This is a genomic window from Paenibacillus brevis (assembly GCF_018919145.1).
Classification (GTDB): domain Bacteria; phylum Bacillota; class Bacilli; order Paenibacillales; family Paenibacillaceae; genus Fontibacillus; species Fontibacillus brevis.
Genome location: NZ_JAHLQJ010000010.1, coordinates 1 through 195,470, shown reverse-complemented (window position 1 = coordinate 195,470; position 195,470 = coordinate 1). Strand labels below are relative to the sequence as shown.

The window sequence follows — 195,470 nt, the reverse complement described above, 5'->3', positions numbered from 1 at the left end:
GGTCGTATAATGATAATTATCCGACAAATGTCATGGGTAAAAATGTATAAAAAGGCCGTTTTTTGATGAGTGTTTAATCAAATTATAGGACAAACAACCTACTTTGCATAGAGTATTAGTAAATAATTTCCCGTAAAGTATCATGTACATAATCCGGAGCTGCCTTCTTCATTTGCTCCACAGTATGCAAATAACGCTGTGTCGTATTGATATGGGAGTGACCTAGCGTTTCTTGCACTTGCTGAAGCGATGCTCCCCCAAGTAATGCCAAGGTAGCGTTTGTATGCCTAAGCCAGTGCGGTGTCAGTTTTTTCGTTATCCCGCTTTTTTCTCCTGCCTTACGAATAATTCGTTCAATTTGTCTTGTGGAGATTGGAAACAACCTGAAGGTTGCAGGAGGTGTAGTGTCTCCGAACATACTCTTTGCGTAATCCATAAATATGCTCCATAAACTGTCGGGCACTTTAACTTCTCTTGTCTTTCCTCCCTTTGTATATTGAAGCGCAAGCCACACGCTCGATTCCATGGGATCACTATGGAAATTTCCCCAACAGATCGAACTAAGTTCTGACACACGCAGACCAAGCAATACGAGCGATAACCCCATCAAGTAATTTCTTTGACTCTCCTTTTGCAAATACTTCAGCAGCAATCCTACCTCTTTCTTAGTTAAAAAATTTCGATGGCTTGTCACCTGAACTACAGGAAGGCGCACATTAGATGTAGGATTACTTTTAAAGAGTCCAACGTTTTCATCACTGCCCCATTTATAAAGTGATTTCAATGGTGCGATGAAAGCAGCGATGCTAGCTGGCGCCAGTGAGCTTTTTGCGCTTAACTTCTCACGCTGTTGCAAATAAAGCTTAAATGACTCGATTTCCCTCCATGTTACAGTATTAAGCTTCTTGAACCCAATGAACTCCCGAAAACAATAAATTGCCCTCAAGTAGCTCCTCTTCGTGTTTTCTGCTGTACAACAGGCGCTTAAAAACATGCTGACGATCTTATCGTCATTAAGGCCCTTTGTACCTGAGTGAAGCATAGCGAACGAATCTGCGAGAATCATGTTGTTACTAGTAGTCATTCATATGTCCCCCTGAATTTTTGTCGGATAATTATCATTATACGACCTGCTAGGGTCAAAGCTATTCGATTTTGAAACTTGACACGTCAAAAATTACAGGAACAAGGGAATTCAAAGGCCACCGGTGATTGAATTTACTAGGAAAGGGAGGTTTTTTTGACTGTCTCGCTGCTTAACATCGTCGGATTCTGTTTTCATGTATCTCACAGGAAAGGAGAACCATATTGAGCCCTTTGCAAGAATTAATCGACCGGCAGTCCGCAATATACCAAGATTCTACGCCACTGATTCACCTCATGAATTTTATGCAGAAACATCGCCCTGAAATCTATCAACATAGTATTCGGGTAGCTATTTTCGCAGAACGGATAGCCACGAAGATGAATCTGGGAGCTTGTGAGAAAGAGAACTTATTACGCGGCTGTTTTCTTCATGATCTTGGTAAAATTATGCTGCCCTTGAGTGTGCTGGAGCAAACCGCCCCCCTTTCCTCGCAGCAATGGAAAATCATTAAACTTCATCCTCAGGTAGGCACGGATCTTTTACATAACATTTCTGATTTTGAGGAATCCGTCTTCGAGATTATTCTTCATCATCATGAACGTTGGGATGGTTATGGTTACCCCTCTGGTCTAAAAGAGCAGGAAATTCCATTATTAGCTCGCATCTGCTCCATAGCTGACGCCTATGACGCAATGATGAGCGAACGACCATACCGGTCAAGTTTGCCGCTCGAACAGGTTAAGCAAGAATTGAAGCGCAACAGCGCCATCCAGTTCGATCCGGTAATTACCGGGATAGCACTCGAACTGTTCGATTCGGACAACTCTTGTTTCGGGTAAATCAGGCAAGGCAGGAAAGCTGCCTTCAAGCTCTAGCCGAAAATGGTGACCCATAAGAAGAACACTTATATATAAGTGCTCCTTCTTGCGGGTCATTTTGCTTGATCATATTTTTCAATCATACTACATAAAAATGTCCGAAATTCTTCGGCAAAGGCCGCAGGTTCGATGATTCTGAGGTTCGTTCCGAAGCCGGCGATCAGTTGAAGTCCGATTTGACTATGGGGCACCTGGAATGTTGCCAATAAGGATTCGTCTTCCAGGCTCACAACACTATTCCGACCATATCGCTCAATAAACTGATCCCGGATAGCGGGCTTAATCAATGCTTTGACCTCGATTAATTGCGGTTGATACCGCGCTTCAGCCAAATAATGTGCCACATCTTCCCTAGGGGAAAAGGTCTTCGACTCCAGGTGAAGATGCTCAGTTCTGGACAGTTTAAAGGTCCGATATCCCCTGCGCTCGAGACAGAACCCCCTCAAATACCAGCTCATTTCGCTAAAATGAAGCAGGTAAGGCTCCACCATTCGTTTCGTACTCTTCCCATCCTTATCTATGTAATCAAAAGAGACCAATCTGCCTTGATCGATGGCGTTCTGACATGTTCTTAATACCTGTAAGATTTCAGAGCGGCCCTTCCAATCATAAAATGACAAGTGGATGGAGCTTTGCTGCGCATTCGCATGAACCATGGACGCAATTTTCCGGATGGTTAATTCGACCTCTTGGCTGAACAAAATTTGTTCCAGCCCGCTTAACGCTGTAAGGATGTTCTCTAGATCCTGGTTGCTTAAAAGCCGTTTATCCAATTTATACTCCTCCATGATGCCATAACCGCCATTTACACCATTGATGGCATAGATCGGAATATTGGACATGCTTAAGGCTTCCATATCACGAAGAATAGTTCTTTTGGATACATGGAATAGCTTGGCAAATTCTGACGCAGATACGATATCCTTTTGCAGCAGGATCATTACAATGGAAATCAGTCGCTCGCTTTTCCCCATCTTCTCCATCCGTTCGTATGTAAAATATATTTATTAACTTACAGTCTGAAAAGGTGACACATTAGCTGTCATCTATTATAGCTTATACTTCATTCATAACAAGAAGGAGGTTGTCATATGTCAGTTATTGCATACTTAAACTTTGATGGGAACACAGAAGAAGTGATTGATTTCTACTCGGAGGCGTTGCAGACAAGTGAAGTCAAAAAGGTGAAATTCAAGGATATTCCTCAGAACCCGAACTTCCCGATGCCGGAAAATGAGTTGAATATGATCATGGAGTCTTCGATCGAATTTGCCGGCGGAAAGCTCATGATGTCCGATCTCTTGCCCTCGATGAAAAGTACTACAGGTGAATTGGTGAAGGGAAATAACGTGCTCATCAGCATTATTATTGATGATAAGCAGGCCTTGGAACAATATTTTGAAAACTTAGCTACGGGAGGTTTTGTTATCATGCCTCTATCCAATGTCCCATGGTCTTCGTGCTTCGGTATGCTAGTGGATAAATTCGGGATCACATGGAAGTTCAATCGCGATGCAGAGAGGTTTCTCGATCAGGTCATTTCTTCCCGATAATAAATATTTGAACTCCGGTTTAAGTATGAATGGGAATATGATAGAGCAGCAGTATGGCAAGGATCATTTCCTTGTCGTACTGCTTTTGTCTTTCTAAGCAATTAAAAGGAGTACTGGCATTGTTGCTAGCTTTGCCTCATCTGACCGTAACCAACAATTTCCCATTTTCCTTGCTGATAGGCTAATATTATTTCTATTGCGATCGCCCCTTCATTTGCGCGATACTTACTGACCTCGATTGTCATCTTGTTCTGGTCATCTGACTGGTTCTGCTTTTCAATGGTTAGAAGAATGCCTTTAAGCATCGTAGTGTCCTGCTCGTATAATTTCTGCTCTTTTAACTGCTCATAAGTGTAGTTATAAATAATCAAGTTATATTTGTCTTGCAGGTATTTTTCGATGGCTTGCTTATCCGGCTTCGTTAAAGGAACTCCTCCATTCAGAACCAGAGAAATGTATTCCATATTGGCGTTAAGAGCTGTGTCTGTTGAAATTAATTCGTCTAACGCTAACAGATAAGGAGCCACGAGCTCTTTTGATGAACTTGAGCCAGTATTAACACTAGTACAAGATGATGCCAGCAACATGACAATTACAATGGGTAATAAAAATAATGACTTAGCTTTTATAGCCATCTTCCTCCTATATATTGTTATTTAAATAAACGTGACTGAGTCGTGAAAAGGTGCATAAGGCGATAATAAAACTATTTTGACAACTTACCTCCTATGAACTACAATATGAATGAAAAAATATTCGTTCATTCACATTGTAGTTGATTATTTGGAGGTCTACCTGTGGAAGATAAGAAAGCATTAATTTACGCTTGTGCAAAGGAGCTATTCAGCGCAAAAGGATTTAAGGAAACCAATATCTCAGAAATCACAAAAAAATCCGGAATGGCAGTAGGAACCTTTTATAACTATTATTCTTCTAAGGAAAAGCTCTTTATGGATATTTTTCTGGAAGAAAACGCAAAGCTGAAACAGCTCTGCTTTCAGTCACTTGATCTAACGCAACCTCCTATAAAGGTTATCGGTCAAATGCTCATGCTAAACGTTGAGGGAATGAAGTCAAATCCCATTTTAAGAGAATGGTACAACAAGAGTGTGTTTGAAAAGCTAGAGCAGGTCTATCGTGAGGAAAACGGTGTTGATGCCGTAGCTTTTCTGTACGACAATTTTTTGGAGCTCATCGCATATTGGCAAGAGCAAGGAAAAATACGCAAAGACATAGACGGTAAGATGATTATGATGGTTTTCGCGGCAGTCATAAATGTGGATACGCACAAGGAAGAAATCGGCATTGAGTATTTTCCAGAGCTGCTAAATCTTATGACAGAGTTAATTATGAAAGGCTTGGACTGCTCCGAATAATCTACTGGAGCAGTATTTTTGAGGCATTAGATGAACGAATTATAAATTATTCATTCATTTTATTAATTTGAGGAGGATTATTTATGGAAAAAAAACAAAACATGGGGTCTGTCAAGCCAAAAGGAATTCGCATTGAAGTTACTGAGAATGGTGCATTGACCTCTAATGTACGCATCCCCTTCTTTGTCGTGAAGATGGGACTGAAACTGGGGCAGATGACAGACAACGCTCAGAAGAAAGGACGTGTCAATGGTGAGTTAGAACGTCTCAAGGATATTGATATGGAGGCTATTCTTGAAGCACTTGGCAGCGGCAAACTGACTTTACCCTGCCTATTGGCAGAGGTTGATGAGCAAGACAAAAACCAGCATGTGAAAATCACATTGGAATGAGGGGGGAGTTGCAAATGTCTGCTTCAAAAATGTCCAGGAAGAAAATCAGAATCCGTTTTATTCTTTTGATTGTCGTAGGTGTAGCAATATTGGGAACCCTGATTGCGCTTCTTGTAGATGCTCCTGAACGTCAGGAACTTCAAGCTCTCACAATCGGGGATGTTGACTTTACAAGGTTAAGAGATGGAATATATGCCGGAGAATATGCCGGTACCAAAGGAAGTTCCCGAAATGCAACCGTTCAAGTCACCGTATCCGATGCTAAGATTACAAAAATCATTGTTTTAAAAGGTGCGCTGGATAGCAACGGAAAACCTGTGAAATTAACAGGCGAAATGACAATAAATGATCTGTTTCAAAGAGTACTAAAAACCGAGTCTTTACAAGTGGATACAATCAGCGGAGCAACGCTGACCTCCAAAGCCCATTTGAAAGCATTGGAATTAGCGTTAAAACAAGCTCAACAATAATAATTTAGGGGAGATCTTAATGAACATTGCGGTTATTTCTTTTTCATTCACGGGCAATAACGATAGACTTGCTGCATGTGTGGCTCAAGATTTGTCAGCAACGCATATTAAAATCACGCCACAAAAGCCTATGACCATGGGAAAGATCATATTGGATATGGTTTTTACGCGTACCCCCAAAGTTGATCCTGACCCGGATAGTCTTCAGCAATATGACCTGCTCCTCTTCTTTGCCCCTGTTTGGATGGGCCATATAGCTTCTCCGCTTCGGGCCTATTGGAACTATCTAAAATCAAATCCGCAAGCGTATGGCTTCTTTTCGATCAGCGGCGGTGCAGACAATGGAAACCCGAAGTTGCGTTCTGAGCTTTTAAAACGCACCGGAGCCGAGCCTTCAATCATGCTTGACCAGCACTTAAAGGCTTTCCTTCCTCAAAATTCAAAAACAACCCGTAATGATACCTCGGCCTATAAAATCAGCGAAACGGAGGCAAGTTTCCTTTCATCCATAGCCATTAAAGAAATAAACAAGCTAATCACCGATAAGCAATAGCTGTCATGCCGCTTATAGTAATAAATGCGTGCTTAAATGGCCTTCTAATTGCAGTTATGCGATTGGAAGGCTTTGTCCCTTCCCGACAAGTCTTTAGGCAGCTTCGGCCAACTTGGCTAAAATTCCTGTCTGTATTCTAAAGCGTAATATCGAATTGCTTTCTAAATTCAATGGCAGATTCACTATCAGGCAAAATACCACTTTCACGAGATTGTACAAAGGAGATCCACTGCCAGTCCTCGGCACCCACAAAGCAGACTCTAGACCAATGATCCAATAGCTCCATAAAGTCATTTGCTATGATGTATCCGTGCCCTTCCCCATCGTCATGGCTTAAATATACAATCGAATGTTTCCCGTTTTCACTCAGATTAAATGCAAAGTAATCCCCATTTCCAACTTCCAAAAATGCTAACTTGTTGTGCCACACTTTATCGTACTTATCCTCGGGATTCGGAAAGACGTTCTCGATCCACCCTTTCCGATCCTCCTCAAATCGGATAAGATTATTCAGGCTCCAATTTGGTGTCCCGCAGAATATTCCTCTATATTGATCAGGCAGTTGAAAGTCATCCGGAAAGAACCAGCGGAAACTAAACTAAGCGGAAAAATGTAACAGCGCATATTTAAAGCTCTCGGGCAGTCGGACACCCAATTCTTGCTCTACTAAATCGATCTGTTCATGCTTGGCAGGATCTTTGATAGTAATTTCTCTAACCATCCCCCCTATCATTTCAATTCGCTCAGCTATCCGCTCAATACGCTCTCTGAGAACTTCAAATGAGAAAGGCACATCTTCACCATCCTTTGCTTTATAATGCTTGTTCACTCTACATGATTCACTTTAACTTTCTTAGATCTTGATCCCTCGGTTCTTAATCATACGTCTTTATTAATAATAAATTCTTAGTGAACCCACCGTTAGTCTCAACTTTTTTTCTTCTCAATTCTTCTAACTGCTCAACACTCACATCTTTTAATCTAGCAATGGCATAAATTACCTCTATCATATCGGCAAGTTCTTCAATTTCTTCCGCCATTTGAAACTCATCCAGTTCTTCTGCAAGCTTTTCTTTTAGTCCTTCCAAGTACTGCTCATCATCAAGCTCTTTAATTTCGTACTTTTTTCCACTCTTTTCAATTATTCCTGGAATCTCATCTCGAATAACCTTGTTATAAATTTTCATTCTACATCTTCCTCACATTCAGCTAATATTAGAACCTCTCTCTGCCTAGCTCTTTTTCATTTCCTTCAATATTAATTCTAATTGCTCTTTTAGCTTTTCCTGGTAATTCTTCTCCCTATTTTTATTTCACAAGACGGTCAAGGCCGTTTTCTCGCAATGATATGTTTAAATATAGCAATATCTTTAAATGGACTCTGTCCGCCCAGTTCTAATTCAGGTCTCATGTCGTTATGCCATTGATCAAAAGCACTCACCCTTCTAAAATTTTCCCTCTTCTCCTTATACTAACATGAATATAAGAGAGCTTTGACTTACAATGTTTACGGTTTTTTGATTTATCTCCATCTCGGTACTGAGTAGACATTTGACTATAGTCTAACTAGACTATATACTGTCTTTAGTCTAATTAGACTATAGTTGAGTTGTAAAGGAGTAACGAATAAATGATCAAGTCATTTTTAATGTTAGGTCAGTCGAATATGGCTGGGCGTGGACTTTTGCATGAAGTTGATCCTATTTATAATGAAAAAATAAAAATGCTGCGCAATGGACAATGGCAGATGATGACAGAGCCAATTAATTACGACCGTCCGGTTTCAGGTGTAAGCTTGGCAGCCTCTTTTGCCGATGCGTGGTCGAAAGCTAATCCTGATGAGGAAATTGGTCTGATTCCTTGTGCGGAAGGCGGCAGTTCTTTAAATGACTGGTATCCGGAAGGAATACTTTTTCAGCATGCTTTGTCCGAGGCCCGCTTCGCCCAGCGCTCCAGCCAAATTTGCGGAATACTTTGGCACCAGGGCGAAAGCGACAGTTATGGTTCGCTACACGAAACTTATTACGAGAAACTAAAGAACATCATCGAGACTCTAAGAAACGAGTTGAATCTTAAAGAGGTACCATTGATCATAGGCGGACTTGGTGATTTCCTTGGAAAGACCGGTTTCGGACAGCACGCAACGGAGTATCTGCAGGTAAATGAACAATTGCAACACTTTGCCGGCGAACAGCAAAATTGTTATTTTGTAACGGCTGCAGATTTGACCGCGAACCCGGATGGCATTCATTTAGATGCGGTCTCGCAGCGCAAATTCGGCTATCGCTATTTCGAGGCGTTTTCAAAAAAGTGTCATGTCCTGGAACCTATTCCCGGGGAGGAACAATCGCTTAGCGTGGCGTGTGACTATTCGAAAACAGAACAGATTTACCTTCATAGCATGGATTTGGCCTCGGGTAAAATTACGTATGCGGAATTTGAGGCACAGATGGCGAAGGTGATGCCGTCTTGATCCCTTTACTCATTCTTGGCTTGCTCATTCAAAACCCCGGCGCTCATGGCTACGAACTACTGGCATTCATGGAAAAACGCCATTACAAGTACATTGTAAACTTCACGAAGGGCTCGTTCTATTACAATCTTCAGCAACTTGAAGAAAAGGGTTGGATTGAACAGATCCAGCAGAAACCTTCAACCAGCGGGCGCGAAATTCGGAGCTATAATATCACTAAAGCAGGAATGGCTGAATTTGAAAAATTAATGGTCAAATACGGGACCAAATCGGAATATGTAAACCTGCAATTTTATGGAGCACTGCTCTTTGCAAATGAATACGACAAAAACAAATTGCTGGAACTGATTCAATCTCAAATTGACCAGACTAAGACGCGAATTGCGCTCCTTGATGAGTACCTGTCCAATACGCAGAAAGTTCCCGGCACAACCGATTACTACCGCCTTATGAACGAAAATTCCCGTTCTCATCACTTGGTTAACTTAAAATGGTTTCAACAATTGAAAGCAGAAATTGAAGGCTTTGGTTTGGCCCAAACAAGATGAACCATATTAAACCAGTAACTTTCTGCTTTTTCGATTTGAATACCCGATTCTTGGATCAGTCCAAGAATATCCCTCGTATGGTGACATCCATAGCTGCGGTATAAAAGTGGATTAAGGAGCTTTTGGAGCATAGAGACCATGTAGTTAGAACTAATGCCATGTTCGATTAACAGGATTTTCCCGTCAGGTTTGCACCAACGGTTGATTTTATCCAGCACCATTAGCGGATTGTTGTAGCTGCAAAATGATAAAGTTGAAACAATGGTATCGAAGGATTGCTCGGAAAAGTCCATTTCTTCAATGTCAGCACAAATAAAATCCGCATCCATACGATAATGTTTTGCTGCCAGTTGGGCTTTTTCGATCATCATTTTACTAAAGTCAGTCGCGGTAAGCTTTATCTCCGGAGGATAAAACGGGAAATTAGCGCCTGCCCCCACCGCAAGTTCAAGCACCTCCCCCCTAGCATGGCTTAAAAGATTTTGACGCCAACGTGTTTGTTTTGGGTTTTCTCTATTTTTGTCATATTGGGTTGCTTGGCTATCAAATATACTGATTAACCGTTCTTTTTCCATAAAAGTCCACCGCCTGTTATATTAGACCTTACTTCCAGGGCTTCAGCTTCCCATAGTTATCCATCTGGCAACTAAGACATAGCATCGATCCACATTATCTATTTAATATCATTCTTAACTTCGTCAGCACTTCAGTTTGATTTGAACCACTCATTTCTCCGATTCGATATGCTAAGGTTGGTGCTGTCCAATTCGTTATCTCTTCATATTCCTTCCCGGTTAGCATTAAATATTCTTTTACATATTCTTCATGGAACAACTCTCGAAGCTCTCTTCTTATTAAAATCTTTGGGGCATTTGGTGGTAAGGTATTGGATTGAAGCATCATTGAAGTTCTTGCAACATCAGCCGTCTCATGACCAACCAATGCGTTCAACCAGTCAATGATAATTGGACCTTCAGAAGATAGAATGATATTTCCAGGATGAAAATCATAATGGCAAAGAGTATTGCCCTCAGGGAGATGCTCTAAAATTTTATTGATTACTTGTTTTTCATCTTCACTTACTAATTCCTGAGAATATATTTTACTAGACAATTCGTTTTTTAAGGTTGGGTGCATTCCGACTTTTACTTGATGTATTTCATCTTGAAGTTGTGCTAATTGTTTGGCGTAGCAAGAAATACTGGAGATGGTAGGTGCTATTTGCATAAGCATTGTAGGACCATTAATTCTTTCATAAAGAAGACACTGCTTTCCCTCATATTCCAATATTCCACAAAATCTTGGGGCGCGTAATTTTAAATTATCAATCATTTCTGCATTCTTAGCTTCTTTGGTTGCTTCATATCTTGAACTCCCCTGATCATGAAAAATCTTTATGACCTCTGTATTTCCCCATTGATAAACATTTGCTGTATTACCCATTCCAAGCAAATCACCGTGTCTCATGAATTCCTTCCCTTCGAGCAACAAGATGTCGCGAATAAATTAACTTCAACTTTGATTAGGCTTCCGAATTTCTCTTAGATTCTTATATGTCTAATTTGAGTTATGAGTCTATCGATTTTCTTTTTTATAAATCCTCTGTTGTCCGGAAGCAACTCAATATTGCTCTCTTTCGAAATTAGATCAATTATTTCTTCTGGTGTTAATGTATCTGTCTTAATATGTACTTTAAACAAGTCTTGAGACAAATTAGATATGCATCTGTCAATTTGCTTGGCAGGCCACGAGTTTTCATTATCTCCTCTGCTTTTCAATCTCTTTAACAAAGTTTCACGGCTTGCTAGCAAGGTAAAGTGATAAATTTCAACTCCACTTGATCTTAATCTATCTATTATTTCACTGAAGTATTGGGGAGTTGCAATCGTCATTGGAACAATAACTACGCCAGGAAAATCATTACTAATGGTTTGAAGAATTGAAAAGTTAATCTCTCTCCATATAGCATAATCTTGAAAATCTTCTTTCAACATTTGTTTTGGAACATTCTTTCTAAGAAAGTATCCTACATTCTCAGGATCATAAACAAACGAGTTGGAAATTCTTCTATTCAATTCGTAAGATATTGTCGTTTTACCCGATCCAAATGCTCCATTAATCCAAAGGATCAATTAATTCGCCTCTTTCCAATTATCATTGCAAGAATTTCAGCTAACGTTCTTGTATTCACGACGGACGCCCACCTTAGATAGTCTCTTATCTAGGTAGGCATCTGTGTGGTGAGTTACTTCTCTGCTATTTCTTCTTCCAACCGAGGAGCGTATTCGACGTTGCGTTAATGTTGTGTTAGCTGAAGTGTAGAGCTTCCTAGATTTATTCACATAAATGTTTTTTGAGAAATCCTACTGTTTTCTCAAACGCTTTTTTAACCTGTACATCATTCATATTTTGATCAAATACATGATCAGCACCATTAACTGTAATTAGCTCAGTTTCAATACCAACTTTTCGTAATTCTTCATACATTATCAAAGACTGTTCATAAGGTACATCAGTATCTTTGTCCCCATGCAAAAAGAGTGTTGGCGGAAAGTACTTAGAAATATTATCGACAGGGTTATACTTTCTTAATAACTCACTATCTATATCTCGATTAAAACCTGTTACCTTCTCAACCCAAGTTCCATGCTGACGGCACCAAAGATAGTAATTAAACCTTTCCCACGAGCCTTCTGATACTTCAGAGTCACTAAGATATTTTTCAGCTTCTACAAGATTAACAATGGGTCTTCTGCAGTAAAATTCATTTGGCTCAGAATACCACTTTCCTAAGATATCACCGTAACCGTAAAAGGAAACTATTGCATTAGGTCTACATTCCATTGTTCCACTAACCAAACTAAGGTAAGCCCCCGCTGAACTTCCAATAAGAGCAATCTTATCCGTATTGAAATCGTACATTTTCGATACAGTAGATCTAACCCAATTTAAGGCATCCTCTACGTCCTCAATAATTAATTGAAAATTCGTCTCTGGAGCAAGCCTATAATCAATACTTATGACACTAAATCCAGCATTCTTATATATTTCAACCTGCTCAATTGGCAACCACTTTCTTGTGCCAAATATTAGCGCTCCACTATGAATGTAGATAATAACAGGAGTTTGACTTCCATGATAATAGATATCAGCATAAATTGAAGATTGCTCAGTTTTTTTGTAGACTATAGATTCACTTATGGTTTTCATGATCTTACTCCTCCGTATTTCAGCTAACGTTGTTGTATTCAACGACGTCCAACCCCCTTAAGCTCGGAGGGCGGCCGCGATGCGGTTAGGGAGTTGGATGTGTCCGGCTGACTCTACTTCCCGCTGCTGCCAAATGCATCTCCGAATCTTCCTAACTTCTACCGGAACGAGGGTCGAATGGCCTGAAGCGTGAACATGGTAGTAGGTGAAGCACCCGATTTCTTCGACTATTCTTCAGCCTTAATAGCTTCGTATGTAATCATCTGTCCAGCACTTATAGGTTTATTCTTAAACTTATAATCAGCCGATATAGTAATCTCTTGATAACCCGATTGTTCAAGTAATAAGTTAAACTCATAATTGCCATACCAACTTAGAGGAAATCTTTGAAGTTCAGCTTGTATTAGATTTCCTTCTTTCCATTTCTCATACTTCAACAAAGATACTATCTTCTGTTCAAGAATATTAACTTCAACGCGTTTATCTTCTAAAACAATGACTTCATTATTAGGGGTACTCCACGTCCTTGTAGAGGTGGAATTTGTATTTAAATCAGTCGGAATAGACAAATCCATTATCAGCCTACCACCGGGCAACAAATAGGAATAAAGATGATTTAGTGTTGTGATCGCTTGTTCTCTACCTTCTATTAATTGAAATGATCCCCCAGGAATAATAATCGCATCGTATTGATTTGATAAAGTAAACTCGTGCATCTCATCTTTAATAAGTTTAGGTGAAAGATTTAATTCATTGCATCTTCTTCTGCAAGAATCCAGCATTGCATCTGAGTTATCTAATCCATCAATTGCTATTCCAGATTGTAGTAATGGAATCAAGACTCTACCAGACCCACATCCAACTTCAAGCACATTTCCTTTAACGTTTGAAAGACGCTCTAAATAATACTCTACATCCCCGAATGAATGGCCTAGTGGCTTGCTAAGATCATAAACTTCTGTACAAAGTTCACCGTATGAACTATACATTGACGATCACTCCGTTTTTGAATTTTTCCCTTGGGTATTTCACCTAACGTTGTCGTATCTACGAACCCGAGAGGCTTAAGGCGCCTTCTTTGAAACTCCTACACTATTAATCGCTTTGATTATTCTCTGCCTCTATGATAATTTCACCTTCTCCAGAAGGTACTTCAAAACCCTTTAGGAATGAAGATAATATCTCTTCTGTTATTGTAAATGCAGCATTAGCATCGAATCGCTGGCTCCGTATTCGAAGTCGTTTAAGCAATTCATTAGGATGAACTTTCAAATAAACAAGCTTCCACTCACCTCCTCCTTCTTCAATTAACTTCTTATATTCATCTCGCCTCTTCCGTTGCCAAAAACTAAAATCAATAACCACATTGCGCTTTTCTTTCAAGAGATTTACTAGTTCATTACGCAGCTTTAATTCGGCTTCAACCTTAAGTTGCTCATACATTTCAATTGGATAATCAATTCCATAACGGCCATTTGTCGCCCATATTTCTTCATCAATGGAGAGACGTACAAAGCCCCTCTGCTCTAATCGTTGAGAAAATGTTGTTTTTCCTGATCCAGCCACACCACACATCATTACTACTAATGGTAAAGATATATCTGCCTGATAGATAAAATCATCTACTTCAAGGTTTTCAATCACCAATATTCTCCCTTCATTCAAATTACTTCATACGGTTATAAGATTTTTATGCAAGTTTTTTATACATTTCATTTACATGGTTTTCAGTCAATTCAGTATATGTTATGATCGTTATAAGAAAACCGAGTGCGGCTAACACTCGGCTATACAAATGGCTTGGATGGTTTATTCCCTTCTAAGTCTAGGCAATAAAAACCCACCTCTGGCGCTAACCTTTGGGTGGGTTTTTACTTTCTCTTGTTGTTGTTCCCGATGTACGTTAAAAGTGCAAGAATAAACATTCCGAATAGGAACATGATCTGAATTGCATCTTTAACTTCCATGGCTTCACCTCCTTACGAAGGAAAACCATGCCCACCCAAGATTCAATTGTACTTCCTTATTCTACCACATATACCCATTCATTAATAGAATGTTTGTTCGTGTTTAATGATTGTATACAGTTTGCTGGAATTTCATATAATTCCGCTATCCCCGCACTACAGAAATTCCACATAACAAATGGAATTTGCGCCCCTGTTCCTTACTTAATTTCTACATTCTACCCTACCATATTTTTGGAATAATATGACGAAAAATAATAATATTTACTCAGTGCCGCCAACCACACTTTGTTCCTGATAACTAACCCATCGCCATCCCCCGTTCAATTTAAAGAGCCTGTACCGGGAATCGGCAACTGGCTTGCTACAAAGTTTAGCTTATTATACCTTCTGAAACCTTGCGTCTTTTACAGCGTCAGGTTAATCCTAGAATTCGGCTCCAGCCGACTTGAAAGCAAGGGGCTAAGATACCTGGAATAAGGCTGTGCATAAGCGGTGCCCCCAATCCCGGTACTGAACAGCAACGGCATTAAGGAGAGGGTGCTGTTGTTCATTCCATTGAAGCTGCCGAAGGGCGATAGATTGGAGGATAACATGAACAACGGCAGAAGACTTGCTAAATTACTGGAAGACACCCCGTCAGTTTGCTCTAAAGAGGGGTACAACATCCCTGTGAGAAGCGGTGTCAAATATTGATTGAAGGATCTCACTGTCCCCGTCTCCGTCATCGCGGTTTGCTTTCTCATACCTCCAATGGTCGGAGCATGATAGACACACATACAATGTTCCAAAGATCCAAATTGCATGATAATCATCCTTTCTAATATAGATTCAATGAAATCACAATAGACTATGATTATAGTCTATTGAAGTATATCAATACATTCACTCGCCATAACGAGCAAAAGTATCAATACACTTTCATGCTGTCCAACAGTTCCAGGCTGGATAGATCGCTCATCATTTTTTTGCCGCTGCTGAAGCCCCAATATTTTATCGGACGATATGGATAGTGGAGCATCAATAACACATTACCGGATGAAAGGCCTTGTTCGTGCATGGTTGCCCGGATAGGACGAACATCAACTTGTATGGGCCACGGTTGTTCCTCGGACTCAATCAGCAAATGCAGCCGATTCCAGGTATGCTGGAAAGCATCCGCTTCAAATGGCGATTGATAAACGAGCCGAACAGGCGAGTCGCCGACAGCACTTCCTGTTATCCCGATCATCTGAGCGGTCATACTGTTGATCACATCTGTATCCCGCGGATTGGCCCCTTCTTCAAGCCAGTAGGCATAAAGCATCGGTGTTTGCTCTTGGCGAAGCAGACCATAGAGATTATTGGAAGGCAGCAGGATAAACGCCAGCATAAAAGTCACGCTGATTCCCAACAAAATACGCCATGGGCGTTGGACATTAACATTTCCATACGACTGTTTAAGGAAGACTGCCACATGGCCGAGACGATGTCTGACTCTGGATGCCCCGGTCAACAACGGGAGTCCCGGTCCGCAACTCGGTAACGTACCTCCGTTGAGCTCTCCCTGACGAATAAGCAGCAAGCCGTAGCTCAATCCCTCTTCACGCTCCAGTTGACGCAGCACCCGCCAATCACAGCGAATTTCCAAATCCTCTTCAAATCGATTAAGCGCCAGTCGGATCAATGGGTTAAACCAATGAATGAGCCGAAGAAAGCGAGCCAGCAAGAACATCAGTATATCCTTCTGCTTATAGTGCCATAGCTCATGGAGCAAAATAAGTCTCAGTTCCTCCTTAGCGTAGAGCGTCATACTCTCATAAGGCAATAGAATCACAGGACGGAACCATCCATGCAAGGCCGGATAGGGAAGCGCCGAGCGCATCAGCCGAACCCGGCTGCGAATGTTGATCTCCCTACAGCAATCCTCCAGCAATCGATCCAACTCAGCACAATTAAAAGGCACAGACATTGCAATCCATCTTCGTACGCCGCGGCTTTTCCAGCGTTTCCAGCACCACACGCCCGCTCCCCCTGTGACCCAGAGAATCGCCATGACCGTTTGAGACTGCATCATGCTGGTTTGAGCCTGGAGAGAACTTACAAGCTCCTGCTTCACGGCAGGCATCGGCACTTGCAGTTCCTGCCCGTTTTGATACATTCTCATTGGGCTGTAAGCCATCCATTCCTTTTCTTGAGGAAGCAAACGGTCTCGAAGCCCATTCCATACCTTTCCCGCTTCAGTCACCATTTTGCCTGCGCCGTACCGAACATCATACAGATACGGATCAGTCCAATTCTCCAGACTAACCATCCCTGACCAGGATACGGGCAGCAGAAGCTTCAAAAGGAGAATAGTCCATAGCCAGCACATGACCCGGGGACCCAGCTTCTTGGATCCGAAGCGGCGGATCAAAAGCAGCAGAACTGCGATTACCGAACCGGCTAGCGTTAGCTCCAATCCTTTCAGAAAAAGCATGGGCAACAGCATCGTCACGCCATTCACTCCTCCTCGGCACTGGATTTAAGCATCTGCCGGAGCTTCTCCGCCTCTGCAGCGGATAATTTGCCATCCTGCAGAAATCCTGCCAGCAGGGAACTGCGGTCTCCTCCATAGTATAGATGAAGAAATTGCTGCCGCTCCTGCTGCAAATACTGCTCTTCATCCACCAGGGGCGTATAGTAGTATATTCGGCTGTCCTGCGCATCGACTTCATAACCTACAAAACCCTTCGCTACCAGGTTTCGCAAGAGGGTCTTCACCGTGCGGAAATGCCAATCAGAATGCTTCGCGACCTGGTCAACAATCCTGCTGGCCGGACAGCGCCCTTCTCGCCATAGCACATTCATCACCACAAGCTCGGAACGGCTAATGCTTTTCTCTTTTCCTTTCAGAAAATCCCCTCCTCGTATTCACGTCTCTGTTTATTTTATCGGCATCTCATTAGACTATGTTTATAGTCTTTTGTGATTCACCCTTCCCTAGAAAAATAAAACGGCCTTCATCCCATAAAATCAGGACGAAAGCCGCCTTACTCGTTTATGTGTATATACCTTGCCCTCAAAATCGAAACCGATCCGCTCTCTCCGAAGGTCCGTGCACCGACTCGACATTCTGGTAGGCTTGGTATTTACGCAATCCGGTGTAGAGAAGCGCCAGCAGAATCCACCCGCCGATCAGCAGTGTCCAAGACCAGGGATTTCTGTATCCGGTAATCGGCAGGAAGACGGGGTCTGCACCTTTGCGCCCGAACAGCTCCTTCAAAGCGGCCTCGCCTTGCTCAATCGAACGGCTGAGCGAAGCGTCATCCACCGAGGTGTCCTTGCTGATTTGACCCATGTAAGAGAGCCATGAATCAAATTTATTCACTTCCGACGGCTGACGGCTGATAATCAGCGCAGGACGAACGATATCATAATGCGATTGCAGGGACAGAAAATATTCCCGCAGCACGGTTCGCTTTCCTTCCGCCCTGCTCTTGGTCATTCCGTCCAAATCATCGGCCAGCACCTTATAATATTGCATCCATAGCGCTTTATTCTGATGGGTGAGACTATTCACGGCAAGTCGCAGCTTGGCGGATGATCTTGCCCATGCTTCCGGATCTACATTCACTTCCGCAAGTGTACCGCGCGTATCCATAATCACTTCCGCCAGCGCATGAATTCCCTCAACTGAAGTTAAGCCTTGAAAAGACAGCCCCTCCAGCGAATCAATAAGCAATTCCATCTGCTTGGGTGCATCGGTCAGGTTAATATCCTGCATGTCCCGGTACAAGGTCTCGGTTATTTGCTCAAATTGCGCCAGCTTCTGTTCCCGCTCATTCCCTTTTGGCAGAGCTGTATTGTTCATCTCTGCATGTGCAATAGCCGGACTCAGCCAGACGGCAAGCAGCAGTAAGCAGCATATCAGTAACAGGAGCCATCGGTTTAATGCCAGTATTTTCACGGACAATCCCTCCTTTACCACATGGTATGGCGGGTTGTCCCTACATAGAACCAATTTTGTCCGTGATGAAAGACATAATGTGTGCGAAGACAGAATTGATGCGGATTCCGCTCAGGGCTCCAATGCTCCGTTTCGTTTTCCATATTTCAAGGCCACCCAACCGGCCCCTATGCTTGCCAGCGTCAGCAGCACTGTGAATACGGCGACAGCTGGAACGTAGTCCCACAATGGTCTGGGCAGCCAAGGATAGACCCCAAAACCGTAATCGACAGTATCATTAAGCAAGGTCCAGGCTCCGGCAATGACGAGCATAACAGACCGCAAGCTGAAAAACCGGACGAACAACAGGGCTTCAACAGCCATCGCCAAATGGGATGCTACAAGCATCCCATCCTGCCACACCAGCGAATCCCCCATGGCCGCACCTGCAAAGATCATGCTTACCGCCCAGATCCCGTACTTCACGCTAGTTACGACCGCCAATCCTTCAATCAATCCGCGCAGAAAGCGGAATCGTCCTAGTAGATTCGGCAGCAGCAGGAACAGAAGTGATAGAGTAAAAAACAGACTTGCCGTCGGACTATCCGGGACGAAGATAAGTTGCCACATCGCATGGTTATCCCAGGTGTAACGAAGCTGGGCCTCATACCAGACGTAACCGTAGATCGTGCCAAGCAGATTGCACACGAACAACGTCCACAGAATCGGACGAGAAGCCAGAAAAGAACGGCTCCAGAAAAATGACAGCTTCAAGATGTATTCCTCTTTCCTTATGTAAATGAAAAACCTGACCGTTACCCGATCAGGTTTTCTGTTCCTTCTATTCTACTGCTTCCGCCTTTTGCTTCGCAAGCCATTCGGCCAAATGATCGACATCCTCGTCAGTTAAGCCTGCATTAATCGCTGCAGTATACATCGGAGGCATCTTCCCATTATATCCTTCTTTGATAATGGCAAGGATAGCTTCTTGATCATGCTTGTCACCGACACCCCTCAGCGAAGGGGCGCCCGAGCCCTTCAGGTCTGTGCCATGACAGCTTATGCAATTGGCTTTGGTATAGAACTCCATTGCCGGATCATCCTTATCAACGATGGCGATCTCGGTCTGCGGTTCACTGCCTGCCGGAGGAAGCCCGGCGAGGCGATTCTCAAGCGCTTGCTCCTCACGCTGAATATGCTCGGGCTCGACGCCCGCTTTTTCCAGCTCATGCTTATAGTGCGTCCACGCAAAATTAGTTAAATAAATGAGGGATGCCAGAGACAGGAACATCAGCGCTGAAGCAATCGGCCGTTTGTAGAACCGGCGTTCCTTGCCTGTGTCCAGGAATGGAGCCAGCAGCAATGCACCGAATGCAACCGTCGGAATACCCATCGTTCCTAAAATAACATAGTTGCCTGAGGCATACGGATATTTCAAATATTGATACAGAAACAAGAAGTACCAGTCGGGCATCGGAATGACCGAAGCGCTCGGGTCCGCGGGGAACCCTAACGGAGCTGGCTCCGAAATGGTCAGTACGAGGAATCCGACAAGCACCACGACGCCGACCATCCACTCCTTGAGCAGAAAATTCGGAATAAATGCCTCGGATTTGCCGGGATATGCCGTATAGTCAGGAGGCGTAATGAATCCGTTGCCCCTTCTGACCCGGGAATCGCCGACGAATACAACCTTTTCCTGCTTCGATTTGTCATGATGAGCCATATTTATTGCCTCCCTTCTCTTCTAGAGGTTGAACCCGCACTTCTATCGTCCTAAGTCCATGCTGCCCGAATACAAGGATTGACCTAGAGTGGGCCGGATATTCCTTGTCTGCGGATCATAATAAAGTGTCCTACCAGAAGGATCAGCAGTACGGCAGGAAGGAAGAACACATGAATGGCGAAAAAGCGGGTTAAGGTCTCGGCGCCGACAATCGTGCCGCCTTGCAGCAGTTCCTTCATCACCGGTCCTAACACCGGAATGGAGTTGGCGATTTCGAGCGTGACCTTGGTAGCAAAGTACGCTTTGTTATCCCAAGGAAGCAGATATCCGGTCAGCCCAAGCCCGATCATGACGAAGAAGATCAACATCCCAACCACCCAGTTCATCTCACGAGGCGCCTTATAGGAGCCTGTAAAGAAGACACGAAGCGTATGCAGGAACATCATGACAATGACCAGACTGGCCCCCCAGTGGTGCATGCCGCGTACGATTTGTCCGAAGGCAACCTGGGTCTGCAAGTATTCAACACTCTTGTAAGCGTTAATAATATCCGGCACATAATACATCGTCAGGAACATCCCCGACAAGATTTGAATCACGGTGATAAAAAACGTCAGGCCGCCGAAACAGTATACGAATGCGGAGAAATGGTGCGCCGGGTTGACATGCTCCGGCACCTCATGATCCGCAACGTCTCTCCAGATCGGCGTAATATCGAGACGTTCATCAATCCAGTCGTACACATTTTTAAACATCAGGATTTGCGCCTCCTTAAGATACAATCGTGTTCGGAACGATCTCGCCGAGATATACCCAGTCATCCTTAATCATGACCTTATACTCGTCGAGCGGCTTGGAAGCAACGGCCAGTTGCTTGCCCTCCTTCGTATAATGCGCTCCGTGGCAAGGGCAATGGTATTGGTCCGGAAAATTGCTGTTGCTGTTCCAGCCGACCGTGCATCCAAGATGCTTACAAATCGGTGAAAGCGCATAAATATTTCCGTTCTCGTCTTTGCGAATCCAGGCAACCAGGTTCGCTGTGCTTAAGTACCATCCGTCTTGCTGCTTCAATTCAAAGTGGAATTCCTGCGGTTCATTCGTAATTTTGCTGACCTCGGCCACTTTTACGAAAGCACCCTCTCCTTTATCCCTCAGGATCGGGTCTACGGCAAACCGGACCATTGGAAGCGTAACGCCTGCTGCCATAAAGGCGGTGGCACCTCCCAAGGTGTATGTAAGAAACTGCCGTCTGGACATTTCCTTACGGACAGGCGGTTTGTGCGATGGTTCGTGCTCCTCGTGCTGATGGCTCATACTCTCTTCAACCCCCTTTACACGCTAAAATGCCGCTGTCTTCAATGACAATTATCACATTATTATAGAAGTCATATTTATAATATATTAGCGCATTTGGACCGTCAAGAATTTGACACAACTTTTCCATCATTCGGGAGTTTCCATCTATGTAAAAGTCGAAATTTTGTCACATTTATTCTACTTTCCCTCTTGCCATAAACTGAGAATTTGTTCTTTAACTGCAGGATTCTGTGATTGATGTTGACCAGCAGATTCGGCATAACGCTGCGGCGTCACGATCAAATTCACTTCTGGCAGCAGCTCTTTATTCAACTCCTCCAATGTCGAAGCCACGATAACATAGGTAAATCCCGCTTGCCTCACGCCTTGGATGATCTTGTTGATCTGGTCTGCCACCTCGGCACCACCATATTGGATAGCCGGGTAAGTTACCACTCTTCCTTGAAAAGGAGACTCGATCCAGTCCATGACATCACGAAGCAGCTCAAGCCGCTCGGCAGCCTCATGGGGCGCTTCGCTTCCGGTTAATCCAGTCACCGGGAGAAGACAGGTATCGAAGAATTCCTTCATTTCATCCCAGGTCTTCGCTTCAAACTCGCTGAATTTCATTACATCTGCCCCCTTCTTTTTCGTACCTATTATATACATGTTTCTGTCGTTGACAAGTTCGACAGACAAAAAAAGAAATGCCGAGAAGGCATTTCTTTATTTTTTCAACATTCTCAATTCTTCCGTCAAGAGACGAAACGCCGTCTCATCGCCTTGGGCAAGCGCATTGTCGATCTCGCAATAAATTTGCTCCGAACGGTGTTTGCGCAAAGCCTCGTCCCAGACCATTTCCGCGGCCAAACTGAGCATTGCTTCGTAAGTCACCTTCATCTGATCCATAGGATGCACCTCCAGCGCATAAATAAGGAGTGATTATTTTGCCGAGATCTGATTGTCTGCTACTCTTTGGTCAGCTTATGTACGGCCGTTCTGCCAAAGGGAGTCGTCTGGATATACTTCTCTCCTTGACCGTTATCGCCGATTCTTACCATGCCGAGATGCAGCAGCATCCGGATGATTCGTTCTTCAAAGATAGATTCTGATGAATCGTAGAAAAAAGGCTTGATCAAGGGCGACAAATTGCGGAACAGCGAAGCAAGCGACACCCATTCCCGGCAGCAGTGCAGCGTCCAGTAGACTAAAGAGAGCAGGTTTGGAATCGGCCCTTTATAGAGTCTTAACCAAAACAGGACAAACTGCATCATGGGTTCTCTGCGTTCCTCCAGCAGAAAGGACTCTCCCGCAGAGGTAAGGATTAATGAATCCAGGTTCTCCTGAATCAAACGGGATTGGGTGGCATAATCATACAGCAGCGACATCCGGTTGGGGTAATCCTTGAAGCGCCGGCCATAGCCGAACCTCCAGCCTTTCCCCACAAGCGGCTCGGCAACATGAAGCGCCTCCAGCAACTGCTGCTGGTTCCTCCGGTACATGACGCCCTCGTTATTGAGCGGGACCTCATGATCCCGAATATACCGCAGAAACAGCAAGAGATCCTCGCTAAGCAGGTCCGGCTCCTCCCGGTAGATAGACGGCTCCTCCCCCAGAGCAATCATGCCGGCCATGAATCTTCGCTCCAATACCTCTCTGAAGCGCCGCTTCAAGTCCTCCGGAACCTCATACAAGTAACGGGTGTTTTGGGTCATCCCCTGGAATAGCCAGCCTCGCTGCCGGAACCGGGAGATGACATCCCTCGGGTTCTCCTTTTCCCTCGCATCATCCGTAAACCGTGAATGCTGTGCACAAGCGACCAGCTCCTCCAGGCTGAAATGCCGGCGGCCGTCAAAGAGCAGCGCATTCAAGAAGCGTAAATCTTCCATGCTCATGTCCTCAACGTTTTGCTCCAGAAATTCTCTTCTTCCGATCCTTTGCAGGATGGATTGAATGAGCTCATGCTTTGAATTCCCGTTGCAGTCGCACTGGTAATGGTTCGCTATTCTGCTAAGCTGACCGATATCGGCATAGGTAAGCATATCTGCCAGATTCATAACATCCCGCCTCGCCGTTTTACTACCATTATGGGGAAATTTCTGAACTTTATTCGGGAAAAGACAAAAAAATACCCGGACATGCCCGGGTATTTTTACTACTATAAGTTGCTTCATTCTATGATCCTTCCATATCACGCAGCCGCTCTACAATCGTCTGGCGTGCCAGCTTCCGATAGACTAGAAGAGGCAGAATGACACCCAATAATGCGAATAACGGGGCTACATACAATACAGGAAGCAGCGTAAAATGATAGGTAAAGAACCAGAACATGCTGGACAAAGCCGGTCCAACCAATGGTGCAGACAATGCGCAAATCACCAGCGACAATCCAATTGCGCCTAACGTGTAATATAATCCTTCCCACACCAGCATCCCCTTGAGCTGCTGCCCGGTCATTCCAATGGATTGAAGTACGGCAAACTCCCTTTTACGGGCCAGAATGCCCGTCAGAACAGCATTCAGGAAGTTGAGTACACCTACCAAACCGATAACCGCACACAATACGCCGCCCAGCAGCAAAAACATAGAACGAAAGCTCTCAAACTCTTCTGCATACGTCTGTTTGCTCTCATAATCATAGTCTGCTTGCGCGGTTGTTGTATAATCCGACAAGAAGGCTTCTATTGCTCCTTCTGCTGCATCCGTTGTATCAAAGCTGTATTGCATAATGGCATTCGTACCCGTATCCTGAATAAACGTCTCCGCATTCAACACAAACTCGTCCGGTCCGTAGTATCTGTAGCTTAGCGAATGCGGCACGCCCACCAGAGCGGCTACTTCATATTGCTTATCTTGATAAATCAGCGGCCTGGCATAGACAGACTCGGTCGCCGGAATAAGATCCGGATCATAAACCTCCCCTGTGTCGGGATTATAGTATTCCAACTCCTCCACATAACGCAGGGTAATGACATCACCGAGCCGTGCCCAGTGGGAGGATATGACCGCATTTCCATAATCGTCTACGCTATATACCGCAGCAATATACCGGCTGCCTGCCTCATAGAGCTTGGAAATATCCCCCTCTACCACCGTCAGCTTATCCAGCGGGCTTCGCTCCATGCCATAGAGCTGTGCCTGATCACCCAGCCTGCCGTCTGGAAGACGCTCCAGATGATTAACCATGGCATCCAATGTCGCTTCATCATTCCAGTAGCCCCATTTGGACCGGTAGAAATCCTCGCTTACAAACTCCAGCACAGTGCTGGTCTGCCCGTATATCCTTCCATCCTGCTCAATGCCGCCCCGCTTGCGGATGCCGGCAATAACCTCTTCCGTAACCTCCATATCCTTATTCCACAAGGATCCGCCCACTTGAAAATAATCATCATCACCCACAACAAAATCAGCAACCATATCCGATAGATACTTGTTCATATCAAATCCATTCGTGAAGGTTACAGCCAAATTAAGTAATACTACAGCAAGGGAGAGAGAAATCACGGTAATGATGGTTTTGCTTCGGCTGCGGCCCAGATTTGCCCGGGCCATGCTTGCCAGAGATAGCTTCCCCTTCCTTTTGCGGATGGATACGGAACCTCGTCCCGAAGAGCTTTCGGTATAACGCACCGCCTCCACCGGAGAGACGCGGGCAGCCATTCTTCCGGGTCTCGCACAAGATAGCAGTACAGTTCCCAGCGAAAATACCGATGCACAGATAAAGATAAGCGGATTTATCGTTAGGGCCTGATTAGACACTCCATTCAGATGCTTCAGCATCACCGGCGTTAATAGCACCCCCACAACATATCCGATAAGGAATCCTAAGGGAATACCCACGGCCGATAACAGCAGCGCCTGCCTACGAACCATTCTCTTAAGCTGTCTTCCAGAGGCTCCGACCGTTTTAAGCAGACCATAGAAACGGACATCCGTCGTCACAGAAATCCGGAACACATTATATATGATCAGGTAGCCGGTGAACATGATAATAATCAGCAGCAGAACAATCATTAAGCCGGTCATCGGATCAATATTTTCAGCCAGCTTGGCGCCGGTATAACCCCAATTCACTCCAATAGCAATATAGTTGCCCTCGGCTCCGCGGTCGCTTTGGTAGCCGTGCCGCTCCAGAATCGCATTCAAATCCCGCTCGATATGAAGCGAGCTCCCGAGCATGACATCCATATGATAGGTGCCTGTCATGCCATCCTCGCCCCGGGTGTCCAGGCGTTCGAAAATCTCTTCGGCACGACTCTCGGGAATGAGCACATGACTGGCAACAACAGCCTCGTCATATTCCCACCATCCGCTAAGAATAAAAGCTTCCGTCGTCTCCTTGCCATCCACCTCAAAGGTGAGCTCGAACCTCGCGCCCTGTTTAGGCTCGATCCCCAGCAAGGATAATACCCGGGTATCTGTAGCCGCCTCCTGCGTTCCTTCATTAGGCAGTTGTCCCTCGGAAGGATCGGCAAACATCCATTTCGCTTCACGCTTATCACTATAACTGACTTCTACATGGGCTTTATTAAACGGGGCATCCGACGGCATGCCGACAAACCTGCGCTGGCCATAGGCCCGGATCAACGGGTCATCCTTCAATTCATGGAATTGGGATTCCGTTAAATACTTGAAGCCGCCATGGGCATATCCGCCCACCTGCCGAAAATTAGCCTGCTGATAAGCATGATTAATGGAAAGCGCAATCGTAAACAGCGCGGTGAACAAGAGCGTAGTCAACATGATGGCGAGAATCGCAATTACATTCCGGTTCCGATTTGCCGTTAACGATCTCCAGGCCAGCCGGGAGATCGATTTCTTGTTGCTCACCTTGATCATGCCCGTTCACCGCCTACGACTCTCCCGTCCTCGATTCGAATGATCCGGTCGCACAGCTGGGCAATCTCTTCATTATGCGTAATCATCACAATCGTCTGGGCAAATTTCTGACTGGTGACCTTGAGCAGCCCCATCACGTCCTGACTGGTCCGGCTATCCAAGTTTCCCGTTGGTTCATCCGCCAGGATAATGGCCGGCTTGGCAGCCAGCGCCCGGGCAATTGCCACCCGCTGCTGCTGTCCTCCGGACAATTGATTGGATAGATTGTGCAGCTTTGAATGCAGACCCAGCGTCTCAATGATATTGTCTATATTCTGCTTGTCCGGCTCGTTGCCATCCAATTGAATCGGCAGCACGATATTCTCATATACGTTCAGAACGGGCACGAGATTGTAATTCTGAAAGACGAATCCAATTTTTCTGCGGCGAAAGATCGTGCGCTCTTCATCCCCAAGGGCAAAAATATCCTTACCGTCTACCCATACCGTGCCTGACGTCGGACGGTCTAGCCCGCCCAGCATATGCAGCAAGGTTGATTTACCCGATCCGGAAGTGCCGACGATACCGACAAATTCTCCTTTGTTCACCTGAAAGTCAATCCCGTCGAGAGCCCTGACCGCGGTTTCTCCTTTTCCGTATACCTTCTTTAAACCCGAGGTCTTTAAAATCTCCATTCCCCGTTTGCCTCCCCAAAAAGAAAAGTCTGTATTCGACTTGCTCATACAGACTTTACCAGCATCATCTTTCCACATTCTTTCGAGCGCAGCATGAATTCTAACAGTTCTGAAAGATATTCGCTCTATTTCTCCAGCGGCAAATAAACTGAGAAGATGCTGCCCGCATCCGGCGTGGATTGAACCTTGATATAGCCGCCCTGACCCGTGATGATTTGCCGTGAGAGATAAAGACCGATACCGACCCCTTCCGTCTCGCTAACTGCGGGAGAACGGTAGAAACGGCTGAAAATCCGCGGCAACTCCTCCTCGGAAATTCCGATGCCGTTATCGGATACATCCATGCGGAGAAACAGTTCATACGTCTTCACAGCGAGCTGAATCTCCCCTCCCGGAGCCGTATATTTAATCGCATTGTCCAGCAGATTATAAAGGGCTTCTGCCGTCCACTTCAGATCATAGCAGGCTGTTCCCTCAGCATGATCAAAGTTCACCTTAATTCGAATTCGCTTCGCTGCCGCTTTCGGAATAGCCTGCTCCAAGACCTGTTCAAGTAATGGCTGAACCGACTGCTGCTTTGAGCTAAGCACAAGCACTCCGGATTCCAGCCTCGATATTTTTACGAGAGCATCTACGAGGAATGCCAGCTTCTCGGCCTGCCCCTTCAGTACCTCCAGACTGGACTTGCTCTCCTCAGGAAGCCGTTGCTCGTTCAGCAGCTCGGCATAGAGCAAGATGTTGGCAATCGGCGTCTTGGTCTGGTGAGAAATATCCGCTAGCAGCGTCTTGATCTTGTCCCTTTCACCAGACAGATTCCGAGCGGAGAGAACCGAAGCCGACAAATAGTTTGCCATTCTCGTCTCTACCGCAGAGAGCATGCTCTCGTCAAACATCGTCTCTGAGAAGCTGCTTGTGATCGCAGAATCCAGCATGTCATTCAATCTCTTCATCAATTTCTTCTGCCGGTAGACGGTGTACCACGCAAGCACAATAGCTAAGAACAGTACCAGGAGGGCTGCCGGCAGCACGACCCATTGCAGCCTATTCACGAATCCCCCGCTTTCCAGGTGTAGCCGATGCCATATACCGTCCGGATGTATTCAGGCTTAGAAGGGATCGATTCCAGCTTGTCCCGCAGCCGCTTGATCGTGACGGACAAGGCATTTTCATCGACAAATTCGGCTCCATCCGTCCAGATCCGGTCAATCAAATCGGCGCGCGGCAAAATGATCCCCCGGTTGATCACCAACAAGCGCAGTAGCTTTTGCTCAGTTTTGCTAAGCTCGATTAACTGATCTTTCTTACGGAATTCCATATGTTCGAAGTCGAACCTGAAATCATCCATGACGAACAGCCCGCTAACAAGCTGCTCCCTGCGTCTAAGCTGATTATTCACGCGCGCACGAAGCACGGCCAAGGAGAACGGCTTTGTTACATAATCGTCCGCGCCCATTTCCAGTCCAGCTACAATATCAGTCTCCATATCATTGGCCGTCAGCAGAATCACCGGGGTATGGAGAGAGCCTCTCAATTCCTGTAAATAATCCAGACCGCTTCCATCCGGCAGGTTAATATCCAGAATAAACAAATCAAAGACCCCTTTACCAGCAAGCTTCCTTGCCGAGTGGAGGTCATAGGCCTGTTCCACGGCTATGCTGTGATTTCTTAACGTTAGCAGAATACCATGGCTTAGGGTTCTGTCATCTTCTATCAGTAAAATACGCTTCATATTTCACTTATCCTCTACTAGGTATAGTTTCAGCCTAAGTATAATACAAGCACGCAAAAAAACCGCAGAATAATATCATATCCTGCGGCTTGACACTCCATTTAATTTTCCTTGGACGCATACTCCAGATGGCGGGTGCAGTTGTATAGATTCAGCTTCCATTCCGCGGCATGGTTCTCCAGGATGGTTAGCGACAAATTGCCGATGCGTTCCGTGCATTGCTGAGGAAAAAGGGCTTCATACATCTGAGCCAGCAAAGCGCCATGCGACACAACAAGCACATTGCTACCGCCGTATTTTTCCTCCATCTCTTGCAGAAAAGACAACGCCCGGGCACGCAACTGATCTTCGGTCTCTTGACCCAGGTCTTGAAGAATCCAATCCTTGCCCCATCTTGCTTCCCGTTCTGCCGAGGTCAATCCTTCAACTTGTCCGAAAGAACGTTCAACAATGCGTGAGTCCGGATCCAATAACGGGATACCCAGCGTTTGGGCCAGGATGGAGCCCGTCTCTTGAGCCCGGGAAAGTCCACTCGTAATTACAAAGTCCCAGCGAGGCTCTTGCTCGTTCTTCAGGCGGTCAGCAAGAAGTCCAGCCTGTCTCCGTCCTTCTTCATTCAGCGGGATATCACTTTGACCCTGAATTCTTCCAACCGCATTCCAGTCGGTTAAACCGTGTCTGATCAAACCTATCAGCATAGCTGCACCCTCCTTTTTCTATGTCAGACCATTATAGCACGTTATGATTAAAAAAATGATCAAAAAAACGCCCCTTCGCAACAGCGTGCGGGGAGCGTTATGTCTGAATCTATTAAACGGCCTATCTCCGGTAGCGGCGCAGGCCCTTCCAGGATACAAATGCAAGAACCATCCCTGCCGACGAGAGCAGCATCCAGTACTGCGGATAAGCAGGGCCCAATTGTACAACGAACGGATCCACGATCCCGCGGGAAACTCCCGGCAAAGTGAAGGAGAAATCGGAAGACATCTCTTCGTCAGCCGCCAGAACAACTGCCGGCAGAATGCCTGTCAGCTGTTGAGATTGCTGCTCCTCCTTAAAGGAACCGCCCAAGGCAAACAAAATGCTGCTGATGAGAAACACCGCCATAAAGCATGCAGCCCAGATAGTGCTTCTGCGGCGAAGCCGTCTGGAGTGAGCTTTGTCCCGGATATCCGGTGCAAGCCATGGAGATTCCGCATAAATTCTGTCCATCACCCGCCGGTTCACTTGCTCGGCTTGAAACTCCGTTACCTCTGTGGGCATGGCTAGGACAGCATCCAAGCTGTAATTCCATATCTTATATTCAGCTGCACAATACTCGCAGCCTAGCAGGTGCGATTCCAGCATTTTGCGTTTAGGATCACTCTCCGGCAATTCGGGCATGACTCCAAACAGCTCTTGGGCCTCTTTACAATTCATCTGCTTTTCATCCCTTCATATTGCTCGAAAACAGGTTCATACAGATAGGGTTCAAGCTGATTCTTCACACTGCTCCTCGCCCGAAAAAGCAAGGATTTCACTGCGCTCACACTCTGGCCGAGTATATTGGCGATTTCCTGATAATCCAGCTGCTCGTATTCCCGCAAAATCAGGGCCGAACGCTGCTTCTCCGGTAAATTATTGATCGCTTCCCGCACCATGCCGACCTTCTCATTACGGAGAATGGCCTGTTCGGGAACCACATCGTTAGATGCAACAGGTACAAATCCGCTCTCTTCCAGCGGAATATTGCTGCTCCGCTGCTTGCGAAGCTCGCTGAGCACCGTGTTTCTCGCGATCGTATACAGCCAGGTTGAGAACGAAGCATCCACCTCTCGGAAGGAATGCAGGCTCCGGAATGCCTTGTAGAACGTCTCCGAACAAATATCCTCTGCTAGCAGCTCCAGATGAGCGCTCTTTAACATGTGATAAATGAAGGCCAGAATTTTGCGCTGGTAACGGCGCATTAGCTCGGAATAGAGCTCTGTATTGCCTTCCTTAATCTCTCGAATCATTTGGGAATCCGTCATCACAGCGCGATCCTCCTCGCCCGTCCATATACATCTTCCCGTCCGACCCATCTAATAGAGGTTGTTCAAAAAGTTATCTTTTGATCACGAAGTGATTCAATCGGCACTGAAAAGCCGACTCTTTGAACTCTCACTAATAAATAATACCGAACAGGAAAGTAAAAGTTGCGGAACATATGTAATAAAATTAATCCATTGCCAACGGGTTTTTAATCAAGCCATATTATAGCACGAAAACCAAATTAACAAAATAAAAGAAAGCGCATCCTATGATTTTGCCATAGAAAAGCCACCCGCTAGGGTGGCTCACCGATAAAGCTTAGCTCATGAATAACCCGCCTGGGCAAGTCCCTTATCCTTCAGCACCTTGATGAACATGCCGCCTACCACGCTGCGGTGCTGGAACCCGATTTGCCGGCCGGTAATTGTATCATACCAATCCGAGAACGGAACGCGGTCGCCGGTCTCGTTCATGAAATCCCACAGCGGGGCGATCATCGCCTCGAAATCCTGTTGCTCCTCCGCCAACGAAGCCGCCCACACCAGCCAGTCTCCCTTCGTGTAGGACTTCCGGTTATCAAGCGGAACGCCGTAACGATTTTGTTGTTCCAGATACCATTTGATCTCGCGTTGAATGATGGTCTTGTCAAAGATTTGCGTATCGAAAATAAGATCCCAGATCAGATTGTATTTCAGGCTCCAGGTGTCCTCACTGCCAAATGAAAGCTTGGTGTGCGGGCTCCCCTCGCCTTTGTTCGCTGCAAGCTGAGCCCATTGGGCAGCCATGTTCTTGGCCGCCTGCAGATAGCGGTCAGCTTCCGCAGAGTCACCCAGTAATCCGCACAGGATGGAATAGCTCGCCACCCCCATGATCGCTTTAGCCGATAAGTTGGCATTCCGGGCTAAATGTCCCGCAAAATCATCTGTACACAGCTGATTCTCCGGATCCAGTCCGAATTCCAGCAGGTAATCTGCCCACTGAGACAATAATTGGCGGTGCTCCGCCACAAACTCCAGATGCCCGTCAGCCAGGCTGACCGCCGCTGCCATCACCAGCATATTGCCGCATTCTTCCACCGGCATCTGCGCCTCACGCGCATTCTCTCCGTACACCTGCCCATTGGCAAGCGGATACTGGCCCACATCATGCGGGGCAAATTCAAACGGCCATGCATCGCTCGCCGCATATTTCATTATCGGCCGCATCATGCCCCGCACCAGCTCAGGCTGGTACAACAAAAACATCGGAATGGAAGGATAGCTGACGTCGACGGTTGCGATGCAGCCGTTACTGAAGCACTCCTTGGACATGAACAGCGGCTGCCCTTCTGAATCAAGCACCAGCTTATGAGAAGCGATGGCCTGACGGTAGGACATGGACAGAATATCACCATATTTCTCTCCGCCCGCAGCGATAGCATCCGCTAGGAGGCGCTGATCAAATGCCTCGCATCGAATCATGATCTCAGCGTATTCCCGATATGCCGCCGCAACCATTTCCAGGGCGGACTGGCCCGTTTTTTTCCAATAGGCCTCGAGCTTCTCCCCAAAATATTCAATCGCATATATATCATCATAGGCAAGCACGATCAGATGCGACTTTTCTTCCTCTCCATGGATTTCGCCGCAATCCCACAGGGTGCCCAGCACCGGCTGTGCCGCGCGGACTTCATGCGCTTCGGACGTTTCCAGTTGGGGCTCCCATTCTGCCGGCTTAAGCTCGCCTGATCGTAAGAACGCCTTCCGGATCTGTGCCGATCCGATCCAGGTCTGCGTGTCAGACATCTGTTGCACAGCAAGCATCAGGGTTCCCCAATCAATCCGGTGATCATCGCCGGAAGCATTTAGAACCTGCTGCTCCGCATGGCTTGCCTTCAAGACCGTCAGGCCATCGGACTGCTCCTTTTCCAGAATAACCTTTTGATCACTCGTATTTACGCACCATTCCCCTGTAACATCGAAATAAATCTGCACGGTATGAGGCTTGCCGTCGATGGAATGAACCCGGAAGGACACATAGGATGCCGGCCGGGACAACAGCTCCAGACTGTCGGGTAAAAGCGGACTTGTGAATACAGCTTCCAGCGCAACGCCTCCCGCTTCAAAACGGTAGGTCGTGGATAATGGCGTGACTTGAACTCCGGTCTGCCGCATGGCCTCCGGCTCGGTGTAATATTGTTCCGGGTTGGGTTCTGTCCGTCCTGCGAAGCGCCATGGAATACCATCAATACGGATTAATCCTGTCATAGCATTGCGCTTGCCTGTCCAATGGCGCGTGAAATCGTCAGTCAGCCTGTCTGCCATCGACCAGACACTGAAATAGGGATCAATAGCTACCAGCGGAACTGCCGGCGGGCGTAATGTCGTCGTCATTCGTTATCGGCCTCCAAGGTTATAGATCCGGCAAAAGGCCGGACCCTAAACTTATTTTACAATCTTAATGTTCGTACCCTCTTCTCCATGCTCATAAAAAACAACCAATGTTTGTGATGCGGCATCATACTCATAGTGGAGCGGATCAGTCCCGTTAGTGACAGCTTCAGGCCTTGACTCACAGCGTATCCGCACAATAGCCTGAAGCGGGCGGGGACCTTTGGCGGTAAATGTGATCGTCCGGTCGTTCTCACTGTAATCCTCGACACGGGACGAGGCTGCCACAATCTTTCCGCCTTGCGGCTCGTTGTAATCCAGATCATAAAGGAAGACCTGTTGTCCGGGCGGAACAGTAATTTGCTCGCGTACAGGCAGCCCCTTTTCCAGCAGATCAACATACCGCCCCTGCAGGATAAGCGGTGTATCGTTGACGGATTCCGTCATCACGGATGCCACCACATAAGGTCCTCGGCGAATCCGGTAATAATTAAGCGGCTCCCAATGCAGCGGTTCCCTCTTCCCCGTTTCGGCCGCTTCTCCGGTCTCAGAGGAGTCATTCAACGCCGCCATGGCTTCGCGAACCTTGGCCCGGTAAATGTCCGCCGCATAACGGCTTTGTGCCAGTTGCTTGGGATGTGTGCGCAAGAAGGTAACTGTCCCCTTCCCCACACGGGATATCCCTTCACAGACAGCAGCACTGTCCAAGCCAAGGCTTTCAAACAAGTGGGCTCGCGGCGTAGCATACTTTCGCTTCCCTTGATTCCACCACTCCCGGATTTGGTGATAGGGATCGCTGTCGTCACCGACATAGATCAGTGCCCCGCCTTCCCGTACCCATTGAGCCAGCGCATTATGCAAATCCGGATATTCCGGCTTCATAAACTCATAGCTGAGCACAAGCACCCGGTAGCCGTCCAGATAACCGGGAAACCGCCGTACATTATCCAACTGGACAGGCCTTACCGGAAGGCCATGCTTCACCAATGGAAGCGTTAAGCCGTAGAAATCCGACAGGTTCAGCAATTCCACCGCAGCCTCATCGGTCAGCTCCACCTCATTGGTGCCGTCATACTTCATCATGAATCCGGCCGTTTCCGTTCCGATCACCTTGCGCTGGAACATCGCTGAATCGGCAAGCAGAACCCCGGTTACCGACGGATTCCCATAGACCTGGACATCCTCCTGCTCCATATTGCCTAATGAATGCATAACGGCCAGAAGGGTGCTCGCATAATCGGAGGGGATCCCCTCTTTCCTATTTCCATGCTCCGCGGGATATTGCCCCTCAAAGACTCTTCTTGGCCAAGGAGATACCTCAAAGCGGGCAACATCCGGGTGAAGCAGTGAAGCGGTCAGCGTCTTGATGTAATTAGTCCGGTAATCCGCCCATGTCCGCTTGGGATCGTCCTCGATCGGGTCATGCAGGAACCACATCTTTCGGTCTGTGCCGCGCACCAGCTCCTGCATAATGCCGTATTCTAGAAATGCCGTCTCGAAGGTTCTTTCTGCACGTGTCCCTTCATACACATTTGCCGTACGTGAGGTTCCCGTCCAGATCTGTGCAATATAGCCGTTAATCGAAGGTAAATCCAGCAGCCGTGATTCCGGGCTGACAATCCTCCACTGCGTATAATTGATCAGGCTGTGCGTCGGTACGAAGAATCGAAGCGGCCGCTGATAGCGAACCAGCGAATATTCCTTCAGTGCCGAGCAGATGCGATCCAGGCATCGGGTATACAGATAGGCCTTCAGCTTGGAGGCGCGATATTGTGCATCCTCCGAGGCATGCGGCGGAATCCATGGCTCATTATAATAATTTTGCCATTCCCGCTTGAAGGCTTCGGAGTAACCGCCCTCCACCCAAAACTCCGGCTCCTCCAGGTGGATCGCTTCAACGCCCGCATCCACGGCAGGACGAATCCGCTCCACGAGGAAATCACTGTAGCTCACCGTCGGCACCATATAGGGGATATCCGCTGAAGTTCCGTGGATAATCGTCTCGCCGTCATGATATTTCTGTGCTTCATCCCAGTGGGATTGTCCGTCTACCTTACCGTTCAAGTAATCCTGATAACCGCCCCAGGATACGCCGGTCATTAGGTGTACTCGGTATCCTTTTGCGGCCCATTCGGCAATTCTGCGCGGCATCGAATCATTGATGCCGTACACCATCACGAAATCGGCCTGCAGATCATATGCCGAACCGAAGCTGCTTCCCTCTTGAAAGCCTGTTCGCTCCTCTGCTCGTGATCTTCCGCTCACGATGCGTCTCCCCCTCGCTTAGGCAAGCTTTATGCGGATGGTCTTGATCTCAAACGGTGTAAAACACAAGCTTGCCTCATTCTTTCGTTCAACCAGTAATTCAGTCGCATTCTCCAGCAAATCGGTCTCCTCGATGGTCTGGCAGTCCAGAGAAAGGGATAACCGGACCTCGGCTCCCGCACCTGCCGTTTCATACAGTCGCAGAATTAAATGACCGCTGTCTTCAGCTTTTTTTATAGCCTCGATCATGACATTCGGATGGTCGATTTGCACCAGACTTTCCGGAAGCTTCATAGTATCTGCTCCCCGGCTCGCCGCCGATGTCTCCACAGCATGAAGCGGGATGTTCAGCTCATAACCCTTGCGGTATACAGCTGCTTCGATGTAATCCCCCGTATGCGGATACAGCGCGTATGTGAACTTATGCTCAGCCACATCGGCCTTCGGATCAGGGTAAGAAGGACTGCGCAGCAGATTCAGATCTAGTACCCCGTTCTCCGCGCTGTGTCCATATTTACTGTCATTCAGCAAGGCCACGCCGTAGTCCGGCTGAGACAAGTCGATGTAATGATGGGCGCAAATTTCATCGCGGGCAAACTCAATTTGATTGTTGCGCGTTGTAGGCCGCTTCATCACACCAAACTGAATTTCGCAGTTTGCCAGATCTGCCGCCACATTCACCGGGAAGGCAACGCGCAGCATTTTACCGGCTTCGTGCCAATCCGCCTCTGTATCGAACCGAAGCAGTTCTCCGCCTTGCTCCAGGGAGATTCTCTGTCTCAGCGTGGATTTGCCGAAGCGGTATTCTTGCTCAATGACAGCATAAGGTCCCGAAAGACTTGCTTTTACAGCTTCAAGCTTCATTGTTCCGGCGATCATCTCCCGGTAGTCGCGCGGGAAGTCCCAGGCATCGCCATCGTCGTGATAAACCGTGAACAAATTGGCCTTCGCCCCCTGCTTCAACACCTCGCGATTAGCCAGCTTGTCGAACAACGAAAGGATACTGCCATCCTCATCGAAGAGAACTCTGAGCCGTTCGTTCTCCAGCTTGGAGTTTTCCGCGGCCAGCAGCTCATCCGGATGCTTCACTTCAGCGTCTGCAAGCGATTTCCAGCCCATTGCCGGAACCTGCACATAATGCCATTTGCCTCCGCGCTCCAGCCACTGCAATCGGTCCCAAGGCAGTGAATTGAACAGAACGGACTCTCCCTTAGGTGTTCCGGATAAGCCTGCAAGCTGCTTGTAAGCTTCGTTAATCATGGTCTGTACTTCACTCAATAGCTTGCCGTACCGCTCCAGGGATTCATCATATACTCTTGTTATTGAAGAGCCCGGGAGAATGTCATGGAACTGGTACAGAAGAACCTCTTTCCAGATCACCTCAAGCCGTTCAGCCGGATAAGCATGATCGTCGCCCGTTAGCAGCCATAGCAAGGATACCGCAAATTCCAACTCCCGCAGGCCCTTCTCCAGCTTACGGTTATACCACTTGTTCCTTGCCTGCGTAGTCAAGGTTCCCTGATGCTTCTCCAGATACAATTCACCGCGGTAAGTCTGGAAGCGTGAAGCCTCCTCCTCCAGCCGATGGAAGAACGTAATGGCAGGCTCCTGAACAACCGGCAGCAAGCCCAGCAGGTTCTTCTCCCGGGACAGGCGCTCCAGATGCTCCTCTCCTGGGCCGCCCCCGCCATCACCGATACCAAACAGCATTAACGCATGCTCCGACACGCTCCGATCCAGATAGCTCTCTTCGATCTTGGCAAGCGAGCGCGGAGCCGCCGGGCTGTTGTACGTATCCTCCGGCGGCAAGTGCGTCAGCACCTTCGTACCGTCAATACCTTCCCATATGAAGCTGTGATGCGGATGTTTATTATAGACGCTCCACGACAGCTTCTGCGTCATCATATAGTCGACACCGGACTTCTTAAGCAGCTGCGGCAGACTCCCCGTATAGCCGAATACGTCAGGCAGCCACAGCACCTTCATGTCCTGGCCGAATTCCTCCCGAAAGAATCTCTTTCCATATAAAATTTGCCGAATCAGCGCCTCGCCTCCGGAGATATTCGTATCCGGCTCTACCCACATCGCGCCTTGGACTTCCCAGCGCCCTTCACGGATACGTTCCTTCACCTCTGCATATAACTCAGGATGGTATTCCTTCATCCAAGCATATAGCTGAGGCTGGCTCGCCCCGAACACGTAATCCGGATATTTCTCCAGATTCCGAAGCGCAGTAGAGAAGGTCCGGGCGCCCTTGCGGATCGTCTCCCGGATCGGCCAGAGCCAGGCCAGGTCAATATGCGCGTGCCCGACGGCACTGACGGTGACCACCGGATCCCCGCCTTCTTTAGCTAACTCCGGCGCAACTCTGGCTCTGGCTAACCGGACGGTTTCTTCATTGATTTCGGCGAGCAAATTGGACGCTTCATAGACACTCTGCAGCACGCGCGCCTTTCTGGCACTGGAATCAGGCAGTTGCTCTGACAGCTCGATCAATACCTCCAGGTCGTAATAAAGCTGTCGCGCCTCTTCATGGCAGATGGCAATGCAAGCTTCCTTCAACGTGCCGCTGCGATAATGACCAAACAGATCGTTACAGCCTGCATCTCCCCACAAATCGATCACTTCGCCGCCTCGGGCTTCGTTGGTGATATCCACTACGCGCTTGCCGGGCATGCCCAAGCTGTAATCAAATTCAGAGCTTACATTCGTCAACCCCTGTCGCGGCGTTCCGGCTTCGTCCACAAGGCACAGCTCCCCGTTGATATCAATCAACAAGACAACCTTTGCTCCCCCAGCCGAGGCTGGGACTTCTCCCTGGAAATGAAACCAGGCGCAATCCCATAAATTCCCCCATTTATCACCGGGTTTCAGCTTGATGGATGTTCCGGTGATCCGGTCCTCATACTTCACGGGCTCCTTGGTTACCCAAGCGGTAACTCCAAGAGAGGAGACTGGCTCATAAATGTAGCTTTGCAGCTTGGACAAACGTCCCTTTGCTTTTTGGGTCATGATTGGATTTGTTTCAAAAGGCATGCTGGATCACTCTTTCAATGTAGTTTACTTCGTTATCGCTTCCGCCTTCTTCTGTGCATCGTCCAGAATAGACTTGATATCCCCATTCGTCATCAATGATTTTGTGACCGCATCGCCAAACATTTGCCATATCTTTGAATCTTCCTTCGCAAAGGTAGGAAGGCCTTGCACATTTCCGGCCATGGCTAGGTAATGCTGGTACATTTCCGGATGAGCTGCCTGATATTCGTCTGTCTCCGCGATGGACTTCAGCACCGTGGAACGCACGCCAGTGTCGGCAATCAATTGCTGAATCTCGTCACTATACATCGCCCGGATATAAGCAAACGCCGCTTCCTTGTTCTTCGCGTCCTTAGGCACCGAGTGGAATGCCGCGCCGATCGTAATATTCCCTGCCTTGCCGTCAGAGCTTAACGGAATTTGCGACATGCCGTAGTCAATGCCGATCTGCGAGCTCTCAATAGCGCGCCATGGACCGTCAATCAGATAAGCGATTTGCTCTTTTTTGAAGGCATCGAAATAAGTTCCTTCATTTGTATTCGCCATCAATCCTGCCGGATGGGCCGCATTCAGCTCTTTCAAAAACTGTACCGTTTCCACATTCGCCTCACTGTTAAAGACCGGCTGACCTTGATCATCAGCAAACCCGCCGCCGTTAATGACCAGAAGCGTACCATAGCGCAAATAACCGCCCGCATTTGGACCGGCATATACGCCGCCGCCATAGTACTTGCCTTTGCCTGCTTCCGTTACCTTCTGTACATTTTCCAGTAATTCATCCCAGGTTGCGGGAGCCTTTTCAGGATCGAGGCCCGCTTCTTTTACCAGCTTTTTATTCCAGAACAAGCTGCTTACCCCAGGCTGCGAAGCGAAGCCGTAAATCTTTCCGTCATACTCCATCGGCTTCCAGGCTGCAGGCGCTACATTGTCGCGAATTTCCTGTGCCATATCATCTGGGAATGGTTCCAGCAAGCCTTGTTGGGCGAAGCCGGGCATTTGTGTCTCCCCTACGATAATGTCAGGGATATTCTTTGCCAGGAATCCAGCTGTCTGCTTCTGGATCAGCTGCTCGCCCCAGCCCCAATCCTCCATTTTTACCGTAATATTCTGAGCTTCCATTTTCTCCAGCATGATGGATTGGTAGAAGTAAGGGAAGACGCCAGCCATCAGCGGCTCTCCAGGTGTATAGCTGAAGTCCTCTTCCACGACTCTAGGATTCATGGCCTCATCGGCGATTAGCGCCTGCTTCTTTTTCTCCAGCAAATCATTCAGCACGCCGACTCCTACCCCAACAGCACCTTCATTGAGGACGGTAATCGTTGCTCCTCCCGGAGTTTCGTTAGTTCCTTGCGAATTATCGGTTCCGGATTGGCCGCCGGCCTGGTTGTTTCCATTTCCACTGCTATTTCCGCCTCCGCCGCAAGCGGCCAGACCAATCGTAAGCATAAGCGTGAGCGCGATGAGCGTCATTTTTCTCAATACCATACTTGAACCCCTCCATGATATTTATAGATAATGCATATTCGAACCAGTCGCTCAGCCCTTAATGCCGGTATTTGCCAATCCCTGTACAATATACTTCTGGAAGAAGGCAAAAATCAGCAAGGCTGGAATCGTGATGCCAAGGCTTAAGGTAATGATCATTGGATAGTTGATTACAGCACCCGGACTGGCGCCGACCGACGATAATCGGGTGATCGCTGCCGGAAGCGTTTGCAAATTATCATTTGTTGTGTAGAAGAACGGTGTAATGAAATCATTCCATGTCCCGAGCGCTGTCGTAATCGCAATAAAGGCCATGATCGGCAACTGCAGCGGGAACAGGATCTGGAAGATGAGCCGGAACGTTCCGGTTCCATCCATGATTGCAGCTTCATCGATTTCAATCGGTACCTTTTCAAGCGACTGCTTGACCAGAAACGTCCCCATAATATTGATGCTCGGCCCGCCAATCAAATACACCCACCAGGAATTGAGGATCCCTGTACCGCCGGTGAAAATATCATTCCCGCCCGCAAACGGAAATCTGGCGAACTCCAGATAAGTCGGGATAATAGCCAGCGTGCCCGGGATCATTTGCGTGGCAAGCATAATCAGAAACAGCACCTCGCGCCCCTTGAACTTCAGACGGGCGAATACATACCCTGCCAGAAATGAAGTCAGGATCGCCCAGAAGGTGTTGTATGCCGTCCGGATCACGGAGTTGCGGAAGTACATCGCTACCGAGGAGTCCGTCGATCCAATAATCAGGGCTTTAAAATTTTCTAATGTCGGCTGCTTGGGAATAGGGAAGATCCCCAACACGGTTGCCGTAAATTCTGTCTTGGTAAAAAATCCGGCCAGCACCATAAAGATCAGGGGATAGAGCAAAATCAGGCCGATGCCGAGCAACACAATATGGCCGAAAAAATAGGCCGGCTTGAACTGCTTCTTGAAATTTTTGTTACGTGTTCCGGACATGGCTGCTTCCCCCCTTCGAGCTCCGGTTCACAGGCTTAATCGGAATCGTTGTCTGCTTGTCGGATTTGGTTGACCAATTATAGTACAGCACCGTAGCTGTGATGACGATGATCGCCATGATGAGCGATGAGGCTCCGGCCATCCCGAGATTGAAATCCCAGAAGCCGTCCCGGTAAATCCGGAAAACAAGCACCTCAGTCTGCCCGTAGGGTCCGCCGTTTGTAATGAACAGTACCTGCTCGTAAATCTGAATAGCTCCGATCAGGTTCGTGATTACAATGTAGGTCGCAATCGGCTTTAGACCAGGCATGGTTACATAACGGAGCTTGCTGAATCGACCTGCTCCATCCATTTCCGCCGCCTCGTATAATGACGCATCCACGGACTGCAGTCCGGCCAGCCAGATTAGCGCCGCACCCCCGACACCCTTCCAGACCGAATAGACTACGATCCAGAAAATACCCCAGCCTACGGAATACTGCCATACAATCGGATCTTTGCCCAAGGCCTTGAGAATGTTATTGATCACTCCGTTATTCGAATCGAGAAAAATGTTAAACACCTGTGTTGTGGCTACTGTTGCTGTGACAGCCGGGATATACCAGATCGAGCGGTAGAATCCTTTGCCGAAGAGAGGCATGTTCATCAGTAACGCGGCCCCGAATCCCGCGCCAAGCGTAATCGCCGTTACGAGCCCGCCCAGCCATATCGATCTCCACAAAGCGTCTGTGTATACCGGATTGTTAAAAAAGCTGACGAAGTTGTCGAACCAGATAAAATTCGGCGTATCCGCCAATCCGACCCACTCAAAAAATCCGAGTGCGAAACCGAACAATGTTGGGAATCCTGATACGACGAGCCAAAATGAAAACATCGGTATCAGAATGACGGCGGCGATAATGGCATCCTTATGTCTGCCCATACGCCGGTTGAAAGAAACTCTTCCCTCCTGTTCTGCCGTTTTTTCCATAGCCAAGCGACCTCCTAGTGATTTCTGCCCTGCAAAAACATGTTGAGGATTACAATTCGAATTGTATTATTAAATATATTGCACTATGTCATTTATGTCAAGATATTAGATATATCATTTATCGCTAATTTGCTTCAAAAAAAGACACCTGACGCAAAGGTCAAGTGTCTTAGATCCTTATTCATGATTGTTTCATTACCATTTGCCCCGTTCTATCCTGCTCTCTATCTGCGCAAAGGGCCTGTGGATTGGCTCTCAATGAGCTTTGGCTCCAGGATCACCTTGGTGTAGCCTTGCTCCCTGGAATCCCCGCCCTCCAGAATATCGATTAAAATTTGCGTCGCCGCTTCTCCCATCTCCATTTCCGACTGAGAAATATGGGAGAAGTAGCCCCATTCATGCAGTCCCGGGGAGGGATCGTCAAACGTCAGGATCGAGACGTCCTCAGGCACCCGGAGGCCCAGCTCCTTGCAGATGGAGTATATATGCAGGCCCAGCCGGCCATTCAGCGTAATATAGGCGGTGGCAATTTGATTTTTAATGAACCGGTAAAGCGGGTGTTTCTTATCAATTTCACTGTAATCCACATTAAAGTCTGTCAGGATCAGCGCCGGATTAATCATCGCCTCTTTTTGCTTCATAGCCTCCATGTATCCGTTAATCCGGTCCTCCACGGTAATCGTCGGCAAGGGAGAATCCGAGCAAATCGCAATATCACGATGTCCTAATCCCCATAAATAATCGACGGCAAGCTGTCCGCCGACCATCCCGTCACTGCGCGCCACATTAGTGGCCACGCCGGGCAAATACCGGTCGATCAGAACAAACGGGAAGCCCTGCATTTTAAGCGACAAGATATCCTCGTTGTACATTTCGGCATCGGAAGGGAAAATGATCAGTCCAGCAGCCCCCTTGCGAATTAGATCCTGAATCGCCGCCTTCTCACGGTCAATTGAATTATAGGTCAGGACAATTTGCAGGTTATAGGGACTATTCTCGATCACACTGTTGATTCCTTGCAGCAGCCGGATGGCAAAGTAATCGACCAGAAGCGGCATAACCAATCCTATCGTCATGGAGCCTGGGGATATTTCATTTTGCCCGGGCACAACCAGCGATCTATCCCCGTTAGCTACATGGCCTGCCCCCGCCTGCGCAAAGCTGATGCCGCTCCCTTCCGGTAGCAGACGTGCAGTCCCCTCCTGCTGATGTTGATGTGACAATAATTCGCCGATTTCTTCGCTGACAAAGCTTCCTCTGCCGGGAATACGGTAAATCCACCCTTCCTTCGCAAGCTGGATGAGCGCATTTGCCACCGTAATCCGGCTAACGTCGAACTGCTCCATCAATTCTTTTTCCGAAGGGATCTTGTCTGCCTCCCGCAGCTTGCCGGACAGGATCAAATCCTTAAAGTACTGTTGAATCTGCATATATAACGGTTTACGTTCATTTTGCATAGGGTTCTCCTTACCATTTCTCTATTACATATTTACGTTATATCATTTATGTCATTTAGTCAATCTCCTGAAATATTGTTTAAATTATTGACAAACTACATTGGATATATTTAACATATTGTTTAGGTGTTGTCGTTAAACCTAAAATATAGGGTCTGAAAGGAGGGAAATTCATGCCGGCCTGCGACTCCGGACGATAACTCCCAATTCGAGGATATGAGGTGAACGAACTTGATTCGAACATTCGCGATCAGATGTTTCGTTGTATGTTGTACACTGTCCTTAGTCTTTGGCACCGCCTCAGCATCTGCACATTCCTCTACAGGTTCTACACAAAAAAATCAAATCAGCTGGCCCGCATCGCAAGCACTTCCCAGCTTTGCAAGCGTTAAGCATCTGGATGTTGCCAACGTGCTGGATGCCTCAGGAGATACCCGGCTACTCCTGGCTACTCTCCAAGGCATTGTAAACCGAGCTGAACCGAGAATCTATCTGCTGGAAAATGAAGAAGAGGGAAAATTGACCTGGCTGAAGGATCTTCGTGTTCCTTATGTTCTGCACGACGATGTTTGGACCATTGTGAAGAAATACAAGAATGAAATGAAAGGCCTGATTATCTATGATCCGGAAATCCCCGATTCCATCAACGTAGCTACAACTTTGGCCGGACTTAAGGATGCCGTAGTGGTCAGCCCCGAGCTGGCCGTTAAGCTGCAAGCCGCCCCCTACAAGCTGAAGGTTGTTCAGGATTTGCGCGGCAAATTCAAGAATCGGCTGGACGCGTATACGTGGCAATACGAGCAGCTCTGGGACAAAACCACGCACCGGATGCTCGTTGGCCTCAGCCCGAACGTGTCGATCAAGATTCCGGCGGGACTGCCTGAATCCTTTGTAACTATCGCGCAAGAAACCGATCCGATTCGCGATGCCAGCAATAAGGCTGCTTATGATCTGGACTTGACCTCATTCCTGGGTAAAGAGGCCGTGTACTTGCGCTTTGATGATGCATTCACCCAGGACGGATGGGGCTCGGCGGTTCATGAAGTGATCATTAAAGCGGACGGCAACACGATTGCTCAATTCATTCCTGGTACGCCGGAAGAAGAAGCCTTCTTATACGACCGTCAGGACTCTCAAGTCTCCGCTGGCGACGGCGGGCATCGATTTGCCGACAACGGGCGCTATTTCGTCTACAAATTCACGCCTCCTGCCGGCACCCGTGAGTTGACCGCTACGGTGCATATGTGGAACCAGTTTAAGGTTTCTGCAGGGAACATTCAGCCTCTCTCCTCCGAGCAGAAGGAGCCTTACGGCTATCTCAGAGATTATGCAGTAGCGAATAAAGCAATGGTGTTCTGGCTCGAAGTGAATGATCCAAAGCAAAGAGCCTTGTTTGAAAAAATAATGGCGGATGTTAAACCTGGAACCCCTTATCTGGGCTGGTTCAGCAATGATGTGGAGGGCGAATTCAGCTCTGTAGAGGTGGCCTCCAATCACAGCGTATATGTACTGGCAGCCGACTGGTTCAGCAATTTGACCGTGTTCTCCGGCACCAAAATACAGCCTTCACGGGCCAAACCATCTCCTCAGCCTAAGTTGAACAATAAGATTTATGTGACTTATACCTTCAGCGAAGGCGATAACTTCCAATACAACCAGCACCGCATGCGTATTCTGTGGGATGATCCAGCACGGGGAGAGGTTCCGATCAACTGGACCTCAAGCCCGCTGTTATACGATGCCGCTCCGGCCATCCTGAACTATTACCGTCAGACAGCAAGCGCGAACGACCTGATTATTGCCGGTCCATCCGGAGCCGGGTATTTCTATCCCGCAGCTTGGCCGGAATCGACGTTTGCCAATTATTTAAAACAATCCTATAAGTATATGCAAAAATCCGGCATGGATCTGACTTACGCGTTGAACCGGATCGACGGTCAGAACGTTCCTCTAGGCTCCACTTATGCCAAAGCCTATGAGCGCTATTACAAAGCACCGGGCTTATTCCTGAGCTGGGAGGACCGCTTTGGCGTGGAAATTCTTGATAACTCGCTGCCGGTATCGACAATCCAGGGCATCAGCACCGTTCAAGAGGGTCTGCAGATTCTGGAGCGGGCAAAAGCGGATTGGGACGGAAAATCGCCGTTATTTGTCTCCATCGGCCTGCTGGCCTGGAGCTTGACTCCTTCAGATGTTGCAGAGATTACAGAGGCACTTGGCCCTGAGTTCGAAGCGGTGCGCGGCGACCATTACTTCTCACTCATTCGTGAAGCATACGGTCTCTCTAAACAACCCTAAGCATTAAATTGAACTCATAATAGGTGCATGTTTCTCTTAAAAATTAAAAAAATGAAAACGCTTAAAAAAGTGGTTGACAGAATGAAAACGTATACAATATAATAAAGGTACAGTATGGTTTCTCTCCACTCCTATCCAATATCTGTTGCTCTAAAATGGGCAAGAACCGCTTCGGTTGAGAAGCGGTTTTTTTTTGCCTATAAAGAAAACTCCCTCATCCTGAGATGGGGAGCAAATCCGAAAGCGAGCAATATTCTACCAGCTTAAATGAAGAACAATCCGTACATATAAGGCAGCGGAACAAGGGGCAAACTGGCGTGATCCCCCTTGCGATAAGGACTCTGCGGATCAAACAGGCAGGAGCATAGCTCTCCCTCCGTCAAATCCGCTTGTCCATCATACCCTAACTGCCGCAGCAGCTCGGGGCCGTCTACAATCTTGACCGTTCCTGCATTGCGTTCAGCAACAGGCTGTAAGAAACTGACCTGCAGCAAGGAAGACAATGCCTGATCCTGCCAAGGAAGTGCAATCGTCAACCCATCTAGCTGATGGGAGGACAGGACGTCATGAAGGATTGCAATTATACTCTCCGGAGCACCGGCCCATTCCAGCAGCCTGCCCTTGCCCTTCTGTTCCGTATTTATGCTAGGTGCGTCTGCGGAAGGAATGCTGAACATGGCCATCCCGACGATCTCCCCCGAGGATGAAGCAGCCGTCCGGAAGCAGGGAACTTGATCGCTGACAGCGGCATAAGGAGCGGCATCCACATATTGTTCCAGCTCAGCAATGCTCCAGCCTAATGCTGCGGGCTTCTGTTCAAGTAAGCGATGCAGCGTAAAAATATCAGAAGCTGAAAAATCAGAGATGGTATAAGGCGATTCCTTCTGCGAATAGAACGACATAAAGTCCCCGGCGTTTAGCTCAAACCGCAGGGACTGTCCGAAATGAGCCGCCCCGTTGCGAGTATAGAGCGAGCGGTCACCGGATATGAACAATAGAGGAGCGCTGGAGGCCTTGGCATAGGCCAGGCACTGCTCCAGCAGCTTACCGGCCAGACCGGCTCCGCGATATTCGGGATCCGTACATACCGAGCCGATTGCAAAGGCGTTCACGACGCCGGCTTCAGTACGAATTTGCAACGGGGCCATCCCCATAAATGCCCTTAGCTTGCCTTGGTCATCAAAAGCACCGAAGGAATGGACAATGCCGGGCTGGAATAATGCCGGGAAGGCAGAGCCCATGATCGGGGAACGATTGCTGCGAAAGACATTGTTAGCCAGATCGGCAGCTTGAGCCAGTTCGTGCTTGAGTACTTTTCTTATCTGCATGGCTTCTCATCCTTTATAAATATACGGCATAGCCTTGCGCATGAAGATGCTGCTTGGCCCGCTCCATCTCGTTCTCCTGACGGAAGGACAGGCGCAGCACGCCAGGTACATCTTCCCGGCTCTCAATAATCTGCATATTACTGAGATTGATATGCTGGACGCCGAGCTCTGTAGCAATTTGACCGATGATTCCCGGGTGGTCCGGCACATCGATGTAAATATCATACAACGAGGTGATTGCACCCTTCCGGCGCTCAGGAAGCTCTCCCCGGAACTGATTCGCCTTTTGGAAGGCTTGTTCGATCTTCTCGCCATCACGCGCCTCCAGCATATGGATAAAACCGTCAATTTCCCGGTTCCAATCCTGCAAGAGGGAGAGCAGCACATCGCGGTTGCTCAGCAGAATATCACGCCAGATAATCGGGTCGCTGGACGCGATTCGCGTAATATCACGGAAGCCTCCGGCAGCCAGCATCCGGTGCAGTCCGTTATCCTTGTCGTAATCACATACCTGATTCACAAGGGCGACAGCAATAATATGCGGCAAATGACTGATCGCTCCGACAATCTCGTCATGCAACTCTGGGTCTACCCGCACAATCTGTGCTCGGGTATAACCCAGCAACTGCTCCAGCCGCTGATAGACTTCCTCCGGCACCGCCGCAGAAGGCGTCAGAACGTAAAAAGCATTCTCAAACAGCAGGGTCGAGGCTGCATCCACTCCGGAACGCTCAGAGCCCGCCATAGGATGTCCGCCGATAAAGTGCACCCCCGGTCTGGAGCAGGTTTCCGCACATGCCGAAATGGATGCTTTCGTGCTTCCCACGTCCGTGATGATGCAGCCGGGCTTTAACGGCAGCTCATTCAGCTTGCGCAAATACTCCTCCAGGTTGCCTACAGGAACGCATAGGAAAATAAAATCCGCATCTGCAGCCGCTTCCTCCATCGAAGCTGTCGCAGAGTCCACAACGCCCCGCTCAATCATCCGGTTGAGGGAGCCGGGACGATGGCTATGTCCCACAACCGTGATGCCAGGCTTCCCTTTCAGGCACAGGCCCAGTGAGCCTCCAATCAGTCCTACGCCAAAAATAGCAACTTTTATCGTCATCTTGTTCACTCGTTTTCTACAATTAGGTTATGAATCCATCAGAAGGACATGCTCGGGACTTTTATTTCAAGAGCACCTGCTCCAGGGCTGAGATGAACTTGGCATTCTGCTCTGCCGATCCTACAGTCACACGGATATGGTTCGGATACACCGGGAACCCGGCCCGAACGATGATGCCAAGGCGGAGCAAAGACTGGAACATTTCGGTGGCTTTGGTCTTTACATTAACCATTATAAAGTTGCCGTGCGCCGGAAAATACTCCAGCCCCAGACGGTCAAACTGCTCATTCAGATACTGGATTCCTTCCCGGTTTCTGGCCTTGCAGGTTGCAACAAATTCAAGGTCCGCAAGGGATGCCTTCGCTGCTGCCTGGGCAAAGCGGGATGTATTGAACGGTTCACGAACCTGATTGATCAGCTTGATCACACCCGGTTGTCCCACACCATACCCGATCCTCAGCGATGCCAGCCCGTAAATCTTCGAGAAGGTGCGCAGAACAATCAAGTTCGGATATTTTTCCAGCAAGGATATCCCGTCAGAGTATGTAGAATCCGCCACATATTCGGCATAGGCTTCATCCAGCACGACCAGCACCTGCTCCGGAACCCGGTCAAGGAACGAGGTCAACTCGCTGTCCGGTACAATGGTTCCCGTCGGATTGTTGGGATTACAAATCCAGACGATTTTAGTCTTCGGTCCAATCGCCTGAAGCATGTCCTCAAGATCATGAACTCCGTCCTTCAACGGGACTTCAATGCTCTTCGCCCCTTCGATGTCCGCATTGCTTTTATACACCGAGAAGGTTTGATCCGCCATGACGCTCTCATCACCTGGAAGGAAGAATGCACGGGCAATCAATGCGATAATCTCATCCGAACCGCAGCCGAAAATAATCTGGTCGGAATTCACGCGATGGTACTCCGCCAGCGTACCTGTCAAATCAACCGCACTGCCGTCAGGATACAGGCTGATGCTTGCAATTTCCTTTTCCAATACGGCTTGAACTCGCGGAGAACAACCAAACGGATTCTCATTTGAGGCCAGCTTGATCACTTCGGATAATCCCAGTTCACGCTTAACATCTTCAATGGGCTTGCCCGGCTGATAGACGGGCAGATTAACAATATGGGGTTTTGGCAACAAGATGGGTCCCTCCTCTATCTCTTTTAAAATAAGTTGAATTAATGATTATACACAGGAGGCGACGTGTAAAATGTTCTTACGATTGCTGACGAGCTTATTCTCTCGAAGCAGCTTTCTTTCAGAAAGCTTTTACTTCAGAACACTTCACACTTATGCCTCTTCTGTGCATTTCTTTAATTCAACTTATTCAGAATTGCACTTTCAACTTATCGTATCTTTAATTGTGCCACAAAGTCTCGAATTTGCAACAGCCCTTGCTCCCGTTGATCCTTACTTTGCAAGAGCGGCAGACTATCCTCAATCTTTCTGACGATGGCGCTGCCTACTACAGTGCCGTCACAAATTCGCGAAAACCGCTGAACCTGCTCTCCGTTAGAAATACCGAAGCCTACGGCAACCGGCAGATCGGTTCCTGCTTTAACCGAGGCAATGAAATCATCGACACCCTTGTGAAAATCGCTCCGTTCTCCTGTGACGCCAAGAGAAGACACGCAGTACACAAATCCTCGGGCCCGGGACAAAATCAGCGAAATTCGCTCGCTTGAAGTTGGGGCCACCAGCGGAACAAGCAGGATACCGTGCTCATCCCCAAGGCGAAGCACCTCTTCCGATTCCTCGAACGGCAAATCCGGAACGATCAGTCCGCTGATATCCGCTTGACGTAATAAAGTGAAGAATTGCTCTAATCCCATCTGCAGCATGGGATTATAGTACGTAAACAGGACAAATGGCATGGTCACGCCACGATTTCGCGCCTTTTTTGCCGTCTCCAGACATGTCTCGATCGTAATGCCATGCACCAGCGCACGCTCGGATGCCCGCTGAATAACCGGTCCGTCAGCCAGCGGGTCGGAATAAGGTACGCCAAGCTCTACGATATCTGCACCGGCCTGCTCCAATTGAAGCAGAATGTCGACTGTCGTATCCGGGTCCGGATCACCGACCGTAATAAACGGCATCAGCGCTGTCTCTCCGGCTTCACGCAGACGGCGGAATGTCTGCTCCATCAAATTATTGCTGACTGCTTCCTTCATAGCTCTGCACCTCCTTCGGTATAGGCCATAATGGATTCAACATCCTTATCCCCGCGTCCGGACAAGCAGATGACGAGGACCTCATCCTGCTTCATCTTCGGAGCCAGCTTGGCAACCTGTGCCACCGCATGCGCCGACTCTAATGCCGGAATGATGCCTTCCAGTCGGCTGAGCAACTGCAGCGCTTCAAGGGCCTCCTGGTCGGTTATCGGGTAATACTCGGCCCGCTGGATATCCTTCAGATAGGAATGCTCGGGACCAATCCCGGGATAGTCCAGTCCCGCCGAGATCGAATGCGCCGGCAATACCTGCCCGTAAGCATCCTGAAGCAGATAGCTCATGGAGCCTTGGAACACTCCCTTTGTTCCCTTCGTCATCGTCGCCGCATGATAATCCGTATCGACGCCTCTGCCGGCAGCTTCGACACCGACAAGGCGAACGTCGCTATCCTCCACAAACGGATAGAACATCCCGATGGCATTGCTTCCGCCGCCTACCGCAGCAACCAGCATGTCAGGGAGCCGACCTTCCGCCTCCAGAATCTGTCTCCGCGTCTCATCGCCGATAATCCGCTGGAAATTGCGGACCATCATCGGGTAAGGATGCGGCCCCGTTGCGGAACCCAGAATATAGAACGTATCCTGAACATGGCTGACCCAATAACGCAGAGCCTCGTTACAGGCATCCTTAAGCGTTCTTGTGCCGGACATAACCGGAACGACCTCCGCGCCCAACAGCTTCATGCGGAAGACATTCAGCTGCTGTCGCTTGGTATCCTCCTCGCCCATGAATACCTTGCATTCCATCCCGAGAAGAGCGGCTACTGTAGCTGTAGCTACCCCATGCTGTCCGGCGCCTGTCTCGGCGATCACCTTCTGCTTGCCCATCCGCTTGGCCAGAATACCCTGTCCAATTGCATTGTTGATTTTATGAGCACCGGTATGGTTCAAATCCTCGCGCTTCAAGTAGATCTTCGCTCCGCCCAGATGCTTGGTTAAGCGCTCTGCATAATACAACGGGGTTTCACGACCGGAGTACTGCTTCAGCAAATAGCCGATTTCCTCCAGGAACTCGGGATCATCCTGGTATTTTCGATACGATTGCTCCAGCTCAATCAGTGCATTCATCAACGTCTCAGGAACATAACGACCGCCGAACGGGCCGAATCTTCCATGCTCATCAGGTACCTGCTTCACTTCGCTCACCGCCGCTTCACCCTTTCCACAAATGCTGCTATTTTAACGGGGTCCTTAACCCCGTTGCTCTCCACGCCGCTCGATACATCCACACCATCCGGCTCCAGTTCATCCAGCACCTGAAGCACGTTCTCCGGATGAAGCCCACCGGCAACCAGAAACGGGATGTTCGTATTTTTCGCCCAAGTCCGTAACGGCTTTGCCGCTTCCCAGGCAAAGGTTACTCCTGCACCGCCGCCATAGAGCGGATCATAGGCATCTACCAGTAGCCCGTCAACGACCTCTCTGTAGAGGTCCAGAGCTCTATCCTCCACTCCGTGCAGACTGCCATCCGGCTTGACGGATAATGCTTTGATCACCCTGACTCCGAACCGTTCCTTCAGCTCTCTGCACAGTGTCGGAGACTCCTGTCCATGGAGCTGCACAATGTCCAGCCCGGCTTGCTCCATTACTTCAGCCATGTGCCTCATATCGGGATTTACAAATACCCCGACACTTTCCGGCCTGTATGTACCGGTCCATCCTCCGAGCACCTTCATCAGCCCTGCTGCTTGAACAGGACTAACTTGCCGCTTGCTGCGTGCAAACACGAAGCCGATATAATCAATCGGCAAGTTTATCATAGATTTTAGCACTTCAACGTCCTGAAGTCCACAGATTTTTACCTTCGTCTCCTTACCCACTTGCAATGCCCCCCATACTACGCCCAGGTTCACTTCCGTGTAACGCCGCCCCTGCTCTCGCTTTTCTTAGCCCAGACTCTATTCATTCCGTCCGACTACCTTCAACCGGTCCCAATAAATCATTAATCGCTTCTCCGACCTCTTCTCTTCGCATAAAGGTTTCCCCGATCAGCAAGCCCTTTGCCCCCGCTTGTGTCAAGTAGGCTATGTCCTCCTTGCTGGAAATCCCGCTCTCGCTAATCAGCGTAACATCTGGCGGAACCAGTGCAGCCAACGCGGCTGTTGTCTCCAGCCGGGTCTCAAAGGTCTTCAGGTTCCGGTTGTTAATGCCGATCAGCTTGGCATCACCCAGCGCAAGCGCCCGTTCCAGCTCCTCTGCATCATGAACCTCCAACAGCACATCCAGTCCAAGCCCTGCTGCAGTATTCATATAGGCGCGAAGCTGTGCGTCGTCCAAAATTGCCGCTATCAGCAGGACCGCATCAGCTCCGATGAGTCTTGCTTCATAAATTTGCCGTTCATCAATAATAAAATCCTTGCGGAGCAGCGGCAAGCTGACCTCACTCCGGATTGCTGTCAGGTAAGCATTACTTCCCTGAAAATACATTTCATCCGTCAGCACCGATATACAGTCAGCTCCGGCTGCTTCATAGCTTAGCGCAAGCTCTACCGGCTGAAAGGAGGGCCGGATCAGCCCTTTGGAGGGCGACGCCTTCTTTACCTCGGCAATCAGTCCCAGTTTCCGGCGGCGCCCTGTCGTCAATGCCTTATGAAATCCCTTTGTCGGCGGAAAGGCAGAAATGGCTTGCTCCGCTTCCCGAAGCGAAAAGGATTCCGCCAGCCGTTCTACCTCAACCCGTTTGGTTGCAACAATTTTATCAAGATACATAACTGAATTCCTCCGTTGTCTGAATCAGTTGTTCCAATTTGCCGAGCGCGCTCCCGTTATCAATCGCTTCTGCAGCAAGGAGAATACCTTCCTTGATACTCTCGGCCTGGCCTGACACATAAATGCAAGCCCCGCTGTTCGCAAGCACGACATCCCGGTACGCTCCCCGCTCTCCATCCAGCACTCTGCGAATGATTGCCGCATTCTCCTGCGGGCTGCCGCCCAGCATATCAGACAATCCGTATCTGCGAAGTCCAAGCGCCTCCGGCGTCAATTCGTAGGTCTTAACCACGCCGTCTTTAAGCTCGGAAACCTTAGTTGCCGAAGAGATGCTGATCTCGTCCAGCCCTTCCGCACTGTTGACCACAAGCGCTCTCCGCGAGCCCAGTTCCCGCAATACGCAGGCGATCGTCTCCGTGCGCGAGCCATCATAGATCCCGAGCAGTTGGCGGTCCGCACCGGCCGGGTTTGTCAATGGGCCCAGCATATTGAATACGGTCCGCACCCCGAGCTCCCGGCGCGGAGCTGCGGCATGACGCATGGATGGATGATAGACCTGCGCGAACAAGAAGCAAATACCGATCTGATCCAGACAGCGTCTCGCCTGCTCCGGACTCAATTGGATGTTTACACCAAGCGCCTCCAGCACATCTGCACTGCCCGATCGTCCTGATGCAGAACGATTTCCATGCTTCGCGACACGTACAGAAGCTGCTGAAGCCACAATTGCTGACACGGTTGAGATGTTAAACTTATGGATGCCCGAGCCTCCTGTGCCGCAGGTATCGAGCAACGGGCCGATGGGTGCATCTACCCGGCTTGCATACTGCCGCATTACTTCGGCAAATCCGGTGATTTCTTCTACGGTCTCTCCCTTAATTCTCAGCGCCGTCAAAAGCGAGCCGATCTGCGCAGGTGTCGATTGTCCGTCCATAATGGATTCCATGACTCCCCTTGCCTCTTCCCGGCTCAGATTTTGGCCGTCAATAAGTTTCGAGATTCCGCTTTGAATCGCTTCTTGTGCATTCATCTTCCTTCCTCCTCCTGTCTCCTGGTCATAATTGGATATAGTTCAGCTCCGCGGCTGGTATTCATACAGATAATCCTGATTCACTGTCGAGTCATGCTTCTGTTGCGGGGGAAACATCTCTTCTGCGGTTCGTATCGCAGTCAGCAGCGCCTTGGCTTTGTTCACGGACTCCTGGTATTCGTTCTCCGGAATCGAATCCCAGACAATACCTCCGCCGGCCTGGACATAGGCCTTGCCTTCCTTGAACACAATGGTTCGAATCGTAATGCAGGAGTCCATATTGCCGGAAAATCCAAGATAACCAATGGCCCCGGCATACGTGCCGCGCGATTCATTTTCCAGCTCCGCGATAATCTCCATCGCTCTCAGCTTCGGTGCGCCGGATACCGTACCGGCTGGCATACAGGAGAGAAAGGCATCGAAGAAGTCTTTATCCTCACGAATCTTGCCTGATACCTTGGACACCATGTGCATCACATGAGAATATCGTTCGATCTCCATGTAGGAATCACATCTGACCGTTCCGAATTCGGCTACCCGCCCCAAGTCATTACGGCCCAGATCAACCAGCATCAAGTGCTCGGCGCGTTCCTTCTCGTCCTGCAGCAGCTCTTGCTCCAAGCGTTGATCCTCGGCATCGGTCGCTCCCCGCGGTCTTGTGCCGGCTATCGGTCTGGTCTCGACACGCTCGCCCTCTACCTTGACAAGCACCTCAGGGGAGGTGCCTACAATGATCTCTTCCCCGAGCTTAAGGTAATACATATATGGCGAAGGATTCATGGTGCGCAACACCCGGTAGACATGAAGCGGATCAACCTCGGTCTCGATATGAAATCTCTGGGACAATACAACCTGGAAAATATCTCCTGCCCGGATATACTCTTTGCCCCTTTCCACATTAGCAATGAACTGCTCCTTGGTCAGATTCGATTGAATATTCCCCAAATCCACCTGCCGCGGCACCGGTCTGCGGTTAAAGCTCTCTCCAGGTCCTTCTTCCTGCAGCAGGGCAGCCATATCGTCGAGCTTGCGTTCGGTCTCCGCATAAGCCCGGCGGATATCCTTATCCCTGTCACCTTCCTGGATATGCACATTCGCCACCAGCAAAATATGCTGTCTCACATGGTCGAATACAATCACTTGATCACAGAACATAAATTGCATATCTTGCATGTTCAGATCGTCACGGCGATGCGCCGGGAGCTTCTCATAATACTGGAGCAGATCATATCCGAAAAATCCGATGGCTCCGCCTGTGAAGGGAGGAAGATCCGGAAGCTCGGGACTGCGGTATCCTCGTAAGATTGCCTTAAGCTCATCTACGGGTTTCTCAGATTGGAGGGTCGTCTGGACACCCCTCTTCTCTAAAATCACCTCACCCTTCTTCACCTTCATAAGCAGGAAAGGATCGGTACCGATAAAGGAGTAGCGAGCCCATTTCACCCCGCCCTCTACACTTTCAAGCATAAAAGCATAATTCCGTTCGGCAATCCGCCGAAAAATGCGGATAGGGGTTTCCATGTCAGCAAGCAAGGTGCGGACGACTGGAATCAAATTATATTCTTTGGCCATCCCGATCACTTGCTCTACTTGCGGCGTTGTCATTTCGCTCACTTCCTTCGCGGATATTGAAAATCTTCGGTATATAACAAAAAAACCTCTACCGAAGTAGAGGTTTGCTTTAATCGCAGATTATTCACGTATGACGAACATATAAGGAAAACAGAACCATGGACAATTTCTCCAGGATGGATAGGCAAAATACACCTGTCCCCAGGAATCATCCGCTGTCAACCCGGCCCATAGCCGCTGCTCATCATGATCTCAACTCTGCTCAACTCAGCTAAACTCAACTCTACTCGGCTCTAATACTCACTCATCAAAGACTAGCATGCCCTATGGCCTCAAAAATCTTAAAACTAATATACCTTATGCCGGATGCTTTTGGCAACAGGGAATTACTTGACGCTCAGATCGGGACGAAGGCTCTGCGCTTCGTTCAGGTACACATGATGCATGTCCCTCTGGCCTTTGTTCGTGTTGACCTGCACCAGCAGCCGAATACATTTCGGCAGACTTCCCTTCACCGGAATTTCGGTGGAGCACATCAACGGAACCATATCCCAGCCGCTTAAGCCGCGGATGGCGCGAGCCGGGAAGGTCGCATCCAAATCCGGCGTGACCGTGATCCATACATTGCTGATATCTTCGGGAACAATTTCATTCCGCTTTACGATCTCTTTCAGCAACTCCAATGTAGCTGATAGCATTTCCTCTTCTTCATTACGGGCAATCGTCGTCGCCCCGCGAATCCCCCGGTTATACACGGCGGTCGACCTCCTTCAATTCACGGATGACCTGACGTACTTCATCCAATGTCACATCCGGAACAATTTCTACAGTTCCAACCTCTCTAGGCAGTACAAAGACAAGCTGCTGGGACACAAACTTTTTATCATGCATCATAGCGGCAATCAGCCGCTCCTCATCCATGTGCTCAGGAAGGGCTACAGGAAGTCCGAACCGCTGCAGCAAATCCTTTGTCTCCTCATAAAGCTTGGCAGGAGCGAGCCCCCGATTGACAGCGATTTTTGCGGAAGCTGCCATGCCAATGGATATCGCCTCACCGTGCAGCAGCTCTCCATAGCCGCCAACCGCTTCAATCGCATGTCCCAGCGTATGCCCCAGGTTGAGGATGGCCCGCAGACCAAGCTCACGCTCGTCCTTGGATACAACCTGAGCTTTGATCGCACAGCCCATCTCCAGACCATAACCAAGCGATTCAGAATCGAGACTCAGCAGTTCTTCCGCATGCTCCCTGCACCATGACGTAAATGCTGCGTCCCAGATCAGTCCATGCTTCACCATTTCAGCAAGCCCTGCGCGAATTTCACGAATCGGCAAGGTTTGCAACGTATCCAGATCGTATAATACCATTTCAGGCTGGTAAAATGCGCCGATCATATTTTTCGCAAGTCTGTGGTTGACTGCCACCTTGCCGCCCACACTGCTATCGTGCGCCAGAATGGTTGTCGGCACCTGAATAAAGGGCACTCCCCGCATATAGGAAGCAGCGACAAATCCGGCCAAATCCCCTACGACTCCTCCGCCAAGCGCCAGAACAGCCGAGCGGCGGTCCAGTCCGCCTTCAATCGCAGAGGTCATGACCTCCTCGAATACCGTCAACGACTTCGACTTTTCGCCGGCTGCAACAACTGCATGAACCGTACGGTATCCACTGGAAGCCAGTGCAGTGGCCAGACGCTCCAGATACAACGGTCCTACTTGATCGTCGGTTACGATCAAATGCGGACTCTTCTTGCTTATCCCAAGCTGCTCCAGATATTCCCCGGCTGATTCAAGCAGTCCGGAGCCAATATGAATCGGATACGAGCGTTCTCCCAGATCAACCGTTAATGTACGCATTAGTAACTCTCCAACTGAGCCAGGTAGCTTTTCACATTCCGTTCGATTTCCTCCAGGGAGTCACCGCCGAATTTCTCCAGAAATGCCTTAGCAACCTCCCAGGCTACCACATGCTCTAGCACGACGCTTGCTGCTGGTACAGCACATGCATCCGAACGCTCCACCTGGGCCGCGAACGGCTCCTTCGTATCGATGTCTACGCTTTGCAGCGGTTTATATAACGTCGGGATGGGCTTCATCACACCGCGAACGACGATCGGCATTCCATTCGTCATACCGCCTTCAAAGCCGCCAAGCCGGTTGCTGGCCCGATGGTATCCGCGCTCTTCACTGTACAGAATTTCATCATGCACCTTGGAGCCGGGCAATCTGCCAGCTTCAAAGCCAATCCCGATTTCAACGCCTTTAAAGGCATTAATCGACATTACGGCTTGCGCAATCCGGCCATCCAGCTTCCGGTCATACTGTACATGGCTTCCCAAGCCAACCGGCACGCCTTCGACAATACATTCGACGATTCCGCCAATAGAGTCGCCCTCTTCCTTGATCTTGTCGATGTAAGCTTCCATCAGCTTCTCCGTCTTCGGGTCTACAACCCGCACAGAGGAATTCTCGGTCTTCGAGATCAGTTCATCAATCGGAAGCTGATGCGGAGGGGCCTCGATCTCGCCAATCCGAATAACCTGACCGGCGATCTTGATGCCGAAATGACCCAGCAGTTGCTTGGCAATAGCGCCAACGGCTACCCGTATTGCTGTCTCGCGGGCACTGGAGCGTTCAAGTACATTCCGCAGATCCTTCAGATTATATTTAAGTCCTCCGTTCAAATCCGCATGACCAGGACGCGGACGATGAACCCGCCGCTTCTCCTCATCCGTGCCGGAGATCGGTTCGATATTCATAATGTTGCGCCAGTGAGTCCAATCATTATTGGCAACCACCAATGCGACAGGCGCACCGGTCGTTAAGCCGTGGCGGACTCCGCCGACAATCTCAGCCGTGTCCTTCTCGATTTGCATGCGCCGTCCTCTGCCATAGCCTTTCTGACGACGGGCAAGCTCAAAGTTCAAAGCCTCAAAATCCAGCTTCAAATTGCTGGGCAATCCTTCAATAATCGCGGTCAGCTGGGGTCCGTGCGTCTCCCCGGCCGTTAAGTAACGTAGTGTCATGGATGCGTTCCCCCTTTAAACTGTTAAACTGTAAAGAGCTAAAATCCGATAATTCTTCTGACCATTATAATATTAGTTACAATGTCTTGTCACGCATGTTTCCGTAAAAAGCAAGAAAGCTATGATTTTAGATATAAAACAACCCGTTTCTGCAGAAGGCTAGCCGCAAAAACGGGTGGTTAAAAACAATAATGAAGCAAGGACATCGGCCGGGGGTCCCGGATTAAGGATGCCCTGACGCATGCTGCTGTTCATCCAGCAACTCGCTCCGCTTGTCACTGTAGGACTGTTCCAATATTCCAGTCAGCTGTGCTTTTTCGATCCCCAGCACCTGAGAGCATTCCTGCAGCGTCAATAAACCTCTCCGGTAAGCATCGATGACCTTTCTCTTATCCATATATGCCCTGCCTCCTATGACCCTATTAGAGGTTGTTCAAAAAGTCAGCTTTTGATCACGAAGTATTGCAAGAGGTTGATTCGGCGTCGAATCTTGCGTTCACCCTAGAAATCCGGTACTCATGTAGGGTTTGCCTACACTCCGTTCCTCCTTCTTCGGGTTCTCGCAACCTTCTCGGTACTGAAAAGCTGTCTTTTTGAACTCGCACTGTTGTTCGTCATTATTGGATAACTGGGGGAGGAATATACAGCAGCTAGGCTTTTTTACGATAAAAGAACGTATCGGCCGACTCAAATCCATATTGCGAGGGCGAAAAGATCTGCTCTGTGCTTCCGACGAACAAAATGCCCCCCGGACGCAGCGCTCCTGCAAACTTGTGATAGAGCTGATGCTTTGCTTCCTCTGTAAAATAAATCATTACATTGCGGCATACGATCAGATCAAAGCCCTCTTCGAATTTGTCCAGCAGCAGATTCTGCTTCTTGAAGTTCACGGCTTTCTTCACCTTCTCGTCAAAACGGAACATCGCTCCGTCCTGCGTGAAGTATTTCTTCGCAATCTCCTCCGGAACATCCTTCAATGAACGCTCCAGATATTTGCCCTCTGCGGCTTTTGCCAGCGCACCTTCATCAATGTCAGACGCCAGCAAATATGTACTATGGAGTAATCCCTTCTCAGCCAGAATCATCGACAGGGTATACGGCTCTTCTCCCGTTGAACAGGCCGCACTCCAGATGCGCAGCTTGGGGCTGCCGGATTCAGGAAGCAATGACGGGAGCACCTTGTCCCGAAGCACCTCCCAACGATTCGGGTTCCGCCAGAACTCCGATACATTGATCGTCATCTTGTCCAGAAACTCATAGAACAAAGGCTTACTCTGCATCATGGCTGTGTAAAAGGCATCGAATGAAGAAAAACCGTTCTTGTTGCGCAGCGTGGTCAGTCTGCGTTTCATCTGGGCTTCCTTGTATTGGGCCAAATCTATGCCTGTGCTCTTCTTGATACCTTGAATAAATCCGATATAGTCCGGATCAATCTGAATCTGTTCTTCCGGCAGCATCACATTATCCTCCAATCATTAGACCCAAGTTGCAATACTTTTAGCGTAGAGTACGAGCTCCGATTCATCAAAAAAATTGGCGATCTCCCGCTCCGCACTTTCCGGACTGTCCGACCCATGAATCAGATTGAATGGCGTGTGGGCAGCGTAATCACCGCGAATCGTGCCTGGCAGCGCTTCCGTTACTTTCGTCTTGCCGATCACCATTCTCGACAGTTCGATAATATCGTCGCCTTCCCAGACCATGGCAAATACAGGGCCGGAGGTAATGAACGTAATTAAACTGTCAAAAAAGGGCTTGCCCTCATGCTCGGCATAGTGAGCTTTTGCCTGCTCCTTGCTAACGGTCACCAGCTTCCCCGCGACCAGCTTGAAACCCTTCTTCTCAAACCGGCCAACAATCTCGCCGATCAACCCGCGTTGAACGCCATCCGGCTTTACCATCAAAAAAGTCCGCTCCATAACTAACCTCCGTCTCACTTGTCGTTATACTGCAGCATCCGCCTAACCGGGCGCAATGATAAAGATCAACCGTATTTTACCAGAAAAAAAGAGCGATGATAAGGAGTTTAGCACTTTTCTTTGCTCTAGTAAGAGCGTTTGTTAACAAACAATGCAATCTCTTTCAAATGTGATTTCGCCTTGCACTCCGGCAGCCCGTCCAGAGCATCAAAAGCCTTGGCAATGAACTGGTCGGCCAGCTCCTCGGACCGGCGTATTCCTTCGCTTCTGCGAATCATATCGATGGCAGAGGAAGCATTTGCCGTCAGTCCGGCCGCACGGATCTGTCCAATCTCTTTAAGCAGCGGCACTCTCAATTTTTCTTCCTGCAGCGCATAAATGACCGGCAGCGTAATGTTGCCTTGACGCATATCGCTTCCCGGCGGCTTGCCGATGGTCTTCTCGGTGCCGCATAAATCAAGCAGGTCATCCCGAATTTGAAAGGCCATGCCCACATTGTAGCCATAGCGGTACAATCGGTGATGCACGGATGAGGGCGCATCTGCAGCCAATGCGCCCAACTGGCAGCTGATCGCAATCAATAGCGCCGTTTTGCGGCGGATGCGAAGCAGATAATTGCGCACGCTTTGATCCGTATTGAAGAAATCACGAATCTGCTCCGTTTCCCCGATGGACATCTGAACCATCGCCTTGGCCAAAATCCGGTGCAGCTCCGGGTTCTCCAGCGCAGTCGCCATCATTAATGCCTTGGCATAGATGAAATCCCCCGTGTACATCGCAATTTTATTATCCCACTTGGCCTTTACCGTGGGCTTGCCCCGTCTTGTCCCCGCATCATCAATGACATCATCGTGAACGAGAGATGCCGAGTGAATAAGCTCTAGCGGAACCGCTACATGCTGCAGCTTGTTCAAATCGTAGTCTCCGAACTTTCCGCCCAGCAGGACAAACACAGGGCGAAGCCGCTTCCCTCCCGCTTTCAGCAAGTGGAGAGAAGTTTCGCTCAGCAGGTCCTCATCGCCTTCGATGCTCCGGTACAATTGCTGCTCAATAACATCCATATCTTTTTTTAGTGCGCCGAAAATGTCCAATAATTTCATTCTTTCACCCGCATCAGCTTATTGTCATTCCATATGTTCATCCGGACCTCGTGATCCAGCAGACCCAATTCCCTGGCATAAGCGAAATACAGGGCCAGCCCAGCCTGACGGCGATCCGGGAAGTCGTAGCGCAAATTATTAAAATAATGATTCCAGTAAGATGCTGTACCGCCGATTTGAGTCATCGCCTCATCTACAAGCGGCTTTAGATTAGAAAGGCTTTTCGCCTTGCTGGTCTGGAACGCCTCACACGCGGAGGAGACAAACTCCGGATACTGCTCGGCAAGGGAGCGTTGCACCGCCCATACGGCAAAGGTCATGCCATACCCTGTCCACTCCCTCCAGACTTCCCCCAAATCAGTAACGATATAACCGTGATCCTTCCAGGAGGCCTGGATCGCATGATCCCCGATCAGCAGAGCCGCATCGCTGTCCTCCATCATTTTCTCCAGCACGGGCTCGCTGTCCCAATACGTCGGCTTGCCTTCATAGGCCCGCTCCATAATGATCTTGAGCAGGTTCACCGAGGTATCGGAAGTATTCGTCAACGCAAATTTTCCGTTCCGTACTTCCTTAAGCGGCTTGCGCGAGAAGACCAGAATTGAATGGACAGGGCCATCTGTGCTGACGGACAAATCCGGCAGCAGCAGAAGCTCTTCCGAGCCGGACCCGTAAGAGAAAGAGGAGACCGGCGACAAGTCGAGCGTATGCTCAAGCATACGCCGGTTAAGCCTGGATGGAACCTCGGTCACCAGACTGGCCCGCTGCGGGAGCTGGCTTGCCTCAAAGTAATGAAACACAGGCCATACATTGGTATATTTGATCTTGCCGATGAGGATGTCTTTATTCTCCCGGATGCTCATTGTGATCCCCCCATCTAGTAAAAAGTGAATGTTCGATTCGAAGTGTATCTAGCACCTTACCGACCAGAAAACGAACCAGATCCTCAATGGATTGGGGTCCGAAATAAAAGGCCGGCATAGCCGGTACAATAGTAACTCCCAGCCTGGCCAGCTTCAGCATATTCTCTAAATGAATGGCGTGCAGCGGTGTCTCGCGGGGAACCAGCACCAGAGGCCGTCCTTCCTTCAGCATGACATCCGCAGCGCGGGCCATGAGATTATCGGAGATTCCGTTAGCAATCGAGGCCAGAGTGCCCATGGAGCAAGGCATGATAATCATCGCTTCCACAAGGAAGGAGCCGCTTGCAATCGAGGCCCCGATATCGCCGACCGGATGATAAAGGAGCGAGCCGCTGTCCGCTCCAAAATGCTCACGCAGCATACGCTCCCGCTCCGTACTGCTCCAGCCCAGCTCCTCATTCAGCACCCGCCATCCCGCATTCGAGATGACCAGATGAACCTGATAACCCGTATTCAGCAAGGCTTGTACTAGTCTGACTCCATAGATCGAACCGCTCGCGCCCGTTATTCCGACAACAATCTTTCTTTGACCATGGTTATGACTCAAATTTACTGCACCACCAGATCAATCAGAGTAAAGGAAAAGACGACGATGCTAAGCACCCCGTTCATGGTAAAGAAGGATGTCTGCAGGCGGCTAAGATCCGCAGGAGAGACAATATAGTGCTCATAGAACAAAATCAGGTAAGCGATAACCATTCCCGCGATGTACCACCAGCCAAGCTGGCTTAATAACAACAGTCCAATAAAGCCGATAGCGGTCGCGATATGGAACGCCTGGGCGATCTTCAAAGAATTCGCTACACCGAACCGGACCGGGATTGAATTCAAGCCTTCCTTGGTGTCGAACTCCACATCCTGACAGGCATAGACGATGTCAAATCCGGCGATCCAGAATACAACCGTCCCGTACAACACCCAAGCCGCAGCATCCACCTTCCCTGTAACCGCTACCCATCCGCCAAGCGGCGCTAGGGCTATGGTTAAGCCAAGGACAAGATGGCACAACCAGGTGAAGCGTTTCGTATAAGAGTAAAGCACCAGCATGACTACCGCGATCGGCAGCAGCTTCATCGACAAAGAATTAAGCTGGGAGGAAGCCCAGAATAAAAGTGCAAAGGATGCGACTATGAAAATAATAACTTCACCGATCTTCAAAAGTCCGGCCGGGATAGCTCGGTTCGCCGTCCGCGGATTCTTGGCATCGCTGGCCCGGTCGATCAGGCGGTTCAAGCCCATCGCCGCGCTGCGGGCACCGAACATCGCCATGAGAACCCAGCCGATCTGTGCCCAAGTCGGCATTGAATGGTTGACCGTAACAGCACCGAGGAGCGTGCCCATAAATGCAAAGGGAAGTGCAAAAACCGTATGCTCGAATTTTATCATTTGCAGAAAAATGCCTATTTTCCTAACCATACTCTACTCCTTCTTGCCAATATGCAGTGCGGCAATACCGCCGGTTAACGCATATGCTTCTACTTCGGCAAGTCCGGTCTCCCGGAATATATCTGCCAGTTCTTTGCGGCCCGGGAACTGAACAAGCGAATCGGGCAGCCACTTGTATTGCTCGTATCGCTTGGCAATTAATCGGCCAAGCATCGGCAGCAAATGCTTGAAATAAAAATAATAAATTCCTTTGAAAGGCTGCCAGGTCGGTTTGGACAGCTCCAGACATACAACCATACCGCCCGGCTTGACGACCCGCTTCATTTCCTGAAGCACCTGTCTCAGGTCCGGTACATTGCGGAGCCCGAATCCAATCGTCGCATAATCGAAGCTGTTATCTTCGAACGGCAGCGACATGGCGTTCCCCTGAATCAAAGTGATCTTCGATTCTATTCCCTGCTCCTTAATCTTCGCGCGGCCAATCTCCAGCATATTATCGCTAAAGTCAAGACCGGTAATCGGTCCCTGGCTTGCCTGCGCCATGCTGATGGTCCAGTCGCATGTGCCGCAGCACAGGTCGATCGCTGAATCCCCATGCTGCATATTCATTTTGTTCATTGTGAATTTGCGCCAGGCCTTGTGCCGCCTGAAGCTTAAAATATCATTCATGATATCGTATTTGGGAGCGATGCTCTCGAACACCGAATGAACAAACCGCTCTTTTGTCTCAGCCTGGTTGCTGTTCATGTCCAAGACCTCACCCTTCCTGCATCATCTGATGTTCCGGCGCAAGCGCCAATCTCACAGGTTCAAGCACAGCAGCAAGCTCAGCCCGCAGCTTGTCTCCCTGACATTCTCCAATCAACTGCTCCACCTTGTCCGCCGAATGTCTCAGCATCGTCAGAAGCTGTTCCTTGATCGTATACTTGTCAAGCAATTGATGCCATTCCCCTGTTTCAAGGCCGTCTCGCGAAATTCGCTCCTTGTCCTCTGCTGTAGCCGATTCCAAAATTCTCAGATACGCAAAGCCCTTACGTTCTGAAGGAGACGTCATGCTCTGCTTAATCTCTTCCATCACAACTTCGCAATGGCTGAGCTCCTCCAGCAGCAAATCCCACACATTCCGGACCGATTTATCCATCTGTTGAGAAAAAGAAAGGAACAACGTCATTTTTAGCTTAACACGTTCCTTCACATAGGCTTCGGCTGGAAGCAACATGCGCTTCAAGCTATTATATAGGCGCACCTTAAGCCGGTTCACTTCGCAAATGGCTGCGCTCATGGAGTTCACCAGACGGATCTGACCGCTATGCGCCAGAAGCTGATAGAACACGCTGCTGAAGTAATCTCCAGCAAGCACCTTCAACTGGCGGGAGCGCATTTCCTTCTCTTCCTTTTGCCTGTCTTCAACATCAATCGTGTCATGCGTATCCAGACCTAACTGCACGAGGAAGGCCGCCAGCGGGCCGGCTTCTGTCAGCTGTCTGGAATACTGCTCCCGATGGTTCAGGAACGTATAAAGCAAACGAACACGGGGTACCGGGAAATCCGGAAGCTCCGTGTGAGTGGAAATCATGTCATAGTCGACATATTTTCGAGCCAATTCGGTTATGTGATCAGGTCTCATCATCTGCCTCCGAGCTGCTATATAAGGACATTCCTAACCGGTTAAGTGCGCGTTCAAAAAGTCAGGTTTTTAGCACCGAGAAGGTTGCGAGAACCCGAAGAAGGAGGAACGGAGTGTAGGCAGAACCTACATGAACGAAATGCTTCCAAAGGAAGCATGCCTCGTAAGCATCCGCTTGGACTTCGTGGGTGAACGCAAGATTCGACGCCGAATCAACGCCTTGGAACGCTTCGTGATCAAAAGCTGATTTTTTTTGAACTACCTCTTTAAGCTTCAAGAATGTCACAATCTTGTCTATTATAGCACATGTTCATATGGAGCGCACGGTACGATCAATCAGGAATATGCTCCTTCCAGAGATGTGTCACCGTAATTCTGAACCATCTGATTAGTGACGGGGAAAGCTCCTCTTGAACGGGATTCCGAAGCTCTTCTAAAGCCTGTACCGGCCAGGCTCCCCGACGGACATCCGCTGCAAGCAGTAAGTACCTGGTGCCAAGCCATTGATCCTCGGCAATTAACCTTAGCAGCAGCTGGTCGATGTTGGAGGTATCCTCCATAGCGAATGAAATGACCTCCGCCATGCTCCGATACAATTGCTGTTTAACGAATTGTTCCTCGGCTACCCGCAGATCGATCGAAAGAATTTGACCATTCAAATCCACCTTGGCGATGCGCACCGGCAATTCAAGAGAAGCCAAGCCGTCCACCAGATTATCATCGGTCAGTACGAAGGAAGGGACAGGGGCAGCGACTGAAGCAGCAGAAAGCGCTCCGCCCTGCGGCAAGATTCTCCCCGGCCCGATTAACCAAGCGCATAGTATGACAGTGCTGACGGCAACTAATAACGAACGGATCAACCATTTCTTATCCATGGGCAGCGCTCCCTCCGTCCATTTAACCTCTAGATTGTTGTCCCTCATTTTATTCTACAAAAGAAAAAAGCAGGCTATGCCTGCTTGTGCAATTATTCCTCGGTATTCACGACGCCATACTTGGTGTACACAACAGCCTTGCCCCTGATCTTGACCGCAGAAGTGTGGTCGGTGAACTGGGCGATCAGCACCTCGCCTTTGTCGAGTTTTTCCGTATGATGAAAACGGGTGTCCTTCCCGCGGGTCAGACCGATCACGGTAACCCCCTGGTCTTTGGCTTTCACGACAAAATAGTCGCCGCCCATTCCTTGCTCGCTTCCTTGTCCGGACTGCTCCATGACTGTAGCTCCTTCCCGTTCTGGAATTCAGAAGAAAGGCCCGTGAACACTAGTGCCCACGGACCTTGATCACGGAAGATATGTAGAAATCTTATTTGATTCCGTCTTTGAGCGCCTTGCCAGGCTTGAATGCCGGGATTTTGCTCGCAGGAATTTCGATTTCTTCTCCGGTTTGCGGGTTGCGGCCTTTACGAGCGGAACGCTCGCGAACTTCAAAGTTACCGAAACCAACCAACTGTACTTTATCTCCGCTTTGAAGCGCGTTAGAAATCGCTTCAAAAACAGCATCTACTGCTTTAGTAGCGTCTTTCTTGGACAATTCAGTGCTTTCAGCAACTTGCGAAATCAAGTCGGTCTTGTTCATTAGGATTCACCTCCCTAGTAAATTTGAAATCCATTCTGATATACTGTGTTTCCGTTTTGCCGTAGATTATACGTTGAAGCGGACAGAATAGGCATATTTCTCCTGGAAATCCGCCATTTGCCATCGTTTCAAGGCGCGGAACAAACTTATAGTAATACAGCGGATTAATATTTTCAAGTGAATTAAGTCCCGATTTATTGAATTCCATGCGAAATACACATCAAAAAGCCGGCTGTAAGCCAGCCGGCCTGTTGATTAATCCGTCTATAACCGTTACAAAATAATCGCGATCAAACCGCCCGAGCCTTCATTGATAATCCGCCCGAGTGTCTCCTGGAGCTTATAGCGCGCATTATCCGGCATCATGGCAATCTTGCCTTGGATTCCTTCTCTGACAATCGAGTGAAGCGATCTGCCGAAAATATCGGACTCCCAAATCTTGATCGGATCATTCTCAAAATCCTGCATCAGATAGCGAACCAGCTCTTCGCTCTGCTTCTCGGTGCCGATGATCGGAGCAAACTCGGATTCCACATCCACACGAATCATGTGAATCGAAGGAGCTGTTGCTTTTAGTCGGACACCGAAGCGAGAACCTTGGCGGATCAGCTCCGGCTCGTCGAGAGCCATTTCTGCGAGAGAAGGAGCAGCAATTCCATAGCCGGTTGTCTTGACCATCTCCAGTGCCTCGGAGAAACGGTCATATTCCCGTTTGGCATGACTGAAATCCTGCATCAACTGGAGCAAATGATCCTTGCCGCGGATCTCTACCCCCACAACTTCCATCAAGATTTGGTCGTACAGATCATCCGGGGCATACAGGTCGATCTCCGCTACGCCCTGACCCATATTCATACCGCTAAGTCCTGCACGGTCAATGAATTCGTATTCCATGAAATTATTGACGACACGATCCACGTCGCGAAGTCTGCGGATATCCTTGACCGTATCGCGAACCGAGTTCTCATAGTTGCTGCGCAGCCAGTGATTCTCGTTCAGCACCATAACCCAGCTTGGAAGGTTCACATTCACTTCATGTACAGGGAATTCGTACAATACTTCTCTGAGCACGCCGGTAACATCTTCTTCAGTCATTGTAGCTGCGCTAAGCGTGATGACCGGAATGTCATATTTGGCAGCCAGCTCTCCACGAAGCTGTTGCGCTTCTTCGCTGTTTGGCCGGGTCGAATTGATGACGAGTACGAACGGCTTGCCGACTTCCTTGAGCTCGGCAACCACCCGCTCCTCCGAATCCACATAGGAGTATCTCGGGATATCGGCAATAGTTCCGTCGGTCGTTACGACCACACCCAGTGTGGAATGTTCCTGAATCACCTTGCGGGTTCCGATCTCGGCCGCTTCCTGGAATGGAATCGGCTCCTCGAACCATGGCGTGGAAATCATCCGGGGGCCGTTCTCATCCTCGTACCCCTTCGCTCCCTCTACGGCATAACCAACGCAATCCACAAGCCTGACGTTTACCTCAAGTCCTTCCGCCACCTTGATCTGTACCGCATTATTGGGCACAAACTTTGGCTCAGTCGTCATTATCGTCTTTCCTGCAGCGCTTTGCGGGAGCTCATCCACTGCCCGGACCCGGTCTGCCTCACTTGCGATATTCGGGAGTACGACCGTTTCCATAAACCGCTTGATAAATGTAGATTTGCCGGTGCGGACAGCTCCGACGACACCCAGATAAATATCCCCTCCGGTACGTTCGGCAATGTCCTTAAAAATGTCTACTTTCTCCAATACCACTGATATCCCCTCCTCAAATTTCGCCGAAGGAAAAATGCTTTGAGAGCATCCGCTTCGTTATTCACCAACAATTTGCATACCGCAGCTGGGCAGGAGCGGTAGCTCCCGTAACCCGCGTCCGCCGCCGCTTTACCTGGTGTTGAAAGATCACAAACGAAGCGGCGCCACTCGTACATGCTTTTGGACTAGTACCATCTTATGTACAAGATGAAGTTTTATGACAGAATCCCCGTCATCTCCGGTCCTTTTTTTGATCCTGCGCCTGCCGCGGGCAGGACAATGATTTTTCCGCCATATTGAATGCGTATGAATGGGGAATACGCAATATGCAATGTTTTTTTGCAAAAGAAAGCCGCTCCCGGCCAACTGGCCCAGGAACGGCTTGTTTCACAGCTAATAAATTACTCCGGTTGGGGGATCGGTCGATTATCCTCCCAAAAATAAGGCAAGGATTTCACGGGAACGAAGTAGGATTGCTCAGTCAGCATTTCCCGAATATCATAGTCATCGGAAGGCGTAATTCCCGTGCGTTCAACAATCTGCATCAAGTCCGGAGCATAGTCCACATAGACTTTGCCCTTATCGTTGATCAGATAGTTCAGTTCCTGGCCGGAGTACACGCTTTTCAGCACATAGTCCTTCCCACCAATGGCCTTCAAATCGACCATACGTATTCCTTCCGGTAATTCCCCGTTTTCCTTCTCTACAGGCAGGGCGCCTCCCTGCTGCTCCCGGTATTTGGCGGCCAGCCGCTCAACATCATTGACATACTGGACCGTCGTCAAATCCATGATCTTGATAACAGGGTCGAGCTCTTCATTTTGAATGAGAAAATAGACGCTTCCCCCGTTCTCAAAGGCAGCTTGAGGAATTGACTCCAGATATCCTTGCTTCAGCAGCAAAGCCAGATCTATCCGAAACTTCTCATACTTCGGCGTCTCCTCGGAAGGGGTTATTAGAGGAAGGAGTTCGTGCTCGCTCTGGTACTGGTCTACAGCAAGCTGGATTCGGTTCACACTCTCACGATAGGCATCTGAAGGATTCTGCTGCACTGCCTCCCGATACAGACAACCTGACAGCAGTATAGCAAGGGCAACCGGGGCCAGCATGATTTTGACTAATGAAGCACAATGATTTCGATGCATACCTGTTCTCCTTGGGCATAGTTATAAGGCTTACCATAGCTCATCCGGGCCTTGTGCATTCAGTTCCATCTGTCTGCGGATCGCAGCCTTGAGCGGGTTCTCCGGCAGTCTGATCGCTGCGTCTCCAAGAACCTTGCACTGACAGGCAAGCCTTGTCCCCTTTTCCAGCTCCGCCATTCCCAGCTTGCGCCGCTCCGCAGCAGAAGGAGGAGATAAAGCGGCAGCGCTATCCTCTTCGACCTGGATCTTGCACATCATACAAGATGCCTTTCCTCCGCATCTCGTGGGCATTGCGATCCTTGCTTTATGAACAGCCTGCAGCAAGCTTGTGCCGATTCGCACTTTAATCGGCTTCTCAGCCGGATAAAAGGTTACTTGCGCTTCCATCTATACGGCCTCCTATCCTTCTACGGCCCAGGGGAAAAGCTCTCTGATTAGATGCAGATGGGCTTCGCTCCAAGAATTATTCCGAATTAATGTCCCTAATGATGCGGCATGCTGCTTCGGCTCCCTTGCCATGGCATCGGCAACGGCCCTGTAACGATCTGGACGTGAGCGGAGGATATTGAACACCAGCTCATGAGAAAGAGGCATCAGGGGCAATTCTCCTTTAGCAGAGTCCAGCTTGGTCTGGCAAGCAGCAGGAGCAAGAACCTCTTCGACCTCGGTCAAATAAGAAGATGAGTCCGTGACAATCCGGAAGCCTCCAACCAATTCCACGGTATATTCGCCCAACCGGTAGTGACTTAATCTGGAACTGTAGATTCCGCTCTCATCCAGAGTCGGCTCATCCATTGCCAGGTCGAGCAGGAGCTCATGGAGAATCGGGACATGCCGATCATCTGTGTACACATCGATATCGCGAGGCAGCGAAGAAAGGGCAACCTCTTGCAGCCATAAGGCGCAGCTGCCGCCCAATACCCAGGGAACTTCAGCAAATTCAAGTCGCTTTTGAAGGAGACAAAGCGCTTTCAGCAACTCTGAAGCCAATGTGTCATCTTGCTGGATTCTCATGATTTAAACCTCTTCCCGTTCTTCCCTGATCTGGTCAGGTGATTGACACCAGCCCCGCCAGAAACCCGGCAACCATAATCACAAAGGCAAACAGCGACAGCAAGCCGCGGATAATCCCCTTCGTCTTGGTCCTGGCAAATGTGATCAGAAATACGGACAAGCCCATTACAAGCAGGGCGGCCAAGGACAGCCACATTTTTGTCATCGGATCCATACACTTAACACTCCCAATTCTATTGGCGTGAACTGATTATGATAAATATTATAGCACAAAAAAAAGCCCCGTTTGAAGCTAGAGCTTCCAACCGGGACTGCCAATTACAAGTTTCAACTAAACTTCGTTTTACTTCTTCAACATCAGTTTCATCAAGGCTTCCATGTTGGATGGATTCATTCCGCTTTTCTTGACCGCTGCAACAATTTCATTGACCGTGCTCTCAGTCACAGGAACCTTCGCCATGGATGAAACCTGCTTGATCAGCTTGCGAAGCTCAGCCTCATTCTGCATTGTGGAAGGCTTTACCGTACCGGCCAATTTTTTGACCGCACCTTCGGTTATATTTTTACCTGTCTTTTTATTGATTGCACTCAGCGCATCCTTGGAAACTTTGCCCATGCTCTCGCCTCCTCCGTGTCCTCCCCAACAGTGTATGAGGCGTTCACGAAAAAGGTCCTGGGCGGCCGCGGATTGTCTACATCGGTTGAACTAAAGATTATGCATGCTGAGGCAACGAGTGAAATGTTCTTCCGATCGCTGTTGTTCGCGGATTTCTCTAACTGAACCAGGGACGTTTAAGGTAGAAATCCACTCACAAAGGCGAACGCTCCCGCCTTATGCTTCCGAAGCAGCTTTCTTACAGAAAGCTTTTAACATTTTACACTTATGCCCTTTCCATGCAGCTTATTTAGTTCAACTTACACGGCTCAGCTGTGCCACTGCTCCCAGGTTTCGATCGACATCATTTCCATCTCCGTCTTGCGGTCACGCCCCATCAGCGCTTCGACTGCCGTCTTCGGATTCATCCCTTCAAACAGCACATGATATATTTGGCTCGCAATCGGCATTTGCACCTGGTATTTCTCAGAGATCGTATATGCAGCTTTGGTTGTACGAATCCCCTCCACGACCATGCCCATGGACGAGAGCACCTGATCCAGCGGTGTCCCCTCGCCAAGCATGAATCCGGCCCGCCAGTTCCGGCTGTGCTTACTTGTAGCTGTTACGACAAGGTCACCGACTCCGGCAAGCCCGGCAAACGTAAGTGGATTCGCCCCCATCTCAACACCGATACGAGTAATTTCGGCCAATCCGCGGGTCAGCAGCGCGGCCTTGGCATTATCCCCGTAGCCAAGCCCGTCAGACATCCCTGCACCCAGTGCAATAATGTTCTTGAATGCTCCGGCAAGCTCTGCCCCCAGCATATCCCGATTTGTGTATACACGGAAATAGGAATGCATGAACAAGTCCTGGGCCTTGGCAGCCTCTTTGTCATCCAATGAAGCGACTACAACAGTAGTCGGACAGCGCTTGACGACCTCTTCCGCATGGCTCGGACCGGACAGGACAACAATCCTTCCTTCTTCACATTCAAGCTCCTCGGAGATAACCGTTGAGATACGCTTCAAGCTTTCTGTCTCGAAGCCTTTAGTAGCATGGACCACCAGCATGTTTTCGCTCCAATAAGGCTTCAGCGAACGAGCAACCTCTCTCGCTGCAGACGAAGGAGCAACTATGACAACAGAGCTGGCTCCCCGCACCGCCGCCTCCATATCGGTCACAGCAACCAGATTGGACGGTAGTACAACTCCCGGCAAGAAGCGCTCATTCGTATGGCGCTCATTGATCTCCCGGCACTGTGCTTCATTACGTGTCCAAATATTCACATCTATGCCCTTGTCGGCCAGAACGCTGGCCAGAGCCGTTCCCCAACTGCCTGCTACCAGTACAGCAGCCTTCTCAGACAATGCGAGTTCCTCCTTTGGATCCAAGTTTGTTCTCTTTGCCATGAATGATCTTCACAATATTTGTGCGATGCCGCCAGAAGGCAAACAGACAGATGACGAGACTAGCCCAGAAGTAGGCTCCGACCTCGCCGCTAATCAGCAGGAATATCGGTGTTAAGAATACAAAGATCAGGGAACCAAGCGAAACAAATCTCGTAAACACGATGGATAGGATCGCGATGATCCCGGCGTAAAACGCTGGGAAAAATGCCAGCGTTGCCATAACACCAATGGTCGTAGCAATTCCTTTGCCGCCGCGGAAGCGGAAATAGAGCGGCCAGTTATGGCCGATAATCGCAGCGATACCACAGATTGCGGCTACCCATTCCGAGCTGCCGCCAAGCCAGCGTCCTATCCAGACAGCTGCAATTCCCTTCAATACATCCAGTGCCAGCACTAAAATAGCCGGGCCCTTGCCTAGAACACGCAGAGTATTCGTTGCACCGGCATTCCCGCTCCCATGTTGCCTTATATCAATTCCCTTAAGCCCTTTGGCCAGCACAACGCTGAAGCTGACCGAACCGAGCAAATAACAGGCGATAACAGCTATGATCGGTAATATCACTTGTGTCCTACTCCCCTAACCTTCGTCAGACTTCCGGCGAGTAAACAACCGGATTGGCGTTCCTTCAAAATCAAAGGCAGCCCGGATTTTGTTCTCCAGGTATCGCTCATATGAGAAATGCATCAGCTCCGGATCATTCACAAATACCACCATCGTCGGCGGTTTTACCGCCACTTGGGTTATATAATTGATCCGCAGTCTGCGGCCCTTGTCTGTCGGAGGCGGATTAATGGCAATCGCATCGGACACCACATCATTAAGCAGATGCGTCTGAACCCGCTTCGTATGTTGATCAGCAACATGCTGAACGACCGGCAAAAGCTTGTGAAGACGCTGCTTAGTCTTGGCAGAGAGGAAAACAACCGGTGCATACGTCATAAACAGGAAGTGATCTCTGATCTTCTGTTCGAATTGATGCATTGTCTTATCGTCCTTTTCGACAACATCCCACTTGTTAACGACAAAAAGCGCAGCCTTGCCAGCCTCGTAAGCATAGCCGGCAATATGCTTGTCCTGCTCAATGATTCCTTCCTCGCCATTTATAAGCACAAGCACAACATCTGAACGTTCAATTGCCTTCATGGCTCTCATGACACTGTATTTCTCCGTGCTCTCATACACCTTGCCGCGTTTTCTCATTCCCGCCGTATCAATCAGGACATATTTTTGCCCGTCCTTCTCAAACGGAGTATCGATCGCATCTCTCGTCGTGCCCGCAATATCGCTTACTATAACGCGCTCTTCGCCGAGAATGGCGTTTACGAGTGAGGATTTACCTACATTCGGACGGCCAATCAGAGCAACCCGAATTACATCGTCTTCATATTCTACGTCCTCTAGCTCCGGCAGGTTATCGACGATGGCATCAAGAAGATCCCCTACGCCCGTTCCGTGGCTTCCCGACACCCCGATGGGTTCGCCGAATCCAAGGTTATAGAATTCATAGATGTTATCCATTCGACCGATATTGTCGACTTTATTGACAGCCACAATAACCGGCTTGCCTGAACGGAACAGCAGCCCAGCGACTTCCTCGTCTGAACCTGTTACCCCCGTCTTGGCATCACACATAAATACAATGACATCCGCTTCTTCAATCGCCAGCTCCGCCTGCATGCGGATCGACTTAAGAATCGGTTCCTCATCATCCAATTCAATACCGCCCGTATCGATGATGCTGAAAGGCTTGCCGTTCCACTCCGCAGTCCCATAGATCCGGTCACGCGTGATTCCCGGCTTGTCCTCCACGATGGCCAGACGGTCGCCAATAATCCGGTTAAATACGGTGGATTTACCTACATTCGGCCGGCCGACAATCGCCACAACTGGTCTTGCCATGCGCATTCCTCCTTGTTTCTTTTCTCTATCTCATCAACGCATCAGCTGTAAGCCTGCATTGCTTTTCATCGACATCATCATAGCAAAAAAAGCATGCATATGCTAACCGTTTGTATCCAATTCTTCCTAAACAAGCAAAATCGGCGAACCCGCTTCAAGGGGCCGCCGATTCATGCTTGCCTTTATCCCGATTACTTGAATTTGCTCAGCTTGTCGCCAAAGCGTTCTCCCAGGGTAATGCTCAACCCTTGGTTGCTAAGAGATACATTCGGGTTATCGCCGAGGTCTTCTTTGCGAACACTGCTTCCCTTGCCAGGCTTCTCACTCTTAGGAGCCTGTTCCGGAGCATCTTCTGTTTCCTTGATGCTGAGACTCACGCGCTTCTCACCAGGGTTTACTTCAAGAATCTTCACTTGAACCGTTTGGCCCTCTTTCAGCACTTCATGCGGAGTACCGATATGTTTATGAGAAATTTGCGAGATATGAACAAGTCCTTCAACGCCAGGTGCGATTTCGACAAATGCGCCGAATGCCACAAGCCGCTTCACTTCACCGGATACGATATCCCCGCTCTTGAAGTTCTCAGCTGCCGTTTCCCAAGGACCTGGAGTAGCCGCTTTAATACTCAGGCTGATTTTGCCCTTCTCAGGATCAACCTTAAGCACCTTCACTTTTACCTTGTCGCCTTCGGACAGTACGTCAGCTGGCTTATCGACATGGCTCCAAGCGATTTCGGATACGTGCACCAGGCCGTCGACTCCGCCTACATCGACAAATGCGCCGAATTGAGTCAGACGCTGAACAGTGCCTTCGATGACTTCGCCTTCCTTCAAGCCGCCCATAACCTTCAGCTTGTTGGCTTCGAACTCTTCATCGAGAACATCCTTCTGGGACAGGATCACTTTATTGTTCTCCTGATCAATTTCTTTCACCTTCACCCGAAGTGTGCGTCCTTTATAATCACTGAAATCTTCAACAAAATGACGCTCTACCATCGAAGCCGGAATGAATCCGCGAACGCCCACATCGGCAACGATGCCGCCTTTTACAACATCAGCAACCGTAACCTCGAAGGTTTCTTGAGATTCGAACTTCTTCTGCAATTCTTCCCAAGCATTTTCACTGTCAATCGCACGCTTGGACAGCACAAGACGCTCTTTATCATCGTCAATGCTGACAACCTTTGTTTCTACTTCTTGGCCAACTTGTACGGCATCAGCCGCGTTGTCCAAATGTACCGAGGACAGTTCACGAATAGGAATAACGCCGTCGTATTTATATCCAATGCTCACATAAGCTTGGTTATCCTCAATTTTGACGATCGTTCCTTTTACTGTGTCCCCTTTTTTCAAGGATACGATTTGTTCCAATTCTTCCTGGCTTGCCACCTCTGCAGCTTCCAATCCGTTCTTCGTTTCTTCCGACATGTGATTACCTCCTCAATTCAAAAAAGCCATTTATTTAAACCCGCAGAAGCGAAGTTCAAAACAATTTAATCCTATTTTCCCAAGTTTTCATGCCTTCATGCATCAGGCCTTGAATTATCCTAGTTTTCTGAGCTCCGAGATTTGCGACATAATCTTCTCGGTAGCCTGCTCGGCTGCTTCAGCACCTTTAAGCTCTTTGAAAGCTTCCAAATCTACCGGTGTCCCGTAGACAACTCTGGTTTTGCGGAACAATTTATAATTGCCGATAATGGCTACCGGAATGACCGTTGCATCACTGCGAAGCGCGAAGGTAGCGGCACCTTTCTTGCCCTCTCCTCCATCATCGCCCTTATGTCTAGTCCCTTCGGGGAAAATGCCCATCACATGACCTTCCCTCAAAAGCAGCAAAGAGGTCTTGATGGATTCCTTGCTGACTCCACCACGCTTCACTGGAAAAGCTCCCAGCTGACGGATGAGCCAACCGAAACCAACGATGTCGAACAGTTCCTTCTTAGCCATAAAGTGTACCTTCCGATCCAGCAAGATGCCGATCGTCGGAGGGTCCAGCAAGCTAATATGGTTGGAGCATAACAATACTCCCCCTGAAGAAGGAATATTCTCCAGACCCTTGGCTTCCAGTCGGAACAAAATCTTGTAAATTCCTCGAAGCAGAGCCCGGCAAATGTTGTAGATCATCCTATTCTCTCACTCTCACAAAAGATCTGCACATCGATATGATGACATCGACAACTTCTTCAAGGTTCAGATCGGTAGTATCCAATAGCACCGCGTCTTCAGCCTGACGTAACGGAGATATCTCCCGTTCCTGATCGAGACGATCACGTCTGGCCATATCTTGAATCAGTTGCTCCATAGTGATCTGGTCCTGCTCTCTCATCTCATTGAAGCGCCGTCTTGCGCGCTCCTCTACAGATGCGGTCATAAATACTTTGACCTCCGCATCCGGCAGCACCGTTGTTCCGATATCGCGTCCGTCCATGACAACACCTTTACGCAGAGCCATTTGCCTCTGGAGCGCTACCAATCTGCTCCTAAGCCCTTCGATCTGCGCATACTGCGACACTTTGGCGTTGACTGCGATGGATCTGATCTCGTCTGTAGCATCTTGTCCGTTAATCACAACTCGTTGTCCATCTGGCTCGGGTATTAATTCAATAACCAGATCCGGCAGCATTTGAAGCAGCTTCTCTTCATCTTCCGGTTCGATTCCTTGTTGCCCGAAATACCAGGTAGCTGCGCGGTACATGGCTCCAGTATCTACATATACATAAGACAGTCTTCCGGCTACCCTTCGGGCGATCGTACTCTTGCCTGCCCCCGCAGGCCCGTCAATCGCAATGTTGATTCTATCTGTAGGTGTCGACGTTGTACTAGCCAAAAGGGAAATCCTCCTTCAAGACGGTCTCAATAAAAAAGCAGGCTTTGCCTGCGACGTGAAAATTATACCACATTAAGACCCGGTATGCAAAAGCACTTGTCATAAATTCGTGCATTTTCAGTGCGCTCCGATGCGTTGGATCGGGACCCCTTCATGACGGTCTGCGGAAGCCAGCACATGTCTCAGCGCAGGTACCGCAAGCGCGGCCTGACTCAGCAGCAGCAAAGCGACAAGTACGATAATTCCTCTTTTGATCCACAGCTCTACCCGATCCGAAAATGTCAGGAACAATTCCGTATAAGCGTCTGCTTTTTTCTTGCTATGCATCAGGTACACCCCTTCTCCAGGATGAAGTCAATAATCCTAGCATATCCAGGGCCGTCCAGATCAAATCATAGTTGAAGCCTTACCGATTGCGAAAATCAAATTGCCGTTCGAAACAATAACGGATAATTTTCTGGCGCTCCATATCCGAGATCGTGATGAGCTTCAGCATCACTCGGGTACGGCCATTTTCCAGCTTCTTGGTTCTCACAATCTCCGCCTCGAACGGAGCATGCTCAATCGAGCCATTTTTGTAAGGAAGCAGGAGCCAGCAGTATAATTGATCTCCTTCATTCAACTTATAAGTCGAGTCGCATAGAAAGGATAATCCTCCCCCGCCGACATCGTCCGTGTAAGCTACAAATCTCGTATTATCCTTCAGCTTGACAGCCAGTTCAAGCTCGGCCACAACCCGCAAAAAGTTACGTCGTTGCACCTTGGTGATAGACTCCTCGCTAGGTTTGCGAATCCGGATCAGATGAACGACATCTTCGGCAAAACCGATCACATATGTATTAAAGTAATTCTTCACGCCTTCATCCGTCAAAAAGTAGATGGACAGCTCATCGCCGACAAATAAGCGCTTAATTCGACCTGTACCGACCTCAATCGGCATTTCGATCAAATAATATTCGTCCTCGATATCGGCAATCCGGGATTTGCACTCCATCTCTTCTTCCTTCTTGTTCGGCGAGGCAACCTGGATATAGACCAAATCATTTATTTTTGGCAACAACGTTATCCCCACTCCTTGACCAAATCTGACAGTATCTGATCTGATTATAGCATGGAGTATAGTATCATGGCGCCAGAATTTTCGCTGGGGAGGGGATCGGGTTTCACCCGTTGCTAGAGTCAGGTTCTGATTGAACATGATTTAGGGCTAGAACCTAACTCTAAAGGCGTCCTTATATTTCGCATCCAATCCCCTTCCTTAGCAAGCTACAGGCAAGATTCATCACTCATATCCGCTTCGCAACCTGAGCCTTCATCTCTTTTTTCAACACAAAGCATCCTTCCTCCGGGTTCTTCGGATTTTAATTTCAATGCAATGAAACCCGCACCTAAATGAATCCGGGTATCTTCATCAAAGGCCCTTTTCATAATTGGAGTCAATTCTTCAACATTCTGTTCTTCCATCGATACAAACTTAATTGAATTTGCCATTTCTTATTTATCCCTTCCCTGTTTATTAAGAGAAATAATAAAGCTATACGTCACGTCAATGTCAATCATGCGTAATTCAAAGCAGGCAAGCATGAAAAAGAGGCGCAGCCCGTGAGCCGTGCCTCTAATATTTGTCTTCGGATATCTCCATTCGCAGCGATACCCGCGCTGTTAATTACGAGCGAGCCCCCTGCTTCTGTCTCTGGATCTCCTCAATCGTCTCTTCCACTCCCGACTCCGCATTTATAAAGATTTTAAAGTCTGAGCCGTTAATGGCACCTCCGAACTCGTAAGTCAGCACCTTCTCGAACATTTCATTTTCAATCAGCGCGAGTCGATGATAATTCACTTTATAATCCGAGTTCAGATATTTGCGAGCTTCCTCCAGGGTCAATTTTGGCTCGCCTACAGGCTGTCTGTTCTCCCGCTCATAGACGTAGTCGCTGGCTTGAATCCCTGTCACATCGCCCGTATCTAATCCAACACGGACCGTGATCTTCTCGGGGTAGATCAATACATCGTTCAATTTGGTCACAAAAGTAAAGGTTGAGGTATTGTCGAACTCGTCATAAGCCACCGGCGTCATATCGCTATATCCTTTATCCTTCAGAAAAGCACTTGCCTTCTCTCTTGCCTGCTCATAACCCACCGCCTTTTGGCCGATCGTCCGGTTATTGGAATAGGCAATGAGCTGCCCTCCATTTTTCGTGAAATCCAGCGTCGTCACCTCGTTATTGGCACCCTGAACCTGAGCCGTGAACGAAGCCCACTCTGTCCCTTTTCCGTTCTCCGTCACTTTGATATCGCCTGTCACACTATTTCCTAGAAATTTAGCCGCTTTATCCTTGATCGTGTCCAAGGTTACCGGCGTACCTCCCAGCTTCTTCACGGATCTGCGATTATACATGCTGGATACGGAAGGTCCCCAATCCAATTCAGGATATTCCCCTACCTTTTTATCCACCGTCTTGAAGCCGTCAATAATGGTGTTGTCCTTCGGCTCATCCTGGCTTGCCAATGCCGTCTCCACATCCATCCAGCGAAGACGGTTGCTGATCACCTTATCCTGCACGGTTTGAAGATCCTTTGATATTTCTGCGGAGCTCTTATAAAGCTCCTTCAGATTTTTGACCTCCGAATCGGACAAAGGCTGCTTCGTTAAGTCACGTACTGCAGTCTGATAAGAAAACTTCGCAATCCGGGACAAGAATTCTTCCGTCTTGTTAAAGGGCAGCATGGTCAGTGGAAGCTGATTGATCTCGTTCTGCGCTTCGCTTGTAATTCTCCATACATTTACCAGTCCCTTACGGTGCGAGCCGGTAGATGCCGAATGCACAGCCAGCGTATTCCCCAGCTCACTGTGCAGCCGGTCCACATGATAAGATAAATCGTGAAATGCCCGCTGGTATTGGTTCTCCGCTTTGATTAGAATCGCATTCTTCTCTTGGTTCTCCTGATACCCCCACACGACGGCACCGATTAATAGAACGGTTGCTATCGGGAACAATATCGCGCTCAGTCGTTTGTACATCCGAACAGACACTCCTTTCTTCTACTGTCTGTGGATAGTTTGACATGAAGCTGGGAGCTTTATTCATTTTTAAAGGTAGTTCAAAAAATCAGCTTTTGATCACGAAGTAAATCTCTATGCTTATTCGACATCGAATCTTGCGTTCACCCTAGAAGTCCGGTACTCATGTAGGGCTTGCCTACACTCCGTTCCTCCTTCTTCAGGTTCTCACAACCTTCTCGGTACTGAAAAGCCGACTTTTTGAACATGCATTTTAGAGGTAGTTCAAAAAATCAGCTTTTGATCACGAAGTAAGTCACTAAGCTTATTCGACATCGAATCTTGCGTTCACCCTAGAAGTCCGGTACTCATGTAGGGCTTGCCTACACTCCGTTCCTCCTTCTTCAGGTTCTCACAACCTTCTCGGTACTGAAAAGCCGACTTTTTGAACATGCATTTTAGAGGTAGTTCAAAAAATCAGCTTTTGATCACGAAGTAAGTCACTAAGCTTATTCGACATCGAATCTTGCGTTCACCCTAGAAGTCCGGTACTCACTCAGCTTCTTCAATAATTTCAAAGCCGTCCCGGTTGTCGCAAATGCACTGCTTGAACCCGGTCTCAATATTGCCGTTCTCCTTCTTCCCCCGTAATATAAAACGCTCGCCGCAATTTTTGCATACAATTTTCACTTTTACCCGCATCAAAAAAAAGGCACCCCTTCCAGTTTCACGCCCGCAGGCCTGCTTCTGAATTCAGGATGCCCTTTATTATACTTGATTAATCCTGCCCTTGTGCCTCAGTAACCCGAAATGGCGAGCTGTTATTCGCCCGGTACATCTTGCTTAGCCCCCCGTACCACAGAAAGGCCATCAACGGAACGATAAACCAAATCCAATAATGGGTTACATAGATTAGGACATAATTGTATATGCCGTGCCACAAAATCGGGAATAGCAGCGAATACACCAAATATTTACGACTGCCGGTTCCGCTTGAAAACTTGGCTCTGCCAAGATGATAGCCCATCATAACACCGAACATTGCATGACCGGAGACCGGAAGCATGGCCCGAATCATCAGCGCCCCAAATGAGGCATGGCTGGCAATGCCGTAGATGATGTTCTCCATCGTTGCGAATCCAAGGGATATCGCAGTAGCATATACAATGCCATCATAAGGCTCGTCGAATTCCTTATGCTTGTAAATCATATGGAAAAGAACAAACCATTTAATAAATTCTTCGACACCCGCAGATATGCCAAAGGAGCCGAGAAGCGGCCCTTCCCCCAGCCAGAGCGTAATGCCCCGCTGGACAATCATGATTGGGAATACGGTAAGGATGCCGACAAAAAACACTTTTATGACCATATGAAGCGGTTCGGCATCATACTTGTCCTTTAGGTAAAAATAGGTCAGTAGAGCAATACCGGGAGCAACCGCCGCCGTAGCAATCGAAAAAATAAGCAACGGCCCTTCCCCTTTCACTTACTAGCTTTGGCGCTTGAAATGACTGCAGATTTGTTCAACCGCACGATCTTCCATAATCAGGCTGCCGTACTCTTCAAGCATGGCCGGCGTGACGGAGGTCGCTTCGCCGTACTCCGCAAGCACAGCAATCAATCCTGGAACCTTTCCTTCTTCAAGCTGCTCAGGTTCCATTCTCAGAATCCATTTCCCGTTGTATTTATACAGACTGCCGATATCGAACAGCATATGATGCAGAACGTGTGCCGCTTCAATGAGAACTTCGAAATCATCGAAGGAATACAATATTGTATCACTTGTCTCAAGCGTAACTTCCATTTCATATACTTCGTCAGGCAGTTCATCCTCGTATGACGCTCCCCCGCCCATATGCGGATGGTCGTATTTTCCCTTCGTAACGATCACGACCATGCCTTGGGCCGGAAGTGCAAACACTTCTACCGCCAAGGGGCCTGTTGCATCGAAGCCCACTTCCGTGTAAGCCTGATCCATCATTTCGGTAAACAGATCGTGGACCTTCGGAATTTCCTGCCACATATCCTCTCTTTGAATACCGCGTTCGCTTAAATCGTCAAACGTGAGGAAAATCCGTATTTTATCCTGGCCAAGTCTCTCAATCCTCATACAGGATCCTCCTCTCCATTCCTTGTTATAACAGATTATGAAACCTGCTCTAATGTGTGATGGAAATGGTTCTTTGTATGTATGTTATCACTTCTTTTCACTAAATGCACGCATTAATCCCGTTCAAAAAAGAAGAACCATATTCCGCCCTTCGGAAGAAAAGTGGAAGATGATTCTTCGGAGTTCATTTACCGTTACAAGCCGGGTACAGCCGTATGCGATTCCTTCAGAATAGCCTCGACCTCGCGGCGTACCTCTGCGCTGCCCTTGATCAGTTCCTTGAGCTGCTTCAGATTGTATTCCTTCGAATGATTCTCGTGGCTCTGTGCGGATGGACTGGGAGGCACCTGGGCCGTGGCAGCGGCTCCCGTGGAATTCGCCTTTGATTCTGCCTTTGCTCCATCATGCTTGTGGGCATGGGAATGACAATCCTTTCCGGACGACGGCATCTTGATATAGGAACCCGCCTCAGTCAGCATGCCTGCCCAGCTTTTTCGTTTTGATGCCCAGACGACAGCAGCCATTCCGAACAATGCTCCGCATAAAAATGAGGAAGATTTCATCCAAACAACCTCCTTGTATGTGTTAAAATCAAATGTAGTGTTCGCGCTTTAGCTCAAACTCATGCGACATAAATACAGGAAAGCGAGAGGATACACTTGATGAGCAAGAAATTGCTGCTGTTTGCCGCGGCCTGCCTGATCTTAAGCTCTTGCGGACAGAAGCAGGACCAGACGGTTGTTCCGACTGAAAATAATACCTCTTTGGAAGCTACAGCTCCCGAAACCGTAACCGTAACCGAACCTCCGGTCGAAGCAGGGACTGAGGAGCAGGAGCCTCCTTCCCAAGCTGCTGAGGAGGAGACGATTACACCGCTGTATCACATTAACAAAGCTTACAGAGTAGTTCCCAATGAAGAAGGGACCGAGACCAAGGTGGTATTGCTCACCTTCGATGACGGCCCCAAAGAACAGGAAATGATTGATGGTCTCATTGATACATTGGACAAACACAAAGCAAAAGCGATTTTCTTCGTCAACGGCTATCGCGTCGAGACTCACCCCGAGCTGCTGAAGCTGATCCATGACCGCGGCCAAATTATCGGTAACCATAGCTGGGATCATATCGACCTGAAAAAAGAATCCGAAAGCGAAGCTCGCAAGCAGGTGGAGGAGGTGCAGGCCATCGTCGAGGAAACCATCGGGGAGCGCCCCCGTTTTTTCCGTCCTCCGTTCGGCTCCGGCAATGATCAGCTTCATCAAATTGTCGAAGACAATGACATGATTTATATGACCTGGTCCAACGGATCGTTGGACTGGGATTCCAAGAACAAGAATAAACCGGAAGCGGTGATTCAAAATGTTCTGGAACAGCTCCATGCCGGCAGCAATATTCTGATGCATGAGCTTCCTTGGACGGTCGAAGCCCTTGATAGCCTGCTTACCCAGCTCGAGGAAAAGGGCTATTCCTTTGTTGATCCGCGGACCATCTCCGAGGTACCCGAGCAATCGGAGTGACTGGTGTTAAGTACTATAGTCCGTGCTCCTGTCCCCAAGGGGAAGCGCTAATCCCCCACCAGAGCAAGTAAATCGTAATCCCTATAAAGACGTATAGTAATACATTGTAAAATATTCTAGTTATCCGCAGACGCTGGGAAGGGAACAACTCCCTTCTTGGCGGCAATCCGGATAGATCCAGTCCTTCCTCCTCTACCTCTGCTTGCAGCGCATGCTGCACTTTTTCCGGAAGCGATGACTTTGGCTTAATCTGTTGTTGGCGCCGACGCGCCGCCCGATGGCGTTCACTCCGGCTCAAATGCTCGTTCATGCTTCCCTCCGAAACCGGATTACTAATCCTGAGATAAAATCAATTAAAAAGTGACATACAATAGGAGCCCATAAGGTTCCGCTTTGCAAATAAATGTAGCCTAGCCCATAGCTGCTGACAAACACCCAGCCCGTCGGAATCCAGTGTCTTAAATAACGGATATGAATGACGGCAAATAAAATACTGGTCCAGTATGGGCCAAATCCATGCTGAATAGCCCCCCGAAACAACAGCTCCTCGCAGATGGCAACGACGATGGAGATAACGGCGATATGCCATATCGGGCGCGCCTTGAACAGCAGTTCATTAATTCCTCCGTCATCCATCGCATCCTCGGGGACAAGCCTGGAAATCAACAGGTCCACCAAAAACATGACCCCTGCCAAACCGAGTGCCCACCCCAAAAAATGAATTTGTTCAGGAAATTGTAATAATGTAAACGGATTTCGTTTCTGAAATAATAGGATGATTAAACCGATAATTAGAGTAAGTCCCTGAGTCAAATACAAATTGACCAGCAACATTTTTTCACTGAGCTGCCCTGGGTCCACCTGCCGGATCTTGATCTTGCTGAATTTAGACTTTTTCATAAGTATTCATTTCCTGTCTTAAGTTATTGAGTAAATAAGGATACATAGCTTTTAACGGCAAGCTCAGGCATCTGTTTTATGCTTGCTCACGGACTAAATATGATGAGGCAAGGAGCGTTAAATCAACATGAAACGAAAACAATCACGCATCGAGGTATGGTTTTCCATCGGATTTCTGTTCACGCTGATCGCCGCATTCGGTACATTCTTTCTTGGCTTAAGCCTGGGCATCGAACGCACGGAAGCCAAATACATTAATCTGAAAGAGAGCATCCTTGAGAGGGAGACTGATGCCTCTTACACACAGCAGGAGCTGCTTACCTTCTACTACGTTGCTTATCAGCCCTATTTGCAATTCAAGGGCGAGTACCTGAAATTGGAAAGCAAGCTGAGCCGTACAGAGTCGGGAATCACCGCCTCCAAGTTAATCAAAGAGGTGCAGAAGTCCTCTCAAACCATGTATAATCAGATTTCCGAGCATCCGGTATCCAATTCTTCTCCGCTTCTGGTGGATGCGCAGCGTGACATTCTCAAAAGTCTGAAGCTGTTTGATGAGGGGCTCGACAAATATGTATCCTTGCTCGGTGGAGAGAAGGGTCCTGTATTGCTGGTGGAGCTGTCAGGAGACGAGTTCGCAACAAGCGCCCAGGAATACGGTCTTCAAGCCCAGAATAAATTTTACACCTCAATCATGAAATGGTGCGCGAAGACCGACAGCAATACGCCGAAGGAATTTGCATTAAAACAGGATACCACTACCAAAGAATGGAGCGGCTACTCGTTGTCTTTGAAAAATAAAGCCGTGTCCGATGTGATGCTAAACTCCAAGCTGTACGTCTCTTATCAGCCGCAGGACATGACTGCCAAGATCGACCAGATGATCAACAGCGGCAAGGCGGCCTCTCTCGGTCTCTCGAATGTGAGTGCGATCGTCAAGGTTCTTACAGAGACCGAAGCTGTTCAGGATCAGGAATACGACAAGTGGAAAACAGTCTATTATGCCTCCGAGCATCTTCCAGCGCTGCCGTTCTTCTCGGTTCAATAAAATCATAACGAAAAAAATCGTTGCGTTCAAGGCGGTACGAGCTATTGACACCTCTGACAGAGCATGATACATTATGAAAAATTAGTTTTGTAATAAGACAATGAAGGAAACAAGGTTGTCCGGAAGCTCCCAGAGAGCCGGTGGTGCTGCAAACCGGTAGCGGAACGACAGCTTTAGCGATCCTGAGTCATTGCGTTGAACCCCTATAGTAGACGCAATCGGATGAATTCCGTTATCATTCTGTCAATGTTGACACTGAGACCTTGATCTGAAAGTCAGGGTGAATTAGGGTGGTACCACGAACAACTCTCGTCCCTTACTACGGCAGTAGTATGCGGATCGGGAGTTTTTTTATTACCCGCTTTCCCCTGCTTCGCGGTCATGCCGCACCTCAATCCTTTGACACAGTATAACGGTAATGAGAAAAAGAAATTAAAGAAAACAAAAAAATGGGAGGCAAGAAATCATGTTTAAAGTGTTAGTATCGGATCCTATTAGTGACATGGGTATTCAACAACTCATGGATGCAAGCGACGTTATTGTAGACAAGAAACCAGGGCTAAGTGAAGATGAGCTCGTCGGCATTATCGGAGAGTATGACGCATTGCTTGTGCGCAGCCAGACTAAAGTCACGGAAAAGATTATGGCTGCAGGCACACAGCTGAAGGTGATCGGGCGCGCAGGCGTCGGCGTAGACAATATTAATCTGGAAGCAGCAACCAATCGCGGGATCGTCGTCATTAACGCTCCTGACGGGAATACGATTACTACCTGTGAACATGCTTTTGCCATGATGATGGCTCTCGCGCGCCACATTCCGCAAGCCTATGCCAAGACGATTCAAGGAACATGGGATCGGAAATTCTTGGGTGTAGAGCTACGCAACAAGACGCTGGGCGTCCTGGGTATGGGACGAATCGGCAGCGAGGTAGCAAAGCGTGCCAAAGCGTTCGGTATGGACATTCTCGGCTATGACCCATTCCTAACCGAAGACCGGGCTGAGAAGATCGGCGTGAAAGTCGCAACCGTGGATGAGATTGTTCGTCAGGCAGACTTTATTACCGTGCATACACCGCTGACACCAGAGACTAAGCACATGATCTCCAGACCTCAATTCGAAGTGATGAAGAAAGGTATGCGGATCATCAACTGTGCCCGCGGCGGTGTAGTAGACGAGCTGGCGCTTGTTGAGGCGATCGATCAAGGCATCGTTGCCGGAGCTGCATTTGACGTCTTCGAAAAAGAGCCGCCTGAAGCGGATCATCCTTTCCTCAATCACCCGAAGGTCATTGTCACTCCTCACCTGGGCGCTTCCACAGTTGAAGCCCAAGAGAATGTTGCAATTGACGTTTCGGAGCAAGTACTGCATATCCTGCGCAATGAACCGTTCAAGAATGCGGTCAACATGCCTCCGGTAGCTCCAAGCGTTATGAGCAAGCTTCAGCCCTTCTTCGGACTGGGTGAAAAAATTGGCACTTTCGCAACTCAGCTTAACAATGAAGCGGTTAAGGAGATTCACGTCGATTATGCCGGCGACCTCTCAGAGGTGGATACCCAGCCGCTAACCCGTTATGTCATTAAGGGAGTTCTGTCCCGCCACTTCGGTTCGGATGTGAACATCGTCAACTCGATGCATCTTGCCAAAATTCGCGATGTGAATGTGGTTGTATCCAAAGCTTCTGCTACCAAGGGCTTCACCAACCTTCTCAGCGTCACCTTGAAGTTCAGTGACGGAACTGAACGCCGTGTGGCCGGCACCTTGCTTAACGGCTTCGGCGCCCGTATTGTTCAAATCGATAAATTCCCTGTCGATTTCGCACCGGAAGGGAACCTCGTCTTTATCGCTCATAACGATAAACCAGGCATCATCGGTAATGTCGGCACACTGCTCGGCAAAAACAATGTGAACATCGCAACCATGCAGGTAGGACGTAAAATTGTCGGCGGCGATGCCATTATGGTGTTGGGTGTCGATAAAGAGGCTCCAAAAGAAGTGCTCAATGAGCTTACCAAGCTGGCCGAAATCAATAAAGCATTGCAAATTAATTTCAACTAATTTCGAATCCGTTAGGAGATTGTTTCACGTTGAACAAGATTTATCTTGCGGATTCAACAAAAAAGCGCCCTTTTTCAAAAAAAGGGCGCTTTTCTTCGTTTTCATACTCTTGTTATTCGACAGGCAGCAGCATATGGAATGTCGTTCCTTTTCCAAGCTCGCTTTCCGCATAAATGGTCCCTTGGTGGGCATCCACAATATTTTTAACGATAGAAAGTCCTAGTCCGGTCCCTCCGGATTCGCCCCGAACACGGGCCTTATCCGCTTTGTAGAACCGATCAAATACGAACGGCACATCATCAGCCGGTATACCTACCCCGCTATCCCGCACCGACACGTGGATCATTGTTCCGCGGGCACTCTCCTCAAGCTGCGCTTCTATAGCGATACGTCCCTGCTCAGGCGTGTGCCGGAACGCATTATCCAGCAAATTGGTCATCACCTGCTCCAGACGATCCTCGCTTGCAGCCTTCAGCGTGAGCGGCCCTTCACCTAAGTTCAGCTCAAGATGAATCAAGCTATCCTTCGCACGAACCAAAAACTTACGGTGGATTCGTTCCGCAAGCTCCCGAAAATCCATGCTCTCCTTGGACATATCAATATAGCCGGCTTCCATCCGAGCCAAATCGAGCAGATCCCGAACCAAGCGCCCCATCCTCAAGGATTCATCATGAATGACCTGTACGAGCTCCGCACTTTCCTCCGGCGAGCTTGCCATGCCGTCTAGGAGCGCTTCACTGTAGCCCTGCATCATCGATAAAGGCGTTCTGATCTCATGGGATACATTAGCGACAAAGTCGCGGCGCATCTTCTCCAGCTGAACTTCCTCGGTCACATCACGGAGCACCGCAACTGCGCCACGGATCTCGCCATCCGAAGTCAGTGGAGCCATGTGAACAGACCAGACCCCCTTCTTCACATGCACATTCATGCTCTGATCGCCTTCCCGGTTAAGCACTTGATGAAACATCTGCTCAAGCGGCTTCGGCACATAGGGAAGCGGGTTATCTGACGGCTCCTCCACGTCAGGCTCTTCCCCAAGGAGATTAGCCCACATGTTCATAATAATATCCCCGGGAGGATTCGTCAGAATGACGTAGCCCTCGCGATTTAGCGTAATAACCGCATCATTCATACTCCGCAGAACACTGGAGAGATGCTCCTTCTCATGGTTAAGGCTGCGAATCGTAATCTCCAGCTCCTGGGCCATGTAATTGAACGTATTCGCTAACACCCCGATCTCATCGCTCGTTCGCAGTGACAGACGGGTGTCATACTTGCCCTTGCCGACCGACTCAGCCGCTTGAATAAGCTGCTGCATGGGCTGCGTAATTTTCGTGATCAGGAACAAAGCAAAAAAGGTGGTCAAAGAGAAGCCGATAATCGAAACGATCAAGAACAGCTTCTTGATCGCTCCGGGATTCGTAAAATTGGTATCAATGTACGGCAGAAAGAACAGACCTACCGTAAGGAGAACGAGGGCAACCAGACAGATGATCGTGATCCACAACTTGCCGACAAGCGTTCTCAGGAAGCTCACTTATTTTGCAACCTCCAGCTTATAGCCTACGCCCCAGACCGTCGTAATCATCGCGGCCGACTCTGGAGATACCTTGTTCAATTTCTCGCGGAGACGCTTAACGTGGGTGTCCACCGTCCGCAGATCTCCAAAGAATTCATAATTCCATACATCCTTCAGCAATTCCTCACGGGAAAACACCTTATCCGGAGACACAGCCAAATAATGCAAGAGCTCATACTCCTTAGGTGTCAGACTGACTTCCTGTCCGCCTGCCGTTACTCGATGTGCATCATGCTCGATGATCAGATGCGGAAATACAATATTGTTGCTTGGACCGCTGTCCTTGGACAGGTACGCGGTAGCGGAAGCCCGGCGCATAATCGCCTTGACACGGTAAATGACCTCACGCGGACTGAACGGCTTCACCACATAGTCGTCGGCTCCAACCTCGAAGCCTTGGACGCGGTTAATCTCTTCTCCCTTGGCAGTGAGCATCAATACAGGCGTCGATTTAACCTGTCTCAGCCGGTTGCATACCTCTACCCCATCGATTCCGGGCAGCATGACGTCGAGCAGAATCAGATCGTAATCGTTCTCGGTCGCTTTTTTCAAAGCAATCTCTCCGTCCTCCGCTTCATCAATCACATAACCTTCCTTTTCCAGATACATTTTGAGCAGACGGCGAATGCGCTCTTCATCGTCGACTACAAGAATTCGATTTTCTTGATCTGACATAGACAACAACCCCTTTACAATCTTACGCATATCCTGTTAAGTCCATCATGTTCGTCATAAGTTAATACTTATATCATTAGTCTACACCTGCATAGGAATGCAGCCCGGCGATAATTAAATTTACCCCAATGAGTGTAAACATAACTACAATAAACCCAATCACTGCGAGCCAGGAGCTTTGACGGCCCTGGAACCCGCGCGACAAGCGGAGATGGAGATAAGCGCTATAGAAGAGCCACGTAATCAGCGCCCACACTTCCTTCGGATCCCAGCCCCAGAAACGCCCCCAGGCCTGCTGAGCCCAAATCATGGCGAATACAAGAGCTCCAAGCGTAAAGATCGGGAATCCAATCGCGATCGACCTGTAGCTGATCTCATCCAGATCGTCGGGATCCAGACTTTTCAGCGTTGGCGCAATCAGCCTGCTAAGCGGTTTTCTAAGCAGCAGACGCAGCAAGAAATAGAGAAGAGTACCTGTTACAACCGCCCATATTACGGTGTTTAATTGTCTGCCCGCTTGCTCTCCCTTCATCCATGAAGGCGCCTCGAACCAAGGAAACTTCAGGCCTAGAAAGGAATCTATGTACTCAGGCTTGCTGTCATCAGGAGCTACAATCGGCGGTAAATTATACACTATTCTTTCTATTGTACTATCTTCCTGTACTTCGCTGTCAATCACTGTCGTATTTTGCACGAACACAGCTTCATAATTTGCGGCTCTGAATCCGTACACAGATATAACAAAGCCCAATACTATAATAATAGAATAAAGCGTAAATTCAAGCCATCTTTTTTGCCTTAGCGAACTTTTATCCTGTTTGTCGAATTCAACGGTCCGCAGCAAATACATTAATCCGGCGGCGAATCCTATCGCGAAAAAAGCCTCCCCGGTCGCTGCAAGCGTAACATGGATGTAGAGCCAGATCGATTGCAATGAAGGGATTAGCGGCTGTACGTCCTTTGGAAAAACAGCGGCATACGCCATGATAATGATGGCCACAGGAAGCGCGAACATGCCGATGAGTATCTTTCGATAAATTAAGAAGATTACAGTAAAAGCAAGCATAACCATCATCGACAGAAAAGTCATGAATTCATACATATTGCTGACCGGAATATGTCCGCTGTAAGCCCAACGGGTTCCGCAATAGATAAAATGGGACAACAGGCCCAGAGAGGAAGTAACAAATGATACAGTTCCCCATTTACGCTCATGCCGAACCGGATCACGATTTCTCCAGGTTTTCCCCGTTACGGCCACCACATAAAAAATAAAGGACAAGCAGTATAAATAAAAGGCAACTACAAAGGCTAATCTGCTGATCTCCAATACATTCATACTTGGTTCCCCCTGTTTTCCAAATGCTTCTCATCCACATCTACACCCATGTCTTGCAAGAAGCGGGCTACCTCCCGACGCAGGCCGAACCAGTCCTTTGATGTATGTGCGCCAAGAATCAGCGTCTGCCCGTCAAGCCGAAGCCAGATTCTCCGATGATGCCAGTAAAATCCGAGCACAAGTCCCAGCATGACGATTCCAAGCCCGATCCATACAAAAGGCATCGCCCGATCCACTCTGATGTTCAAATAACTAGATGAAGCGATGAAATCTACATCCTCCATCCCTAACACATCCAGCGCCAGTCCACTATCCAATCCGCCCAGACGTTTGTTAATCGCATCCTGCTGGAACCGCTCTTTATCAATCTGCTTCGGAAAATAAATATACTGCACGCCTGCTTCCGGCAAATCCGGCCCTTTAATCACAAACAGAAAAGCAGGAGCATTAGGATCCTTTGACTTGGATACCGGCTTGCCCTCTTCATTAAGATCGAAGTCCATGTACTTATTGCTTAATTCCAGCGTATATGGACCGACCTGGTACGTTTCCTCGGAGTTCGTCATACTTAGCTTGAACTTCCCATAGGATTCTCCGGTATCTGCCCGAACCAGACTCGGTGTAACGGACCGCAGCTTCGGCGTTAAATCAAAATCGAACTGATAAACCTTGAATCCGTTATAATTGAGCGGATCATTTACGCGGATATCATGGCGCTTCACCTCTTCAAGCACCGGCTCCTTAGAGGGATCGTCACAATCTGCCGTACATTGGTACAATACAGCCTTTGTCTCAAATAGCTTGGGAACGACCCGTCCCGATTCCCGGAATTTCTCGGGCAGCTCTTCCTCCGGATAATACTCCACTGTAAATCCTTCATTCTTGAGATACAGATTGCTTTCTGGAATCTTCGTGACCTCTCCTTCGGGGAACCAGTAATGCTTATCGATCTGCAGGCCTGGAAGCCCCCGGAATAAGACCGCCAGCAAAAAAATGATAAGTCCGATATGGATAATGTAAGGCCCCCAGCGGCTGAATCGTTGTTTCTCGGCAAGTAGGGCATCTTCATCATGCTTCACTCTATAGCCCTTTTTCTTTAGTGAAATAACAGCCCTGGGGATCCAGCCTTCCGTCAGATTCTCAACAGGAGCTTCATAGACAACCCGCTGCCGGATCAGAAATTGCCGGTGCTTACGTATTTTCTGTCTGGAAAGCGCCTTGTACAACGGCAGTACTCTGTCCAGACTGCAGATCACGAGCGAAGCTCCGATCATCACCAGCAGTGTTACAAACCACCAGGATTCATAAGTGTGAGATAAGCCCAGCTTGTAATAGATATCACCGATCGTTCCGTACTTCTGCTTATAGAAGGTGGATGGGTCGAAATAGACAAAATTGCTTTCCTGCTCAAAAACCGTCCCGAATATGGCCCCGACCAATGTAATGATAATCAGATACACGGCAACCTTGACCGAAGAAAAGAAGTTCCAGATCCGGTCAATAAAATTGGGATTACTCTTTTGAGAACGCCGGGCCACACCGTCATAACGCATCTCAAGCGGCTCGGTCGATTGATCCGAATCATATAACGGTTTGCCGCAAGCCTCACACAGTACGGTTCCCACCCGATTCTGATGACCGCATTCGCATTTTGTGTTCTGGATCAATACTCTAGCTCCTCCTGTCGTATCAAGGCTCTACTAATTTTCCGATTTGCTCGTCCAGCATCGTCAAGTCCAGCTCGCCTTCATGAATAGAGACAATGCTGCCCTTCTTATCGACGAAAAAAGTTGTCGGCATTGGAACAATTCCATATTTCTGGACGGCTTCATTCTGCGAATCCAGCAGAATCGGGAAATCCACGCCGACCTGCTTAACGAAACGATCCACCGTCAAGCGGTCTTCTCCTGTATTGATGCCTAGCATAACGACATCCTGATCCCGCCATTTCTCCCATTGCGCTTGCAGTGCAGGCATCTCGCTGACGCAGTACGTACACCAGGTAGCCCAGAAGTTAATGACTACAGCCTTTCCCCTGTACTCCTTCAAGCTGTGAACGCTTCCATCCATTCCAAGCAGTTTAAAGTCAGGAGATGTGCTCCCTTGGGTTGGCCTTCCCTTGTGATCCCCGAATACCGTTGAGCCGATTGCGTATCCGCCCAGAACAATAATGAATAATAAAATCACAATTTGAACAGGGCGTCGGGCTTTCCCCATGCGCTTCCTCTCCTATCTATGATGTTTTTCATAAAATCAATGGACAAATCGTGAATATCCTATGAACATTATAACGAAAAACGACATACTTTCAGATGGGGAAATTTTGAATATTGTGTGTCATGAATAAAAAACACCTTATTATCTCCTGTAATTGGACAGAAAACAATAAGATGTTTGAATTATTTTTTATATTTTTACTATTTTCCGCGCCGCCGTGAGTCCCCCGCTTTACGACTTCTCGAGCCATTTGCCCCGGCTCTACCCGCCGGCTTTGCTTTGGAAGCTGGTCTTGATGATGATCTTGCCGCTTGCTTCGGCGCTGGTTTTGCGGTCGACTTGGTTGAAGCAGGCTTTCCTGATGCCGGTCTTGCCGGCGTGATTCGATCATTTGCCGACTTCGTTGCTGGTCTTGCCTTCGGCCTAGGCTTAGGCTTAAATTCTTCTGCGGCTTTAGCATGCGAATCAGCCGGCGACTTCAATGCAGGCTTCCCCGCAGATGATTTGCCCGCTTGCTTTGCAAGCTTCACCAAGCTCTCTACTTCATCCTTGGTTAAGTGGCGGAACAATCCCCTCTTCATGTTCCCCAGGAACAAGTCTCCAAATGAAATCCGCTTCAGCTTCGTTACCGGATGATTAATAGCCTCAAACATTCTTCGGACCTGACGGTTACGCCCCTCATAAATCGTGATGGAGATCGTGGAGTGCCTCTGCTCCGAATCAATGTCATGATACTCCACCTCTGCGGGTGCAGTCATTCCATCCTCAAGCATGATGCCATTCTTTAGCTTGTCCAGCTCGCTTCCATGCGGCACTCCCTTAACCGTGGCCAAATAAGTCTTGGCCACATGATGCTTGGGGTGAGTCAGCAGATGAGCGAACTCCCCGTCATTGGTCAGCAGAAGCAGACCTTCCGTATCATAATCCAGGCGGCCTACCGGATACAGCCGCTCGGTAATCCCCTTCAAATAATCGGTGACAATTTTGCGGCCCTGCGGGTCCGAAGCGCTGGTAATAACACCTTTAGGCTTATTAAATACCAGATACATCTTTTTCTCCGTACCGATGGCCTTGCCATTTACTGTAATTTCATCTACGTCCGGGTCAGCTTTCGTCCCCAGGGCCGTGACGGTTTCGCCGTTCACCTGAACCTTCCCGCCCAGGATCAGTTCCTCGCATTTGCGCCGTGAAGCCACGCCCGCACCCGCAAGTATTTTCTGAAGTCTTTCTTCCATAATTAATAAGTCACCTCATACCCATGATACCTATTGGAAGTCAAAATCACAATAGCGGGGGACTCGTTATGTATTTTAGCCAAACAACAGCAAGCACACGGCAATCGCGGCAATGAAGCCGACGATATCGGAGAATAGTCCGACCTTCAGCGCATATCTGCCGTTTCGAATACCCACTGCGCCAAAATAAACCGTCAACACATATAACGTGGTGTCTGTGCTTCCTTGAATCGTTGAAGCAATTCTTCCGATCATGGAATCAGGTCCGTAGGTCTTGATCAAGTCCGTGGTAAATGCCAATGATCCCGTACCCGTCAGCGGACGCAAAATGCCCAGCGGCAGCACCTCGGACGGAACCGACAGGCGGGCCAGCAGCGGCGACAGCCAGCCTGTGAAGAACTCCAGGGCACCGGAGGCGCGGAATACGCTGATCGCAACCATCATTCCGACAAGATGGGGAATGATACCGATCGCCGTGGAGAAGCCATCCTTAGCGCCATCTACAAACGACTCATATACCGGGACTTTTTTAAAAGAAGCATAGAGCGGAATAAAAGCTATCATTACAGGAATCGCCCAGTTAGAGAGTATGTTGATCCAATCCAGCAAGATCTATCACCCTTTCAGTGTATAGGATGCCTCATTAGGAGGAGACACGGGCGGCTTTGTCCAGGCAGAGCGCTTTCTGTACCATCGGTCCGCGACAATCGCGGCAAAGGTCGCAATAGCAGTCGCCAGCAGCGTTGAACCTACAATTTCAGCGGGATTGGCTGAATGGAAGTTTAACCGGATGGCTATCAATGTCGTTGGAATCAAAGTGATACTTGCCGTGTTAAGCGCCAGCAAGGTGCACATTGCCGGGGAAGCGGACTGTTTGTCCGGATTTAACTCCTGCAACTGCTGCATCGCTTTTATTCCCATGGGGGTGGCTGCATTCCCTAGCCCCAATAGATTAGCGCTCATGTTGGACAGAATATAACCCATGGCAGGATGGTTCTTCGGAACATCCGGGAATAAATAAGATACGACCGGCCCGAGCACTCGGGAAATAGCCCGAACCAGTCCTGAATCCTCGGCAAGCTTCATGATGCCCATCCAGAATACAAGCACGCTGATCAAACCGAAGCATACCGTCACACCGGTGGCTGCTCCTTCAAAAGCAGCCTGCGTTACAATCTGAATATCCCCTTTAATCGCCGCGAAAATAAACCCGATTAAAATCAAGCCAAGCCAGATTTTATTAACCATCTCCCAGAATCCCCCTTGCATCGTAGACGGGCACAATCCCGATCTCCCGGTCACCCAGCCTGATCAGAATCTCCCCCCGATAGCCGAATAACCTGCTGCTGGACATCTGTTCCTTCAACCGGAATTCAACCATCCTTGCCTCTTCCGCGCTCAAAGGATAACTAAAGGTGATTCCGGCCTTCAATCCGTTCTGAACCGCTTGCCCTGCTTTAATTAATGTCTGCTGCGGGTAATGCTCAAATCCGTAATCAAGCAGCTTGCGATGGTCATTCCAGTCGTCGCCGTCATTGATCGTTACAGCAACAAGCTGTTGATTATTACGGGTGGCCGAGCTGACCAGACAGCGTCTTGCAATTTTCGTATATCCTGTTTTCACCCCATCGGCACCTTCGTACAGACGGAGCATTTTATTTTTGTTGTCCCACTTGTAATCCCAGGGATCATTCGGATTCGGCGCTTTACGTGAAGGGGTGCGAACAATCTCCTTGAATACAGGGTTATGCATGGCATAGGCCGTCAGCTTGGCCAAATCGTTAGCAGAGGAGTAATGCCCGATGGCATCAAGTCCATGGGGATTCTGAAATTGCGTATGCTGCAGCCCCAGCATCTCAACCTTCTTATTCATCAGCAGAACGAAACCCTCTTCAGAGCCGCCTACATGCTCTGCTATTGCAGTAGCCGCATCATTCCCCGACCTCAGCATTAATCCGTAGAGCAGATTTTCCAGACTCATCTCTTCTCCAAGATGAAGGTAAATGGAAGAGCCTTCCTTGCCATAGGCGCGTTTGCTGACCTTTACCCTATCGCTCATCGTCCCGTGCTCAATCGCTACAATAGCTGTCATGATCTTCGTCAGACTTGCGATTGGAAGCTCCTCATCTCCGCGGGTGCTGAACAATATTCTGCCCGATTCCACATCGATAAGGGCCGCTGCCTGAGCATTCGTTGAAGGAGCAGCACGGATATGTCCCTCCGCTATCCCCCACAGGGGAATGACAAGCGCCAGAATGATGATATATTGGATGATTCTTCTTAGCTGCATAGTGATCTTCATCTTCTATTCCTCCGAGTGGTTCTAGTGAATTATATGTCCTTCTTAAGGAGAGTATGTCCAAGCTCTCTTGAGCTTAGAGCAGACTATCCGGTAGATTTAAAAAAATCCCCTCCCGAATCACCGGAAAGGGACCAGCTTGTTCGATTACAGTAAAGGCGCTTCAGATTCTGCTGCCCTTTGATTAGTAACCACCACATGATTCCCGCCAGGGATCATGGATTCGATCTTGTCCATTACATAGGGTACGGAGTCGATCAATTTTTCGAACAAGTGTGTTTGATTATCTAAAGGAACGATGTGCACGCCTTCTTTGCCCACGACCAGAAAGGCAATAGGATTGATGGATACGCCGCCGCCGCTACCTCCGCCGAAAGGTCTGGGCTTCGCCTCTCCGTTGTTGCTTGTCTGGTTCTCATCCAGATGAAAGTCGCTGCCTCCGGCAGCAAATCCGAAGCCGACGCGGCTGATTGGAAGAATTACACTGCTTCCGTCCGGCGTCTGCACTGCTTCACCCACGATAGTATTCACATCGACCATTTCCTTGATGTTCTCCATCGCTGTTTTCATGAGCCCTTGAATAGGATGTTCAGCCATTTCCTCATTCCTCCTTTCACTTTTAGCACGCGAACTATGAGTACCAGTCCAGCATATATAGCATGTCCGCAGCGAATTTTGGCTATGCAGCTCAATTCGGTGGTAAATATCGGCGGGCTATTGAACAAGGGGACAACGAATAACCTCGGCTGCTGCCTTAGGGAAATATATTGACTAAGCCAGCCTACTAACGTGGATTTGATGGCCCATAGCGTACCGGTTAATGTCGCTGTTACGGCTGCATCCGACAACGCCACATTGGTTGACCAGTCAAACTGCTGGAAAGATATTTTCTTTAACGTCGTTTTCAACCATGGAAACAGCCCTTCTGTGGATTGAAGAATCTGCCTGACCCGTTCACTCCACTGGTCAATTTTCTCCTTGTTAATATGCTGCTTTTCACTGTTCGTATGACCTGAAAACAAATTATCGGCATGGTCATTTTCTACCTTCAATCCCGTTCGCAGGTTGCTGAAGCTCATCCGAGGAATGATATAGTGAAAATGAATGATGCCGAACAGCATGGTAACTTCGATCTTTATCGTTTCATCCTGATTGCTCTTGCGGGCTTTCATTTGAATGGTGATCGTGGACCTCAGGACTAGGATCATCGCCAAAAACAGCACCATCAGTAATGCGATCAGGATGACTCCGAGCCAGTCCCATAGCGACACGGAAAGCCCTCCAAGCCTGTATCAGATTGTGATCTAGGCTTAGTATGACTCCTGTAGTGAGATTTAATTCCAATCCAAGCGAACCTGTCTTCTTTAACCCGAGACAAATACTTCTAATAGCCTTTCTCCAAAGCAGCTTCATGCTCTTTGACGAATTGCTCCGGTGTAATGGCTTTGCCGAACAAAGCCTGAATCATGTTCAGATGCGTCTGGGCGGCGTTCGGTTTCATCTGCACATCGGCGAACAGCGTCAGGTTGCTGGCATTGCCCAATTCGTCCAACAGATCGATATATATTTGCGGCAGATCGGACGAAGAGGTATCTACCTTGGTCGCCGGAATAACGCCTGCCGTGCTTACCGAGCTGGCCCCCCACTTATCGATAAAATATTCAACGAATTCCTTTGCCTCTTCCTTTACCTTGGAATTCTCGGCGATGAATAAACCGACGCCCGGCCCGCCTACCCAGCTGTTGATATCTCCCTTGCCCCTGTCCAAGGTCGGAAACTTAAAGAAGCCTACCTTATCCTTGAATTGCTGAGGCACCTCAGGATTAGATGTAAAATTCGGAATTTCCCAGGTTCCTGTCAAGTACATGGCCGTTTTTTCATTCATGAATTCGGATTTGCCCTCATCGTTGGACAGCCCGTTGAATCCTTTGTTGAAAGCATTCATATCTACGAGCCTTTGAATTTCCGCAGCGGCTTGGATCAACGCAGGATCTTCGAACGTGCCTGAGCGGTCTATGGCCTTCTTCATAGTCTCAGGTCCGCCCAAACGGTCGGCCAGATACATATACCACAACGAGCCCGTCCAGCGGTCTTTATTGCCTAAAGCAATCGGGGTCACCCCATTGCTGGATAATTTTTCAACGATGCTCAAAAATTGATCGTAAGTTTGCGGTACCTCTAGATTGTACTTCTCGAAAATAGCCTTGTTATAATAAACCGGCGAAATATTCAGTTCAATCGGCAAGCCGTAAGTCTTCCCGTCCACGGCGTAGGCGTCGGTCGTCCCCGGAAAGAATTTGTCCTTCAGACCTCCGCTCAGCAAATCATCCAGCGGCGCAAACAGCTCGCCTTTGACATAAGGATCCATGAATCCGGCCGCCCAGGTGACGCCTACGTCAGGAAGCTCGTTGGATGCGGACAGGATCTTCAGCTTGTTCTTGTATTGCTCATTCTCCAGCACTTCCTGCTGAATCGTTACATGTGCATGCTCGCTTTGATATTGGTCAATGATCTCGTTAACAAGCTTATATTGCTGTGCGGATACGTCCTGAGGCCACAAATGCATCATCTTGATCGTTACTTTTTTTGTATCCCCGTGCTTGTCTTCAAGGGCTCCAGCGCGTTCTGCCGGATTGCCGCAGCCTCCAAGCGCAAGCATTATCGAAAGCGCAATCAAAAGGATCGATGTCGTTTTCTTTGCCGTCACTTATTACATCTCCCATCAATTCGCGTTTATATGGAAACGCTTTAAATCAACTGTATCATCCTGATTACGCTTTCAAAAGTTCACTTTTATTAGTTATTATTCTACTTTTTTTGGCTTCTGTATTTGCTTGGACTTAATCCCTCATAGGTTTTGAATACTTTAATAAAATATTTGTCGCTTTGATAGCCTACACGTTCGGCAATCTGAGCGATGGATAATCCGCTGTGAAGCAGCAACTCCTTGGCCCGCTGCATGCGGAGCCGGCTGACATACTCGCTGAAGGTCAATTCGGTCTGTTCCTTGAACAATACGCTGAAGTAGCTGGGATTCAGATGAAGCATATCCGCCACTTGCCGCATCGTAATCGGTTCATGAAAATGCTCGTCCAGAAATACGAGCGCATCACGGATAAGCGGATTGTAGTTGACGCGGGTTGTCTTCGTGTCCAGCAGATGCGGATCAATGAGCTTCTCCATCGTCTCGATGCGATAGCGGCTGTCTTCGATCAGCAAGGCTTGCTCAACAGCCTGTACCAGTTGATGCTTGTCCACAGGCTTGAGCAAATAATTAACCACGCCAAGCTGCATCGCCCTTTGAGCATATTCGAATTCGGCATAACCCGAAATAACGATCGCAACCGGATTGCAGTGCTTGTGTCGCTGCTGCATTTCGATCAGTTCGAGCCCGGTCATGCCCGGCATTCGGATATCCGTAACCAGCAAGTGGGCAGGATGATGCTCCAGCCATAGCAATGCCGCCTGGCCGCTCTCCGCGCACTCAATCCGGTACCGCCCGGCGGACCAAGCCTCCAGTGTCTTTGAAAACCCTTGTCTTGTACGAATTTCGTCTTCTACGATCAGTATCGTCCGGTTCTCAATCATAATGGTCCTCCATATTCGCTTGGAATCTCAAAGCTTACGCTAGTGCCTTCTCCCGGCCTGCTGATCACTTCCAGTTCGTGTCTCCCCCCGGAGACGCCGTCATAATACAGACGAAGACGCTGTCTTACATTGACAACCCCGACTCCCGTTCCTTTGGAAGACACTACTTTGCCCCCTTCCATCGCCTGCCACAGACCTCTCAGCGTATCCTCCTCCATGCCCGGTCCGTTGTCGCGGACGGTGATTCTGACGTAACCATCACGATTCGCAGGTTCGACGCTGATTATAACCTCTCCCGGCCCCTCCATATTTTCCACCCCATGCCTGATTGCATTTTCCACAAGCGGCTGAATCAGCAGCTTTGGAATTTTGAGGTGTTTAAATTCAGAAGCATCGATCGACCAGGTTAACCGGTCGGCCAGCCGGATATCCATCAGTTGCAAATACCGTCGAATATGTGCCAGCTCATCTTCGATCGTCACCCATTCATCCTGATTGGGGGTGCTGATCGTATATCTGAACAGACTGGACATGGAGACCACAAGATTCGCAAGCTCCTCTTCCCCCTTTTCCTCAAGCGACCAATAAAAAGCTTCTAGTGTATTAAACAAAAAGTGCGGATTGATCTGGGCCTGAAGCGCCTTCAACTCGGTTCGGCTCTGCAAAATCTCTTTTTCGTAGACTACCCGTATCAATTCATTCATATTTTCAACCATTTGATTATACGAATTGTTCAATTCATTGATCTCCATCGTATTCGAGAACATCGGGTTAGGCTGCAGAACTCCGAATCTCGCCCCCCTCATCGCCTTGATCAATTTAAAAATCGGGCGTGTGATCATTGTGGACAGAATCAGCGACATAATCAGGAAGAGCAGAACACCGATTGCTCCAGAAACCAATATCGCTGTACGCAAGGTGGAAATGCCATTCGTAACATAGCTTACGGGCGTAAAAAATACAAGCGTCCAGCCCGTGGTCTCCGAGTATTGCTTCACCTCAATGTAATCGCTTCCGTTAATTGAAATATTCTTCTCTTTGTTACCCAGCAGCTGAGCCAGATCCAGTCCGGAATCCAGATTGAAATTGGTCGTAATCGGTTGCTGGTTCGTATCGACCAGCAGGATGGATTCGCCTGCTTCCCCGCCGATTTGCTCATCAAACTGAAAATAAGCTTTATCCAAGCGCAGCATGAGAAATCCCCCCGACGAGAACCACCGGTCTACCAGACTCACCCTTTTTAACGCAAGCACTGAAGACGAGTCGCCTGGATCTATGCCCAGCCAGACAAGCTCTCCTTTTCCCCGGTCTGCCGCCAGGATCCATTCCTGGTCAATAGTGTCGGTAAGCGGGATATCGTTCAAGGGGAACAGCCGCTGATAATCGTTACTGTATAACTCAAGCGCTTTGATTCCGGTGACGTAGGATTGATAGCTTCCCAGGATCGACAGCAAGGATTGCCGCGCACTGAAAGGCGTTTCTGCCCCTTCGACTTCGGAGAGCAGTAATTCTTGAATATATTCGTTCGTTGCAATTTGAGTCGTGATCGTATCGATTTGGGCAATCAAGGCGTCAAGTCGCCCATTCGCCTGTATTGCCGTCTGTCCGATATGCTTCTCGGCATTGGACTTCAGCATCGTTGATACGTTTGAGTAGGTGAGCACGCTGGCAATCCCCAACACGAACAGCATAACAAGCATAAAACCCACAAAAATTTGGTTTCTGAGCGTGAACCACCGTCTCGGTCTCTTCACTAGAATCCGTCACCTCTCCGTTAAAGATGAAATCTGCCCCTGAATTTCCCTGGCGATTCGCCGGTCCAGCGCTTGAATTGTCGGCTGAAATGGGCGATATCCTTGTATCCGAGCCGCATCGAGACGGCCTCCACCGTCATATCCGGTTCCATTAGCAGCAGCTTGGCCTTCTTCAGCTTCAAAGCCGATAAATACTGGCGCGGTGACATGCCGTAAACGCTGCGGAATATGCGATTGCACGAAGATGGGCTATAACCGAAGCCCGCCGTTATCGCAGCCACCGTCTCTCTCGACCTCTCCGCGATCCTATCCTCTTCCCGGACTGCTTCCCTGCCGGGATCTGGCCACAGGTCCGGAACTGCGACGCTGCGCTCCAGCTCCGCGGCAATCTCCGAGGCAATTTTCGTTATTCTGCTTCCGGCAGAGCCCGGATGCTCCAGCATCGTTAATCCGTCGATTAAGCCTGCAAACAGTTCGAATACGGCAGACATCGTCCTCATTTTATCTGCTGGTCTGTTGTCGATGTCTGGCGTGGTCAGCGTAATCAGCTTGTCCAGACATGGCCGGATAAGGTTGACAAGCTTGCTGTCTGACAGGTGCAGGAAATCCTCTCTCCTGCACAGCATTTCCCAGAGGCTTCGATCGTCGACATTAAAGTGAAGGCAATAATAAGTCATTTGCTCCGACCGCACGCTCAAAGTCTCATGAACGATTTCGGGGGGCAGCAGAAGGAAATCTCCAGGCTTTTGAACATAGCGCTTTCCTGCGACTATCATCTCCTGCTCGCCTTCCAGCACCAGGTTCACTTCAAAGAGGGGATGACTGTGGCGTGGATAGGACCAGCCCATCGTTACAGTCCTCAAGTGAGCAGCGAACAGCCTGAATGTGGAATCCATGTCCGGAAGCATATACTCGGCAACTTGATGCTCGGCAACTTGATGCTCTGCAATGAGATTCAATTATTTCGCCTCCCTAACCATTGCTTGCTATCCCTGCAAGGTGATGCTCAATTTGGGTAAATAGTTTGACGGTTTGGATATGGGATAGGTTCATAGACCTTGCTACAATCAAACTAACACAGGATCGACTTTATGAACAGGAGGGAATCATCTTGGATAAGTATAAATTTTTCAACTCCCATCATTCCCCTATGGGGGCGTTTGCCAGTTTCACATTAGGTTATCCGGGCAAAAGCGGAGGCTTCGATCTGGAGCTCGGCAGCCCGCCCAACCAGAATATATATATCGGACTGCAGGAGGATGGCCAGGACCGATATCGTGCCCTGCCGTTCTTCGGAACAGGACTCGACGAGCGGGACCGGTATACGACAGAAGACCGCTCCGCTGATGAAGACGCCGAGCACAAGGAAAAGTCCAAGACGGACAAGCTAATCGTCCCGTTTGACCGTCAGGAAATCTCGCGCCAGTTCGGGCCTGCCTTTGATGAGTGGAAGGCTGGGGATCTTACCTTCCGCCTGATCTCGCCGTTTGAAGGGATTCCGGACCCGAAGGCAGCAGGAGATGAGGAGCTTCGCTACGCGCTTCTCCCGGCTGTCTTTGCGGAAATCACGGTGGATAATACGAGCGGAACCTCATCCCGTAAAGCCTTCTTCGGCTTCCATAGCATCGATGCATATAGCGCGGTGCGCCGGCTGGAGGACACGACCGACGGAGAAATCTGCGGCATCGGCCAGGGACGCCATACAGCGATTGCAAGCAAGGATCCAAGAGTGACAAGCGCGGGCTTCTTTACGATCGAGCAGATTTTACAGCCCAAGGTGCCGGAGAATCTCCACTTCGGACTCGGGCCGGTCGGGGCCTTGCTTATGGATACGCCGGCAGGCGAAAAAGCGACTTACCGTTTTGCCCTCTGTTTCTACCGGGGCGGCTATGTGACGACAGGAATAGATGCGTCTTATTACTACACCAGATACTTCTCCAATATTGAAGATGTAGCCCGTTACGCGCTTGCCCATTTTGACCAGAAGCTGGAGACGGCCCGCAAATCGGAGGAATTTCTTGACGCGCCCCATCTAAATGAGGATCAGAAGTTTATGCTGGCTCATGCTGTCCGCAGCTATTACGGTTCGACTGAATTTCTAGAGCATCATGGGGAACCGCTTTGGATCGTCAATGAAGGTGAATACCGGATGATGAACACGTTCGATCTGACGATCGACCAATTGTTTTTCGAGCTGAAAATGAACCCGTGGACGGTCAAAAATGAACTGGATTTATTCACGAGCCGTTACAGCTATCAGGATACTGTGTATTTCCCTGGCGGGGATCGCGCCTATCCCGGCGGCATCAGCTTTACGCACGACATGGGGGTTGCCAATGCCTTTTCCCGTCCGGGTCATTCCGCCTACGAGCTGCACGGACTCGACGATTGCTTCTCGCATATGACGCATGAGCAGTTGGTGAACTGGGTGCTCTGCGCTTCAGTCTACGTCGCCCAGACCCGTGATACGGATTGGCTCGCACGAAATCTCCCTATCTTCGAGCAATGCTTGGAAAGTATGGTCAACCGGGATCATCCGGAGCCGGAGCAGCGCAACGGCATGATGGGACTGGATAGCTCCCGCACCATGGGAGGCGCGGAGATAACGACCTACGACAGCCTCGATATCTCGCTTGGGCAAGCACGGAACAATATTTATCTGGGCGGAAAAATCTGGGCCGCATATATCGCAATGGAACGCCTGCTGCGGGACAATGGGCGCGGAGAACTGGCAGAGATCGCCGGCTGGCAGGCCGAGCTTTGCGCTCGGACGATCACGGCACAGATGAAGCCGGAAGGATATATCCCTGCCGTTATTAAAGAAAATAACGACTCCAAAATTATTCCTGCGATCGAAGGGCTTGTCTATGCGCTGTATACGGATTGCGAGGAAGCCTTGAGCGAGGAAGGGCGGTTCGGCGAATATCTCAGAACGCTGTCTACCCACCTGGAGACCGTGCTTAAGCCAGGTATTTGCCTGTTCGAAGACGGCGGCTGGAAGCTGTCATCCACCAGCAACAATTCCTGGCTCAGCAAAATCTATCTGTGCCAATTCATCGCTCGGAAGATCTTCGGTCTTCGTTGGGATGAGCAAGGTATCGCCTCCGATGCCGCGCATGCCGGTTGGCTGCTCTCCGAGAAGAACGCTTATTGGAGCTGGAGCGACCAGATGATGGCCGGGGTCATTTGCGGAAGCAGATATTACCCGCGCGGCGTCACGGCGATTCTGTGGCTGGATGAAGCTACGATCAAGTGCGCAGCAGTATAAGCAGGATTGCTACTAATTTCTGCGTGCAGGGAACAAAAAAAGCCGATCCTCTCTTGAGGAATCGGCTTTTTCCTGATTTTTCTATACAAAGCAGCAAAACTTCAAGCTTCCCCGCCAGGCTTGTCCACGTCGTCAATGGTCAGTTGCTGCTCCTCAAGTCTCTGGAACAATAACTGAGTCTCCTCTTCCAGCTGGTCGGTAGTCTCAAAATCGGACAAGTCCGGCAAATCCTTCAGACTCGCCAGTCCGAAGTAATCAAGGAAGGCTTTTGTCGTACCGTACAAGATTGGTCTGCCGATGGCTTCCGCCCGCCCCACCTCTTCAATAAGATCTTTGTTGACCAAGGTATGAATGGCCCGTTCCGATTTCACGCCGCGGATCTCTTCAACCTCAATTCGTGTGATCGGCTGACGGTAGGCAATGATGGATAGTGTCTCCAGAGCAGCTTGGGACAATGTTGAGCGGGAAGGCGAATAAGCTAGTCTCTCAAAATAATGCGCATGCTGCGGCAAGGTTGCAAGCTGGTAATTGCCCGCGATTTGCAGGATCTGAATACCTCTTCCTTCACGCTCGAACGATGACTTCATATCTGTAAGCGCGTCGGTGATTAATTCCTGACGCTGCTCCGTAACCTCCGCAAGCTGCTTGATACTGAGGCCTTCCTCTCCCGCAAGAAACAGCAAGCCTTCAATAATCGATTTCAAGTCCTGAAAATTCATCTGCCTTGACTTCCCCTCTCCACTCCATGACAATATCATCGAACAACTTGTTCTGATAACATACAATTCGCTTCATCTTCATAAGCTCCAGCACCGCGAGAAAGGTAACGACAATCTCATGCCGATACATTTCCTCATGCAGCAGCTTGGAGAACAGCAGCCTTCCGCCGACCCCCACATCCTCCAGGGCATTCAATATTTCCTTTATCCGGTCCTTGACCGAGATTTCATCCCGATGAATCCTTGCCACGACATTGCGCTTCATCGACTTCCGGATGGCCTTCTGGAACATAGCAATCAAGTCGGATGCATGCAGCCCCTTCACCGGGTTCTCTTCGATCTCCGGCAGGAATGGGGAAAGGTCCTCAGGCTCCTTGGAAAAAATCAGGCTGCGCTCCCATTCACGTTCGTGTAAATGCTCCGCTATCCCCTTATATTTACGGTATTCTATCAGTTGGCGGATCAGTTCATCCCTTGGATCCTCATCCTCCAGATACTCGTAATCATCGTCAAATTCGATAACAGGAGGCTTGGGAAGCAACTGCTTGCTCTTGATCGACAACAGCGAAGCTGCCATCACCAAAAATTCGCTCGTCACTTCCAGTTCGAGCTCCTGCAAATTATGTAGATATTCAAGGTATTGATCTGTAATCTCGCTAATCGAGATTTGATGGATGTCGATTTCCGCTTTATCAATCAGATGCAGCAGCAAATCAAGTGGTCCTTCGAAAGTTTCCAGTTTATATAATACCGTCGTCAATGAACTTCCTCCAACTTTGTGAGCTTGTCTGCATCCATAAATTATAACATTAAACAAATAAAAAGTAGTACCCAAAATTACATGGGTACTACTTTAATAAGCATTATTTTAGCTGATTCGTCAAGTTTGCCATTTCAATCGCCGCCGTGGCTGCGTCCCAGCCCTTGTTCCCGGCCTTCGTCCCGGCACGTTCAATGGCCTGCTCAATGTTCTCGGTCGTCACGACGCCAAAGATCGTCGGAACGCCTGTCTTCAGACCGATTGCCGCGACACCCTTGGCAACCTCATTGCAGACATAATCATAATGCGAGGTTGAACCTCGGATTACAGTCCCCAGCGTAATAACCGCATCATATTTTCCGCTCTCGGCCAGCTTCTGGGCGGCAAACGGGATTTCAAAGGCTCCAGGAACCCATACCACACTCACTTCCTCATCCTTTACCCCGTGGCGCTTCAATGCATCCAGCGCTCCGCTAAGCAGCTTGCTTGTAATAAACTCATTAAACCTACCAACTACGATGGCATATTTTAGTCCGCTCGATACCAGATTTCCTTCGAATACTTGCATTTGTGTCATTAAGAACTCATCCCTTCTTCAATTCTTATTAGTTATTTGCTGATTCATCTTGCTCCAGGTCATCAAATTCCAGCAGGTGGCCCAGCTTGAGCTGCTTGGTGTGCAGGTAGCCTGTATTGTCTTTGTTCTCCTGAATTTGCAGGGAGACCCGCTCAACCACTTGAAGACCGTATCCTTCTAGTCCGGTAATCTTCCGGGGATTATTGGTCAACAGGCGTATATTCGTAACTCCAAGATCTTTAAGAATCTGCGCACCGATCCCGTAGTCCCGAAGATCTGCCGGGAATCCAAGCTTCAGGTTGGCATCGACCGTATCCAGTCCCTGCTCCTGCAGCTTATAGGCCTTTAATTTGTTAACCAGGCCGATTCCCCGTCCTTCCTGGCGCATATAGAGCAGCACGCCTCTTCCTTCCTGCTCAATCTGACGAAGGGCCGCTTCAAACTGCGGGCCGCAATCACAGCGGTGCGAATGGAATACGTCACCGGTCAAGCATTCCGAATGAACGCGCACCAGCACCGGTTCTTCCCCGCTAACATCGCCTTTTACTAAGGCAACATGCTCTTTGCTATCTACTTCATTCGTATAAGCTACTGCTCTGAATTCACCGTAATCCGTAGGCATCCGAACCTCGACCTCCCGGGTAACGAGCTTTTCCTTCTCGTTCCGGTAATGTATCAGGTCTTTGACACTGATCAGCTTCAGGTCGAACTTGTTCGCAATCTCTACCAGGTCCGGCAAGCGGGCCATACTCCCATCCGGCTTGATAACCTCACAGATAACACCTGCCGGGTAGGAGCCGCACATTCTGGCCAGATCGACAGCCGCTTCGGTATGACCAGCCCGGCGCAACACGCCGCCCTTCTTGGCGATCAGCGGGAACATATGCCCCGGTCTCCGGAAGTCTGCCGCTTTAGTCTCGGGGTTCATAAGCTGCTTGACCGTCATAGCACGTTCATGCGCCGAGATTCCTGTAGTCGTGTCCTTATGGTCTATCGACACCGTAAATGCGGTCCCATGATAATCCGTGTTCTGTGCTACCATCGGCTGAAGTTCCAGTTCCTCTGCCCGCTCCGCCGTAATCGGCAAGCAGACTAGTCCCCGACCTTCAGTGATCATGAAATTTATGACCTCGGGGGTTGCTTTTTCGGCAAGTGCGACAAAATCCCCCTCGTTCTCCCGGTCCTCGTCATCCACCACAATGATGACCTTTCCGCGCATCAGCTCATAGATTGCTTCTTCAACACGGTCCAGCTGTATATCACTCATCTCTGCATCTCCTTCCAACCCATTCTTGATCCCGACTTATACAAATCCATGAGAATTCAAAAAGGACATATCAATGGCGGATTCGGCTCGACGATCAGGAGCACCGCCACTACCGTTCATCCTGCCGTACTTAAGTAAATGTTCTACATATTTCCCGATACAGTCGCATTCCAGATTTACCGTATCGCCCTCCCGTTTATGAACAAGCGCCGTCTCAGCCAGTGTATGCGGAATGATCGACACTCCAAACCGGCCATGCTCAACCATAGTCACCGTTAGGCTAATACCGTCGATTGCAATAGAACCCTGAGGGATAATATATCTGAATATACTTTCATCAAGAGGCTCAATCTCGTAGATCACCGCATTCTGGTCCCGCTGAATTCGGGTAATCTTTCCAGTTCCATCAACATGGCCCTGGACAATATGTCCGCCGAAGCGTCCGTTTGCCGCCATGGCACGCTCCAGGTTCACCGGACTTCCCGGTCTTAGCTCCTTCAAATTGGAATGACGATAAGTCTGCGGCATCACATCCACGGTGAAGCTTCCCTTATCAAAAGAGACAGCCGTGAGGCATACTCCGTTTACCGCAATACTATCGCCGAGCTTCAATCCTTCAGTCACAACCGTTCCTGAAATGCCCAGAAGCATCGCTTCACCCTTACGCCCAATACTCTTCATCGTTCCTACTTCTTCAACCAGTCCCGTAAACACGGTTCTCCTCCTTTCGCTCAGGGATCCCTCTTACGCAAATGTTGTCGCCGCCGATTATTTCCACCTCAAGATCCTTGAGCCGGATACCCTCCTCCATGCGGTCCCAGCCCGCAAAGGTGAACGCCCCCGGCGCTTGAAATCCCCCAATCAGCTTCGGTGCGAGGAATAGAATCATCTCATCCACCAGGCCCAGCTCCAATAGCGAGCCGTTAAGACGACCGCCTCCCTCGACCAGGATCGAAGAGATTCCCCGTGCTCCCAATTGCTTCAAGGCTTGGTTCAGGTCAACCTGAGCACCTGCTCCGCAGATCAGAACCTCAATCCCCCGGCCCTGCAGCCCTTTCATCCGAGAATGATCGGCTTCTTCAGTCGTCAGCACTATGGTGTGGGCTAGACCGTCATTTAATACACGGCTCTCCGAAGGCATAGACAACTTGGAGTCAGCGATAATCCGGACCGGCTGAATACCCGGAACCTCCAGTCGGGTCGTTAATTGCGGATCATCCGCTGCTACCGTACCTGCGCCTATCATAATTGCTTGATGACGGTGCCGCATCGTGTGGACCATCGCTCGCGATGCTTCATTACTGATCCATTTGCTGTCTCCGCTTCGAGAAGCGATCTTGCCGTCCAAGGTACAGGCCGTCTTAACCGTCACATAGGGCATCCCAGTAGTAATGAATTTATTAAAGAAACGGTTCAGCTTGATCGCACGTTCCTTAAGAACACCTACCTTAACTATAATGCCTGCCTCTTCAAGGAGCTTAATTCCCCGGCCGGCAACCTGCGGGTTGGGATCCTCACAGGCAACAACCACACGAGCTACCTGTTCATGGACAAGCCGCTCAGCACAGGGAGGAGTCAATCCATGATGGCTGCAGGGCTCCAGCGTGACATATACTGTGCTGCCAGCAGTTGCACTGCCAGCCATATTCAACGCGTGTACCTCGGCATGCGGCGTTCCTCGCTGCATATGCGCTCCCATACCTATCACTGCCCCATCCTTGACGACCACAGCGCCGACGACAGGATTGACTCCTGTTTGCCCTTGCGTCCGCTCGGCCATTTGAATCGCCAGCTCCATATAGTATTCGTCATTCAGTCCGATCACATTTCCACCTCCTTTGCTCATGTGTAATAGCACAAAAAAACCTGCCGGCATCCGGCAGGGTTGAGAGTGAGTGTACGCAAATAAACTATTGTCAGGAATGTCCCTTTTCCACTATGTGAAAAACAGAACTTTCCAGCAATAATTTACACTTCAACTTAATTACACATATACGAAAAAAAACGATGTGCTTCGTTGATGCGTCTCCTTCTCCCATCCAGACTATACTGTCGGTCCCGGAATCTCACCGGCTCAGCCGTATACAACCAACTGCTGTATACAGGTCACGGACTTGTGCGCCGTCCACTTTCGTGCTTCTGACGACGCCATCACCGTCGGTAGGGAATTTCACCCTGCCCCGAAGGATAAACCATTAAATTGTTTATTTCCTGTAGTTATGATCTAGTATCCTTTCATGCCCTAAACCCCTGAGTTTATTGGGATTTCAGTTGATTCTCGATCTGTTCGGTGTCTTCTTGTTTCCAATGAATCCACCAAGTTTCCTACCAAAAACCTACCAGAGCCCTACCAAAAAGGACATGAATCCAACCACAGCTTTTGCGGTTATGTTAACACCAAGAAAAAGAAAAAGCAAGGGCATTTGCCCCTGCTCTATTCTTGCTCCCCACCTTCAAACCATCTAAAGAATGGATCGCGAGGGATTTTAAACTCACCCCTACCACCAATTCGATGCACTGGGAATGGCGGGTTGTCATTCAGAAACTCATAAGTTTGTCTCCTACCCATTTCTAATATTTCCTTTATGTGTTGAGGGTTTAGACTCAATGGTAGTTCTTCTTTACTTATCGCCATCATTTTCACCTTCCTCATTTTTCTTTGCTACAACATGAATGCGCAAGTATAATGCCAATTTGTAAAATGCTTCCCATCGATATTTTTTGTACAGGGTCCAGCTGATCTCAGGTTGAAATTCGTGATTGTACACCCTCTGGTCAGTTATATAGTCGCTATCTGCAGCCATATACCTGCGCTCAATTAGGAACCTTTCCATTCTTGGGAGCCTAGCCACTGCCCTCTCGATCCTTTCGCAATAAGCCCTTCTAGCGGCATTCTTGTCCGTGTTGTAAACCGCAATGCTAGATGTTTGATCGCTTATTCCTCCACCTCGCGGCAGGTCGCTATAATTCGCTGTCATGCTTGCTTCTCGCTCTTCAAATGTGAGGTATTTGCACTTCCTGTATTTATCAAATGCTTCAATGACGGCTTTCTTCGTCTCTCTTGCGTCTAATTCGGGCAAAAAGTCATCCCCAAGGCTCATCTGCTCCAAACGCTCTCACCTCCATCGTGAGGGGATTCCCCGACCGAAGCCGGGGAGCCAAACTAAAACGGCAGGTCATCGGGATCTACGTCATCCACGTGACTCATCGGATCGCCGTCCGCGTCTTCCAGCGCTTCGTCGAGGGTCATCTGGTTTTCGTCCTCCAGATCTACAGTTCCGTCCGAATGGATCTTGCCCCGCACTCCTTCGCGCGGCTCTGCATGATCTTGTCCAGACGCTGCTGCTGTTGCCTCTTCAATCGTCATTTGATCAGGGTTGACCTCTTTAATTGCCAAGGCTAGGCGCTTCACATCCTCGGTCGTGGTACCATGCCGCTTGATAACCTCTACAAACGCCTCGATGTCTGGCGGTACTGTCTTGAGCAACGGGCGACCATCTGCGTCCTCAAGCACATTTCCGTTTTTATCGCACTTTACATCAAGGCCGAACAACGCATGATCCAGTACATACAGGTGCTGCGGGTTGCTCATTTTGTTCCACATGTCGGCATTGAGATACAAGATGGCGTCCTTATCCCACGTGCTTCTGAGGTCGTCACCCAGGACCTTGAACTTACCGAACACCGTCTTACCTTTGGACTTCCAGCCCCCGTGCTTCATGAGGATCAGAAACTCCGAATCTTTGAATCTAACATGATTCGCGTTGATCATATCTCTAAGAAGGTCATATGTTTCGTCTAATGCCTCAGTGTGGAACTTCTCTGCTTTTGCCATGTTCGTTTCCCCTCTCGGAATAATTATTGGAATAATTTCAGGTGGATTTGACACTTACTCGCTTGCCGCTGGCTTGATCAATTGCTGCAGGCGCTCTGCCTCACTCACTATCTTAGTCAGCGTCGTGATCACCTGCGGATTTACTCCTGTCGAGAGCCGCTGCTTCAGGTCGTCCTGCCAGTTATTCCAGGCTCCCAAGCGGATGCCATATTCGGATAACAGTTCCCTTACTTCCTGCACCAGCTCGGAATCTCTTTGAAGCCGTTTCTTCTCCCAGTCTTCATCCTCGACTTTCTTCCGTAGCTCAAGGATCTCGGTGACCAACTTCGACCCGGCAACTTTCCCAAGCCTCGCCCGGTCCGTTTTGTCCGCTATATAAGCCTGCATCATCTCTCGCTGGCTGCTAAAAAACGGGTGCCTGTCCGGCTCAATCCGGGACATGAGCATGTACATGTACATCTCTGTCGGTATCTCAATCATCCGATGCTTGGCTGGGCGCTCTGATCGCAGGGCTCCGGTGTCTGGATAGTAATAGATTAATCCAACATTATCCGGAAGCTCATCCTTTGTGATCAACCCTTTCGGGCAGACAAAGCTGAATTTATTGCAATAAGCCATGTAGCCCGGCCATTTGGTATCGCGTGTAAAGTCACTACGACTCACCTTGACCTCGTAACCAGTTATGCAGGGGTTTGCCCAGCTACGTTTCATGGCCAGAGCGTCGAACTTTAGAAGCTCTTTGTTATTCCACGTCTGGCCGGTCTTTACCTCAGTGAGAAACAGGTCGTCTGTGTGGCGGTTGGCGAGTGCGTGCTTGACCTGATCTGCTCGCACCTTACTCATCTCCCCGTCCCCCACTTCTTGATATATTTGCCGTTGTGCCCCTTTTGAGAGGCCGTGATCGTATTGTCCGTCTGCTTTCGGGGCGGTGGTGGTCCGTCTGCCCCTATGCGCTTGCAATGCTCAGCGACTTGCTCCGGCGTCCAGTGTTCGGTTTTAAGGCCGTTGTCCAGCATTGTCGTGCCTCCTATTGCTGTTGGATTTCAAACGCTTCTCTGTACTGCTTTCTTGTGATCCCTAAGAAAGCTGGTTCATAGTTTTCACATACATCTTCGAAATCCAGTCCAATGATGGCATCTTGTCCATACTCGGCTATCATTATTTGCTTGTGCGCGGCATGCCAACGCTTCTGCTCCTCGAAGTCTTCTAAGGTCGGTTGAGTCAGGTCTTTTCTTGCTATGAGGTATGCACATTCGATATCGTCAATCGTCACATCAAGCCGTTCGTGGCTCCAATCGCCCACATCTGGTGATGCCGCTAAATATCTATCTGGCTCCTTCTTATTTCTCAAGGCCATTACAGGTACTTGATTCATGTAATTTCCCTTCCTTCGCTAAAGTTCGAACTACGCATTAAAACATCTGCAGTTGAGTGCCATAAGCTGCATCTGGCGGCGGCATATGCTCGGGCCTCAATCGCAAGGCCATGAGTCCACCCTTTGTCTCACCTGCATATTCAAATCCTGCTTTAATCCAGGTATATCCCCAAGTCTCTTTGCCTCGCACCATCGTAGGCTTAACTTTTCGGCGGTCGATAAATGTAACCATGCCCAACGGTGGAGGATCTCCGAAATATGAACGAGTGGCAGCCACGGCTTGTGTAATCATTTTTGATGCTTCGCCAGCTCCCTCATTTCTAAAAGCTGAACACATCCACGCGCCAGCCCATTCGTGCTTTACGTACTCCGCAAATGGATAAGATGTCACCCATAATGCTCGTCCTGATTGGTTTTCGGCGTAAAGGACGAGGCAGCGCCCAGGTGGTACAAACTGCGGCGAACCGATCTTCTGACGGTTGTAATGCCGATCCGCTATCTCTCGGGCTTTAGGGTCTGCTCTATGAGACACCCCCCACATGACATTCACCGCCCTTCCTTCACTCTTTGGGTCATTAAGGCTCATAAATGCCATTTTTGAAGAATAGATCTTTTAACTCTTCCATGCCCTGCTGGACTGTAATCCGCTTGTTTTGCATCCGATTGAAAACGCCCAAAGCACGGAATCTATCTTGATCTGGCATAGTGCGGATCAGGGCAAACACATCATCAATGTTTTCAAATTTCGGAGCCGGCTCTTTACTCAAAGCAGCACCTTCCTTCGCAATATGGGTCTCATGTGGCACTATGGCCCGGACTATTTCTGCACAGCAGCTTTTTCAAGGATGTACTCCGTTCCCTTTTCGCCATTCCCACAATCAAAAGGATTAGACATCACTACTACCCAGCCGCCCTTTAGGGCCTCTCTTAAATCTAAGGTTGGATTTATAAATTTCCGCGGATACGTCCTCACTACTTTTTGCTGTTTCAAGTTGCTTCACTCCCTGCGCATTTCCAATTCCAAATCCCTAGTTGCCCCTTTGCAGGTATGGGTTCATCCAACTTCTGAATATCGTCCATTTGAAATGCATACCGCCCCGAATCGTACCATCCGAAGGAAAACTCTTTATCCAAGGTAGTAAAATGGGTCGCCCGAGTGTCGGCCTGTAAAATGACCACACCACCCAGCACATCACGCATTACCTTGAAGCACTCATTAAGTTCTGCAATTGCGACTACCGCCCCGGTCGGAAGGTTATCCGCCGTATATCCATGCCGGGCGAGAGCCGCCTTGATTTCGGGCACCTCGCACGCTTCCTTATCGATCTTCTTTCCCGCATGGATGGCGATCTGTCCTCTATGCTTAGTGGACCAGCTGCGTGTCTCGTAATGTTTTTCACCGAGGGCGATTAGTGTCGCCCAGGGCTGTAATATCGTTATGGCTTTCATGCCCCATCCTCCTTGCTTATGGCTAACAGAGAAATACATTTTGTATCTACTTGATCAGTAACACCTTCATACAGAGTGCTTTCTGCCGAAACCGTCCCATCAGGCCAGAGCTTGCCTTGAACGATTTCTCCTTTTCGGAACACCTTCACAAGGCGACCCCAATTGTCCCAGTAGATATCTTTGATGACTTCAAATTCGCAGGGTTTCCAGTCCATATTTATCAACCTTTCGGATTAAAATAACGTCATCTGCTCAATCTCCTGCGGCGCTCGCTGCACCGCGAACCGATCCCAGTTTGCTGCTGGCCATGACCGCGCGCCGTCTGGATGCCTGAAATATACAACCTCATGCCCGTGGGGCAGGGTCAGGCGCTCTACAAGCCGCGCTGGCCCCTCCCTGATGGTGTTAAGGTCATGCGTCCAGTCGCCAGGTGGTGATGATTTAATGTTGGATAACAGCGACATGCATTGGTCGTGCGTGAGCTGGCGCATAGTCCGCCTTCCTCCTCTTGCCGCCAGAACTAGATGTTCAATGTCGGCTGTATGATTGCGGTCCGGCGCTCTGCGATCTCCACGTATTGCGAGCCGATTTCTATAATCGTGCATTCCCGGTTGTTTTCCTGGGCGACCTTCAGTGTCGTTCCGGATCCGCCGAACGGGTCCAGGACTGCCCCCCCCAACTGGTGCTCCGGCCATGATGCACGGCTTAATCAGCCATTCCGGGAATACAGCAAAGTGCGCCTCGGAGAATTGGGCGGTCGGGCCATTCCAAACGGAACGCTTATTGCGGGAGCCGTAATACTCCCTGTCCTCCCTGTCCTCCCTGTGCTGCTTGGGCTGCCCAGGTACTTCCCCCTCATTTACCTGCCGTTTGAAGCTGTACGCTTTGCCAACCGCCTTCATGGTTCCGTTCGTTTTCCCGCCGCCGTTGCCCCGGTTGCTCCCGCGCTGCCCTTCGACATCCTGCGATAATCTGGCGAAGCTCGAAGGGGCCATATGTTCCTTGATCGCTTCATGGTCAAAATAGTACCGTTCGGACTTGGCCAACAGGAAAAAGTATTCATGGGCCTTCGTTGGTCGGTCCGTAACGCTTTCCGGCATTGGATTTGATTTGCTCCAGATGTTGTCCATTCGGAGATACCAACCATCAGCTTGCAGTGCAAACGCGATGCGCCACGGGATACCTATCATGTCTTTCGACTTCAGTCCGTTGGGCATCGATCGCCCCGGGCGAACACGGTCAATCTCTCCCTGTTTATCTGACAGATAGTGCTTACCGTGATACCGGGCGTTGAATCCTTCATCCCGTCTCGGTCCTCCGCCAGCATAACTATCTCCGTAATTAATCCAGAGTGTCCCGTCAGGCCGGAGTAGACGCCATACTTCCCGAAAGACAGCCACACTATGAGCGACAAACATTTCTGGTGTTGGCTCCAATCCGAGACACCCGGTCCATGCCGGAACGGTAATTGATGGCAACCCCGGCATCGGCGTATATGTTGTCTCCGGCCATTCCGTCGGCGGAATGCCGTAATCTCGCAGTCCCCAATATGGCGGGGAAGTTACACTGGTGTTGAAGCTCTCGGCCTCAAGTTGGGGCATAATCTTCATGTTGTCGCCCTGTATAATCATAGGCTGAATGCCACCTGCCCAACTGCTGGCTTGTAACGTTCCAATGCCAAAGTCTGGCCTGACCCCACGCACATCTCCGGAAGGTTTGAACGGACCAGCGCCTCAGCGAATGGCGGCGGTACTGCATTGCCACAGCGGGCAACCTGAGCGCTCTTGGGATACTTCTTCCCGTCAGCATCCACGTCGATAATGTATTTTGCTGGAAATCCCTGCGCTGCAAACAGTTCATGTGGCTCAAGCATCCTCATGCCGATATCAACGATCTGATAATCAACGCCCTCCACCGTGACCAGCCCAAACCGGTCTTTTGTTGTGACGGTGTGCAGTGGCTCATCCAACTGCTGTCCGTTGTCGGCACTGCCGTAATACTTGAGCAAGAAGGCTCGGACCTCTCCGACGTGCAGACCGCCAGCTGTGATGGTTGGCATCGGCTCGGTAACAGGCTGGCCGTCCTGGCAGGTCCCGCGCAGCTTGACCAGATGTGATGTGACCAGTGCGTTATGATCGACGGTTGTTACTGTCGGCGCTGGCTCCTGCAAATCAGCGCCTGGTCCCGTGTAGTTTCCGCCGTAGTGTTTGGCCAAGAACGCGGTAACCATCCCCATTGCATGAGCGGCACCTGCGGGCCGAGCAGATCCGGCGCCGCTGGTCACTGTATGCAGCGGTTCATCTACCGAATGCCCCACCGCACCTCCCCGAAACTTGGTAATATGCGGGACGGCAAGCACCGCCTCAACAAGTGCATGCTTTCTTCCTCCTGACACCACTGTCCCGAGAGGCTTTTGTAACCCAGGAGCCCTAGGAGCTTGTCCCGGTCCCTCACCGTAACCGATCTCTATCAGCGTAGGACTGACGACCATATGATGATTACCTGTTGTGATAGTTCGCAGCGGTTCATCTGGCGAGCTACCGGGATGACCAGATGTGTTTACCCCAAGAATGGGAGTAACAAGTAGGTGCTCCGCCTTTGTAGTGACTGTGGTCAGTGGATCCTCCAACTGATATTGCAACCTGTCGCCACCAAAACCAGTTTGGCCGATTCTAACTATGAAAGGACGTGGATTATCGATCACGAACCGCTGGATTCCCCGTGCAATCCGGCGCATAGTATTTTCGGCCAGAGGCTTCTTGCGCTCAAAAATGCTCGGGCACGGAATCGACCAGTCAATGATCTCCGCAGCTGTCCGCCACGGCTTAAGCTTTCCGCTCTTTACCTCTTCGCTCTCTGGGTCACCGTGTGTCGGTTCTGGCCAGACTATCGGGCGACCGTCTCGGCGGGCGACCAAGAAAAACCGTTTACGGATAGTCGGGGCGCCATAATCGCATGCCCGCAGTTCCCGGCTCTCCACCTTGTATCCAAGGTTTTCGAGTTGAGATTTCCAGTGCTCATAGGTCTGACCCTTTTTGCTTTTTACTGGGCGACCTTTGCGAACCGGTCCCCAAGTTTTGAATTCCTCGACATTTTCAAGGATAATGACTCGAGGTCGTACCTTTCCTGCCCACTTCAACACGATCCACGCCAGGCCACGGATTTTCTTTTCCACGGGCTTTCCGCCCTTGGCCTTGGAGAAGTGTTTGCAGTCCGGCGAGAACCACGCCAGGCCTATTGGCCTTCCAGCAGCCGCTGACCTCGGATCAACATCCCATACGGACTCGCAATAGTGTTCCGTCTCTGGATGGTTTGCACGGTGCATGGCTATAGCTGCCGGGTCGTGATTAATGGCAATGTCTACACTGCGCCCTGTGGCTAATTCGATTCCGGTGGAAGCTCCGCCCCCGCCGGCGAAATTGTCTACTATGATTTCTCGCATGCTCTCTTCCCCCTCAATTCTTCCGGTCCAGCTTCAATGCCAGCGCCATCCGGTTAATGTCATACTTGCTGCGCTTCAACGCCTTCGCCGCCTGCGTCCGATTGGTGCTGTCGTAGTTCTCAATCATCCACTTGCGTTCGGCGTCCGACATGACCAACGGGACCTCTTCCGGAGGAGGTAGCACGTAAGATGCATTTCGCTTGATCGACGATGGGTCACTGTTTAAGACCAGTTCATTTTTTCTGATGCGGATCAGCACATGGTCCGTAACCAACTTGTAAATTAGGTGGTTAAACGAGCCGCGCTCAATCCCGAGTCTTCTGGCTGCCTCTTTGCGGGATGGAGTTGTAAAGAGCTTGGTAATGACTTCGCGCTCTCTCCGGGTGATAAACCCATCTTCCTGCAGTTGGTGCAGCAAGTCCTTGGTTTCAAAGTCGAGTTCGGGCATGGTCACCCTCTCCTTCCTGAAGGTACCTCTTGGCCTGCTCTGTAGTCTGATGCAACTCCTTAAATGCAGTTCCGTCATCTTTGAGTAAGTCTGGGTGCCAGCGCTTTGCCAAATGCCGGTATCGTCTATCCACTTCTTCCAAGGTTGGGATACGCTCAAAACCCATTTTTTTAAAGCAATCCGGGACTGTTGGCGGCGGTGGAAGGAACTTCATTCCCTCGATCCAGTTTTGAAGGTCGTATAATCCTCGCTCAACTAGCCGGGATAAGTCTTCCAGTGCCAAAACAATCTGCGCGAAGGCGTCGCTGCCGTACCGAATGTTTTGTCCTTTGGCCCGTGCCTTTTCAACCGAATGATCGAAGCGATATAGTTGCTCGCGATAGCGGAACTCCACCCAGCCACCGTGCCGGCCCCAATCGAAGTTGTGCTCTTCGGCTCCTAATCTTTCCATGACTCTCGCCAACTTCTTCTCATAGTGATCAGCATCCAAATATTGCTTTCCTGCCAATTTAGACCCTCCTTTCGCCTAAAATAAGCACGTCTGTTCTGTATTTTGGGTATGACTATCCGTCGCCGCAGGCTTCCCCCGGCGTTTGCTCGTTTTTGGTTTTGGCGTATTCACGTACTCTTTGTAGCCGTCCGGATCGATGATGGACCATATGACTTCTCGCTGATAGATCAGGTCAAAGTCCTCCAGAATCTTCACCTTGTTTCGGACTTGGTACACTGCCTCGGCAATCTTGGCAATGATGTAGGCGTCCACCACGTCATTGCTGATGTGCTGGTATCCAAAATGCTCGAGTGCCGCAGCAGCTACCGCCTGCTTCTTGTCCTTGCCTTTGAGGAGTGCCTTCTTGCCTGGCTCACCTACCCAACTAGCGACATTCACAAACTTTTTAACTGCGAGGGGAGCAATCTCATCAAACTCGAGTCCCTTTCGAGTAATCATGCTCTCTATCCCGCCGTGAATTTTTGCTGTCGTGATGAGCATCTGGCTGCCGTTAGCTATACCCTCCTTCATAACTTGGTCGCCCGGCTGCAGGATCTTGTACAGCTGGTTTTCAAGTGACACCCTTTGCTCCTGAGTAATGCCGCCGGGAGCGCTCTTGCCCTTACCTTTGATCACCGTCTCCAAGATCGGATTTCCGTCTGCGTCTAGGATAACCACCCCGGTTGTAGTCGCCGGGTCGACGCCCACGAAACGCATGTCAGTTCGACGTCCTATACGGCAGGATCAGGTACAGGCTGTCTTTGCCATCAACAGGTTTGATGATGATCGGCTGCATTGGTCCAGTAAATCCGATGTTGATCTGGTCGCTGTCGATGACCTTCAGGACATCCAGCATGTACTTGGAGTTGAAGGAGATGCGGACAGGATCGCCGGTGATGCTCTCGGCCTCCAGTTGCTCACTCACTGATCCAAGTCCGGATGAGTTTGAACTGACCGTTACCGCGTTGTCCTCAACTGTCTCAAGTCGAACAATGTTGGTCTTCTCTTCCCGGGCCAAGAGAAACGCCCGGTCAATTGCTGCATTAATCGCCTTCGTGCTCACCACCAGCTCACTCTTAAAGGCAGTCGGTATGATTTTAGATGTATCAGGATAAGTGCCGTCCAGTATCCGACAGTACAGGCGAGTACGCCCGAATTCGAAGAGGACTTGGGATTGAGTGGCTGTGATCTCGACGTCACCTTTATCCGGGATCACCTTAATGAGCTCGTTGAGCATCTTACCGGAGACAACGAACTTGATAGGTGCATTGTCCCCGTCGCCGACCTCTGCGGCCGTCTGAGCCAGCCGGTGACGGTCTGTAGCCAGCAGAGTGAGCTTGGATGGCTCAAGCTGCCATAGCACGCCCGTGAGGATGGGAGACTGCTCACTTGTCGATACCGCGAAGACCGTCTCCTTGATCATGTCCCGGATATCTGCGCCGGCGATGGTAAAGGACCGCTCTTCCGTGAGCGCCGGTACCGCCGGGAACTCCTCCGGATCCATCCCGACCATGTTGATTTTGGTCTTGCCTGACTTGAGTAGGGCAGCGAATCCGACCTCAGTCTCGATGTGGACCTCCTCTTTAGGGAGCTTTTTAATCATCTCGACCAAGAGCTTCGCCGGAAGCACCACGCTGCCAGGCTCATCCACGGTTACAATCTGAGCGCCGTCCTCTGTCGCTGCCGGGATGGTCGCCTGAATGGTCGTTTCAACGTCACTCGCCGTGAGCGTGACGCCTTGTGCCGTGACATCCATTTTGATGCCAGATAGGATTGGTAGGGTGTTCTTGCCATTGATCGCCTTGGATACGTGCTGCATGGCTTCGTTGAGCCAATGCTTCAGGATGGTGATTTTCATGACTTCTCAGCCTCCTTTGCAGTGAGCCAGTCGCAGTATTTTTGACATTCTACTTGACTATTAAATACGACATTCCAACGCGATACTTTTTCAAATGGTTCGCCGCCAAATGGTTCTCTGCGCGCTTCAAACGAATCATATTCCTGTTCAACTTTGCGCTGGTAGTAGAGCGATACGGTCGGATAGTCTCCTCCCCAACTGTTTTTCGATTGATAGAATTTATAGCATTCTATTTCCTCTGGTTTATAAGATCGTACTGACTTTGAACATTCGCACATTTCGTGTTCCGATCTTCCGCTAGGAGTTTTATAATGAATCCGGCGATGCTCATCACATTTATCGCATTTAGGCTTCTTGTTGTCCTGACTGCTCGGAAACCAACCGATGAGTAAATTTTCACCCAGTAATTCCGTCAACCTCATTCTCTTTAATCTGTTTTCAAGGTCACGTTTTTCTGATTGAACTATACTAAGGGCTCGAACATGCTCCGCTTCCATCTCCGTCTTGCGTTTTTTGAATTCTTGGAGTTCTTCATTTTCCTTCCGCAGCAGTTCCATTTCAGCCTTGTATTCATCCCGCACCGATTTCATGAGGGATTGCTTAAACTCATCTATCTGCCGCTCGAACTCGCTGGGTTCGCAATAGAAATCTTCATCGTAAAATGGCATGTTTTACACCTTCCTCTCTTAATCATCCAGCCACGCCGATGCGCTCGGCTTGGGTTTTGGTAGGTCTTGCTTTGGTTCTGGTGGTGGCGGCAGTTTGGGAGTCGCTGGAGGCGATTTGGGCGGTGCTTGCTCTGCAATCTGCTTGTCAAACTCCTGATATTCCCATCCCAGCCGGTCATATTGCTCCCGAAGACCCGGGAAACTCTGAACCCGGCGACCGCGGTCATATTTGAGCATTAGTGCAACCGTCCGATCATAAATGGCCATCTTCCGCTTTCGTTCTTCGGGCGATAGGCTGAGTGGATCATCCAATTCTGCCGCCAGTTTGAATTTCGCATCTTCTGCCCGCTGGTATTCTTCATCGTCCCTTATTACTCTTCCGTTGCTGCTCATAGTCTCTCACCTTCTCACGTAGTTGCTCCTTGTTCTCTTCGGTCAGATCAGCGAAGCGTCCGTTTTTCCGGTTGAAGAACATCTGAATAGTGCCGGTCCCAATCTTTCGACCTTTAGCTACAATCAGCTCGATAATTCCTTTCCACGGCGTATCCGGGTAGTAGTAATCATCCCGATAAAGGAAGATGACCACGTCGGCATCGAATTCGATATTGCCAGATTCCCTTAGGTCTGACATCATCGGACGCTTATCATTACGTTCCTCACACTTACGGCCTACGGAACTAATTGCAACCACAGGCACATCAAAGGTTTTTGCTAGTCGCTTGAGCTGCTTGGATACATGGTTGACCCGGTCGGTCGTCTGAGTAAATTTCTTCTCCGTCTCGATCAACTGAAGGTAATCCACATAGATGATCAAGTTAGGGTGTTTCTTTTTCATAGCCTTAGTTTGTCGCCAGATGTACTCCATGGTCATACCAGGCGTGTCGTCAATGTAGATAGGCAGCTGGTCGAGTAGGTCAAGCGCCTTGCTGTAGCTGTCCCAATCGTTTTCCGTAAGTCTACCCTTTTGTACCTTACGGGCATCAATACCGCTCAGGTCGCAAATGTAGCGCTCGGCAACATCGATAGATTTCATCTCTGCCGAGAACATTCCGACGGTCCATCCGGACATAGCAGCAGATTTGGAATCATTCACGATGTAGGCAGTTTTTCCGACACTTGGACGGGCAGCAACAATGGTGAGGTCTCCTCTTTGATGACCACTGCCCATTTCATCGAGTTCTTTGCTCGCTGTCGTAGCCCCAGTTATACCGCTTCGGGATCCCCTATCCATGATCTCCCTGTGATGACCATCCAGCACGTCAGCAACAAACTCCCATCCGTCTGCTGTACCTCGACTTTGCAATTCCTGCAGCCGCTCCATCTGTTCTTTGACAAAGGTTAGGTTAACCTCTCCAGCTGCCAGGGCATCCTTTAGGGCAGTTGATGCACGGCGCTGTATGTTAGCCGCCTGAATGATCCGCTGGTACTCATCGAAGTTAGAGAGAGTTGGCACCGAGTTCCGCAACTGCATCAAATAGGTTATACCGCCGATCTTCGCGAGGTTGTTCCCCCAATGCTCTGCTAGTACAAGTGGGTCAAAAGGGTTCTTGACTCCAGGCTTATCTGCCAAGTTTTCATGGGCCCACCTGAGGGCCTTCATAACCATCCCGTTAGGTCCATCTGGATCAAACTCATCCGGACTCAGAAGACAGTCATCCATGAGATCGTGTTTTTGTAGCAGCGCCCCTAGTAACGCCTGTTCTGCCTCAAGACTCATTGTTGTTCACCGTCCGTTTCACACGCCGCTCCAGCCGTTCGCGGATATGGTCTGGCATGGGTACTGCTTGCTCATTGTATTGCTGGAGTTCCAGTAATTCCTGCTGCTCTTCGATGCGCTGGAGTTCATAAAAGGAATGGCTTTCGAGGCAAGCTTGGTAGATTTCAGCTGGAGTTGGTGCAAATTCAATCTTTGTTCGGCAAAGGTCTCGCGTCCGCTCCAATGCGATTTGGAATGGGATGTCCTGGAGGATATCCATCCAGACTCCAATCGTCCCCTCCATTTCGCTGTCTTCAATCACAAAATTCCGGTAAGCCCCCGAGATGTACCTCATCAGTGCTATCACGCCTGCCCGCTCCACTGGCATCCATCTCCTTTCTTAATAATTCATCGAGTGCGCTGCCCGTGCGCTTCTTTTCTGCCGTTTTAGTCCCTACCAGACCTTCAGGGTCAACCATCCAATAATCCTCATATCGTTTTTGGTTTAAAAAGGTGGCTGGGTAGGCGATGAACTTTGTTTCCGTTTCAAGCAGCTTACAGGTGTCTGCGAAGTTCTGTGTTTGCTCAAGTGCTCGGATTGGATCGAAGTCCTTTTGATTGCATAATCTCTTCCAGGATTCCTCAGCTTTCTTCTTGCTGATTCTCCTTGGATAGATTTCATAGAATTTTTCAAAGAGAGCATATTTATCTTTAATACTTATCTTTAAATCTTTATATCTATTTATGGGGGAACTATCGTTCACCTCATAATGGCTATTAGGTGAAGTATCGTTCACCTGATGAGGGGAAGTATAGTTCACCTCATTCGGGTTTGAATCAGGTGAAGAACTGTTCACCTCAAGCTCTTCAAACAGGTCCATTTGTTCTGGCACCTCATCACCACCACTTCTGCCGAGTATCCAACTTTCGTAATCTTTGTTGAATGACAACCTTCTCGAATTAGAGCGTGTGGCTTTCTTCGTTTCAATCAGTACATTAAGGTCAAGAAGGGACTTGATTTCTTTTTTGATGGTTCGGTCTGACAGTCCGGTACACTCGCACAGGAAGGATATTGAAAAATCATGATCTTTACGGTTGTAGCCGTATGTCAGACGCCAAACCTTCAAAACAATCCGGAGTTGAGCCCCATTGAACTTGTACCGACATATCTCATCTAAAATCTCATGAGCGATCGAAGTGAAGCCATTTTCCTTCTGGGGGCTCGCCATACCACCTCACCAACGTTCAGGTTTGTATTGATTTCAGATGATCCACGATTCTTTTAGTAAGCACAGACACTTCCCCGCTTGGTGCTTCGTGCCAATCGAGAATGATTCCTTCAATCTCGTTGTTCAGCCGCTCCTCTGGCGATTGCTCGACGGTGTAGCCATTGACTATGGCTGACATGTAATCCATAGGACGACTATATGCAAACCTTTTCAGCATTGACCCTACGTGGCTAATGTCGCTAAACTGATCTACATCGAGGAAATGCCTCTCTGATCCCGGCACACCAGCCCACTTTTTAAAGCAGTCTTCAATCCCTGCTGCCACGTCTGACGGAATCAACACTTTCTCCCGAATCTTCAACTTCTCGTTTTGCAGATCAACAATGGTCTGCGCGTGCCGTTCCAGATCGTCGATCATCTTATCCCGCTGCTGGACAACCTCGTTGTATTCGGCTTCGGTGTAGATGAGGAGACCATCCTCTTCTCGCACTTCCCAGCCGACGATCCCAGTCCCGACTTTTACAATGTAGACGCAATCTTCAAAATGAGAGAACTCATGCAGTGAAGCCACGCTATGCTCATACCAAGTTCCAGCACGTCCCCTGAGAATCAACACCTTTGCCATTACGCCCCTCCTCCAATCGTGAGCAACGCTTGAGCGACTGCCTTGGCATCATCCTCGGACAAGTTCCCGTACCGTGACTGGTGTGTCAGCTGCTTGATGCGGTGCTGCCGGTCTTTGTTGACCTCGTTCAAAAGCTTGCGAAAATGATAATTGGACATTTATAAGACCTCCTACAGGAAAATGAGTTTATAATCACCTTTGAATCGATGGACTAAATGCCAGCGATCGGGCTCTTGCTTACTTATCAGCCAATCAGAAGGTGTTGCAACATGCTTGGCTAATACCTTCAGTTGACGTCGGGTGGGGTTCTTTCCGTTCTTCATGATGGTCACCCTTGTGAGTAGAATTTTTGAACCGGCTGGCCTGTGCTCTTGGCGATTTGCTTGCGCTCATGGCGAGAGAGGATGCTACCATATGCGTTTTTGATGGCTGTGGCGATCACTGACGGCCCGATGTTGCCGGGCTTGTATGCCTTCTTTTCGGAAACGGTCCGTTTGAACTGACGACGAGATTTGAATAATGCAAAGTCATTAGCAGCGCCTGATTGAATCGATGCGGTCAGTGCGTCTTTCTTATTGGCAAAGCGGTTATTATTTTTCATTGGATAAGTCCTCCTAAGGTTTGATTAGCGGTCAGCTACATAGACCGGGCAGCCAGTTAAGGCTTGAATTTCTCGTTTGAATAGTTCGGCGTCGCTATTCGAATCCGACAAGTGAATCAGCCATATTTCTTTAACCCGGCTCATGTCGCTCTCTCGTAAAAACTCAATCATATTTTCTAAGCTGAAATGGGATCGGCGAAGTCGCTTCCGGCGCATGATTAGGTCCCGTCTAACATTTTCATCTTTGGTTTCCAAGATGTTTCTTTCAACGACTCCTTCGCTGTAATTACATTCGATCAGCAAATGCGTGAGCCCGGAAAATTTATATCGAATGTAGTAAGTATCAGTCGCAAACAGTAGTTTTTCTCCGGATCTATTAGCTAAAAGGAATCCAAGGGGTTCATCGACATCGTGTTCAACCTCGAAGGGCAACACCGTCCAAGTTCCGACCGTGAATTGATTGCGGGCTTGAATTGGTATAGCGCGGTGCCCGCTCAATCCTGCAGCAGCCAGCGTCCCTGTTGAGGCGTAAACGTCGACTCCAGATTGCATCATATCCAGAGCGGACTTGCAATGGTCTTGGTGGTTATGAGTTAAGAGGCATCCGGCCATGCTGGATATTTGATAATTAAGTCTGTGCTGTAGGTCCTTAAATCGTAGTCCACACTCCAGCAGGAGCGGGGTATGACCATCCGTTATTCGATAGGCATTGCCCGCGCTGCTGGAGCCTAATGGCTTGATGTCGATCATCAGAAATCATCATCCGCTGGAGGTGTTTCCCCCTTCTTGGTCTTCTCCGTAACCGACGACTTCTGCACAGGATCTCGCTTAACATCTGTTGTTTGGTTGCTTTCAGGATCAGCGGACTGTGTCGGATTCTCTTCTGGTGTACGAGTAGCCTCAGGCTCGGGAGTGATATCAATCGGTTCCCTGTTTGCACGTTCAGCGATCTCCTCCCGAACCGACGAATATTCTCCATCAGAAGCACGATCATGAACTAACTCCACAAAAGCATTGCTGAACTCTTTAGGGATCTTCTTGACTGCGTTATTACGCATTTTCCGGATGATCATAGACTCTCGGCTGTGATATTCAAACCAGGCCGGGCTAATCCATTGCTGCAATTCCGGATCGTCCAAGGCATCCAAACCTAAACCTGAAGCTTTTTTAAGAATTTCGGATTTCTTTTCGGCGATCTTTTTCAACTGTTCTGGATTAGCATCGTAGCGAGTTTTGCCACTCGGAAGAATCCCGAACGTTTCATTCATCATGTTGTTTTGGATATGAGCAACAAGATTCTTCGAGACATCCTCTCGCTCAGAAATGAAGTATTGGATGCTATCATCTGTGAAAATGATAGGGTAGACTACCCGAATAACTTCTCCCTTGCCCTTTGGGGTCCATTTAGGCGGAGTCATTTCCAGCCCGTTAAAAGTTGGATATTCGAACTCATCGCCTTCACGAACAAGCCAGTACGGTCTAACTTGAGCAACATTGCGACCAAACCGGGCAAGAATGGCGTCGTTCCCATCCCCCTCAATCCCCATCTCAACTTGCTTTTTCCATACGTCTTTCCCTTCACTCTTCACTTTCACGTTGCGAATTTGGAAATAGACTTCTCTTGGACTCGCAGCAGCATTAAGCTTCAAGGCTGCTACGTTGAGCAATATCGTTGTCACATTGTTCTTGTCCAGATCTGGAGAGCTGAACGTGATCCCCTTCGCTTCAAGCGCGGCATTAATCGAAGAGAGAGCATTCATAACGCACTGCTTCGAATATTGGTCCATGTTAATACCGTTACTGACTAGTTGATTTTCTATCATAGGGAGAAAGGTATCATTGACCTTGGTTAGGCCAGTCGAATAGATTTGATTACTCAAAATAATTCCTCCTGTACAATGGATTGTTTTTTGGATACTCGAAGCTGCGAATCTTCCCGGCTAACGATCAATCGAATTTGTTGGCCGGCCGTGTATGCGATGTCGGTTACCGCTTCCGCGTTATCGATGAAGATTGGAGCAACAATGCCGTAATGCTCCGAAAGCGTGTTGATAATATCCAGTCCAGCATTAAGTTGTGCCGCCCTGTTCAGCCCGTCTTCATATGGAACAAGATTCAGGCCATACAGAATTTTGCAGGTTTCGTTCAGGGCTCCATTAACCTGGGTTTCGAACAACCGAAAGCGAACATCTCTGAATTTTGAATTGATTTTTGATTCCAGCATCTGGACCTTTATTCGAGTGAACTCTTCCGTAAGGTAAAGTTGCCGCTCAAGCTCTTCGTACTGTTTGGCAAGTCCTCTTTCTTCCGCCTTCAATTCCTCTATTCGCCTCATACCTTTTTGAACTTGATCGATGCTGGCATACTTCTTTTCTTCCGACTCAAGGTCAGTTCTGAGTTTCGCCAGTTCCAAACGGACACTCTCGAGAGCGCTGACTGATTGGGATCGCAGTTCACGAATATTCCTCTCGATTGCTTCCTTTTCTTCAAGTTTGGCCGTGTATTCCGGATTTGCTGAAGCTTCAGGTACATCAACTTCCATTTGCTGAACAATTGCAGCCAATTCTTTGACTTCAAGGTTTAGAGAATGAATGGAGCTTTGCTTTGCATCGATCGTGCTCGATATACGATCAATCTCCGCTTCCCATTGTTCGGCCAACGATTTTTCTGTTTTCCCACGAGTCACAATCTGTTCAAGTGTCCGGGATTTATTTTCGTTGAATTGCCGTTCTGCCTTATTCCGAGCCTCTTCAACCTTTTCTGGAGGGAGAGGTTGTCCGCAGGATGGGCAGGAATCAGAAGTGTCATATACAAATTCCATGGCCTTGACCTTATCTCGCTCTTCCCGTAGCCGAGCTCGCTCAGCCTCGTTCTGGCTGATTTGATTACGGAGTCGATCTATTTGCCCCTGAGCCCGTTTGATTGAATCCTCAATCTCATTAACTTCACCTTGTTTCTTGGACAAGGCTCTTCTCTTGGTACTTAATTTCTCAAGGGTAGCGGCTTGGAGATTGTTCTTAATCTGGAGCAATTCGCCTTCGATTTCCCGAAGTGCGTTGGTCTTTACAGAAACTTCTCCCCCGCTTTGAATCCTAGTTAGTTCTGCTTCCTTTTCTTGAATCTGCCCTCGGAGAGTTTTAATCCCCTGCAGCAATGCGTCTCCGTCAGATCCAGACACATCAGGCATCCCGCGCTGGACTTCCGAAATCCGTACCGGTATATCCTTAAGCTTGCTGTTGACCGCTGCCTGGTCGGATTTGATTTTGTCCCGGTGGCGCTCTAAAGTTCGATCCTCCATCAAGGATGGAAGCTCTGCCAAGCCTTCATTGCTGGCGATTACCTCATCGTCAGTGATGTCACCGCAGACCTCAAGGAGCAACGAGCGCCGCTTTTTCCAGTCCAGATGCTCTGGAAAATAAGCAGGGTTGGTCAGAAGTTTGAACGTCTCCTCAGAGATGATCTTTGCAATCTCGGCGTTATATTCGCCCTCACTGTAAGGGGCACCGTCAATGTAATAGTCCGTTTTGTGCCCGGTAAATTCGGCCTTGGTAGCCCCGCGCTTCTTGGTCCATTTCTCTGAGAACACTTTCCTTAAAGTCCGGCGCTTTCCGTCAATCTCAAGAACCCCAGTCACTTCATGTTCAGCCCCGTGTATCGGCTCCCCAGTAGAATCCAGAGTTTTAATCCATTTCTCCGGTTTCCCCTTATCTTGGCTGTCCTTATGAAACAAGAGGAAGTTGAATCCATCAAACAAGGTCGTCTTGCCGCCGGCGTTCGGGCCATATACATCAATGTCCTCTCCACCTGCTTCCAACGTGAAATTCGTTAACCCCTTGAAAAGATTGAATGTCAAGGAAATGAGTTTAATTTCAGTCGCCATTTGCTATCCTCGCTTTCTTTTTGAATTACCAAGTGCGGTCTTTCAATGGAACCCGCTGTAGCTGGTTTTTCTTTTTAATGAATGCTTGCTGCAAGGTCCTGAAAGATTCTTCGCTTTCCTTGCCCGCCTGAACCAATTCGAGTCGCAATGAATCAAGTTGTGGCATTGTGGTACATGCCTGAATCTTTTGGAGCAGCTCTTTCATTGTTGATCCTCGCTTTCCGTGATATATTGATGGTGGATTATTTTCTATTGACCGCTCTCTCACTGGGCGGCTTTTTTATATTTCAGCAAGCTCTTGCTCGAGCAGCTTGATTTCTTCCTCAACCTCGTTCAGAACAGCAGCTTTTGCTTTAGCAGAAAGCCTCTCGAATCTTCTGGAGGAAATATCGACTCTTCCGCGACCATTACTTTCAAGCACAACCTCGTCTTTACCCTCGCTGTACTTGATGAAGTTTCTTAGTTCAGTAATCTTTTTGTTGATCTCCCGAGCCCTATCAACCCTCTCGCCCATGTATTTCAGGGTCTGTTCATCCATGGCTTTTCCTCGCTTTCGCTTGATTTTTGGGCCCGAAAACCCGATTTTGGCAAAAAAATAAATAGGCTACTGATTTTCAGCCTCTTCAAGGTCTTCCAGATCGTCGCGGATTTCTTCCATATCACCGATCAAATCACCCAACCCCGTGTGTGCAAAACGAGACATGGCTTCGAGGATGGCATGAGTATCATTGATTCGATCGCTAATGTCGTCACTGAGTTTATCCAACTTCTCCAGCACAGCCTCAACTTTGGCTTTGATTTCTTCCGGCATCTTGTTCACCTCCCTCCACTGGTACCAGTCCCACGCTGATTGACAAGGCTAAATCTACCTGCCGCATTTCTTCCGCTGTGAGAGTAGCAACCGCGCCTCTCAGTCTGCACTTATCAATTGTCCGGACCTGTTCCAACATCACTACCGAGTCTTTGTACAACTTCTGCCGCTTCATGATGCGCACGTGAGTGGGCAACGGCCGTTTCTTGGCATCCGTAATGGTTGCGACAATTACCGTAGGGCTGTACTTGTTGCCGACGTTGTTCTGGATGATAAGTACAGGCCGCTCGCCAAACTGTTCACTGCCCTCTCCATATCCCATGTCAGCCCACCAAATCTGGCCCCGCTTCGGCATGATATCCGCCATGGTCTTCACTCTCCTTTCTTCACGCCGTCCTACACATAATGGTCCAAACTCTTGTAGTAATCGACCAGGCCCTTTTTAAGGAGATCGCAATACTTGTTTTGCACGACTCTCTCCGTCTTACCAAGTGCAAAGGACATCGACCGCCGGCCGTCGTGCTTGTAAAACTTGCAGAGGTATGAAAGCTCATCCTCTGTAAACCGCTCCCCATGATTCGGGTGAAACTCAGGGTCGTATAGCATCATACCCAGTCCGTTATAAGCGATCCCGTCCTCAACCTTTACGCAAGCCATGCCCCTGCCCTCACCCGTCTGACATACTCCTCAAACGTAATGCCCAATTGCTGTCGCACTTGAAGCGACCTGAAGGTTAACCCCAGCCGATCAACATCGTCCCGCCGATCTACCAGCGGCTTGCGCATCATGCTCAGCAGCGTCCGGTACTTCCTGTATTGCCGTTTCGCCCAATCAGATATTTTCGTGCGCCCGGCTTCTTCTGACTTCCCTTGCAGGTACAGGAAGAATGCCATGAGTGTGCGAATCTTTGTTTCGGGTTTCATTTTCCGTACACCGTCCTCTCTGAATTTATGGATAGGATTTTCTCGCTCCCTGTCGAATTGAGTAGTTGTCTGGACTGACTAATTCGAGGAAGGAGGTTTTATGTTTGAACACAGTTGGTTTAAGTGAATCATCGATTAAATCTGAATTGGCTAAAAATCTTAAGAACAAACTAGATTCAGTAAGCGAACATGACTTAGATCAAATTATTAATGCCGCTTCAAAAGCCATTGTTGCGAACAACAGGCGCATTTCTTCGGACATCGAAAACGAAATTCGTCAGTGAGTTCAAAGGGGTTACTGATGCTATTCCAAGTTGGTCATTGCAACCAAATCCGCTGATACCATGACGATTCTCTCCAAGAGGATCGTCTCTTCTTTTGATACAGGTGCTTCGGACGAAAAACGTCTATTCGCCCAACGTAATGCATTTGTCAACGTTGTTTCGGATAATGTCTTCAAGGTGTCCTTAGTTTTCATACTCTTTTAACCTCCCTTCCTATGAATTTTGGTGCTGCTCGGTTTTCAGGTGTACTTCGCCTCCATTTCGTCGAGTTTTGCGGCAAAGTGCTGTACCAAGTCCATATTCCCAATGACCTGCCCGGCGTATGCCGCTTCCTTGTATCCGTCAATCTTATGGACCAGATCAGCGTTTACTCGTAAACAATGCATCATTTCGCCCGCCTCAAAAATGCTTAACGTACCGGCCTGCATTTTGCTTAACAGTTCTGCCATCCGGCGGTGTACCGGGTGGACCATTATTGCCATGTGGTCACTCTCCTTTCATTTGTAAGGATGCGGCAATATACCGCCCCCTTGCTGTATGGAACTAAGGTTTCTATCAATTTTTCAGTTGTCAAAGAGCGGTTGATGATTTTAGCTGAAGGCCATTTGAGAGTTAGCCTGCTCTATATCCCGCAGTAACTTCCCGTGTGGCCGCCAGCCGCTAACATATTCCTTCGCCTTGTCGAAATCTTTTACTAAGGTGTTTCTGTAGGAGTTGGTGTTGAAATAGCCTTTGAAGTCCCGCCATAGTGCCGAATATGCTTCGCCTCGGATCGTCTTGTCCAGATATGCCGGGCTACCTTTTCCGCCAAGCACCTCAACGATCGTCTTGTTTGCTAGTAGCTGCAGGTCGTTTTGCTGGCCGTAGTCAATGGTCGTGTTGTTTTCTAAATGTGACACGCGAGATTCGAAAGCCTGAGTGCGCTGATCGAGCATAAATATCGCTTGAAGTTCCTTGCTCATTCCCGAAAGGCTGAGGGATTTCTCCATTTCCTCAAATTGGGTTACATATGCAGCCGTAAAGAGCACGCCCTTCTCCCCGGTCATTTTGTTGGCTACCATGTCACATCCTTTGCGGGTGATTAGGTAGCAATCGTATGTCTTGTTGTTCCCGTCGACTTTATATGTGCTGGAAATAAAGAAATCCTGAGAACGGAATTTTCCGTTTTCTAAATAACGGATATATCCTCCGATGCGCTCCAACAAATCAGAATGCCTAACCTCGATCATGGCGGCAACCTCTCGACTATCAACCAGCAATTGACCGTTTTGATTAATGATCTGTAAGTTGTTCATCTTCTTTTCCCTCCTTTTTACTATTGAGTTCAAATGGAAGTACATCTCCTTCCGCTTCCTTGATTTTTCTTCGCCAACCTTGCGAACCCACATCTTGTTGAAAATAAGTTCTACACCGACTTGTTCTGCCAATCGCAGTAGGGTTTCTTTGGAAACTCGCCTTCGACTCAAGTGATCACCTCACTTTCCGCGTGTCCATCTCGGTTGTTATCATTTGTAAATCTGTCGATAAATTCGGGACTTTCCTCCTCCCCATCAATTGCAATGCCAGTGAACTCGATTTTGATTTCGAGAGCTTCACAAACTTCATTGATGATAAGTTCATGCCAACGACGCTCTCCTTTAAGTAGATCGCTGATATATTGATAGCTTCGACCGGTTGCTCTTGCCAAATCGGCTCTACTCATTCCTCTTGCGTCCATTGCTTGCTTTACTGCTTCTGTGAAGTTCATTTGTGTTCACCTCCATGACCCAATAATAAGCATTATGCTGTTATGTGTAAATGAGCAAATTTAAGCATTATGTTTAAATAAACAGCATATTGCTGATAATATAATCAAAATGCTTCAAAATGCTCAGTTTATCAACAAAATGCTGATTGTTTAATTTTTAGTGCAATGTTATGATTCATTACAGCAAAATGCTTAATAACGACTTGAAACTTTTCATATAAGGAGTTGTCAATTGGTGGCTGAGGTCAATAATCGATTAAAAGAATTAAGAAAAAAGCGTGGATTAAGTGGGATTGCGGTGGCGAAACAACTTGAAATTACTCCGCAATATTATTACGACATTGAAAAAGGGGAGCGGCGCCTTACGACCGAGATTGCCGCCAAACTTGTTCCGGTTTTAAGAGCAACCGTGGATTACATTATTGGTGTGGCAGATACAAATCAATATGGGGAGGCTTCGGAAATAAAAAACCCCGACCCTCATGAAGAGTCGGAGTTAGCGGACATTCCCATTGAACGTTTAAACCAGTACAAACTTACTTACAAAGGACATGCCCTTAGCAAAGACGAGGCAGACGATGTTATTGAGCTTCTTGAAGCGGCTTTGAAACGTTGGAAGAAATAACGAGGGTGAGGTATTGTTCGACTTCGATTACATCCACTCCACGTTGTTTTAATTTACAGATTAGTTTTTCGAGGTCAATTTCAGGTTTAGGCAAAAGTCATTCCTCCTAGAAGTAATTATTTTCCGAATGAGATGTTAAGACGAGCATACCATAAAACCGAACATAAAACGAGAACATTTGTTCTGAAAATAAATGAATCGTTTACTGAAATGAAAGGAGCTTCCCATGGGTTACATACTCGGGGATTGCCTCCTGCAGGACAGGCTCAATGATGCCGGGTTGACACAAGCTGAATTCGCTAGACGTATGGGAGTTTCCCCGCAATATGTAAACAAAATCATTAGGGGATCTCGCAAAATGTCTCTTGAATTCGCTATTAACGCCGCCCAAATATTAGGCTGCCGCATCACAGATTTGTACATCCTTGAGATTGTCCGAGACAGGAGCTGAGCTGATTCATTGGCTCTCCCTGAGAAAACCATCAACCAATAGGGTGATGCTCCTTGTCCATATTCTAAATCTTTCCACTAATTCCCGCTGTCGCAAAATGTCGAATTACTCACTTGTAAAATAACCCAAAAGTCTATCTAATGGCAGGCTGTTAAAAGGACGCTTTTCGGAAAACACCACCTTTCTCGTGAACGCAAAAAGGCCGTTGCAAATTCAAGGAAAGTGAACACTTCCAAATCATCAGAATGATAGAAAACTATATCATTACTGATTTTTTTAAAAGTGATCATGCTTAATCCTTGAACTGCAACGGCCATAATCCGTTCCGGAAGATACTACCGTCTTTGATATTGCTCGCAGTTCGTTGATCGAATTACCCCACTCACTATCGAAAAAATAACGACGGTGAAAAGTTTGGTTTAGAATCTCCCCATTAAGCGCATGCTAGGGGCCCCAATTAATTAGTATGGTATGAAGAAAATAATACCAGATGAATTGTACTTTTGTAAACTCCTATCGAAAATCATAGAACTGATTTCCTACTTCTGGTAAACTCTTAAGTGAATGAAGATATCAGGAGGGGGCTATCGTGAAACCTAGATATTTTGAAGGTACTGCTTTGTACTCTATAACAAAGCGCAAGAGGTCAGTACATATTAAAGCAAAATCGATTGAAGAAGCAAAAGAACAACTTCTAATCGATGGTTATCTGGAGCCTATCGATATTAAGGAAGTGCCACTAGAAGCGCCTAGTGAAAGGCAACTAGAATATGCAAGAGGTGTTGGAATCAGTTTTCCTGATGATATCGACGGATATGATCTGAGCGCCCTTTTATCAAGGTACGAGAAGAACGATAAGTATGATCCCGATCCTGGGCTTGTGGATTTTGCCGATGCACGTAATATTGAGCATTCTCCCTACATAGGTAAAAAGTCGATGTATAATAAGGTTTTTGATGCTCTTGAGCTACGAGATAAGATCGCATTTTTTACATTCTGCGTTTACCGATATCTTTCAGACGACAGGCATTCCAACTTAGATACCTCGCCCCTAAAAGAGAAGTTCTATTCATTTGCAGATAGTCAGCTAAAAAATAGTTCTTTTATAAATTCGATGAATAAGTACACCGGAGAGTCGCTACGATACTTCGGGAAAATGGTTATTGAAAATGAAGGGGATTGGGAAACTGAAGTGTATGGGGGCTCCACAACAACTATTGCATACAAGCAAACGGCTGAATATCTTTCTAGCGAGTTTGGGATAAGCAAAACCAAGACAGCCCGCCTCCCTGCTCAAAAAGCATCAACTCCGAATGATCAGCTAAGATCATATGCACATTCGTCTACTCAACATTATAGCGACCACAGGGCCAGTAGTAATGATACAGATGATATTCAGAGCACTCATAGGTATGGTAAAAAGGTAAATTGGATAGGGATAGCTATCCTGATTATTCTCTGTGTTATTCTGATCAAAGTTCTCATGTCATAAATCAAAAAGAGGTGAAATTATGAAAAATTTATTATGGATTATGGTGCTCGTAGTGGTACTTTCCGCTTGCGGAAACCCTCAGAGTGCAGACAAGGAAAGCATGATGAGCGATGTAAAAATCTATCTGTCTACATATGAGGTCGAAGGGGAGATAGATGATAACATTGCGAAAATATCCATAGCAAATATAGAGCGAATTAATGAAGGCTATACCGGAGACGACAAGGATGATTTCGGGAGAATAACTCAGCTTATGAAAATGCGAGCGTATGACGAAGTGAAAGAAATATATGACCGGCTGAAGACAAAGAAATAGGCCCGCAAGGGCCTTTAATACTGTGTGAAGTATGCATTGTTGTCCATGTCTATCTTCTGTTTCTGCTCCTTTTGAATGCCATCCCTATCCCACGCCTCCTTAACCCTGATCGTGTCCAGGTAAGGAGGCCGCCACTCAATATAGCCTTTTTGCTCTAAGCCCAATAAGCCCCGATTGATCACCGGCATTTTTCGGCCCATCATCCGTACCAGGTCCTTTTCGATGGGCATGGATCTGTGCGAATGCCTATAGTTACTAAGCACCCGAAGCAGCTTGCGCTCCAGATCATCAAGCATGCTGCCCAGTATCCTTTAGCATCTTGCCCAGCTCGGATACATACTTGCTCAAACGTAAGCTAATCTCCGACCTAAGCACATCCCTCGTCACTCCGAATCGTTCCTCACGCCCCCGGCAAGTAAAGTAATAGTAAATAACCAGGCCTTGTTGCTCCTCACGATATACCTTGATGTCCCGATCCTTGAGCGCCGCCCTATTGACCTTACCATCTGCTACTACCATATCCTCAATTACACGCTGAGACATGGCGTAGGCCCTCTCAAGTAATGTGCCCATTATCTTTAACTCAGCGCCGCTCTTTTGCAGCATCACGAGTAGATTTTGCAAGACTACACTGTCCCTGACCAACTGTCTATCCACATTATCAATTATTCCTGTTACCTTTTCGCTCATTTTTTACACCTCACAAAAATACGAACGTTTGTTTGTATTATATGCGATACACGGATAAGTATTCAAGAACTGCAAAAAGGATTATTATCCAATATGTAGAAGTTAATTCTTGGAGGTGAAATATGTATACATACATAAATAAAGCAATACAGGCTTGCAAACCGCTGTCGCTGCTGCTGGATGATGGGTCAAAGCTCTCGGGGATGCCGAGCTGGCCCGAGGATCGCAGCAGGGTTAAGATCAAAGCACATGGCGGCGCAGCGTGGATTCCGCTAGCCGACATCAAGCACGTAACTACATAAACGAAAAAAAGCCCACCGACCGTATAGGTTAGTGGGCTTTTTTGTTATAAGCATGAATTTAATAATATCTAATGTTCTTTAGTTTAAATAACCTTGTATGCGCGGAAATAATTCTTCATAGTACTCATCCGGAGTTATTTCTTGATATGCAACAAATTTGGCAATCATTTTGTAGAAATCTTCCGGCTTAATACAACCAATTCCAGGTGGAGAAAAACCATGTGGTGCTTTATAAATAAATTTCAAGTTTATTAATGATGGTTTTTTGAATCCGTTTCTTGTTGAGTTTACCAAGTAGTACTCTTGTTCTCGCTGAGGATAAATTTCAACTTGGCTTGTGGTCGAAAGGAAATATGCGACAGAATCTCCAAATCCTAAATCTAGGGGTATAATTGTTGGATGACCAAATCTACTTGTATCGTATCCGCCATCCTTGAATTTAATTCCTCTTCTCATGAATATCGTTCCACAGCAAAAATCCATAAGCTAATAAACCACCAATTCCCCAGATTCATCTTTGTAAACAAAAAAGGATTGTCCTGTAACCTCATGTCCTAAGTTGCGCAAATCAGTGATGTCTGATGGATTCAGTGCTGTTTCCTTTATATTGTAGACAAAACGATTTCCGTTAATATTTTGTGAAGTGTGCGAGTCAAAATCAAAATCTTTGTGGGCTTCAAACACATCCTTCAGAGATCGGTAATATTTTTTTATAGCATCAATTTTAATTTCTGGATTTCTCTGCTCTTTCGCTTGATTCTCTAATGATTTCCATGGCTCTTCAGCATGGGTCAAGTCAACTAATTCATAACTAGACTTTTGTCCATAAATAAAGTTAACTGTCTTCAACATCTGAATTACTTCCGAGTTAACTTTTGAATCAACGCGATCACCGAAGTAGCTCACCATCGTTATTAAACTATTACGCTCCACTTGGTTATATACTTCCCTTACTACAGGCCCGAATTTCCAAGCTTCAATTCTTTCGGTAAATAACGGCTGATCGGTTACAGCTAAGTGCATTGCTTGAGAATAGAAAAGAAGCTTTTGTAGTTTGATTTTGCTATCCCATGATTCTGAATTAGTGTCCGAATTGTTAAGTATGAACCATTTCGCAATATCAATTGAACTCAAACCTTTCCACCTCCATTCTCAAAAATGCACAAGAACACATATTCTTATGATTTATCTCTTTTGATGCTAATCTTACACTTTCTCTTATTATTTGTATACCCACAAGGCTTTCTTTTTGAAAATTTTACATAATTATACTTTGACAATAGTAATTTCTCCATATTTGCTGTGATGTATACAAAAAAGCCCCCAACCTCATAGGTCAGGGGCTTTCGCATGTCTATAAGTTATATCCGCCGCTATCCGGCTTAGTGGGGTTGCTGATGATCCCCAATGTTGCCAGCAGACCCAAGATCACGTTAACAATGGTCATGATGTCCTGCTGCATGATGTCCGTGATCTCATATAGTCCAGTAACATGCCCCAGCAACTGCAGGAGCAGAAGCGCCTGTGAAATGATACTGATCCACAAAGCATAGTTCCGCCATCTTTTCTTTTTCATTGTAAATCCTCCCCGTGCTCAATATTTACTAACTGGCGCTCAATCTCCTCGATTCGAGCGGTGTTACCGGCGATCAACTTCAAAAAGTTGCGTCTCAGCCGGTTGATCACTATGGCCGTCTGTTCCCGGGTCATTTCGGCTCCTGGGTTATTTCCGTCAAAGTAGCCGTTTGCCACGGCTTCGGCCCAGTCTTTTTCAGCCCACGCACTCACCTTGCTAACGTCTCTCTGCTCCACCTTCGGTTCCTCCTTTGTTCCGGATCCGGACGCCCATGCTCGCAGCTCGTCCAGAGTGCCGTTAAATTCATTCAGGTCCACATTCCCAGCGATACCCGGCACCTTGCCCGCGTCGCTGTACTGCCAAATATCCCACTTGGACCATGCGGGGACATCTGTCGGCGGTTTGGTGTTATATCTGGCTATCCAGATTGGGTACTTGCTCAACTCTTTGCCAAAGTTATGCGCAAAGCTATTGCCCGTATAGATCAGCGGCTGCCGCCCGGTTAGGCGCTCAATCTCCTGCAAGAACGCCTCCGCTACATCATTGATTGCGGACCTGCTGATATTGCCCGGGTTGTTCTCATAATCCATCACCGGCGGCAGATCGAAGGCCACTCCGGCCGTCTGCATGGTCGCGTGGAAGTGCCTTGCCTCTACTCTGGCCGCTTCCATCGTCGTTGCATCAACAAAGTGATAGGCGCCGATCAGCACACCTGCAGCCCTTGCCGCTTTGGCATTAGTAACAAACTTAGGATCGACCCTCTTGGTGCCCTGGCTCGCCTTAATAAAGGCAAAGGCGCGGCCATCAGCCTTGACTTGCTGCCACTTGATGTCTCCCTGCCAATGGGATACGTCGATACCCTGCGCATTGCCTTGCTTACGTGCTTGCATGTCCTTATCCCCCTCTCGTAAAAACGTAGGTCACGATTGCAACGATCGTGCCACCCAAAACAAATTGAAGGAACTGCATCCACTGTTTCTGACTCGTGGTGCGTTCCTTAGCGCTGTCCTGCTGCGATTGCTGGAGCCAGTTAAACAGCTTCATTTCCAACGTGTCGATCTTGGACATTACCTGTTCAAACTGTATCTGCATAAGACGTGTGGAGTCTTTGAGTTCCCTGATCTCCGCTTCGTGACGTTCCCCTTGTTGCTCGATAAGCTTAAACCTCGCCTGATCCGCTATAGATTCCGCAGCAAGCCTTGTAAACTCTGTACTCATGGCCTGTAATTGTCGGCTTATCTCTTCCTGTCGCGCTTGGATCTCCTCAATGGTCACCACACCTTTCTCCGACATCCCATTCTCCCCCGATCAACTCTGTCAAAAAAGATAACCCCCGGACCCACTCCGAGGGCATAAAAAATACGCCTTGCGGCGCTGTCTCTGATCTCTATTCAGCTGGTGTTACCTCTTCGAAATTTTCTTCCAGGTACTCCAGATTGCACACACCCACGGTGCCGGTATTGGTCTTATAGACAAACTGACCGGGGATCGCCACTACTGTTGTAGTGCCGTTTTTAAGTGTGATGGATCTCAGTGATCCTGTCGGCGATACGTCCAATGTCATCCCCATGCCCGTTAGCTGGACGATCATCTGTATTGATGCAAAGTCAGTAAATTCAACAGCTCGTACAAAATCTTTGCTCTTAAACATCCTTATCATTGTCAACACCTCTCTAAATGTGATTAGCTTGTAATTCACCCCATGACAAGCACCTCGTAAAGAGCGCCCGCTAAGGCAACTGGCAGAGTGAATCCAGTGTTTGTTACTTGTGCAGGTAAAACATCTGCTTTAAAGTTAATCACTGTTCGCGAGGTACTTACGCCGCCTGTGAAATTTCCAAATTTAATCGTGTTTGGATAAATACCATCATCAAAATCAGCAGCATAAAAAGTAAATGCCCTATCGGCTGAAAATGCAGAGGGGTTGTACACTATGATTACACGTGGCTTAAAGGCAAGTCCAGTAGCAGTCAAGGAGTACATATTAGTTTCGTTCGAATTATCCGCATATTGAAACCTTGCTTGAACCGAATTCGATCTTATCTGCAGTTGAGCCATTAGACTCGGCTGAAGTGATCCGACCACTCCAAAAATATCAACCCCATTCCTGATATTACTAGCTACCAAATCAGTATCCCCCAACACCGTAATCGGACTACTATAATACCCCGCTGCCAGCGTTTGGTTGGTTGTTCCCGGTGTGACCGTGCCTCCAGCACCTCGGTTTGGCATCGTGCCTGTAATAGGTCCATTAGCGTTAGATGCCGTTTTACCCGTCAACAAATCAGCAGCTGTTGCATTACCCGTTGCCTTGATAATCGCGGTCATCTTACTAATAAGTGTCGCCCAAGAATCCGAAGTGGATGCCGATACCCCAAGGGCAACAAGCGCGGCAACCACTTCCGCTTTTCGCTCATTGCCAGCTGTTAAAGACGCATTAGCCGTTGTCTGTGCTGCGGCAGCTGCTAGGTTGGCAGCGTTGGCCGTATTCTGGGCGGCCAACGCTGCTTCATTGACAGTTTTGACAGCCTTCGGGGTTGCTGCTTTGTCCTCTGCGTTGCTGTTGGTGCTGCTGGAAAGCTGCGTCACGCCTTTTTCGGTCAAGGAAGCATCGCCGATATTTATCCCTGCTATCGCCTCAGCAAGCTCCTGCCTGGTAGCATAAACAAGTGACTCATCAATGTTTGCTGTGATATTCGCAGCGGCTCCGACAAAGACGTTCATGTTTATCGCCTTCTCGATTACTCCATCACCTTGGGGGGCGATGTAATCGGCGGTTGTACCTGCATTGGCGTACATATACAAAATCTCACCGTCATCGGGGTCAGTGGCAAATATACCGACCTCGCGCAAAAAGAACCCCGTCGTAACGCCTTGATTTCTCAGGGTCGCCCCAATGAGCGCTCTCGTTGTACCCGGCGGACGCCTAATCCTTTCGATTGCCAAGTCCTTCACAGGGGTAATCAGCGCCGTCATCGCCTCAAGAGACTGGCCGCTAAGCGATCCGCTACCAACGACCATCCTGGTATAGCTCAACTGAGCGCCCGCTTGCGCTTTTGCCTGCAGCTGCCGCCCTTTATTTGTTAATGCATAGCTCCATGAGCTCACTTAGATCACCTACCCTATTGTGATAAATTCGCCGATATGCAATGTGCCTCCGAAGTAAAGGTCATTAGCTTGAATGGTTTCCTCTAAGATGACAGATTCCAGATGAGCTGAAAGCCTTCGGACCGAATCGACAGCCCGGATGAACTCCTGTGCTCTCTCATTAGTCGCTGATTGGTCAGTGGTGCGCACCCGAAAGTATCCCGGCTCTCCGCCATATTCGAACCATTCCTCCACTTGCCCTGTTCCAAAGAGGATTTCTATCAGTTCCTCTACGGCCGCAGGCGTCCCCTTTCGGCGGTGAAATAAAAATGCATTCTTGACCAGTTCTCGCTTTTGCTCAATCGGCAGGTCTGGGTCGTAAAAGTCGACATGGAACTGCCAGGCTAATTCGTCGGCTTCATCGTCGTTCAATTGGTCGAGTCGCTGGAATCGAGGGAGTTTCATGATTTGCTCTGACAGTCCCTGCAAGCTGCTATCTAGTGCCTTTGCTGCTGCCGCTATGTTAGGATCCCGCTTGAGGTTATCTGGCAGCATATCAAGTATGCTGAGGCTCTTGAGATCAATCATCGGCAAGACCTCCATAGACCACATTGACTGCCGCATCCTGAGCCACCTGCAGCTCTCCTACATTCGTAAAGACTGGACTTGCGACTTCCACTCGCAGCGCCCCTGCCGACATCACCCGCCAGATCAATTCCGATGGGTTGATGTCTCGACCAAGCTTAGATTTTTGCCAGAGCCGATATGCGTCCACCGCCGCCGACACTGCATCTTGTATATTGACCGCTTCTGCCGCTCTCGCCCGATCCACGTAATAGGTGAGTGTAATGTGATAACTCACCGTTTCAGGCGCTTGTACGGTCACCAGATCAGTCAGGGGGCGTACAGTGCGGTCGTTGAGCACCGCTGCTACATCGTCCAGTACATCCTGTGACGGCAACCCGCCACCTTGGAGCAAAGGCACTACGACCACCTCGCGAGGCTCTGGAGAGGTAACTGCCACATCCACTATCGACGGGCTTGCAGTCATCGCCCAATACCGATAGGCTCCCTCTGGCCCAGCGACGGAAAAGCTCTCCGGGGCTGTCCTTATTCGCTCACGAAAAGCATTGTCTGTCTCAGCTTCAGCTCCTCCTGAACTTGCGGTCAGGTTGGTGGCGCTTTGGACAAATGGCAAGGGGTCAATCAGGGTATTGACCTGCCCGGGTAAAAAGCCATTTCCGGAGGCACCACCGACCGAACAATAAGCGATAACCGTCCCCGATACTCCACCTGCAGGGATCTCTATAACTTGGGCGGTCTCAAAGTAAATCGTCCCTCCGCTGCCTTGTGGACCTACTCGGGTGCCAGCCGGGATGATCGTTGCTGAGGTGAGCGGAATGGAGAGGTTAAATTGCAGGGTGGTGATTGCCGCCTCTTCCGGCAGTCGAGACACATCGTAAAGAGCGCCGATATGATCCAGCACCGAACCACTCGCATATTTAAGCAAGTCCACTTTTTTGTTGTGATTGAGCAACGCCTGCTGCTGGATGATGATCTGAGCCAGCGACATTAAGAAAAGCCTTCTCGGGTCCGCTGGATACAGGGGGCTGCCGATTAGGCCTTCGAAAATTGTTATGATATTGTTTTCGATCTCTGCGGCATCAACGTCCACAAAGTCGATATCCGTAAGTGTGTCAAAGCTGCTCAAGTCGTCGCCTCCTCTGCAAGAGCGTATTTAATGACCGGCACCAACCTACCGTACAAAGCTGACTCCTCTTCTGTCTCCAAAAAATCAATGCTCACAATCACCGCTCGTGGCTCCTGCTCCATGATGGCTGTTGTAATGATGCCGGCCAGCCGAGCCTTTAACACCGGGATAGGACCATCAAGGACATCGGAGTAATCAATGCCGATCGTCCGAGCTCCCGGAGACGATCCTAGATATGTGCTGACTATCGTCCGGATGTTCTGCCCGACTTCGGCAGCTGTTGACGCTGGAGCAAAGTCCACCCATGATCCCGGTGTGAGCATGTCCACTGTATAAATCATGCGTATTCCTCCAATGTGATGGATGCCGACGCCTTGAGCAGGTTGCCCCTATTGTCGATCTCAGTCCACGATTGCTCAAGGGATGTGATTTTAAACTTGCTAACCCCGATCCCTTTGCCGCCAATAATCAACGGCATTGCCTTGCCAGATCGCTCCAGCTCGACCAAGGCATCCAACTCTTTACGGGGATTGATACCGTACCGTACGTCCAGATGCATCGTAAACGAGACCGTATCCAGCCCCGGTCCGATAAATTGGGATACGGGCTTTTTTCCAAGCACCTCATGATTAGCCCAACGACTGGCAGAGGTGCGGGTGAACTCTGTAAAGGTGCGGATAGTATCGGGCGTAACTGTAAAGACGATGCTGCCCAAACTGCCGATTTGATTCACAATATCTCACCCGCCCTCTTAATTGATCCGGTCACTTCCAGATCGCCTTCGATTTTAACGCCCCCAGCAGCCTTTACAATGAGTTGCTTGAGCATCCGGTCATAATAGACCTGACTACCGTCTTCAAACCACACCCCCCACTGTTGTGGCGTTCCCGGGGGCGTTTCGTCGTCGGTGTAATAGGTGCCCAAGCAAAACCCAGCAGACCCGTTTCCAAGGAAAGCACAGAGCACGCTTTCCCCCGGCAAAGGAAGAGCATTGCCACGCCCCCAGCCGCCCGGCGTGAGGACGGGAAGTGCATCCGAGACCCGATCATCCTGATCTGGGAAAGTTACCCGCACCGTGCCAGCCGCAGCGTCTACGCTGGATACTATGCCTGCTTGTATGAATTTGCTCATTACTACCACCCCAAGACCTTTCTGATTTCCATTGTCGTTGTATATCCCCCGCCGTCGATCTGGTGTCTGCAACTGTCAATGATGTACTTCCCGTCAAAGCGTCCCCAGCCCACGACATCAATTGTAAGACCGGACGCCATTCGGATATCACCAACAAGGGTGAGCGAAGACTTTCCGGCCTCTTTATTCTTTTCACGAAGATTGTTACGTGCAAGACGCTGTGCTTCAGCTTGTGAGCTTACCTGTTGCTTGACCTTGAGCATCGGTCCTGTCTTAGGAGCGCCGGGAGGCGTGTAGGTGTACTTAATCGTGCTCTTGGCCTTCGGAGGTTTATACGATACCTCACAGGACCTGTATGCGGTATAAGCCGTCCCCCAACTAAAACGATAGGAGATGACGTTGTCTTTGCCCCGCTCTATTGTAGCGACAGCCGGCTTTTTCTCGTATTCTGCTTCATCAAACAGCACCAAGCTCCCTGATGCAATTTTAACCGCCACCCCTTCCTGCTTTGCTTGCTCATTCAAAAAGGCCAAGTCTGATTGATCGGACTGTTCAAGGCGATCATAGGATGGGTTCCCTGATGCTTCATAGATCAATTTTAATTTAGCCCGTTTGGCGATATCAGCTGCTATAGTCTTTAACGTGACCTTCTCCCAATCCTTGGAACGCTTCTCGCCCCGTGCAGAGGATCCTGCAGGTAGAGAGATAGCCTTAATCATAACCGTGTCAGGGGGTCCTGCAACCTCAATACTATCTACCTCAAATGATCCGAGTGGCAGAGACTTAGTCTCCCCAGCCTTACTCCAGTTAACTGTTTGTATCTCGGCCTTTATGGCATCACCTTCAGCCGGATTCCATGCGTTTTGCCATTTACGGTCGCGGTCAGCTAACTGGATTTGGATGTCATCCAAGGTTCCCGACGATGCATCGTTGTAGATAAACTCAAGTAAATACTCTGCTAAGTCCTTGGTGATCGTCTTGCCGTTATACGTGACCGCCAGAACTGCCCTGCGTGCATCCTGTACTGTTGACACGGCTATCCCTCCCGTTTCCATGGAGGTAGCTCGTCAGACTGCTCCGCCGGGATATCCGGCACTGTCAGCACTACCCCGGCACTAAACACCGCTGTATTGAGCTGTGTCGGATTTGCCTTCATGAGGTTGACCGCAAACCGTTCTTCCCCGAACAAACGAAAGGAGATACCGTCGAAGGTATCCCCTTGAATTGTGATGTAAGTTGTCATCCGAAACTCACCCGCTTTTGCTGCTCATAATATCGTTTCATCTTCTGTTCAAAGTCACGTTGCGACTCGGAGACCACCTGCCTGATTACCTGCTCATCAGCATTACCCTGCACAACAATGTGCGGGCTAAACACCGGGGCGAAGTTGCCGCCAGGGTTATATCCCAAAGCCTCCCCAGCAGCCGCATACAGCGACCGAGAGCGCCTTGAATTGTTCTCCGGGATAATCCATTCTGGGCTTCGACCTTCGCCCACCCATGCAAGCTCCGGTGACTCAACATAGCCCCCATTGGCGTAACCATTAAACCCGGGATCACGTAGTTGTATCTGCTTGAGTGCCTTGCCTGCTGGAGTCGAAAAGTCAGGTACCTGCCCAGTCTGCTGCCAGACAAGTTCGATATTCACCTTTTTCGCATCGGGGATCATGTCCATTTCCCGGTTTAGTTCGGACATGTTTTGCATCGCACTTTCAAATTGCTGCTTTTCGGCCTCGGACAGCTCGGCATACTTTGCTGCGTAATCCGTCAAAGTACCGCCCAAATCCAACTCGATTAGCTTCTTCTGGTTGTCATAGTAGGATTGGAAGCTCTGTTCAGATTTCGAAATTTCCTCTTGAGCCTTTTTCCAACTCTCGAAGTTACTGTCGATAGCCTTCTTGGCCTGTTCAGCATCGTACTGCATATTTGCAAAGTTTCCGCTGTAGTCAAGCCCCGTGTCCTGGTAAATTTGTTGCGCCAGTTCGCTTAGTTTCTGGTTTACTTCGTCATATGATAACGCTTGGTTGTTTACAATTTCGTGATGCTTGTTGAGATATTCAGCATATTGAGCGTAACTTCTCTTAGCTTCTAAATATGCTGCGTCACTTTCAGCTAATTTTTTGTTCAATTCGTCATACTCTTCTAATAGAGTTGGGAGGTTTTGTTGAGCTTCAAAAACTGACATTTCCATCTCTCGCCGTTGCATTTCTGATCGAGAACTGTTCAATTGATCAGCGAGTCCTAACTGTTCCCGGAATCTATCACTCTTCGCGTCCTCTGCCCGCAGTATATCTGGATTTAGATCGATCAGGTCCTGCTCCACAATCGCTAACTTTCGCCGCGCCTCTGTGAGTTCATCAGCGGGAGTTTTGGTGTTTTTGATCTTAGTTGTTAAGCGATCGTACTCGGTTATTAGTTCCTTGGTTTTACGTGTCTGTGTCTCTACGCCCGAGTAATCGTCATAAGCCTTGTCGAGTGCATCGCCCATGTTAATGAGTTCTTGCCGCGCCTTTTCTTGGTGCTTCTTGTAGGCGCTGACCACTGTTGTAAGTGCCCCAACGCCAAGAACAGTCCATCCAATAGGGCCACCTAACAACCCAAGCGCCCCGCCGAACTTTCCGACATTGCCAGCCGTTCCGAGAAACGTCTTGCTAACCTTCGCCAGGTCCTTGCCCATAGACACCGTATTTTTTGCCAGCATGCCTGCAGGTACGCTGAGCGCGAGCGTCTTTATGACATCCTTGTTTTCGGATGCCCATGCGGCTAGATTTTGCAGCACCGGCAGCAGTTCCTCACCAATCGGAATAACTACTGACTCCATTAATTCGCGGCCAAGCTTTTGGATATCCTTGGTCACGCTGGTGTAACGTACATCTTCGATCTGCTGCATGGTGTTTGTCGTCTTATCAAACTGACTGTTGACCGTAGATAAGGAGTCCATCACCTGCTGACCCAGATCCTCGTACTGTGTACCCATGATGGCAATACCCATCGTTTGCTTTTCGATAGGATCTTCGATCGCCGCCAATTTGCCGAGTATCATGTTGAGAGCATCGGCTCCGCGCATCGACCCGCTTGACAGACCATCCAGCACCTTTTGAGAGTCGCCCAATATGGAGGCAAGCGCCAGCATGGAGTCAGCACCTTTTTTACCGCCAGCCTTAAGGTTTTTAACCAGCGTCGCTGCTGTACTCTTATCGGTACGCGCAACAAGCTCCTGGTACTCCTTGGTTGCCTTGGAGCCCTTAGAGAGAGTCTTTGCAAACTCATCGATATCAGGAGGGGCAAAGAGCTGAGCGAGTGCATCTTGTGCATTGGCGTCTCCAGCGTCCTTGATGCGGTTGTCAAACTCCTTAACCATGTCCGCAACCTTATCGAGATTCCACGCGCCCGCATCCAAGCCGGTGGCGAAAAAGTCAAACATCTCGTCTGCCGTAAATCCAAGGGTCTTAAACTGCGGTGTGAACTCGTTGATGGAGTCCAACAGCTCACCCGTGCGGTCTAATCCCTTTTGCGACCCCTGGGCGATCAGGTTATAGGCGTGCTCAGATGTAAGACCAAACTGCCGCATAAGCATGTCGGCTGATCGGACAGACTCATTGACGTCATGACCAAAGGTGTCGCGGAGCATTAGTGCGTTCTTGGTAGTTCGCTCCAGCTCGTCGCCTGATTGCTTGGTCGTCCGTTGGACATTGACAAGAGCATTTGCGATGTCGTTAAAGCCCTCGCCCAGATTAACCTCATAGATGTCCTTAGCGATATCTTTAAACTCGGCCATCTGTTCGACGGTCGCCCCGGTAGACGCGCCCATCTGATGCACAGAGTCATCAAGAGCGCCGACCTCGCTTATCATGTTCCCAAACATATCCCCGACGGTCGTAATGATCTTGTGTGCGCCGGTGAATTGGAGCGTTTTTTCGAATACTTCCCCGAACTCCTTGGCATTCTCCCGGAGCTCACGAAAGGCGCCCTGTGCATCCTCTGCATCCCGCGCAACCTTATCCAAGCCTTTTGAACGCTTAAGTTGATTAAGGTCCTTGTCGAGACCTGTGACATCCCGATTAAGATCATCAAACGACCGAGTGAGTCGGGGGTCGATTTTTCCATTCAGTTCGAACGACATTTCATACTGTTTTTTGTTTGCCATGGTCAACCCCCGCTCTTCCTCAGTTCTTCGATTCTCTCATTGCGCTTTCTCACAAACTCATTGCGCGCCTTATACCATTTGTAAATTTCACGGATTGATCGACCCATGTATTCAAGAGGAGAGCCGCCGACCTCAGCAATCACAATGCAAATCTCCATTAGCTCAGCCGGCGGATCTTCGGTCAATCCCAATCTCGCAAAAAATCCCTAGCCGCTTTGGTCACCCTGTTAAAGTCCTTTGCAGGCAATTTTTTCATGCAGTTGTAGTGGACTCCCAGCGCTTTGGCAGCCAGCACAGCTTGATACGCCGGATGCTCTGACTTCATGTATGGGATAAAATTCTTCCCCTCGTTAAGAGCGAGAAAATCCGACTCAAGTGAGACGATCTCATCGCCTGTTAACCTCTCGAAATTCAAGTCAAGTTCCTTGTATTCGACACCTTCCCAAGTAAAAGGCCGGGACAGCTTGATCACCGTCCCGGCCTGCTTAGTTTCTTGCACTACCGTATCTGTATTTTCGGATTCCTTCATAACCATTTTTCTCCTCCTTATGCCAGGCCGAGGGCCTTGCGGACATCAGACTGTACGTCAACCCCATTAATGCGACAGATGTAATTAAACTTATCCAACTCAAACACCTCATCGCCCTCAATGAAAATCTTGAGGTATGTGAGCTCGATGGTATTGGTTGTGTCGGTTGCGGCGTTAACTACCAGCGTGCCTAAGTCAATGCCTTTGCTAAAACCTCTAGCAACGACCTTGATTGACTTGGTAACCTTATAGCCCTTTGTCTTATCGAATTCTTTAAAAGCCCCTCTGACTTCAAGCCCTGTTACTTTGGGGCTTATAAAAGCAAAGGCATCGCGAGAGATTGTTCTCCACGCAATGCCCATTTCTAGCGATCCGTAGTGACCTTCAGATGGGAGTTCAACCTCCCCCAAGATGCCCGCTCCGGATAACGAGTCCGTGAGATTTGCTAGGGATGGAAGCGTGATGTCTCCGACAGCAAAGTCGGTATTGCTACCCTCTGTAAACAACGCGACCCCATCCAGTTTCATAGGAATAGTTGCAGCCATGGTTTTCCCTCCTTAAGCCGCCGTTAATGCAGCCAGATAAGATGCGTCGTAAGCGACGATGAATTCAATTTCTTGACCAACAGATGGAGGAGTGATGAACACTCGGTAAACCACCTTGCCATTGCCGAGTTGATCAGATGGGTTATCAGACTCCCGGAACTCGACACGTCCACCGAGCAGATAGCCTGCACCTACCAGACCATTAATCCAGATGTTAGCATCATCGGCCACCGAACTGATCAAACGTGGATTGAGCGGATTGTCTACCTTGTTCCAGTGACGCAGGACCAGATTATTTTTAACGTAAGAGAACATCCGTCGAACCGGGATAAACGCCCGCTGTGCATCCGTGAACCCAGGATATGCTCCTGTACGGTTTCCCCATGCACGGAAACCATCCTGCCAACGTATCGCTGTAACAATGCCATTTGCATTGAGCGCGTTAGCCTGGTCATATGGGATGTTGACCGCAGTCCCATCGGCATACAAGAGAGCGTCTGCCGTAATAGGCTGGTTAGATGGGGTTTGAACCGGAACGCCCCCATTTTGCTGGTCGATCGCTACCATAGCAGCAGCTACCAGCGTGGACATGTGATAGACACGCCCTTTATAGCCAGCCATAGGATACGTGTTGGTCTGCAGGTGGTCGGTATACCCGTTGTCTTCTTTCCACGCTGCCGCGTCCACATACTTCTGGCCAGCATCAAGGTCGGTGATCGCATGAGCTTCAAACAGACCGTTGATGTCCTTAGCTTTGGCGACCATGACAGCGGCCACTGTAGGGTCGTCAGAGTATCCAGGAGCCACGATGAGGTTCGGTACAAAGGTAGTCTCGATAAATACGTCCTCGATCAGTTCCAGCCCTGTCCGTACTCCTGTTACAGCGTCAGAACCGCCGATGATCCGTGCTGCATTAACCGCCGAAGGATCTAACGATTTGTACCCCACTTGCAGAGATGTTGTGTTTGCAGGGATGGTTCCGCCCGGGATAATGGAGATTACCAGCTTACCTGCATCGTTAAACGTCAGGGCATAGTCCGTGTTCAGCGCGTAGGTCGTACCGCCTCCCGAGGCTTCGACGGTCACAGAGGCTTTCAACACGCCCTCTTTATCGATCGTGTGGAGCCCATCTGTAAATGTAGCCGCAGCTCCTGGAGTATCCTCCACATCATCCAGAGCCAGTACATTGACAAAGGCAACCGGACCCTGCTCGTTATCCACGAAGTGCGCATATGCAACTTCGCAAAGCGTAAAGGACTCCCAATTGTCGGAGTATCCAAGCTTGCGCTTGAAGTCCTCAAAGTCACTCGCAAGGATTACTTTGTTGACTGCTGCTTGAGGATCGGCAGCGAGATTGATAGGCGCCGTTCCGAAATAAACAGGCAGGGTGTTTGCCTGCGCGACAGCTGCTCTCTGGGCAAAGGTCTCAGTCGCTTTGATGCCATGAAATTCTACCATTCCTTACACTCCTTTCAGCGACTGAACAGCGATATTAAGCGCCGTTCCAGCCGTAGCGATTTGTTTTTGTGCTTCTCTCAACTCTGTCACCGGGACAAACAGTTTCTTGATCAGCGGATAGGCTGTGTACAAGCTCTCGTAATATGCTGGATGCCCTCCGATAAAGGTTTGATGTGTCCGGAGCGCTATGCCGTTCTTGCCGATCGGCGGCCCAATATAGATTAATTGCTCAGGAGGATCCTTTGCTTCGGCAACCTCATTCGTTTCAATCGCAACCAGCGGCGTAACTTCCTTCGCAATCGCAACCCGTTCCTGCGGCCCATCTTGCAGCAGCTCCTCTTTTTCAGAGCGATTTTTATTACCAGCCATGCTTCCATGCCTCCCTATCCATGCTAGGCAAATCCCAATTGGTAGACATGTAGCCCATCCAAAACGGATCTGCCTGCTCATCGTAAAACCCCATATTAAGCGGCAAGGACAGCCTGCACGGCCATCCCTCCCATGTTTCTCGCAACAAGAAAGCCCTGACATGCTCCATCAGATGTAACACATCCATGTAGCCATCGGGCCCGCTTCCCTCGCATCCAAATACAAAGTCAATCGTTGCAGTCCGATATCCTTCGTCGTTGTCCTCCGAGTCCACATACGTGATGATGATAAACGGCCACCGCTCATCCCTCTCCTCCGGCAGTGTAGTGTCGGCGGTAGCTGGTGGGATATCCGTAACTGGGAGCGACGGGAGACTCGGGTCATAGTCCGGAGTAGCCCTCGGAGGCAGATCCACCTTGAAGATGTTCGGGGCAAGCCGATGCGGGCCCAGAAACACCTCTTTGGTAGCCTCTTGCAGGTACTCCTGCAACTTGTCCATTAATGTGCTTGGTGTCATCCTAACAACCTCCCAATCGTACGATCCAATTCATGCGGCAGCCGCTTCTGCATTTCCTCGCCATAAATAGTTTGGGCATGCTCACGTACCTCTTCATTTGCCGCCATCGACGGCACCGCAGGGCCACGTAGTTCGCGGATCGGCAGCCGCTTCTTCCCTTCCCGCTCAAACACACCTAGATGCGAGCCAGCAGTAGCAATAAACGCTCCCGGAATGGGCTTCTTAGCGCCGCCCCGGAAGACAGCTGCTTTGACCGCCTTAGGTGGTTTTTTGAGTCGCTTGCGAGGAGTGACTGCGAACCGGATCAGAGGGATCGTATGCCCCTTTGAGGTCAATGTCGCAGACAAATGCTTGCCCTTCGCCTTCTTGATGCTGATCGTCTCTAGGACTTCCTTTTGCTTGACCAGGTACTTCTCCCTCACCTTGCGGCCGGTTTCCGTCTTAGCCCGCTGCGTCGCCCGGTTAATGCTGGACAGGACCGCCTGTCTGACGGCCTCGTCCATTTGCTTGAGCGATTTGTTGACCCGCTTGAGGTTATCCTTGATCTCGATAAAATCAGCCACGGTTAACCAACCCCGTTCTTTTGCAGCACGATTTTAAGGATGCCTGTGTCATTGGAGACGCCCTTGACCGCATATTGCAAAAAGTCCAAATAAAAACTCTGGTCAACCCGAGGGGTATATGCCAGAGTTTGCGGATCAATATGGATAATTGCATTATGGGCAGAGACACCATCGGCGCTCTGGATCGGCTTGCCGTCGAGGGTAAACTTCTCAACGATCATCTGCAGTTGGCGATCTTTACGGCCGGCCTTCTTAACCTCGTCAGTGTAGGTCGTGACCGTGTGCAGCTCCGCAAACTCAAGAGGGTTCATAAAGACGTTTTTGACGTCGAGCGCCATCTGATCCTTAAGGTTCATGGAGCACCACTCCTAAGCTTGGTCATCCTTGGTCTTAGCGGCCTTTTTCTCCTCTTCGATAGCTTTGAGCTCGATGAGGCGTTCTGCCTCTTCCTTTTTGAGTCCCAGCACTTCCTCGCCGATTTCAAACTGTCTGCCACTGTGAAGAACTTTTTCTTTTGCGATGTATCCCATAAAGATTTTCCCACCTTATTTTTAGTTACATAACCTTCGCTACATACCAGTTTTCGATGTTTTCAGGCACAGGGAACGGACGGCTTTGGAGTTCCAATGTGCGGACCGCCGTTCTTTCGTCCATAAACACCTGAGCCACAACCGGAAGATTAACCAACTTCATTTGCTTGTCGATTGCAACCGGGTTGGCTCCATACAGGAATTCAAATGGTTTGCCATCAGGGAGCATCACTATAGTTCCGTTTGGAATAAAAGGATGCTCTGCACCATTCTCGTCGGTGTAGTTGCCGGTATAACTGTAAAGGTCTACCCCTACATCACGCAGATAGCCATGATAGGTGACTCCGTCCGGAAGAAGACGGGTGTCAACATTACCGATATCAAGCCCCTTATTATCCAACAGTTTCAGAATCGCTGGGTGCCGAGTCAATCGTGTCATTGCATCATATGCACCAAGTACCAGCCGTGAAGTGCGGCCGTTCTTCTGCATGATGGATTGACGCAGACCATTAAGGAATCGGATTGGATCGGAAGCGTCGTTGCTCCAAAGATCGGTGCCCGAGAGAGTGATTTTGTTAGAGAAACCATAATCAAGTTCTTGCTCGACGCCTTCGCCGATCTGGATTACCTTTCCGGTGAAGATGAGCTGAGAAGCCATTTCAACCTTCCTGCGAATGATAGAGTCGTTGAGCTCCACCATGTCCTTGGCGATCAATTTACGCTGACGAGTCTCGAAGCTGTCAGGAGCATACAATAACTCTCCAGCCTGCCGAGCTTTTAGGTCGTTCATCGTAATGTTCCGAGCCGGTTTAACCGGGACCGGCGCATACTGTTGAGCCTCGAATTTATCGCGCGCCAAGATTTTACCAGTCTGCAATTCGGAAACATACGGCGCGATTCGATTCTTACCGCGCATTGTTTGGATTTCAATTTCTGTGGTTAAGCCGGTTTCACCTTCGGAAAAGAAGGTTTTTGTGATATACTCCGATGTCGTCGGCAGCGCTGAAACGACTTTAACGAGTTGTGGAAATGAGTAAATGTCTGGCATGTGTTTTATCCTCCCTTATTCTACGATCCGTTTTGTGATGAATCCGATCTTGCGCATGGCTACATCATGCGTCTCTATCGTATCTGTGCCGCCAAAGATGAGCGCATGGCGGTTAAACTCACCGCTGGTGAATCCAGTGGCCCTGACATCTTCTGTCGTGGCATCGACTTCCTGGTCATCCAAGATAGCGAACGGTTCTTGGGATCCATCGGTCTTGGACGAATCGACAGGTGCTACGATGTACATACCATGGTACTGATCGGATTCAGGAAGCTGATCGATAACACCCAAAACAGTACCGCGTTTCACGATTCCGGCCCCCGACTTTACGATGACGGACACCTTCGTTAGCGGCTGAACATAACCGGCTATTAATGTGTCGTAAGGTTGGCTTTCGTATGCTGGCATGATTACTTACCCCCTGTTAAACGTTGGATTTCTGCGGTCACTTCGTCGACCTCAGATTGAGCTTGCGCTTCTTCTGCTTCTGCTTTCGCTTCAGGCGTATCAACATCCTGGGACAGTACGTCTTTTGCATTACTTGCTTCCGAATCTTCCTTGCGGGCTTGGGCTTCGCTGGAAATACGTTCAGTTGAAGCGTTGACGATCTCGATTGCAGCCTCAGCCGCCGTTTTACCTGCTTCGATTGCCTTTGCTACGATATCAGCAGCTCCCGGCGCCTTTGCCAGGGCATTCAGGCTATTTACGCGCTGGCGTTCTTCCTGGATCGCCTCGTCCTTCACCTCAGCTTTTACTTGTTCAAATAACTCCGGATGTTTAGCTCTCAATTCATTGATATCCATTGTCGTTAGTACCTCCTTTGTGTTTGCCTCTGGCACAGGCTGGGTAGCCATAGTCTCGGGCGTCAATTCTTTTTGATTTAAAGTCTTGGGGTTGTCCTGATTCATCGCCAGGATCTTAGTCCGAAACTTGTCCAAGATTGCTGGCGGTAATTCTGCCGCAAGGTTTGCGGTTGCAACAGGCTCCACCTCTTCGGTGGCAAACATGACTTCATCGGCAAATCCTAATTCAACAGCTAGCTGTGCATTCATGAATGTCTCGTTTTCCATCAACTGTCGAATTTCTTCACGAGATTTGCCTGTCTTTGATTCATAAGCATTGACCATGGCTTCGTCAACGCTTTGGAGCATCTGCATAGTTTGCTGGTGATCCTCTTTGTTCCCGTCCGTCCAAGTCGCTGAATTATGAATCATGATTTGAGCGGTTGGAGCGATCAAGATCTTATCACCGGCCATGGCAATCACCGACGCTGCACTACCAGCAATTGAAGGGATTTTTACCGTAACAAATCCCGGATACTCTTTGAGCGCAGTGTGAATTTCTGAACCCGACCAAGCATTGCCGCCACCGGAGCTGATATAAACGTCAATATCATCTCCACCTGCCTCTTCGAGAGATTTGTGAACGGATGACGGACTGATATACGGAATTTCAAGCCAGTCATAGATCCAGGCATCGCGATCCCCAACAACGGTACCGTTAAGCTTAATTTTCTTTGGCATATTTCCTCATCACCTCCCTTCCCCAAAATCATTGATCATCACTGTCATCTTCTTCATCCCCGTTATTCGACGGAGCTGGTGAAGCAGTAGCTGCTGACTTTGCCCCCTCAGTCAAACCGAGACGAGTCAGCGTCGCCAACTCATGCGATCTCTGCTGGACGTTCGATTCCCACTGACCTCCCGTAAGCTCAGCGGTCTCTTTCTCTGCTGTGCTGAAGTTATGTTCAATACGAGTAACTGCGGCGTTAACTTCCTTGAGAGGATCTAGCAAGCCTTGGCTTGGTCCATTCCATTCCGCCTTCGTATAGGCGCGAAAAATAGCCGGGTCATCAAAGATGCCCGGTGCGTCAATACGACCTTTGGTCACAGCTTCCACGAACCACTCCTCATAAATTGGCTGACAAAAAGCCGATGCAAGCCATACCCGTCGCATTCGGAACATCTTCCATGCTTCGAGCAAAGCCGCACGGCTCGCTGTGTACGATGAGGTAAAGTGTTTTACCAGCAATTCATATGGAATTTCAAGAGCAGAACCTATTTGTCGCAAAATTGCAGTTACAAACGGATCAAAGTTACTGCTAGGTCGGGTCGGGTCGGCAAAGGTCGCCTTTTCTCCGGGGTCTAGTTTTTGAACTGTGCCCGCACCCATCTTGATGTCTTGAGGGTCGGCGTATCCATCGTCAATGTTGTCGGTATCCGGCGGTTCTAGTCCGAACGCATCCAGATCTTCATCAGGAGTTTCAATAAAGACCGTAAACATGGACTGGATTACAGCCGCGGTCAACTCTGCTTCCGTGTATTGGTCAAGCTTTTTTAAAGCTTCAATCACCGGAGCAATGATAGGCACGCCGCGCCGCTGATCAGGCCGTTCAGATTCCATCAGATGGAGGACGTTGTACCTACCTGATTTCCCGCCTCTTGCCAGAACACGGGTCCATTCCTGCTCTCCACCCCAGAAGACTCCACCACTTCCTGGATGTCGGCTGCTGAAATGATAAGCAACCACCATCCCATCTGCATCAACCTCGACACCAGCTTGAACTTTGTCTGTGCTCACTCCATTAGGATTGCTGCATCTGTCTGCTTCGACTAATTTAATCTTTAGATCATAAGTGGAAAATGGTCTCTCGATCAAAGGAAGTAACGCAAAGACATCGCCGCTTTTAAGCTGCGAGATAAACGCCAGTTGCTGTAGCCCATAGAAATCATTGAGACCTGCAGCATCGCAGTTTTTAGAATCAGCCCAAATAGACCATTCCCGATCTATCTGCTTTTTCAAAGCCGCAGCTTGTTCGTCCGTTAAGTTCAGGAATTCCTTATCAAAGGCCGGCTTTAACTTTAGCCCAGTCCCCACAACATTTGTTCTCAATGTTTTTATTGCCCCAGTTACGACGGATCCCCCAACAGATAAGTCGCGAGATCGGGCGCGTAAAGTCTCCAAGTGATCATGTATGTCTGCGTCTGCATCGCCGATGTCGGGATTCCATAATGCCGTGGCCTTCTTGGTGCGGCTGGCTCCATGAGATCCATATCCTTGGGCAAGGACCTGAGCGACCTTCTCTTGACGGACAATTTCAGTTCGAGCCTGAGCGCGTTTTTTCGCATACTCTGGAGCAAAGTAGCCAATGACCTTATCAACCCGATTCATATATCAAACGGGGTGAATGCTCGAGTTTTCTTTCTTCGCCGTTTGCCCGGATTCTCAAGTTCGTCAACGATACGGCCCCAATAGCGGATGCGCTCAAGAATCGTCGGCATGTCTACTCTAGTCAACGATCTTCCCGCGATGCTATAAGACTGTCCGGTTGCGAGTGCGAGCTCAGCAGCACGCCAAGTCTGATAATTCAATCTTGCTTCTTCCAATGTGATTTTTGGCATTTCCCTTTTCACCTCCTTCTCAGGGTTTACTATCTACCTGCCGAAACGCGTTTCTTGCCCTTCTTTCGGATTCTCACCGAAGTGTCTGGGTCGATTTTCGGACCGTTTGGTTGCTGCTCGATAGGTAATGATAGGTTTGGTCGAAGTAATTCGATCACCGCCCGGTTATAGACGGCTAGGTCAAATGGCTCGTTTCGGTCCCGAGTTTTCACCCAGACTTTGTATTTGACTCCTTCTTTCACAACCGTTTGTTGAGTCTCAGCTGTAAGACCGAGGAAATATTCTTGCGTGTATCCCTTTTCCTCGTCATTAGGAAAATGACAATAGAGCGGCCCAGGCTCAGTTACCTTGAGGCTATCAAACACCTTAACCTTCCCGTCATCTACCCCCAGATGGATCAGCATAGCTTTCTGGATTTGCGTCCTGGTATGTTTCGCAATGAAGGGTACATGCTCCGCTGTCTTAGGATTAATCCCTTGTCCTTTTATGGAATATATCCGACGATATTCACGTGGCTTGGTGAATTCATAAACTTCTTTTGTGTAGTGACCCCCAGAGTCCATGCAAACTCCAATAATTCGAAATTCACGACCTCCAGGGCCAATCCAAGACCGGCAAAGGAACCTGTCAAGTTCGTTCCAAATCTGCGGCTGGTCCAAATCCCCATAAATCCGTTGATATTCGATTCTCCAAGATTCTTTTCCAGCTCCCCAGCCTGTAACCTCAACCTCAAAACGATCATCCTGAGTGTCGACAGCCGCGGTGAGCACCTTGACACCTTCAGGCACTTCATATTCATATCGTTCACGGCGCTCCATTAGTGTCTTTTCGTCAACACCCTTGACCTTGGTTTCCCAAGGCTCTCCAAGAACCGTGTTTACAAATACTTTGAGCTTATCAATGCCTTCTCTTTTGGCAACTAAAAAAGCCTTCGCTACCTCGCGCCAATCTGACCACGGGCTGGAAAGCTGATTGATATGGAATCCGCGACGGGTGGAATGCTCTTTCTGAGCGATCCATTGCCCTTCTCCGCGCTTCCAATCCTTCTCTGAGCCGAGCATTCCGCAATATGCGCAGCGGTGTTCTGCTTTGGTAACGACGATTTCGCCGGACTCGGAGACATAGTGTTCAAATGCAATACCACCATCCTTACCACTCTTGAACTTGAGCGGCTGGAGCTCTCCGCAATGCGGACAAGGCAGGCACCATTGTTCCATTGTGCTATTCTCATATAGTTGGTTAATCCGGGAGGTTTCCTTATCGACTGGAGTCGAGACAAACAAATGCCGCCGCTTATGACGGTATGTCTTAGTTCTGGCCGTCGCCAAGGCAATGGGATCGCCCTCTTTACCAGATGAAATAGGGAATCGATCTACTTCGTCACATAGCACAATTTGAATTGGCCGAGACGATAAACCTTCCGGAACGTTAGCGCCCGCAATAGCCACATAACCGCCTGGGAAAGACTTCTCCTCGATGGTATTGCTACTGTCTCGCGACTTGGCAACTCCGATCTTTGCGCGCAGCGGCTCGCAGTTATTAATCATTGGTGTAAGTCGCTTTTTGGAATATGCCTGAATCAGTGTATCGTTTGGCAGTACATGTAGGATTGGGCACGGCTCCTGATCGATATAAGATCCAGTCACATTCAGCAGGAACTCCGTTTTCCCAACTTGCGCAGAGGCCATGATCACAACTTCCTCCCATTTCTCTATGGAGTCCATAATCTCTCGCTGATAAGGGGCTCTGTCAGTTCGCCACGGTCCTGCTTCTGCACTGCTCTCGGTGGTTAACACTCGGTTCATGTCAGCCCATTCAGAGACTGTCAGACGGCGTTTCGGCTCCCATTGTCTGTTGGAGGTAGAGAATAGTTCAACTGTCTTCTGGGCTACCATGATCTATCTCGCCCCCAATCTTATCCGGGGTGTACTTTGCCAGGGACGTCAGCGCAGTTTCAATTTCACGGCGCACAACACCTTCCACGACTTCCGCCGATTCGTTTTCACATTCACTTGATATCCGGCTGGGCACTCCCAGCAAACGTGACTTTGTAGTCAGGATAAGATCGGACAGCAGCAGCTCAACATCTGCAGCAGCGTGCAGGTTGCCTTTCATCTGTTCCAGCTCAAGCGCCGCTTTCTCTGCCTTGGTCTTTTCGTGTTCCGTTTTATAGTCGATCAGGCGCGGCTTCTTGTCCTCTTCCTTTCCCCCAGACATATGCTCAACGTACGCCTGAATGGTTTCCCCCAGATTGTACTTGCCACGTTCAATCTGCTTTAAGATTCCCTCACCAGTGAGCTGCCGAACCCATCTATCAGACTTGCCAATAATGGCCGCCAATTCCCCGGTGCCGACGACCCTCTCATGCAGTTTATCTGCTTCCGTTTTCTTTTTGGCCATTACCTCACCTCAACTTCCGGTTTTTGATGTATTTACGCTCTAGCTCCCCTGGTCGCTTAATTCGAAGGATTTTTCACGGGCTTTCATTTTCCGGTGTTTTGAAACGGAAGCGGAACTAAACTTTTGAAAATAAATCTAGCGGAAAATCGGGGTCGTTCGCACCCGCACTCCGATTTATCCCCCAGAAGGACCCGTGACGCTCGCATTTGATCGCTGACACCCATTCCGACCCCTCCACGAGTGTTTATTCATCCTCGATTCGCTCGCGCTCTACAGTGCCATTCTGTGCGTCTGGTGATGCGTATAAATCAAGGTCTGTTAATAGCGAACGAATAACAGCATTCACTTCGTCATGCACCTGAAGCCCCTCTCTCATCGTTTCTACAAGCTTTTCGATAACCTTCAGTTTCAGCGTCACCTTCTCTCGCACCTCAAACAGTCCTGTTTCACGCAAGTTAGCGGCGTAGGATGCCGGCGTTCTTTTGTTATTGACCGACGATCCTCCTTGTGGTGGCGGTCCAATAGGGTTATTGCTTTTCGGTTGATGCATATCATTCACCTCTTCAATTTCATTTAGTAATGCGATATTAAACATCAAGTATTGATGTTCTAACTTGTAATAAGCGATCTTCTTGGCTTCCTCAACCGAGAAGACATCCATTATCGCTCCATACACTATCCGGGATAGCTCGGCGTTGTCGTATGCCTTATCCTCAATTCCCACCGATCCGACCAGTTGATTGTCTTTATCGTAAAACATGAGCACCTGAACTCTTTCAGTCTCCATACCTATCACCCTTTCTTTGCATATAAAAAGGCCACTCGCAATTGAGTGACCGCCATAGCCGTATTCAGTTAGAATTGATCGAACATCCTTTCATCGAATCGCCTGTATGAAGCATAGAGGAAAGGAATGATGTTCCCGTTATTATCTGGAGATAGGTGTTTAAAATGATCTCTCACCTGTTCTTCCCACAGATCTATATCCACTCCATTTGATTCTATATGCTCGATTTGAGAAAGAATCCAATGATGCTGTTCTTCACTCACCTTCATATGCTGCTTCTTCATATTCCGTTTAAAATGCTTCAGGTATATTTCGATAAATACGTGATCTTCCTTTTCGAGATAGGTGTATATTTTTTCTTTATCTTCTTTCTTTAATTCTTTTTTTATATGGGGGTCTAATGAGTCCTCTAAATAGAGGTCTAACGAGTCCCCTTTTAAGAGGTCTAATGAGTCCTCTATTTTATCGGTTTTCTTACGATTAATACGTAAATATCTGCGTTTCCCTTCTTGCCTAGCAATGATCACGCCAGCTTCAATCAGCCGATTCAATTCCCGTCTGACTTGTCTTTTATCACACTGGGTGAGTTCAGCGAGAAATTCGAGGGACAGCCAGCGTTCTATTTGCTGGTATCCGAATGTATGTCGAATGATCGCATTTACGATCCGAAACTGCGTCATATTCAAATCGGCAGTCATAAGGTATTCCATTAGCCAATGCGGCACTTTGACGTAATTCTCTTTTGATTCAGCCATCGTGCATCGTCCATCCCTCCGTTCACCATTACTTTACTTCAAACCATTCATAACCATGAAATACAAACCGATAAGACTCACCGCTGTTGCTACAATTCCAATAATCTTACCGTTAGCCTTTAGATACCATAGTATAAGCCCGGCTGTAACTGTAGGCAGCAGTATATACAAGGCAATCAATTTGATGAAATTCATCCCCATCAAATTGTCGGGTTTAACGCCTTCAAATAAATTCATTAAAATCCACCTCCGTTGTCGATGTAATTCGACATTTGGGAGGATTACCCTTTTGAGCAAAAGAAAAAGCACCGGTTAGGGTGCCTTAACTACTAAGTCTTCTCTTTGTAACTGCCTAACTTTCAATTCTCTTGGATCAAACGAAAGCCTCATATCATTCTTCTCTCGCTCTTCTTTTTGATGTTTAAAGAATAATAAAAGAGCCTCTTCAGTTGATTCTGCTAATATAAGTTCAACTTTATCGAACCATTCAACCATGTAGAAATACTTGTACTTAATCTCACTCACCTCCCAGCATCAAGTTTCGACGCCAGGAGAGTATTTCCTTCTCGACCAGCTTAATGCAATGCCGATTTTTCCAAGTCAGCCCAAGCATCTTCAATGGACGCTAAGGCTTCCTCTTTTGTGGAGCATGTCTTCGTGAGGCTGCCGCCTGAATCAACCTCGGCCGGATCGGTTGCTGCGATAACTGCAAGATATTGTCCGTCGGGCAGCTCAGTATAATGTGCTGCATACATCTTGCCGCCAATGTTTCCATGTTTTACTGATTCCATGTGTAATTTCAAAAAAAATCACCTCCATCAGCGTATTATACAGGACATATTCGCTGTATTCGAGGTTTTTCCTGCAATTCCCAAGACATTAAAAGCCGCTTTACTCAGGCAGCGGCAGCCTCCACGATCCAGCCTTTATGCGCCTATGCGTATCTCAGCGCATCCTCGTGCCTGTGGTCAGCACACCCATAAGGGGGAAAGGAGATCGGCACCCTGTTTTATTGGCAGGCTTGGAGTTAATAGAATTGAAAACCAACGGCTGGAGTTGAACCAGCAGCTTGCGGTTGGCTACCGCATGTGTTTACCCGTTACACCACGTTGATACAATAAATAGCGGTAATTATATCGGCTACCGCCAATCCGTCCGGTTCAGGCTTTTTGTAGAGGGAAAACAGCACCGGCCAACGCGAAACCCTCACATTAATAAAATCGAGCAGCGGGACTCGAACCCGCATCTGCAGCTTGGAAGGCTGCGGCCCAACCTTTAGACCATACCCGCATAAGTAACAGCATGCCGCCTAACGGCTCGGGTGGTCCATTGCCAGCATGCTGCACCATCTACCGCCCTGACGCGTTCGCGACCGCTTTGTCAGGGCGAGAGTAGGGAGATATCGGATCGGAGCTTTGCACCAATAAAAAAGGCCGGCGCATCTGCCCGACCGTTGATGAGGCGTGTACGCCCCGTGGTGTCCGTCTCTCGAATCTCCATGGTACAAATATAACAGGTTAAAAGCTAACGAAATCACTAACATTTATATTCTTTTTAGATTATTTTTCTAACAAAATGGAACAAAAACCAACTTTTGTGCCCTGTGAGCTTATTTCGTTGTAGACCGTCACCTTATTTGCTAAAATGGGGATATTTAAATGTTTGGACAAGGAGGTTCGTGAATGCCGGTATACCCTTATACAAAAAAAGGTAAGGAGCATTATTATTATGCATTCGAGGTAAAGAAAAGAGATGGCGGACGAAAAACCATCAAAGAGCGTGGATTTGAAACTAAAGGGGCCGCTCGATCGGCTGAACGTCAGGCTCGCGTTGATTGGGAAAAGGGGCAATATGTTGATCCCTCAAAAATGACCGTTACCGAATACATGAATTATTTTGTGGATAACAAACAAGACCTTTCCCCAGAGTCGCGGGAAACCAATAAGGGACACATCAAAAACCATATCACCCCTGTGATCGGAAATATCCTTTTCCAAAAACTTACCGTCGACGATATCGAAAGACTTGTCAAATCGTTGCAAGAGAAGGTTCTTGCCCCAGGAACCAATGGGGCCACGGGAGATAAGTTGGCTGATGGTACGATCAGGAAAATATTCAATTTGGTACAGACCGCATATAGAGCAGCGCAGAAGAAAGAATTGATTGTAAAGAACCCTTTTGATCTGCTGGATGACGGATCAAAGCCGCGGGCAAGCAAGCCAAAGGTTGATTACTGGACTGTCAATGAGGTTAAAAAGTTCTTTGAAGTGTTGGAGCATCGACAAAAAATTCTATTCGTCTTGGCAATTTATACGGGGATGCGCAGAGGTGAAATCTTAGGTCTCCGTTGGAAAGATGTAGACATGAAGAACTCTCAAATCAGAATAAGACAGACACTCAAGCCCAAGGGGCGCGTTAAAGAAGGCGGCAAGAATCAAAACGCTGAAAGGTCAATAACGTTTTCAAAACATGTAAGCAGTGAGTTAAAAAAGCACAAAGCCATGATTGTACAAGAATGCTGGGAAGCAGGAAGGGAATTCAAAGATGATGGGTTTGTAATTTGCGACCCTGACGGAAAGCCTGCAAGTGTTGGCAACTTCCATAAGTTTTGGAAGAGAGTCGTTAATAACACCAACATGCGCTATATCAGATTTCACGATCTTAGGCACACTTGCGCCTCTTTGCTACTTACATCAGGCGCACATCCGAAGGTTGTCCAGGAATTACTTGGGCATTCGTCGATCAAAGTTACCTTAGATCTGTACTCACACCTCATGCCAAACATGCAAAGTGAAGCGGTAAGTAAACTTGATGAGATGTTAAAATGATGTCCCTTAAATGCCTATAGGGACACTTAATTTTCTCTGATTTCCTACCAAAAAACCTACCAAATAAGAATTACTACCAAAATAAAAACGCCGATTCCCTTGATATAGTTGGGATTTCGGCGTTTTTATATATTAAGGGACATTGTTCCTGCCCCGAAGGATGCTATGAAATTGATAGTTGCACTTTGGATGTTAACATTTACCCCATGAAAAATCAAGGAGCCCTTTCACACTGATGCATAATTCATTGCGGATCGAGCGACAATAGGGTTGATTTCAGTCTGAAAAGATACCAATCACAGGAGGAAAATACGATGGCAAAGCCTGACGATCGCTCAGATAATCTTGAGAAAATTCAAACAAACATCGGAAATACGATTCAAAACTTCCGGGAGAACGAACAGTATTTAGCCGAACATGCGGAGGAAATCTCGTCGCAGGAGAAGCAACAGCTCGAGGCGAAGAACCAGAAACGCCTGCACGCCATTGAAGGCTTCCGCGAGGAAGCCGAGGATGAGGCCGATCAAGCGGACTAAAGTTATACACGGCCGACTTTTCAGCTTTCTTGACGAAAAAAAGAACCGGAATATAGTCCGGTTCTTTTTATATTGTGTTACTCTCTTATGCCTCGTCCCACACCGTAACTTCCTTCATCTTGTCCCCAGGACGGACCTGATCCACAAGTTCCATACCCGAAGTTACTTTACCGAATACGGTATGCACACCGTTCAAGTGCGGCTGCGGCTCATACACGATAAAGAACTGGCTTCCGCCGGTGTCCTTGCCTGCATGCGCCATCGACAATACTCCACGCTCATGCTTGGTTGTATTGGTTGCTGTTTCACATTTGATGGTATACCCCGGACCGCCTGTGCCGTTGCCTGTCGGGCAGCCGCCTTGAGCGACGAAGCCCGGAATGACACGGTGGAACGTCAAGCCATTATAGAATCCGGAGTTAGCCAGCTTCTCAAAATTCGCTACCGTACCCGGTGCTTCCTCAGGCAGAAACTGAATTTCCACTTCTCCGCCCTTTTCCAATACGATTTTACCCTTTTTCATATCGGTCACTTCCTTCTTCATAGTTACAATTTGGACAAACCTATTACAGTGTACTATGAAAAAGCGCCGGGAGCAAAATCCATACGCTGATTATTTGAATGAGGGCTGCTTGACAATCCGCTCCGGAACCAGGTCACAAGCTGTAATATCCTCGAAGGACTCACGACGGACAACCAGATCGCTGTGACCGTCCTGCACAAATACAACTGCCGGACGGCGAATCCGGTTGTAGTTGCTTGCCATTGCATAGTTATAAGCTCCCGTGCAGGATACGGCCAGCAGGTCACCTGAGTTGACCTTCGGCAGCTCCAAATCCCAAATCAGCATGTCGCCGCTCTCACAGCATTTACCGGCTATCGATACGGTCTCCTCCACGCGGTCTAATCCCCGGTTAGCCAGCATGGCTTCATACTTAGACTCATAGAGTGCCGGACGAGGATTATCTGTCATTCCTCCATCCACAGCCACGTATTTTCTCACGCCAGGAATATCCTTGCTTGTTCCAACAGTATACAAGGTCGTCCCGGCATCGCCGACAATACTGCGCCCCGGTTCTACCCAAATTTCAGGAAGCTGAGGATAACCTTCAGCGAAGAACTTCTTCACCGCATCGGTAATCGCCTTCACATATTCTGCGACAGCCAGAGGAGTATCTCCCTCCATATAGCGGATGCCAAAGCCTCCTCCCAGATTAATCACCTTAAAGGTGACATCCAGTTCGCGCTTCACTTCCAGACTGAAGTCAGCTACTCTGCTTACCGCCAATTGGAAGCCGTCAACCTCGAAGATTTGAGAGCCGATATGAGAATGCAGTCCCAACAGCTTGAGATTACGGCTGCCCGAAGCCTGCTTCACTGCTTCAAAGGCAGACCCGTTACCGATGTCGAAGCCGAATTTCGAATCGGTTTGGCCCGTAGAAATGTACTCGTGCGTATGAGCTTCTACGCCCGGCGTTACTCTAAGCAAGATATTAACCGATACGTTCTTCTCTTCCGCAAGTGCCTGAAGCATTTGCATTTCAATGAAATTGTCTACTACAAAACAGCCTATCTGAGCGGATATCGCCATCTCCAGCTCTTCAGGAGTCTTGTTATTCCCATGAAAATGAATGCGTTCAGCCGGGAATCCCGCCTGCAGCGCAGTGTATAGTTCTCCTTCAGACACCACATCGAGAGACAATCCTTCATCATCAACAAGACGGCACATGGCCTTTACACAAAATGCCTTGCTGGCATAAGCCACCTGGAACGTCAGGCCGGAAGCTCGGAACGCATCCATATATTCGCGGCATCTTTGCCGAATGAGGGCTTCATCCATGATGTATAGCGGGGTGCCATAGGTTTGCTTCAAATCGACCGTATCACAACCGCCGATTTCCAGATGCCCGCTGGAGTTAATTTTGCTGGTACCGTGTAAATACATCTGTGTCGTCCTCCACTTTCAGTTTTTTTTCATCAGTATATCAGACATCTTGTAAACTGAGAAATGGATTATTCGGATTATCATTTGTGTTAAAAGGCGGACATGCCGTGTCAGTTATTTTTTTGGGGCATCCTGGTATGATCTCTGGTTTTGTTAAAGGAAGGCCGCTGCTTCGATACCAATACCGGCACACGCACCAGAATTCCGGCCAATGCCTTGGCATTAAACGGGATGAACGGCCACAGATAAGATGAATTGAATGATCTTTGAAAGGTGAGGAAAATGATAAAGGCTGTCACTCCCCCTACCAGGCCTGCTACCCCAAAGATCGAGACTAATACCAGCATTAGCAGCCGGACTACCCGGTTAGCCAGCCCCAGCTCATAGCTGGGGGTCGCAAACATCCCGATTGCGGCTACCGCCATATAGAGCACAACTTCATTTACGAATATGCCGGTCTGCACCGCAATATCTCCGATCAGGATCGCTGCGATCAAGCCCATCGCGGAAGCAAGCGGGGTCGGGGTATGGACGGCGGCCATCCGCATCAGGTCTACACCGAATTCGACCAGCAGAAACTGCGCAATCAACGGAATCTTGGCCTGCTCCTGAGGCCCGATAAAGGCCAGCGCCACAGGTTTTAGCTCCGGATGAATGACCAGGAGCAGCCAGAGCGGCAATAGAAATAGGGAGGCGAAGATCCCGAGGAACCGCACCCAACGCAGATAAGATCCCATAAACGGGGTCTGACGGTTTTCTTCCGCATGCTGACAGAGATCGAAAAAAGTAGTCGGGAGAATCATAACGCTTGGCGACGTATCCACAAAAACCACGATTCTGCCCTCCATCAGATGTGAGGCAACCACATCCGGACGCTCCGAATACCGGACCAGAGGATAGGGGTTCCAGCCCTTCTTCACGATGGCTTCTTCCAGCTGCTTATCAGCCAAAGGCAGGCCATCCAGGTCAACAGCCTGAATCTTCTTGCGTACATCATCGATCAGTGTCTTGTCGGCGATATCGTCAATATAGGCGATACAGACATCCGTCTGAGAGCGGCGGCCGACCTTCATCGCCTCGAATTTTAACCCCGGGTCGCGCAGCCTGCGCCGCACTAGGGTCACATTGGTTAGCATCGTCTCTGTGAATCCGTCGCGCGAGCCGCGAACCACTCGTTCCAGAGAAGGCTCTTCAGGGCTTCGCACCGGATAATTCCGCGTGTCCAGCACGATCGCGGTCTGCTCGCCCTCTATGAACAACACGCTCATCCCAATCAGCACATCATTAACGGTCTGGCTGAGAGAGTCCGATTTTTCAACCTGAACATGAGGAATATACAGATGGAAGAAGGAGTGAAGCGCACCGGATTCAAGATCATCCGGGGTCAAATAAGTTAGGCGCTTCAGGATTTCCTGCAAAATATCATCCTTTGCAAAGCCATTTATAAAGAACAAGGCCGTCTTCTTGCCGCCAAAGGTCATTTCGCGGAAAACCACGTCAAACCCTTCCTGAAGTCCGATCACCTGCTCCAGCGTCAGCTTAGTTGTATGAAGACTGGGACTGATCTTATCACTTGTCTGCCAATAGATTACGGATTCCTTCACACCATCGGATCTTTCGGTTTCTTTCTTCCGTTGCAAAATCTCTGCCCTTTCTTCCTCATCGCCTCCCCAGGAGATGCGTTCTGTTCCGTCCAAAAAGTGCGGGAAACTGTTCATCTCCTCGTGAAGCTGTTCCTTTTCACCGGTTCCTCCGCGTTCCTGACTCATCATTATGGATACCTCCTATGCGGTTACTGTCTATAGATGAACCATTCAAATAATGAACCCGCGACCTTGCCGCACACCATCGCATACAACAGCTGGGTCATGTATTTATGCATGTGTAGCCGCTTCGCGAAGATGGGCAGCACATTCAACACCTCAGTCAGTGCAGCGGCGAGCATTCCGATGAATATGCCGTTGAACAAGCCGACAATTCCGCTGCCAATCCATGGCCCGGGAACACTCCAATTCCAGAAATCCGCTGCCGTTCCCAGCAAGGAGCCGCCAATCATAGCCCCTTCATACCAATGGACTTTATTATAGGATCGGGTAACCTGAGCCAGTCGAGGTATCATATCAAGCACAATGAAAAGGGCAATCACCCCCGTACCAACGGCGATTCCCCCTGCAAAACCCAGGAAGACAACAGCCACTTGCGAGACCAGGATCATCAAGGCTGCTTCCCCTTCGACGTTGACGTTGACTCGGCAAGCCGCATCTTCTCATATTCCTCCGCAATGACATACTGATTCAGGTTTTCCTGGTACAGGTACATTTCCACCTCGAGCGGAGTCGGCTCCTCATTCCATTTCTTCTTGAACAAATGATTGAAGAACAGAATCATGCCGAAGCCAATGCCCAGCGAATAAGCGACTTGAAACAAATAAGGATGCTCGTCTCTATGCCCGGTAATCATCTCGACGATACGTATGTGAACCTCTGGCATACTCACATCCGCATGGAAATTCATAATGGTCAGTCCCGCACCGAAAAATAACAGCAGCCACACCAGGACGAATAGAACGATTGAGGGCTTTTTGGGCGCTTTCTGAATCACAACCAGCACATGTGGCTCTCCGATAAACTCAATAAGCACTGAAGGATGCTTCGCTTTAATTCTTGAGATGATTTGCAGCATATCAATCACAATACGATTTCCATCGCTAGGCTCGGATCTGGACAGCACCATATCCAACAGTTCACGCTCCAGGCTCGGGTCAGCCAGAATCCGTGCAATATCCCTCAGCCTGATCGGAGCTCCTGCCGGATGTATCACCTGCTTGCGCAGCCGAACATAGATGACGGAAGCTTGACCCTGCAACAAACAGACCACCCCTTTCATGGCGAATTACCCATAGTATGCCATGGAGGGGTGGTCTCTACTCCGTAAAACGTTTATTTGATTGATGACACTATAGAGAAATGGCCGTCTCCAGCGCAACCTCCATCATCTCATTGAAGGTCGTCTGACGCTCTTCTGCCGTAGTCTCTTCTCCTGTCAACAGATGGTCACTGACTGTGAGAATGGTTAAAGCATTCACTCCGAATTTCGCAGCAAGGGTATACAGCGCTGTTGTCTCCATTTCGACGCCCAGCACCCCATATTTCATCAGCAAGCCTGTGACCGAGGTATCGTCCCGATAGAAGCTGTCGGAGCAGAAAATATTGCCGACATGCAGCTTCAGGCCCTTCTCTACCCCACGCTCATAAGCGGCCTTGAGCAGATCAAAACTGGCAATCGGAGAGAAATCATAGCCTTTAAAGATATGGCGATTCATGCTGGAATCGGTACATGCTCCTTGTGCCAATATTACATCACGCACATGCACATGCTCCTGCATGCCGCCGCAGGTTCCTACACGAATCAGATTTTTCACCTGATATTCCTGAATCAATTCATTGGCATAAATCGAGAAGGAAGGAATCCCCATCCCGCTGCCCTGAACAGAAATCCGCTTGTCCTTGTAGGTTCCGGTAAATCCAAGCATGCCGCGAACCTCGTTATAGCAAACGACATTGCTTAGATAAGTCTCGGCGATGAACTTTGCTCGCAGCGGATCGCCGGGAAGTAGAACTGTATCCGCGATATCCCCTGATTTTGCTCCAATATGTACACTCATAATTATAGACTCCTTCAATCCAATATCGTCATGCATGTCTATATTATATATGACGTGACACTATTGTGCGATTTGATCACGAATATTTTGCAGTATCTTCTTTTCCAGACGGGATACCTGGACCTGGGAAATTCCAAGCCTGGCCGCCACCTCGGACTGGGTTTGATCCCTGTAGTACCGCAAGTACACGATAAGTCTTTCCCGGTCACTTAGCCCGTCTATCGCCTCATGAAGCGCCAGCTTGTCGAACCACCGCTCCTGGGATTCGTCGGCAATTTGATCCATCAGCGTGATCGGATCCCCATCGTTCTCGAAGACGGTCTCATGGATCGAGGTTGGCGGCTTGTTGGCCTCTTGAGCAAACACCACGTCTTCCGGCGTCACTCCAAGCTCCTCCGCCACCTCCTTAATCGTGGGCAGACGGTTGAGCACCTTTGACAGCTCGTCTTTTTTCTTGCGAACCTTGTTCGCCATTTCTTTAAGGGAGCGGCTAACCTTAAGGGTGCCGTCATCCCGCAAAAAGCGCTGAATCTCTCCGATAATCATCGGCACTGCATAGGTGGAAAATTTGACATCATAGCTTAGATCGAATTTATCAACCGATTTTAGCAGGCCGATACAGCCGATCTGAAACAGATCCTCAGGCTCGTACCCCCGGTTCATAAAGCGCTGAACGACGGACCAGACTAATCGGATGTTGCTGCTTACAAGTCGGTCTCTGGCACCCGAATCCCCGGCCTGGCTAAGCGCGATCAGCCGTTTTACTTCTGAGTCGTCCAAATATTCTCTCGAGGCTTGCTTCACTTCAGCATCCATAGCTCCAACCCCTAATTGTATAAAGCTGTCTTTGATACAATTCTCTTCTTCATCCGGATCGAGGTTCCACCGCCAAGCTCACTGCTTACCTCAAACTCATCCATGAAATTCTCCATAATTGTAAAACCCATCCCCGAGCGTTCCAGCTCAGGCTTGGACGTAAACAGCGGCTGCTTGGCAAGCTCTACATCCTCGATGCCGCGCCCCTTGTCCTCTACCGTCAAGGTCACCGTATCTCCTTCAATCAAAGCCGATATGGTAACAATCCCTTCGGGATCTCCGTCATAGCCATGAATAATGGAATTGGTCACCGCTTCAGAAATGACCGTCTTCAGATCCGTGATCTCATCCATGGTCGGATCAAGCTGCGAGACAAAGGCAGCGACCGTTACACGGGCAAAGGATTCGTTCTCGCTTCTGGCAGCAAACTGCAGCGACATAAAATTGCGGCCGGGTTGGTTCATAGTGCGACCTCCAATTCCGTAAGAGCTGTGGCTTCATTTTCGTAAACAGCCATGATTTTAAACAGCCCCGACATTTCCAACAAGCGGTACACCTGCGGATTTACGCCACATATGACCATTTTTCCGCCTTTGAGCTTGATCTGCTTGTAGCGGCCCAGGATTACCCCGATCCCCGAGCTGTCCATAAACTGCAGTGACTCCAGGCTTAGTACAAGATGACGGCAGTCGCCGCGTCCGATCTCATCCTCCAGCATAATACGGACTTTATCCGCCGTATGATGATCGAGCTCCCCTACCAGACGCGCCACAAGGGTGTTGCGATGCCTTATCATATCCATGTGCAAATTCATGTCTGTTCACTCTCCTCCCTGTCATGAACACAACAATTCTACAGCTCGTTCAGAGAATCCTGCCGGATGACAAAACTAGAAGAAAACTGCTACGAATCTACAAAGAAAAGATGTGAGGCCGTACGTTTAAACATGGTCCACCATCCTGCCTTTTCGATCGAAGAGGCTGCCTTCAGTTCGAATTCAGTCAGCGGCTTGCCGTCCTGATAAATGATCAGCTTGCCGATCATCTGCCCTTCATGGATTGGAGCTGACAGCTTGTCAGGAAGCTCCAGCTTTTGCGTAATGTCTGCCGGCTGAGACCCCTTTTTCACCAGAACATTCATTGTTCTTGACGCTGCCAGATCCAGCTGGGAAGCTTCACCGCGATGCACCTTCACCTTTCCGATGACTTCCCCCGCTTTATAGATCGGATGCAGCGCATACTGTGAGAAGGCATAATCAAACATAGAAGATACTTCACTGTTCCGGGTCTTTGTGTTCGGTTCTCCAAGCACGACAGCGATCAGACGCAATCCATCGCGCTTCGCGGTTGCTGCCAGACAGAATTTTGCCTCCGAGGTGTAGCCGGTTTTCAGACCATCTGCCCCGCTGTAGAAGCGAACTAGCTTGTTGGTATTCACCAGCCAGAACGGCTTCTCCGTCTCCTGGCGGAGATAATCCTGATAAGCACCGGTATAAGCCGTGATCCCTTCATATTTCAGAAGCTCGCGGCTCATCATTGCGATGTCGTGTGCTGAAGAATAATGGTTCTCCACGGGCAGACCGTTGCAGTTGGAGAAGTGCGTGTCCTTCAATCCCAACTCCTTTGCCTTCTCATTCATCATGTTGACAAAGGCTTTCTCGGTTCCGGCGATTTTCTCAGCCAAGGCTACAGAGGCATCGTTGCCTGAGGCCATCGCGACTCCTTTAAGCAGTTCGTCGACAGTCATTTCTTCGCCTGGCTCCAGGAATATTTGCGAACCGCCCATGGAAGCTGCATATTCACTTGTCGTAACCTTATCGTTCAGCTTCAGCTTGCCCTGATCGATGGCTTCCATCGTGAGCAGCATGGTCATAATCTTGGTGATGCTTGCCGGAGGAAGCTGTTCATGACTTTTCTTCTCAAATATAACTGTTCCCGTATCCGCATCAATCAGAATGGCGGATAGCGCCTGTTCAGCCAACGCAAGCTCCGAGGCAGTGTTGCCGGGCTCTTCGACCACTGCTGCCCTTGCCTGTACCGCTCCAAGAGGTACTGCCAAGAGCAAGGCCATACAGCACAGGATTAACCGTTTCTTCAACATAAGTCCCCCTTAATCTAGGAATTACAATTCTGATAACTTAGTATGAACCAAAATTTGTAATATTATTCCTAGCAGCTTGACGGACTCTGTTGAGTTTTACGGAGAGATAATAGATGTTTTGAACCGCTGCGGGCAAAGGTGTATTTACGGCCCTATAACTTTTTTTGCAAACGCAAAAAGGGGCAGCCCGGAAGTCAGTTATCACTAACTTCCGGGCTGCCCTGCAAAGGAAATAAATCTATTCAATTGCTTGAAATCAGCTAGAATCTCTTAATTCCTTCAGGAGTGACCAAGGCAAAGACGAGAGGGCGTCTCGGAACCTTTGATTCCGTAATTCCATAAGCTTCAAGAACTTTGGATTTTGCTTCTTCAAGCCTGTTCTCATGGGCACGGTTCAGGTGAAGCACTGCTATTGTCTCGCCCGCTTCAACATAATCCCCGATCTTCTTGTGCAGAATTAAGCCTGCTGCAAGATCGATCACGGAATCCTTCGTTTCCCTGCCAGCGCCTAAGAGCATAGCCGCTATGCCGATCTCTTCGGCCTGGATCGACTCCACATATCCAGCCTTCTCTGCTTTCACTTCAACATGAAGCTCAGCGGCCGGCAACTGGTCAGGATGATCAATCTGTGCGGCATTGCCGCCCTGAGCCTCTACCATCCGTTTCAGGCTGTTCAGCGCCTCTCCGCTATCCAGCTTGGCTTGCAGGAGGGCCCTCGCCTCCTCTTCATTGCCGGCCTTGCCTCCAAGAATCAGCATATGGGAAGCGAGTATCAGGCATACTTCAGCCAGATCCTGCGGACCTTCTCCACGCAAGGTAGCAATCGCCTCCTTAACCTCCAGGGCATTCCCGATTCCAAAACCCAGCGGCTGATCCATATCACTGATCACGGCAATCGTACTGCGCCCGACCTGTGTGCCGATATCTACCATAGCTTTGGCCAGCCGGATGGAATCGTCAAGCGTCTTCATGAATGCCCCGCTGCCGGTCTTCACGTCCAGAACAATCGCATTCGCACCGGCTGCAATTTTCTTGCTCATAACGGAGCTGGCGATCAGCGGTATCGAGTCTACGGTCGCGGTAACATCGCGCAGACCATAGAGCTTCTTGTCGGCAGGCGTCATGTTGCCGCTTTGTCCGACGACTGCAAGACCGATCTCATTTACTTGGGCAAAGAATTGCTCTTGATCCAGCTCTACCGAAAAGCCGGAAATGGCCTCCAGCTTATCAATCGTTCCGCCCGTATGCCCGAGTCCGCGCCCGGACATCTTGGCTACGGGAACGCCGGCGGAAGCGACGAGCGGTCCCAGAACGATAGTTGTCTTGTCTCCAACTCCGCCGGTCGAATGCTTATCTACCTTGATGCCATGAATTGAGCTCAAATCGATCATGTCGCCGGATGTGGCCATATGCATCGTCAAATCAGCGGTCTCCCGCGCATTCATCCCTTGATAATACACAGCCATGGCCCATGCAGCCATTTGATAATCAGGAATACTGCCCTCGCTGTATCCCTGGATCAGAAAGCCCAGTTCTTCTCCTGATAATTCATGTCCGTCTCTTTTTTTGCGGATCAAATCCACAGCTCTCATTGCTCTTCACCTCATCACTTCGCCATATCCGGAATAATCGCCAGTACAAGATTCAAAAATTGCTCCCGCACCCGATCCGTTGTCTCCATCACCTCGTCATGGGATAAGGGTTGATCGAGGATCCCGGCGGCCATATTGCTGATACAGGAAATTCCCAGCACCTCAATGCCGGCATGTCTCGCTACGATCACCTCAGAGACCGTGGACATCCCTACGGCATCTCCCCCAAGCGTTCGCAGCATACGGATTTCAGCGGGCGTCTCATAGGTAGGGCCAAGCAGACCTGCATAGACGCCCTCCTGTACGGAAATACCCTGCTGCTTCGCGGTTGTCCGCGCCAACTCGCGCAAGCGGCGGCTGTAGGCCTGGGACATGTCCGGGAAGCGCACACCCAGCGCATTATCATTTGGACCCATCAACGGGTTGGTTCCGGTCAAATTAATGTGATCCGAGATCAGCATCAAATCACCCGGATTGAACGAAGTGTTAATGCCGCCAGCTGCATTAGTTACCAAAAGTGCGGAAACGCCCAGCTCCTTCATGACCCGAACCGGAAAAGCCGTCAGCTCAGGACCGTAGCCCTCATACATATGGAAGCGTCCCTTCATCAGAACGACCGGGGTTCCGTTCAAGCTCCCGATCAGGAGCTCGCCGGCATGGCCTTCCACCGTTGATACCGGAAAATAAGGAATTTCGCTGTATGCGATGCTGACAGCATCCTGCAAATGATCTGCAAGAACGCCGAGACCGGACCCCAGAATAAGTCCAACCTTCGGAGTCATATTTGTCTTGGAGCGGATAAAATCAGCCGCTTCCTTAATCATGCCAATCGTAAGTACATTAACCATTGTCCATCTCTCCCCTGCTTATTTCAGTTGGCCTAAAAAGCTCTTTCCATGCACTGTGCTCTGAACGCCGAAGTTGTCCGCAATCGTTGCGGCAAGATCGGCATAACTGGCACGCACACCCAGACTTCCAGGTGAAGTCAATCCCTTGCTGTACACAAGCAATGGCACATATTCCCGGGTGTGGTCTGTCCCCGGATGCACCGGATCATTTCCATGATCCGCCGTAATCACCAGCAAATCACGTTCTCCGGTCCGTTCCAGCAATTGCGGAACATACGCGTCAAATTCCTCCAATGCACCCGCATAGCCTTCCGGATCCCGACGATGGCCGAATAAGGAATCAAAGTCAACCAGATTGGTAAACAGCAATCCGTTGAACGGCTGCTCCATTAAGCGGATTGTCTCCTGAATCCCGTGCAGATTGCTCTTCGTCGGATACGACGCTGAGATGCCCTCCCCGGAAAAAATGTCATTAATCTTCCCTACAGAGATTACATCCTTGCCGGACTCCTTCAATGCATTCAGCACGGTTGGTTCGGGCGGAGATACTGCATAGTCGTGACGGTTCGGCGTACGCTTGAAGGCCCCGGGCTCGCCTACGAACGGTCTTGCGATGACTCTTCCCACCGAGTGCTCTGGAGCCAATGTCAGGCGGCGTGCGATTTCACAGGCCCGATAAAGCTCTTCAAGCGGGATGATCTCTTCATGAGCGGCAATCTGGAATACACTATCTGCCGAGGTATACACGATCCAGGCCCCGGTCTTCATGTGCTCTTCACCCAGCTCGTCCAGAATTTCAGTGCCGGATGCAGGCTTGTTCCCAATCATCTTGCGTCCGGTCTCCTGCTCAAAGCGAGTAACCAAATCCTGCGGAAAGCCTTCCGGATAAGTCTGGAACGGAGTCTCAATCTTTAACCCCATCAGTTCCCAGTGACCTGTCATCGTATCCTTGCCTGTTGAAATCTCCGCCATCTTGCCATAATAAGCTTCCGGCGACGCAGCCGGACCCAGATTAGGCAAGTCAGCGATATTACCTAAACCGAGCTGCTGAAGATGAGGCAGCTTGGTGCCTGGCACCCGCTCCAGAATATGTCCGAGCGTATGGGAACCAAGATCCCCAAAGCTCGCAGCATCCGGCAATTCTCCGATTCCTACACTATCCAGTACGATGACTGTTATTTTGTCAAAACGGTTATCCTTTGTCATCCTTGTCACTCCTTCTATCCTGCTCCATTTAGTAATCCCTAGACCCGCACAAACCATTCGGAGCACTTATTGAGACGAATCCGAATGCCGTACTTTTGCTCGGGGGTGAAATTGATCATATACCGCCTTCAAATTCGGCTTGGATTGCGCAAGATACAGCTGAATTGTAGCAAGATCGCCATGTCCGAGCATCTCTTGAACCGAACGGACATCCGCGCCGCCCTCCAGCAAATGCACTGCACAGGAATGCCGCAGCGTATGCGGAGTGATTTCCTTTGCGAGTCCCGCCCGATCCGCATACTTTTTCAGCAGCTTCCAGATACCTTGCCTGCTAATCCTTTCCCCGGAACGGTTCGGGAAAAGCGGCTTCTGCTCAAGGCGCAGGGCCTGATCCCCCCAGGTCTCCCTTAAATACTTGTCCAGCCATTTGGCTGTTTCCATGCCAAACGGCAAAATCCGTTCTTTGCCTGCATCTCCTGAACAACGCAAAAACCGGACGCCGGTATCGACATCCCGTATGTTCAAGGCAATAAGCTCGCTGACCCTAATTGCCGTAGCATATAGCAGCTCCAGAATCGCCTTGTCTCTCAGTCCCAATGGAGTACTATGATCCGGCGCCTCAAGCAGAAGCTGTGTCTCTTCAAGCGAGAGGGTATCAGGCAGCTTCTTCTCCAATTTGGGCGGAGTAACCGCTGAGGCAAGATCTTGCTCAATGATGTTATCCTGCAGCAGAAATTGGAGGAATGCCTTCAGCGCAACCGAGCTTCTTGCAATCGTAGCCGGAGCTTTGCCTTGTTCTCTCAGCCGGGCAAAATATAACATCACTCCGGTTCGGGTAAGCTCAGGATAGGCCGAAATTCCCCGGTCCGCCAAATATTCCAGAAAGTGTCCAATATCTCGACTGTAGCCCTCCAGCGTTGACGGGCTTAGCTTCCTTTGCTGCGTTAAGTAGTTGATAAAAGAGGCTGCGGCCTGCTGCACGTCCAGTACCCCCTTTCAAGCTGTCGGATCATGTCATCAGATGACTATTTCCCCTCTACTCAACTATTCCACATTTCCGGCGGTTTTCCCTGCCAGAATTTCAACTCATTCTCCGTACCAATAGAACAACTTAAGTCGTTCCGCCAAGTTATCCGCATCGGACACCTCAGTCGCATCCCCGTAAAATACTTTTACTGCCGAGCCCTCAGGAACCCGATATTTATCGGGTTGCAGAACATATTCCTTCATCAAGCCTATTGCATAGTAAAACATGTAAGAAAGCAACATAAATATTAAAGCATATTTCAAACGCAATAACCATTTACGCAGGGAGATTACCATAGGCCCTCCTCATACTTACCCGAATTAGCGGTCTTAAAGAGATTGTTCAAGACATTACCGCTTGTACATTATATTGAACGCAGGGCTTGAATATGAGAAATAAGCGCAATAAAAAACTCCATCCGGCCAAGCGGTTGGAGTTCCTGTATTATAATTACTTGCTATCGTCCGGAGCCGAATCCCCGTTCTTATCCTTACAGCGGTAACAGATGCCCTGAAAGTCGAGCCGGTGATCAAGTACGGTGAAATTAAACTCCTTCTCCAGCCGTTCCTCCAGCGGACCCAGCCAATCTTCCTTGATCTCGTCCATCGCTCCGCACTGTACGCAGATTAAATGATGGTGATGATGTTTGGTGGTATCCGTACGCAGGTCGTACCGGGCCACCCCATCGCCGAAGTTGATCTTCTCTACCACGTGAAGTTCGCTTAACAGCTCCAGTGTCCGATAGACCGTAGCCAATCCAATTTCAGGAGCTTTATCCTTAACAAGCATAAAAACATCTTCAGCACTAAGATGATCGTCTTCATTTTCAAGCAGGACTCGAACCGTGGCTTCCCGTTGGGGCGTCAGCTTATAACCGTGGGATTGCAGCTGCTGTTTGATTTTATCAATTTTGGATTCCATGTTTTCCCCCCCAGGATTCGCCGCAACTTGCATATAAATCACTTCTTTCATTATAGGGGGTCTGAATCAACAAAGTCAAACATTAACTGGCATTATCCACCGATCAGCGCTTGCTGCAGCATCGGAGTCACCCAAGCCATCATCGATGGGCTTACATAAGTTTCAAAAGATGCCACGGCCAGCAGTACTGCGGCCATCGCAAGCGTCAAACCTGTATAGGAAAGGAATGGCTTTGCAACGCCTCCGCCCCGGTTCAGCAGAACCCGGTTGCGGATGATTCCTAATGAGAACCCTACTGCTGCAACACTGCTGACCAATAGTGCCGGAATGACGAACAAATTATGCGGTGCCACAGAGACCAGAGCAAACAGCAGCCCTTTCCAGGTGAACTGACCAACCAGACAGCCGACCGTAAAGCCGATCAAGACTCCCTTCAGAAAATCGAGGATCAAAATGCCTGGCAAGCCGATGACAGAGAGTCCCAGCAGCCAGATCAGCCCTAACCATTTCAAATGCAGACTGGCTACCTGCCAATAAGTCATTGGCTGGAAGCTCTCGCCGCCTTCCTGAATGGATACAAAGAAATTGCCAAGATACCTTGATAAATCCTGCTGCTGCTCTAGTGTCAGCGCATTGACCATCAAGGCGCCGAACACTACTCCCATCAAAAAGAGTACCGAGACAAATACATATAACGGGGTCTGATCCTTCAATGTGTGGCGTATAGGTTGGAGCATCCGGCAGCAGCCTCCTGTTCTCAGTTCATGTTCATAAATAAGTTGAACTACTTTACTTTATGAACAAGCCCTGCTACTTATGCAGGATGCGAACAGAACCTAACCCGTTATTGCCCGACTTTGCCGTATATGCCTCCCCCTCCGGATTGAAGAGAGAGTCTGCCGCTTCTGGCAGCGGCGATCCAACCCGCTAATTCCGGGCCTACCACCCGTGCAAGCTCTTCTTCCGGAACGCGGTGCAATATATTCATCTCGGTTCCAAAATGCTCCAGCAAGCGGTCAAGCTTCGCTGGACCTAATCCGGGAATGAAATCAAGCGGTACTTGATTGAAATAAGGAGGGCGGTGCTTCGGAACCTGCATCATGGGACGATCCGCGATGGAGAGGATCCGGTCAAGCACCCCGCGAACGATCTGCTTGCTTCCGCAGCTTGGACAACGCTCAAGCATCGGTTCATCTCCGCTTGCGGTTGTACCGCATGTACTGCAAAAGGAACGATGATACTTGCCCAGCCGGGGATCAAGGCCATAGTTGGCTACAATGGACCGACCATCCTGGCCGGACAGTGCACGCTCGAATTCGCTGTACGAGGGAGCCGACAGCAACAGTTCATTGTATTCCCTGCCAATCTTCCCCAGGGAATGCGCATCGGAATTACTCAAGAGAGGATACCGATCCAGTTCACTGATCCAGCCTGCCATTTGGCTATCCGAGCTGAGCCCCAGCTCCACAGCCGCTATCCGGTCAAGATCAAGCACATCCGCCATTCGCGGTGAACAGCTTCCATAAATACTCCGGTGAGGGGTGAAAATATGAGCCGGAATCATCATTCCTCCACGGGCATAGACTTCCTCCTGAAGCGCATGTGCCGAAACATAAATCCGCTGAGAGCTGAGATGAATATTTTTCATATGCTTAGACATCCACCCAGAGAAATCCACCATTTGTTCCAGGTAAGGAAAGAATACAAGCAAATGTGCCGGGCCCATTCCCGCCTCGCGGATCTCAATCTCGCTGCCAAGCAGGATTGTTGTGCTTCTGTATGCAATCCCTCCCTCATCAAGCTCCCGCATCGTCCCCTCTTCCAGGCATGCCATGATATCCTGCTGAACTCCGGGAGAGTGGCAGTCAATAATGCCGATCAGGCCAATTCCTTTTCGCTCAGCTGCTTCTTTGGCAATATTGGCAAAGGTCAGGTTCCTGCTGCCGCTGATCTTTACAGGCGCCCCCTTGGACGTCTTGCCAATGTGTATGTGCAGATCCGCATAGATGCTAACAAGCTTCTGCTCCATCATTACTCAACCGCCGTCGCATGCTGGGACTGCTCTTGAATTCTTTTCAATTGCCAATAATAAAAGGCCAATAATGTCTTGGCATCTGAAATTCTCCCCTCGGAAATATACCGCTGCGCCTCATCATACGTGGCTTCAATAATTTCAAGGAATTCGTCCTCGTCCGGAGACATCGCTCCAGCGGTCAATTCTTCGGCCAAGTAGAGATGGATGATTTCATCGGCAAATCCAGGGGAGGTATAGAACGAATGCAGCAGGGTGATTTTACCGCAGGTATAGCCTGTCTCCTCCTGAAGCTCGCGCCGCGCTGCCTCAAGCGGATCTTCGCCCTTCTCCAGCTTGCCTGCCGGTATTTCCAGCTCCGGTCTACCCATCGCCTGACGGTATTGATCCACAAGCAGCAGCCGATCCTTGACGATAGCGACTACAGCGACAGCACCCGGGTGCTTGACGATTTCGCGCGTGGCCTGGCTGCCATCCGGCAGTTCCACAGTATCAATTTGCAGGGAGATGACCTTTCCTTCAAAGATCGGCTCCGTGGATATTGTCTTCTCGTCTAATCGTTCGTTTCCCATTCCCGTACTCCTCCTGTCATAACTTGTCCCTTCCGGACATATGGTGTTATTATACCAAACCTGATCGAAAAAGGAGATTTCTGCGATGAAGACCACTCTTGGCGCGCAAGGGCTTCGAATACAAGGAAAAGGCTGGCAGGTTCGGATTTTGCTGTCCCAATGGAGCAGATCCGCTAGCGCCGGTACAACCCTGCAGCAGTGGCTCACCCTCCCGAACAAAATGTAATGATTTGTTATTCATTTGCATGAAATTGGTTTAAATGTTTAATGGAGGTGCGACATGCTGTTACAGCAGATGCTTAACCATGGCGAGACATTGCTTCGTAAAGGAGCCTCAGACACCGTCATCTTTGAGGCATTACAGAAATACATACATCATCCGGACATCAGTCCAGAGGAAGGCCGGGAATGGTTGTTCACTTCCTTATACCGGCTCGGTGCTTATACATATGCGATTGAACATCTCTCCCCCCTTCTGCTGGAAAAGGAACATATACGGCGCCAATATGCAGAATGCCTGATCCGTACCGGACAATATCAGGCTGCCCTGAACACGTTGGAGAATTGGGTCATGAGTTTGGCTCCTGAACAAGACATGACAGAGCTTCACCCTCAGCTTGAACTGTGGGTGAAGCTTTGTCGGCTTGCCGAGATATTAGTGGTGAAAGGCAGCCCTGAGCCTGCGCTTGCGTTCAATGAGCTGCCATTGGACCAAATTCAGGCATTGATGGGAGCGGCCGTGAAAATGGGGGTTCTTCCTGTCGCAAGCGCGCTAGCTGCCAGTGACGAATTTCTTAGAGATGATTATATTCTTGTCCTGTATAAGGAAGGTTATGTGGAGCTTGCAAGGTTAGAGCTCAATCGAATTGGTAAGGAAAAGCTAAGCGAGGAAGGTACAAACTATCGCCATGCCTGCTATATCTATGCAGAAATCCTTCATGATGAGGGTCAATTTGAAGAAGCAGCCGGAATCTTCGAACGTATTGCCGAACAGTTCCCTGATATGGCCAAGGCCAGATTCGGTGCATGCTCCTGCTATCTGCACACAGTGATGAACCGGCTTACCGGACGTATAGAGCTATATCGTCCCGGCCGCGAGGAACAGAGCATTATCGAACGGCATTTGGACGATATTTCCCGGGCCTTAAACATCATCTACGAGACAAAATGGCATACGGTCTGGCCTGCGACACAAAGCCGGAATCTTCCGATCCCGGCTTCTCAAATACTGCAATAATCAAGTTATTTGCCGGACTGTGCGATAATTTCAAGCACATATTCAGCCAGTCGTTCGATATCTTGCCTGCGAATTCTTTCTGCCGTGGTATGGATATGCTCATAGCCGACCGCCAGATTCACGGTAGGAATTCCGTGGCCATTAAACACATTGGCATCACTTCCGCCGCCGGAAATAAAGGTTTTTCCAGATAATCCTAATTGGGCTGCGGCACGTTTGGCCAGTTGCACGACCTCATCACCTTCCTCAAAATGAAATGCCGGATAGGCTATTTGACTGTGGAATTCACCTCGCGTGCCAAATTCCGTACAAGCTGATTCCACGGCTTCGCGCATTTGCTTAATTTGCGCTTCTATCTTCGCTTGCGAGGTGCTGCGAGCCTCGGCATACAGCTTCACATAATCGGTAACGACATTCGTCTCCCCGCCACCTTCAAATTTCCCGATATTAGCCGTTGTTGTCTCGTCAATCCGCCCGAGCTTCATCCGCGAAATTGCCTTGCCTGCCACTTGGATCGCACTGATTCCATCTTCCGGATTCACGCCAGCATGCGCAGACTTGCCGAAAATTTCAATGTCAATTTGCGCCCGGGTCGGAGCTCCAACGCAAATGGAGCCAACCTCGCCATTGGAATCCAGCGCAAAGCCGTACTTTCCTTCAAGCAACTCCGGATTCATCGCACGAGAGCCTGTCAATGCCATTTCCTCTCCAACGGTAATGACAAACTGGAGCTGACCATGGGATAATCTCTGTTCCTGGAGACTCTGAATCACCTCAAACAAAACGGCGATCCCAGCTTTGTCATCCGCTCCAAGAATGGTCGTTCCATCACTTTGAATCCATCCATCTTCTCCAATGACCGGCTTGATGCCTTGCCCTGGTGCCACTGTATCCATATGACAAGTGAATAGGAGCGGAATCCCCGCCCCGCCAGCTTCATTAGCAGGAAGCGTAGCGATTAAGTTTCCGGCTCCATGGCCTGTTCGGCCGGCCGAATCATCCTCGGTCACCGTTAGTCCAAGTGCAGTGAATTTTCCCTTTAACACATCTGCGATCTGACGTTCATTCCGGGTTTCACTGTCAATTTGCACCAGCTCCAGAAAGAGCTCGATTACTCGATCCTTGTTGATCACAAAACTTTCCCCGCTTTCCGTTTTACGATAATATAGTATTAATTGTGTACAAGAGAGGCTCAAAAAGTCATCGATTGAACTTTCGTTTAAACATCTTAAGGAGGACCCTATTTTTATGAAAAAAAACAAGTGGTTTAAAATCGTTATCTATGTGATGTTATTTGCGATGGTGGCTTCCACGCTGATCGCATTGCTGGAGCCGTTCTTTTTACGCTAAGATCCATACATCTATCTCCTCGCCGTACCCGCAGCAGATGCCGAAGCAGCAGCAAGTTGGCTACCTGCTGCTGCTCCTCATTCATTAGCTTATTCTGATATCCGATATTAATACACCTGTGTCTCCAAAGAGTAACTCTCCATATTATCCTTCACACGCTGCATAAAGCGTCCGCAGATAACCCCATCCAAAATACGATGATCCAGGGACAGGCACAGATTCGCCATCGAGCGTACCGCGATCATATCATTGATTACGACCGGCTTCTTCACAATCGATTCAAAGGTAAGGATCGCCGCTTGCGGATAGTTGATAATCGGCTGGGTGAGAATCGACCCGAACGAGCCTGTATTGTTGACCGTAAAGGTTCCGCCCTGCATATCATCGAGCTTGAGCTTGCCGGCACGAACCTTGGTTGCAAGCTCATCGATTTCGCGGGCAAGCCCGGCGATATTTTTCTGATCCGCCTTCTTGATTACCGGTGTAAGCACGGAATCTTCCGTACCCACTGCAAGAGAAATATTGATATCCCGCTTCACGATAATTTTATCGACCGCCCATACCGAGTTCATAATCGGATAATCCTTGATTGCGCTGACCACGGCTTTAAGCAGAAAGGCTAGATAGGTTAAATTAACGCCTTCCTTACGCTTGAACTCATCCTTAATCTTATTGCGCAATTGGACCAGATTGGTCACGTCAACTTCGATCATCATCCAGCCATGCGGAATCTCCGAGACGCTCTGGCGCATCCGGGTCGCAATCGTGTTGCGGATTGGCGTAACATCGATGAAGTATTCCGAACGATCTCCACCCTCAACCTCAATCGTAGGAATTTTAGGCGTTTCTGTCAGATGCAGACCTGAATGACGAACCGGCTCCAGTGCTGCACGGCTCAAATCAGCAGCGACAGTGCCCGGGCTCGGAGTCGCCGGCGCCATAGTCGGCATTGCTGCCATTGCACTGTGCACATGGGCCTCCGGAGCCGGCTTGCTTCCTCCATTCTCTACAAAAGCAAGCACATCCTTGCGGGTAATTCGTCCGCCAAGTCCGGTTCCTTGGACTTGAGCAAGGTTAACCCCATGCTCGGCAGCCAGCGTATGCACCGCTGGAGAATAGCGTCCACGCTGCGATTCATCAGCATGTCCTCCCGATGAGGCAGTTTCCCGCACCGGCTCAGCTTGAGCTGCCCTTGGAATGGCTGCTTCTTGTATAGGCTCATCTGATGCAGCAGTGAGCTCCATCCGGCAAATCGCTTGTCCAACGGCCACCTCTTCACCCTCAGCCGCGAGCAGCTCTCCCATCACGCCATCAACTGTGGAAGGAATCTCCGCATTCACCTTATCGGTGATGACTTCACAGATCGGATCATATTGCTCCACTGTATCTCCTGGCTTCTTTAGCCACTTTCCAATCGTTGCCGACACAAGCGATTCAGCCAGCTGCGGCATGACGACATCGATTACTTGCTTGTGAGATGACATCTCTCATTCACTCCTATTCGTTAAGAAAAACTTCTGCCGGATAACGCCCCAAGAAACAGACCGCAACCAAGGAAGTCTTTCCTGCGATTAAAGTTCAGCCTCACTGATCATACATGAATTTCTATAATCTTTAAAAAAGCGCAAGCTGCAGCATCGCGTCCTTCACTTTGTCCTTGCTCAGCATAAAGAATTTCTCCATCGGCGGACTGATCGGCATGGCCGGTACGTCCGGACCGCAGAGACGCTGAATCGGCGCATCCAGCTCGAACAAGCATTCTTCTGCAATAATCGCCGATACTTCAGCACCAACGCCTCCGGTCTTGTTGTCTTCATGAATAATGAGGACCTTGCCGGTTTTGCGTGCAGCAGAAATGATCGCTTCCCGATCCAGCGGCTGCAAGCTGCGCAGATCCAGAATGTGCGCACTGATGCCTTGCTCATTCGCCAGTTCTTCTGCTGCCTGCATGGCAAAATGAAGAGGAAGACTATATCCGATCACAGTAATGTCGCTGCCTTCACGCAGTACATTTGCTTTCCCGATCGGAACGATGTAATCATCCTCAGGCACATCCTCCTTGATCAGCTTATAGCACTTCTTGTTCTCAAAGAATAAGACCGGATCCGGATCGCGAATCGCCGCCTTCAACAGACCCTTGGCATCATATGCAGAGTATGGCGCCACAATCTTGAGTCCAGGTGTTCCAAAAAAGATCGACTCAGGACATTGGGAATGGTACAAGCCGCCAAAAATCCCGCCGCCAATCGGCGCACGCACAACCACTGGACAGCTCCAATCATTATTGGAACGATAACGAATTTTAGCCGCTTCACTAATGATCTGGTTCGTGGCAGGCAGCATAAAGTCCGAATACTGCATTTCAGCAATCGGCTTCATCCCATACATGGCAGCACCGATTGCGACTCCGGCAATCGCCGATTCCGCAAGCGGAGTATCCAGCACTCTCAGTTCACCGAACTGCTCTTGAAGACCCTTGGTGGTCGTAAATACGCCGCCTTTTACACCGACATCCTCACCAAGCACAAATACGGTTTCATCCCGTTGCATTTCTTCCTTCATCGCCAGCCGAATAGCGTCGATATATTCCATTACCGCCATGCCGACACCTCCTCATCTCCGGCATAGACATGCAGCAGCGTATCCTCCGGTTTCGGGAACGGTGAATTCTCCGCAGTCACGATAGCTTGCTTCAACTGCTCCGAAATGTCCCTGGCCAATGCTTCATCCTGCTCCTCGCTCCAAAGCCCTTGATCGATCAAATAGGTCTTCATTCTTGGAACCCCATCATTCTTCCAGTTCTCTTCAACTTCCTCTTTAGTCCGGTAAGCCAAATCATTATCGGACGTGGAGTGAGGAGAGAGACGATACATCATCGCTTCAATCAAGGTAGGACCTTCCCCGCGGATCGCCCGTTCTCTCGCTTCCTTGACAACACGGTATACCTCAAGCGCATCGTTGCCATCAACTCTGATGCCTGGGAAACCATAGCCAAGCGCACGATCAGACACCTTGCCTCCAAGCTGCTTGCGGACTGGAACGGAAATAGCATATTGGTTATTTTCACACATAAAAATGACCGGCAGCTTCTGTACTCCGGCAAAGTTCAGCCCTTCGTGGAAATCCCCCTGGTTACTTGAGCCTTCGCCGAAGGTTACGTAAGATACGATATCCTTCTTCTGCATTTTCGCAGCCAATGCAATACCTACGGCATGCGGAACCTGTGTCGTTACCGGACTTGAGCCGGTCACGATTCTGAGGCGTTTGCAGCCAAAATGACCCGGCATCTGACGGCCGCCGCTGTTCGGATCTCCTGCCTTCGCGAAGGCAGACATCATGAGCTCGGTCAAGGTCATGCCGACGGTCAATACGAAGCCGTAGTCCCGGTAATACGGAAGGAAATAATCCCGCTCCCGGTCCAGAGCAAAGGCTGCTGCTACCTGCGCCGTCTCCTGCCCGATACCTGATACGTGAAAATTAGTCTTCCCTGCCCGCTGCAGAAGCAGATTGCGCTCATCAAACTTCCGCGCAAGCAGCATATATTTGTACATGTCGACGACTTGCTCATCCGACAACCCAAGCTGCTTATGTTTTGCTCCTGTCTGAGCTTCCGTTAAGTGATTTGAATTCATGGGAGTTACCTCCTTTTGTTGGCCCTAATCTTAGTAGTTAATGCTCATCTTATAACCTGGTACTAAGACTTGGAATAACCTTATTATAATCCCTTTCCGGCAAAAAGGAAAATAAACTTATATAACCTACAAATTAAGGGCACGGCCATCGATAGCGAGCGCTGCTTCACCAAAGATTTCCGACAAGGACGGATGTGCAAATACCGCTTGTCCAATCTCCCAAGGGGTCGCGTCGAGCAATTGTGCCAATGCCGCCTGGGCGATCAATTCGGTTGCATGGGCTCCGATAATTTGAACACCAATCAAATCATCCGTATCCGCATCAGCAACCAGCTTCAAGAAGCCTTCCTTCTCGCCTTGAACAAGCGCTTTTCCAATCGCTGCAAATGGAACCTTGGCTGTCTTCGTATTCCGTCCCTTCTTTTTGGCATCCTGCTCGGTATATCCCACCGAGGCCACTTCAGGACGCGTATATACACATCGCGGAACCTGAGATTCCGCATAGGTATGAGAAGTCTCCCCGATCATATGTCCGACAGCGATCAGTCCTTCATGACTCGCCGCATGGGCAAGCTGAAGCCCCCCGATGCAATCACCAATGGCATAGATATGCGGCTCCATAGTCTGCATATGCTCATTTACTCGAATATAACCCTCTTTTGTCAAAGCAATATCGGTATTCTCCAGACCAATATTCTCCACATTAGCCTGGCGTCCTATGGATACAAGAATCTTGTCAGCCTCAAGGCGTTCATTCTTCTCCCCGTTCTGAACCGAGATTTGAATGCCTTGTTTCGTGGTCTCATAAGTATCTGCCAGCACCTTAACACCCGTCATTACCGTAATCCCCCGGCGCTCCAGGTGTTTGCGCAGTTCACGGGAAATTTCGCCATCCTCAGACGGCAGCAATTGATCAGCCGCTTCAACCAGTGTCACCCGCACGCCGAAATCCTGAAGCAGGGAGGCCCACTCCACGCCGATTACTCCCCCGCCCACGATTAATATCGATGCTGGCAACTCCTCCAGCGTCAACGCTTCATCACTACTCAGCACAGAGACACCATCCGGCTGTAAGCCAGCCAGAGTCCGCGGGCGAGAGCCTGTCGCGATAATCAGGTTGGCCGGCACGACCGTCTCCATCTCATCATTGTTGAGCTCTACCGCAACGGCTCCGCTCTTCGGTGAGAAGATCGATGGACCGATGACGCGCCCTCTTCCTTCGATCACCTGGATCTTGTTTTTGCGCATCAGGGCTTGAACGCCTTTATGTAATTGATCGACGATCGCCTGCTTGCGCTGCTGCACCTTCGGATACAATAGCGTAACCTCGCTGCTGGCAATACCGTAATCCTCGCTATTTTTCATCTGTGCATACAATTCCGCACTACGGAGCAGCGCCTTACTTGGAATACATCCCCGATGCAGGCATGTCCCGCCCAGCTTGTCCTGTTCAATAATCACAACCTGCTTGCCTGCTTGAGCCGCACGGATTGCCGCTATATAACCACCCGTTCCTCCGCCCAGCACAGCTACGTCGCAATGAATCGCCATATTCTACTCTCCACCATTCTTGAATAATATTCTTGTTCCATTGTACCTCGTTTTTATCGTATTACAAATAAACATGGAAGCCTGGCAATAGACAGTCCTTTAGGAAAAATGTATGATAAATGTAACATTGACATGCGGAGGATGATCAAGTAATGAAGTTGATACTATCCCGATTTATCGCAATCCTCATTCTGGTCATCCCCGGCATTGCCGCCATGATCGGATTCCTGAAAATCAAGGATGCCATGTTCGATTATATGGTCCAGCATGGAGACGATGAACTCGTCCAGGTATCCTTTCGGTGGGGCGAATTTCTATTAGGGTTGTTATTATTCGCTGCCGGTATTTCTTTCCTTGCCGGCTGGATCTACTTCAGGGATAAAAAGCGTAATTATGCCGGTCCGAGAAAAAAGGGACGGGGCCTTAGGGTATAAGCACAAAAAATCTTTCCTGCCATGTACGCGGGAAAGATTTTTTATTTATTCATACAACGCTTCCTTCAGCTTCGTGGACATTTTCGGTTTACTGCCTGCGGATAATCGTCGGATCGTGTTGCGCAGCCGCGCATTCTCCGCTTGCAGATCTGTTAGCTGCTCCAGCAATGCTTGAATCTTCATGCGATCCTTCTTCTGGAGTCCGGGAAGTTCAAGCAATTTGAGCAGCGCTTGATCATAGTCCTCCGTGCCTTGCTTCGGTTCTTCCTGTTGCATGCTTTGCCTCCTAACCAGGGCCTTCGTTGACCCGTCAACCTCCCTATTTTACCACATTATCTTATACAATAAATGCCGGGTGTTTAATGTCTTCTGTCTCAATCTGAATCGTTGCATGACTGATTCCGAATTGTTGTTCCAGCAAAATGATTGCTTCTTGAAGCACGCTTGACTGATATGCAGGATCAGAAACCACAAGATGACAGCTTAAAGCATCCATTCCCGAAGTGATTGACCAGATATGAAGATCGTGCACATCAAGCACAGCCGGCAACTGCTTCAGCTTCTCCTGAACTTCCTTGACATCAAGACCTTGCGGCACGCCTTCCATTAACACATGCAGGGATTGAGCTATAACTCCCCAGGCGCTCCTTAGTATCAAGAGAGATACGAGCACACTGACGATGGGATCGAAAATATACCAACCAAACGCCCACATCATGATTCCGCCAAAAATCGCCCCTACAGAGCCCATTGCATCGCCAAGCACATGCAGATAGGCACTACGGAAATTGATGTTTCCTTTTACGTCGCCCTTTTTCATCAACGCCCAGGCGCTAGCAAGGTTGGCGATAAGGCCAATCGATGCGATCAGCATCATTGGACCACTGGAGACTACAGGGGGATCCATCAATCGCTTATAGGCTTCCCAAATAATAAAGCCCGCAATAACGAATAACGTAACTCCATTGAGCAGCGCGGCCATTATCTCTAACCGGTAAAACCCATAACTCTTGCGTGAAGTGGACGGACGTGCTGCAAACCAGATGGCCAACAGACTAAGGACTAAAGAGCTGGCATCGCTCAGCATATGTCCGGCATCGGATAGAAGGGCCAAGCTGTTTGTAACCCACCCCCCGATACATTCAAGCACCGCGATGGATGCCGTGATTCCCAACGCGATTAACAAACCTGACTTATTGCCCGATCTTGCATCCCCAAAATGATTATGAGAGTGGCCATGCGCATGGCTGTGAGTGTGACTGTGACTGGGACCATGAACTTGCTCATGAGAGTGGTCATGGTGATCATGTGCTTGATGATGGATGCGCGAATTTTTACTCATCATCCTCACATCCTTCTCCGTGCCCGCATACAGCGTGATCGATGGCTTGTTTCAACAAAGAGGTAACATGGTCATCATCACAGCTGTAATAGAGCGTATTCGCCGATCTTCTATACTTCACCAGCTTGATGCTCCTTAGAAAGCTCAATTGATGCGACACACCGGATTGAGAGATGCCCAGCACCTCTGACAAATCCGTGACCGAGCATTCTTCTTCTGTCAATATGCTCAGAATCCGAATCCGGGTTGGATCTGCGAGCGCCTTAAAGATAACCGATACTTGGTTTATCGTATCATCCGATAATACAGTATGCATTTCTCTTTTCATTAGAATCACCCTTTACTTTATATGAGCATATGTTCATATATAGAATAATCCTCTGCTATATTATTGTCAATATGAAGAATAAAAAAACGAGCCCCGCCGATGGCGAGACTTGTTTAACAAACAATCTTACTGATTTTGCAATAAAATTTTTACTTTTCCATCATCATTAAAAAAACTAAGAGCTGTTAAATCAACCTGAACTTCGAGTTCCTCCCAGTCGCTCGGCACCTGATACGTGAGGTTCCCCTTCATTTTCTTCCCTGCTGCCAGGTCTCCATTGAGAGTGGTGTCCCCTCCTTTAAGAACATGGACACTGAGATCCTCGTTGATGGAGAATCCGTCCTGATAGGCACTGAACATAACTGCGGAGCTAACTATGTAATCTTTCTCCGAAATATTCTCAATCAAAAGGCCGATCGAAAGAAACTCATTGCCCTCTTCCGGCTGCAAGAACTCATTATCACTTTCCACTTTTTCAAATTGCTCCACGGTAATTTTAAAATTCTTGGTTTGAATCGTTTGCCCCGCCGCTGTAATTACATTATCGTCGTCCTTTGCAGCTGGCTCACCAGGCTCCGCTTGATCAACGCCTTCTTCCGGCTTATCCGTGGGCTCAGCACCGACAGCCTTATCATCGGCTTCATTCACTTGGTTGTTGGTTGCTGCTTTGTCGGAAGAATTCAAATTAGCACCAATCGCACCAATAATTACAACGATAATAAACCAAATCCACCACTGTTTATACCATTTTTTCTTTGCTTTTTCCAAGTCTGATCCCCCTAAAAAGTTAAATTAATTAGATATTACCACCATTCAGGAGGGATTCAAGCGCCAAAAGGTTCAAATTTTAATGAATAAATCATAATTCTATATACATTGAACTACTGATCATATATTAACAAAAGACTCCTTTGCCGGCGTTTGCTCATGCCAACAAAGGAGTCTTCAACTGCATTTCTTTTCTTTTAATCCTCCTTACCCTTTCACGACACCTTATGCTCGATTCTCAGCTTATCAGCTACCATCGCAATAAACTCACTGTTGGTTGGCTTGGACTTACTGATGTTGATCGTATAGCCGAACAAATGGCTAATAGAGTCGATGTTGCCGCGCGTCCAGGCCACTTCAATAGCATGGCGAATGGCGCGTTCCACACGGGAAGGCGTTGTCTTGAATTTCTCGGCGATCGCCGGGTAGAGCGTTTTCGTAATTGCTCCCAGTATTTCAATATTGTTATATACCATGGTGATTGCTTCACGAAGATATTGGTAGCCTTTAATATGGGCAGGAACACCGATTTCATGAATGATGGATGTAATATTGGCGTCCAGATTTTTACCCTTGCCCAAAGGTACTACATTGGATTTAGCAAATGAGGTCTGAGTTGTGCTCACACTTGACTGGACTCCCACAAGCTGACGAATACGGTTAGCCAACACTTCCATGTCAAATGGCTTAAGGATGTAATACGATGCCCCCAGCTGCACAGCACGCTGTGTAATGTTCTCCTGACCAAAAGCCGTCAGCATAATAATCTTCGGCTGAGGATTCATGTTCAGATCACGCAAGCGCTCCAATACGCCAAGCCCGTCCAGGTGGGGCATAATAATGTCCAGAATAAGTACGTCCGGAACCTTTGAAGCATTGTTGATCATCTCCAGAACTTCTTCACCATTGTATGCAATTCCTGAGACGATCATATCGTCCTGCCCCGAAATGTATTCCGCGAGCAAATTTGTGAATTCACGGTTATCATCCGCCAACAACACTTCAATTTTCTGCACTGACTTTCTGCCTCCTTAAGTAATTAAATAAGATTTTAACTTTTCTCTTCCAGAATAAGGTTTCGACACGCAGAAGTAAATTCCTTCTGTCGAAAATTATTTTTCTTTATTTTTTTAGTCCATTAGGATATAATTACATATTTATCTACATATTATGATTCCTTTCCGTTAATTTCGACAAGATTACCTTGTTTCACCAGCCCCTTTACTATTATCGGCGGGCAATCATAACCACCCGTCAAACGGGTGGTTTGCTCTAAGGCTATAAGCCTTTATTACCGGCTCGCGTCTAAA

General features: G+C 48.9%; 231 protein-coding genes, 2 pseudogenes, 1 riboswitch and 1 other annotated feature. Of the genes and pseudogenes, 25 read left to right on the top strand and 208 right to left on the bottom strand.

The annotated features are described in order from the left end of the window. Window positions 1-115 precede the first annotated feature (115 nt). Window positions 116-1,084 (bottom strand): tyrosine-type recombinase/integrase, encoded by a 969-nt coding sequence (locus KQJ23_RS13430; RefSeq protein WP_216479385.1) that lies wholly within the window; start codon window positions 1,082-1,084, stop codon window positions 116-118. Window positions 1,085-1,308: 224 nt separating this feature from the next. Here KQJ23_RS13430 and KQJ23_RS13425 point away from each other — a divergent pair, with 224 nt between their 5' ends. After that, entirely contained in the window at window positions 1,309-1,926 is a 618-nt protein-coding gene (locus KQJ23_RS13425; protein ID WP_216479384.1) for an HD-GYP domain-containing protein, read from the top strand. 92 nt (window positions 1,927-2,018) lie between these two features. Here KQJ23_RS13425 and KQJ23_RS13420 read toward each other — a convergent pair whose 3' ends face one another. Further along, on the bottom strand, window positions 2,019-2,939 hold the full coding sequence (locus KQJ23_RS13420) for a helix-turn-helix transcriptional regulator (RefSeq protein ID WP_216479383.1): 921 nt from the start codon (window positions 2,937-2,939) through the stop codon (window positions 2,019-2,021). Window positions 2,940-3,056: 117 nt separating this feature from the next. Here KQJ23_RS13420 and KQJ23_RS13415 point away from each other — a divergent pair, with 117 nt between their 5' ends. Continuing rightward, window positions 3,057-3,518: a VOC family protein gene (locus KQJ23_RS13415; RefSeq protein ID WP_216479382.1), complete on the top strand. Its 462-nt coding sequence runs from the start codon at window positions 3,057-3,059 to the stop codon at window positions 3,516-3,518. Between the two features lie 125 nt (window positions 3,519-3,643). Here the strand turns inward: KQJ23_RS13415 and KQJ23_RS13410 are convergent, their stop codons facing one another. Further along, window positions 3,644-4,153, bottom strand: a complete 510-nt coding sequence (locus KQJ23_RS13410; RefSeq protein WP_216479381.1) for a hypothetical protein — start codon at window positions 4,151-4,153, stop codon at window positions 3,644-3,646. Window positions 4,154-4,315: 162 nt separating this feature from the next. Between KQJ23_RS13410 and KQJ23_RS13405 the strand changes: the two genes are divergently transcribed. The 4 genes from KQJ23_RS13405 to KQJ23_RS13390 all read left to right on the top strand — a co-directional run bounded on the left by KQJ23_RS13405 (window position 4,316) and on the right by KQJ23_RS13390 (window position 6,309). Next, window positions 4,316-4,894: a TetR/AcrR family transcriptional regulator gene (locus KQJ23_RS13405; protein WP_216479380.1), complete on the top strand. Its 579-nt coding sequence runs from the start codon at window positions 4,316-4,318 to the stop codon at window positions 4,892-4,894. Window positions 4,895-4,977: 83 nt separating this feature from the next. Then, complete coding sequence (locus KQJ23_RS13400) at window positions 4,978-5,286, top strand: hypothetical protein (RefSeq protein WP_216479379.1); 309 nt, start codon at window positions 4,978-4,980, stop codon at window positions 5,284-5,286. Window positions 5,287-5,300: 14 nt separating this feature from the next. Next, window positions 5,301-5,756 (top strand): FMN-binding protein, encoded by a 456-nt coding sequence (locus KQJ23_RS13395; protein WP_216479378.1) that lies wholly within the window; start codon window positions 5,301-5,303, stop codon window positions 5,754-5,756. 19 nt (window positions 5,757-5,775) lie between these two features. Then, on the top strand, window positions 5,776-6,309 hold the full coding sequence (locus KQJ23_RS13390) for a flavodoxin family protein (protein ID WP_216479377.1): 534 nt from the start codon (window positions 5,776-5,778) through the stop codon (window positions 6,307-6,309). Window positions 6,310-6,445: 136 nt separating this feature from the next. Here the strand turns inward: KQJ23_RS13390 and KQJ23_RS23755 are convergent. Continuing rightward, window positions 6,446-7,042, bottom strand: a pseudogene (locus tag KQJ23_RS23755) (SMI1/KNR4 family protein). 142 nt (window positions 7,043-7,184) lie between these two features. Continuing rightward, window positions 7,185-7,496, bottom strand: a complete 312-nt coding sequence (locus KQJ23_RS13380; RefSeq protein WP_216479376.1) for a nucleoside triphosphate pyrophosphohydrolase — start codon at window positions 7,494-7,496, stop codon at window positions 7,185-7,187. A 443-nt stretch (window positions 7,497-7,939) separates the two neighbouring features. Between KQJ23_RS13380 and KQJ23_RS13375 the strand changes: the two genes are divergently transcribed. Continuing rightward, window positions 7,940-8,782 (top strand): sialate O-acetylesterase, encoded by an 843-nt coding sequence (locus KQJ23_RS13375; RefSeq protein WP_216479375.1) that lies wholly within the window; start codon window positions 7,940-7,942, stop codon window positions 8,780-8,782. Further along, entirely contained in the window at window positions 8,779-9,330 is a 552-nt protein-coding gene (locus KQJ23_RS13370) for a PadR family transcriptional regulator (protein WP_216479374.1), read from the top strand. The genes KQJ23_RS13375 and KQJ23_RS13370 overlap by 4 nt, the downstream gene beginning before the upstream one ends. Here the strand turns inward: KQJ23_RS13370 and KQJ23_RS13365 are convergent. From KQJ23_RS13365 to KQJ23_RS13210, 32 genes are all read right to left on the bottom strand, one after another. Continuing rightward, a complete protein-coding gene (locus tag KQJ23_RS13365; RefSeq protein WP_216479373.1) occupies window positions 9,279-9,905 on the bottom strand; it encodes a class I SAM-dependent methyltransferase in 627 nt (208 codons plus the stop codon). The genes KQJ23_RS13370 and KQJ23_RS13365 overlap by 52 nt on opposite strands. Before the next feature lie 94 nt (window positions 9,906-9,999). Then, window positions 10,000-10,797, bottom strand: a complete 798-nt coding sequence (locus KQJ23_RS13360; protein ID WP_216479372.1) for an aminoglycoside phosphotransferase family protein — start codon at window positions 10,795-10,797, stop codon at window positions 10,000-10,002. A 74-nt stretch (window positions 10,798-10,871) separates the two neighbouring features. Continuing rightward, a complete protein-coding gene (locus tag KQJ23_RS13355; RefSeq protein ID WP_216479371.1) occupies window positions 10,872-11,462 on the bottom strand; it encodes an AAA family ATPase in 591 nt (196 codons plus the stop codon). A 202-nt stretch (window positions 11,463-11,664) separates the two neighbouring features. Further along, a complete protein-coding gene (locus KQJ23_RS13350) occupies window positions 11,665-12,540 on the bottom strand; it encodes an alpha/beta hydrolase (RefSeq protein ID WP_249529735.1) in 876 nt (291 codons plus the stop codon). A gap of 227 nt (window positions 12,541-12,767) precedes the next feature. Beyond that, window positions 12,768-13,529: a class I SAM-dependent methyltransferase gene (locus KQJ23_RS13345; RefSeq protein ID WP_216479370.1), complete on the bottom strand. Its 762-nt coding sequence runs from the start codon at window positions 13,527-13,529 to the stop codon at window positions 12,768-12,770. A 106-nt stretch (window positions 13,530-13,635) separates the two neighbouring features. Next, complete coding sequence (locus KQJ23_RS13340) at window positions 13,636-14,184, bottom strand: P-loop nucleotide/nucleoside kinase family protein (protein ID WP_346779397.1); 549 nt, start codon at window positions 14,182-14,184, stop codon at window positions 13,636-13,638. Window positions 14,185-14,411: 227 nt separating this feature from the next. Further along, the gene (comI, locus tag KQJ23_RS13335) at window positions 14,412-14,507 is read right to left on the bottom strand and encodes a competence inhibitor ComI (RefSeq protein ID WP_071784179.1); all 96 of its coding nucleotides are present in this window, start codon (window positions 14,505-14,507) and stop codon (window positions 14,412-14,414) included. Between the two features lie 407 nt (window positions 14,508-14,914). Next, on the bottom strand, window positions 14,915-15,253 hold the full coding sequence (locus tag KQJ23_RS13330) for a hypothetical protein (RefSeq protein ID WP_216479369.1): 339 nt from the start codon (window positions 15,251-15,253) through the stop codon (window positions 14,915-14,917). A 164-nt stretch (window positions 15,254-15,417) separates the two neighbouring features. Beyond that, a complete protein-coding gene (locus KQJ23_RS13325) occupies window positions 15,418-16,977 on the bottom strand; it encodes a M56 family metallopeptidase (RefSeq protein ID WP_249529752.1) in 1,560 nt (519 codons plus the stop codon). Window positions 16,978-16,988: 11 nt separating this feature from the next. Further along, window positions 16,989-17,360: a BlaI/MecI/CopY family transcriptional regulator gene (locus KQJ23_RS13320; RefSeq protein ID WP_346779399.1), complete on the bottom strand. Its 372-nt coding sequence runs from the start codon at window positions 17,358-17,360 to the stop codon at window positions 16,989-16,991. Window positions 17,361-17,547: 187 nt separating this feature from the next. Continuing rightward, window positions 17,548-18,435: a sporulation protein YpjB gene (locus KQJ23_RS13315; RefSeq protein ID WP_216479367.1), complete on the bottom strand. Its 888-nt coding sequence runs from the start codon at window positions 18,433-18,435 to the stop codon at window positions 17,548-17,550. Between the two features lie 111 nt (window positions 18,436-18,546). Beyond that, complete coding sequence (locus KQJ23_RS13310; protein WP_216479366.1) at window positions 18,547-19,188, bottom strand: DUF1405 domain-containing protein; 642 nt, start codon at window positions 19,186-19,188, stop codon at window positions 18,547-18,549. Window positions 19,189-19,255: 67 nt separating this feature from the next. Next, window positions 19,256-20,140, bottom strand: coding sequence for a menaquinol-cytochrome c reductase cytochrome b/c subunit (locus KQJ23_RS13305; protein ID WP_216479365.1), 885 nt, complete (start codon window positions 20,138-20,140; stop codon window positions 19,256-19,258). 83 nt (window positions 20,141-20,223) lie between these two features. Beyond that, entirely contained in the window at window positions 20,224-20,895 is a 672-nt protein-coding gene (gene qcrB / locus KQJ23_RS13300) for a menaquinol-cytochrome c reductase cytochrome b subunit (protein WP_044478979.1), read from the bottom strand. A gap of 16 nt (window positions 20,896-20,911) precedes the next feature. Continuing rightward, complete coding sequence (locus tag KQJ23_RS13295; RefSeq protein WP_216479364.1) at window positions 20,912-21,454, bottom strand: QcrA and Rieske domain-containing protein; 543 nt, start codon at window positions 21,452-21,454, stop codon at window positions 20,912-20,914. A 180-nt stretch (window positions 21,455-21,634) separates the two neighbouring features. Next, window positions 21,635-22,066, bottom strand: a complete 432-nt coding sequence (locus KQJ23_RS13290) for a DUF2487 family protein (protein WP_216479363.1) — start codon at window positions 22,064-22,066, stop codon at window positions 21,635-21,637. A gap of 96 nt (window positions 22,067-22,162) precedes the next feature. Continuing rightward, window positions 22,163-22,345, bottom strand: a complete 183-nt coding sequence (locus tag KQJ23_RS13285; RefSeq protein WP_044478982.1) for an IDEAL domain-containing protein — start codon at window positions 22,343-22,345, stop codon at window positions 22,163-22,165. Between the two features lie 59 nt (window positions 22,346-22,404). Beyond that, window positions 22,405-23,493, bottom strand: a complete 1,089-nt coding sequence (locus tag KQJ23_RS13280) for a hypothetical protein (protein WP_216479362.1) — start codon at window positions 23,491-23,493, stop codon at window positions 22,405-22,407. 118 nt (window positions 23,494-23,611) lie between these two features. After that, a complete protein-coding gene (locus KQJ23_RS13275) occupies window positions 23,612-26,275 on the bottom strand; it encodes an ABC transporter permease (RefSeq protein WP_216479361.1) in 2,664 nt (887 codons plus the stop codon). Then, a complete protein-coding gene (locus KQJ23_RS13270; RefSeq protein WP_216479360.1) occupies window positions 26,272-26,949 on the bottom strand; it encodes an ABC transporter ATP-binding protein in 678 nt (225 codons plus the stop codon). Before KQJ23_RS13270 ends, KQJ23_RS13275 begins: the two co-directional genes overlap by 4 nt. Window positions 26,950-27,074: 125 nt before the next feature. Next, entirely contained in the window at window positions 27,075-27,998 is a 924-nt protein-coding gene (locus KQJ23_RS13265) for a sensor histidine kinase (protein WP_346779396.1), read from the bottom strand. Next, window positions 27,995-28,678 carry a response regulator transcription factor gene (locus KQJ23_RS13260; RefSeq protein WP_216479359.1) on the bottom strand — a complete coding sequence of 228 codons (684 nt, stop codon included), beginning with the start codon at window positions 28,676-28,678 and terminating at the stop codon, window positions 27,995-27,997. The genes KQJ23_RS13265 and KQJ23_RS13260 overlap by 4 nt, the downstream gene beginning before the upstream one ends. Before the next feature lie 101 nt (window positions 28,679-28,779). Then, window positions 28,780-29,376, bottom strand: a complete 597-nt coding sequence (locus KQJ23_RS13255) for a histidine phosphatase family protein (protein ID WP_216479358.1) — start codon at window positions 29,374-29,376, stop codon at window positions 28,780-28,782. A gap of 121 nt (window positions 29,377-29,497) precedes the next feature. Beyond that, entirely contained in the window at window positions 29,498-30,097 is a 600-nt protein-coding gene (locus KQJ23_RS13250) for a zf-HC2 domain-containing protein (RefSeq protein ID WP_216479357.1), read from the bottom strand. Beyond that, window positions 30,094-30,687: an RNA polymerase sigma factor gene (locus KQJ23_RS13245; protein WP_216479356.1), complete on the bottom strand. Its 594-nt coding sequence runs from the start codon at window positions 30,685-30,687 to the stop codon at window positions 30,094-30,096. The genes KQJ23_RS13250 and KQJ23_RS13245 overlap by 4 nt, the downstream gene beginning before the upstream one ends. A 324-nt stretch (window positions 30,688-31,011) precedes the next feature. After that, entirely contained in the window at window positions 31,012-33,060 is a 2,049-nt protein-coding gene (locus KQJ23_RS13240; RefSeq protein WP_216479355.1) for a glutaminase family protein, read from the bottom strand. A gap of 51 nt (window positions 33,061-33,111) precedes the next feature. Beyond that, window positions 33,112-35,322, bottom strand: coding sequence for a hypothetical protein (locus KQJ23_RS13235; protein WP_216479354.1), 2,211 nt, complete (start codon window positions 35,320-35,322; stop codon window positions 33,112-33,114). A gap of 18 nt (window positions 35,323-35,340) precedes the next feature. Beyond that, window positions 35,341-38,334 (bottom strand): alpha-mannosidase, encoded by a 2,994-nt coding sequence (locus KQJ23_RS13230; RefSeq protein WP_249529733.1) that lies wholly within the window; start codon window positions 38,332-38,334, stop codon window positions 35,341-35,343. 48 nt (window positions 38,335-38,382) lie between these two features. After that, window positions 38,383-39,843, bottom strand: a complete 1,461-nt coding sequence (locus tag KQJ23_RS13225; RefSeq protein ID WP_216479352.1) for an extracellular solute-binding protein — start codon at window positions 39,841-39,843, stop codon at window positions 38,383-38,385. Window positions 39,844-39,894: 51 nt separating this feature from the next. Then, window positions 39,895-40,818: a carbohydrate ABC transporter permease gene (locus KQJ23_RS13220; protein WP_216479351.1), complete on the bottom strand. Its 924-nt coding sequence runs from the start codon at window positions 40,816-40,818 to the stop codon at window positions 39,895-39,897. After that, a complete protein-coding gene (locus KQJ23_RS13215; protein ID WP_216479350.1) occupies window positions 40,802-41,788 on the bottom strand; it encodes a carbohydrate ABC transporter permease in 987 nt (328 codons plus the stop codon). The genes KQJ23_RS13220 and KQJ23_RS13215 overlap by 17 nt, the downstream gene beginning before the upstream one ends. Window positions 41,789-42,012: 224 nt before the next feature. After that, on the bottom strand, window positions 42,013-43,245 hold the full coding sequence (locus KQJ23_RS13210; protein ID WP_216479349.1) for a GntR family transcriptional regulator: 1,233 nt from the start codon (window positions 43,243-43,245) through the stop codon (window positions 42,013-42,015). A gap of 411 nt (window positions 43,246-43,656) precedes the next feature. On the opposite strand from KQJ23_RS13210, the gene KQJ23_RS13205 reads away from it, so the two are divergent. After that, a complete protein-coding gene (locus KQJ23_RS13205) occupies window positions 43,657-45,543 on the top strand; it encodes a GxGYxYP domain-containing protein (protein WP_430522300.1) in 1,887 nt (628 codons plus the stop codon). Between the two features lie 263 nt (window positions 45,544-45,806). Here KQJ23_RS13205 and KQJ23_RS13200 read toward each other — a convergent pair whose 3' ends face one another. The 44 genes from KQJ23_RS13200 to KQJ23_RS12985 form a co-directional block, all read right to left on the bottom strand. After that, window positions 45,807-46,871, bottom strand: a complete 1,065-nt coding sequence (locus KQJ23_RS13200) for a GNAT family N-acetyltransferase (protein ID WP_216479347.1) — start codon at window positions 46,869-46,871, stop codon at window positions 45,807-45,809. Window positions 46,872-46,884: 13 nt separating this feature from the next. Then, a complete protein-coding gene (locus KQJ23_RS13195; RefSeq protein WP_216479346.1) occupies window positions 46,885-47,979 on the bottom strand; it encodes a prephenate dehydrogenase in 1,095 nt (364 codons plus the stop codon). A gap of 61 nt (window positions 47,980-48,040) precedes the next feature. Further along, window positions 48,041-49,123: a histidinol-phosphate transaminase gene (gene hisC, locus KQJ23_RS13190; RefSeq protein ID WP_216479345.1), complete on the bottom strand. Its 1,083-nt coding sequence runs from the start codon at window positions 49,121-49,123 to the stop codon at window positions 48,041-48,043. A gap of 206 nt (window positions 49,124-49,329) precedes the next feature. Beyond that, complete coding sequence (trpA, locus tag KQJ23_RS13185) at window positions 49,330-50,157, bottom strand: tryptophan synthase subunit alpha (protein ID WP_216479344.1); 828 nt, start codon at window positions 50,155-50,157, stop codon at window positions 49,330-49,332. Further along, complete coding sequence (gene trpB, locus KQJ23_RS13180) at window positions 50,154-51,353, bottom strand: tryptophan synthase subunit beta (protein ID WP_216479343.1); 1,200 nt, start codon at window positions 51,351-51,353, stop codon at window positions 50,154-50,156. The genes trpA and trpB overlap by 4 nt, the downstream gene beginning before the upstream one ends. Window positions 51,354-51,358: 5 nt before the next feature. Beyond that, entirely contained in the window at window positions 51,359-52,036 is a 678-nt protein-coding gene (locus tag KQJ23_RS13175; protein ID WP_346779395.1) for a phosphoribosylanthranilate isomerase, read from the bottom strand. A gap of 82 nt (window positions 52,037-52,118) precedes the next feature. After that, a complete protein-coding gene (trpC, locus tag KQJ23_RS13170) occupies window positions 52,119-52,925 on the bottom strand; it encodes an indole-3-glycerol phosphate synthase TrpC (RefSeq protein ID WP_216479342.1) in 807 nt (268 codons plus the stop codon). Then, window positions 52,915-53,955: an anthranilate phosphoribosyltransferase gene (gene trpD, locus KQJ23_RS13165; RefSeq protein WP_216479341.1), complete on the bottom strand. Its 1,041-nt coding sequence runs from the start codon at window positions 53,953-53,955 to the stop codon at window positions 52,915-52,917. The genes trpC and trpD overlap by 11 nt, the downstream gene beginning before the upstream one ends. Before the next feature lie 42 nt (window positions 53,956-53,997). Further along, on the bottom strand, window positions 53,998-55,560 hold the full coding sequence (trpE, locus tag KQJ23_RS13160) for an anthranilate synthase component I (protein ID WP_216479340.1): 1,563 nt from the start codon (window positions 55,558-55,560) through the stop codon (window positions 53,998-54,000). A 353-nt stretch (window positions 55,561-55,913) separates the two neighbouring features. Beyond that, window positions 55,914-56,282: a chorismate mutase gene (gene aroH / locus KQJ23_RS13155; RefSeq protein WP_216479339.1), complete on the bottom strand. Its 369-nt coding sequence runs from the start codon at window positions 56,280-56,282 to the stop codon at window positions 55,914-55,916. After that, a complete protein-coding gene (aroB, locus tag KQJ23_RS13150; protein WP_216479338.1) occupies window positions 56,275-57,381 on the bottom strand; it encodes a 3-dehydroquinate synthase in 1,107 nt (368 codons plus the stop codon). Before aroB ends, aroH begins: the two co-directional genes overlap by 8 nt. Then, window positions 57,381-58,550 carry a chorismate synthase gene (aroC, locus tag KQJ23_RS13145; protein ID WP_216479337.1) on the bottom strand — a complete coding sequence of 390 codons (1,170 nt, stop codon included), beginning with the start codon at window positions 58,548-58,550 and terminating at the stop codon, window positions 57,381-57,383. The genes aroB and aroC overlap by 1 nt, the downstream gene beginning before the upstream one ends. A gap of 223 nt (window positions 58,551-58,773) precedes the next feature. Next, on the bottom strand, window positions 58,774-58,947 hold the full coding sequence (locus KQJ23_RS13140) for a hypothetical protein (protein ID WP_216479336.1): 174 nt from the start codon (window positions 58,945-58,947) through the stop codon (window positions 58,774-58,776). 253 nt (window positions 58,948-59,200) lie between these two features. Next, the gene (locus tag KQJ23_RS13135) at window positions 59,201-60,007 is read right to left on the bottom strand and encodes a CheR family methyltransferase (RefSeq protein WP_216479335.1); all 807 of its coding nucleotides are present in this window, start codon (window positions 60,005-60,007) and stop codon (window positions 59,201-59,203) included. An 18-nt stretch (window positions 60,008-60,025) separates the two neighbouring features. Beyond that, window positions 60,026-60,469: a nucleoside-diphosphate kinase gene (gene ndk / locus KQJ23_RS13130; protein ID WP_216479334.1), complete on the bottom strand. Its 444-nt coding sequence runs from the start codon at window positions 60,467-60,469 to the stop codon at window positions 60,026-60,028. A gap of 125 nt (window positions 60,470-60,594) precedes the next feature. After that, on the bottom strand, window positions 60,595-61,569 hold the full coding sequence (locus KQJ23_RS13125) for a polyprenyl synthetase family protein (protein WP_216479333.1): 975 nt from the start codon (window positions 61,567-61,569) through the stop codon (window positions 60,595-60,597). Further along, window positions 61,566-62,432: a menaquinone biosynthesis protein gene (locus KQJ23_RS13120; RefSeq protein WP_216479332.1), complete on the bottom strand. Its 867-nt coding sequence runs from the start codon at window positions 62,430-62,432 to the stop codon at window positions 61,566-61,568. The genes KQJ23_RS13125 and KQJ23_RS13120 overlap by 4 nt, the downstream gene beginning before the upstream one ends. After that, on the bottom strand, window positions 62,413-63,039 hold the full coding sequence (locus KQJ23_RS13115; protein ID WP_216479331.1) for a UbiX family flavin prenyltransferase: 627 nt from the start codon (window positions 63,037-63,039) through the stop codon (window positions 62,413-62,415). Before KQJ23_RS13115 ends, KQJ23_RS13120 begins: the two co-directional genes overlap by 20 nt. Before the next feature lie 2 nt (window positions 63,040-63,041). Then, on the bottom strand, window positions 63,042-63,908 hold the full coding sequence (locus tag KQJ23_RS13110; protein ID WP_216479330.1) for a UbiA-like polyprenyltransferase: 867 nt from the start codon (window positions 63,906-63,908) through the stop codon (window positions 63,042-63,044). A gap of 3 nt (window positions 63,909-63,911) precedes the next feature. Next, complete coding sequence (locus KQJ23_RS13105; protein WP_216479329.1) at window positions 63,912-64,625, bottom strand: demethylmenaquinone methyltransferase; 714 nt, start codon at window positions 64,623-64,625, stop codon at window positions 63,912-63,914. A gap of 10 nt (window positions 64,626-64,635) precedes the next feature. Continuing rightward, a complete protein-coding gene (locus KQJ23_RS13100; RefSeq protein ID WP_216479328.1) occupies window positions 64,636-65,505 on the bottom strand; it encodes a heptaprenyl diphosphate synthase component 1 in 870 nt (289 codons plus the stop codon). Window positions 65,506-65,837: 332 nt separating this feature from the next. Beyond that, window positions 65,838-66,380, bottom strand: coding sequence for a hypothetical protein (locus KQJ23_RS13095; RefSeq protein ID WP_216479327.1), 543 nt, complete (start codon window positions 66,378-66,380; stop codon window positions 65,838-65,840). A gap of 92 nt (window positions 66,381-66,472) precedes the next feature. Continuing rightward, on the bottom strand, window positions 66,473-66,718 hold the full coding sequence (gene mtrB / locus KQJ23_RS13090) for a trp RNA-binding attenuation protein MtrB (RefSeq protein ID WP_216479326.1): 246 nt from the start codon (window positions 66,716-66,718) through the stop codon (window positions 66,473-66,475). A 91-nt stretch (window positions 66,719-66,809) separates the two neighbouring features. Next, window positions 66,810-67,082 carry an HU family DNA-binding protein gene (locus KQJ23_RS13085; RefSeq protein WP_216479325.1) on the bottom strand — a complete coding sequence of 91 codons (273 nt, stop codon included), beginning with the start codon at window positions 67,080-67,082 and terminating at the stop codon, window positions 66,810-66,812. Window positions 67,083-67,355: 273 nt separating this feature from the next. Then, window positions 67,356-68,834 carry a stage IV sporulation protein A gene (gene spoIVA / locus KQJ23_RS13080; protein WP_216479399.1) on the bottom strand — a complete coding sequence of 493 codons (1,479 nt, stop codon included), beginning with the start codon at window positions 68,832-68,834 and terminating at the stop codon, window positions 67,356-67,358. A 407-nt stretch (window positions 68,835-69,241) separates the two neighbouring features. Then, window positions 69,242-69,985 carry a DUF3939 domain-containing protein gene (locus KQJ23_RS13075; RefSeq protein WP_216479324.1) on the bottom strand — a complete coding sequence of 248 codons (744 nt, stop codon included), beginning with the start codon at window positions 69,983-69,985 and terminating at the stop codon, window positions 69,242-69,244. A gap of 30 nt (window positions 69,986-70,015) precedes the next feature. Continuing rightward, the gene (locus KQJ23_RS13070; protein WP_216479323.1) at window positions 70,016-70,372 is read right to left on the bottom strand and encodes a 2Fe-2S iron-sulfur cluster-binding protein; all 357 of its coding nucleotides are present in this window, start codon (window positions 70,370-70,372) and stop codon (window positions 70,016-70,018) included. A gap of 12 nt (window positions 70,373-70,384) precedes the next feature. Further along, the gene (locus tag KQJ23_RS13065) at window positions 70,385-70,999 is read right to left on the bottom strand and encodes a nucleotidyltransferase family protein (RefSeq protein ID WP_216479322.1); all 615 of its coding nucleotides are present in this window, start codon (window positions 70,997-70,999) and stop codon (window positions 70,385-70,387) included. Between the two features lie 34 nt (window positions 71,000-71,033). Beyond that, window positions 71,034-71,213, bottom strand: a complete 180-nt coding sequence (locus KQJ23_RS13060) for a DUF2768 family protein (RefSeq protein ID WP_216479321.1) — start codon at window positions 71,211-71,213, stop codon at window positions 71,034-71,036. Window positions 71,214-71,342: 129 nt separating this feature from the next. Further along, window positions 71,343-71,615 (bottom strand): stage VI sporulation protein F, encoded by a 273-nt coding sequence (locus KQJ23_RS13055; RefSeq protein WP_216479320.1) that lies wholly within the window; start codon window positions 71,613-71,615, stop codon window positions 71,343-71,345. 308 nt (window positions 71,616-71,923) lie between these two features. After that, window positions 71,924-72,964 (bottom strand): NAD(P)H-dependent glycerol-3-phosphate dehydrogenase, encoded by a 1,041-nt coding sequence (locus KQJ23_RS13050; protein WP_283571181.1) that lies wholly within the window; start codon window positions 72,962-72,964, stop codon window positions 71,924-71,926. Beyond that, window positions 72,957-73,568, bottom strand: a complete 612-nt coding sequence (gene plsY, locus KQJ23_RS13045; RefSeq protein WP_216479318.1) for a glycerol-3-phosphate 1-O-acyltransferase PlsY — start codon at window positions 73,566-73,568, stop codon at window positions 72,957-72,959. Before plsY ends, KQJ23_RS13050 begins: the two co-directional genes overlap by 8 nt. A gap of 15 nt (window positions 73,569-73,583) precedes the next feature. Next, a complete protein-coding gene (gene der, locus KQJ23_RS13040) occupies window positions 73,584-74,906 on the bottom strand; it encodes a ribosome biogenesis GTPase Der (protein ID WP_216479317.1) in 1,323 nt (440 codons plus the stop codon). Window positions 74,907-75,097: 191 nt separating this feature from the next. Further along, window positions 75,098-76,333 (bottom strand): 30S ribosomal protein S1, encoded by a 1,236-nt coding sequence (rpsA, locus tag KQJ23_RS13035; protein WP_216479316.1) that lies wholly within the window; start codon window positions 76,331-76,333, stop codon window positions 75,098-75,100. A gap of 114 nt (window positions 76,334-76,447) precedes the next feature. Then, window positions 76,448-77,029 (bottom strand): lysophospholipid acyltransferase family protein, encoded by a 582-nt coding sequence (locus KQJ23_RS13030; RefSeq protein WP_216479315.1) that lies wholly within the window; start codon window positions 77,027-77,029, stop codon window positions 76,448-76,450. 1 nt (window position 77,030) lies between these two features. Next, window positions 77,031-77,732, bottom strand: a complete 702-nt coding sequence (gene cmk / locus KQJ23_RS13025) for a (d)CMP kinase (RefSeq protein ID WP_216479314.1) — start codon at window positions 77,730-77,732, stop codon at window positions 77,031-77,033. Window positions 77,733-77,849: 117 nt separating this feature from the next. Next, on the bottom strand, window positions 77,850-78,059 hold the full coding sequence (locus KQJ23_RS13020; protein WP_216479313.1) for a hypothetical protein: 210 nt from the start codon (window positions 78,057-78,059) through the stop codon (window positions 77,850-77,852). 79 nt (window positions 78,060-78,138) lie between these two features. Beyond that, window positions 78,139-78,792: a flagellar brake protein gene (locus tag KQJ23_RS13015; protein WP_216479312.1), complete on the bottom strand. Its 654-nt coding sequence runs from the start codon at window positions 78,790-78,792 to the stop codon at window positions 78,139-78,141. Between the two features lie 206 nt (window positions 78,793-78,998). Beyond that, window positions 78,999-79,223 carry a hypothetical protein gene (locus tag KQJ23_RS13010; RefSeq protein ID WP_216479311.1) on the bottom strand — a complete coding sequence of 75 codons (225 nt, stop codon included), beginning with the start codon at window positions 79,221-79,223 and terminating at the stop codon, window positions 78,999-79,001. A 175-nt stretch (window positions 79,224-79,398) separates the two neighbouring features. After that, a complete protein-coding gene (gene ypeB / locus KQJ23_RS13005) occupies window positions 79,399-80,754 on the bottom strand; it encodes a germination protein YpeB (protein WP_216479310.1) in 1,356 nt (451 codons plus the stop codon). A gap of 531 nt (window positions 80,755-81,285) precedes the next feature. Further along, window positions 81,286-81,438 carry a hypothetical protein gene (locus KQJ23_RS13000; protein ID WP_216479405.1) on the bottom strand — a complete coding sequence of 51 codons (153 nt, stop codon included), beginning with the start codon at window positions 81,436-81,438 and terminating at the stop codon, window positions 81,286-81,288. A gap of 73 nt (window positions 81,439-81,511) precedes the next feature. Beyond that, the gene (prsW, locus tag KQJ23_RS12995) at window positions 81,512-82,201 is read right to left on the bottom strand and encodes a glutamic-type intramembrane protease PrsW (protein WP_216479309.1); all 690 of its coding nucleotides are present in this window, start codon (window positions 82,199-82,201) and stop codon (window positions 81,512-81,514) included. A gap of 21 nt (window positions 82,202-82,222) precedes the next feature. Then, the gene (locus KQJ23_RS12990; protein ID WP_216479308.1) at window positions 82,223-82,843 is read right to left on the bottom strand and encodes a genetic competence negative regulator; all 621 of its coding nucleotides are present in this window, start codon (window positions 82,841-82,843) and stop codon (window positions 82,223-82,225) included. A 194-nt stretch (window positions 82,844-83,037) separates the two neighbouring features. Then, complete coding sequence (locus KQJ23_RS12985; protein WP_216479307.1) at window positions 83,038-83,406, bottom strand: hypothetical protein; 369 nt, start codon at window positions 83,404-83,406, stop codon at window positions 83,038-83,040. 96 nt (window positions 83,407-83,502) lie between these two features. Here KQJ23_RS12985 and KQJ23_RS12980 point away from each other — a divergent pair, with 96 nt between their 5' ends. Further along, window positions 83,503-84,360 (top strand): polysaccharide deacetylase family protein, encoded by an 858-nt coding sequence (locus KQJ23_RS12980; RefSeq protein ID WP_430522299.1) that lies wholly within the window; start codon window positions 83,503-83,505, stop codon window positions 84,358-84,360. 13 nt (window positions 84,361-84,373) lie between these two features. Here KQJ23_RS12980 and KQJ23_RS12975 read toward each other — a convergent pair whose 3' ends face one another. Together KQJ23_RS12975 and KQJ23_RS12970 are read right to left on the bottom strand one after the other, a co-directional pair. Beyond that, on the bottom strand, window positions 84,374-84,670 hold the full coding sequence (locus KQJ23_RS12975; RefSeq protein ID WP_216479305.1) for a hypothetical protein: 297 nt from the start codon (window positions 84,668-84,670) through the stop codon (window positions 84,374-84,376). Continuing rightward, entirely contained in the window at window positions 84,667-85,260 is a 594-nt protein-coding gene (locus KQJ23_RS12970; protein ID WP_216479304.1) for a CPBP family intramembrane glutamic endopeptidase, read from the bottom strand. The genes KQJ23_RS12975 and KQJ23_RS12970 overlap by 4 nt, the downstream gene beginning before the upstream one ends. A gap of 127 nt (window positions 85,261-85,387) precedes the next feature. Between KQJ23_RS12970 and KQJ23_RS12965 the strand changes: the two genes are divergently transcribed. Continuing rightward, a complete protein-coding gene (locus KQJ23_RS12965; protein WP_216479303.1) occupies window positions 85,388-86,305 on the top strand; it encodes a hypothetical protein in 918 nt (305 codons plus the stop codon). A gap of 91 nt (window positions 86,306-86,396) precedes the next feature. Then, window positions 86,397-86,625: a binding site (T-box leader), on the top strand. 146 nt (window positions 86,626-86,771) lie between these two features. After that, on the top strand, window positions 86,772-88,361 hold the full coding sequence (serA, locus tag KQJ23_RS12960; RefSeq protein WP_216479302.1) for a phosphoglycerate dehydrogenase: 1,590 nt from the start codon (window positions 86,772-86,774) through the stop codon (window positions 88,359-88,361). A gap of 112 nt (window positions 88,362-88,473) precedes the next feature. Here serA and KQJ23_RS12955 read toward each other — a convergent pair whose 3' ends face one another. The 15 genes and pseudogenes from KQJ23_RS12955 to KQJ23_RS12885 form a co-directional block, all read right to left on the bottom strand. Then, complete coding sequence (locus KQJ23_RS12955; protein ID WP_216479301.1) at window positions 88,474-89,901, bottom strand: sensor histidine kinase; 1,428 nt, start codon at window positions 89,899-89,901, stop codon at window positions 88,474-88,476. After that, a complete protein-coding gene (locus KQJ23_RS12950) occupies window positions 89,902-90,618 on the bottom strand; it encodes a response regulator transcription factor (protein WP_216479300.1) in 717 nt (238 codons plus the stop codon). It lies immediately after the preceding gene. A gap of 76 nt (window positions 90,619-90,694) precedes the next feature. Continuing rightward, a complete protein-coding gene (gene ccsA / locus KQJ23_RS12945; protein ID WP_216479299.1) occupies window positions 90,695-91,957 on the bottom strand; it encodes a cytochrome c biogenesis protein CcsA in 1,263 nt (420 codons plus the stop codon). Beyond that, a complete protein-coding gene (gene resB / locus KQJ23_RS12940) occupies window positions 91,954-93,624 on the bottom strand; it encodes a cytochrome c biogenesis protein ResB (RefSeq protein ID WP_216479298.1) in 1,671 nt (556 codons plus the stop codon). The genes ccsA and resB overlap by 4 nt, the downstream gene beginning before the upstream one ends. A 22-nt stretch (window positions 93,625-93,646) precedes the next feature. Continuing rightward, a complete protein-coding gene (locus tag KQJ23_RS12935) occupies window positions 93,647-94,174 on the bottom strand; it encodes a redoxin domain-containing protein (RefSeq protein WP_216479297.1) in 528 nt (175 codons plus the stop codon). Window positions 94,175-94,689: 515 nt separating this feature from the next. Then, window positions 94,690-95,409 (bottom strand): annotated as a pseudogene (locus KQJ23_RS12930) (pseudouridine synthase); the annotation flags it as partial. Window positions 95,410-95,484: 75 nt separating this feature from the next. Further along, window positions 95,485-96,018 (bottom strand): spore maturation protein, encoded by a 534-nt coding sequence (locus KQJ23_RS12925; RefSeq protein ID WP_283571180.1) that lies wholly within the window; start codon window positions 96,016-96,018, stop codon window positions 95,485-95,487. Between the two features lie 6 nt (window positions 96,019-96,024). After that, complete coding sequence (locus KQJ23_RS12920; RefSeq protein WP_216479295.1) at window positions 96,025-96,657, bottom strand: nucleoside recognition domain-containing protein; 633 nt, start codon at window positions 96,655-96,657, stop codon at window positions 96,025-96,027. Next, on the bottom strand, window positions 96,650-97,711 hold the full coding sequence (locus KQJ23_RS12915; RefSeq protein ID WP_216479294.1) for a D-alanyl-D-alanine carboxypeptidase family protein: 1,062 nt from the start codon (window positions 97,709-97,711) through the stop codon (window positions 96,650-96,652). Before KQJ23_RS12915 ends, KQJ23_RS12920 begins: the two co-directional genes overlap by 8 nt. A gap of 144 nt (window positions 97,712-97,855) precedes the next feature. Next, on the bottom strand, window positions 97,856-98,305 hold the full coding sequence (gene ytfJ, locus KQJ23_RS12910) for a GerW family sporulation protein (protein WP_216479293.1): 450 nt from the start codon (window positions 98,303-98,305) through the stop codon (window positions 97,856-97,858). After that, window positions 98,275-98,979: a DUF2953 domain-containing protein gene (locus tag KQJ23_RS12905; RefSeq protein WP_346779394.1), complete on the bottom strand. Its 705-nt coding sequence runs from the start codon at window positions 98,977-98,979 to the stop codon at window positions 98,275-98,277. The genes ytfJ and KQJ23_RS12905 overlap by 31 nt, the downstream gene beginning before the upstream one ends. A gap of 113 nt (window positions 98,980-99,092) precedes the next feature. Further along, window positions 99,093-100,367 carry an extracellular solute-binding protein gene (locus KQJ23_RS12900; RefSeq protein WP_216479396.1) on the bottom strand — a complete coding sequence of 425 codons (1,275 nt, stop codon included), beginning with the start codon at window positions 100,365-100,367 and terminating at the stop codon, window positions 99,093-99,095. A gap of 149 nt (window positions 100,368-100,516) precedes the next feature. Next, complete coding sequence (locus tag KQJ23_RS12895) at window positions 100,517-101,296, bottom strand: response regulator transcription factor (protein WP_216479292.1); 780 nt, start codon at window positions 101,294-101,296, stop codon at window positions 100,517-100,519. Further along, window positions 101,293-103,050: a sensor histidine kinase gene (locus KQJ23_RS12890; RefSeq protein ID WP_346779393.1), complete on the bottom strand. Its 1,758-nt coding sequence runs from the start codon at window positions 103,048-103,050 to the stop codon at window positions 101,293-101,295. Before KQJ23_RS12890 ends, KQJ23_RS12895 begins: the two co-directional genes overlap by 4 nt. A gap of 20 nt (window positions 103,051-103,070) precedes the next feature. After that, a complete protein-coding gene (locus tag KQJ23_RS12885; protein ID WP_249529732.1) occupies window positions 103,071-104,009 on the bottom strand; it encodes a helix-turn-helix domain-containing protein in 939 nt (312 codons plus the stop codon). 191 nt (window positions 104,010-104,200) lie between these two features. Between KQJ23_RS12885 and KQJ23_RS12880 the strand changes: the two genes are divergently transcribed. After that, a complete protein-coding gene (locus KQJ23_RS12880) occupies window positions 104,201-106,318 on the top strand; it encodes a glycoside hydrolase family 52 protein (RefSeq protein ID WP_216479393.1) in 2,118 nt (705 codons plus the stop codon). Between the two features lie 101 nt (window positions 106,319-106,419). Here the strand turns inward: KQJ23_RS12880 and scpB are convergent, their stop codons facing one another. From scpB to KQJ23_RS12680, 40 genes are all read right to left on the bottom strand, one after another. Then, on the bottom strand, window positions 106,420-107,037 hold the full coding sequence (gene scpB / locus KQJ23_RS12875; RefSeq protein ID WP_216479291.1) for an SMC-Scp complex subunit ScpB: 618 nt from the start codon (window positions 107,035-107,037) through the stop codon (window positions 106,420-106,422). Continuing rightward, the gene (locus KQJ23_RS12870) at window positions 107,006-107,797 is read right to left on the bottom strand and encodes a segregation and condensation protein A (RefSeq protein WP_216479290.1); all 792 of its coding nucleotides are present in this window, start codon (window positions 107,795-107,797) and stop codon (window positions 107,006-107,008) included. The genes scpB and KQJ23_RS12870 overlap by 32 nt, the downstream gene beginning before the upstream one ends. A 103-nt stretch (window positions 107,798-107,900) precedes the next feature. After that, window positions 107,901-108,365, bottom strand: coding sequence for a 6,7-dimethyl-8-ribityllumazine synthase (gene ribH, locus KQJ23_RS12865; RefSeq protein WP_216479392.1), 465 nt, complete (start codon window positions 108,363-108,365; stop codon window positions 107,901-107,903). A 37-nt stretch (window positions 108,366-108,402) separates the two neighbouring features. Next, entirely contained in the window at window positions 108,403-109,641 is a 1,239-nt protein-coding gene (locus tag KQJ23_RS12860; protein WP_216479289.1) for a bifunctional 3,4-dihydroxy-2-butanone-4-phosphate synthase/GTP cyclohydrolase II, read from the bottom strand. A 36-nt stretch (window positions 109,642-109,677) separates the two neighbouring features. Continuing rightward, entirely contained in the window at window positions 109,678-110,355 is a 678-nt protein-coding gene (ribE, locus tag KQJ23_RS12855) for a riboflavin synthase (protein WP_216479288.1), read from the bottom strand. Next, the gene (ribD, locus tag KQJ23_RS12850; RefSeq protein WP_216479287.1) at window positions 110,336-111,466 is read right to left on the bottom strand and encodes a bifunctional diaminohydroxyphosphoribosylaminopyrimidine deaminase/5-amino-6-(5-phosphoribosylamino)uracil reductase RibD; all 1,131 of its coding nucleotides are present in this window, start codon (window positions 111,464-111,466) and stop codon (window positions 110,336-110,338) included. Before ribD ends, ribE begins: the two co-directional genes overlap by 20 nt. 198 nt (window positions 111,467-111,664) lie before the next feature. After that, a riboswitch (FMN riboswitch) is annotated at window positions 111,665-111,833 on the bottom strand. 429 nt (window positions 111,834-112,262) lie between these two features. Then, window positions 112,263-112,742, bottom strand: coding sequence for an ArpU family phage packaging/lysis transcriptional regulator (locus KQJ23_RS12845; protein ID WP_346779398.1), 480 nt, complete (start codon window positions 112,740-112,742; stop codon window positions 112,263-112,265). A 62-nt stretch (window positions 112,743-112,804) separates the two neighbouring features. Continuing rightward, the gene (locus tag KQJ23_RS12840; protein WP_283571179.1) at window positions 112,805-113,476 is read right to left on the bottom strand and encodes a putative metallopeptidase; all 672 of its coding nucleotides are present in this window, start codon (window positions 113,474-113,476) and stop codon (window positions 112,805-112,807) included. Window positions 113,477-113,530: 54 nt separating this feature from the next. Beyond that, window positions 113,531-114,319 carry an MmcB family DNA repair protein gene (locus tag KQJ23_RS12835; RefSeq protein ID WP_216479284.1) on the bottom strand — a complete coding sequence of 263 codons (789 nt, stop codon included), beginning with the start codon at window positions 114,317-114,319 and terminating at the stop codon, window positions 113,531-113,533. Then, a complete protein-coding gene (locus KQJ23_RS12830; RefSeq protein ID WP_216479283.1) occupies window positions 114,316-114,492 on the bottom strand; it encodes a hypothetical protein in 177 nt (58 codons plus the stop codon). The genes KQJ23_RS12835 and KQJ23_RS12830 overlap by 4 nt, the downstream gene beginning before the upstream one ends. A gap of 11 nt (window positions 114,493-114,503) precedes the next feature. Then, a complete protein-coding gene (locus tag KQJ23_RS12825) occupies window positions 114,504-114,851 on the bottom strand; it encodes a hypothetical protein (protein WP_216479282.1) in 348 nt (115 codons plus the stop codon). A gap of 37 nt (window positions 114,852-114,888) precedes the next feature. Beyond that, window positions 114,889-115,143 carry a hypothetical protein gene (locus KQJ23_RS12820; protein ID WP_216479281.1) on the bottom strand — a complete coding sequence of 85 codons (255 nt, stop codon included), beginning with the start codon at window positions 115,141-115,143 and terminating at the stop codon, window positions 114,889-114,891. A gap of 283 nt (window positions 115,144-115,426) precedes the next feature. Beyond that, a complete protein-coding gene (locus KQJ23_RS12815) occupies window positions 115,427-115,618 on the bottom strand; it encodes a hypothetical protein (protein WP_216479280.1) in 192 nt (63 codons plus the stop codon). Between the two features lie 50 nt (window positions 115,619-115,668). Continuing rightward, window positions 115,669-115,842 carry a hypothetical protein gene (locus KQJ23_RS12810; RefSeq protein WP_216479279.1) on the bottom strand — a complete coding sequence of 58 codons (174 nt, stop codon included), beginning with the start codon at window positions 115,840-115,842 and terminating at the stop codon, window positions 115,669-115,671. Further along, complete coding sequence (locus tag KQJ23_RS12805) at window positions 115,839-116,300, bottom strand: ASCH domain-containing protein (RefSeq protein ID WP_216479278.1); 462 nt, start codon at window positions 116,298-116,300, stop codon at window positions 115,839-115,841. Before KQJ23_RS12805 ends, KQJ23_RS12810 begins: the two co-directional genes overlap by 4 nt. Next, window positions 116,297-116,515, bottom strand: coding sequence for a hypothetical protein (locus KQJ23_RS12800; RefSeq protein ID WP_216479277.1), 219 nt, complete (start codon window positions 116,513-116,515; stop codon window positions 116,297-116,299). Before KQJ23_RS12800 ends, KQJ23_RS12805 begins: the two co-directional genes overlap by 4 nt. Before the next feature lie 18 nt (window positions 116,516-116,533). Next, window positions 116,534-117,931 carry a DNA-methyltransferase gene (locus KQJ23_RS24190; RefSeq protein ID WP_430522298.1) on the bottom strand — a complete coding sequence of 466 codons (1,398 nt, stop codon included), beginning with the start codon at window positions 117,929-117,931 and terminating at the stop codon, window positions 116,534-116,536. Next, window positions 117,928-119,742 carry a DNA cytosine methyltransferase gene (locus KQJ23_RS12785; RefSeq protein ID WP_216479275.1) on the bottom strand — a complete coding sequence of 605 codons (1,815 nt, stop codon included), beginning with the start codon at window positions 119,740-119,742 and terminating at the stop codon, window positions 117,928-117,930. The genes KQJ23_RS24190 and KQJ23_RS12785 overlap by 4 nt, the downstream gene beginning before the upstream one ends. Window positions 119,743-119,755: 13 nt before the next feature. Further along, window positions 119,756-120,190, bottom strand: a complete 435-nt coding sequence (locus tag KQJ23_RS12780) for a hypothetical protein (RefSeq protein WP_216479274.1) — start codon at window positions 120,188-120,190, stop codon at window positions 119,756-119,758. After that, window positions 120,171-120,698, bottom strand: a complete 528-nt coding sequence (locus KQJ23_RS12775) for a hypothetical protein (protein WP_216479273.1) — start codon at window positions 120,696-120,698, stop codon at window positions 120,171-120,173. The genes KQJ23_RS12780 and KQJ23_RS12775 overlap by 20 nt, the downstream gene beginning before the upstream one ends. 18 nt (window positions 120,699-120,716) lie before the next feature. Beyond that, on the bottom strand, window positions 120,717-121,397 hold the full coding sequence (locus KQJ23_RS12770; protein ID WP_216479272.1) for a hypothetical protein: 681 nt from the start codon (window positions 121,395-121,397) through the stop codon (window positions 120,717-120,719). A 1-nt stretch (window position 121,398) separates the two neighbouring features. Continuing rightward, entirely contained in the window at window positions 121,399-122,538 is a 1,140-nt protein-coding gene (gene dnaN / locus KQJ23_RS12765) for a DNA polymerase III subunit beta (RefSeq protein WP_216479271.1), read from the bottom strand. After that, entirely contained in the window at window positions 122,535-123,206 is a 672-nt protein-coding gene (locus KQJ23_RS12760; protein ID WP_216479270.1) for a hypothetical protein, read from the bottom strand. The genes dnaN and KQJ23_RS12760 overlap by 4 nt, the downstream gene beginning before the upstream one ends. An 18-nt stretch (window positions 123,207-123,224) precedes the next feature. Then, a complete protein-coding gene (locus KQJ23_RS12755; protein ID WP_216479269.1) occupies window positions 123,225-123,599 on the bottom strand; it encodes a hypothetical protein in 375 nt (124 codons plus the stop codon). Then, complete coding sequence (locus KQJ23_RS12750) at window positions 123,565-124,866, bottom strand: replicative DNA helicase (protein ID WP_249529730.1); 1,302 nt, start codon at window positions 124,864-124,866, stop codon at window positions 123,565-123,567. Before KQJ23_RS12750 ends, KQJ23_RS12755 begins: the two co-directional genes overlap by 35 nt. A gap of 46 nt (window positions 124,867-124,912) precedes the next feature. After that, complete coding sequence (locus KQJ23_RS12745) at window positions 124,913-125,257, bottom strand: replicative helicase loader/inhibitor (RefSeq protein WP_216479267.1); 345 nt, start codon at window positions 125,255-125,257, stop codon at window positions 124,913-124,915. After that, a complete protein-coding gene (locus tag KQJ23_RS12740) occupies window positions 125,217-126,131 on the bottom strand; it encodes a replication protein (RefSeq protein WP_216479266.1) in 915 nt (304 codons plus the stop codon). Before KQJ23_RS12740 ends, KQJ23_RS12745 begins: the two co-directional genes overlap by 41 nt. A 16-nt stretch (window positions 126,132-126,147) precedes the next feature. Then, window positions 126,148-126,756: a hypothetical protein gene (locus KQJ23_RS12735; RefSeq protein ID WP_216479265.1), complete on the bottom strand. Its 609-nt coding sequence runs from the start codon at window positions 126,754-126,756 to the stop codon at window positions 126,148-126,150. Further along, a complete protein-coding gene (locus KQJ23_RS12730; protein WP_216479264.1) occupies window positions 126,756-126,914 on the bottom strand; it encodes a capsule biosynthesis GfcC family protein in 159 nt (52 codons plus the stop codon). Before KQJ23_RS12730 ends, KQJ23_RS12735 begins: the two co-directional genes overlap by 1 nt. Before the next feature lie 12 nt (window positions 126,915-126,926). Continuing rightward, complete coding sequence (locus KQJ23_RS24185) at window positions 126,927-127,079, bottom strand: DUF6906 family protein (protein ID WP_212944385.1); 153 nt, start codon at window positions 127,077-127,079, stop codon at window positions 126,927-126,929. Window positions 127,080-127,084: 5 nt separating this feature from the next. Next, a complete protein-coding gene (locus KQJ23_RS12725; RefSeq protein ID WP_216479263.1) occupies window positions 127,085-127,357 on the bottom strand; it encodes a hypothetical protein in 273 nt (90 codons plus the stop codon). A 24-nt stretch (window positions 127,358-127,381) separates the two neighbouring features. Further along, a complete protein-coding gene (locus KQJ23_RS12720) occupies window positions 127,382-128,107 on the bottom strand; it encodes an MBL fold metallo-hydrolase (RefSeq protein WP_216479262.1) in 726 nt (241 codons plus the stop codon). Then, entirely contained in the window at window positions 128,107-129,237 is a 1,131-nt protein-coding gene (locus tag KQJ23_RS12715; RefSeq protein WP_216479261.1) for a hypothetical protein, read from the bottom strand. Before KQJ23_RS12715 ends, KQJ23_RS12720 begins: the two co-directional genes overlap by 1 nt. Continuing rightward, window positions 129,234-131,237, bottom strand: coding sequence for a hypothetical protein (locus KQJ23_RS12710; protein ID WP_216479260.1), 2,004 nt, complete (start codon window positions 131,235-131,237; stop codon window positions 129,234-129,236). Before KQJ23_RS12710 ends, KQJ23_RS12715 begins: the two co-directional genes overlap by 4 nt. 25 nt (window positions 131,238-131,262) lie before the next feature. After that, entirely contained in the window at window positions 131,263-131,442 is a 180-nt protein-coding gene (locus tag KQJ23_RS12705; protein ID WP_216479259.1) for a hypothetical protein, read from the bottom strand. Between the two features lie 75 nt (window positions 131,443-131,517). Beyond that, window positions 131,518-131,775, bottom strand: coding sequence for a hypothetical protein (locus KQJ23_RS12700; RefSeq protein WP_216479258.1), 258 nt, complete (start codon window positions 131,773-131,775; stop codon window positions 131,518-131,520). Window positions 131,776-131,841: 66 nt separating this feature from the next. Next, entirely contained in the window at window positions 131,842-132,048 is a 207-nt protein-coding gene (locus tag KQJ23_RS12695; RefSeq protein ID WP_216479257.1) for a hypothetical protein, read from the bottom strand. Beyond that, window positions 132,020-132,403: a type II toxin-antitoxin system PemK/MazF family toxin gene (locus KQJ23_RS12690; protein WP_249529729.1), complete on the bottom strand. Its 384-nt coding sequence runs from the start codon at window positions 132,401-132,403 to the stop codon at window positions 132,020-132,022. The genes KQJ23_RS12695 and KQJ23_RS12690 overlap by 29 nt, the downstream gene beginning before the upstream one ends. Window positions 132,404-132,444: 41 nt before the next feature. Next, window positions 132,445-132,705, bottom strand: a complete 261-nt coding sequence (locus KQJ23_RS12685) for a DNA-entry nuclease (RefSeq protein WP_216479256.1) — start codon at window positions 132,703-132,705, stop codon at window positions 132,445-132,447. After that, window positions 132,693-132,971 carry a hypothetical protein gene (locus KQJ23_RS12680; RefSeq protein WP_216479255.1) on the bottom strand — a complete coding sequence of 93 codons (279 nt, stop codon included), beginning with the start codon at window positions 132,969-132,971 and terminating at the stop codon, window positions 132,693-132,695. The genes KQJ23_RS12685 and KQJ23_RS12680 overlap by 13 nt, the downstream gene beginning before the upstream one ends. Window positions 132,972-133,075: 104 nt before the next feature. Between KQJ23_RS12680 and KQJ23_RS12675 the strand changes: the two genes are divergently transcribed. Continuing rightward, the gene (locus tag KQJ23_RS12675) at window positions 133,076-133,255 is read left to right on the top strand and encodes a hypothetical protein (RefSeq protein WP_216479254.1); all 180 of its coding nucleotides are present in this window, start codon (window positions 133,076-133,078) and stop codon (window positions 133,253-133,255) included. 20 nt (window positions 133,256-133,275) lie between these two features. On the opposite strand, the gene KQJ23_RS12670 is transcribed toward KQJ23_RS12675, so the two are convergent. The 4 genes from KQJ23_RS12670 to KQJ23_RS12655 form a co-directional block, all read right to left on the bottom strand. Then, a complete protein-coding gene (locus KQJ23_RS12670; protein WP_216479253.1) occupies window positions 133,276-133,449 on the bottom strand; it encodes a hypothetical protein in 174 nt (57 codons plus the stop codon). Between the two features lie 45 nt (window positions 133,450-133,494). Continuing rightward, entirely contained in the window at window positions 133,495-133,737 is a 243-nt protein-coding gene (locus KQJ23_RS12665) for a DUF7667 family protein (RefSeq protein ID WP_216479252.1), read from the bottom strand. 108 nt (window positions 133,738-133,845) lie between these two features. After that, window positions 133,846-134,682, bottom strand: a complete 837-nt coding sequence (locus KQJ23_RS12660; RefSeq protein ID WP_249529728.1) for an ORF6C domain-containing protein — start codon at window positions 134,680-134,682, stop codon at window positions 133,846-133,848. Window positions 134,683-134,717: 35 nt separating this feature from the next. Further along, window positions 134,718-135,002 carry a helix-turn-helix domain-containing protein gene (locus KQJ23_RS12655; RefSeq protein ID WP_212942049.1) on the bottom strand — a complete coding sequence of 95 codons (285 nt, stop codon included), beginning with the start codon at window positions 135,000-135,002 and terminating at the stop codon, window positions 134,718-134,720. A gap of 235 nt (window positions 135,003-135,237) precedes the next feature. On the opposite strand from KQJ23_RS12655, the gene KQJ23_RS12650 reads away from it, so the two are divergent. From KQJ23_RS12650 to KQJ23_RS12635, 4 genes are all read left to right on the top strand, one after another. Continuing rightward, window positions 135,238-135,627, top strand: a complete 390-nt coding sequence (locus KQJ23_RS12650) for a helix-turn-helix domain-containing protein (RefSeq protein ID WP_212942047.1) — start codon at window positions 135,238-135,240, stop codon at window positions 135,625-135,627. A 226-nt stretch (window positions 135,628-135,853) separates the two neighbouring features. Continuing rightward, a complete protein-coding gene (locus KQJ23_RS24180; RefSeq protein WP_212942046.1) occupies window positions 135,854-136,078 on the top strand; it encodes a helix-turn-helix transcriptional regulator in 225 nt (74 codons plus the stop codon). 589 nt (window positions 136,079-136,667) lie between these two features. After that, entirely contained in the window at window positions 136,668-137,570 is a 903-nt protein-coding gene (locus tag KQJ23_RS12640) for a hypothetical protein (protein WP_216479251.1), read from the top strand. 19 nt (window positions 137,571-137,589) lie between these two features. Continuing rightward, window positions 137,590-137,886 carry a hypothetical protein gene (locus KQJ23_RS12635; RefSeq protein ID WP_216479250.1) on the top strand — a complete coding sequence of 99 codons (297 nt, stop codon included), beginning with the start codon at window positions 137,590-137,592 and terminating at the stop codon, window positions 137,884-137,886. A 14-nt stretch (window positions 137,887-137,900) separates the two neighbouring features. On the opposite strand, the gene KQJ23_RS12630 is transcribed toward KQJ23_RS12635, so the two are convergent. Continuing rightward, window positions 137,901-138,182 carry a hypothetical protein gene (locus KQJ23_RS12630; protein WP_216479249.1) on the bottom strand — a complete coding sequence of 94 codons (282 nt, stop codon included), beginning with the start codon at window positions 138,180-138,182 and terminating at the stop codon, window positions 137,901-137,903. Further along, entirely contained in the window at window positions 138,175-138,576 is a 402-nt protein-coding gene (locus KQJ23_RS12625; protein WP_216479248.1) for a YhjD family protein, read from the bottom strand. The genes KQJ23_RS12630 and KQJ23_RS12625 overlap by 8 nt, the downstream gene beginning before the upstream one ends. Before the next feature lie 122 nt (window positions 138,577-138,698). On the opposite strand from KQJ23_RS12625, the gene KQJ23_RS12620 reads away from it, so the two are divergent. Further along, window positions 138,699-138,878 (top strand): hypothetical protein, encoded by a 180-nt coding sequence (locus KQJ23_RS12620; RefSeq protein WP_216479247.1) that lies wholly within the window; start codon window positions 138,699-138,701, stop codon window positions 138,876-138,878. 78 nt (window positions 138,879-138,956) lie between these two features. On the opposite strand, the gene KQJ23_RS12615 is transcribed toward KQJ23_RS12620, so the two are convergent. From KQJ23_RS12615 to KQJ23_RS12445, 35 genes are all read right to left on the bottom strand, one after another. Continuing rightward, window positions 138,957-139,334, bottom strand: a complete 378-nt coding sequence (locus tag KQJ23_RS12615) for a hypothetical protein (protein WP_216479246.1) — start codon at window positions 139,332-139,334, stop codon at window positions 138,957-138,959. Between the two features lie 30 nt (window positions 139,335-139,364). Next, window positions 139,365-140,012, bottom strand: a complete 648-nt coding sequence (locus KQJ23_RS12610) for a Panacea domain-containing protein (protein ID WP_216479245.1) — start codon at window positions 140,010-140,012, stop codon at window positions 139,365-139,367. 220 nt (window positions 140,013-140,232) lie between these two features. After that, window positions 140,233-140,454: a phage holin gene (locus KQJ23_RS12605; RefSeq protein ID WP_216479244.1), complete on the bottom strand. Its 222-nt coding sequence runs from the start codon at window positions 140,452-140,454 to the stop codon at window positions 140,233-140,235. Beyond that, a complete protein-coding gene (locus KQJ23_RS12600; protein ID WP_216479243.1) occupies window positions 140,451-141,344 on the bottom strand; it encodes a glycoside hydrolase family 25 protein in 894 nt (297 codons plus the stop codon). The genes KQJ23_RS12605 and KQJ23_RS12600 overlap by 4 nt, the downstream gene beginning before the upstream one ends. A 4-nt stretch (window positions 141,345-141,348) precedes the next feature. Next, window positions 141,349-141,747, bottom strand: a complete 399-nt coding sequence (locus KQJ23_RS12595; RefSeq protein WP_216479242.1) for a hypothetical protein — start codon at window positions 141,745-141,747, stop codon at window positions 141,349-141,351. Window positions 141,748-141,841: 94 nt separating this feature from the next. Beyond that, complete coding sequence (locus tag KQJ23_RS12590; RefSeq protein WP_249529726.1) at window positions 141,842-142,105, bottom strand: hypothetical protein; 264 nt, start codon at window positions 142,103-142,105, stop codon at window positions 141,842-141,844. A gap of 44 nt (window positions 142,106-142,149) precedes the next feature. Further along, window positions 142,150-143,562 carry a tail fiber protein gene (locus tag KQJ23_RS24120; protein WP_216479241.1) on the bottom strand — a complete coding sequence of 471 codons (1,413 nt, stop codon included), beginning with the start codon at window positions 143,560-143,562 and terminating at the stop codon, window positions 142,150-142,152. A 9-nt stretch (window positions 143,563-143,571) separates the two neighbouring features. Next, window positions 143,572-144,129, bottom strand: a complete 558-nt coding sequence (locus KQJ23_RS12580; protein WP_216479240.1) for a phage tail protein I — start codon at window positions 144,127-144,129, stop codon at window positions 143,572-143,574. After that, window positions 144,122-145,057 (bottom strand): baseplate assembly protein, encoded by a 936-nt coding sequence (locus tag KQJ23_RS12575; protein ID WP_346779392.1) that lies wholly within the window; start codon window positions 145,055-145,057, stop codon window positions 144,122-144,124. The genes KQJ23_RS12580 and KQJ23_RS12575 overlap by 8 nt, the downstream gene beginning before the upstream one ends. 191 nt (window positions 145,058-145,248) lie before the next feature. Then, complete coding sequence (locus tag KQJ23_RS12570; RefSeq protein ID WP_216479238.1) at window positions 145,249-145,593, bottom strand: lysozyme; 345 nt, start codon at window positions 145,591-145,593, stop codon at window positions 145,249-145,251. Then, on the bottom strand, window positions 145,590-145,985 hold the full coding sequence (locus KQJ23_RS12565) for a phage tail protein (protein WP_216479237.1): 396 nt from the start codon (window positions 145,983-145,985) through the stop codon (window positions 145,590-145,592). The genes KQJ23_RS12570 and KQJ23_RS12565 overlap by 4 nt, the downstream gene beginning before the upstream one ends. Next, window positions 145,982-146,383: a phage baseplate assembly protein V gene (locus tag KQJ23_RS12560; RefSeq protein ID WP_216479236.1), complete on the bottom strand. Its 402-nt coding sequence runs from the start codon at window positions 146,381-146,383 to the stop codon at window positions 145,982-145,984. The genes KQJ23_RS12565 and KQJ23_RS12560 overlap by 4 nt, the downstream gene beginning before the upstream one ends. A 2-nt stretch (window positions 146,384-146,385) precedes the next feature. After that, window positions 146,386-147,417 (bottom strand): phage late control D family protein, encoded by a 1,032-nt coding sequence (locus KQJ23_RS12555; protein ID WP_216479235.1) that lies wholly within the window; start codon window positions 147,415-147,417, stop codon window positions 146,386-146,388. Window positions 147,418-147,419: 2 nt separating this feature from the next. Continuing rightward, a complete protein-coding gene (locus tag KQJ23_RS12550) occupies window positions 147,420-147,626 on the bottom strand; it encodes a tail protein X (protein ID WP_216479234.1) in 207 nt (68 codons plus the stop codon). Beyond that, window positions 147,623-150,529, bottom strand: a complete 2,907-nt coding sequence (locus tag KQJ23_RS12545; protein WP_216479233.1) for a phage tail tape measure protein — start codon at window positions 150,527-150,529, stop codon at window positions 147,623-147,625. Before KQJ23_RS12545 ends, KQJ23_RS12550 begins: the two co-directional genes overlap by 4 nt. 181 nt (window positions 150,530-150,710) lie before the next feature. Then, on the bottom strand, window positions 150,711-151,058 hold the full coding sequence (locus tag KQJ23_RS12540; RefSeq protein WP_216479232.1) for a phage tail assembly protein: 348 nt from the start codon (window positions 151,056-151,058) through the stop codon (window positions 150,711-150,713). Window positions 151,059-151,075: 17 nt separating this feature from the next. After that, window positions 151,076-151,603, bottom strand: a complete 528-nt coding sequence (locus KQJ23_RS12535; RefSeq protein ID WP_216479231.1) for a phage major tail tube protein — start codon at window positions 151,601-151,603, stop codon at window positions 151,076-151,078. A gap of 12 nt (window positions 151,604-151,615) precedes the next feature. Next, window positions 151,616-153,061 (bottom strand): phage tail sheath family protein, encoded by a 1,446-nt coding sequence (locus KQJ23_RS12530; RefSeq protein WP_216479230.1) that lies wholly within the window; start codon window positions 153,059-153,061, stop codon window positions 151,616-151,618. Window positions 153,062-153,064: 3 nt separating this feature from the next. Next, entirely contained in the window at window positions 153,065-153,430 is a 366-nt protein-coding gene (locus KQJ23_RS12525; protein ID WP_216479229.1) for a hypothetical protein, read from the bottom strand. Next, complete coding sequence (locus KQJ23_RS12520) at window positions 153,420-153,947, bottom strand: hypothetical protein (RefSeq protein WP_216479228.1); 528 nt, start codon at window positions 153,945-153,947, stop codon at window positions 153,420-153,422. The genes KQJ23_RS12525 and KQJ23_RS12520 overlap by 11 nt, the downstream gene beginning before the upstream one ends. After that, the gene (locus KQJ23_RS12515; RefSeq protein WP_216479227.1) at window positions 153,944-154,510 is read right to left on the bottom strand and encodes a phage tail protein; all 567 of its coding nucleotides are present in this window, start codon (window positions 154,508-154,510) and stop codon (window positions 153,944-153,946) included. The genes KQJ23_RS12520 and KQJ23_RS12515 overlap by 4 nt, the downstream gene beginning before the upstream one ends. Before the next feature lie 2 nt (window positions 154,511-154,512). Then, window positions 154,513-154,866, bottom strand: coding sequence for a hypothetical protein (locus KQJ23_RS12510; RefSeq protein ID WP_216479226.1), 354 nt, complete (start codon window positions 154,864-154,866; stop codon window positions 154,513-154,515). 12 nt (window positions 154,867-154,878) lie between these two features. Beyond that, the gene (locus KQJ23_RS12505; RefSeq protein ID WP_216479225.1) at window positions 154,879-155,040 is read right to left on the bottom strand and encodes a hypothetical protein; all 162 of its coding nucleotides are present in this window, start codon (window positions 155,038-155,040) and stop codon (window positions 154,879-154,881) included. A 25-nt stretch (window positions 155,041-155,065) separates the two neighbouring features. Then, window positions 155,066-156,088, bottom strand: coding sequence for a major capsid protein (locus tag KQJ23_RS12500; RefSeq protein ID WP_216479224.1), 1,023 nt, complete (start codon window positions 156,086-156,088; stop codon window positions 155,066-155,068). 15 nt (window positions 156,089-156,103) lie between these two features. Then, complete coding sequence (locus KQJ23_RS12495) at window positions 156,104-156,496, bottom strand: head decoration protein (RefSeq protein WP_216479223.1); 393 nt, start codon at window positions 156,494-156,496, stop codon at window positions 156,104-156,106. A gap of 2 nt (window positions 156,497-156,498) precedes the next feature. Continuing rightward, window positions 156,499-157,611, bottom strand: a complete 1,113-nt coding sequence (locus tag KQJ23_RS12490) for a head maturation protease, ClpP-related (protein ID WP_216479222.1) — start codon at window positions 157,609-157,611, stop codon at window positions 156,499-156,501. 28 nt (window positions 157,612-157,639) lie between these two features. Next, window positions 157,640-159,259 (bottom strand): phage portal protein, encoded by a 1,620-nt coding sequence (locus KQJ23_RS12485; RefSeq protein ID WP_216479221.1) that lies wholly within the window; start codon window positions 159,257-159,259, stop codon window positions 157,640-157,642. Continuing rightward, window positions 159,256-159,489: a DUF6148 family protein gene (locus KQJ23_RS12480; RefSeq protein WP_216479220.1), complete on the bottom strand. Its 234-nt coding sequence runs from the start codon at window positions 159,487-159,489 to the stop codon at window positions 159,256-159,258. The genes KQJ23_RS12485 and KQJ23_RS12480 overlap by 4 nt, the downstream gene beginning before the upstream one ends. A gap of 29 nt (window positions 159,490-159,518) precedes the next feature. Beyond that, a complete protein-coding gene (locus tag KQJ23_RS12475) occupies window positions 159,519-161,384 on the bottom strand; it encodes a phage terminase large subunit family protein (RefSeq protein ID WP_216479219.1) in 1,866 nt (621 codons plus the stop codon). Continuing rightward, window positions 161,362-161,889 carry a hypothetical protein gene (locus KQJ23_RS12470; protein ID WP_216479218.1) on the bottom strand — a complete coding sequence of 176 codons (528 nt, stop codon included), beginning with the start codon at window positions 161,887-161,889 and terminating at the stop codon, window positions 161,362-161,364. Before KQJ23_RS12470 ends, KQJ23_RS12475 begins: the two co-directional genes overlap by 23 nt. A gap of 244 nt (window positions 161,890-162,133) precedes the next feature. Further along, the gene (locus KQJ23_RS12465; RefSeq protein WP_216479217.1) at window positions 162,134-162,676 is read right to left on the bottom strand and encodes a hypothetical protein; all 543 of its coding nucleotides are present in this window, start codon (window positions 162,674-162,676) and stop codon (window positions 162,134-162,136) included. Between the two features lie 68 nt (window positions 162,677-162,744). Beyond that, window positions 162,745-163,431: a replication protein gene (locus tag KQJ23_RS12460; RefSeq protein ID WP_216479216.1), complete on the bottom strand. Its 687-nt coding sequence runs from the start codon at window positions 163,429-163,431 to the stop codon at window positions 162,745-162,747. Window positions 163,432-163,464: 33 nt separating this feature from the next. Continuing rightward, window positions 163,465-163,668 (bottom strand): hypothetical protein, encoded by a 204-nt coding sequence (locus KQJ23_RS12455; RefSeq protein WP_216479215.1) that lies wholly within the window; start codon window positions 163,666-163,668, stop codon window positions 163,465-163,467. Between the two features lie 75 nt (window positions 163,669-163,743). Further along, window positions 163,744-163,926 (bottom strand): hypothetical protein, encoded by a 183-nt coding sequence (locus KQJ23_RS12450; protein WP_216479214.1) that lies wholly within the window; start codon window positions 163,924-163,926, stop codon window positions 163,744-163,746. Window positions 163,927-164,006: 80 nt separating this feature from the next. Continuing rightward, a complete protein-coding gene (locus KQJ23_RS12445) occupies window positions 164,007-164,222 on the bottom strand; it encodes a hypothetical protein (protein ID WP_216479213.1) in 216 nt (71 codons plus the stop codon). 891 nt (window positions 164,223-165,113) lie between these two features. Between KQJ23_RS12445 and KQJ23_RS12440 the strand changes: the two genes are divergently transcribed. Both KQJ23_RS12440 and tlp read left to right on the top strand, forming a co-directional pair. Next, on the top strand, window positions 165,114-166,259 hold the full coding sequence (locus KQJ23_RS12440) for a site-specific integrase (RefSeq protein WP_216479212.1): 1,146 nt from the start codon (window positions 165,114-165,116) through the stop codon (window positions 166,257-166,259). A gap of 314 nt (window positions 166,260-166,573) precedes the next feature. Beyond that, window positions 166,574-166,795 carry a small acid-soluble spore protein Tlp gene (tlp, locus tag KQJ23_RS12435; protein WP_216479211.1) on the top strand — a complete coding sequence of 74 codons (222 nt, stop codon included), beginning with the start codon at window positions 166,574-166,576 and terminating at the stop codon, window positions 166,793-166,795. Window positions 166,796-166,880: 85 nt separating this feature from the next. Here the strand turns inward: tlp and KQJ23_RS12430 are convergent, their stop codons facing one another. From KQJ23_RS12430 to KQJ23_RS12340, 19 genes are all read right to left on the bottom strand, one after another. Then, window positions 166,881-167,318: a peptidylprolyl isomerase gene (locus KQJ23_RS12430; protein WP_216479210.1), complete on the bottom strand. Its 438-nt coding sequence runs from the start codon at window positions 167,316-167,318 to the stop codon at window positions 166,881-166,883. Window positions 167,319-167,408: 90 nt separating this feature from the next. Then, window positions 167,409-168,740, bottom strand: coding sequence for a diaminopimelate decarboxylase (gene lysA / locus KQJ23_RS12425; RefSeq protein WP_216479209.1), 1,332 nt, complete (start codon window positions 168,738-168,740; stop codon window positions 167,409-167,411). A gap of 110 nt (window positions 168,741-168,850) precedes the next feature. Continuing rightward, window positions 168,851-170,458 carry a spore germination protein gene (locus KQJ23_RS12420; RefSeq protein WP_216479388.1) on the bottom strand — a complete coding sequence of 536 codons (1,608 nt, stop codon included), beginning with the start codon at window positions 170,456-170,458 and terminating at the stop codon, window positions 168,851-168,853. Between the two features lie 74 nt (window positions 170,459-170,532). Beyond that, on the bottom strand, window positions 170,533-170,955 hold the full coding sequence (locus KQJ23_RS12415) for a stage V sporulation protein AB (RefSeq protein WP_216479387.1): 423 nt from the start codon (window positions 170,953-170,955) through the stop codon (window positions 170,533-170,535). After that, the gene (locus tag KQJ23_RS12410) at window positions 170,955-171,608 is read right to left on the bottom strand and encodes a stage V sporulation protein AA (protein WP_249529724.1); all 654 of its coding nucleotides are present in this window, start codon (window positions 171,606-171,608) and stop codon (window positions 170,955-170,957) included. The genes KQJ23_RS12415 and KQJ23_RS12410 overlap by 1 nt, the downstream gene beginning before the upstream one ends. Window positions 171,609-171,696: 88 nt before the next feature. Continuing rightward, on the bottom strand, window positions 171,697-172,404 hold the full coding sequence (gene deoD / locus KQJ23_RS12405; RefSeq protein WP_216479207.1) for a purine-nucleoside phosphorylase: 708 nt from the start codon (window positions 172,402-172,404) through the stop codon (window positions 171,697-171,699). Between the two features lie 60 nt (window positions 172,405-172,464). Next, window positions 172,465-173,220, bottom strand: a complete 756-nt coding sequence (sigF, locus tag KQJ23_RS12400) for an RNA polymerase sporulation sigma factor SigF (RefSeq protein ID WP_044479083.1) — start codon at window positions 173,218-173,220, stop codon at window positions 172,465-172,467. 11 nt (window positions 173,221-173,231) lie between these two features. After that, complete coding sequence (gene spoIIAB, locus KQJ23_RS12395; RefSeq protein WP_212941962.1) at window positions 173,232-173,684, bottom strand: anti-sigma F factor; 453 nt, start codon at window positions 173,682-173,684, stop codon at window positions 173,232-173,234. Further along, a complete protein-coding gene (gene spoIIAA, locus KQJ23_RS12390; RefSeq protein ID WP_044479085.1) occupies window positions 173,681-174,034 on the bottom strand; it encodes an anti-sigma F factor antagonist in 354 nt (117 codons plus the stop codon). The genes spoIIAB and spoIIAA overlap by 4 nt, the downstream gene beginning before the upstream one ends. A gap of 89 nt (window positions 174,035-174,123) precedes the next feature. Next, entirely contained in the window at window positions 174,124-175,317 is a 1,194-nt protein-coding gene (locus tag KQJ23_RS12385; RefSeq protein WP_216479206.1) for a D-alanyl-D-alanine carboxypeptidase family protein, read from the bottom strand. 263 nt (window positions 175,318-175,580) lie between these two features. Beyond that, window positions 175,581-176,912, bottom strand: a complete 1,332-nt coding sequence (locus KQJ23_RS12380) for a pyrimidine-nucleoside phosphorylase (RefSeq protein WP_216479205.1) — start codon at window positions 176,910-176,912, stop codon at window positions 175,581-175,583. Window positions 176,913-176,926: 14 nt separating this feature from the next. Next, entirely contained in the window at window positions 176,927-177,760 is an 834-nt protein-coding gene (locus tag KQJ23_RS12375; RefSeq protein WP_216479204.1) for a purine-nucleoside phosphorylase, read from the bottom strand. 18 nt (window positions 177,761-177,778) lie between these two features. Beyond that, the gene (locus KQJ23_RS12370; protein WP_216479203.1) at window positions 177,779-178,966 is read right to left on the bottom strand and encodes a phosphopentomutase; all 1,188 of its coding nucleotides are present in this window, start codon (window positions 178,964-178,966) and stop codon (window positions 177,779-177,781) included. 66 nt (window positions 178,967-179,032) lie between these two features. Then, window positions 179,033-179,947 carry a site-specific tyrosine recombinase gene (locus KQJ23_RS12365; RefSeq protein ID WP_216479202.1) on the bottom strand — a complete coding sequence of 305 codons (915 nt, stop codon included), beginning with the start codon at window positions 179,945-179,947 and terminating at the stop codon, window positions 179,033-179,035. Between the two features lie 105 nt (window positions 179,948-180,052). Next, window positions 180,053-180,289 carry a DUF4227 family protein gene (locus KQJ23_RS12360; protein ID WP_216479201.1) on the bottom strand — a complete coding sequence of 79 codons (237 nt, stop codon included), beginning with the start codon at window positions 180,287-180,289 and terminating at the stop codon, window positions 180,053-180,055. Window positions 180,290-180,443: 154 nt separating this feature from the next. Next, the gene (gene fur, locus KQJ23_RS12355; RefSeq protein WP_216479200.1) at window positions 180,444-180,914 is read right to left on the bottom strand and encodes a ferric iron uptake transcriptional regulator; all 471 of its coding nucleotides are present in this window, start codon (window positions 180,912-180,914) and stop codon (window positions 180,444-180,446) included. A gap of 92 nt (window positions 180,915-181,006) precedes the next feature. Beyond that, window positions 181,007-181,651, bottom strand: a complete 645-nt coding sequence (gene spoIIM / locus KQJ23_RS12350) for a stage II sporulation protein M (RefSeq protein WP_216479199.1) — start codon at window positions 181,649-181,651, stop codon at window positions 181,007-181,009. A gap of 107 nt (window positions 181,652-181,758) precedes the next feature. Next, on the bottom strand, window positions 181,759-182,943 hold the full coding sequence (locus tag KQJ23_RS12345; protein ID WP_216479386.1) for an endonuclease Q family protein: 1,185 nt from the start codon (window positions 182,941-182,943) through the stop codon (window positions 181,759-181,761). A 2-nt stretch (window positions 182,944-182,945) separates the two neighbouring features. Continuing rightward, entirely contained in the window at window positions 182,946-183,518 is a 573-nt protein-coding gene (locus tag KQJ23_RS12340; protein ID WP_216479198.1) for an NUDIX hydrolase, read from the bottom strand. Window positions 183,519-183,603: 85 nt separating this feature from the next. Between KQJ23_RS12340 and KQJ23_RS12335 the strand changes: the two genes are divergently transcribed. Both KQJ23_RS12335 and KQJ23_RS12330 read left to right on the top strand, forming a co-directional pair. Further along, window positions 183,604-183,744, top strand: a complete 141-nt coding sequence (locus tag KQJ23_RS12335; RefSeq protein WP_216479197.1) for a hypothetical protein — start codon at window positions 183,604-183,606, stop codon at window positions 183,742-183,744. Window positions 183,745-183,798: 54 nt separating this feature from the next. Continuing rightward, the gene (locus tag KQJ23_RS12330; RefSeq protein ID WP_216479196.1) at window positions 183,799-184,755 is read left to right on the top strand and encodes a CDC27 family protein; all 957 of its coding nucleotides are present in this window, start codon (window positions 183,799-183,801) and stop codon (window positions 184,753-184,755) included. A 5-nt stretch (window positions 184,756-184,760) separates the two neighbouring features. Here KQJ23_RS12330 and KQJ23_RS12325 read toward each other — a convergent pair whose 3' ends face one another. Next, complete coding sequence (locus KQJ23_RS12325; protein WP_216479195.1) at window positions 184,761-185,888, bottom strand: M20/M25/M40 family metallo-hydrolase; 1,128 nt, start codon at window positions 185,886-185,888, stop codon at window positions 184,761-184,763. A 115-nt stretch (window positions 185,889-186,003) separates the two neighbouring features. Here KQJ23_RS12325 and prli42 point away from each other — a divergent pair, with 115 nt between their 5' ends. Continuing rightward, window positions 186,004-186,105, top strand: coding sequence for a stressosome-associated protein Prli42 (gene prli42, locus KQJ23_RS12320; protein ID WP_216479194.1), 102 nt, complete (start codon window positions 186,004-186,006; stop codon window positions 186,103-186,105). 107 nt (window positions 186,106-186,212) lie between these two features. Here prli42 and KQJ23_RS12315 read toward each other — a convergent pair whose 3' ends face one another. From KQJ23_RS12315 to lpdA, 4 genes are all read right to left on the bottom strand, one after another. Further along, entirely contained in the window at window positions 186,213-187,589 is a 1,377-nt protein-coding gene (locus KQJ23_RS12315) for a dihydrolipoamide acetyltransferase family protein (protein ID WP_216479193.1), read from the bottom strand. Window positions 187,590-187,719: 130 nt separating this feature from the next. Further along, on the bottom strand, window positions 187,720-188,706 hold the full coding sequence (locus KQJ23_RS12310; RefSeq protein ID WP_216479192.1) for an alpha-ketoacid dehydrogenase subunit beta: 987 nt from the start codon (window positions 188,704-188,706) through the stop codon (window positions 187,720-187,722). Beyond that, complete coding sequence (locus KQJ23_RS12305) at window positions 188,697-189,737, bottom strand: thiamine pyrophosphate-dependent dehydrogenase E1 component subunit alpha (RefSeq protein WP_216479191.1); 1,041 nt, start codon at window positions 189,735-189,737, stop codon at window positions 188,697-188,699. Before KQJ23_RS12305 ends, KQJ23_RS12310 begins: the two co-directional genes overlap by 10 nt. A 126-nt stretch (window positions 189,738-189,863) precedes the next feature. After that, window positions 189,864-191,288: a dihydrolipoyl dehydrogenase gene (lpdA, locus tag KQJ23_RS12300; protein ID WP_216479190.1), complete on the bottom strand. Its 1,425-nt coding sequence runs from the start codon at window positions 191,286-191,288 to the stop codon at window positions 189,864-189,866. Window positions 191,289-191,440: 152 nt separating this feature from the next. Between lpdA and KQJ23_RS12295 the strand changes: the two genes are divergently transcribed. Continuing rightward, window positions 191,441-191,722, top strand: coding sequence for a DUF2627 family protein (locus tag KQJ23_RS12295; protein ID WP_216479189.1), 282 nt, complete (start codon window positions 191,441-191,443; stop codon window positions 191,720-191,722). 45 nt (window positions 191,723-191,767) lie between these two features. On the opposite strand, the gene KQJ23_RS12290 is transcribed toward KQJ23_RS12295, so the two are convergent. From KQJ23_RS12290 to spo0A, 5 genes are all read right to left on the bottom strand, one after another. Then, window positions 191,768-191,998, bottom strand: a complete 231-nt coding sequence (locus tag KQJ23_RS12290; RefSeq protein WP_216479188.1) for a hypothetical protein — start codon at window positions 191,996-191,998, stop codon at window positions 191,768-191,770. 61 nt (window positions 191,999-192,059) lie between these two features. Then, on the bottom strand, window positions 192,060-193,064 hold the full coding sequence (locus KQJ23_RS12285) for a cation diffusion facilitator family transporter (RefSeq protein ID WP_216479187.1): 1,005 nt from the start codon (window positions 193,062-193,064) through the stop codon (window positions 192,060-192,062). Then, window positions 193,057-193,392, bottom strand: a complete 336-nt coding sequence (locus KQJ23_RS12280) for an ArsR/SmtB family transcription factor (RefSeq protein ID WP_216479186.1) — start codon at window positions 193,390-193,392, stop codon at window positions 193,057-193,059. Before KQJ23_RS12280 ends, KQJ23_RS12285 begins: the two co-directional genes overlap by 8 nt. A gap of 126 nt (window positions 193,393-193,518) precedes the next feature. After that, window positions 193,519-194,160 (bottom strand): DUF4352 domain-containing protein, encoded by a 642-nt coding sequence (locus tag KQJ23_RS12275; protein WP_216479185.1) that lies wholly within the window; start codon window positions 194,158-194,160, stop codon window positions 193,519-193,521. A gap of 215 nt (window positions 194,161-194,375) precedes the next feature. Then, window positions 194,376-195,176: a sporulation transcription factor Spo0A gene (gene spo0A, locus KQJ23_RS12270; protein ID WP_216479184.1), complete on the bottom strand. Its 801-nt coding sequence runs from the start codon at window positions 195,174-195,176 to the stop codon at window positions 194,376-194,378. Window positions 195,177-195,470 lie beyond the last annotated feature (294 nt).

What these genes read in the sequence shown, in the direction of transcription:
- KQJ23_RS13430 (WP_216479385.1), bottom strand. Translation starts at nt 1,084, where the DNA reads ATGACTACTAGTAACAACATGATTCTCGCAGATTCGTTCGCTATGCTT.
- KQJ23_RS13420 (WP_216479383.1), bottom strand. Translation starts at nt 2,939, where the DNA reads ATGGGGAAAAGCGAGCGACTGATTTCCATTGTAATGATCCTGCTGCAA.
- KQJ23_RS13415 (WP_216479382.1), top strand. Translation starts at nt 3,057, where the DNA reads ATGTCAGTTATTGCATACTTAAACTTTGATGGGAACACAGAAGAAGTG.
- KQJ23_RS13410 (WP_216479381.1), bottom strand. Translation starts at nt 4,153, where the DNA reads ATGGCTATAAAAGCTAAGTCATTATTTTTATTACCCATTGTAATTGTC.
- KQJ23_RS13400 (WP_216479379.1), top strand. Translation starts at nt 4,978, where the DNA reads ATGGAAAAAAAACAAAACATGGGGTCTGTCAAGCCAAAAGGAATTCGC.
- KQJ23_RS13395 (WP_216479378.1), top strand. Translation starts at nt 5,301, where the DNA reads ATGTCTGCTTCAAAAATGTCCAGGAAGAAAATCAGAATCCGTTTTATT.
- KQJ23_RS13390 (WP_216479377.1), top strand. Translation starts at nt 5,776, where the DNA reads ATGAACATTGCGGTTATTTCTTTTTCATTCACGGGCAATAACGATAGA.
- KQJ23_RS13380 (WP_216479376.1), bottom strand. Translation starts at nt 7,496, where the DNA reads ATGAAAATTTATAACAAGGTTATTCGAGATGAGATTCCAGGAATAATT.
- KQJ23_RS13375 (WP_216479375.1), top strand. Translation starts at nt 7,940, where the DNA reads ATGATCAAGTCATTTTTAATGTTAGGTCAGTCGAATATGGCTGGGCGT.
- KQJ23_RS13365 (WP_216479373.1), bottom strand. Translation starts at nt 9,905, where the DNA reads ATGGAAAAAGAACGGTTAATCAGTATATTTGATAGCCAAGCAACCCAA.
- KQJ23_RS13360 (WP_216479372.1), bottom strand. Translation starts at nt 10,797, where the DNA reads ATGAGACACGGTGATTTGCTTGGAATGGGTAATACAGCAAATGTTTAT.
- KQJ23_RS13350 (WP_249529735.1), bottom strand. Translation starts at nt 12,540, where the DNA reads ATGAAAACCATAAGTGAATCTATAGTCTACAAAAAAACTGAGCAATCT.
- KQJ23_RS13345 (WP_216479370.1), bottom strand. Translation starts at nt 13,529, where the DNA reads ATGTATAGTTCATACGGTGAACTTTGTACAGAAGTTTATGATCTTAGC.
- comI (WP_071784179.1), bottom strand. Translation starts at nt 14,507, where the DNA reads ATGGAAGTTAAAGATGCAATTCAGATCATGTTCCTATTCGGAATGTTT.
- KQJ23_RS13330 (WP_216479369.1), bottom strand. Translation starts at nt 15,253, where the DNA reads ATGAGAAAGCAAACCGCGATGACGGAGACGGGGACAGTGAGATCCTTC.
- KQJ23_RS13325 (WP_249529752.1), bottom strand. Translation starts at nt 16,977, where the DNA reads ATGCTGTTGCCCATGCTTTTTCTGAAAGGATTGGAGCTAACGCTAGCC.
- KQJ23_RS13305 (WP_216479365.1), bottom strand. Translation starts at nt 20,140, where the DNA reads ATGGCTCATCATGACAAATCGAAGCAGGAAAAGGTTGTATTCGTCGGC.
- qcrB (WP_044478979.1), bottom strand. Translation starts at nt 20,895, where the DNA reads ATGTTTAAAAATGTGTACGACTGGATTGATGAACGTCTCGATATTACG.
- KQJ23_RS13295 (WP_216479364.1), bottom strand. Translation starts at nt 21,454, where the DNA reads ATGAGCCATCAGCACGAGGAGCACGAACCATCGCACAAACCGCCTGTC.
- KQJ23_RS13290 (WP_216479363.1), bottom strand. Translation starts at nt 22,066, where the DNA reads ATGAAATTCAGCGAGTTTGAAGCGAAGACCTGGGATGAAATGAAGGAA.
- KQJ23_RS13285 (WP_044478982.1), bottom strand. Translation starts at nt 22,345, where the DNA reads ATGGATCAGATGAAGGTGACTTACGAAGCAATGCTCAGTTTGGCCGCG.
- KQJ23_RS13280 (WP_216479362.1), bottom strand. Translation starts at nt 23,493, where the DNA reads ATGAATCTGGCAGATATGCTTACCTATGCCGATATCGGTCAGCTTAGC.
- KQJ23_RS13275 (WP_216479361.1), bottom strand. Translation starts at nt 26,275, where the DNA reads ATGATCAAGGTGAGCAACAAGAAATCGATCTCCCGGCTGGCCTGGAGA.
- KQJ23_RS13270 (WP_216479360.1), bottom strand. Translation starts at nt 26,949, where the DNA reads ATGGAGATTTTAAAGACCTCGGGTTTAAAGAAGGTATACGGAAAAGGA.
- KQJ23_RS13260 (WP_216479359.1), bottom strand. Translation starts at nt 28,678, where the DNA reads ATGAAGCGTATTTTACTGATAGAAGATGACAGAACCCTAAGCCATGGT.
- KQJ23_RS13255 (WP_216479358.1), bottom strand. Translation starts at nt 29,376, where the DNA reads ATGCTGATAGGTTTGATCAGACACGGTTTAACCGACTGGAATGCGGTT.
- KQJ23_RS13250 (WP_216479357.1), bottom strand. Translation starts at nt 30,097, where the DNA reads ATGAATTGTAAAGAGGCCCAAGAGCTGTTTGGAGTCATGCCCGAATTG.
- KQJ23_RS13245 (WP_216479356.1), bottom strand. Translation starts at nt 30,687, where the DNA reads ATGACGGATTCCCAAATGATTCGAGAGATTAAGGAAGGCAATACAGAG.
- KQJ23_RS13240 (WP_216479355.1), bottom strand. Translation starts at nt 33,060, where the DNA reads ATGACGACGACATTACGCCCGCCGGCAGTTCCGCTGGTAGCTATTGAT.
- KQJ23_RS13230 (WP_249529733.1), bottom strand. Translation starts at nt 38,334, where the DNA reads ATGACCCAAAAAGCAAAGGGACGTTTGTCCAAGCTGCAAAGCTACATT.
- KQJ23_RS13225 (WP_216479352.1), bottom strand. Translation starts at nt 39,843, where the DNA reads ATGGTATTGAGAAAAATGACGCTCATCGCGCTCACGCTTATGCTTACG.
- KQJ23_RS13220 (WP_216479351.1), bottom strand. Translation starts at nt 40,818, where the DNA reads ATGTCCGGAACACGTAACAAAAATTTCAAGAAGCAGTTCAAGCCGGCC.
- KQJ23_RS13215 (WP_216479350.1), bottom strand. Translation starts at nt 41,788, where the DNA reads ATGGAAAAAACGGCAGAACAGGAGGGAAGAGTTTCTTTCAACCGGCGT.
- KQJ23_RS13210 (WP_216479349.1), bottom strand. Translation starts at nt 43,245, where the DNA reads ATGCAAAATGAACGTAAACCGTTATATATGCAGATTCAACAGTACTTT.
- KQJ23_RS13200 (WP_216479347.1), bottom strand. Translation starts at nt 46,871, where the DNA reads ATGCAGATAAGAAAAGTACTCAAGCACGAACTGGCTCAAGCTGCCGAT.
- KQJ23_RS13195 (WP_216479346.1), bottom strand. Translation starts at nt 47,979, where the DNA reads ATGACGATAAAAGTTGCTATTTTTGGCGTAGGACTGATTGGAGGCTCA.
- trpA (WP_216479344.1), bottom strand. Translation starts at nt 50,157, where the DNA reads ATGAAGGAAGCAGTCAGCAATAATTTGATGGAGCAGACATTCCGCCGT.
- trpC (WP_216479342.1), bottom strand. Translation starts at nt 52,925, where the DNA reads ATGTATCTTGATAAAATTGTTGCAACCAAACGGGTTGAGGTAGAACGG.
- trpD (WP_216479341.1), bottom strand. Translation starts at nt 53,955, where the DNA reads ATGAATGCACAAGAAGCGATTCAAAGCGGAATCTCGAAACTTATTGAC.
- trpE (WP_216479340.1), bottom strand. Translation starts at nt 55,560, where the DNA reads ATGACAACGCCGCAAGTAGAGCAAGTGATCGGGATGGCCAAAGAATAT.
- aroB (WP_216479338.1), bottom strand. Translation starts at nt 57,381, where the DNA reads ATGCGTACATTAACGGTTGATCTGGGAGAACGCTCGTATCCGATTCAT.
- aroC (WP_216479337.1), bottom strand. Translation starts at nt 58,550, where the DNA reads ATGACACTACGTTACTTAACGGCCGGGGAGACGCACGGACCCCAGCTG.
- KQJ23_RS13140 (WP_216479336.1), bottom strand. Translation starts at nt 58,947, where the DNA reads ATGGATAAGAGAAAGGTCATCGATGCTTACCGGAGAGGTTTATTGACG.
- KQJ23_RS13135 (WP_216479335.1), bottom strand. Translation starts at nt 60,007, where the DNA reads ATGCTGCCGGAAGAACAGATTCAGATTGATCCGGACTATATCGGATTT.
- ndk (WP_216479334.1), bottom strand. Translation starts at nt 60,469, where the DNA reads ATGGAGCGGACTTTTTTGATGGTAAAGCCGGATGGCGTTCAACGCGGG.
- KQJ23_RS13125 (WP_216479333.1), bottom strand. Translation starts at nt 61,569, where the DNA reads ATGAAATTATTGGACATTTTCGGCGCACTAAAAAAAGATATGGATGTT.
- KQJ23_RS13120 (WP_216479332.1), bottom strand. Translation starts at nt 62,432, where the DNA reads ATGAGCATCCGGGAGAATAAAGACATCCTCATCGGCAAGATCAAATAT.
- KQJ23_RS13110 (WP_216479330.1), bottom strand. Translation starts at nt 63,908, where the DNA reads ATGGTTAGGAAAATAGGCATTTTTCTGCAAATGATAAAATTCGAGCAT.
- KQJ23_RS13105 (WP_216479329.1), bottom strand. Translation starts at nt 64,625, where the DNA reads ATGAACAGCAACCAGGCTGAGACAAAAGAGCGGTTTGTTCATTCGGTG.
- KQJ23_RS13100 (WP_216479328.1), bottom strand. Translation starts at nt 65,505, where the DNA reads ATGAGACCTGATCACATAACCGAATTGGCTCGAAAATATGTCGACTAT.
- KQJ23_RS13095 (WP_216479327.1), bottom strand. Translation starts at nt 66,380, where the DNA reads ATGGATAAGAAATGGTTGATCCGTTCGTTATTAGTTGCCGTCAGCACT.
- mtrB (WP_216479326.1), bottom strand. Translation starts at nt 66,718, where the DNA reads ATGGAGCAGTCCGGACAAGGAAGCGAGCAAGGAATGGGCGGCGACTAT.
- KQJ23_RS13085 (WP_216479325.1), bottom strand. Translation starts at nt 67,082, where the DNA reads ATGAACAAGACCGACTTGATTTCGCAAGTTGCTGAAAGCACTGAATTG.
- KQJ23_RS13075 (WP_216479324.1), bottom strand. Translation starts at nt 69,985, where the DNA reads ATGCATCGAAATCATTGTGCTTCATTAGTCAAAATCATGCTGGCCCCG.
- KQJ23_RS13070 (WP_216479323.1), bottom strand. Translation starts at nt 70,372, where the DNA reads ATGGAAGCGCAAGTAACCTTTTATCCGGCTGAGAAGCCGATTAAAGTG.
- KQJ23_RS13065 (WP_216479322.1), bottom strand. Translation starts at nt 70,999, where the DNA reads ATGAGAATCCAGCAAGATGACACATTGGCTTCAGAGTTGCTGAAAGCG.
- KQJ23_RS13060 (WP_216479321.1), bottom strand. Translation starts at nt 71,213, where the DNA reads ATGGATCCGATGACAAAAATGTGGCTGTCCTTGGCCGCCCTGCTTGTA.
- KQJ23_RS13055 (WP_216479320.1), bottom strand. Translation starts at nt 71,615, where the DNA reads ATGGGCAAAGTTTCCAAGGATGCGCTGAGTGCAATCAATAAAAAGACA.
- der (WP_216479317.1), bottom strand. Translation starts at nt 74,906, where the DNA reads ATGGCAAGACCAGTTGTGGCGATTGTCGGCCGGCCGAATGTAGGTAAA.
- rpsA (WP_216479316.1), bottom strand. Translation starts at nt 76,333, where the DNA reads ATGTCGGAAGAAACGAAGAACGGATTGGAAGCTGCAGAGGTGGCAAGC.
- KQJ23_RS13030 (WP_216479315.1), bottom strand. Translation starts at nt 77,029, where the DNA reads ATGATCTACAACATTTGCCGGGCTCTGCTTCGAGGAATTTACAAGATT.
- KQJ23_RS13020 (WP_216479313.1), bottom strand. Translation starts at nt 78,059, where the DNA reads ATGCATAGCAAGAAAAAAGCAGACGCTTATACGGAATTGTTCCTGACA.
- KQJ23_RS13010 (WP_216479311.1), bottom strand. Translation starts at nt 79,223, where the DNA reads ATGGCAAATTCAATTAAGTTTGTATCGATGGAAGAACAGAATGTTGAA.
- ypeB (WP_216479310.1), bottom strand. Translation starts at nt 80,754, where the DNA reads ATGTACAAACGACTGAGCGCGATATTGTTCCCGATAGCAACCGTTCTA.
- KQJ23_RS12990 (WP_216479308.1), bottom strand. Translation starts at nt 82,843, where the DNA reads ATGAGGATTGAGAGACTTGGCCAGGATAAAATACGGATTTTCCTCACG.
- KQJ23_RS12985 (WP_216479307.1), bottom strand. Translation starts at nt 83,406, where the DNA reads ATGAAATCTTCCTCATTTTTATGCGGAGCATTGTTCGGAATGGCTGCT.
- KQJ23_RS12975 (WP_216479305.1), bottom strand. Translation starts at nt 84,670, where the DNA reads ATGAACGAGCATTTGAGCCGGAGTGAACGCCATCGGGCGGCGCGTCGG.
- KQJ23_RS12970 (WP_216479304.1), bottom strand. Translation starts at nt 85,260, where the DNA reads ATGAAAAAGTCTAAATTCAGCAAGATCAAGATCCGGCAGGTGGACCCA.
- KQJ23_RS12965 (WP_216479303.1), top strand. Translation starts at nt 85,388, where the DNA reads ATGAAACGAAAACAATCACGCATCGAGGTATGGTTTTCCATCGGATTT.
- serA (WP_216479302.1), top strand. Translation starts at nt 86,772, where the DNA reads ATGTTTAAAGTGTTAGTATCGGATCCTATTAGTGACATGGGTATTCAA.
- KQJ23_RS12950 (WP_216479300.1), bottom strand. Translation starts at nt 90,618, where the DNA reads ATGTCAGATCAAGAAAATCGAATTCTTGTAGTCGACGATGAAGAGCGC.
- ccsA (WP_216479299.1), bottom strand. Translation starts at nt 91,957, where the DNA reads ATGAATGTATTGGAGATCAGCAGATTAGCCTTTGTAGTTGCCTTTTAT.
- KQJ23_RS12935 (WP_216479297.1), bottom strand. Translation starts at nt 94,174, where the DNA reads ATGGGGAAAGCCCGACGCCCTGTTCAAATTGTGATTTTATTATTCATT.
- KQJ23_RS12920 (WP_216479295.1), bottom strand. Translation starts at nt 96,657, where the DNA reads ATGGTTAATAAAATCTGGCTTGGCTTGATTTTAATCGGGTTTATTTTC.
- KQJ23_RS12915 (WP_216479294.1), bottom strand. Translation starts at nt 97,711, where the DNA reads ATGAAGATCACTATGCAGCTAAGAAGAATCATCCAATATATCATCATT.
- ytfJ (WP_216479293.1), bottom strand. Translation starts at nt 98,305, where the DNA reads ATGGCTGAACATCCTATTCAAGGGCTCATGAAAACAGCGATGGAGAAC.
- KQJ23_RS12900 (WP_216479396.1), bottom strand. Translation starts at nt 100,367, where the DNA reads ATGCTTGCGCTTGGAGGCTGCGGCAATCCGGCAGAACGCGCTGGAGCC.
- KQJ23_RS12895 (WP_216479292.1), bottom strand. Translation starts at nt 101,296, where the DNA reads ATGATTGAGAACCGGACGATACTGATCGTAGAAGACGAAATTCGTACA.
- KQJ23_RS12880 (WP_216479393.1), top strand. Translation starts at nt 104,201, where the DNA reads ATGGGGGCGTTTGCCAGTTTCACATTAGGTTATCCGGGCAAAAGCGGA.
- scpB (WP_216479291.1), bottom strand. Translation starts at nt 107,037, where the DNA reads ATGAATTTTCAGGACTTGAAATCGATTATTGAAGGCTTGCTGTTTCTT.
- ribH (WP_216479392.1), bottom strand. Translation starts at nt 108,365, where the DNA reads ATGCAAGTATTCGAAGGAAATCTGGTATCGAGCGGACTAAAATATGCC.
- KQJ23_RS12860 (WP_216479289.1), bottom strand. Translation starts at nt 109,641, where the DNA reads ATGAGTGATATACAGCTGGACCGTGTTGAAGAAGCAATCTATGAGCTG.
- KQJ23_RS12845 (WP_346779398.1), bottom strand. Translation starts at nt 112,742, where the DNA reads ATGAGCCTTGGGGATGACTTTTTGCCCGAATTAGACGCAAGAGAGACG.
- KQJ23_RS12840 (WP_283571179.1), bottom strand. Translation starts at nt 113,476, where the DNA reads ATGGCAAAAGCAGAGAAGTTCCACACTGAGGCATTAGACGAAACATAT.
- KQJ23_RS12835 (WP_216479284.1), bottom strand. Translation starts at nt 114,319, where the DNA reads ATGAGTAAGGTGCGAGCAGATCAGGTCAAGCACGCACTCGCCAACCGC.
- KQJ23_RS12830 (WP_216479283.1), bottom strand. Translation starts at nt 114,492, where the DNA reads ATGCTGGACAACGGCCTTAAAACCGAACACTGGACGCCGGAGCAAGTC.
- KQJ23_RS12825 (WP_216479282.1), bottom strand. Translation starts at nt 114,851, where the DNA reads ATGAATCAAGTACCTGTAATGGCCTTGAGAAATAAGAAGGAGCCAGAT.
- KQJ23_RS12820 (WP_216479281.1), bottom strand. Translation starts at nt 115,143, where the DNA reads ATGATTACACAAGCCGTGGCTGCCACTCGTTCATATTTCGGAGATCCT.
- KQJ23_RS12805 (WP_216479278.1), bottom strand. Translation starts at nt 116,300, where the DNA reads ATGAAAGCCATAACGATATTACAGCCCTGGGCGACACTAATCGCCCTC.
- KQJ23_RS12800 (WP_216479277.1), bottom strand. Translation starts at nt 116,515, where the DNA reads ATGGACTGGAAACCCTGCGAATTTGAAGTCATCAAAGATATCTACTGG.
- KQJ23_RS24190 (WP_430522298.1), bottom strand. Translation starts at nt 117,931, where the DNA reads ATGATTATACAGGGCGACAACATGAAGATTATGCCCCAACTTGAGGCC.
- KQJ23_RS12785 (WP_216479275.1), bottom strand. Translation starts at nt 119,742, where the DNA reads ATGCGAGAAATCATAGTAGACAATTTCGCCGGCGGGGGCGGAGCTTCC.
- KQJ23_RS12780 (WP_216479274.1), bottom strand. Translation starts at nt 120,190, where the DNA reads ATGCCCGAACTCGACTTTGAAACCAAGGACTTGCTGCACCAACTGCAG.
- KQJ23_RS12770 (WP_216479272.1), bottom strand. Translation starts at nt 121,397, where the DNA reads ATGCGTTTCGTGGGCGTCGACCCGGCGACTACAACCGGGGTGGTTATC.
- dnaN (WP_216479271.1), bottom strand. Translation starts at nt 122,538, where the DNA reads ATGAAAATCACCATCCTGAAGCATTGGCTCAACGAAGCCATGCAGCAC.
- KQJ23_RS12760 (WP_216479270.1), bottom strand. Translation starts at nt 123,206, where the DNA reads ATGCCATTTTACGATGAAGATTTCTATTGCGAACCCAGCGAGTTCGAG.
- KQJ23_RS12755 (WP_216479269.1), bottom strand. Translation starts at nt 123,599, where the DNA reads ATGAGCAGCAACGGAAGAGTAATAAGGGACGATGAAGAATACCAGCGG.
- KQJ23_RS12750 (WP_249529730.1), bottom strand. Translation starts at nt 124,866, where the DNA reads ATGGATGACTGTCTTCTGAGTCCGGATGAGTTTGATCCAGATGGACCT.
- KQJ23_RS12745 (WP_216479267.1), bottom strand. Translation starts at nt 125,257, where the DNA reads ATGAGGTACATCTCGGGGGCTTACCGGAATTTTGTGATTGAAGACAGC.
- KQJ23_RS12740 (WP_216479266.1), bottom strand. Translation starts at nt 126,131, where the DNA reads ATGGCGAGCCCCCAGAAGGAAAATGGCTTCACTTCGATCGCTCATGAG.
- KQJ23_RS12735 (WP_216479265.1), bottom strand. Translation starts at nt 126,756, where the DNA reads ATGGCAAAGGTGTTGATTCTCAGGGGACGTGCTGGAACTTGGTATGAG.
- KQJ23_RS12730 (WP_216479264.1), bottom strand. Translation starts at nt 126,914, where the DNA reads ATGTCCAATTATCATTTTCGCAAGCTTTTGAACGAGGTCAACAAAGAC.
- KQJ23_RS24185 (WP_212944385.1), bottom strand. Translation starts at nt 127,079, where the DNA reads ATGAAGAACGGAAAGAACCCCACCCGACGTCAACTGAAGGTATTAGCC.
- KQJ23_RS12725 (WP_216479263.1), bottom strand. Translation starts at nt 127,357, where the DNA reads ATGAAAAATAATAACCGCTTTGCCAATAAGAAAGACGCACTGACCGCA.
- KQJ23_RS12720 (WP_216479262.1), bottom strand. Translation starts at nt 128,107, where the DNA reads ATGATCGACATCAAGCCATTAGGCTCCAGCAGCGCGGGCAATGCCTAT.
- KQJ23_RS12710 (WP_216479260.1), bottom strand. Translation starts at nt 131,237, where the DNA reads ATGGCGACTGAAATTAAACTCATTTCCTTGACATTCAATCTTTTCAAG.
- KQJ23_RS12705 (WP_216479259.1), bottom strand. Translation starts at nt 131,442, where the DNA reads ATGAAAGAGCTGCTCCAAAAGATTCAGGCATGTACCACAATGCCACAA.
- KQJ23_RS12700 (WP_216479258.1), bottom strand. Translation starts at nt 131,775, where the DNA reads ATGGATGAACAGACCCTGAAATACATGGGCGAGAGGGTTGATAGGGCT.
- KQJ23_RS12695 (WP_216479257.1), bottom strand. Translation starts at nt 132,048, where the DNA reads ATGCCGGAAGAAATCAAAGCCAAAGTTGAGGCTGTGCTGGAGAAGTTG.
- KQJ23_RS12690 (WP_249529729.1), bottom strand. Translation starts at nt 132,403, where the DNA reads ATGCCGAAGCGGGGCCAGATTTGGTGGGCTGACATGGGATATGGAGAG.
- KQJ23_RS12685 (WP_216479256.1), bottom strand. Translation starts at nt 132,705, where the DNA reads ATGGCTTGCGTAAAGGTTGAGGACGGGATCGCTTATAACGGACTGGGT.
- KQJ23_RS12680 (WP_216479255.1), bottom strand. Translation starts at nt 132,971, where the DNA reads ATGAAACCCGAAACAAAGATTCGCACACTCATGGCATTCTTCCTGTAC.
- KQJ23_RS12670 (WP_216479253.1), bottom strand. Translation starts at nt 133,449, where the DNA reads ATGAAAACTAAGGACACCTTGAAGACATTATCCGAAACAACGTTGACA.
- KQJ23_RS12665 (WP_216479252.1), bottom strand. Translation starts at nt 133,737, where the DNA reads ATGGCAATAATGGTCCACCCGGTACACCGCCGGATGGCAGAACTGTTA.
- KQJ23_RS12655 (WP_212942049.1), bottom strand. Translation starts at nt 135,002, where the DNA reads ATGAACTTCACAGAAGCAGTAAAGCAAGCAATGGACGCAAGAGGAATG.
- KQJ23_RS24180 (WP_212942046.1), top strand. Translation starts at nt 135,854, where the DNA reads ATGGGTTACATACTCGGGGATTGCCTCCTGCAGGACAGGCTCAATGAT.
- KQJ23_RS12635 (WP_216479250.1), top strand. Translation starts at nt 137,590, where the DNA reads ATGAAAAATTTATTATGGATTATGGTGCTCGTAGTGGTACTTTCCGCT.
- KQJ23_RS12630 (WP_216479249.1), bottom strand. Translation starts at nt 138,182, where the DNA reads ATGCTTGATGATCTGGAGCGCAAGCTGCTTCGGGTGCTTAGTAACTAT.
- KQJ23_RS12625 (WP_216479248.1), bottom strand. Translation starts at nt 138,576, where the DNA reads ATGAGCGAAAAGGTAACAGGAATAATTGATAATGTGGATAGACAGTTG.
- KQJ23_RS12620 (WP_216479247.1), top strand. Translation starts at nt 138,699, where the DNA reads ATGTATACATACATAAATAAAGCAATACAGGCTTGCAAACCGCTGTCG.
- KQJ23_RS12615 (WP_216479246.1), bottom strand. Translation starts at nt 139,334, where the DNA reads ATGAGAAGAGGAATTAAATTCAAGGATGGCGGATACGATACAAGTAGA.
- KQJ23_RS12605 (WP_216479244.1), bottom strand. Translation starts at nt 140,454, where the DNA reads ATGAAAAAGAAAAGATGGCGGAACTATGCTTTGTGGATCAGTATCATT.
- KQJ23_RS12600 (WP_216479243.1), bottom strand. Translation starts at nt 141,344, where the DNA reads ATGCAAGCACGTAAGCAAGGCAATGCGCAGGGTATCGACGTATCCCAT.
- KQJ23_RS12595 (WP_216479242.1), bottom strand. Translation starts at nt 141,747, where the DNA reads ATGTCGGAGAAAGGTGTGGTGACCATTGAGGAGATCCAAGCGCGACAG.
- KQJ23_RS12590 (WP_249529726.1), bottom strand. Translation starts at nt 142,105, where the DNA reads ATGTTTAAGAGCAAAGATTTTGTACGAGCTGTTGAATTTACTGACTTT.
- KQJ23_RS12580 (WP_216479240.1), bottom strand. Translation starts at nt 144,129, where the DNA reads ATGATTGATCTCAAGAGCCTCAGCATACTTGATATGCTGCCAGATAAC.
- KQJ23_RS12570 (WP_216479238.1), bottom strand. Translation starts at nt 145,593, where the DNA reads ATGATTTATACAGTGGACATGCTCACACCGGGATCATGGGTGGACTTT.
- KQJ23_RS12560 (WP_216479236.1), bottom strand. Translation starts at nt 146,383, where the DNA reads ATGAGCAAATTCATACAAGCAGGCATAGTATCCAGCGTAGACGCTGCG.
- KQJ23_RS12550 (WP_216479234.1), bottom strand. Translation starts at nt 147,626, where the DNA reads ATGACAACTTACATCACAATTCAAGGGGATACCTTCGACGGTATCTCC.
- KQJ23_RS12545 (WP_216479233.1), bottom strand. Translation starts at nt 150,529, where the DNA reads ATGGCAAACAAAAAACAGTATGAAATGTCGTTCGAACTGAATGGAAAA.
- KQJ23_RS12540 (WP_216479232.1), bottom strand. Translation starts at nt 151,058, where the DNA reads ATGAAGGAATCCGAAAATACAGATACGGTAGTGCAAGAAACTAAGCAG.
- KQJ23_RS12535 (WP_216479231.1), bottom strand. Translation starts at nt 151,603, where the DNA reads ATGGCTGCAACTATTCCTATGAAACTGGATGGGGTCGCGTTGTTTACA.
- KQJ23_RS12530 (WP_216479230.1), bottom strand. Translation starts at nt 153,061, where the DNA reads ATGGTAGAATTTCATGGCATCAAAGCGACTGAGACCTTTGCCCAGAGA.
- KQJ23_RS12525 (WP_216479229.1), bottom strand. Translation starts at nt 153,430, where the DNA reads ATGGCTGGTAATAAAAATCGCTCTGAAAAAGAGGAGCTGCTGCAAGAT.
- KQJ23_RS12520 (WP_216479228.1), bottom strand. Translation starts at nt 153,947, where the DNA reads ATGACACCAAGCACATTAATGGACAAGTTGCAGGAGTACCTGCAAGAG.
- KQJ23_RS12510 (WP_216479226.1), bottom strand. Translation starts at nt 154,866, where the DNA reads ATGAACCTTAAGGATCAGATGGCGCTCGACGTCAAAAACGTCTTTATG.
- KQJ23_RS12505 (WP_216479225.1), bottom strand. Translation starts at nt 155,040, where the DNA reads ATGGGATACATCGCAAAAGAAAAAGTTCTTCACAGTGGCAGACAGTTT.
- KQJ23_RS12500 (WP_216479224.1), bottom strand. Translation starts at nt 156,088, where the DNA reads ATGCCAGACATTTACTCATTTCCACAACTCGTTAAAGTCGTTTCAGCG.
- KQJ23_RS12495 (WP_216479223.1), bottom strand. Translation starts at nt 156,496, where the DNA reads ATGCCAGCATACGAAAGCCAACCTTACGACACATTAATAGCCGGTTAT.
- KQJ23_RS12490 (WP_216479222.1), bottom strand. Translation starts at nt 157,611, where the DNA reads ATGCCAAAGAAAATTAAGCTTAACGGTACCGTTGTTGGGGATCGCGAT.
- KQJ23_RS12485 (WP_216479221.1), bottom strand. Translation starts at nt 159,259, where the DNA reads ATGAATCGGGTTGATAAGGTCATTGGCTACTTTGCTCCAGAGTATGCG.
- KQJ23_RS12480 (WP_216479220.1), bottom strand. Translation starts at nt 159,489, where the DNA reads ATGCCAAAAATCACATTGGAAGAAGCAAGATTGAATTATCAGACTTGG.
- KQJ23_RS12475 (WP_216479219.1), bottom strand. Translation starts at nt 161,384, where the DNA reads ATGGTAGCCCAGAAGACAGTTGAACTATTCTCTACCTCCAACAGACAA.
- KQJ23_RS12470 (WP_216479218.1), bottom strand. Translation starts at nt 161,889, where the DNA reads ATGGCCAAAAAGAAAACGGAAGCAGATAAACTGCATGAGAGGGTCGTC.
- KQJ23_RS12465 (WP_216479217.1), bottom strand. Translation starts at nt 162,676, where the DNA reads ATGGAGACTGAAAGAGTTCAGGTGCTCATGTTTTACGATAAAGACAAT.
- KQJ23_RS12460 (WP_216479216.1), bottom strand. Translation starts at nt 163,431, where the DNA reads ATGGCTGAATCAAAAGAGAATTACGTCAAAGTGCCGCATTGGCTAATG.
- KQJ23_RS12455 (WP_216479215.1), bottom strand. Translation starts at nt 163,668, where the DNA reads ATGAATTTATTTGAAGGCGTTAAACCCGACAATTTGATGGGGATGAAT.
- KQJ23_RS12450 (WP_216479214.1), bottom strand. Translation starts at nt 163,926, where the DNA reads ATGGTTGAATGGTTCGATAAAGTTGAACTTATATTAGCAGAATCAACT.
- KQJ23_RS12445 (WP_216479213.1), bottom strand. Translation starts at nt 164,222, where the DNA reads ATGGAATCAGTAAAACATGGAAACATTGGCGGCAAGATGTATGCAGCA.
- KQJ23_RS12440 (WP_216479212.1), top strand. Translation starts at nt 165,114, where the DNA reads ATGCCGGTATACCCTTATACAAAAAAAGGTAAGGAGCATTATTATTAT.
- tlp (WP_216479211.1), top strand. Translation starts at nt 166,574, where the DNA reads ATGGCAAAGCCTGACGATCGCTCAGATAATCTTGAGAAAATTCAAACA.
- KQJ23_RS12430 (WP_216479210.1), bottom strand. Translation starts at nt 167,318, where the DNA reads ATGAAAAAGGGTAAAATCGTATTGGAAAAGGGCGGAGAAGTGGAAATT.
- lysA (WP_216479209.1), bottom strand. Translation starts at nt 168,740, where the DNA reads ATGTATTTACACGGTACCAGCAAAATTAACTCCAGCGGGCATCTGGAA.
- KQJ23_RS12420 (WP_216479388.1), bottom strand. Translation starts at nt 170,458, where the DNA reads ATGAACAGTTTCCCGCACTTTTTGGACGGAACAGAACGCATCTCCTGG.
- KQJ23_RS12415 (WP_216479387.1), bottom strand. Translation starts at nt 170,955, where the DNA reads ATGATCCTGGTCTCGCAAGTGGCTGTTGTCTTCCTGGGTTTTGCAGGG.
- deoD (WP_216479207.1), bottom strand. Translation starts at nt 172,404, where the DNA reads ATGAGTGTACATATTGGAGCAAAATCAGGGGATATCGCGGATACAGTT.
- sigF (WP_044479083.1), bottom strand. Translation starts at nt 173,220, where the DNA reads ATGGATGCTGAAGTGAAGCAAGCCTCGAGAGAATATTTGGACGACTCA.
- spoIIAB (WP_212941962.1), bottom strand. Translation starts at nt 173,684, where the DNA reads ATGAACCAACCCGGCCGCAATTTTATGTCGCTGCAGTTTGCTGCCAGA.
- spoIIAA (WP_044479085.1), bottom strand. Translation starts at nt 174,034, where the DNA reads ATGAATTTGCACATGGATATGATAAGGCATCGCAACACCCTTGTGGCG.
- KQJ23_RS12380 (WP_216479205.1), bottom strand. Translation starts at nt 176,912, where the DNA reads ATGAGAGCTGTGGATTTGATCCGCAAAAAAAGAGACGGACATGAATTA.
- KQJ23_RS12375 (WP_216479204.1), bottom strand. Translation starts at nt 177,760, where the DNA reads ATGGTTAATGTACTTACGATTGGCATGATTAAGGAAGCGGCTGATTTT.
- KQJ23_RS12370 (WP_216479203.1), bottom strand. Translation starts at nt 178,966, where the DNA reads ATGACAAAGGATAACCGTTTTGACAAAATAACAGTCATCGTACTGGAT.
- KQJ23_RS12360 (WP_216479201.1), bottom strand. Translation starts at nt 180,289, where the DNA reads ATGGTAATCTCCCTGCGTAAATGGTTATTGCGTTTGAAATATGCTTTA.
- fur (WP_216479200.1), bottom strand. Translation starts at nt 180,914, where the DNA reads ATGGAATCCAAAATTGATAAAATCAAACAGCAGCTGCAATCCCACGGT.
- spoIIM (WP_216479199.1), bottom strand. Translation starts at nt 181,651, where the DNA reads ATGCTCCAACCTATACGCCACACATTGAAGGATCAGACCCCGTTATAT.
- KQJ23_RS12345 (WP_216479386.1), bottom strand. Translation starts at nt 182,943, where the DNA reads ATGGAGCAGAAGCTTGTTAGCATCTATGCGGATCTGCACATACACATT.
- KQJ23_RS12340 (WP_216479198.1), bottom strand. Translation starts at nt 183,518, where the DNA reads ATGGGAAACGAACGATTAGACGAGAAGACAATATCCACGGAGCCGATC.
- KQJ23_RS12335 (WP_216479197.1), top strand. Translation starts at nt 183,604, where the DNA reads ATGAAGACCACTCTTGGCGCGCAAGGGCTTCGAATACAAGGAAAAGGC.
- KQJ23_RS12330 (WP_216479196.1), top strand. Translation starts at nt 183,799, where the DNA reads ATGCTGTTACAGCAGATGCTTAACCATGGCGAGACATTGCTTCGTAAA.
- prli42 (WP_216479194.1), top strand. Translation starts at nt 186,004, where the DNA reads ATGAAAAAAAACAAGTGGTTTAAAATCGTTATCTATGTGATGTTATTT.
- KQJ23_RS12315 (WP_216479193.1), bottom strand. Translation starts at nt 187,589, where the DNA reads ATGTCATCTCACAAGCAAGTAATCGATGTCGTCATGCCGCAGCTGGCT.
- KQJ23_RS12310 (WP_216479192.1), bottom strand. Translation starts at nt 188,706, where the DNA reads ATGGCGGTAATGGAATATATCGACGCTATTCGGCTGGCGATGAAGGAA.
- KQJ23_RS12305 (WP_216479191.1), bottom strand. Translation starts at nt 189,737, where the DNA reads ATGAATTCAAATCACTTAACGGAAGCTCAGACAGGAGCAAAACATAAG.
- lpdA (WP_216479190.1), bottom strand. Translation starts at nt 191,288, where the DNA reads ATGGCGATTCATTGCGACGTAGCTGTGCTGGGCGGAGGAACGGGTGGT.
- KQJ23_RS12295 (WP_216479189.1), top strand. Translation starts at nt 191,441, where the DNA reads ATGAAGTTGATACTATCCCGATTTATCGCAATCCTCATTCTGGTCATC.
- KQJ23_RS12290 (WP_216479188.1), bottom strand. Translation starts at nt 191,998, where the DNA reads ATGCAACAGGAAGAACCGAAGCAAGGCACGGAGGACTATGATCAAGCG.
- KQJ23_RS12285 (WP_216479187.1), bottom strand. Translation starts at nt 193,064, where the DNA reads ATGAGTAAAAATTCGCGCATCCATCATCAAGCACATGATCACCATGAC.
- KQJ23_RS12280 (WP_216479186.1), bottom strand. Translation starts at nt 193,392, where the DNA reads ATGAAAAGAGAAATGCATACTGTATTATCGGATGATACGATAAACCAA.